This window comes from Leisingera sp. McT4-56, from assembly GCF_020514995.1.
Classification (GTDB): Bacteria; Pseudomonadota; Alphaproteobacteria; order Rhodobacterales; family Rhodobacteraceae; genus Leisingera; species Leisingera aquaemixtae_A.
The window spans coordinates 1-163,497 of record NZ_JAJALF010000009.1 but is presented as its reverse complement, the minus strand read 5'-3'; the positions used below and the strand labels follow the sequence as shown (position 1 = coordinate 163,497).

Below are 163,497 nucleotides of genomic sequence, written 5' to 3'. Positions count from 1 at the left end.
CGGCGCATCAAGCCCGCGCACCGGACGGGAAAACCGGTGCCCACTTTTCCCTGTGCGCGGCGCATCAAGCCCGCGCACCGGACGGGAAAACCGGTGCCCGCTTTTCCCTGTGCGCGGCGCATCAAACCTGCGCACCATCCGCATCGGCCCGCCAAACGCACGCCTGATGTGCTATACTCCCCCTGTCCAATGACCGATGGGGGGAGTGATGATTATCCGGGTGTTCCGTGCCACCGTCCGTGACGACAAGATCCAGGACTTCAAGGCTTTTCTGACCGATACCGCTGTGCCGCACGTGCGCCGCCAGCCGGGCCTTGTTTCGGTCACCGCCGGGCTGCCGCGGCCGGATTCGCCCGCCACCTTCTGCGTGGTGATGGTCTGGGAAAGCGTCGAGGCGCTGCAGGCCTTTGCCGGCGAGGACTGGGAGCAGCCGCATGTGCTGCCCGAAGAGGACCCGATGGTGCTGAGCCGCCAGATCGACCACTACGACATGCTTGGACTGCTGAGCTGATCAGGCCGTCAGGCGCCGGAATACCAGTTGTACACGGTCTCCGCCCCCGCGCGCTCCGGCGTGAAACCGGATTTCTCCAGCACCCGGGCCGAGGCCGCGTTTTCCTGCATGACCCCGCCGGACAGCGTGACGCCGCTGCCGCGGAAATGCGCCTGCAATCCGCCAATCAGTTCGCTGGCCAGCCCCTGCCCCCAGGCGGTTTCGGCAAAGAGATATCCCAGGTTCCGGATGCTGCTGCCCTCTTCCGGGAAGGACAGGATGATCAGCCCGACACCTTCGCCCGCCGCATTGCAGAGGGCCGCCACTTCGGCCTGCTGCGACACAGCCGCCAGGAATTCGCGGCGGCTCTGATCGCTGCCCTGTGCCTGAAACCCGTCCGGCAGCCATTGCACCACTTTCGGCGCAAACAGGCCCGCCAGCTCCGCCGCCGTCAGATCCTGCCAGGGGGCGGCCCGCAGACGGCCGGTTTTCAGATCCAGCAGGCTCATGTGCTGACCGCCTTCTGCACCATGCCCCAATAGACCCGCTCCACCTCGTCCAGCGACAGCCGCCCCTCTGAGCGGTACCAGGTGTTGACCCCGTTCAGCATCGCAATCACCGCCAGTGTCGCAATCTTGGTGTCGGGAATGGCGAACACGCCCTGCTCGACCCCTTGCTTCAGGATCCCTTCCACGCCGTTCTCGTAGTCCCGCCGCAGCGATTCGATGACGGTGAAATTCTCCTCCGTCAGATTGCGCAGCTCCATATAGGCGATGAACACCGCATCCGGGCGCTCCAGGTGAAAACGGATGTGAAAGCCGGTGAAGGCGCGCAGCCGTTCCAGTGCGCTGTCCGCCTGCGGCACCGAATCCCAGGCCGCTTGCAGCTCTGCCATATGGCCCGCCATCAGGTTGAACAGCAGGCTCTGCTTGTCCGGCGTGTAATTGTACAGGGCGCCCGCCTGCACCCCGACCTCCTTGGCGATCTGGCGCATCGAGACCGCGGCATAGCCATGCTGCGCAAACAGCCGCAGGGCCGCCTCGCGGATGCGGGGGCCGGTGATATCGGAGTGGGAACCTTGGGTGCGTGCCATGGGGCGACAATAACTGAACAGATGTTCAGAAAAAAGAGCGAATGCCGCCGCCCCATGCCTCTATCAGCCCGCGGCTGCGGCAACATCCCCAAACCGCCGCGGAAATTCAATTGTGCCAGCCCGCCGGACCTCCTAAAACCGGTCCAGCAGAGCATGGGGTTTGGGCAATGCAGTTTTGGACACGGATCGCATTTTTTCTGGCCGTGACGGCAGCCGCCGCCTGCACCCGGGTGCCAGAGCTGGAGGACCGGCTGACCCCCGACCTGCGCGGTGCGGACTACCCCGACCTCCTGCCGCTGGATGAGGCGCTGGAACCGCTGGACCCGCCGCAGCAGGCCGGCGAGGATCTGCAAGAGGAGCTCGACGCCCGCAGCGACCGCCTGAAACGCCGCGCCGAAGCCGTCAAAAACGCCGAACTCTGACCCCTCCGCGGCATTCCTGCCCGCACCGCTCCGCCTTGTTCCGCAGCGGCGTTGCACGCTTGCGCCGAACCCGCTAAGGCGGTGCGGACAAGTTTCGGACAAAGGACCTCCAGCCATGACAGAACCGCTTCGCCTAGGGATTGCAGGCTTGGGCACCGTCGGCATCGGCGTGGTGAAGATCATCCGCCGCCACGCAGCGCTGCTGGAGGCGCGGACCGGACGCCCTGTCGTGATTTCCGCCGTGTCAGCCCGCGACCCGCACAAGGACCGCGGCGTGCCGCTGCAGGATTACGTCTGGGAGACAGATCCCGTGGCGCTGGCCGTGCGCGAAGACGTTGATGTGTTCGTCGAACTGATGGGCGGCCATAACGGTGCCGCCAAGGCTGCGACCGAGGCCGCCCTGGCGGCCGGCAAGGACGTGGTCACCGCCAACAAGGCGCTGCTGGCCATCCACGGTCAGGAACTGGCGGAACAGGCAGAGGCTGCGGGCCGGGTGATCCGCTTCGAGGCTGCCGTGGCCGGCGGCATCCCGGTGATCAAGTCCCTGACCGAAGGACTGGCCGGCAATGAAATCACCCGCGTGATGGGGGTGATGAACGGTACCTGCAACTACATCCTGACCCAGATGGAGGCCACCGGCCAGGGCTACAACGCCCTCTTTGAGGAATGCGGCCGCCTGGGCTATCTGGAAGCCGACCCGAACCTTGATGTGGGCGGTATCGACGCGGGCCACAAGCTGGCGCTTCTGGCCTCCATCGCCTTTGGCACCAAACCGGCCTTTGCCAACGTGGAGCTGGAAGGCATCCAGCGCATCCAGCTGGACGACATCCGCGCCGCTGCCGACATGGGCTACCGCATCAAGCTCTTGGGCGTGGCGCAGCGCACCGCCCGCGGGCTGGAACAGCGCATGTCGCCCTGCCTGGTGCCCGACGATTCCCCGCTGGGCCAGCTGGAAGGCGGCACCAACATGGTGGTGATCGAGGGCGACTCGATTGAGCAGGTGGTGCTGCGCGGCCCCGGCGCCGGCGAAGGCCCGACCGCCAGCGCGGTGATGGGCGATATCCTCGACCTCGCCCGCGGCCTGCGCATTGCCACCTTCGGCCAGCCTGCCAGCTCCCTGCAGGAGGCGCCCGCCGCCCAGACCGGACTGCCGGCGCCGTTCTACCTGCGGATGGGGCTTCTGGACAAACCGGGCGCGCTGGCCAAAGTGGCCGCCATTCTGGGCGAGGCCGGCGTGTCGATCGACCGGATGCGCCAGTACAGCCACAAGGCGCCGGTGGCGCCGGTGCTGTTCGTCACCCACAAGTGCACCCGCGCGACCCTGGACGTGGCGCTTGAAGGCCTCACCGCCACTGACGTTGTCGACGGCACTCCTGTCGCGCTGCGCATCGAAGAGGTCTGAGCCGGAGGCAATCCGGCGAAAATCGGCAATTTTAAGCGCTGCGGCAGGGCTTTCCTGCCGCAGCAGCCCTTATCGCCCCTTGCGAGCCTGCCCCGCCCCGCGCTATTCGGCTTGAAACGCCCATTCACATCTGACCCGTTGAGACAGGATTTCCGGTATGACTTCGAACACCCCTGACGCGCCCTTTCATGACCGCATGCTGTCGCTGGGCCTCGCCCGCGTTGCCGAACAGGCCGCCCTGGCCTCTGCCTCGCTGATCGGCCGCGGCGACGAGAAAGCCGCCGACCAGGCCGCCGTGAACGCCATGCGCGAGCAGCTGAACCTGCTGGACATCGCAGGCGTGGTGGTGATCGGCGAGGGCGAGCGCGACGAGGCACCGATGCTGTACATCGGCGAGGAAGTCGGCACCGGCAAAGGCCCCGGCGTAGATATCGCGCTGGACCCGCTGGAAGGCACGACGCTGACCGCCAAGGACATGCCCAACGCGCTGACCGTGATTGCCATGGGCCCGCGCGGCTCCATGCTGCACGCGCCGGACACCTACATGGACAAGCTGGCAATCGGCCCGGGTTTCGAGGACGGCGTGGTTTCGCTGGACATGTCCCCGCGCGAGCGTGTCGAGGCGCTGGCCAAGGCCAAAGGCTGCGCACCCTCCGATATCACCGTCTGCATTCTGGAGCGCCCGCGCCACGAGGCGATGATCGCCGAAGTGCGTGAAACCGGCGCCGCCATCCGCCTGATCACCGACGGCGACGTGGCAGGGGTCATGCACTGCGCCGAAAGCGACGTGACCGGCATCGACATGTACATGGGCCAGGGCGGCGCACCCGAGGGCGTGCTGGCCGCAGCTGCGCTGAAATGCATGGGCGGCCAGATCTTCGGCCGCCTGCTGTTCCGCAATGACGACGAGAAAGCCCGCGCCGCCAAGGCCGGCATCACCGACCTGGACCGGATCTATGCCCGCGACGAGATGGTCACCCAGGATGTGATCTTCGCCGCCACCGGCGTGACCGGCGGCTCGCTGCTGCCCTCGCTCAAACGGACCCCGGGCTGGGTTGAAACCACCACCCTGCTGATGCGCTCCAAAACCGGCTCGGTGCGCCGCATGTCCTATCGCACGCCGCTGGAACCGCACCAGAAGTGAACCGGCACTGCGCCCGCGAAGCGGCTTGCGCCGCGGCCTCCGGCGGGAGTATTTGAGGAAAGATGAAAGGGCCGGATCCAATTGGGTCCGGCCTTTGCTTACGGGTGAGACGCATGAGCTTTTTGGGTGTAGAGCAGTCATTGACCGGCCGCCGCTGGGTTGGCCCCGGGGTGGAAGTGGACCGTGCCTCCGAAATGATGGCGCAGCAGACCGGCCTGCCCCGCTCTGTCTGCCAGGTGCTGGCCCGGCGCGGGGTGCCGGCGATGGAGGCCAAGGGATTTCTTGAACCAAAGCTGAAAGAACTGCTGCCAGACCCGCGCGAGATGAAGGACATGGAGGCCGCCGCCGCCCGCTTCCTGGAAGCCGTGCGGCGCAAGCAGCGGATTGCGGTCTTTGCCGACTATGACGTCGATGGCGGCAGCTCGGCTGCGCTGCTGCTGGTCTGGCTGCGGCAGATGGGGCTGGAAGCCACGCTTTACATCCCCGACCGCATCGACGAGGGCTATGGCCCCAATGTTCCGGCCATGCAGGAGCTTGCCGCCGCCCACGACCTGATCATCTGTGTCGATTGCGGCACCCTCAGCCATGAGCCCATTGCCGCCGCCAAGGGTGCCGACGTGATCGTGCTGGACCACCACCTGGGCGGCGAAACGCTGCCCGACTGCGTGGCGGTGGTGAACCCCAACCGGCAGGACGAAAGCGGCGACCTGGGTTATTTCTGTGCCGCGGGCGTGGTGTTCCTGATGCTGGTCGAGGCAGGCCGCCAGATGCGCGAGGGTGGCGCCAAGGGCCCGGACCTGATGGCGCTGCTGGACCTGGTGGCGCTGGCCACCGTGGCGGATGTGGCGCCTTTGATCGGTGCCAACCGGGCGCTGGTGCGCCAGGGCTTGAAAGTAATGGGTGCCCGCAAACGTCCCGGACTGGTGGCTTTGTCCGATGTTTCCCGCATGGATTCGGCGCCTTCGACCTACCACCTCGGCTTCCTGCTGGGCCCGCGGGTCAATGCCGGCGGCCGCATCGGCAAGGCTGACCTCGGCGCACGCCTGTTATCGACGGACAACCCGCATGAGGCGGCCGCACTCGCAGAAAGGCTGGACGAGCTGAACACCGAGCGCCGCGACATCGAAAACGCCGTGCGCGCTGCCGCTTTGGAACAGGCAGAGGAGCGCGGTCTGGACGCCCCGCTGGTCTGGGCCGCGGGCGAGGGCTGGCACCCGGGCGTGGTCGGCATCGTCGCCTCCCGCCTGAAGGAAGCCGCCAACCGGCCCGCCGTCGTGATCGGCTTTGACGGCGAAGAGGGCAAGGGATCAGGCCGGTCCGTGTCCGGCGTCGATCTTGGCGCCTCGATCCAGCGGCTGGCGGCCGAAGGGCTGCTGGTCAAGGGCGGCGGCCACAAGATGGCTGCAGGCCTCACCGTGATGCGCGACAAGCTGGAGCCGGCCATGGCGCGGCTGACGGAATTGCTGGCCAAACAGGGCGCAGGCCAGGGCGGCCCGGCCGACCTGAAGCTCGACGGCGCGCTGATGCCGGGGGCGGCCAGCGTGGACCTGATCGAGCAGATCGAACAGGCAGGCCCGTTTGGCGCCGGCGCCCCTGCCCCGCGCTATGCGCTGCCGGATCTTCAGGTGCGCTTTGCCAAGAAAGTGGGTGAAAGCCACCTCAAGCTCTCCCTCAGCGACGGCATGGGCGGAGGTGTCGATGCGATCTGCTTTGGCGCCTTTGATACCGCGCTCGGCCCCCGGCTGCTGGAGCACGGCGGTGCCCGCTTCCATTTTGCCGGACGGCTGGAAATCAACACCTGGGGCGGCCGCCAAAGTCCGCAGCTGCGCCTGGAAGACGCTGCCGAAGCCTGAGTTTTCAAAGGCTTGGGCCCTGTGGATAAGAAATTTCACAAAGGCGTATTTTTTCTCTTGCGGGTTCCGGCGCTTACAACTAAATACCCGCTCACGCACAGAGTGGCCCGTTCGTCTATCGGTTAGGACGCCAGGTTTTCAACCTGGAAAGAGGGGTTCGATTCCCCTACGGGCTGCCACTTCCCCCATTGCAGCAAGCACCGATAACACGCCGAATTGGCGTGATTTTTTTGTTTTTTATCAGCTCTTTAGCGAAAACATGAGGCGGGCGGAAAAACTTCGCATTTCTGCAAAAATCCCCTTGCGCCCGTCCGGCGCAATCAGTAAACACCGCCTCACAGACAGAGTGGCCCGTTCGTCTATCGGTTAGGACGCCAGGTTTTCAACCTGGAAAGAGGGGTTCGATTCCCCTACGGGCTGCCACTTCCCCCCCCCCGACAATGAACCAGTGCTGACGGTAGCGGAAAACTGTCAAAAGCCACACGTCTTTGGCACTGCGGCCATGACCTGTTTGCGCAGGCGCTGCCTGCAAGCCGTACTGGGGCAGTATGACATGATGTTCAGCCCCGGCGCCTGCTGGTGCGGGCACCGGCACGCCTGCCAGACCTGCCGTTAAGATGCTGCAGGCGTATCCGCCTTGCCGTCCGCCTTCTCCATGCCTTCGCGGTAGAAGCAATGCTGCGCCCGGCCCGCGCGCTTGGCGGCATAAAGCGCCAGATCCGCCTGGTTCAGCAGCTGCTGGGCGTCCGGGTGCTGCTGCCATGTGGACAGCGTGGTGCCGGCGCTGGCGGAAATCCGGCAGGTCCGGCCGCCAAAGGGAACCGGCTCCTCCAGGCGCTGAATCAGCCGCTTGGCGATCGCTGCAAGCCTGCCGGTGTCCAGCACCCCTTCGAGAATCATAACGAACTCGTCGCCGCCGACCCGCGCAACCGTGTCCGACTGGCGTGTGCACTCCACCATTACTCTGGCAGCATGCTGCAGCACCGCATCGCCGGCCGCATGGCCCAGGGTGTCATTGACCTGCTTGAAGAAATCCAGATCCAGGTGCATCAGCGCAAATTCGCGGCCGCTGCTGATCAGCCGCCCCAGCACATGGTCCATCGCCCTGCGGTTCTTCAGCCCCGTCAGGGTGTCGGTAAAGGCCTGCTCCTCGGCGGCGATCTTGGCGCCCTGCAGGCGCAGGTTCAGCTGGCGCGAGGCCTCCATTGCGGCGGATTTCGCCTCCACCAGATAGAGCATTTCGATGGTCAGGTCCGTGGGCGAAAAATCGGCGCTGGTCAGGTCATAGTCCCGCACCGCCTCCAGCACGGAGATGCCAAAGGACAGATTGATGAACGCGCCCTGCCCTTCGGGCAGCGGCGTGCACACTCCTTTGAGGCCGGTCTGGGGAGCGTCGCGGAATTGCAGATGCAGCTTGCTGCCCGAGGTGCGCAGCAGATCCTCCACCGAGCGCACCGACCGCGGCCGGGACAGGTCGAACACCCGGAAGAACCGCCGCCCTTCCCAATCCAGCTGCGGCCGGAGCTTCTTCAGCGTCGGCCCGGCGGACACGATGCGGCCCTTGCCGTCAACAATGGCGTACATCGGACAAATCACGCCCGCCATCCCGGTCAGCTGCTGGAGTGTCATCATAACGAATGCGCCCCTAAATCAAACTCGCGGCCTGCGGCAAATTTCGTTTCCACAAGCGTGATCGAGATCACCTCGGCATCGTCCTGCGTGCCCCGGTGATCCAGAAATACAAGATCCCCGTAGTCGTCGGCCATGGCCCGGAGAACACCCATCAGGACATGAGCATAGCCGGGCAGGCCCGGCTGGCAAACCAGCTCGAACTGGTCGGGCGCCTGCTCCAGAAGCTCCAGCGCCGGCAGGTGCAAATCCGACACTGCCAGCCGGGCCCGGTCCGGCAGGTCATCCAGGGAATGCAGGAACTCGACATAATTGACGCCGCCAAAGCGCAGCAGCCTGCGCAGCGCCTCCACCTGGGGATTTGACACCAGAAACGTGCCCATATCCTCCAGCATCTCCGGCAAGGGGCGCGCCAGAACCTTCTCCATCGCGGCCAGCATCTGGCCCGACTGCTCCTCGGTGTAAAACAGCATGGCTTCGAACTCGGAGAATCCGAGTCCCGCCTCCTCCATGACCTCCTCCCAGCGGTCTGCGCCGTAAGTACTCGTCACAAATGCCTGAATCGCCCTGTTGATCAGACCGTGCATGCAATGGCCCCTCTTTGCCTACGCAGCAGTTTTGACGCCTGCAGGTTAAGAAAGGCACAACAAAGCAAATTTGCAGAAATATTAGCGAGCAATTCCGCCGCCTTACTTAACCCTAGCACGAATTCTGCACCCCCAGCGTCCGCAACCGGCCCCGTGCGCAATGCGATCATAATATGGCAACCAGCTCCCTGGCCACTTACTTCTGGCGAACCTTGCCCCGGCCCGCGGCCCGCAGATCACTGCCACTCCGGCCGCCGTTGCCCCCTAGTGGCCCGTCACGGCCGCAGAGGCAAGCCCGCGGCATGCACCGGCCGCAATCCGGCGGCGCCCGGTCGCCCGCCAGCCCCGGATACAAAAAAGCGGAGGCCCTGCCTCCGCTTGTCCGCCGCTTCTGAAATTCAGAAATCAGTGGGGGCGCCGCCTTCTGCTTTCCGGCGGGCGACAAAATCCGCCAGCTCGTCGCGGATGCCCGCATCCATTGGCGGCGCCTCGAAGGAGCCGATGATCTCCTTGAACATCTTGTGCGCGCGCTCCGCGGTCCAGGTGGCGCCAGCCTGCTCCCAGGCCTCGTAGTTGCGCCAGTCGCTCAGGAACGGCTGGTAAAAGGCGGTGGCATAGCGGTCCTGGGTGTGCTGGATGCCAAAGAAATGGCCGTCGTTGCCGACCTCCCGGATCGCATCCAGGGCAATTTCCTCCGGCCCCGTCGCAGAGATCTCGGGCTGCATGTAGCGTTCGATCTGCTGCAGGATCTCGCAGTCCATGATGAACTTCTCGGGGCTGGCGATCAGCCCCCCCTCCAGCCAGCCGGCCGCGTGGTAGACCATGTTGGTGCCCGACTGCACCGCCGCCCACAGCGAGTTCGAGGTTTCCCAGACCGCCTGCCCGTCCGGCACGTTCGCGGCGCAAACCCCGGAGGAGCGCATCGGCAGCCCGTAGAACCGCGCCATCTGCCCGGTCATTTGGGTCGAGCGCATGTATTCCGGCGTGCCGAAGGCCGGCGCTCCGGATTTCATGTCGACGTTGGAAGTAAAGGTGCCGATCACGCAGGGCGTGCCGGGGCGCACGTACTGGAACAGCGCAATCGCGCAGAGGCTTTCGGCAATCGACTGCGCCACCGCCCCCGCCATGGTCACCGGCGCCATTGCACCGGCCAGGGTAAAGGGCGACACCACAATCGCCTGCCCGCGCCGCGCCAGCCGCAGACAGCCGTCGATCATCGGGAAGTCGTGCTTCAGGGGCGAGGTCGAGTTGATGTTGGTGTACATATGCGGCTTGGCCTCGAACTCCTCATCGCTGAGGCCGCCGGCAATCCGCACCATCTCCATCACGTCCTCGACCCGCTCCTTGCCTAGGGAATAGGCGTGCATCGCCTTGTCGGTCAGCGTCAGCTTGTCATAGAGCACATCCAGGTGGCGGACCGAGGCATGGATGTCCACCGGCTCCACCGGATAGCCGCCGGCAAAGTGGATGCAGTTGAAATACTGCGTCAGCTTCAAAAGGTTGCGGCACTGCTCCCGGTTGCCCGCCACCTTCTTGTTCAGTTCCATGTCCCAGTAATTCGGCGGCGAGGACACGTTGCCGAACAGGATGTGGTTGCCGCCGAGCGGAATGGTCCGGTCCGGGTTGCGCGGGGTGATCGAGAATTCGCGCGGCGCCTTGCCCACCATTTCCATGACGAAATCGCGGTCCATCCTGACCAGCTCGCCTTCGACCTTGACGCCGGCCTGTTTGAAGATCTCCAGCGCCTCGGGGTTCAGGAACACCACGCCGATCTCTTCCAGGATGCGCATCGCGCCCTCGTGGATCGCCTGAATGCCCTCTTCGCTCAGGGGTTCCGTCGGGCGGTCGATGTTGACCGGGATCTGCCAGGGCATCTGCTCCAGCACCGCGCTGCCGCGCCGGGCCGCCGCGCCTGCCCTGCCCCCGCCCCGCCGTTTTCGTGCGCCTGTGTCTGCCATGCCGCCCTCCCCTGGGTCCGCGTTTCCTAAGTGCTGATCGTCAACCACTGTGCCAAACCCGCCTGCCTGAACCTGTCAGTTCCCGACCCCCGCTGTCGTTTTTCCTGCATCAAGCGCCGGGACTGCCGATTTCTGTACACTTATGCCCAGTATGCCGCACAAAAAAGCCGGCGCACAAGCTCCGTGCGCCGGCCTATGAAACCCTGCCTGCCGGCAGCTGCAGGAATCAGCCTGAACCGGCCAGCTGTTCAGCGATCCAGCCAGCCGGGGATATGGCCGATATCCGGCAGCACTGTATCGGCGTGCGGCAGCAGTTCCTCGCGCAGCGCCATGCCGGTCAGAACCCCGATCCGCTGCATCCCTGCGGCGGCACCGGCCTCCAGGTCGTGGCGGCTGTCGCCCACCATTGCTGTGCGTGCAGGCTCCACGCCCGCCGCCTTGCAGAACGCCAGCAGCGGGTCCGGATCCGGCTTGGCGCCATGGCCGCTGTCACAGCCTGCGACAAAGGCAAAGCGGTCCAGCACACCGGCCCGCTGCAGCTGGCTCTTGGCCGAGAATTCGGCGTCGTTGGTCATCACGCCCAGCACCTTGCCGCGCGCCAGGAGGCCGTCAAGGAACTCCGCCAGCGGTACCGCCGGCGCCAGCTCCGCAGCTGATGCGCTCTGGGCGAGGTAATCCGTCAGCTCCGCAAGGCTCATATGCGCAACATAGGGCGCAAGCGCCTCTGCCACCTCGTCATTGGAGCTGGCAATCACCAGGCTGTCGGGATTGAAGGCCGCCAGTTCCAGGTCAAAGCTGATCGCCTCCGCCATCGCCTCCTTGGCAGCCTGGCTCCCCTGCGAAAGAACCTCCAGCAATTCAGCGGCCCAGCCGTTCCAGGTGGCTGCAAAGTTGAACAGGGTTCCGTCCTTGTCGAACAGAAAGGCATCAACGGGCATGGCGGGTCCTTTTTCCACAGGATTCGGTCAGGACCCTAGGCACAGCCCTGTTCAATCTCAAGTCCAGTTCACCTGGGAACCGCCTGGAAGCGACATCCGGGCCTGCATCGGCATCTCATAGGCCAGCCCCTCGCAATCGCAGAACTGGATCACCCAGGCGTCATCCATCGTTAAGAAATCGAGCACCGAGCCCAAGAACTCCGGCTCCGCCGCCCGCGCCCGCAAATCCGCCTCGCTGGCACCGGTGGCGCCCAGAAACACCGGTAAAAGCTCATCATTCCCGGCCAGCCAGGCCAGGGCTTTCAGCGCCAGGGTCTCAGCGCCATCGGCGGAAATCTGCATGTTCCCCACTTTCCTGCCGCATTGCGGCCAATTTAGTAAAAATCCGAAAGGGTTTTTTAACCAGTCTCAGCAAAAACTGTAAGCCATAGGATTTGCAAGGGGCGAAAGGATACCGCGTGCAAGGCACTATCCTGGTCATCGACGGCGTCTCCACCAACCGCATCATGCTGAAGGTGCAGCTCGCGGCTGCCTACTACGATGCGGTCCAGGCCGGCAGCGTGGCAGAGGTGCTGCAGGCCGCGCGCAGCTGCCGTCCCGATCTGGTGCTCACCGCGATGTCTCTGCCCGACGGCACCGCCGCCGACGTCAAGCGCGCGCTGGCAGGGGATGAGGCGCTGGCCGACCTGCCGGTGATCGCGGTCTCCGACTGGGAGGGGCACAAGGCCCGGCTGCAGGCGCTGGCCGCGGGCATTGACGATGTGCTGCAGCAGCCGGTGGACGACGTGATCCTGCAGGCCCGCATCCGCAGCCTCCTGCGCGCCCGCAGCGCCAACGAAGAGCTGAACCTGCAGCGCGACGCCTCGCACGGCTTTATCCTGCCGCTCAGCGACCGCGCCTGCACCGAGGATCTGCGCAATGCCACCGTTGCGCTGGTGGCAGACGATCCGCGCACTGCCATGGCCTGGCGCGACCGTCTCTCGTCCAGCCTGCCCTATGCGCTTCGCACCCACGCCATCAGCGACATTCAGGGCCTGATGCAGGCGCCGGTGGCCGATGCCATCATCATAGAGCTGAACGAGGCCTCCGCAGGCCCCGGCCTGCGCCTGCTGGCGGATCTGCGCGCCCGCGCCGCCACCCGCAAATCGGTGGTGATTGCCGTGCCCAACCCGGCCGACCCCAACATCGCGGCCGAAGCGCTGGACCGCGGCGCCCATGACGTGCTGCAGACCGGTTTCGATGTCGAGGAGCTGGAGCTGCGCCTGAACAGCCAGCTGCAGCACAAGATTCGCAAGGACCGGCTCCGCGACAGCGTCCGCAACGGGCTGCGCGCGGCAGTGCTGGACCCGATGACAGGCCTCTACAACCGCCGCTATGCCAGGCCCTTCCTGGACCGGGTGGCGCATTCGGCGGCGGAAACCGGCGAGAAATTCGCGGTCATGGTTGCCGATCTCGACCATTTCAAGCGGATCAACGATCTCTATGGCCACCCTGCAGGCGACGCCGTGCTGGTGGAGGCCGCCCGCCGGATGCAGGCGGTGCTGCGGCCTGCGGACCTGCTGGCACGTGTCGGCGGCGAGGAATTCATGGCCATCCTGCCGGGCGCCACCGAGGCAGAGGCAGGCCTGACCGCGATCGCCCTGTGCAACGCCATCAACGGCACGCCGTTCCAGGTGCCCGGCGCCGCAGAGCCGGTCAAGGTCACCATCAGCATCGGCGCGGTAATGGGCGGCGCAGGCAAGGACAGCAGCGCCTCCGCGCTGGTCGAGAAAGCCGACCAGGCGCTCTACAATGCCAAGAATGCCGGCCGCAATCAGGTCACCCTGTCAGCCGAGTGCACGGAAGCGGCCTGACCCCAGCCGGTCTGGCATGTTTACCAGCAAAAAGGGCAGCCGGCGCCGGCTGCCCTTTTTGCTTCAGCAGATGCCGCTCCGCCACCCGCAACCCCTAGTCGCGCTGTTGCCGCTGTTCGCGCCGCTCGTGCCAGCGCCGGACGCGCTGCTGCATCCGCTCCTCCAGCCGGTCGGCAAAATCCACCCGTTCCGCCGGCGTCATTGCCTCCAGCTTGCGCACCCAGGCGGCCTGCACCTTGGTGTGAAACGCATGATGCGCATCCGCCTGCGCCCGCATCAGCGCCAGCATGCCGGCGGCATCAAAGGTCTCGCTGCGCAGCGCCGCAATCACCGCGATGCCCTCCGCCTGGCGGCGCTTGACGTAGCTGCCGTGGCTGCCGCCTGCCTCCTGCCGCAGCGCCTTGCGGGTGTCGCGGTCCAGTTCCCGGAACATCATCGCGCCGATGTCCGGCGGCCGCCGCCAGTGCTGGTCCTTGCCGCTGTACCGCCAGGCCGCCCCGGCCGCGATGCCGATCACGGCCAGGTTCAGCGCCAGTGATCCTGCCAGCAGCAGCTTCAGCCACAGCTTCATTCCGGGTTTGCCCTCCGCACTCATTGCAGGTCCTCGCTCAGCACCATTGCCATGTCATAGCTGTCGTAGGGCACCGCATTGCCGCTGTCCTCATATCCCGCCAGCGCCACCGGATCCGGCACAAAGGAGGGCGGCGCCAGGCCGATCCACAGCCCCGCGGCGCTGGCCGCCGCAAGGCCGCCCATGGCAGGCCAGCCGCCCACCGCCTCGATCAGCTGCCGCCACAGCGGCTGCCTGGCCGCCCGGACCGGGCCTGCCGCATGGCGCCCCTGCTGCACCCGGCCCGCATCCGCCAGGATGGCCGCGCTCAGATGCTCCGGCAGCGCAGGCCGGTCGCGGCGCGCCGCGGCAAACAGCTTTTCCAGTTCCTGGTTTGCCTTGTCTGTGTCAGCCATCATTATACCCCAACTCCTCGCGCCGCCCGACCAGAGCCGCGGCCAGCGCCCGTTTGCCCCGGGCGGTGAGACTCTCCACCGCCTCGGTGCTGATGTCCATGATCCCGGCAATCTCCGGGTTCGAAAGCTCTTCCAGATGCCGCAGCACCACCGCCTGACGCTGCCGCTCCGGCAATTGCATCAAGGCCGCCTGCAGCGCATCCTGCCGCGCGCCGTCCTGCATCTGCTCCGCGGCTGAGCGGCCCGGGTCCGGCGGCTCCGGCACTGCGTCCAGATCCACATGGCCGCCGCGGGCGCGCCGCTTGCGGTCGATGCACAGGTTCATCGCCACCCGGTAAAGCCAGGTCGACACCTGCGCCTCCCCCGGCCGCCACTCCGGCGCCATCTTCCACAGGCGAAGCATTGTCTCCTGGGTCACGTCCTCGGCCTCGGCGCGGATCCCCATCACCCGCATCGCCACGCCAAAGACCCGCGGCCCCAGCCGCGCGGTCAGCTCCGCCGCCGCCCGGCTGTCGCCATTGGCATAAAGCACCAGAAGCGCATCGTCGGAGACCTCCTCCGCCGCCGCGCTCATGGCTGCCGGACCCGCACCTGGGGCCCGGCGCCGCGATATTTCCGCGTTATGCAGCACGCTTCAGCGATCAGTTCTGCTCCATTTGCTTCCCGGCACCCTGGCCATGGCCGTGCATTCCGCCGCGGTGCATCCGGGCATTTTCGAATTCCGCCTTGGAAATTCCGCCGCTGCCATCGGCATCCATCCGGTCGAACATCCTGCCCGCCCGGCGCGGCTGCGGCATCTCGTCCTTACTCAACGCGCCATCGCCGTCCTTGTCAAAGCGTTCCAGCATATTGGCGGCCCTCTCGTCTGCGTGCTGCCGCGCCCGCGCCTGCATTTCCTCCAGCGTCAGCTTGCCGTCGCCATTGGCATCCGCCTTGGCGAAATGGGCGTCCTTCATCGCCTGGATTTCCGCCTTAGTCACCTCACCGCTGCCGTCGGTGTCGATCTCCTCAAAGGACATCTTCGGCCCATGAAGGCCAAAGCCCTTGGCCAGCGCAGCACTGCCTGCGGTCATGCCTGCGGCGGCCACGATCAGGGCGATGAACTTGACGTGTTTCATGTCGTCTTTCCTTTGTTCAGCGGCAGCCACTTGCTGCCCGATGCACAGGAAAAACGCCCCAGCGCCGCGCTTCCGTCGCAAAAATGAGAAAAAAGTTTCTGCCGCCGTCCCGTTGCGGCAAACCGGCGCACGAACCTTGCTTTCCCCTTTCGCGCCCTCCTGAAGCGCGCAAAGATGTGCCCAGCACACAGGATATTGCCATGACCGAGTCCCCCGCCGCGGCAGCCCCCGGCGCAGACACCGACCGCCCCACCATGCCCGCCCTGGCCAAGGGCTGGCGCTGCCGCTGCCCCGAATGCGGCGAGGGGCGCCTTTTGCATTCCTATCTCAAGGTGAACGCGCGCTGCAGCCACTGCGGCCTCGACCTCACCCATGCCCGCGCCGACGACGGCCCGGCCTACCTCACCATCCTGATCGTCGGCCACATCATGGCGCCCATGATGCATGTGGTCTATTTCTCCTGGCGGCCGGAGCCCCTGGTGATGTTCACGGTTTTCACGATTGGCTGCCTGGCATCTTCCCTCTATCTTCTGCCGCGGATGAAGGGGATCGTCATCGCCTACCAATGGGCGCGGCAGATGCACGGCTTCGGCAAGGCCACCCCGGCGGAAAAAGGGCAGTAACACCATGAGCGAGACGTATCTCAGCGGCGAAACCACCACCGACAAGACCGCAATCCGCAACGCGGCGACAGTGATCGCCATGCGCGGCCGGATGTCGGACGACCCGCAGGTGCTGATGGGACAGCGCGGTGCCAAGGCGGCGTTCATGCCCAACAAGTTCGTCTTTCCCGGCGGTGCCGTGGATGTGGCCGACGCGCAGGTCCCGCTGGCCTCTCCCATTTCCGCAGTCTGCCAGGAGCGCCTCGCCGACAAGGCGCCCGGGGATGTGCACCATGCCCTCGCCGTCGCCGCGGTGCGCGAGTTGTGGGAGGAAGCCGGCCTGATCCTGGGCGAGCCCGGCGCATGGCAGGGAGACATCCCCGAAGACTGGCAGAGCTTTGCCGCCACCGGCCATGTGCCTTCGGCCAGGGCGATGCAGTTCGTGTTCCGCGCCCTGACCCCGCCGGGCCGCCCGCGCCGCTTCGACGCGCGCTTCTTTCTGGTGGATGCCGATCAGATCACCGGCGACCTGGATGATTTCTCCCGCGCCGCGGATGAGCTGTCGCACCTGCAATGGATTCCGCTCAGCCAGGTGCGCAGCTTCGACCTGCCCTTCATCACCGAGGTGGTGCTGGCCGAAGTCACCGCCCGCGTCCGCGACGCCGAGCCGCCGCAAAGCGTGCCCTATTTCCACAACAACGACGAGGCCAGCCTGTTCCTGCGCCTCAAGGGCTACCCGATGCCCGCCGACGGCTGAAGGATCACGTTTCCCGGCGCGGGAAACGTCCTTTGAAACCCGTGCTTTCCGGGCCGGAATTATCGCATAATTCCGGCTGCCCAGCTGCTGACGCTCCCGGTTACAGGGCCAGAACCAGCACCAGGATCGACACGATCAGCAGCCCCATGCCCGCCAGTTCGCGGAGCGTGACTTTCTCCTTGAAGAACAGCACCGACGCCAGCAGCGACAACAGCAGCTCCACCTGCCCCACCGCCTTCACATAGGCCGCGTTTTGCAGCGTGAAGGCCCAGAACCAGCAGAATGAGCCCCCCATGCTGGTCAGCCCCACCCAAACCGCAACTTTGCGTGCCTGCCAGACCCGGGCGATCTCGCCCTTCTCGCGCAGGCCCAGCCAGACCAGCATGAACAACGTCTGCAGACTGACCACCGCAGCCAGGGTCACGCCTGCGCGGAACATCGGCTCCAGCTCCGCCAGCTGCAGCGACGCGCCGCGGTAGCTGACCGCGGAAAAGGCAAACAGCACCCCCGACCCCAGCCCCAGCTGCGAGGCCCGGTTGGTCAGATGCCGCCACCAGGGGCCTGCCGCATCCGGGGTCTTGGACAGCACCAGAACGGCGGCCAGCCCGATCAGGATCGCCGCCCAGCCGCCAAGGCTGACAGGATCGCCCAGCACCGCCAGCCCGACGATGGCGGTCTGGATCACTTCGGTCTTCTTGAAGGTGATGCCAACCGCGAAATTGCGCTGCTTGAACAGGGCGACGACGCAGACGGTGGCCAGGATCTGCGCGGTGCCGCCGATGGCCGCAAACATCCAGAACTTCGGCCCCAGTTCCGGCAGGCTCCGCCCTGAGACCGCCAGATAACCCGCCAGCCCGGCCAGAATGAAGGGCGCCGAATAGACAAACCGGGCGAAGGTGGCTCCGCCCGGCGACAGCGTCACGCTGCTCAGGACCTTCTGCAGCATGAAGCGCACGGTCTGAAAGCTGGCAGCGGCTATGGAAACGGGGATCCAGGCAAACATGCCCCCGCTTATGCGCCCTTATTCCCCCTGCTGCCAGAGCGGATGCGGCACCGGATCCTTGGCCCGCAACAGGTAGTTGCGGAAAATCTGCAGGTAGTTGCGGTAGAAATAGCCGTCGTTGGCCGCCAGGAACTCTGCCCGGCGGGTTTGGTAAAGCCGCGGCAGCGCGTACCAGGGCACGCCCGGATGCATGTGGTGCACGATGTGCAGGTTGTTGTTCAAGAACAGGAAGGCCAGCGGCCCCTTGTCCTCGATCACCACGGTGCGGCCGCGGGCGGTTTCATGCGCGCGGTGCTCCAGGAAGGTGCGGATCTTCAAAAGCGCCAGCCCCAGATAGGCCCCGGCAAGTGCCGCCCAAAGCGGCGCAGGCGACTGCAGCACCACCCAGATCACCACCGTCAGGCCAAGGCCATGCAGCGCCCAGTCGCGGGCGATCCCCGGCTCTCCCCTGCGCATCAGCCGCCAGTCGCCCGCCATAAAGCAGAGCTGCCCGATCAGCGGCCCCAGCACCACCCGGCCCAATAGCGTGTTGTTCACCCGCAAGAGCGCCTTGCGCCAACCCGGCAAGCGCGCCCACACGCCCGGGTCCTGGAAATTGCTTTCCGGATCGTCATAGGGGTCGGTCAGCGCCTCATCCTCGTGATGCGCCAGATGGGTGTCGCGGAAGCGGCCATAAGGGATCGCCAGGCTCAGCGGAAAGAACATCAGCGCCTCATTCAGCCAGCGGCTGCGGAACGGATGCCCGTGCAGCGCCTCATGGGTCAGCGAGGAATGCAGCGCCGCCATCACGCCCAGCGCCATCACCGTCAGCAACAGGCTGACCTGCGGCAGCAGCCACAGCGCCGCCAGCCAGCCGCCGTAACAGCCCAGGATCAGCGCCAGGGTGCCCCATTCCACACCCCGCGGCATGTATTCGCTGCAGCGCTCAGACATGGCCGCGCCCCCAGCTGATCTTTGCCCAGGCGCGTTCATAGAAAAGGTAGACCGTAAACCCGATCCCTGTATTGACCAGCGCCATCATGCCGCCTGCCTTGGCCGAGCCGGTGGCAATCAACCCCACCAGCGTCATCGTCGCCAGCCCGAGGATGTTCCAGATCACTGCCTTAACTATGGAGCGCCTGCGCGTTTCCATCTTGCCTCCTGAAATTCTTTGGTAAGTGCTTGTTTCCAAACTACCGCAGCCGCAGACTGTGCAGAATTCCGAATGCAGTTAACAAAATCCATCAATCGTGATATTTGAAAACACATGATAGAAAACATCGACAAACGGGTGCGCGCAGAGCAGTTCCGGCAAAGGCTGAACCGGGCGCTGCGCGACAGCGGCCTCAGCCAAAGCGCTTTGGCCCGCGCCGTCGGTGTCGACCGCTCCACCATCTCGCAGCTCTTGACAGACGAGGGCGCGCGGCTGCCCAACGCCCATGTGGTTGGCGCCTGCGCCGGCGCGCTGGGGGTTTCCGCCGACTGGCTCCTCAGCCTGTCTGACCGGCCCGAAAGCGCCGCCGAACTGCTGGCCTCCAGCCTCACCCTGACCGAGGCCCCCCGCGCGCTGGTCGATGAACGGATCTTCGACTGGCACCAGGAGGCCGAGGGCTACAAGATCCGCCACGTTCCCGCTGCGCTGCCCGACATGCTGAAAACCCGCGCGCTCCTGGAATGGGAATACTCCCCCCATCTGGGCCGCACCGCCGGCCAGGCCATCGGCGCCTCCGAAGACCGGCTCACCTGGATGCGCCAATCGCCGTCCGATTATGAAATTGCCCTGCCGCTATACGAGCTCGACAGCTTTGCCCATGCGGTTGGCTATTACGAGGGCCTGCCGCTGGATGTGCGGCTGGAACAGCTTGATCAGTTCGAACGGCTCTGCGAGCAGCTCTATCCCCGGCTGCGCATCTACCTGTTCGATGCCAAGCGGCTTTATTCCTCACCGATCACCATCTTCGGGCCGCTTCTGTGTGTCTTTTACGCCGGCACCCATTATCTGGCCTTCCGCGACAAGGAGCGGATCGCCACCTTCACCAATCATTTTGACAATCTGGTGCGCGAAGCCGACATCACCGCCCGGCAATTGCCGGGACGGCTCAGGGCGCTCAGGGCGGCGATCAGCAGTTAAATCGTTTCAAACAGAACTTCCGCCCGGCCGATAGGCCGGGCAGCGCCCGTCCCGCCCCCCACGGGGCGGGCGCTTCGCTTCCCACCCCGCCGGGCCGAACGCTGCCCTCTGACTTCCTGATCTAGGCGCTCACACTTTCGGGTCCGGGTTCTCGGTATGGCCATCCACGGCGATCACCTGCCCCGACACCAGCCGCGCCGCGTCCGAGCCGAGGAACACCGCCATATTGGCAATGTCGCTGGCTTCAACAAACCGCCCCATCGAGGTGCCCGCGGCATAACCCGCATAGACCTCGTCCCGGGTCATGCCCTTGGCCGCCGCCTCGCGCTCCAGCACGCCCTCCATCCGCGGCCCTTCCACCGCGCCGGGACAAATCGCATTGGCGCGGATGCCAAAGGGGCCAAGCTCCATCGCCAAGGTCTTCATCAGCCCGATGACCGCCCATTTCGCCGAAGCATAAGGCGCCCGGTTCGGATAGCCGTACTGCCCGGCGGTGGAGGATGTCACGATGATCGATCCCGCCTTGGCCGCCTTCATCAAAGGTGCTGCGTATTTGGCGGCCAGAAAGCACCCCTCAAGATTGACGCTCACGCATTTGCGCCAGTCCTCCAGCGCAATATCCTCGATCAGCGCCGTGGGCCCGGCGATGCCCGCATTGGCGCAAAGCACATCGAGCCCGCCCCATGTATCCTCGATCTCCGCAAACAGCGCCTTGACGCCCGCCTCATCGGTGGCATCTACCGCCGTTGTCTGCCAGCCTTCCGGCAGGTCTGCCAGCGCTACGGCGCTCACATCCGTGACCCAGACCTTATGCCCGGCAGCAGCAAAGCCCTCAGCCATGGCGCGGCCGATGCCAGACCCGCCGGCGGTGATCAGAACCCGGCTCATCTGGGCGCACCGATTGCGCGGCCCAGCCCCTCCGGCGCCGCCAATGCCGCATGGGCCTCTGCCAGTTTCACCAGATTGGCCTCGATATGCGGCGCAGGCGGCGCCGAACGGCGGGTCTTCAGGTCCACATGCAGCAGCATATGCTCGCCGGTCGCCAGCAGCCGCTCGCCGGAGAACATCTCGTGCCACAGATGCATCTTCTTGCCCGCACCCATGATCACCCGGGTCTTCACCTGGATCGGATCGCCCGCATGGACCTCGTCGATATGCCGGATATGGGTTTCGGCGGTGAAGTAGCTGCCGCCGTTGGCGATATACTCCGCATCGCAGCCGATGATCATCATCAGCCGGTCGGTGGACTGCGCAAAGGCATCGAGATAGCGGCTCTCGGTCATATGGCCGTTGTAATCGGTCCAATCCAGCGGCACCACGCGGCTCTGGGTCAGCACCGGCTGGCTCAGGTCCTCCAGATCCTCAATCGTGCGCACCAGCCCGGCCTCGCCCTCGCGGTTCAGGTCATGGGCGTTCTGCAGCGCACCAGCGCCCCAATTATTTGCGCCCAGTGCCCGCATCATACCGACTAGGTTGTCGTCCCGGTGCCGCTCCAGCTCGCGGATCGAGTACTGGCCGGATTGCTCATCCGACTGGCCCGCGATCAGGTCCACCAGTTCATCAGTGAATTCCGGCACATCCATCAGCTTGGTCCAGGGCCAGCTGAGGCAGGGGCCGAACTGCGCCATGAAATGCTTCATGCCCGCCTCGCCGCCAGCCACCCGGTAGGTTTCAAACAGACCCATCTGCGCCCAGCGGATGCCAAAGCCGTAGCGGATCGCGTTGTCGATCTCCTCGGTGGTGGCGATGCCGTCCTTCACCAGCCAAAGCGCCTCGCGCCAGACCGCTTCCAGGAAACGGTCGGCCACATGGGCGTCGATTTCCTTCTTCAGGTGCAGGGGATACATGCCGATGGCAGTGATGATCTCCTTGGCGCGGTCGATGACGCCCGCCGGGTTGGCCTCTGTCGTGACCAGCTCGGCCAGCGGCAGCAGATAGACCGGGTTGAACGGATGCGCGACCACGATCTGGCCCGGGTTCTCGCGTCCGTCCTGCAATTGCGACGGCTTGAAGCCGGAGGTGGAGGAGCCGATCACCGCATCCGGCGCGCAATGCGCCTGCAGCTCTGCATAGACCTTCTGTTTCAGGTCCAGCCGCTCGGGCACGCTCTCCTGGATCCACTCGGCGCCCTCGACGGCCTCCGCGATGGTCTCATGGAAGGTCAGGCTGCCCTCGGCAGGCAATGCCACATTGCCAAGGCCGGGCAGCGAGCGGCGGGCGTTGGCCAGCACTTCGCCGATCTTGCGCTCTGCTTCCGGGTCCGGGTCGAACACCCGCACGTTCCAGCCATTGAGCAGGAACCGCGCGGCCCAGCCGCCGCCGATAACCCCGCCGCCGATGATTGCTGCTGTCTTTGTCATCTGAGTATCCATTTGCAAATGGCCCGTGCAACTGCACGGGCAGCGCCCGCCCCTCCCCCATGGGGAAGGCGCTTTCGCACCCACCCCGAGGGCCGGGCCCAGCCCTCCGTTGGTCTTTCAAGGTCACCCGCTGGTGCACAGGGGGTGCACAGAGGGTGCACGCAGGGCACCCCCCGTTTCGAACGCTTACTGCGCCACCGGCGCGCGCTTGGTCAGGCCCAGCTTCTCGCGCACTTCCTGCGGACCGATCACCCGTGCGCCCATGTTCGACACGATGGTGTTGGCGCGCTCGACCAGCTGCCAGTTCTCCGCCAGGACGCCTTTGTCGAGCCACAGGTTGTCTTCCAGCCCGACCCTCACGTTGCCGCCCGCCAGCACCGATTGCGCCGCATAGGCCATCTGGTTGCGGCCCAGCGCAAAGGCCGAGAAGGTCCAGTCGTCCGGCACGTTGTTGACCATTGCCATGAAGGTATTCAGATCATCCGGCGCGCCCCACGGCACCCCCATGCACAGCTGCACAAGCGCGTTCGGCTCCAGAACACCCTCTTTCACCAGTTGCTTGGCAAACCACAGGTGGCCGGTGTCAAACGCCTCGATCTCCGGCTTCACGCCCAGGTCGGTCATCATCTGCCCCATCGCCCGCAGCATGCCGGGCGTGTTGGTCATAACGTAGTCGGCCTCGGCAAAGTTCATGGTGCCGCAATCCAGGGTGCAGATCTCGGGCAGGCATTCCGCCACATGGGCAACGCGCTCCGTCGCCCCAACCGTGTCGGTGCCCGCCTCCTTCAGCGGCAGCGGGTTCTCGGTGTCGCCAAACACCATATCACCGCCCATGCCCGCGGTCAGGTTCAGCACCACATCCACCTCGGCATCACGGATCCGGTCAGTCACCTCGCGGTAAAGATCCAGTCGGCGCGACGGCACCCCGGTCTCAGGATCGCGCACATGGCAGTGCACCACTGCGGCGCCGGCCTTGGCCGCGGCGATGGCGCTGTCGGCGATCTGCTGGGGCGAGCGCGGCACATGCGGGCTGCGGTCCTGGGTGCCGCCGGAGCCGGTCACGGCACAGGTGATGAAGACTTCCCGGTTCATTTCCAGAGGCATTTTTCTTTTCCCTTCGATGTACAGGGTTTTGCCACGGGTTATCCCCAGGCTCCTCCCCAGATTCTGATTTGCGCTGACAGCGACTCTGCCGCAGCCTTTTACGGCACAGTTTACACCAGGCGAATCGAAGTTGATGAAATCCGCAAAAAACATCCTGCAGCCCGAGAACCGGCCGCTGAAGACAGCGGTGCTGGTTCTGGATGAATGCAACACGCTGTCCTTTGCCGCTGCAGTGGACCCCATGCGCGCCGCCAACCGGCTGGCCGGGCGGGCGGCATTCGACTGGGATTATGTCAGCGCCACGGCAGAGCCGCCGATGCTGACCAGCGGCCTCACCGTGCCGAGCTTTCCGCTGGCCCGGCTGCAGGGCTGCGAACTGCTGATCATCGTCGCGGGCTTCCAGCTGGCGCGTCATGCCACCCCCAGCCTGCTGGCCGGCCTGCGCCGCATCGCCGCCACCGGCGCCACCATCGCAGGCATCGACGGCGGGCCCTGGCTGATGGCCGAGGCAGGGCTGCTGGACGGCCACCCCGCCACCACCCACTGGGAAGACCTGGAAAACTTCGCCGCCCGCTTCCCCAACGTGGACGCCCGCAACGACCGCTTCACCGTGTCTGAGGCCCGTATGACCTCCGGCGGCGCGACGCCGGCAATTGAAATGATGCTGCACATCATCAGCTGCCGCCATGGCGCAGGCTTTGCCTCCCGCGTGGCGGGGCTGTTCCTGTTCGACGGGCCCTCTGCCCTGCCGCGCCCGCAAAGCCGACTGGGCGGCCGCGCCCACAGTGCCCTGACCGCCAAGGCAAACGCGCTGATGGAAGCCTCGCTGGATGAGCCGCTGCCGCTGGCGCAGATCGCCGAGACGCTGGGCACCAGCCCGCGCAGCCTGCAGCAGCAGTTCCGGCTCAAGCTCAACACCACGCCGCAGGACCACTACCTTCAGCTGCGCCTGGCCGAGGCCCGCCGCCTGGTCACCGACACCGCAATGCCGCTGATGGAGGTGGCAATGGCCACCGGCTTCACCTCGCAATCGAGCTTTGCCCGCGCCTTCCGCACCGCGCATGGCACCTCAGCCCGCGACCTGCGCCAGGAACAGGCACGCCCGACGGCTCACTGACACAACGCGGGTCAAGGGCCGCGCAGCGGCGGTGCGCAGCACCGTTCACCCTTGACGCGCAACCCTTGTACAGAATTGCAAAGGCGCTTCAGGGGCAGACCTGCCCCTGAACGCTTCTGAGCAAACCCTTCTCCGCGCTGCGCCAGCAGCGCCCGGCCCAACCGGCCTAGGGCATGTCCATGCCCGCAGGCCGGGCGGGAGAGCCTCCGCCCCTTGGATCAATACGGCATCGGATGCGCCCGGTGGGCAGCGTTGATCTCGTCCAGCACCTCCTGGCTCAGCTCCAGCTCCACCGACTTCAGCAAATGCTCCAGCTGCGGCAGATGGGTGGCGCCAAAGATCGCCGACGCCATGAACGGCCGGGCCCGGCACCAGGCCAGCGCCATATGCACCGGATCCAGCCCGTGGCGTTCTGCGATCTTCAGATAGGCCGCCACCGCATCATAGACCCGCGGGCTGTGGCGCCCGCCCAGTTCCGGGTTGATCGACTTGCGCGAGCCTTCCGGCACCGCCCCGTCCTGGTACTTCCCGGTCAGCAATCCGGTGCCCAGCGGCGAGAACGCCATCAGCCCGACATCTTCATTGACGCTCAGCTCGGCCAGGTCGGTGTCATACATCCGGCAGACCAGCGAGTATTCGTTCTGGATCGAGGCCACCCGCGGCCAGCCGCGCACCTCGGCGATGCGCAGCCATTGCGCGGTGCCCCAGGCGCTCTCATTGGACAGGCCAAAGGCGCGGATGGTGCCGCGCTCCACCTCGCGCTGCAGCGCCTCCAGGCAGTCCTCCATGTTGGCCAGCACCTCCTCGCGGTTCTGGCCGGAAGGATCATAAGTCCAGTTCTGCCGGAACATGTAGCTGCCCCGGTTCGGCCAGTGAAACTGGTAGAGATCGATATAATCCGTCTTCAGCCGCTTCAGCGAAGCCTCGATGGTGGGCGCGATGGTCTTGGACGAGATCGGCGCCCCGCCGCGCACATGCCGCATCCCTTCACCGGAATGTTTGGTCGCCAGGATGTAGTCGCCTCGCCGTCCGGTCCTTTCGTTCCAGTTGCCGATGATTCTCTCGCTGTTGCCCAGGGTTTCAGCACTGACCGGATTGACCGGATACATCTCGGCGGTGTCGACAAAGTTCACGCCAGCCGCCAGCGCCATATCAATCTGCGCATGGGCCTCGTCCTCCGGCGTCTGGGTGCCAAAGGTCATCGTGCCCAGGCACAGTTCGGACACCCTCATGCCGGTGCGGCCCAACGGGTTCATTTTCATCTCGCGCTCCCTTGTTCCGGATTTGCCTGCGACCCTAGCCGGCAGCACGGCAAGTGCAAGCCGCGGCAGCACACCGGAAGACCGGCGTTAACCATCCAAGAACAACCTGAAAGCGATTCGCCTAAAATGTGATACGCTCAAATTTGTCGCAAATTGAATTACAAGGAGTGGCCCATGACATTCGCGGTGCATGAAATAGGTGAAGATCGCGCTATCGAAGCAGAAGCGCCTGTACTGCGATTGCCGCCGTCCCAGGCACGCTTGGCCCATGCCCGCGGCCGCGCCGTGTTCGTTGATCTGCGCATGGCGCAGGAAATGAAAAGAACCGGGATCATTCCGGGGGCTTTTCCCTGCCCCCACGGGCTCACGGATCTCTGGATCGGCCCCGGCAGCCCCGTCAGCAGCACCGGTCCTGCCGATGAGAAGATTTTTGTATTCTGCTGCGGCAATGGCTTGCACGCCCCCCAGGCCGCCCAAAGCGCACGGCATATGGGCCTGCGGCAGGTCTTCGTCCTGGACGGCGGCATGGATGCCTGGCTTGCCGGCGGCGGCAGCGTGGCGGCGCTTGATCAGCAGCAGGTTCATTGAGCCGCCCCCAGCCGCTTGCACCCCGGCGCAAAACGCTGCAGCCTGCCTCCCGTGTTACTTGAGGAGGGCGCAGAATGCCGCAACAGATCACCAAAGGCGTCAAGGCGCTGCTGGCCGAGGCAAACAGCCTTGTCGAAACCATGACCGTCGAAGAAGCCAAGCAGAAGGTGCTGGATGAGGGCTATGTTTTCATCGATCTGCGCGACATCCGCGAGCTGCAGCGCAGCGGCATGATCCCCGGCGCCTTCTCCTGCCCGCGCGGCATGCTGGAATTCTGGATCGACCCGGACAGCCCCTATCACAAGCCGGTGTTCAACCAGGACAAGACCTATGTGTTTTACTGCGCCAGCGCCTGGCGCTCGGCGCTCAGTGCCAGGGCGGCGATGGAGATGGGGCTGAAACCGGTGGTGCATCTGGAAGGAGGCTTCAGCGAATGGGCCAAGCAGGGCGGCCCGGTGGTCCCGCGCGAGAGCTGAGGCCAGCCGCACCGCGCATCACGCGCGGTCCGATCAAGGATGCGGGGCGGCAGCACTGCCCGCCGCAGCACCCGATTGAGAACAAATAGCGAACGCGCTACTTTGACGGCATGCCGACTCACCTGCTTACCCGCCGCAGCCACAAACCCCGTCCGGCGCTGCCCCTGATGGAGGGGATCGCGCTGGAACAGGCCCGTGTGCATGAGGCCTGCGGCCCGGCCCGCCACAGCTTTGCCCTCTGGCTGGCCGCCGCCGCACAGGCCGCCGCCCCGGGATCCGTCCTGTGGCTGTCTGCGGCCCAGGGCGGCCCCCGGCTGAACCCCGGCGGGATGGCGGAATTTGCCAGCCCTGCCCGTTTTCTGTTCGTGCAGGCCGCCCGGACAGAGGATCTGCTCTGGTCCATGGAGGAAGCCCTGCGCAGCGGCGCGGCACCGCTGGTGGTGGCAGAGCTGGCAGAGCCGCCCGCCATGACCCCGGTGCGGCGGCTGCATCTGGCGGCAGAGGCTGGCGGGCGCTTCGGCCCGGCGCCGCTGGGCCTGCTGCTGACCCCCGGCACAGGCGGCGCCCAGGGCATCGAAAGCCGCTGGCACCTGGCCCCGGCCCATGCGCCCCGGCCCGGCGGCAGCCCGCCCCCCGCCCGCGACCGCCCCGGTTTCCCGGGCTGCTGGACCCTGCAGCGGCTGCGCGCCCGCACCCTGCCGCCCCGCAGCTGGCAGATCACCCGCACCGGCGCCGGCAGCCCGCTGCAGGCAGCCCCGCTGCCGCCCGGCGCCTGCGGCCCGGCTGCGGCCCGCCTGCCCGCGGCGCTGGCGCAGCCGCCGTCACCGCTGGCTGCGCCAGCGCGGCCTTAGCGGCTTGGGGCCGGGCACCGGTCGCAGGCCAGTGCCCGGCCCAACAGGCAGAGGTCTTTGCCCCAAACGCCGGCGTCTGGCGGGAGCCCCCCCCGCGGTTTCACAGGCACGCAAGCAAAAGTGAGCGGCCCGCAGCGGCAAATCCGGTTAAACTCGTCCGGCAGCACAGGAAAAACGGGCCAGCAAACACGGAAGGAACCGCACCCATGGGCAACTCCCGGATGCCGCGCCGCGCCCTGCTGGCCGGCCTCGGAGCCGCCCTGCTGGCGCCGCAGGCGCTGCTGGCCGCCCTTCTGCCCTACCGCCTGATCCCCGAGGCCACGGATGTGCGCTTCACCTTCCTGCTTGGCGGCCAGCCGCAGCACGGCCGGGTCCCCGTCTCTGCTGCGCGCATCCGCATCGACCCGCAGAATCTGGCCCGCAGCCAGGCCGATATCACCCTGGACGCGCGCCGCGCCCGCACCGGGCTGGTGTTTGCCACCGAGGCGCTCAAAGGCCCCGGCCTGCTGGACACCGCCCGCTTCCCGCAGATCCGATTCCGCTCCACCCGGGTCCGCCTGGGGCCGGACGGACGGCTGTCCGGCGGCGCCCAAATCACCGGTGATCTGACATTACGCGGCGCCACCCGGCCGGTCACCCTGCAGGCCGCGCTCTACCGCCGCCCCGGCACCGCCCCGGACGACCTGCGGGAACTGGATGTGCATCTCTCCGGCCAGATCAGCCGCGCCGCCTTCGGCGCCTCCGGATACCCGGATCTGGTGGCCGACCGGGTCAGCCTCAGCGTCAGGGCCCGCATCCGCCAGGCAGGCTGAGCGCCGGCCCGCGCCGCGCCGGTGCTAAAAAAAACACCGCCCCGCAAAAATACGACACGCTGGTGGCGGAAACCGGCTGGCAATGCCGTCCCAGCCTGTCATGGTCGCACCGTTATGCGCCTGATCGTCTCCTTTGCCGCCCTGTTCCTTTCTGTCATCCTGCTGCAGCTGTCGACCGGAGGCGTCGGCCCGCTCGATGCCATTTCCGGCCTGACGCTCAACTTCACCAAGGAGCAGATCGGCCTCCTGGGCTCCGGCCATTTCTTCGGCTTCTTCATCGGCTGCTGGTGGGCGCCGCGGCTGATGGGCAACGTCGGCCATTCCCGCGCCTTTGCAGTCTGCACCGCGCTTGGCGCCATGGGCCTCTTGGGCCACACGCTGACCGAAAACCCCTATGCCTGGGCGGCGATGCGGATGGCCTCCGGCCTTTGCGTCGCCGGCTGCTACACGGTGATCGAGGCCTGGCTCAACGCCAAGGTCACCAACGAAACCCGCGGCCGCGCCATGGGCACCTACCGGATTGCCGACATGAGCGCCTCGCTGGCGGCGCAGCTGATCATCGCGGTGCTGCCGCCGGCCGCCTATATCTCCTATAACCTGCTGGCGATCCTCTGCTGCGCCGCGCTGCTGCCGCTGACCCTGACCCGGTCCAGCCAGCCGGAAACTCCCGATGCCCCGCGGCTGCGCCCCAAGCTGGCCTGGCGCTGCTCGCCGCTGGCGGTGGCGGGCGTCATCGTTTCGGCGCTCAGCTCCGCCTCCTTCCGGATGGTCGGCCCGGTCTACGGCCAGGAGGTCGGGCTGGAAGTCGGCCAGATCGCCTTCTTCCTGGCCGCCTTTGTTCTGGGCGGCGCGCTGGCGCAGTACCCGCTCGGCTGGCTCGCCGACAAATACGACCGCCGCTGGGTGCTGATCTGGCTGTCGGTGGCCGCCATCGTCAGCAGCACCGTCACCATCGCCGCCAGCGGCACCGGCACCCTCGGCGTGATGCTGGCCGCCAGCTTCTTCGGCTTCACCACCTTCCCGATCTTCTCGGTCTCCGCCGCCCACGCCAACGACTTCGCCACCTCCGCCGAAAGGGTCGAGCTGTCGGCGGCGCTGATGTTCTGGTACGCGCTTGGCGCCATCGCCTCGCCTTTTGTCTCCTCGGCCCTGATCGACAGCTTCGGCCCGCCTGCGCTGTTTGCCTACGTCGCCTGCGGCCACCTGCTGCTGATCGTTTTCGGGCTCAACCGGATGCGCGCCCGCCCGGTGCCGGAGGAGCGCACCCATTACGTCTATGCGCCGCGCACCTCCTTCACCATCGGCCGCCTGCTGAAACGCTCGCGCGAGGGGCGGTAGCGCCGCCGCCGCCCAATTTTCAACGAAATACGCACACGGGGTTCCCGCCGCCCGCCGCATAGGCTAGACGGGCCTCTGACGCATTACCTGGATGGACGGCATGGCACGCATTCTGATCACTTCGGCGCTTCCCTACATCAACGGGATCAAGCATCTGGGCAACCTGATAGGCAGCCAGCTGCCCGCTGACCTTTACGCCCGCTACAACCGCGGCCGCGGGCATGAGGTCCTGTTCCTTTGCGCCACCGACGAACACGGCACACCGGCGGAACTGGCGGCGGCCAAAGCCGGCAAGCCGGTTGCCGATTACTGCGCCGAAATGCACGAAGTGCAGACCGACATCGCGCACCGCTTCGGCCTGTCGTTCGACCATTACGGCCGCTCCTCCAGCCCGCAGAACCATGCGCTGACCCAGCATTTCGCCGGCAAGCTGGCCGAGGCCGGGCTGATTTCGGAAGTCAGCGAAAAGCAGGTCTATTCCAATGCCGACGGCCGCTTCCTGCCCGATCGCTATATCGAAGGCACCTGCCCCAACTGCGGTTACGAGCGGGCCCGCGGCGACCAGTGCGAGGAATGCACCAAGCAGTTGGACCCCACAGACCTGATCAATCCGCGTTCGGCCATCTCCGGCTCCACCGACCTGGAAGTGCGCGAGACCAAGCACCTGTTCCTGCGCCAGTCGGCAATGCGCGATCAGCTCGACGCCTGGATCGACACCAAGACAGACTGGCCGGTGCTGACCACCTCCATCGCCAAGAAATGGCTGCATGACGGCGACGGCCTGCAGGACCGCGGCATCACCCGCGACCTGGACTGGGGCGTGCCGGTCAAAAAAGGCAGCGAGGATTGGCCGGGCATGGAGGGCAAGGTCTTCTACGTCTGGTTCGACGCGCCGATCGAGTACATTGCCGCCGCCGGCGAGTGGGCCGAGAAGCACGGCAAGAGCGATGCAGAGTGGCAGCGCTGGTGGCGCACCGACCAGGGCGCGGAGGATGTGAAATACGTCCAGTTCATGGGCAAGGACAACGTGCCGTTCCACACCCTGTCGTTCCCGGCCACCATCCTTGGCTCCGGCGAGCCGTGGAAGATGGTCGACCACCTCAAGTCCTTCAACTACCTGAACTATGACGGCGGCCAGTTCTCCACCTCGCAGGGCCGCGGCGTGTTCATGGACCAGGCGCTGGAGATCCTGCCCGCCGACTACTGGCGCTGGTGGCTGCTGAGCCATGCACCCGAAAGCTCCGACTCCGAATTTACCTGGGAAAACTTCCAGCAGTCCGTGAACAAGGATTTGGCGGACGTTCTGGGCAACTTCGTCAGCCGCATCACCAAGTTCTGCCGCTCCAAGTTCGGCGAAGAGGTTCCGGCCGGCGGCGAATACGGCGCGCAGGAACTGGCGCTGATCGATGAACTCACCACCCGCATCCGCGCCTATGAGGGCCACATGGAAGCGATGGATGTCCGCAAGTCGGCGCAGGAGCTGCGGGCGATCTGGGTTGCCGGCAACGAATACCTGCAGTCCGCGGCGCCCTGGTCGGTGTTCAAGGAAGACCCCGAGCGCGCCGCTGCGCAGGTGCGCCTGGGCCTCAATCTGATCCGGCTCTATGCGGTGCTGTCGGCCCCCTTCATCCCGCATGCGTCGGACACGCTGATGGCCGCCCTGAACTCGGACGACCGCAGCTGGCCGGACGACGCGGCCGCCGCCCTGTCCGCCCTGCCCGCAGGCCACGGCTTCACCGTGCCGGACGTGCTGTTCGCCAAGATCACCGACGAGCAGCGCGAGGAATGGCAGGAACGCTTCTCCGGCACCCGCGCCTGATCCCTCTGGAACTGATTGACGCAAAGGCCGCCTCAAGGGCGGCCTTTTCTTTTGCCATCCTCTTGACCCGGCACAAAAAATAATTCCGACTAAAAAACTCGGATTGACATAGGTGAGTAAATAAATCAGGTATACGGCATTCCAGCCAGCCTGACTCGGATCGGGCGAGCCCGAGTGACATAGTATCAACCGAGATCGCCCCCATGCCGACCAGTGCGCGCCGCCTTTGCGGCCCTGACATCAAGGAACCGGACTCTGAGGACATGCGCCACCTGTGGCCGCAGGTCTTTGCGCCGTCCGGCGCGCTGTCCGGTTTTTGCCTGGAATGGCTTCTGGACAGGGCGGAATTCAGCGATGGGCGCAAGTCATGAACCAGATCACTTCCAAACCTGTCCCCACTGAGGCCACCGCCGAGGTTTTCCCCACCTACCACGCCGAGGACCTGACCCGCGGCGGCGCGCAGGCCCGCATCCTGCTGAACGGCCAGATCTATTCGCTGCGCATCACCCGCGCGGGCAAGCTGATCCTGACCAAATGAGCGCCGCTGCCCCACAGTCCCGCGGCGGGGTCACTGTCGGCACCCTGTCGGAGCTGCCGGCGCTGGAAGCCGGCGCGGTGATCTATCTGCGCCACTGGTTCTCCGGGGCCGAGACCCGCGAGCAGATGCGCCGCGACTTCGAGGCGAACTTCGGACCCGAAATGGCCGGAGCCGCCTTTGAGGCCTTTGGCTGCCTATGCAATTTCTGCGCCGCCCATGGCCGCCGCCCGCTGGTGCGCCACGGCATGGCCTGCAACTGCCTGGGCGCGGACGAGAACTGCTTTGCCAACCTGCTGGCGTCGGCCGCCGAAGGCCAGCAGGACGATGCGCAAATCCTTGCGTCGCTGATTGTCACCCCGCGCAAGGCATCGGAACTCACGCAACTCGCATCCGACTGCGGTTTGCTCATGCGGCAAGTTCTGGGCGTGCAACCGCCCATGCAATCCGCCCGGCCCGCAACCGCCACCCTTCATTGAACACATAGCACCCTCAAGGACTTAGCTGATGAAATCCGTCTTTCTCACGGGCACCGCCCTCGCCGGCCTCGCATTTGGCGCCACCGCCGCATTTGCCGCCGACAAAGCCGCTGTTCTGAACACCTACGCCAATATTGCAGAGGCAAAATACCAGGACAGCCTGGCCACCGCCCAAGTGCTGAAGACAGCGGTGGATGAACTGATCGGCCATCCCTCCGCAGAAAACCTGGAAGCCGCCCGCGGCGCCTGGATCGCGGCCCGGGTGCCCTACCAGCAATCCGAGGTGTTCCGCTTCGGCAACGCCATCGTCGACGACTGGGAGGGCAAGGTGAACGCCTGGCCGCTGGACGAAGGGCTGATCGACTATGTCGACGCCTCCTATGGCGGCCCGACCGAAGAAAACACCCTGGCGGCGCTGAATGTGATCGCCAACCCCAGCTTTGAACTGTCTGGCAAGGCGATCGATGCTGCCAAGATCACGCCGGAGCTGCTGGAAGGCGCCCTGCATGAGGCCGACGGGGTCGAGGCCAATGTCGCGACCGGCTACCACGCAATCGAATTCCTGCTCTGGGGCCAGGATCTGAAAGGCACCGATCATGGCGCGGGCGACCGCCCCTGGACCGATTACGCCCAAGGCGATGCCTGCACCGGCGGCAACTGCGGCCGCCGCGGCGAATACCTGCAGGCCGCCACCGATCTGCTGATCTCTGACCTGGAGTGGATCGCCGACCAGTGGGGCGAAGCCGGCGAAGCCCGCGCTGCGCTGCTGGCAGACGAAGACGCCGGCATCACCGCCATGCTGACCGGCATGGGCTCGCTGTCTTATGGCGAGCAGGCGGGCGAACGGATGCGCCTTGGCCTGATGCTGAACGACCCGGAGGAAGAACACGACTGCTTCTCCGACAACACCCACAACAGCCACTACTATGACGGGCTGGGCGTGCAGAACGTCTATCTCGGCGAATACGTGCGGGTGACCGGCGCGCTGGTCTCCGGCCCCTCCCTGTCGGATCTGGTTGCCGCCAAGGATGCGGATCTGGACACCGAGATGCGCGGCAAGCTTGCCACCACCATGCAGGCGCTTGGCCGCATCAAAACCGCGGCTGAGGCGGGCCTGTCCTACGACCAGATGCTGGCGCAGGGCAATGAAGCCGGCGAGGCGCTGGTGATGGGCGGCGTCAACGGGCTGATCGACCAGACCCGCTCGATCGAGCGCGTGGTGTCCGTTCTGAAGCTGGACGGCGTCGCCATCGAAGGCTCCGACAGCCTCGACAACCCCTCGGCAGTCTTCCAGTGAGAAGCAGGCAACCACGCAGTTTCGGGCCGCAGTTTCTGCGGCCCGTGTATTTGCAACACCGCATTACCCAAGTGTTTTACTCTGAATAGCCCTTGATTCCCCAGTAATTCTGTCAGATATATTTTCCCAACGGAATCACTTGGCCTTTGCGGCCAGCAGGCAAGGACGCAGTCAGCATGATCGTTTGCCACTGCACACAGATCTCGGATCACGACATTCGCGCTGCCATCGATTGGATGCGAAGCGCCGACCCTGAAACGATAATCACCCCCGGCAAGATCTATCACGCGCTGGGAAAATCCGCCGATTGCGGCGGCTGCATGCCCCTTTTCCTCGACACCATGCGCGCCAGCAGTAAGCTGGAAGTACCTGCGCAGCTTGCGAATTTACGCGCAGGATCAATCCGGGAGAAGTATAATGAAGGGCGACGCCAAGGTTATCGACTATCTGAACAAGGCTCTGCGGCATGAGCTGACGGCGGTCAGCCAGTACTGGCTGCACTACCGGCTGCAGGACGATTGGGGCCTGGGCAGCATGGCCAAGAAAAGCCGCGAGGAAAGCATCGAGGAGATGCAGCACGCGGACAAATTGATTGAAAGGATTTTGTTCCTCGGCGGCCACCCGAACCTGCAGAAGCTTGACCCGCTGCGGATCGGCCAGACGCCAAAAGAAACCCTCGAATGCGACCTTGCCGCCGAAGTGGACGCCCGCGCGCTCTACAAGGAAGCCCGCGACGCCTGCAACAAGGCGGGCGACTATGTTTCCCAAAAGCTGTTTGAAGAACTGATGGCGGATGAAGAAGGCCATATCGACTTCCTCGAAACGCAGCTTGAACTGCACGACCGGATCGGTGCCGAAAACTATGCCCAGCTCAACGCCACCAAGATGGCAGAGGTTGAAGACTAACATCACGCTGGCTGCCGCGCTTGCGGCAGCCACGCCCCTTGCGGCGCTGGACCTGGTCGGCAAGTACCAGGCAGAGCCGCATCTTTCCCCCCTCCCCCGCACCGATGCCGAACGTGAGCGGATCGCGGCGGTAACAGCACCCGCCACAGATTTCGCCGCGCCGGAGCCGTTCGAGGACCTTCCCGCCGGCGCCGCGACAGTACGCGCCCGCACGGATGACGAGGCATTCTCCCAGCATTCGGCCAATCTCAGCTTTGAGCAGGAGATGGACTTCAAGGTCGGCAACGGGCTGTTCAAGAAGATCTGGGTGTTCTCGCCCGCCTCCACCAAGGCCTCTGACGGCCTTGGCCCCCTTTACAACGCCCGCTCCTGCCAGCGCTGCCACCTGAAGGACGGCCGCGGCCATGTGCCGGAACAGCCGGATTACAGGTCAACAAGCATGTTCCTGCGGGTTTCCGTCCCCGGACCGGTGCCGCCGGAGATGCAGGAGATCAGCGACTACATCGGCACCGCGCCGGACCCGCACTATGGCCGGCAGCTGCAGGACTTCTCTGCCACCGGCGTCGCGCCGGAATACAGGCTGCAGGTGGCGTATGAGGATATCTTGGTCGCGCTGAACGGCGGTGAGACCGCCACCCTGCGGCGCCCCAGCTACACCGCGGCCAGCCTCGGCTACGGCCCGCTGGCGGAGGGCGCCATGCTCAGCCCCCGCGTGGCGCCGCCGATGATCGGCCTGGGCCTCCTGGAGGCGATCCCCGCCGCCGACATCCTCGCCCATGCGGATGAAGACGACGCCGACGGCGACGGCATCTCCGGGCGCGCCAACCTGGTCTGGTCGCGGGAGTTCAACCGGATCATGCTGGGCCGCTTCGGCCTCAAGGCCGGAATGCCGACCGTGCACGAACAATCCGCAGGCGCATTCTCCGGCGACATCGGCATCTCCACACCGCTGTTCCCGGCCCATGCGGGTGAATGCACCGTTCAGCAGACCGCCTGCCTGTCCGCCCCGCACGGCGGCGGTGATTCCCGTGAAACCGAGATCGACCAGGCCAACATGGATCTGGTCACCTTCTACAGCCGCAACCTTGGCGTGCCAGCCCGCCGCGATTCCGGCGACCGCCAAGTGCTGCGCGGCAAGCAGATATTCTACGAAAGCGGCTGCGCCTCCTGCCACGTGCCGAAATACGTGACCCACCGGCTGGCAGACAGGCCGGAGCAGAGCTTCCAGCTGGTCTGGCCCTACAGCGACCTCTTGCTGCACGACATGGGCGAAGGCCTCGCCGACAACCGGCCCGAGGCCCGCGCCACCGGGCGCGAATGGCGCACCGCACCGCTGTGGGGGATCGGCCTGACGCAGCAGGTCTCGCCGCGCGCCGGCTTCCTGCACGACGGCCGCGCCCGCACCCTGCTGGAAGCCGTCCTGTGGCACGGCGGCGAGGCTGAAGCGGCCAAGACCCGTGTCGTGGACCTCGCACCGCAGGACCGCGCCGCCCTCATCACCTTTCTGGAAAGCCTCTGATGCGCGCTCTTGCCCTGAACCTCGCCCTCGCGGCCGCCCCCGCCGCAGCGTCGGAGCTTTCCAGCAGCATCACCGATCAGCTGATCCTTCCGGCGATTGCGGAGCTGGCAGCAGATGCGACAGCGCTGGCGGACACCGCCAAGGCCGACTGCAACCCGCAATCAGACGCCCTGCGCGCGGCCTACGGCGAAGCTTTCGACGCCTGGATCGCCGCCAGCCACTTCCGTTTCGGGCCGACGGAAACGGACAGCCGCGCCTTTGCGCTGGCCTTCTGGCCCGACAGCCGCGGCAAGACACCCAAGGCGCTGGCCAATCTGATCCGCAGCGAGGATGACGGCATCACCGACCCGGCGGCTTTCGCCAGCTATTCCATTGCCGCCCGTGGCTTCTATGCGCTGGAATATCTTCTGTATGACCCTGAACTGGCCGCCGCAGGCAGCGCGGACTACCGCTGCGCCCTGACCCGCGCCATCAGCACGGATATTGCTGCAACCGCAGAGGCCATCAGTCAGGGCTGGGCGGACAGCTACGCCGCCGAAATGCGCGCGCCGAAAAACCGCTACCGCAGCGAGGCGGAAATTACCCAGGAACTGCTGAAAGCGCTCACCACCGGATTGCAAGTGCTGGACGACATGCGCCTGGGCCGCCCGCTAGGCACCTATGAAAAACCCCGCCCCAACCGTGCCGAGGCCCGCCGGTCAAGGCGCAGCCTGCATCATGTGCTGCTGTCGCTGAACGCGATGGAGCCGCTGGCGCTGGCCTTGGCGCAGGGTGACGCCGCGCTGAAAGCGGACCTTGCCCGCGGGTTTAAAACCGTCCGCAGCCGCGCCGAAGCCTTGGACGACCCTGTCTTTGCAGGCGTCGCCGACCCCGCCGCCCGCATCCGGATCGAGGCGCTGCGTCAGCAGGTGAAGGATTTGCGCGCGCTTGCCTCTGAACGCCTAGGCCCGGCTCTCGGCGCGGCGGCAGGTTTCAATTCGCTCGACGGCGACTGACGGAAAGGATCCCGCATGACCTCCCGCCGCGGATTTCTGGCAGGCTTGTTTGCCTCCGCCCTTGCCCCGCAGGCCAGCTGGGCCACTGCGGGCAGCCCCGCCTTCCTGTCGGCTGGCAAGGACGCCAGCGGTGCCTTCCTGCTGGCAGGCCTCTCCGAAACGGGCGGGGTCCTGTTCCGCCACCCCCTGCCCGGCCGCGGCCACGCTGCCGCGGCTCATCCCGTGCGGCCAGAGGCCGTCGCCTTTGCCCGCCGCCCGGGCCGCTTTGCCGATGTGATCGACTGCCGGACCGGTGCCGCCCTCGCCCGGTTGGAGCCGCCCGAAGGCCACCATTTCTACGGCCACGGGGTGTTTTCCCCGGACGGCAGCCGCCTGTTCACCACCGAAAACGACTATGAGAACGCCCGCGGTGTGATCGGTTTCTGGGACGCCGCAGACGGCTACCGCCGCATCAATGCCTTCTCCTCCGGCGGCATCGGTCCGCATGATATGCTCCTGCGCCGCGGCGCGCCGGGGCTGGCAGTGGCCAATGGCGGCATCGAAACCCACCCCGACAGCGGCCGCGCCAAGCTGAACCTGCCTGATATGCGCCCCAACCTCAGCTACCTGAGCTTAGACGGCGAATTGCAGGAGCAGATGGAACTGCCGCCAGAGCTGCATCTGAACTCGATCCGCCACCTCGCCATGCGCGCCGACGGCACCGTTGGTTTCGCCATGCAATGGCAGGGCGATCTGGGCGAACAGGTCCCCACTGCCGGGCTTCACCGTCCCGGCGCCGTGCCGCGTTTGCTGGCAGAGGACGACGCGCGGGTGCTGAACATGCAGGGCTACGGCGGCTCCATCGCCTTTTCCGCCGATGGCAGCCGGATCGGCGTCACCTCGCCGCGCGGCGGGGTTCTGCAGGTGATGGATACGGTCAGCGGCGCGCTGCTGGCAGAGCACATGATGAGTGACGTCTGTGGGCTGGCGCCCTCCGCCGGCGGCTTCACTGCCAGCACCGGCACCGGCCAGTTCATTGCGGTCTCTGACACCGGACAGCAGCCGCTGAACCGCACGGACCTGGCCTGGGACAATCACCTGATCCCGCTCTACTGAAGCAAAACAGCCAGGCATTTCGCAAGGCGCGCCTGCCACGGCGCGCCTTTTTCGTTTTCAAATCAAACGAAACCAATGCGAAAACGAATAGTGACTCTCCATGCGCAATACGCTAAAGAATCGCAGCGAAAGGAAAGCAAATGGATGCCACCGGCCGTCAGAACGAAATCATCTCCCTCTTGAACCGGCAGGACCGGGTCGAGGTCGAGGATCTCTCCCGCCGCTTCGGCGTGTCCCTGCAGACCGTGCGCGCGGACCTGCGCGACCTGTCGGCCCGCGGCGCGCTGTCCCGCGTGCATGGCGGTGCCGTCCGCGTGAGCTCCGCCGCCAGCCAGGGCTACGACGACCGGCGCAAGCTGAACGCCGGCAACAAGCTGGCGATGGCCGCCCTGGCGGCAGAGCTGATCCCCGACAACTGCTCGCTTTCGCTTAACATCGGCACCTCCACCGAACAGGTCGCCAGGGCGCTGTCCGGCCACAGCGGCCTGACGGTGATGTCCAACAACATTAACATTATCAACATGATGATGGGCGGGCAGGCCAAGGAACTGATCCTGGCCGGCGGCACCGTGCGGCAAAGCGACGGCGCCATTGTGGGCGAGGACGCGGTTGACTTCTTCTCCCGCTACAAGGTGGATTTTGCCGTCATTGGCGCCTCCGCGCTGGACACCGACGGCGCGGTGATGGACCACGACGCCCGCGAGGTTTCGGTCGCCCGCGCCATCCTCAAGAACGCCCGGCAGAAAGTTCTGGTCTGCGACGGCAGCAAGTTCGACCGCTCCGCCCCGGTTCGCATTTGCGACGTGGCAGACCTGGACGTGGTGATCACTGACCGCCCGGTCCCCGCAGAATTTGCCGAGGCCGCGCAGGCCGCCGGCACCCGTATCCTGACCGCAGGACAAAACGAAAGCAGCGAAAATGACTGACGCGCCTGTAACAGACCTTTTCATCATCGGCGGCGGCATCAACGGCTGCGGCATCGCCCGCGATGCGGCCGGCCGCGGCTTGTCGGTGACGCTGGCAGAGATGAACGACCTCGCTTCTGCCACCTCCTCGGCCTCGACCAAACTGTTCCACGGCGGCCTGCGGTATCTCGAATATTTCGAGTTCCGCCTGGTGCGCGAAGCGCTGATCGAGCGCGAGGTGCTCTTGAAGGCGATGCCGCATATTTCCTGGCCGATGCGTTTTGTGCTGCCGTTCCACAAGGAAATGCGGTTCGACAGCGAGACGCCGACATCGAAACTGCTCACTGCCTTCATGCCCTGGATGAAGGGCCGCCGCCCGGCCTGGCTGATCCGGCTGGGACTTTTCCTGTACGACTCGCTTGGCAAACGCGGCATCCTGCCCGGCACTGCGAAACTGGACCTGGCCGCCGACCCGGCAGGCCGCCCCCTGAAGGACAAGTTCAAGACCGCGTTCGAGTATTCCGACTGCTGGATCGAGGACGCCCGCCTGGTGGTGCTGAATGCCCGCGACGCCGAGACCCGCGGCGCTGAGATCCTGACCCGGACCAAGGTGCTGTCCGCCGAGCGCGACGCGGACTACTGGGTGATCACCCTGCAGGACCAGGCCACCGGCGACACCCATCAGCGCCGCGCGAAAATGCTGGTCAACGCGGGCGGGCCGTGGGTTGCCGATGTGCTGCACCAGAAGCTGGGCCAGAACAGCCGCGAAAACGTCCGCCTGGTGCGCGGCAGCCATATTGTAGTGCCGAAACTGTTTGATCACGGCCGCTGCTATTTCTTCCAGGGAACGGACGGGCGGATCATCTTTGCCATTCCCTACGAGGAGGATTTCACCCTGATCGGCACCACCGACGCCGACCACCCGGATCCGGAAACCGCGCCCGAATGCACCGCAGCTGAGCAGGACTATCTGATTGATTTCGCGTCCGGCTACTTCAATCAGCCGCTCAAGCGCGAGGATATCGTCTGGACCTACTCCGGGGTGCGCCCGCTGTATGACGACGGCGCCAGTTCTGCCACCGCGGCCACCCGCGAATACGTGCTGACGCTGGATCAGGCGCAGGCGCCGCTCTTGAATGTCTTCGGCGGCAAGATCACCACCTACCGCAAGCTGGCAGAGGCGGCGCTGGCAAAGATCGGCGAGGTCTTCCCGCAGCTGCCCACGGACTGGACCGCAGGTGTTGCCCTGCCCGGCGGCGACTTTGCGGTGGCGGATGTGAAAAAACTGCAAAACAAACTCGCAGCGGACTATCCGTTCCTATCGCCCTACGGGACTCGCCGATTGATCCGCGCCTACGGCACCGAGGCCTGGGAGGTGCTGGGCGAGGCCAAATCCGCAGAAGACCTCGGCCAGGACTTCGGCGCCACCATCACCGCGCAGGAGCTCGATTGGGCCATTGCCCGCGAATGGGCGCGCACCGGTGAGGACTACCTGTGGCGGCGTACCAAGCTGGGCTTGCGTCTGGATGAAGCCCAGCGCGCCGCAGTGGATGACTACATACAGGGAAAAGCGGCTCAGCTCGCGGCTTGACCGCCTTGCCTGGCTGATAGGCCAGGCCGCGCCCACCCCTCCCCGTCAAACCGGAGGATTGATTTCAGCAAAACGGGAGGGCGCTTTGCGCCCACCCAGGCTCGGACGCAGCCCTGAGCGTTAAAACTCGACGCCCTTCTGAGCTTTCACGCCGGCGCGGAACGGGTGTTTGATCTGCCCCATCTCGGTCACCAGATCGGCGATCTCGATCAGCTCTTCCTTGGCGTTCCTGCCCGTCAGCACCACATGGGTCATCGGCGGCTTCTGCTCGACCAGGAACTCCAGCACCTCCTCCAGATCCAGATACTCATAACGCAGCGCGATGTTGATCTCGTCGAGCAGCACCATGGTGTTCTTCTCGTCCAGGATCATCTCCTTGGCCTTCTCCCAGCCCTTCTGCGCGGCAGCGATGTCGCGCGCCTTGTCCTGGGTCTCCCAGGTGAAGCCCTCGCCCATCGCATAGAACTGGCAGAGATCGCTGAAGTTCTCCTCGATCAGGGTGCGCTCGCCGGTCTGCCAGGCGCCCTTGATGAACTGCACCACCGCGCAGGGCATCTTGTGGGCGATGCAGCGCATGATCATGCCGAACCCCGAGGAGGATTTGCCCTTGCCCGGACCGGTGTGGACGATGATCAGGCCCTTCTCGCCTTCCTTGGTCTTCATCATCCGGTCGCGGGCCGCCTTCTTCTTGGCCATCTTGGAGGCGTGGCGGGCGGCTTCTTCTTCTGAAATGCCGGTTTCGGACTTTTCGCTCATGGGGGCTCTCCAGCTGTTTGACCCCATGTCTTGACAAAGAAGCCCGCCATAGCGCAAGGGGGTTCCGCTGGTTCCTGTGAAAACAGGCGAAGAGGGAATGTGAAGGCTTTCAAAAAGCTCAAGCACAGCCGCCCCCGCGACCGTGACCGGATGAGGCCGCCATGCCACTGGGAGAGTACCCGGGAAGGCAGGATGGCCGGCAAGGCCCAGGCCTTGGCATCCGCAAGCCGGGAGACCTGCCAGCGAGAGAGAGATCAACGGGCAGACGGGGTGTTCTGCGACCGGGTAAGGGGCTTGCACGATTGGCCCCTGTCTGGCCATCCCGCAAGCCTGCCGCGACAGGAGACGCGCCGATGGCTGACGATTTGGCAGACAAAGCTGCCAGCCCCCCAGGACCGGTCACGCTGACCGTATGCCTCACCTGCCGCCGCGAGGGCGCTGACCCGGAAGGTGCCCGCCCCGGCACCATCCTGCACGCCGCGCTGGCAGAGGCAGGGATGCCCGAAGGCGTCCGCCTGCGGGGCGTGGAATGCCTGTCCTCCTGCAAACGAGGCTGTGCTGTTGCCTTGGTCGGCGGCGAGGAGCGCTGGACCTATGTCTACGGCGACCTCGACCCGGACCAGCATGTCCCCGAGATCCTGGAAGGCGCTGCCGCCTATGCCGCCACCGCTGACGGCGTCGTGCCCTGGCGCGAGCGCCCGCAGACCTTCCGCAAGCAATCCGTTGCCCGCATCCCGCCGGCCAAGTTCTTTTCCGAGGAGTAAACATGAGCGACCTCAACAAGATCCCCGTCACCGTCATCACCGGCTTCCTCGGTGCGGGCAAAACCACGCTGATCCGCCACCTGATGCAGAACCCGCAGGGCAAACGGCTGGCGGTAGTGGTCAATGAATTCGGCACCGCCGGCGTCGACGGCGACATCCTGAAGTCCTGCGCGGACGAGAATTGCCCGGCGGAGAACATCATGGAGCTGGCCAATGGCTGCATCTGCTGCACCGTTGCCGATGACTTCATCCCCACCATCGAACAGCTGATGGAGCTGCCGGAAAAGCCGGATCACATCGTGATCGAAACCTCCGGCCTGGCGCTGCCCAAGCCGCTCCTGAAGGCCTTCGACTGGCCGGCGATCCGCTCCCGCATCACCGTCGACGGCGTGATTGCGCTGGCCGATGCCGAGGCGGTCGCCAAGGGCCAGTTCGCCCCCGACCTGGACGCCGTGCAGGCCCAGCGCGAGGCCGATGACAGCATCGACCACGAAACCCCGCTCAGCGAAGTGTTCGAGGATCAGATCTCCTGCGCCGACATCGTTCTGCTGTCCAAGGCCGACCTGGCCGGCGATGCAGGTGTCGAGAAAGCCCGCGCGGTGATCGAGGCCGAGGCGCCGCGCAAGCTGCCGATCCTGCCGATGAGCGAAGGCGTCATCGACCCGCGCATCATCCTGGGCCTGAACGCCGCTGCCGAGGATGATCTGGAAGCCCGTCCCAGCCACCATGACGGCCACCACGACCACGAGCATGACGATTTTGAAAGCATCGTTGTCGAAATGGGCGAAGTCTCTGACCCGGAAGCGCTGCAGAATGCCATCGTGAAACTCGCCCGCGAGCGCAACATCCTGCGCGTCAAAGGCTATGTCGCGGTGGAGGGGAAACCGATGCGGATGCTGGTTCAGGCCGTGGGCGAGCGCCTGCGCGCCCAGTATGATCAGCCTTGGGGCGCGCAGCCGCGCAAGACCGCGCTGGTGGTCATCGCGGAGCATGACGACATCGACGAACAGGCCATCCGCGCCGAGCTGGGGGCCTGAAGCCAATGGTAGCGAAGCGTCAATTTTTTGACGGCACCGCCTGGCCGAAGGCCAGGCAGCGCCCGTCCCGCCCCCCACGGGGCGGGCGCTTCGCTTCCTGCCCCGCCGGGCCGGGCGCTGCCCTCCCCGTTTCCATACGCCCCTTCAGGCAAGGAGCCTGACCCATGCACGTCGTCTTCCGCGAAAGCCACGGCCTTGACGAGACCGACACCCCGCAGGACCTCGGGCAGACGCCCGGCGATCTGGTGGTGCTGTCGTTCTCCGACAGCGATCTCGGCGCCTTCGCGGCGGGCTGGCACCGCGCGGACGGCAAACTGCCCTCCCTGCGTCTCGCCAACCTGGTGGCGCTGAGGCACCCGCTGTCGGTCGACGTCTACGCGGAACAAACGCTGGAGGGCGCCAAGGGAGTCCTCGTCCGTCTGATCGGCGGCGAAAGCTACTGGTCCTACGGCCTTGCCACTCTGCAGGACCTTGCCCGCCGCAAGGGCATCGCGCTGGCGATCCTGCCCGCCGACGGGCGCGAGGATGCGCGGCTCGATGAGCTCTCCACCCTGCCCGTCTCCACCCTGCGCCGCCTGCAATCCCTGTGCGACGCCGGCGGCGCTGTCGCGGCCCAGGCTGCGCTTGCGCAGCTGTCGCTGGCAGCAGGCCTCTACGCTGGCCCCGTCCTCGGCCTCAAGACGATGCCCGAGCACGGCTTCTACGACCCGGCCAAGGGCGTGCTCGCGGAGCTGCCGCCGCAGGACAATCCGCTGGTGCTGGTGAGCTTCTACCGCTCCTACCTCACCGCCGCCGACACCGCCCCGGTGGATGCGCTGATCGAAGAGCTGCGCGCCCGCGGCTACGCGGCCTTTGGCGTCTTTGCCGCCAGCCTCAAGGCGCCTGCAGCCGCCGATTGGCTGCGCGAAAAGCTTCCGGAACTGGCCCCGGCCGCCATGATCAATGCCACCGCGTTTTCCGCCCAAGGCACCGACGGCAGCGCCTCACCGCTTAGCTCCACCGGCTGTCCGGTGTTCCAGGTCGCCCTCTCGACAGCCCGCAAGAAAGACTGGCGTGAGGCCGACCGCGGGCTGTCGCCCGCCGACCTCGCCATGCACGTCGTCCTGCCGGAGGTTGACGGCCGCATCTTCGCCGGTGTCGTCAGCTTCAAATCGCCGGGTAAGAAGGACCCGGACCTGCAATATTCCCGCTTCGCCCACCGGGCTGATGCAGACCGCATCAAGGCTGCCGTTGACCGCGTGGAGGGCTGGCTGCGCCTCGCCAAACTGCCGAATGCGGACAAGCGCCTGGCTCTGATCCTCTCCACCTACCCGGGCCGCGACCACAACCTCGCCCATGCCGTCGGCCTCGACGCGCTGGCCTCCTGCGACGAGATCCTGCGCGAACTGGCGGCCCAGGGCTACGCCGTCGAAGCGCTGGAAAACACCGGCCTGCGGCTGATGGAGGAAACACTCAGCGTCCCGCTGGAGGACTACCGCCAGGCCCTCTCCACGCTGCCGCAAGACCTGCAAAACACCCTGGCTGCGGCCTGGGGCGCCCCGGAAGAAGACGTCGACTGCCGCGACGGCGCCTTTCACTTCAAGGCCTTGCGGGCAGGCAACGCCCTGGTCGCGCTGCAGCCCGAACGCGGCGAAGTGAAAACCCGCGTCGATGATTACCACGACCTCGACCGCACGCCGCGCCACGCCTATGTGGCCTTTTACCTGTGGCTGCGCGACCAAACCGACGCCCTCGTGCACATCGGCGCCCACGGCACCCTGGAATGGCTGCCGGGCAAGGCAGTGGCTCTTTCCGACGCCTGCTGGCCCGAGGTGCTGACCGGCCCGCTTCCGGTCGCCTACCCCTTCATCGTCAATGACCCGGGCGAGGCCGCCCAGGCCAAGCGCCGCATCGGTGCCGTCACCATCGGCCACCTGCCGCCGCCGCTGGCGCAGACCAACCTGCCCGAGGGCATGGCGCGGCTCGAAAGCCTGCTGGATGAATACTCCACCGCCGACGGCCTTGATCCCGCCCGCCGCGACCGGCTGATCGGCGACATCCGGGCTGAGGCGCAGGGAACCGGCGTCGAAGCCGACCTCGGCCTCACCCCCGACACCTCCCCGGCTGAGGCGATCACCCGCATCGACGCCTTTGTCTGCGACATCAAGGAAAGCCAGTACGGAGAGGGCCTGCATATTTTCGGCACCGGCCAATGCGGAGCGGAGGAACGCTCCGGGCTGATTGCCGCGCTGGACGGGAAAATCGTCCCCCCCGGCCCCTCCGGCTCGCCGTTTCGCGGCCGCGCCGATGTGATCCCCACCGGCCGCAACCTCTTTACCACCGACCCGCGGGCGGTGCCCTCGCGGGCGGCGCATGCGCAAGGGGTCAAGCTGGCGGAAGAGCTGCTGCGCCGCCACCTGCAGGACCACGGCGACTGGCCCAAGGGGCTGGTGATCGACCTCTGGGGCTCCGCCACCATGCGCACCGCGGGCGAGGAATTTGCCATGGCGCTGCACCTCGCAGGCCTCGCGCCTCAGTGGGACGAAGGCTCCGAACGCGTTTCAGGCTTTGAGGTGCTGCCGCTGTCGATGCTGAACCGCCCGCGCATCGACGTGACCCTGCGCGTCTCCGGCCTGTTCCGCGATGTCTTCCCGGGCCTTGCCCAGATGTTCGAAAGTGCCGCCGCCGCACTGGCTGCCCGCGAGGAGACCCAGGCCGACAACCCCTATCTCACTGAGACCCCGCGCGTCTTCGGCCCCAAGCCGGGCCAGTACGGTCTCTCGATGAACCCGCATCTGGACGACTACACCGACGCAGCGCGCCAGGCGGCGGGCGAGGCCTGGCTCAACGCCTCCTCCCACTCAATTGACGCCAAGGGCACTATCACCGACGCCCGCGAGGCGCTGGAATCCCGCCTGCAGGGGGCCGACAGCTTTGTCCACTTGCAGGACCTGCCGGAAACCGACCTGCTGATCGCGTCTGATTACGCCGCGCATGAGGCAGGCTTTGCCGCAGCCATGGCCCGCATCGGCCAGACGGCGCCGGCGCTCTACCACCTCGACGCGACCCGCCCCGACAAACCGCAGGCGCGCAGCTTGGGCGAGGAAATCGCCCGCGTCACCCGCGCTCGCGCCGCCAATCCGGACTGGGCCACCTCGATGATGTCCCACGGTTTCCGCGGCGCAGCCGAGATCGCCGCCACGCTCGATCACATGGCCGCCTTTGCGCATCTGGCGCAGGTGGTGCAGCCGCATCTGTTTGACCTCTACTTCGAGGCCACCCTGGGCCGCGACGATCTGGTCGAGTTCATGGAGCGCGAAAACCCGGAGGCGCTGCAGGCCATGCGCGACCGCTTCCGCGCCTTGTACGATGCAGGCCTCTGGAGCACCCGCCGCAACTCGATCATGGCAGAGCTGGAGGGCGCGGCATGAGCAGCGCCGCTGAACCCAAGGTCTACGGCTGGTGCCCCGGCGCTTTGCGCCCAATGATGTCGGGCGACGGGCTGGTTGTCCGCGTGCGCGCGCCGCTTGGTAAACTGTCCGTTAACCAGGCGCGCGGTGTTGCAAGACTTTCGCAGGAATTCGGCAATGGCCTGCTGGATATCTCCGCCCGAGCCAATCTGCAGATGCGCGGCATCCGAGAAGACGCGCATGAGGACCTGATTGCAGGCCTGCGCGGCCTTGGCCTGATCGACCCAGACGCAAACGCCGAAGCCCGCCGCAATGTCCTGCTCGCCCCGTTCTGGGCTGCGGGCGATGACACCCACACAATCGCCACCGATCTGAGCGCCGCGCTGACGGCGGCAGCGGACCTCACCCTGCCCGGGAAATTCGGCTTCGCCGTCGACTGCGGCGCGGCTCCGGTGCTGCAGGACACCGCTGCTGACATCCGCATCGAGCGCTCTGGCAGCACCCTGATCCTGCGCGCAGACGGGTCCGCGGCCGGCAAGCCCGTCACACGTGAATCCGCCGCCTCCGAAGCTCTCGCCCTCGCCCGCTGGTTCGTGGAAACCGGCGGTGCCGCCAATGGCCGCGGCCGGATGAAGCCGCATGTTGCAAAAGGCACCACGCTGCCCCCGGGGCACACAACCCTAAGCACAATAAACAGCTTCACCGCAAAACCTGGACCTGTCCCCGCGGGGACACTTGCCGCCTTGGAGTTCGGCCAGATGCCCGCCGCTGCACTCGCGCAGCTGGCAGACTGCGGAGACATCCGCCTCACCCCGTGGCGCATGCTGCTGGTGGAAGGTGCTGAAAGCCTGCCGCCCTTGCCCGGCCTGATCCTGGACGCCGCAGACCCGCGCCTGCAAGTGGTCGCCTGCACCGGAGCCCCCGGCTGCCTGCAGGCGCTTTCCGCCACCCGTGACCTGGCAAGGCAATTGGCCCCGCATGTCCCCTCGGGAACCCGCCTGCATGTTTCCGGCTGCGCCAAGGGCTGCGCCTGCCCGGGCGCCGCACCCCTGACCCTGACCGCGACCGGCAACGATGAATTCTCCCTGATCCGCAATGGCACTGCCGCGGATCAGCCGCTAAAGACCCACCTGAGCGCCGACGCGTTGCGCGCCGCTCCCGAACTTCTGACAGAGGGCAGCTGACATGCTCCACACCTATGAAACCGACGGCGCCGCGATCTACGCCGAAAGCTTTGCCACCATCCGCCGCGAGGCCGACCTGGCGCGCTTCAACAAGGACGAGGAAAGCGTCGTCGTCCGCATGATCCATGCCGCCGGCATGGTGGGGCTGGAAGAGCACGTGCGCTTTTCCGAGGGCATGGCTGAAACCGCACGCGCAGCGCTGGCGAACGGCGCGCCGATCCTGTGTGACGCCTATATGGTGTCCGAAGGCATCACCCGCCCGCGCCTGCCCGCGGACAACGAGGTGATCTGCACCCTGCGCGACCCGAAGGTGCCGGAGATGGCCAAGGAAATGTCCAACACCCGCTCTGCCGCCGCGCTGGAACTGTGGCGCCCGAAACTGGAGGGCGCCGTGGTCGCCATCGGCAACGCGCCCACCGCGCTGTTCCACCTTTTGAACATGCTGAAAGACCCGTCCTGCCCCCGCCCCGCCGCCATCATCGGCTGCCCGGTGGGTTTTGTCGGCGCGATGGAATCGAAGGAAGCGCTGATGGAAGACCTGCCGGTTCCGTCCATGATCGTGAAGGGCCGCCTGGGCGGCTCCGCCATCACTGTCGCGGCTGTAAACGCGCTGGCGAGCTGGAAAGAGTAACCATGGGTAAAGTCATCTGCACAGGGCTTGGCCCCGGCGATCCCGACCTGATGAGCGTCCGTTCGCACCGGCTGATCTCGAAAGCACGCCATGTGGCCTATTTCCGCAAGGCCGGCCGCAAAGGGCAGGCCCGCTCGATCGTGGAAGGCATGCTGGCCGAGGGCGTGACCGAGCACGCAATGGAATATCCGGTCACGACCGAAATTCCGTTGTCGGATCCCGAATACAACCGGATCCTTGCGGAATTTTATGAACGCTGGGCCAACACGCTGGCGGAAATCGCCCAAAGCGAAGATGTAGTAGTGCTCTGCGAAGGCGATCCGTTCTTCTACGGCTCCTACATGCATCTCTACACCCGCCTGCAGGGCCGCGCCGAGCAGGAGATCGTGCCCGGCATCACCGGCATGTCCGGCTGCTGGCATGCCTCCGGCCAGCCGATCACATGGGGCGATGATGTGCTGACGGTCGCCATGGCCACCCTCAGCGAGGATGAATTGGCCGCCCGCGCCGCCAACACGGACGCGCTGGTGGTGATGAAGATCGGCCGCAACCTGCCGAAACTGCTGCGCGCGCTGGAACGCGCCGGCCGGCTGGAAGATGCCTGGCTGGTCGAGCGCGGCACCATGCCCCGGCAAACGGTTCAGAAACTGACCGAAATCGACGGCGAGGTCCCGTATTTCTCCATCGTGCTGATTCACGGACAGGGGCGCCGGCCATGAAACCATCGCAAAACGGCTGGGTTGTGATCGCCGGGCTTGGCCCCGGCAATGAGGCGCTGGTGACGAAGGAAGTGCGTGACGCCATCGGAGAAGCAACTGATATCGTTGGCTATATCCCCTATGTAAGGCGCATCGAGCCGCGCGAGGGCCTGACCCTGCACGCCACCGACAACCGGGTCGAAGTGGACCGCGCCACCCATGCGCTGGAAATGGCCGCCGAGGGCAAACGGGTTGTTGTGGTGTCCTCCGGCGATCCAGGCGTGTTCGCGATGGCCTCTGCCGTGTTCGAAGCGCTGGAAAACAGTGCTGAAGCCCACCCTGAATGGCTGGAACTGGACATCAGGGTGCTGCCCGGCATCACCGCGATGCTGGCCGCCGCTGCCGCCATCGGCGCGCCGCTGGGGCATGATTTCGCGGCCATCAACCTCAGCGACAACCTGAAGCCCTGGAGCCTGATCGAAAAGCGCCTGCAGCTGGTCGGCGAGGCCGGCTTGGCGATGGCGTTCTACAACCCGCGCTCCAAGTCGCGGCCGCATCAGTTTGCCCGCGCGCTTGATATCCTGCGCGAGGCCTGCGGCGCGGACACGCTGATCACCTTTGCCCGCGACGTGACCAAGCCCGGGCAGGAACTGCTGACCGTGCCGCTGAAGGACGCAACGCCCGAGATGGCGGACATGCGCACAGTGGTGATCGTTGGCAACCGCGACACCCGCCGGGTGGGCAATTACGTCTACACGCCCCGCTACGCAGCCGAGGCCTAAGCCGGGGAATGGGACAGCCAGGCCATAACCTCTGCCACGCTGCCCAGGACGGGCCGTTCGGGCACCTGCGGTCTGCCGATCATGATGACCGGCAGGCCAAGGCCGCGCGCGGCAGAGAGCTTGGCCGCGGCCCCCGCGCCGCCTGCGTTCTTGGCGACCACATGGGTGATGCCGTGGCGCTGCATAAGCGCGGTGTCGCCCGCCGCATCAAACGGCCCGCGGGCGATTTCGACCGTTGTGTGCGGCAGCGGCAGGGGCGCCTCGGGTTCGTCCACCAGCCGCAGCAGGTAGTGGTGCTGCGGCTTGGCCGCGAACTGCGCAAGGTTCTGCTTGCCGATCGCCAGAAACACCCGCGCCGGAAGGCTGGGAAGAACTTCCACAGCCTCTTCGATGCTGTCCACGTGCACCCATTGATCGCCTTCGCCCGCCTGCCAGACCGGGCGTTCAAAAGCGCAAACCGGCACATCCGCCAATTCGCAGGCGTGCGCCGCATTGCGGCTCATCTGCGCTGCGAACGGGTGGGTGGCATCGACCACATGGGTGATGCCTTCAGCCTGCAGATAGGCCGCCAGCCCTTGCACGCCGCCAAAGCCGCCAATGCGGGTGGGCAGCGGCTGGCTGACCGGTTTGGCCGTGCGGCCCGCGTAGGAAAACACCGCATCCATATCCGTTTCGGCCAGGGTCTTGGCCAGCGTCGAGGCTTCAGTGGTGCCGCCCAGCAGGAGAATGCGTGTCATGTCTGATCCGTGGCTCACAATCGTTGGTCTGGGCGAAAATGGACTGGAAGGCCTCAGCGATGCAAGCCGGAAGGCGCTGGAGCAGGCCGAGGTGATCTTTGGCGGCCCGCGGCATCTGGAGCTGGCGGCGGCCGGCAGCAAGGGCCAGCCCTGGCCGGTGCCGTTTTCCGTCGGGCCGGTGCTGGCGGCGCGGGGGCAGCGCGTTGTTGTCCTGGCCTCCGGCGATCCGTTCTGGCATGGCGCCGGCGGCTCCTTGGCGCGGCATCTGGAAGATGGCGAGTGGGTCTCCTGCCCTGTGCCATCCACCTTTGCGCTGGCGGCCAACCATCTGGCGTGGAAGCTGGAAGAGGTGCTGTGCATCGGCCTGCATGCGGCGCCTTATGCGCGGCTGCGGCCGTTGCTGGGGTCTGGCGCCCGTGTGATCTGCACCATGCGCGACGGCGCTGCACCTGCGGAACTGGCGGAATGGCTGACGGCAGAGGGATTCGGCGCCTCGCACCTCACAGTGATGGAGTGCCTGGGCGGGCCGCGGCAGCGGGTGCGGTCTGCCCAGGCTGAAGGGTTTGAACTGCAGGATGTTCAGACCCCTGTGGCGGTGGCCGTTGAGGCCGCAGGCCACAAGGGCCTGCCGCAAGCCTCCGGCCTCGCGGATGATCTCTTTGCCAGCGACGGGCAGATCACCAAGCGGCCGATCCGGGCGCTGACCCTGTCAGCGTTGGCGCCTCGTGCGGGAGAACTGCTGTGGGATATCGGCGGCGGCTCCGGCTCGGTCTCGGTAGAATGGTGCCTGGCCGCCCCCGGCGCACAGGCCATTGCCTTTGAGCCGCGCGAGAGCCGGCTGGCGAACATCCGCGCCAACGCGGCGGCGTTTGGCCTGGACCACCGGATGACAGCGGTGCTCGGCAAGGCGCCGGCAGTGCTGAACGGCCAGCCCCTTCCCGACTGCGTCTTCATCGGCGGCGGCGGCTCGCAAGAGCTCTTGGACCACCTGTGGAGCATCCTGCCCGAAGGCACCCGGCTGGTTGCCAATGGCGTCACGCTGGAAACCGAAACCCTGCTGATGCGCGCCCACGCGGACCGCGGCGGGCATCTGTTGAAAGCGGAGATTGCCGAGGCCGGGCCGCTGGGCTCCATGCGCGACTGGCGCCGGGCGCGGCCGGTGATCCAATGGAGCGTCACCCGATGAAGGTGGCTGGCTTCGGATTTCGCAGCGCTGCAACGGCAGCCGACCTGCAAGCCGCGCTGACGCTGGCAGGTGAGCATGTGGACGCGCTGGCGTCCGTCGCCGAAAAGGCCGCAACCCCTGCTATGCAGGAGTTTGCGCGCAGCATCGGCCTGCCGGTGATTGCGCTTGAAAATCAGGATATTGCCGGGGAGCAGACTTTGACCTGTTCGCCCCGGATCAAGGCGCGGTTCAGCACCGGGTCGCTGGCGGAAGCCGCGGCGCTGGCCGGGGCGCGCCACGGGGTGCCGGGCGCCAGGGCGCGCCTTCTCGCCCCCAGAGTTGTCACCGCGGATGGGCTTGCCACCGCGGCCATAGCAGAAAGACTTGAGCCATGACCGTTCACTTCATTGGCGCCGGACCGGGCGCTGCCGATCTTCTGACCCTGCGCGGGCGCGACATCATCGCATCCTGTCCGGTGTGCCTCTACGCGGGCTCGCTGGTGCCGGAGGAAATCCTGAGCCATTGCCCGGCAGATGCGAAGATCGTGAACACCGCGGCGATGGACTTGGATGCCATCGTGGCAGAAATCAAGGCGGCGCATGAGGCGGGCCAGGACGTGGCGCGGCTGCATTCCGGCGACCTGTCGGTGTGGTCGGCGATGGGCGAGCAGATCCGCCGCCTGAAGGCCGAGGGCATCCCGGTCAGCGTCACCCCGGGCGTGCCGTCCTTTGCCGCTGCCGCTGCCGCGCTGGGGACCGAGCTGACCCTGCCGGGCCTTGGCCAGTCGGTGGTGCTGACCCGCACCCCGGGCCGCGCGTCCTCGATGCCTGCAGGCGAGTCGCTGGAGAATTTCGCCAAAACCGGCACCACGCTGGCCATCCACCTGTCGATCGGCAATCTGGACCATGTGGTCGACAGCCTGACCCCGCATTACGGCGCGGATTGCCCGGTGGCGGTGGTCTACCGCGCCAGCTGGCCGGACCAGCAGATCATCCGCGCCACACTGGAAACGCTGAAGGAGTCGCTGGACGAGAAAATCTCCCGCACCGCGCTGATCCTGGTGGGGCCGGTGCTGAAGGGCGAGGGCTTCGACGAAAGCTGCCTTTACTCCACCGACTACGACCGCCGCTACCGGCCGCAAAGCGCCGACAGCCCATGGTCGAGCTGGAGCCACGGGGACGATTGAGGCCATGACAAGCATGAACCCTCCCGGACTGATGATCTCGGCGCCCTCCTCGGGCACCGGCAAGACCACCGTGATGCTGGGCCTTCTGCGGGCGCTGGCCGAGGACGGGCTGACCGTTCAGCCCTACAAGAGCGGGCCGGACTATATCGACCCGGCCTTCCACCTGGCGGCAGCTGGACGTGCATCCTTCAACCTGGACACCTGGGCGATGGACGGCGAACTGCTGGATGCGGTCACCGCACAGTCTGCAGGCGCGGAAATTTGCGTCGGTGAGGGCTCGATGGGACTGTACGATGGCGTGGCGACACGCGGGCAGTCGGGCTTCGGCTCCTCTGCCGAGACCGCCAAGCGGATGGGCTGGCCCGTGGTGCTGGTGGTTGATGTCGGCGGCCAGGCGCAATCGGCAGCTGCCACCGCGCTGGGGTTCAAGAATTACGACCCGGAGCTGCCCTTCGCCGGGGTGATCCTGAACCGGGTTGCCAGCCCGCGGCATGAGCGGCTGACCCGGCTGGGAATGGAGAAGGCAGGCATCAAGGTGCTGGGCTCCCTGCCGCGGCGCGGCGACCTGACCCTGCCGGAGCGGCATCTGGGCCTGATCCAGGCGGTGGAGCATCCCGATCTGGAAGCCGCCATTGCAGGCTATGCCGCCTTCCTGCGCGCGCATGTGGATCTGGAGGCAATCAAGGCCGCGGCACTGGCGGGCCAGGCACCCGCCCCGGCCAGCCTGCCCAAGCCGCCTGCGCAGCGGATTGCGCTGGCGCGCGATGCGGCGTTTTCCTTTACCTACCCGCATCTGCTGACCGGCTGGCGCGCGGCGGGGGCAGAAATCCTGCCGTTCTCGCCGCTGGCCGATGAAGCCCCGGCGGCAGATGCCGATCTGGTCTGGTTGCCCGGCGGCTACCCGGAGCTGCATGGCGGCACGCTGGCGGCGGCGGAGACCTTCCGCGCCGGTGTCCGGAAGCACGCCGAGACCAAACCGGTGCATGGCGAATGCGGCGGCTACATGGCCTTGGGCGAGGCGCTGATCGACAAGGAGGGCAACCGCCACCAGATGCTGGGCCTCTTGGGTCTTGTGACGTCTTACGAGAAACGCAAGTTCCACCTCGGCTACCGCCGCGCCATTCTGCAGGCAGGGATGCCTGGCTTTGACGCAGGCACTGCGCTGCGCGGGCATGAGTTCCACTACTCCACCATTCTGGAAGAACCCGACGCGCCGCTGGCGCAAGTGATGGACGCCGACGGCGGCCCGGTGCCGGAGACCGGCTCCATCAAGGGCCATGTGACCGGCACCTTCTTCCACCTGATCACGGGAGAACAGGCATGAGCGGTTTTGTGAGCTTCGTCTCCTCCGGCCCCGGCGACCCGGAGCTGTTGACCGTCAAGGCGGTGAAACGGCTGGAAGCAGCGGATGCGATCCTGTTCGACGACCTGTCGTCGGGGCCAATCCTGAGCCATGCCCGCGCCGATGCCGACCTGGTGGGGGTGGGCAAACGCGCCGGCCGCCCCTCGCCCAAGCAGGACCATGTGAGCCAGCTGCTGGTCGATTACGCCCAGAGCGGCCTCAACGTGGTGCGGCTGAAGTCCGGGGATTCCGGCGTCTTCGGACGGCTGGAAGAAGAGATGACCGCACTGCGCGAGGCGGGCATCGGGTTTGAGATCGTGCCCGGCGTCACCGCGGCCTCGGCTGCGGCGGCAGCAGCCAACATTCCGCTGACCCGGCGGCTGACGGCGCGGCGGCTGCAGTTCATCACCGGACATGACGTGACCGGCGGGCTGCCGGACGACCTGAACATGGCGGCGCTGGCCGACCCGCATGCCACAACCGTGGTTTATATGGGCAAGCGCACCTTTGCCGACTTGGCGGAGAAGCTGATGGAAGCGGGCCTGCCCGCGGACACCCACGCGCTGGTGGCGCTTGGCGTCTCCACGCCGGAACAGAAACTGTTCTGCCACAACGTGGGCGAACTGCCCGCAGTTCTGCGCGCGATGGAGACCAAGGCGCCGGTGCTGATCCTTTACGGGCCGCTGGCCGATCAGGACCTGCCGGACGCATGAGCCTGCCGACCCTCACCCTGTGCCGCACCTGCCGCGACGCGGACCCTGCCCTCTTCGGGCAGGTCGCCGCGGCGCTGGAGACGGCCGGGGTGGCGGCGCGGCTGCAGCAGGTGGACTGCATGTCCGGCTGCAAGCGGCCGCAGACGCTGGCGGTGCGGCAAAGCGGCAAGACCGCCTATCTGTTCGGGGAAATCACTGCCAAGGATCTGCCGGACATCCTCACCTTCCTGCGCATGTACCAAGACAGCGCCAACGGCAATTTCGCCGATGCCCGGCCCTTGGGCCAGCTGCGGTTCAAGGCGATTGCGCGCATTCCTGCGGATCTGGTGTGAACTGCCTGCGGCAGGTAGTCGCGAATTTCCGCGCGTATTTTCGGGCAAATTTTGCAACTCTCAGGCTTCCCTGATCGCTGCCGCCTAACTTGCATTGGCTATCCCCATGACGCTGAAGCGCTCCAGATTGGCGGATTCTTCCTTGACCGGACTCAGCCGCGCGGGGCATTACCGTCTGATACGGTGTCTGATGGTGCCTAAGCACTGGGACTGAAACGGGAATGAGGACGGTGGACCAAATCGCGGCACCGAAGCCTCAACCGCCCCCGCGACTGTGAGCGGCGAGCGGCCTTCCAAAAACCACTGGCGCAAGCCGGGAAGGAGGAAGGCAGCAGCGACCCGCGAGTCAGGAGACCGGCCGTGTGGAAACGCAACTTATGCCGTCGGGTGTGACGGTAAGGAGGACTAGAAATGACGACCAAGACGCTTAAGGCTTCCGCCGCTGGCACCGGTGTTCTTCCGGCACTGTTTGCAGTGGTTCTGGGGCTGGGGATCATCACGCTGACCGGCCATGTTCAGGCATCTGCCCTGCACGACGCTGCTCATGACGTGCGCCACGCAACCGGCTTCCCCTGCCACTAAGGCCATGTTCAGTCGCATTCTGACCAGCGGCCTGTTCGCTGGCGCTGCAGCAGGGCTGATTACCGCCCTGCTGCAGCTGTATTTCGTGCAGCCCGTGCTGCTCCACGCCGAACTTTACGAGGGCGGCGAGCTGGTGCATTTCGGCGCTGATCCCGTAACCGCGCACCCCGACCTGCCCGGCATGTTCGCCGAACCGATGCGCGATGGCCTCAGCATCATCTTCACCATGCTGACCTACACCGGTTATGCGCTGGTGATGGCGGCGCTGATGTCGGTGGCCGAACGCCAGGGCCATGAGATCAACCCGCGTACCGGCCTGTTGTGGGGCCTGGCGGGTTTCATCACCTTCCACTTCGCGCCCGGCCTGTCGCTGGCGCCCGAAGTGCCGGGTGTTGCCGCCGCCGACGTGGGCGCGCGCCAGATCTGGTGGACCATCACCGTGGCCGCCGCAGGCGTTGCCATGTGGCTGATCGCTTTTGGCGGCAATCTGGTGAGTATCCTGATCGCGGCCCTCTTGCTGATGGCTCCGCATATCGTCGGCGCGCCTGAACCGGAGAGCTTCTCCGGACCGGTGCCGACCGAGATCGGCGCGCTGTTTGCCGCCCGCGCGTTCGGTATCGGCATGGCGGCCTGGGTGCTTCTCGGCAGCTTTGCCGGATACTTCTGGCAGGCCGAAGGCAAGCGCGCGGAAGCCGCAGCCTGATCCGGCTCTCTGACCCTCCCCGCCGGCCGCATCCGGCGGGGACATTCATTTTCAAAGGATGAACAAATGTCCCGCTCTCTTGCCCTGTTTGCGATTGGCCTGGTGTTCGGCGGCGGTGCCGGTTTCGTGATCGCGGCCGGCAATGGCGTCACCTTCGAAGGCCATGATCATGGCGACCCGGCGCACCACGGCGGCGGTCACGGCGAAATGGCCGCCCATGATCACTCCCAGGCCGTCAGCCTGGCAGCAGGCCCCGATGCGCCCAGCGTCGCCATCCAGCTGCACGAGGACCCGATGGCGGGCTGGAACCTGCAGGTGACACCGCAGAATTTCCGCTTTGCCCCGCAGCACGCCTCTGCCGCAGACGTGGAAGGCGAAGGTCATGCGCATGTCTATGTGAACGGCGAGAAACTCGCCCGGCTCTACGCCAACTGGATGCATATCCCTGCCCTGCCCGAAGGAGCTGAAGTCAAGGTCTCGCTCAACACCAACAGCCACAGCGCGCTGCTGGTGGAAGGCCAGCCGGTGGAGGCAAAACTCACCGTGCCGGCAGGCGGCGAAGGCTCCTGAGCGCAACAGCCCCCTTGCAAGACCCTCAGCACGGCCCCATAGGGGGCCGTGTTTTCATGTGAAAGGCCCCATGATGATTGAGCTTTCCCTGATTGGCATCGGCACCGGCAACCCGCAGCACATGACGCTGCAGGCGATCGAGGTGCTGAACGCGCAGGATCTGATCCTGATCCCCAACAAGGGGGCGGGCAAGGACGACCTGGCGGGACTCAGGCGCGAGATCTGCAACCAGGCGATCCGGGGCGACGGCCCGAAGATCGTGGAATTTGCCCTGCCGGTGCGCGACGAGGCCACCAAGAGCTACCGCAAGCGGGTCGACGACTGGCACGACGCCATCGCGGAAATCTGGTGGCAAAACATCACCGAGAACCTGCCAGAGGGCGGCAAGGCCGGGTTCCTGGTCTGGGGCGATCCGTCGCTTTACGACAGCACTATGCGGATTGCTGAGCGGCTGAAGACGCTGGCCGAGATCAGGCTGACGGTGATCCCCGGCATCACCTCGATCCAGGCGCTGACCGCGGCGCACGGCATTCCGGTCAACGAGATCGGCGCCCCCTTCACCATCACCACCGGGCGGCAATTGCGCGAGAACGGCTGGCCGGACAGCGCCGATACGCTGGTGATCATGCTGGACGGGGAGTGTTCCTTTCAGTCCGTCAAGCCAGAGGGAGTGGAAATCTTCTGGACCGCCTACGCCGGGATGGAAAACCAGATTTCCCTGTCCGGCCCGCTGGCAGAGGTCACGGAGCAGATCATCGCAACCCGCGCCAAGGCGCGCGCGGAACATGGCTGGATCATGGATATCTATCTGCTGCGCAAGGGCTGAGGGCAAGCCTGCCCTCGGCACGTCCGGTCGTTGCAGCCTGCGGGGTGATTGAGTGGCGGGGAGACAGGGATTCGAACCCTGGGAACGCTCTCACGTTCAACGGTTTTCAAGACCGCCGCATTCGACCACTCTGCCACCTCCCCGGTCCGTCAGCGGTTTAGGATGCAACGCGGTGCGAGGCAAGGGGAAATCCGTGCGGCAAGAGAAAAGCGCAGGCCTGCGCCAAACGCGCGGAATTACGCCGCCGCTGCGGCTTTCCCTTGTGCCGCGGACCGGCAGGGTTTTCATGGCCGGAAGCGCAGGCTATCATGCCGCCAAATCAAGAAGACCGGGCATTCCGGCGGGGGCGCAGAAGCGCCGCGGGCACAGGCAAGGATGAGAGCATGAAAGATACCCTGGCGAGAGCAAGAAAGGCCCCGCGGATCGCCGTGGCGGCCTTGGGCCTGCTGGTTCTGGCGGCGTGCGAGGACGGGCAGAAACTGGGCTTTCTGGCGCCGAAACCGAAGGCTGAGGGAGAGGTCAAGGCCTCCAGCAGCACCAAGCTGGTCGAACGGGACGTGGAAGCGCCGGATGTGTTCCAGGTGACCGAAGCGGGCCTGTGGGACGGCCGCCCCTCGATCGGCGGCGTCTGGGTGGCGCACCCCGATACCAAGGATCCCGAACGGGTGATCATCCGCAACAATGCCAACGGCCAATTCGTGATCGGCGCCCTGTTCCGGCGCGAGCGCGAGATCCCGGGGCCGCGGCTGCAGGTCTCCTCTGACGCGGCGGCGGCCCTCGGCTTGCTGGCAGGCGCGCCGGCGGAGCTGAACGTGACCGCCCTGCGGCGCGAGGAAGTTGATCCGGCGCCGCAGCCGGACGAGGCAGCCGCCGAAGACGATGCCCTGCCGGACAGCACGGAAGCCACCGAAACCGCCTTGGCAGCCAGCGAGATTTCTGAAACCCCGCTGGACCCGATTGCCGGTGCTGCTGCCGCAATTGAGGCCTCTTCCCCGTCCGCACCACCCGCAGCAGAACCCGCCAAGGCTGAACCTGCCGCCGCCCCTGCGCCCAAACCGCAGAAATCTTCACTGAGCAAGCCGTTCATCCAGATCGGCATCTTCAGCGTCGAGGCCAACGCCAAACGCACCGCCAACATGATGCGCAGTGCCGGCATGGTTCCGGAACTGCGCGAGCAGTCGGCCAGCGGCAAGACCTTCTGGCGGGTGCTGGTCGGCCCCGCACAGAACAAATCCGAACGCAGCCAGCTGCTGCAAAGCGTGAAGGAAACCGGATTCGCGGATGCCTATGCAGTCTCAAACTGACCCCCGAACCGCACGCCTGGCGCGTGCCCTGAAATCATCGCTGCGCATGGGCCTGGCTGCCGGGCTGGCGGTCAGCCTTTCGGCGCTGTCCGCCGCCGCCTTTGATACCAAGGCGCGCGCAGCCTATGTGCTGGATTCGGGCACTGACACAGTGCTGTTGTCCAAGAACGCCGATGTGCCGCTGCCGCCGGCCTCGATGTCCAAGCTGATGACGCTGTATGTCGCGTTCGAGGCCCTGCGCGACGGTCGGCTGACGCTGGACGAGGAACTGCCTGTCAGCGAGCACGCGATGAGCTACAAGGGCTCGACCATGTTCCTGGACACGCTGGACCGGGTGCGGGTTGAGGATCTGCTGCGCGGCATCATCGTGTTGTCGGGCAACGACGCCTGCGTGGTGCTCGCCGAAGCGCTGAGTCCGGACGGAACCGAGGCAGGGTTTGCCCGCTACATGACCAAGCGCGGCCAAGAGCTGGGCATGACCGCCTCCACCTTTGCCAATTCCAACGGCTGGCCCGCCGCCGGTCACCGGATGTCGGTGCACGACTTGGCGGTCCTGGCCGAGCGGTTGATCGAGGATTTCCCGGAATACTACCCGCTGTTTGCCGAGACCAAGTTCGAATTCGACGGCCGCGCGCCCTCCAATGTCCGCAACCGCAACCCACTGCTGAAGCTGGGCATTGGTGCTGACGGGCTGAAGACCGGCCACACTGAGGAAGCGGGCTATGGGCTGGTCGGCTCTGCCAAGCAGGGCGACCGGCGGGTGATTTTCGTGGTCTCGGGCCTCGACAGCGAGCGCGCGCGCGCAGAGGAGGCAGAAGCCCTCGTTAACTGGTCGTTTCGCCAATTTACCAAGAAAACCGTTGCCAAGGAGGGCATCCCCATCGCCGAAGCCGAAATCTGGCGGGGGGCCGAGCGATCGGTAGGCCTGGTGCCGGCCGAGGATCTGGAAATCCTGCTGCCGTCGCTGTCGGGAGGCACCATCGAAGGCGAAGTTGTCTACAGCGGCCCGATTGAAGCACCGGTCAAACAGGGCCAGCGCCTGGCGGAGCTGGTGCTGCAGCCGGAGGAGCTGCCGGAGGTGCGGCTGCCGCTGGTGGCGGAAAGCGATGTGCCTGCGGGCGGCTTTGTGGTGCGCGTGAAAACCGCGGCGCAGGTGCTGATCAAGCAATTCCTGACCGGTCCCGAGGGGGCGCTGTGACAGCTGGCACGGGGCGCGGCCTGTTCATCACCTTTGAAGGCATCGACGGGTCCGGCAAGTCCACCCAATGCCGCCTGCTGGCCGAAGCGCTGCAGGCAGAGGGCCGCGATGTGGTGCTGACGCGGGAGCCGGGCGGCTCCCCCGGTGCCGAGGAGATCCGCCGCCTGGTGCTGGAGGGCGATCCCGACCGCTGGTCGGCTGAGACAGAACTGCTGCTGTTCATGGCAGCGCGGCGCGACCACCTGGAGCGCACCATCGAGCCTGCCCTGGCGGCCGGCAAGGTGGTGATTTGCGACCGGTTCGCCGACAGCACCCGGATGTACCAGGGGCTGTCGCGCGGCGATCTGCGCGCCGCAGTGGACCAGATGCACAAGCTGATGATCGGCCGCGAGCCGGATCTGACCCTGCTCATTGACATGGACCCGGCCAAGGGGCTGGCCCGCGCCAAGGGGCGGCAGGGCAAGGAAGAGCGTTTCGAGGATTTCGGCGTCGAGCTGCAAGAGAAGATGCGCGCGGGTTTCCTGGCTCTGGCGCAGGAATTTGCAGACCGCTTCCGCGTGGTCGATGGCGCCCGCCCGGTGGAGGAGGTCGCCGCAGATGTCCGGGAACTGGCGGAAACGGCCCTGAAAGGAACCGGGGCATGAGCGCTGATGACGAGCTGCCCCGCGCCGATCAGGCCGAGGGCGCGCCGCACCCGCGCGAAACCCTGCGCCTCATCGGCCAGGACGCGGCAGAGCAGGATTTCCTGACCGCCTACAATTCCGACCGTTTGCACCACGGCTGGCTGCTGACCGGCCCGCAGGGCGTGGGCAAGGCAACGCTGGCCTGGCGGATCGCCCGTTTCCTGCTGGCCACCCCTCCGGCCGAGGACGGCCTGTTTGGTGCCCCACCCCCGCCGCAGACGCTGGACATTGACCCGGAGCACCCGGTCTCACACCGCATTCAGGCGCTGGCCGAACCCGGTCTGGCACCGATCACCCGCTCCTACGACGACAAGGGCAAGTTGCGCAGCCAGATCGTGGTCGACGACATCCGCAAGCTCAACCGCTTCTTTGGCCTGTCGGCCACTGACGGCGGGCGGCGGGTGGTGATCGTTGACGCCGCCGACGACATGAATGTGAGCGCCGCCAACGCGCTCCTGAAGATGTTGGAGGAGCCGCCGGCGCGCACCACGATCCTGTTGATCTCGCATCAGCCATCGCGCCTGTTGCCAACGATCCGCTCGCGCTGCCGCACCTTGCGGCTGGGGCCGCTGTCGGCACCGGACATGGAAGCCGCACTGGCGCAGTCGGGGGTCGAGCTGCCCCAGAACATGGATAATCTCGCGGCCCTCGCGGGCGGCTCCGTCGGCGCTGCCTTGCGGCTGATCAATCTGGGCGGGCTCAAGGTCTATGCCGAACTGGTGCAGATCCTCGATTCGATGCCGCGGCTGGACCGGCGGCGGGCGATGGCCCTGGCCGAGGCCGCCGCCCAGCGCGGTGCGGCGGAGCGTTTTGAGCTGCTTTTGTCGCTGACCGAGATGGCGCTGGCCCGGCTGGCGCGCACCGGCGCAACCGGCGCTCCGCCAGCGCCGGAAGCGGCGCCGCAGGAAGCGGCGATGCTGCAGCGCCTGTCGCCCGATCCGCGCAAGGCGCGCGCCTGGGCCGACCTCGCGGCAGAAGTGACCGCCCGTGCCCGCCACGGGCAGGCGGTGAACCTTGACCCCGCCGCGCTTGTCCTAGATACGGTTTTCAAGATGCAGGAAACCGCGTCGCGCTAGGGTTTTGGCGCGGCGCAAGCGGCACCAGAGGATTCATGACCGAGACGCCCCCCCAGATTACGGACAGCCACTGCCACCTGGACTTTCCGGACTTCGAAGGCCGCTTGGACGAGGTGATCGCCAGCGCGGCAGAGGCCGGCGTGACCCGGATGGTGACGATCTGCACCAAGATGAAGAACGAGCCGTCCGTGCGCGCGATTGCCGAAGCCCACGCACCGGTGTTCTACGCCGCAGGCACCCACCCGATGAGCGCCGCTGACGAGCCGCTGGTTACAGTTGACGAATTGGTGGCGCTGGCAAAGCACCCGAAGTTTGTCGGCATCGGCGAGACCGGGCTGGACTACCACTACACCGCCGACAGCGCCGCGGTGCAGAAGGAATCCCTGCGCATCCACATCGCCGCTGCACGCGAAACCCGCCTGCCGCTGATCATCCACGCCCGCGCTGCCGACGACGATATGGCACGCATACTTGGCGAGGAAATGAAGAACGGCGCCTATTCCTGCGTGATGCACTGCTTCTCGTCTTCCGCAGAGCTGGCCAAGGCTGCCCTGGATCTGGGGTTCTACCTGTCGATGTCCGGCATCGCCGCCTTCCCCAAGAGCCAGGAGCTGCGCGACATTTTCGCGGCCGCTCCGGTGGAGCGCATCCTAGTCGAGACCGACGCCCCCTACCTGGCGCCGCCGCCCTACCGCGGCAAGCGCAACGAGCCGGCCTACACCGCCTTCACCGCCAAGGTGGGCGCAGAAGTGTTCGGCATGGACTACGCCGGCTTTGCGGCCCAGACCCAGGCAAATTTCGACCGGCTGTACTGGAAGGCCGCGCAGTATGAGGCCGCCGCCTGATGGCTGAGATGCGCTTTACCATTCTCGGCTCGGGCTCGTCCGGCGGCGTGCCGCGGATTGGCGGCTATTGGGGCGACTGCGACCCGGCGAACCCGAAGAATCGCCGCGGCCGCTGCTCGATGCTGGTGGAGCGCGTGGATGAGGGTGGCACCACTTCGGTGCTGATCGACACCCCGCCGGACATGCGCAACCAGCTGCTGGATGCCGAAGTCACGCGGCTGGACGCAGTAGTCTACACACATTCACATGCCGATCACCTGCACGGGATCGACGACCTGCGCATGGTCTATTTCAACATGCGCCAGCGCATTCCGGTTTACGCTGACGGCGCCACCCAGGACGCCCTGCTGAACCGCTTCGGTTATGCCTTTGCCCAGCCCGAAGGCTCCCCCTACCCGCCGATCCTGGACCTGAAGACCATTGGCGGGCCGTTCACCATCGGCGGCCCCGGCGGCGGTATCAGCTTCCGTCCGTTTGAGGTGAACCACGGCTCCATCGACGCGCTTGGCTTCCGCATCGGCGGCCTGGCCTATCTGCCGGACGTGAAGGAAATCCCGGACGCCGCATTGCCGGAACTGGAAGGGCTGGACATCTGGATCCTGGACGGCCTGCGCCGCACGCCGCACCCGACCCATTTCAGCTATCAGGACGCGCTGGAGTGGTTCGAAAAGATGGCCCCCAAACGCGGCATCATCACCAACATGCACATCGACATGGATTACGCCACGATCGAGGGCGAGACACCGGACCATATCACCCCGGCCTATGACGGGATGGTGATCCGGATGGAGATCTGAGGGGCGCGCATTAGCGCCCTTTTTCATTCGCGCGGTTTGAGGACGGAATTTGTTTCAGAGCCTGATTGACGTCATCCTGCCGGTTTTCCTGGTTGTCGGCGCGGGCTATGCCGCCACCGCGCGGGGCGTGCTGGATCAGGCGCATGTCGACGGCGTGATGAAGTTCTCCCAAGGGTTCGCGATCCCCTGCCTGCTGTTCAAAGCGATGGCGGAACTGGATCTCTCCGCCAGTTTCAACCCGCAGCTGCTGGCAAGCTTCTACACCGGCGCCTTCACTTGCTTTCTGATCGGACTGTTTGGCGCCCGGCTGCTGTTCAAGCGGGAGTGGGAGGACTGCATCGCCATCGGCTTCTGCTGCCTGTTCTCCAACTCGGTCCTGCTGGGGCTGCCGATCACCGAACGCGCCTTTGGCCCGGACAACCTGACCGGCAACTATGCGATCATCGCCTTCCATTCGCCGTTCTGCTACGGCGTCGGCATCACCGCGATGGAGATCGTGCGCAACCGCGGGGCAGGCGGCATCAAGACTGTCACATCCGTGCTGAACGCGATGTTCCGCAATGTGCTGATCCTCGGGATTACACTGGGGTTTGCGGTCAACCTGTCGGGGCTGGCCATTCCGCTGGTGATAAATGAGGCGCTGTCGCTGCTGATCCGCGCGGCGCTGCCTGCGGCGCTGTTTGCCCTCGGTGGTGTGCTGGTTAAGTACCGCCCCGAAGGCGATATGCGGGCGATCCTGTTTGTCTGCTTTACCTCGCTGATGATCCATCCGGCGATTGTCTGGACCTTGGGGTCGGCGCTGGAGTTGCCGCAGGACCTGTTCCGCTCCGGCGTTCTGAACGCCGCAATGGCGACCGGGTTCAACGGTTATATCTTTGCCAATATGTACGGGCGGGCCAAACGGGTGGCGGCGTCGTCGGTGCTGATTGCCACCGGGTCGAGCATCCTGACTGTGTGGTTCTGGCTGCTGGTGCTGAGCTGACAGAAAGCTCAGCACTTCTGCCGCAATGTTTCGCACGCGAAACATCTGGACAGCGGGACTTACCTTATCCTTCAGATTTTATTAGCAATTTTCCACCAGATGGTTGCCGCCGTCAAAAGCGGGGATCATCCAGCTCCAGCGGAAACCCCTTGGGCAGCAAACCGGCCTGAAACCAGTTGATGAAGGAGTGGATCGAGAACACCGGCAGCCCGGTCACCTTCCGCACGTCACGGGCGTAGGGCACCATATTGGTGCATTCCAGCGCGATGGCGCCAAGGTCCGGGATATCCGCAACCATCGCGCGGGCGGCGTCGATCATGTCCAGACGGCAGGCCTCGAAGTCGATCGAGGGTACGTCGCCCAGGATGTCGCGGGTAAAGGCGCGGCCGCCGTCGGTGCCGGCAATCGGCGTATCCGGCGCAACACCTGCGGCCGCAAGATGCGCGGGCGTCAGCGTGGCCTTGGAGATGGTCAGGATGCCGCAGCGCTTGCCCGCGGGCAGAAGGGTCTGCACCATCGGCACCTGCATCAGCGAGGACGTCGCCACCGGCACCCCCAGCGCCTGTTTCACCTCGTCCTGAATCAGCGCCAGAAAACCGCAGTTGGTGGTGATGCCGTCGGCCCCCATGGCGACCAGATCGCGGCCGGCCTCGACAAACAGGTCGATCAACTCCTTGGGGTTGCCGCGCACCACGTTTTCAGGGTTGGCGCCGCGCACCACCTTGTAATGCACCGGGAAGTCCCAGGTCATCGCGTTGCCCATATCGCCATAGATGCGGGGAAAGCGCGTTTCCAGCATCAGGATGCCAACCGCCGCGCCAAAGACCGTCTTGCCGCCGTGTTCCATGTGACTCCCCTACTCGTCCGGAACGTAGAGCTGGGAAAAGGCGATGCGGACCGCCTCGGTCGCCTCCTCCCGGCGTTTCTCGATATGGCTGCGCATGGCCGACACGGCTGCCTCCGTGTTGCGGGAAGCGATGCCCTCGACAATCTGCCGGTGCGCCGAGATGTCGCCCGGCGCCTTGCCACCGGCCCGGTCGCGCATCCTCTTGAGATCAATCAGCCGGATATAGCGGATCCGTCCGTTGAGGTTATTCAGGATGCGCTGCAATTCGCTGTTGCCCGAAAGCTGCGCCAGCCGCGCATGAAAGCTTTCGTCCATCGCCAGCAGTTCCTCCGGGTCGGTGGCGCTTTCGTACTCCGGCTCCATCCGCTTCAGGTAATCCGCCAGCGCTGCGATGTCCTCATCTGCGGCGCGGGTGCAGGCCAGCCGCACGGCTTCGCATTCCACCGCCACGCGGGCCTCGTAAAGGTCCATGATGTAGCTGGGCGTCAGCGGGCGGCAGAAGAAGCCGCGGTTGTTCTGGAAGGTCAGGAACCCCTCGGCCACCAGCCGGTTCAGCGCTTCGCGCAGCGGCGTGCGGCTGGCGCCAAGCACCTCGGACAGAGCGCTTTCGTTGATCCGCTGGTCGGGTTTGAAGGCAAAATCCGCCGCCATCCGGCGCAGCGCCTCATAAACCCTATCCACGTTGCTTTCGCGTTTGGCCATGTTACCGCCGATCGTTCAATCCGCGGTGCAAGTTACGGCGGCGCCCGGCCCTTGGCAAGATTGAATTCGAAACTGCATACAATTTCCTTGACACAATATGGCACCTCTTCAGCTCCCTGCCTCATGACCAAGTTGGTCCCAAGATGCAAAGGGCAGCGCCTGCCCCTGGGTAGACGCACACGCGCTCTCCCGTGGGGAGGGCCGGGCGCTGCCCGGCCTTTCGGCCGGGCAATACAGTTCCGGCAAGAATTTCAGGACGCCTCTACAGATACAGAATAAGGCGCCAATTCCTGTTTCAGCAGCGCAAGAAACTCCTGTCCTACCGCTGACAGCGGCCGCGACTTGGAAGTGATCACTGCCATATCCATCATGATCCGCGGCCGGAACGGGCGGGAAACAAACCCGCCGCCGCTCTCGAAACCCAGTACGAAGGGGTCGAGGAGCGAAACACCCATTCCCTCCTGCACAAAACTCAGGAGGTTCTTGAACATATGCGAATGCACGCGGGTTTTCAGCGGGATCCCTGCCTGCTGAAAGACTTCACGAGTGCGGCGGTGGGTCATGTGCTCCGGCCCCATGACGATGAAGGGCACACCCTCCAGCAGCTCCGGTGTCAGCACCTTGTGTTCCGCAAGCGGACTGTCCGCAGGCATCGCCAGCCGTGTTTCGACGCTGACCGGATGCACCTCCAGCCCGTCGTGGATCAGCGGCATCTCGCAGACGCCGATCTCAAACAGGCCTGCGATCACCCATTCCTGGATCTTCAGCGAATACTGCGCTTGGAATGATATCGACATGTCCGGGCGCGTGCGGGCGAAACGGGCGATCAGCGCGGGCATGAAGCCAAACGACATGGAGTGCTGAGACGCAACTTGCAACTGGCCCGCCTGCTTGTTCTGCAAGTCCGTGACCGCCTGCGCCACGTGATCCAGCCCGCGCACCACGGTGTCGACCTCTTGGAACAGCACACCCGCCTCCGGTGTCGGGATCAGCCGGCCCTTGCTGCGTTCGAACAGCTTGAGGCGTGTCTGGCGTTCCAGCTGGTAGAGCAGATTGGAGATGCCGGGCTGGGAGATACCCAGCTGCTCTGCCGCGCCGGTGACGGTGCCGGTCTCGACAATAGCGTGGAAGGCCTGCAGCTGGCGGAAGCGGAGAGACATGTCAGACCATCACTTTTCATGATATCTTGCCCAATTCTTTGTATTGGTAATGATGATCCAGTCAAGGCAGGCTTTTCCCGCACCTAGGAGGAAGATCGAAGTGCTGGAACAAAAGATTGCCGGGATGGACCTTTGGCATCTCGCGCTGCCCGTCTTGTCGCGCCGCGACCACGGGATCGGGTCTGTTGAGGGCTCCTGCGAAGTTGTGATTGTCCGGCTGCGCAGCGAAGGCGGCGCCGAAGGTTTTGGCGAGGCTTCGACCTGGTCGGTGTTCACCGGCACCCCGGAGGCGAGCCTGGCGGCGCTGGACCGATACATCCGGCCGCTGGTGGAAGGGCGCCGGGTGGCGGACAGGGCAGCGATTATGGAAGATGCGGCCAAGGCGGTGGCCCATTGCTCTGAGGCCAAGGCGGCACTGGAAACCGCCCTGCTGGATCTGACCGGGCGCATCACCGGGGCGCCGGTCTGGGCGCTGCTGGGGGGCAAGTGCCGCGACACCATCCCGCTCAGCTGTTCGATTGCTGATCCGGATTTCGAGAAGGACATCGACCTCTTGCACCGGCTGCGGGCGGACAAGGTGGGGCTGATCAAGCTGAAGACCGGTTTCAAGGATCACGCCTTTGACATCATGCGGCTGGAGCGGATTGCCAAGGACTTCCCCGATTTCGGGGTGCGGGTGGACTATAACCAGGGCCTCAGCATTGAGGACGCGCCGGCGCAGGTCCGTGATGTGGCTGAGTTCAAGCCGGATTTCATCGAGCAGCCGGTGCGGTTCCATCACTTCGGCATGATGGCCAGGCTGCGGGAGATGATTGATGTGCCGCTGCTGGCGGACGAAAGCGTCTTTGGCCCGGAGGACATGGTGCGCGCCGCGCGCGAGGGCATCTGCGACGGCGTTTCGGTCAAGATCATGAAATCCGGCGGCCTCAGCCGCGGTCAGACAGTGGCGCGCATTGCTGCGGCCAACGGGCTGTCGGCCTATGGCGGCGACATGTTCGAGGCCGGGGTGGCGCATCTGGCGGGCACCCATATGATTGCGGCAACGCCCGAGATCCGGCTGGGCTGCGAGTTCTACCAGGCGAGCTACTTCCTGAAGGAGGACATCCTGGAGACCCCCTTCCAGGTCAGGGACGGCCAAGTGGTGGTGCCGGACGGGTCGGGACTGGGTATCAAGCCCGATATAGGAAAGCTGGACCGTTACGCAGTCTCCAAGAAGGTTTCGGCATGACGGCGGGGAAGAAAACCGTTGCCATCATCGGCGCCGGCATTGTCGGTGTCTCGGCAGCGGTTGAGTTGCAGCGCGACGGGCATCAGGTGATCCTGATCGACGGCAAGGGGCCGGGTGAAGGCACCAGCCACGGCAACGGCGGCATTCTGGCCTCCTGCTCCATCGTGCCCGTCACAGGGCCGGGGCTGTGGAAGAAGGCGCCGAAGATGCTGCTGGACCCGGAGCAGCCGCTGTTCATGCGCTGGGGGTACCTGCCGAAACTGGCGCCCTGGCTGATGAAATACATGGGCCATGCCAATGCAGCGGATACCGCCCGCATTGCCGCTGCGCTGGCGCCCATTGTTGGGGATTCGCTGGCGGATCATCAGGCGCTGGCGGCCGGGACCGGAGCGGAGCGGCACCTGAGGCCCTCGGACTACCTGTTCCTCTACAATGACCGTGCGCATTTCGGCGAGGACGCATTCGGCTGGGGCCTGCGCCGCAAGCACGGCTTCCGCTGGGATGAACTGGAGGGCGCGGATTTCCGGACCTATGACGATATCTATGCCAAAGAATTCGGCTTTGCCGCCCGGCTGAGAGACCATGGGATCATTACCGACCCCGGCCAGTACGTGAAGGACCTGGCGGCCCATGTGGTTGCAAATGGCGGCCGGCTGATCCAGGCCTTTGCGGAGGATGTGGCGCGCGAAAACGGCAAGGTGACCGGTGTCAGGGCCGGCGGCGAGACCATCCCTTGCGACGCCGTTGTGGCGGCCACCGGTGTCTGGTCCAAGCCGCTGGCTGAGAAACTGGGAATTTCCGTACCACTGGAAGCAGAACGCGGCTATCATCTTGAATTATGGGAGCCTTCGGCGATGCCCAAGGCGCCTGTCATGGTGGCAGCAGCCAAATGCGTGGTGACCCCGATGGAGGGACGGATCCGGATTGCGGGCATTGTGGAATTCGGCGGGCTGGCGGCCGGGCCGTCAAAGGGGCCGCTTGAGCTGCTGCGCAAGAACGCGCGGCGCATCCTGCCCGGTGTCACCTGGAAGCACGAGGAGGACTGGCAGGGTTCCCGGCCTGCCCCGGCGGATTCGATCCCGGTCATTGGCGAAGTGCCGGGCCTCAGCGGCGCTTATACCGGCTTTGGCCACCATCACATCGGCCTCACCGGCGGGCCGAAGACAGGGCGCCTGCTGGCGCAGATGATTTCGGGCCGCACCCCGAACATGGACATGAGCGCCTATGACCCGGCGCGCTATGCGATTTGAAACCAACCAGTGCCCCTGAAGGGGCCGCTAACAAAACAGGGAGAAGACCATGAAGAAACTGACCAGACTGCTGGCTGCCACCGCGCTGACCGCGGCTGCCGCCCTGCCTGCTGCAGCGGAGACCTGGGACATGCCGATGGCCTATTCGGCGTCTAACTTCCACTCCGCCACCGGCGCGGAGTTTGCCGAATGCGTGACCACCGGCACCGGCGGCGAGATCGAGGTCAAGACGCATCCGTCGGGCTCGCTGTTCAAGGGCGCCGACATCAAGCGCGCGGTGCAGACCGGCCAGGCGCCGATCGGCGAGCGCCTGCTGTCCGGCCACCAGAACGAAAACGCCCTGTTCGGATTTGACTCGATCCCGTTCCTGGCGACCTCTTTTGACGACAGCGACAAGCTGTGGAAGGCGGCCAAGCCCGCAATCGAGAAGCTGCTGGCCGAGCAGAACCTGACCCTGCTTTATGCCGTGCCCTGGCCGCCGCAGGGCCTGTATTTCAAGAACGAGGTGAACTCGGTGGCCGAGATGAAGGGCATCAAGTTCCGCTCCTACAACAACGCCACATCCCGCCTGGCGGAGCTGACCGGCATGCTGCCGGTGACCATCGAGGCGGCCGAGATCAGCCAGGCCTTTGCCACCGGCGTGGCGGAGTCGATGGTCTCCTCCGGCTCCACCGGGTATGACCGCAAGGTCTGGGAAAGCCTGAACTATTTCTACGAAGTGGATGCCTGGCTGCCGCGCAACTATGTGTTCGTGAACTCCGATGTCTGGAACGGCACCTCCGAGGCCAACCAGAACGTGATCAAGGGCTGCGCCAAGCTGGCCGAATACGCGGGCAACTGGCGCGCCAAGGAATACACCGGTTTCACCCTGCAGGGCCTGCGCGATGGCGGCATGACCGTTGGTCCGGCGTCCGATCAGATGGTGGGCGAGCTGAAGGAAATCGGCGTCACCATGACCAATGAGTGGCTGGAAGCAGCCGGCGAAGAAGGCAAGGCCATCGTCGACGCCTTCCGCGCCGAGTAATCAGACAAGGTGATGCGGGCGGCGCGGCTGGTGCCGCCCGTATTCTCATAAGAATAATGCCGATGGGGATGCTATGACTGTGCTCAGGGGGCTGCGCTCCGGACTGGATTTTCTATACCTTGCGGCGGGGGTGCTGGCCGCCCTCTGCCTGATTGCCATTCTGGGGCTGATCGTTGTCCAGATGCTGGCCCGCTGGACCGGTGAAGTCTTCCCTGGCGCGCCGGATTACGCAGGCTATGCGATGGCGGCGGCGTCATTCCTGGCCTTCGCCAATGCGCTGAACCGCGGCAGCCATATCCGGGTGTCGATCCTGCTGAACGTCGTGCCCGAAGGCTTCCGCCGGGTGCTGGAGATCTGGTGCTTTGGCATCGGCACCGCGGTGATGTGGTATTTCTGCTTCTACGCCTACCGCTTTGTCTACTGGAGCTGGAAGTTCAACGACGTGAGCCAGGGCCAGGACCGCACGCCGCTGTGGATGCCGCAAAGCGCCATGCTGATCGGCGCGGTCATCCTGGCCATCGCCCTCACCGACCACCTGATCCACGTGATTTTCCGCGGCGACCACCGCATCACCCGGGATCTCGAAGATCAGAGCCACGCGGAGTAAGGGCCCATGGAAAACATCTCAGTCATCATCCTCTTCCTCTTCGTGCTGTTCACGCTACTGGGCACCGGCGTCTGGGTCGGCCTGGCGCTGATGGGCGTGGCCTGGGTCGGCATGGAGCTGTTCACCACAAGGCCAGTGGGCGACGTCATGCTGACCACGGTCTGGTCTGCCTCCTCCAGCTGGACCCTGACGGCGCTGCCGATGTTCATCTGGATGGGCGAAATCCTTTACCGGACGCGATTATCGGAGGACATGTTCAAGGGCCTCAGCCCCTGGATGGCGCCCCTGCCCGGCGGGCTGGTGCACACCAATATCGTCGGCTGCACGGTGTTTGCCGCGGTCTCCGGCTCCTCCGCCGCGACGCTGACCACGGTGGGCAAGATGTCGATCCCGGAGCTGCGCAAGCGCAACTACCCGGAGCGGATGGTGATCGGCACCCTGACCGGAGCGGCCACCCTGGGCCTGATGATTCCGCCGTCGCTGACGCTGATCGTCTATGGCGTCACCATCAATGAATCGATCACCAAGCTGTTCTTTGCGGGCATTCTCCCCGGCCTGGTGCTGGCGGCGATGTTCATGGGCTACGTGGCGATCTACTCCAAGGTCGGCAAGGATTGGAACCCGTCGCCGGAGGCCAAGCTGAGCTTTGCCGAGAAAGTGAAGAACTCCCGCTTCCTGGCGCCGGTGATTGCGCTGATTATCGTGGTGATCGGCTCGATGTACCTGGGCTTTGCCACCGCAACCGAAGCGGCGGCGTTCGGCGTCATCGGCTCACTGCTGCTGGCGCTGTCGCAAGGTTCGCTGAACTGGAAAACCTTCACCGAAAGCCTGATGGGCGCCACCCGCACCAGCGCGATGATTGCGCTGATCCTGGCGGGCGCCGCCTTTCTGTCCCTGTCGATGGGCTTCACCGGCCTGCCGCGCGGGCTGGCAGATCTGATTGCGGGATGGGAGCTGAGCCGGTTCGAGCTGCTGATGGTGCTGCTGGTCTTCTACGTCGTGCTCGGCTGCTTCCTCGACGGTATTTCCTCGGTGGTGCTGACGATGGCGGTGGTGGAGCCAATGATCCGCCAGGCAGGCATTGACCTGATCTGGTTCGGCATCTTCATCGTAGTGGTGGTCGAGATGGCGCAGATCACCCCGCCGATCGGCTTCAACCTGTTTGTGATGCAGGGCATGACCCACCACGAGATGAGCTATATCGCCCGTGCCGCGATCCCGATGTTCCTGATCATGGTGTTGATGGTGTTTGTGCTGATCGCCTTCCCGGAACTGGCAACTTACCTGCCCAATAACCTCAGGCCGGGGCCGGTCTAGACCTATGCTTCGCGCGCTCGCCTTTGCCGCCCGGCATGGGCGGGCCGCTTTGGTCCTGGGGCTTGCGGCCGGGCTTTTGCTGCCCGGCCTCGCCGCTTCCCTTCAGCCCTGGCTGCCTCAGATGGTGGCCGGGCTTTTGTTTTTGAACGCCTACCGGATCGGCCTCCGCAAAGCCGCAGGCGGGCTGGCAGATGGCATCGGCACACTGAAGGCCATCGCCCTCCTGCAAGTCGCCTTGCCGCTGCTGGCTCTGGGGGTTGCTGCGCTGTTCGGCGTTGCGCAGACCCCGGCCGCCATCGCACTGATCCTGATGCTGAGCGCGCCCTCGGTGACCGGCAGCCCCAATATCACCGTGCTTATGGGGCACGCGCCGGAACCTGCCTTCCGCCTGCTAATCACCGGGACTGCGCTGATGCCGCTGACGGTGATCCCGGTGTTCCTGCTGGCACCCAGCCTGGGTGATCTGGGCGAGGTGCTGCGCGCCGCCGGGCGGCTGATAGGCGCGATCGGCCTCACCGTGGCGGCAGCCTTCCTGCTGCGCCGCCTGACCCTGCCGCAGATGCGGGACGACCAGGCCAGGGCCATAGACGGGCTGACCGTGATTTCGCTGGCGGTAATTGTGGTGGGGCTGATGGCCGCGCTGGGGCCTGCGCTGCGGACCGACCCAGTGCTGGTTCTGCAATGGCTGGGATTTGCGCTGGCTGCCAACCTGGGCCTGCAGGTGATGGTGTTCACAGTATTGCGCCACCGCGCGGGCAGCGGCGCGGTGCCCGTATCCGTTGTCGCCGGCAACCGGAACTTCGCGCTTTTCCTGATCGCCCTGCCCGCGGCCACAACCGATCCGCTGCTGATCTTCCTCGGCTGCTACCAGATCCCGATGTACCTGACCGCCATCCTGATGAAGCCGCTTTACGGCCGCGCCGCGCTCAGGACAGGAAGGTGACACCCGGCATATGCCGGATCAGCTCGGCGTCGGCCATGTATGTTTCGCTCATGTCATCCACCAGCGCCTGCGACCAGTCGGGAAGATCGATCTCCTCCTCGATCTCCTCCTCGTCGTGGAAGTAGCTCAGGAACAGGGCGCGCACCCGCTCCCGCTGGTCCTCGGACAGCCCTGGGCGGCCTGCCAGATAGGCCTCCAGCCGCTCGTAGCCCGCCTCGGAGATGATGCCGCGGGTAATGTCCAGCTCGCCGCTGAAGCGGAAGCTGTCCCCTAGGCCGGAAACATGGCCCAGGATGCTGGGCCAGATCACCGGTGTTTCCTCGTTGCACCAGACGGTGATGCGGCAGCCGGGGTTTCGGACCTGAATGTCCTCCACCACCTCGGACCAGCGCAGGCTCAGAAAATCCGTATCCGCGGCGAACTGTTCCCAGGTCCGGCCGGTCTGCGATTTGAACACCGGCCCGATCAGGGTGGCCGGGTTTCGCAGGCCCAGGAAGAACTCGCAAGGATTGCCGGGAAACAGGCCCCGCAAGGCCGCGGTGTTCTTGCCGGCATTGCGATACAACCGCCCGCCGCTCAGCATCCAGCCCGGCACCCCCAGAAAGCTTGAATTGGTCAGAATGATGCGGGAGACCGACTGGTCCTTGACGAGGCCGGCCAGCAACGCCTCGCGCTCCTGCTCTGTCACGAATTCCTGGTCCTGCTTGCGCAGCGCCTGGGTAAGCGCCCCCATGTAGGTGCCCGGGCGCCGGATCATGACACCGCGCTCCAGCAGTTGCTGCGCGTCCTTGCGCAGCGACCAAGTCAGCTGGCCGTTGTCGGTATTGGGCGCCCCGACGTGAAAGGCGAGCGTGATGTCCTGCGTGTCAGTGCCTGCCTGGCTCATCGTTCTGTCCAGCCCCTGTCCGGGTTAATCCTGGCGGCGTGATCGCAGCCTGCCGCGCGGCCCGCTGCACAGATCACAGCCGGTCCTTCAACCGGCGAAAGAACCGGTCGTCCCGCTGGCGCAAAATATACGTGCAGACCTGTTTCGCAAGCCCCGGATGGCCGCGGTCCAGTGCCAGGTTGGCCAGCTCCCGCTGGAACCGGGGAAAGCCGCGGCGCTTGCGCAGCAACTGGTGGAAACGGTGCGGCGTCAGATCGCCGGCGATGGCGCCGCAGGCGATTTCCTGCAGAACCCCCATCTGCTGCAGCGAGGACCCCAGCCGGTGCCCCAGCAGCGGGCAGCGCCACAAGGTGACATTGGCGCCGGTGAACCGGGCCGCATGGGCAGCGTCCAGCGCCGCATAGGGATCATACATGATATGCACATCCCCAGCCCCGCGGCTGGCCAGCGCCGCATCGCCGAAGGGGCCGGAAAAATCCCGCTCCCAGACTTTTCTGTAGCGCGTTTCCCAGGGCACCAGAGATTTGTCGAGGGTGGATTGCGGGCTGATCGCGAACACCGTTGACCCTGGCGCCGCCGCGGCAAAAGCCGCCGCCGCATAACCGCCCATCGACGCGCCGTAGAACACCACCCGGGAGAACTGCGCGAAGAATCCGCTGTCGCGCAGCTCCTCGAACTTGCGGATCACCTCCTGGTGGCGGAACCAGGTCCAGCCGTTGGCCATGACCCCTAGCATCGACCAGCCTTGCGCCTCGATGAAGCCATACCCCCAGGGCCGCCGCTCCGCGCGCTTGGTCATTGCGATGTCGAGGTTGTCAAAGGTCACGACAAGGGTGCCGCCGCGGGGAACGAACAGGAAGGAATGCTCGCTGAGCTCGGAAAAGAACCCCTCCTCGCCCGCCAGCGCCTGTGCCGTCTGCGCCCAGCCCTCAGCCGGCTTTGCATCCTCCTGCGGCTCGACAGAAAGCACCGCAAGCCCGTTGGCGCCGTCCTCCGGCAGCTTGAGCGTGTTGCAGCCGCCGTAGGATTTCAGAAACGGATAGCTGCCGGAGCCCTTGCGGATCTCGATGACCGCGCGGCTGAGCGGATGCAGCGCACGGTCCAGCACGTATTTGAGGTTCTGGGGCTTGTGAACGGCGCCAAAGCCGTTCAGCGAAATCAGCACATCATATTGGCCAAGGCGGCGCGGACGGGCCACCACGCGGACGGCCTCCCGGTCGACCCCGCCGCGGTCCAGCGCTGACATGTATTCCGCCAGCTGCGCCTCCGGCAAGGGCGCGAAGCCCCCCTTGCTGTCCAGGCAGATAACGTCGATCCCGCAGCCATAGCGCCGGTGCATCAGCGCCGCCAGCCCGGGGGCCTGGCCGTTCACATCCGCAATAGTGCTGACCTCATCCGCATCCAGTGCGGGCAGAACCGTTTGGAAGTCGAAGCTGTTACCCAGCATATTGCTTTAGCTGCCATCTTGGGATGCGCCGGAACAGAACAGATCCGCCGCGGCTGACTTGCTGGTCGTAGCAAAAGCCGCTCTGCGACAGCGCGTCAAAACATTGTTTTATCCCAATTTTCTTAATTTTTCGCGTATGGATCTCCAAGAAGATCTTGTCGATCCCGCTCAGATCCGCAGGCGCGAACAAGTCGCGCTCTCCGCCCTCGATGTCCACGATCAGGGTGTTGGCGTTGAAATCCCGGATCATTTTCGACAGACGGACGCCCGGCACTTCGATGGCTTTTTCAAAAGGCTCCTCCCCATCAAGGGAAGAAGACCAAAACTGCTCGCGGACATAGAATGAAACCGGGCCTTCGGACCCGGCATCATTCAGGGCGACGCAATTGCGCACCTGTGCCGCGGACAAGCCGTTCAATTCGTGGACATTCCGGATGAAAGCGCAGAGCGATGGGTCTGCCTCGACGCACAGCACGTTTTCGACCCCCAGATTGACGCCCAGAAACGAGGAAATGAACCCGATCCCGGCTCCCAGCTCGATCACCCGGTCGTCTTTTTCCAGAAACTTCGGCGTGCCGGAGACCTCGTCCAGCTCATAGCGGTCCTTGCGGATTGCGCGTTCGATCTTAGTGGTGATGACATCCGGGTTCAGCGGGATCTTCACCCCGTGGGTTTCAAGGATTTCCGTCATTTCTGCTGTCCCTTGCGGGTTAGAACGGTGGAGTATTTGCCATGCTTGGCCAGGACTTCGACAGTGCCAAAATTCTTCATGGCGCCGATACCGCCCGACCCCTTGCGGATGTCCAGGACAATGCCGCCGCCGCCGCTGATCTGGCTGCGGAACAGATCCTCGTAAGTGCTGACCGGGTAATGGAAGCCGCAGGACGCCAGGCTGATGACCAGGTCAAAGGCGCCCAGCGCGGCGGTATCGTCCGTCTTCGGGTTGACCGTCGTGATTTTCTCGGACGGCACGCCGTTCTGCTCCAGAAAGGCGCGGGCGGTTTTCAGGCTGCTGTAACCCGCGCCCTCCCCCTCAAAGCCAAAATGGCGTCCGTTGCCCTCTTCGATATCAATCAGCACGATGCTGCAGCCGTAGCGGCGGTGCAGCAGCAGGCTGGCAAAAGCATATCCGCAACCGATATCTGCGGCCCGTTCGGGGGCGATGCTGTCCGTGGAATTCAGGAAGAAACCGCATTCCCGCCCGGCGATGCCCACCGCCCCGTGCAGAATATGCTCCCGCTGCCCGCGGGCTTCATCCAGCAGCAGCTGTTCATCGCCCGCCAGCCAGTCCCTGATGGTCTGGCCGGAGCTTGCCAGTTCAGAGCGCTGCAGCAGGATATTGGCCACGTCCCGATCGGTGAACACCGAGAAATCCAGCGTGGCGGGATCGACCGGGTCTGCTGTCGCAGGTTCCGCTTGCGGCGGCGGCGCCAGCAGGTGCCGGGTCTTTTCCGCATCGATGCCATGTTTGGCCAGCAGTCCGTGAACATAGCAGCCTTCGGCCGGCACGCCGCCGTATTTGGCGGCGATATTGCGAAAGCGGCGGCCCCAGAAGTGGATCGACAAAGTGTCGTCGCGGATCAGCCTGGCCGCCTGAACAGGCCGGTTCGGGTTGAGCACAACGCCTGCGTTCTTGAACGGCACAGGGTAAATCACATGGCCGGGCTGCGAGCGGGATATCTCGCCGGTTTCCTGCAGGAACCACGTCAGTGCATCAGGCCCCCACACCCCCCAGGGCAGCAGCGAGACATGCACCCCCTCGCCCCGGTCCTTCAGCGCCTGAAGCTCCGCCTGTTTCTCTGCAGAGTACCACGGCGGGATGGGGTATTCATCGCTGGTGAACCGCAGCATCGCCTTCAGCGTCCTGGAGGTCTTGGGCAGCCGCAGCACCCCGTTGTTGACCATCGGCTTGTCGTCCGAGATCCAGCCATGGAAGTGTTTGCCCCTGATGCCCCAGGGCTGGCAGCAATAAGCATCGGTATCGGCCCAGACATAATCGGTCTGGCGCAGCATATGGAGGCGGAACACATCCGCATGATAGGCCGGACTGCCGGTTTTGGCATGGCGGATGATGTTGTCGGCAGGCAGGATCTCATTGGCATCAGCCACTTGCACGCCATCGGGCACGCCTTTGACCTCGCCGTAGGTGAATAGGACCACCTCGTGGCCATTGTCGAGAAAGGACTGCAGGCAGAGCTGTTCCAGCCAGCTGAGCTCAGCGCCCACCCATAGTGACGCAATGGCCGGAAGCGCCATGATTTCTGCCCCTTGTTGCACTCAATACAGAAGCCGCTTAAGCGGCCTTTTTGTTACCGAAATTTAGCCCGCCGTCAGAAAGCCTGTCAATCTGCCCAGGATTGGAAGGCTCAATGTGTGGTTTCGCCGCGCGCCACCGTGAACCAGAAATCGTCGCCCGGCTCCTTTTCGGCGATCTCGTCCGGGACCACGCCCGGGCCGCTGAGGAACACGTTGGCACCGAAATGCGCGTGCATCCGGGACAGCTTTCTCAGTTTGCCGCTGGTCAGTTCACGGAACAGCGCAATCATGTCATCGCGGGTCTTCAGCTCTTCGATCTTTTCCCGGTGCTTGCGGCAGGAATGTTCATGCGCGGCAGCGATGTCCGGGTCCGCCAGCAGCTGCGCCATCTCTGCCTCCAGCGCCGGGATCATGCGCTGGATCGAGCGCTCTTCCTCGGCGTTGTTGTTCATCCGGAACCAGTAGGACAGCCCCTGGTCGCGGTCGACGTGGTTGACCCGCCCCCGGTCTCGCTTGACCAGGAAGCTTTCGGCGCTGCGCACGGCGTAATGGTTGAGCTGCACCAAGTCGTAGCCGTAGGTGCTCATCGTCGAGCGCCAGCCGTTGCGGAACATCTCCCGCGGCATGTCCCGGCCGGAGCCGTTGACCCAGCGGATGTCCTCCCACAGCTGCGGCTTCAGTCCCTTGGGGCGGTGCACCCCCAGCTTCTTGAAGATGCCGGTGTTGCGGTACAGCGTCTTGAAGCCCCAGGCCTGATGCGGCTTGCGGGTGACTTCGTGGGCGCAGCGGGTGAAGTCGCGCAGGATCAGATCGCCGCTGAAGTCGCGCACATCGTTATTGCCGAACAGCCGCCAGGTCATCGAGATCATGTTGGCGTCGCCTACAGCCTCGAACAGATCCGCCAGCCGTCCTTCGCCGCATTTGATGTTGATGAACTCATCCACATCCATGCAGACTACCCAGTCGGCATTCTGGATGACCGGTTCGTTATCAGCCGCCTGCAGCGCCGCATGCTGCGGCTTCAAGCCGGTATTGCGAAAGGGGTTTTCGCGGTGCTGCACCAGCCCCTTGCGCTGCAGCAGTTGCAGCATGGTGTCGGTGCCATCGGTGCAGTCGTTGGTGTAGACCAGAAAGTCATCCACCCCGATCATCCGGTGATAGGCCAGCCATTCCAGGATAAAGGGGCCTTCGTTCTTCATCGTGGTAACCACGGTGGTTTTTTGTTTGCCGAAGCTGGGCTTGACGGCCTTCTCCTCGGGGATGCGCACGGGCTTGGCGTTGAAGTGGCCGGTGGCCAGTTCCAGCAGCTCCGGGGTTTCCACCAGGCTGGTTTTCGGCACCAGCTTGGAAACGGTATCAGCCGGATGCCGCAGCGCCATGCAGCGGTAAAAGCGCACGTCCTGGCCGGGATCAGGCTCCGCGCCCACCACCCGGATCAGCCGCCAGATGCAGTCCGGCCCGGCCTTGGCAGGCGCAAGGCACCAGCGCGGGCGCTCGCCAGATGCGTCGAACTGGGTGCAAATGTGATCCGCAAAGGCTGGCGTATCGCCCTTGCGCACCCGCCAGGGATAGGCCTGCACCCCGCCGAGGCGGACGCAGCCCGAGGGCGCGGCGACCGCGCGGTCAAATACATTCGGCCCCTCCCCCGGGGCCAGCAGATCGAACAGGTCGATATTGGCCGCCGCACGCGCGCGCGCCAGGAAGCGGGCGCGCAGGATCTCGTAGATCAGAACCTCGCCCAGCGGCGACCGCCAGGGATCGGCGGGCGGGATCTCCATCCGGTCCTTGCCCGGCGCGCCCGGCACGTTGAAGGGATGCGCTTCCTCCGGCAGCCCCTCCTTGCCCAGAGGCAGCCCCGCGTGCACCACCACAACACGTTCCAGACCGTCCAAGTTTTCAGCCTGCGCCCGCAAGCTTCGGATGAAGCTGCGGCTGTCTTCCGGCGGCGCCCGGTCAAAGATGACTGCCCCCTGCATGCCGTGCTGCTGAACGTGAAAGCGCAGCCAGTCAGCCGCAGTTTCCGCCGTCTCGCCATTGCGGACCGCGGCCAGAACATTCAGCCCGGCAAAAAGCGCCGTTTCATCCGGATGCACTGCAACCTTGTGCAAGGTGCCATCCAGCACCACCGCGGCCGGCGCGCCCGCAGTCCCGATCCCGGTATCCAGGACCGGCGCCCCGCCGAAATTGTGCAGAACCGCCTTGCTGCCCTTGGGGACACTGATGCCCTCAGGCGCTGTGCCGGACCGGAACAACAGCCGGGCAAACCGGCCTTCCGGCGCGGTCATCTCCACGGCGTCGAGCAGGCGCCTCCCCGCCAGGGTCAGCGCGCTCAGTTCGCGTTCAAGGATCCTGCTGCTGCAAGCCCCGGGGTCTGAAGTCGGCATACTGCTGCATCACGTTAGGCATTTTTGGCCCCGGGCCTGCTGAAACCTGGAGCAGCAACCTTATAGCTGACGCCCGTACTTGCAGAAACCGGGAAACGCCGCAGACGGCCCGCAAGGCCGCTGCCAGTTGATATTCCCGCAACAGCCACGGCATCGCCCGCAGTGGCCCGCGAACTGATCTTCAGACTATTTTTGAGAAAAGTTGGTGCGGTCGAGAAGACTCGAACTTCCACTCCGGTTAAGGAACAGCGACCTCAACGCTGCGCGTCTACCAATTCCGCCACGACCGCACTGTCTTAGGCTTGGTGTAGCGGCGTATAGACCAGCGCGGTTGCGATGTGAAGCCGAAAATCATCTTTTTTGCGCAGAATGTTCCGGCTGCCGCCCGCCCGCTTCTAAGCGCAGGAAAACAGAGGGGGATTCCGGCCAAAGCACTTGCTGTCAGGTCCGGGCCAGCACTGAGATGCGCCTTAAAAAACGGCCGGCACTGCTGCCGGCCGCCTGATTTCTACTGCTTCCGCGAAGGCTTCAGTCGGTGCCGAAGGTCGGCAGCGACGCTGCGCCGCCGGAGGCCTGCACCGGCTGCACCCGGCCGCCCGCCAGCTCTCTCGACGCCGCCTTGATCAGCTCGGCCCGCCCGGACTGGCCCGGCGCAAAGACGGGTTCGGCGCCGCTTTCAAGCGCAATCACCGCCATGCTGTACCATTCCTGCGCCTTCCTCACCGCGTTCGGTGCGCCGAAGCCCAGCGCCAGATGATGGCCGATCAGTTCCGCATAGGGCCGCTGGCCGGTGCCGGTCAGGATCAGTGCCGCGCCCAGCGCCACATCCATGTCGTCGCGCCGGTAGCCGGAGAACAGGCAGATCCCCGCGGTATTGGAGAGCTGCTCCAGCGACATGCCGGATTGCAGGACAAATTTCTGCACGTCGCCCATCACTTCGCCGCTGCCAGAGATGCCCAGCTTGGCAAGATAGGGTTTCAAGGCAGGCCCGAAGGCGTCGCATTGACTATCGATCTGCGCCTGCGAGGCCCCTGCAACCTTGGTCGCGCGGGCTTCGCCTGCGTTGATGGCATAGGTGCGGGCCAGGCAGAACTGCTCGCCCAGCGCCAATTCCGGATCATTCATGCTGTCCACCGTCGTGAAGCCGCCGTTGGAGCTGGTCAGCAGGCTCACCTTGCTGCAATAGCTGGTGAGCGAGGCGCTTTGCTCAGGCTCATCGAACAGGGTGATTCCGCCCAGCGACGCATTTTCCTGCCCGGCAAAGGCCGTGACGGTGCTGCGGGTCTGCTGCGCCGCCTGAACCGGGGCCTCTGCGCCGGTATCCGTCATCCGGCAGTTGCCCTGATGGCAGGCAAAGCTGGCCGGGGTCACGCCGCGGGCCAGGAAATCATTGCGCTGATAGCCCTGCGGGGTCGAGGCAAAGACCATCACCGAGCAATTCGATGCACCGCACCAGAAGGAACTGCCGGAGACCGATGTATCCAGCACATAGTCGTTGCGGCCGTCGCCATTCAGGTCTGCCAGTTGCAGGAAGCCGGTGCGCTGCAGCAGCTGCTCGCCCGTCGGCTCGGAGCTTGCCGCAATCTCGTCCACCGCATGGCTGACCTCGGGCGGAAGCCCGCCGTAGCCGCCGCCGGCATAGCTGCTGCCTGCAGAGCGGATGCCCGCGGCCTCATCCCGCCAGGTGTGCAGCACTGCACGCACGCCATTCGGCCCTTGCATCGCCCTGATCACCTCCGGGCCGCCCACTTGCGCGCGGTTGTAGGAACTGACCAGGAAATTCCGTTCATACGGCGTCAGGTGGCCTGTGGCCGGATAGCCCATGTGGATCTGGTACTGGGTGATGGCCGCCCGGGACCGCCGCCCCAGCACCCCGTCCGGCGAACCCGCGTTGAACCCGAAATAGTTGAGAGCCACCTGCGTTTCGCGGTTTTCCGCCCTCGCTGCGGAATAAACGGGCGCACGCCGGTAGGTGGTCGCGGCATTGCGCTGGCGCTGCTTGTTCTTATGAACCTCATTGACAATGACGCCGCCGATCACAGCGCCGGCAATTGCAGCGCCGAGCTCATCTGCAATTGCGGGACCGGTGGCGGAGGTTGCCAGAAAAGCGGCTGTCAGGGCCGGCTTGAGCGGCTTGGTAAACATGATACTCGCCCCCTATGGATACTGGTTACGGAATCAGGATACTCCACAGGGAGCGCTGGCACCTAGGGTTTTCAGGTCAAATTTTCCTGGAAGCCGCGCACGTGATGGAAAAGGACGGCTACAGCCATGGTTGAGTGGATCACATCGGACGGTTTAGTCGATTACGATCAAGCGGTTGCCTTCATGGAGGAGCGCGCGGCGGCGATTGCAGCCGGATCGGCGGAGGAATGCATCTGGCTGGTCGAACATCCGCCGCTTTACACTGCCGGCACTTCGGCCAGGCGCGAAGACCTGACCGACCCGGACCGCTTTCCAGTTTATGAAAGCAAGCGCGGCGGCCAGTACACCTACCACGGGCCGGGCCAGCGGGTGGTCTATGTGATGCTGAATGTCGGCCAGCGCGGCCATGACGTGCGCCGCTTCGTGCAGCAGCTGGAAACCTGGGTGATCGCGGCGCTGGAAGAATTCAACATCAAGGGCCATATCCGCGACGGCCGGGTCGGCGTCTGGGTCGAGCGGCCGGACAAGCCTCGCACCATCTCGGGCGCCATGGCCGAGGACAAGATCGCTGCCATCGGCATCCGGCTGCGCAAATGGGTAAGCTTCCACGGCATTTCGATCAACGTCGAGCCGGAGCTGGAGCATTTCACCGGCATCGTGCCCTGCGGCATCACCGAATACGGGGTGACCAGCCTGGTGGACCTGGGCCTGCCGGTCACGCTGGCGGATGTGGATGTCGCCCTCAGGCGCAGCTTTGAGCAGGTTTTCAGTGGCTAGGACCAGGGATCCGCAGTACCTGCGAGATCCTGCAGCGCGGTCAGCACCAGCTCCGGGAACATGTAGAACAGCAGCGCGCCTGCCTCCTGGCTGACGCAGAGCCGGGCGTCAGCCGCGCTGCCGGCCGCATCACGGATAGTCTCGAGCGGCGCAACGCGGTCTTCGGCGCCATGCACGAACACAACCCGCGCGCTGCGTGCCAGCGCCGCATCCTGCCCCCCTTGCCGCAGCATCTGCACATCCGCCAGGAAACCGGCCCCGCCCTGCTGCCGGAACAGCATCTGGCTCTGCTGCAGCAGCGGCAGCAATTCCAGCTGGTGCAGCATGGCCCGCTCCCTGCTGCCGCGGCGGGTCTGCATCTGCAGCAGCGTCTTGTGGCCGTACCAGTGCAGGGCCGCCGCCCAGCCCCGCATCAGCGCGGGCAGCATCCAGTTGGCCCGCGCCGCGCCAAGCGCAACCAGCCAGGCATAGCCGCTGAGGCCGGAAAACTGCCGCGGTGAGCTTATGGCGCAGTTGGAAGCTACCGACACCAACCCAGCGATCTTGCTTTGAAGGCGGCTGGCCGCAACGCGGCCGTACAGCGCCCCGCCGCGGTGGCTCAGCAGCACCGGCCGCTGCAGGTTTTCACGCGCCATCAGCGCCTCCAGCTGCCACACAAAGGCATCGGCCGGATCCTGGCCGCGCTGCAGCGCGGAGGAGCTGCCATACCCGCGGCGCATCGGAGCATAGACCCTGAAACCCAGCGTCCGCAGCTGCGGCTGAAGACGCTGCAACGGCGCTATCCCGTCCAGCATCCCGTGCACGAATATCACCGGCTGGCCGGTTTCCGCCCCCAGCCGGAAGAACTGGCTGCACTGGCCGCTGCCATCTTCAAACGTCTCTGACGCGGGCAGCCGGTCGCCGCGGGCAATCGCCAGATCGCGGCTGTGCTCATTCATCAGGAAGGAAGTCAGCCGGACAAGTTCGGCGATGCCCGGCACACCTGTCCTCCAGGCGATTTGCTGCAGGCTGCGATCCACCTTGCCGCCAGCGCCATTCATGGCCTCCTTCAACGGCTCGAAATCCTGCTCCTGCAGGCCCAGGGCTGCCGCGACAGGACCCGCGGCCTCGCCGTTCCATGCCCCTTCAAGACGTTCGGCCATCACCGCCACATGCGCTCCGCCGCCGCCCTTCATCGGGACCGGGCGGCAAAGATACTGCTCGCCGCCTGCACAGGCGCCCAGAAGCAGCACGTCGCTCCAGGAGAAATCTCCCGCCCCCGCCTGCGCCAGATAGCATTGCCAGCGTTCAGCCGCCGCTGCCGTCAGGCCCATCGCGGCAGGCAGCCCCGTGCCGCCGGTCAGCTGGCGCGCCGCCCGTTGCGAGGCATTCAGCACGCTACCGCCCGGCGCAGCTTCCGCCAGCAGCCAGAACCGGCTGCAATCGCCGGAATAGCCGCCAGGATGCGGCCGCCCCGCGCGGACCCACTGCTGCTCCTGGATGTCTGCGGCCCTGGAAAAATGCGCCTGAAACACCGGCGCCGCCTGCAGCCGGTCCCGCTGGCCCCAGCCCTCCTGCACCGCCGCATCACCCGCCCTGTCCTGCGGCGCGGCAGTAAACCGGTCGAACTGCTCCGGCCGGATCATCGTTTCATAAATTGCGGCCACCACCTGGTCTTGCGACAAGGCCTGAATATGGCTCAAGAGCGTCACCCCCGCCCCTCCAATACAGCTTTCAGCGTCAATGAGCCCCAGCGCCCGGCAAATATGCCGCAATCACACGAGTGGCTGCAGGCCTTCTGGCCCGCAGGTTTCAGGCAGCCTGCCTGTAAACTGAAAATGCCCGGCTGATGCCGCCCTGTGCGGGGCTGGCATACCGCGCCGGTCTACCCCAATTCTTGGGTTCCCATACGCCTGGGCGCGTGCGCCCTCTCTGACCTTCAACCAATTTGCGAAATAGCTATGATCAAATTCAACTAAAATTCAACATTTATTTCAAATGCACAAATTTGCATCAAAAAACACCGCAGAAACCGCCGCGGTGTTTTCGTATTTCAAAAAGCAAGGCCGCGGAGATTGTCAGCTGTCCGCCAGCGCCGCGCGGATCTTTTCCGCCTGGGCCTGGATCAGGTCCATGTCGCCCATTTTTCCCGGCGGCCGCAGCCGGTCGCCTTCAAAGCGCGGCAGCACATGCATGTGCAGGTGGAACACCTCCTGCCCGCCGGCTGCTTCGTTGAACTGCTGCACGGTCACACCATCCGCACCAAGCGCCTTGATCACCGCCTGCGACAGTTTCTGAACGGTCTGCATCACCGCCGCCAGCTGCGCCGGGCTGGCATCCAGAATGTTGCGGCAGGCGCTTTTGGGGATCACCAGCAAATGGCCGTCCGCGCGCGGCATGATATCCATGAAGGCCAGGGTGTCGTCATCCTCGAAAACGCGGGTGGAGGGGATCTCGCCGCGCAGGAGCTTGGCAAAGATGTTGTCTGGATCATAAGCGGGCATGCATCTGGCCTCCTTGTTCTGCTGCTCTGGTTGTGCGCCCGCCCGCTAGCCAGGTCAAGCGCCGCGAGGCTGGGCATTCCGTTGTGCATTCAAGCCCCTGCGGCAATAAATCTTGATCCAGATCAAACTCCGCCATTGAAGGCCCCGGCGGGCCACACTAAAACTCGCAAGGAATCCAGGCCGCCCGGAGTCCGTCTCCGGGGGCCTTTCGTTATGCAACAGGAGGCACCTTAAATGGCAGACGCAGCCATTCATGGTCACGGCCACGAGGACGAGCGGAGCTTTTTCACCCGCTGGTTCATGAGCACGAACCATAAGGATATCGGCATTCTCTACCTGATCGTCTCGGCGATCGCAGGTCTCATCTCTGTCATCTTCACCGTCTACATGCGGCTTGAGCTGATGGATCCCGGCGTTCAGTACATGTGCCTGGAGGGTGCGCGCATGTTCGCAGACGCCTCTGCGGAATGTACTCCGAACGGCCACCTCTGGAACGTGATGATCACCGCCCACGGCATCCTGATGATGTTCTTCGTGGTGATTCCGGCGCTGTTCGGCGGTTTCGGCAACTACTTCATGCCGCTGCAGATCGGCGCGCCGGACATGGCGTTCCCTCGGATGAACAACCTGTCGTTCTGGATGTATGTCGCAGGCACCTCGCTGGCGGTTCTCTCGGTTGTCTCCCCGGGCGGCAATGACCAGCTGGGCTCCGGCGTGGGCTGGGTTCTGTACCCGCCGCTGTCCGTGAACGAAGGCGGCTACTCGATGGACCTGGCGATCTTCGCCGTGCACGTCTCCGGCGCCTCCTCGATCCTGGGCGCGATCAACATGATCACCACCTTCCTGAACATGCGCGCCCCGGGCATGACCCTGTTCAAGGTGCCGCTGTTCTCCTGGTCGATCTTCGTCACCTCCTGGCTGATCCTGCTGAGCTTGCCGGTTCTGGCCGGCGCCATCACCATGCTGCTGATGGACCGCAACTTCGGCTTCACCTTCTTTGACGCGGCAGGCGGCGGCGACCCGATCCTGTACCAGCACATCCTGTGGTTCTTCGGCCACCCGGAAGTGTACATCGTGATCCTGCCGGGCTTCGGCATTATCTCCCACGTCATCGCCACCTTCGCGCGCAAGCCGGTGTTCGGCTACCTGCCGATGGTCTGGGCGATCATCGCGATCGGCGTCCTCGGCTTTGTCGTGTGGGCGCACCACATGTACACCGTCGGCATGTCGCTGAACCAGCAGGCCTACTTCATGCTGGCCACCATGGTGATCGCGGTTCCGACCGGCGTGAAGGTGTTCTCCTGGATCGCCACCATGTGGGGCGGCTCCATCGAGTTCAAGGCACCGATGATGTTCGCCTTCGGCTTCCTGTTCCTGTTCACCGTCGGCGGTGTGACCGGTGTGGTGCTGTCGCAGGCTTCCGTCGACCGCGCCTATCACGACACCTACTACGTTGTGGCACACTTCCACTACGTGATGTCGCTGGGTGCGGTGTTCGCGATCTTTGCAGGCATCTACTTCTACTTCGGCAAGATGACCGGCCGCCAGTACAACGAGCTGGGCGCCCAGATCCACTTCTGGCTGTTCTTCATCGGCGCCAACCTGACCTTCTTCCCGCAGCACTTCCTGGGCCGTCAGGGCATGCCGCGCCGGTACATCGACTACCCGGAAGGGTTCGCCTACTGGAACAAGATCTCGTCCTATGGCGCGTTCCTGTCCTTCGCTTCGTTCATCCTGTTCTTCGGCGTGGTGATCTACTCGCTGCTGCGCGGCGCCCGCGTCACCCAGAACAACTACTGGAACGAATACGCGGACACCCTGGAGTGGACCCTGCCCTCCCCGCCGCCGGAGCATACCTTCGAAATCCTGCCCAAGCAGGAGGAATGGGACCGCTCGCATTCGCACTAAGCGGCTGAAACCCCGAAATACAAAAGGCCCCGGCGCTGATGCTCCGGGGCCTTTTTCATGGGCCCGCGCTGCGGTACAAAACCGCAGTGGAAATTCTGCCTTTCCGGCACATGTTTAATAGAGAATCCTTCACGTCAGCAGGCACCCGCAGATGCCCTACAACTGGACCCGACCGCACGCCGGCGCCGAGCGCGAGCTGCACCTCTGGCCGCATCAATCGCTGCCGCCGCGGGGCTATGTCCGGTTCCTGGGCCTCACTGCCGTGCTGATCTGCGTGCCGCTGATCCCGGTGCTGGGCTCGGTCCTCTTGTGGGGGCTGCTGCCTTTCCTGCTGCTGGCACTGTTCGGCATGAAATGGGCGTTGGACCGCAGCCGCCGCGATCACCAGATCCTGGAGGTTCTGACCATCAGCCGGGACGACGCCCACCTGGAGCGGATCAACCCTGATGGCAGGCGGCAAAGCTGGCACTGCAACCGTTACTGGGCCCGGGTCGAGATGCACGACCATGACGGCCCGGTGCCCCATTACGTCACCTTGCAGGGCGGCGGCCGCGAGGTGGAGATCGGCGCCTTTCTGTCGGAAGAGGAACGGGTAGCGCTCTACGGCGATCTGAAATCCGCTTTGTCTAGCTGAGCAAACATGAAAAAGGCCCGCAATGCGGGCCTCTCCACTTCTTCCTTGGCCAAATACCCGCGCCGCAGGCACCGCGCGCCAGCGCGGTATCAGCCCGGCTGCTGCAGATCAGCAGTCGCCCTTGCTGCAGAGCTGATCCTTGACCATCGGGCCGGCTTTGCCGAAATCCATCTGGCCGGTGTACTTCGCCTTCAGCGCGGCCATCACCTTGCCCATGTCGCGAATCGATTCGGCGCCGGTTTCAGCCACCGCGGCCTTCACAGCATCAGCGGCTTCCTCGTCGCTCAGCTGCTGCGGCAGAAATTCTTCGATGACACTGATTTCGCCCAGTTCCCGCTCCGCCAGATCCAGCCGCCCGCCTTCCTCGTAGGCGCGGGCGCTTTCTTTGCGCTGCTTGGTCATCTTGCCCAGGATGGCAAGGATTTCGCCGTCGCCGATGCTGGTTTCCTCGCCATCGGCGCGGGCAGCGATCTCGCGGTCCTTGATGGCAGCATTGATCAGCCGCAGCGTGGCCAGCCGGTCGGCGGCCTTGTCTTTCATCGCCTGCTTCAGGGCCTGATTGACCCGTGTGCGCGTATCCATATTCAAAAGCATCCCCATGGTTGCCGGACACCGATGGTTATCCATTCTGGTGCTTCTGTGCAAGTTTACAGTAAACTTTCAATTCCGGACCCCGCGTCAGCCTGCCCGCCCCTTGCAGGCTTGACCCGCTGCCGCGCCCCCCTTACAAGCCCATGAATTTCACCCGCATGGAGACTCGCGCAATGGCCGCTTCCGCCCCGACCAAGCCCACCGCATGCCTGGCGCTCGCTGATGGCACCGTCTTTTACGGCACCGGCTTCGGCGCCACCGGCGAAACCGTGGCCGAGCTCTGCTTCAATACCGCGATGACCGGCTACCAGGAAATCATGACCGACCCCTCCTATGCCGGCCAGATCGTGACTTTCACCTTCCCGCATATCGGCAACACCGGCGTCACCCCGGAAGATGACGAAACCGGCGATCCGGTTGCGGCCGGGATGGTGGTGAAATGGGACCCGACCCTGGCATCCAACTGGCGCGCGACAGAAGAGCTGAAGGACTGGCTCACCCGCACGGGCCGCATCGCCATCGGCGGTGTCGACACCCGCCGCCTGACCCGCGCGATCCGTCAGCAGGGCGCGCCGCATGTGGCGCTTGCCCACGACCCCGAAGGCAACTTCGACGTCGAGGCGCTGGTCGCCAAGGCGCGCGGCTGGTCCGGCCTGGTCGGCCTGGACCTGGCCAAGGACGTCACCTGCGCGCAAAGCTTCCGCTGGGACGAGATGCGCTGGGCCTGGCCCGACGGCTATGCCCGCCAGGAAGCGCCCAAGCACAAGGTTGTGGCCGTTGATTACGGCGCCAAGCGCAACATCCTGCGCTGCCTCGCCTCTGCCGGCTGCGACGTCACCGTGCTGCCCGCCACCGCCACCGCCGAGGAAGTGCTGGCGCACAATCCCGACGGCGTGTTCCTGTCCAACGGCCCCGGCGACCCGGCTGCCACCGGCGAATACGCGGTGCCGATGATCCAGCAAGTGCTGAAGGCCGACCTGCCGGTGTTCGGCATCTGCCTGGGCCACCAGATGCTGGCGCTGGCGCTGGGCGCCAAGACCGTCAAGATGAACCACGGCCACCACGGCGCCAACCACCCGGTCAAGGAGCATTCCACCGGCAAGGTGGAGATCACCTCGATGAACCACGGTTTTGCGGTGGATGCGCAAACCCTGCCGGAAGGTGTGGAAGAGACCCATGTGTCGCTGTTTGACGGCTCCAACTGCGGCATCCGCATTTCCGGCCGCCCGGTCTATTCGGTGCAGCACCACCCCGAGGCCAGCCCCGGCCCGCAGGACAGCTACTACCTGTTCGAACGTTTTGCCGAAGCAATGGCCGAGCGCAAATCTGCGTAAAATATCCGGTTAACCATGCCGCCCGGCGGCATGGTTAATGCCGCGTTTACCAATTCTTAAATCCCCGCCGCCAGCCTGAGCGCCTCTGGTTTCAGTGTTGCAGGCGTACGATGGGTATAGTGTCACAGCCGCTGCGGCAGTTCCGGCCGCCGCAGAACGGAGCACCGCCGCGCCGCGGCCAGCCCGCGGCAGGGCCGCCGCCAGCGGACGGCCGCAGCATGATGAAGGCGCTGGTGCTGCGCCAGCATCAGAAGGCGGCGCTGGGGCGGGTGCTGGTGGCCGAAGGGCTGGTCAGCGAAGACCAAGTGCAGGACACCCTGTCCCGGCAGTACCGGATGCCCAGGGCCGATCTGTCCGGACAAACGCCCAGCGCCCGGCTGCTCGCGCGCAAACCCGCCCGGTTCTGGCTGCGCCATTGCGCAGCCCCCTGGATGCAGCTGGGCCAGACCGTCACCATCGCCATTGCCCATCCCGACCGGTTCGAGGCGCTGCAGCGCGAACTGCAGGGCTGCTTCGAGCACGTGACCCCGGTTCTGGCCAGCGAGGCGCAAATTACCGCCCTGCTGGCCACTCATTTCCGCTCCGCCCTGGCGCGCCAGGCCAGCTGCAGCGTTGCTCCGCAGCACAGTTGCCGCACACTGCAGCCCGCCCGGGGCCGCGCCCTGCTCAGCGCATGTTCGCTGCCTGCTCTGTACTTGTTCTGGACAGCCCCCGCGGCGGTGTTCACCACCCTCAGCCTGATGGCACTGCTCTCGGTGCTGCTGTTCTCCGCTCTGAAACTCTGCGGCCTCGCCGCCTATTGGACCGGCCGCGCCCGCCAGGGCCGCCAAGCGCCGCCGCCCGGCCAGGCAAACCCGCGCGAGCGGCCGGTCATTTCGGTGCTGGTGCCGCTTTACAAGGAGGCTGAGATCAGCCGCGCGCTGCTCACCCGCATCCGCAAGCTCAGCTATCCCCGGGCGCTCACCGATGTGCTGCTGGTGCTGGAGGAGCATGACAGCGTCACCCGTGCCGCCCTTGCCAAGACCCGCCTGCCGCCCTGGGTCCGGGTGATTGAAGCTCCGGCCTTTGGCGGGCTGACCACAAAACCGCGGGCGATGAACTACGCACTGAACTTTTGCCGCGGCAGCATCATCGGCGTCTGGGACGCCGAGGACGCTCCGCAGGCGGACCAGCTGGATCAGGCAGCGCAAGCCTTTGCCGGGGCAGACGCGCGCACGGCGTGTTTTCAGGGGGTGCTCGACTATTACAACCCGGGCACCAACTGGATTTCCCGCTGCTTCACGCTGGAATATGCAAGCTGGTTCCGCATTGTCCTGAACGGGATCGCACGGCTTGGCCTGGTGGTGCCCCTGGGCGGCACCACCATGTTTATCCGCCGCGAGGTGCTGGAGGAACTGGGCGGCTGGGATGCCCACAACGTCACTGAAGACGCCGATCTGGGCGTCAGGCTCTACCGCGCGGGCTACCGCACGCAAATGCTGCCCAGCACCACCTATGAGGAGGCGAACTGGCGCCCCTGGCCCTGGATCAAGCAGCGCTCGCGCTGGCTCAAGGGCTTCATGGTCACCTATCTGGTGCACATGCGGCAGCCGCTGCGGCTGCGGGCAGAGCTGGGCTGGAAGCGCTTCCTGGGTTTTCAGGCATTCTTTCTGGGCACCATCGGGCAATTCCTGTTTGCCCCGGTGCTGTGGTCGTTCTGGCTGTTCACCCTGGGCCTTGCGCATCCCAGCGCGGGGATTGTGCCGTCTCCGCTGCTGACCCTGGCGGCGGCGGCACTGGTGTTCTTCGAACTGCTCGGCCTTGTCATCAGCGCGACCGCGGCCCGCGCCATGGGACGGCCCTGGCTGGCAGTCTGGGCGCCCGCCATGATCCTCTACTTCCCGATGGGGGCCATAGCCGTGGCCAAGGCGGCTTATGAGCTGCTTGCCTGCCCTTTCTTCTGGGACAAGACGGCGCATGGCATCAAACCCGCCGCCAAGCGCCGCCGCTGGCGGGTTATCCCCGCCCGCTGGCGTCCTGCTTCAGCCGGGTCATGAAGGCAATCGAGATGTGCTCCTTCAGCGCTGCGCCCGCCGCCGCCTCGTCGCGGCGGCTGATGGCGTCGACAATGCCCTTGTGCTCCGACTGGGCAATCTCGCTGCGCCCCTCAGCCGCCAGCGAGGTGGTCGCCATCAGCGCCATGGTGCGGTGCACCAGGTCAAGCTGCTGCACCAGATAACGGTTGTGCGAGGCCAGATGGATCTGCTCATGGAACCGGCGGTTGGCCTTGGACAATGCTGCCGGATCACCGACCAGTTTGTCGTCGGACTCCACCATCTCCTTCAGCACCTTGATCTCTTCCTCGGTGGCATGGCGCGCCGCCAGCTGCGCCGCCAGCCCTTCCAGCTCGCGCCGCACCACATACAGCTCCGCCATCTGGTTGTGATCCAGCGAGGCCACGATCAGCGACCGCCCGTCGCGTTCCAGCAGCGATTGCGTCTCCAGCCGCTGCAGCGCCTCGCGGATCGGGGTGCGCGAGACGCCAAAGCGTTCCGCCAGATCGCTTTCCACCAGCCGGTCGCCCGGCTTGTAGATCCCGGAGTCGATCGCCTCGAGGATCAGCGCATAGGCATCTTTCTGGTTGCTGCGGCTCTGGCTCATGGTCGTCCCTGTCTGTTTTGATCCGACAATCTCTACAGCGCATCCCCCAGCAATCAACCCTGATGGCGCCAACGCGCTGAAAACCCGCAGGCAAAATGCGCTTTTCATTGCAAATGCCGCTTGGGCCCCCTACTTCGGCACCATGCCCAAACAAGCCTTTTCCCACGTCTGCCAATGGGTGTTCGACCTGGACAACACCCTCTATCATCCGTCCGCGCGGTTGTTCGACCAGATCGAGGTCAAGATGACGGCCTATGTCATGGACGCGCTCAAGGTGGACAAGGCAGAGGCCGACCGCCTGCGCAGCCATTACTGGCGCGAGCATGGCACCACCCTGGCCGGTCTGATGCGCGAGCATGACCTGGACCCGGAACCCTATCTGGTGGCGGTGCACGACATCTCGATGGACCATTTGGAGGAGGACGCGCCGCTGGCAGCTGCCATCCGCAACCTGCCGGGCAAGAAGATTGTCTATACCAATGGCTCCGCCCCCTATGCAGAACGGGTTCTGGCCGCCCGCGGGCTGTCAGGGCTGTTTGACGCGGTCTACGGCGTCGAACACGCGGACTACCACCCCAAGCCGGAACGCCGCGCCTTTGACCGCGTGTTTGCCCGCGCGGGTGTGGTGCCGCAGCAGGCTGCGATGTTCGAGGATGACGCGCGAAACCTGACGGCCCCGCATGAGATGGGCATGCGCACTGTGCATGTGGCGCCGGAGCCGGTCAGCGCCGCGCATATCCATCATCATTCCGATGATCTGGCGGGTTTTCTGGCCGCTTTGAACTGATTTCCTCCCGCTGCGAAAGGCGCAATCGAGCGCCCTTTGCCGCATAACAGACTGTGTACAACGGCATTCCGGCAATTCTTTGCAACTGCGGCAAAATATACCTGTTTGCCGCATCTTTTCCTCCTTATATGCGCCGCGAAACGATCTTAAGGAGCCCGACCTATGAGCGCATATGCCCTTCCCGCCCGCCTGACCCTGTGGCAGCGAATCCTGTTTGCCCTGCCGATCCTGGGGCGGATGATCAAGGAGGTCGTCTACGGCCCCGAGGAAAACATTTACTACGCTCTCGCCACCTTCGTCAGCCTGTGGGGCTGCTCGATCATGCTGTTCGGCATTCCGGGGCTCTACATCCCGGCGCTGTGCATGGTGCCGGTGATGTTCCTGGTTCTGCTCTCCATCACCCGCGGCTAATTCCCCGCGCAGCAGGTTGCCGCTTGTCTTCCCCCTCCGTCAGGGCCTATTTCAGGGCAACAACGGAGGGCTGAGACTATGGCCGAGACCTGCGACATCCTGATTTCCGGCGGCGGCATTGCGGGACTGACCGCAGCCGCCGCGTTTGCGTCCAGCGGCTTCAGCGTGATCTGCGCCGACCCCGCCCCGCCGATCACCGAACGCGACGCCGAAGGCTCCGACCTGCGCACCACCGCTTTTCTGCAGCCGGCCCAGGCGCTGCTGGAGCGCTGCGGGATCTGGGCGCGGCTGGCGGACCACGCCGCCCCCTTGCAGATCATGCGCATTGTCGATGCGGGCGGCGCCCGGCCCGAACCGCGGGTGGTCAAGGACTTCAACGCCGCAGACATCTCCGATCAGCCGTTCGGATGGAACCTGCCCAATTGGCTGCTCAGGCGCGAGATGATTGCCCGGCTGGCGGAACTCCCGAACGTCGACCTGCGCTTTGGCACCGGCACCACTGGCCTGTTCACACGCACCGATGAGGCGCGCGTCTCCCTCAGCGACGGCACCCAGGTGACAGCAAAACTGGTAGTGGCCTGCGACGGCCGCAATTCCCCGATGCGGGAGGCCGCGGGCATTCCGGTGAAAACCACCCGCTACGGGCAAAAGGCGCTGGCCTTTGCCGTCACCCACCCGGTGCCGCATGACAACGTCTCCACCGAAATCCACCGCTCCGGCGGGCCGTTCACGCTGGTGCCGCTGCCCGACTACCAGGGCCAGCCGTCCTCCGCGATTGTCTGGATGGAGCGTGGCCCCAAGGCGCAGGAACTGCTGAACCTGGAGCCCGAAGCCTTTGAGGCCGCGATGACCGAGCGCAGCTGCGGATTGTTCGGGGATCTGAAACTGGCCTCGCGCCGCACCATCTGGCCGATCATCAGCCAGTCGGCGGAGCGGCTGAACGGCGAGCGGCTGGCGCTGATGGCCGAAGCCGCCCATGTGGTGCCGCCGATCGGCGCGCAAGGCCTTAACATGTCCTTGGGCGATCTGCGCAGCCTGCTGGAACTGGCCGAAGCCCGCCCCGAAGGCCTGGGTGATGCCCAGATGCTGACCGCCTATCACAAGGCCCGCCATAATGAGATTTTGCTGCGTGTGAAGGGAATCGACCTGCTCAATCGCACTTCCATGCTGGCGCCGCGCCCGCTGCGCGACCTGCGCGCCTTCGGCCTCAATGCGCTGTATTCCCTGGCGCCGGTGCGCAAGACGCTGATGCAGATGGGATTGGGTGTCAAATGATGGGCGTGAAATAACATGCGGGCTGCCGGACGCTTCCTCAAAGGCCACTGGCAGCTCCTCTGCCTGACCCTGCTGATTGCCGCCCTCTGGCAGACCCCGGCGCTGCTGCCCTTGCGGATCCTGACCGTGTTCCTGCATGAGTTATCCCATGCTGCCATGACCTTGCTGACCGGCGGCGATGTGGTCAGCCTCACCGTCGACCCCTATGAGGGCGGCATGGTGGTCTCGCGCGGCGGCAGCCGGTTCCTGACGCTCACGGCAGGCTACACCGGCTCGCTGCTGATCGGGTCCGCCCTGTTCGTGATTGCCCTGCGCACCGACTGGGACCGCAGGGTTCTTGCCATCTTTGGCGTTCTCACCCTGGCCGTTGCCGCCTTCTATGTCCGCGACCTCTTCGCGCTTGGCTTCACCCTTGCCACCGGCGCGTTGATGCTCGCCGCGTCCCGCTACCTCAGCCTCAATATCAACGACATGATCCTGCGGATGATTGGGGTCAGCAGCATAATCTATGCGCCCATAGACATCTGGGACGACACCATTGCGCGTTCTTACCTGCGCTCCGATGCGCGGATGATGGCCGAGGAATTCGGCGGCGCGACCATGCTGTGGGGCGGGATATGGCTGGCAATCAGCCTCGGGGTGATCTGGCTCACCCTGCGCCACGGGCTGGGCCGCACAAGCAATATCCCCCTGCGCAGCCCAATCCGGATTTTGCGTTAAAGCACCTGGTCCGCGACCGCTTTCAGCCGCGCGATGGTGGCGTCCACGTCATAAAGCTTATCGAGGCCGAACAGGCCCAGGCGGAAGGTGCGGAAATCCGCAGGCTCGTCGCACTGCAGCGGCACGCCGGCCGCGATCTGCGTGCCAAGCGCCAGGAACTTCTTGCCGTTCTGCACGTCCGGATCGCTGGTATAGCTCACCACCACGCCCGGCGCGCCGAAACCGTCAGCAGCAACCGAAGTGATGCCCTTCTCCTTCAGCATTGCCCGCACGCCGTTGCCCAGCGCCCATTGCGCATCGCGCAGGCGGTCGAAGCCGTATTCCTTGGTCTCCAGCATGGTGTCGCGGAAAGCCTTCAGCGCATCGGTGGGCATGGTGGCGTGATAGGCATGACCGCCGTCCTCATAGGCCTTCATGATGGTGCGCCACTGCTTCAGGTTGATGGCAAAGCTGTCCGAAGTTGTCTCTTCCAGCCGCGCCAGCGCACGCTCTGAGAACATCACCAGACCAGCCGAGGGCGAGGCGCTCCAGCCCTTTTGCGGGGCGGAAATCAGCACGTCGACGCCGGTCGCCTTCATATCAACCCAGGCGCAGCCGGAAGCGATGCAGTCCAGAACCATCAGCGCGCCGACCTCATGCGCGGCTGCGGCCATGGCGGTCACATAATCATCCGGCAAGATCACACCGGCAGCGGTTTCCACATGCGGGGCAAAGACGATGTCCGGCTTCTGCTCCTTGATCGCAGCCACCACATCCGCAATCGGCGCGGGCTCAAACGGCGACGCCGATTCATTGCCGGTGCGGCGCGCCTTCATCACGTTGGAGGACGCGGTGAAGCCGCCCGCCTCAAAGATCTGGCTCCAGCGGTAGGAGAACCAGCCGTTGCGCACCACCAGCGCATTTGCCCCGCGGGCATACTGGCGCGCCACCGCCTCCATCGCATAGGTCCCGCCGCCGGGCACCAGCGCCACCGCTTCGGCGTTATAGACCTCTTTCAGCATCGCGTTGATGTCCAGCATCACCTGCTGAAAGGCCTTGGACATGTGATTGAGCGAGCGGTCGGTGAAAACCACCGAGAATTCATCCAGACCCTGCGGGTCCACGGTGTCGAGCAGTGCCATCTGGGCCTCCCTTGTATTCCTCATAAAACGGCTAGCCGGTGCCGCAGGCTTTGGCAAAGCCTACCTTGGCATACAGTGCCGCCGCCGTTCTCCGAAGGGTGATACTGGCGGAACGGAGGGGAAAAGACAGCCCAAGCACGACAGAAAACACCCGGATTTGCGCCAAGCGGGTTTCGGATCGGCAACAAACACCCTGCTGCGACCCTACCACCGGCCGCCCAGGCATCAGTTCCCAGCGTCCCAGGCGACCGCCTGCTCGATCACCCCGGCCACCGCCAGCGCCTTTTCAGCGATCTCTGGCGGGGTTTGGCCATCCAAGGCCAGATCCGCCATGCGCTTGTAAAGCTCCGGCGAAGTGTAAAAGGCAAAGACTTCAGAATTGCCGCCGTTGTCCCAGAAAGCGGTGATCCAGATCGACCCGCGCCCGATGCACCAGTCCCGCCACAGCATCTCCGCAAGCGTATCTGCCGGAACGTCCAGCACCTGCTCAAACAAATCCTCTAGCTGCCATCCGGCGATCCCAAACATGCACAGCACATCATCCAGGCAGTCCTCGCCCTGCCGGACAACCCGGTCCAGATACATCCGTTGAAACCGGTCGAGCACCGCCCACTCCTCTGCCTTCCAGCGCGCGGCATCTCCGGTTGGAAAACGGCTCAGGCTGACCTCAAGCCCGACATAGGCCAGCTCCTCTCCGCTAGTGAGCACCTCCAAAACGCGCGGCAGGAGATACCGCCAGATGTTCTGATCGAAGGCATCGGAAACAGCTGCAAAATACCAGTCATGCAGGTAGTGAAGTGGCAGACCCTCAATATCCGGCACAAGGAAATCCGCCTCGATGGCCGGTTCCATGCAGCAGCCTTTGCAGACGCCTGTCTCCGCAGGCTTGGGCGCTGTAAAAACCCTGTAGGCCTCCGCAATCAGCTCCGCGAACTCATGATCCTCCGGAAGCTTTGCCTTCACCGGCTTTCCGTTCTTGCCATGCAGGTCCGGTCTCCCCATCACCCCAGCGGCCCCGGCCGCCGCTCCTCGCTCAAGAGCACATTGGCCTCAACATTCCCCACCCCCGGTAGGGTCATCACCCGGCGGCGCAAGACGCGCTCAAAGTCGGAAATGTCCCGCGCCGTCACCCGCAGGCGGTAGTCATACATGCCCAGCACATGCTCCACCGTTTGCACCTCGGGAATGGCGGAAACCGCGCGCTCGAAATCCTCCAAGGACACCCGCCCCTTGGTGGCCAGCTTCACCCCCAGAAAGACAGTGACGCCAAACCCCAGCTTTTCCTTGTCCAGTTCCAGCCTGCGGCCCGCGATGATGCCTGTCTCCTGCAGCCGCTTGATCCGCCGCCAGGTGGCAGGCTGGCTAAGGCCTAGCTGCCGCCCCAGCGCCCCCGCTGACAGGGTGGCATCCTCCGACAGCGCCCGCAGGATGGCAAAGTCCAGTTCGTCCAGCGCGCTCATAACTTACTGTCCGATGCCGACATCCATTGCCTAAACTCTGCTTCGACTTCAGGCACCAAACGGCTGTCTTCTAAAACAATGTCAAAGCCGCCATCGTAGGGCGCAAATACGCGCCCGGAAACGGGGTCGAACCAAACCGCCCTTTCCCTGTCTTCTGCAATTTCGCTCAGAAGCTCATCAAATCGGCCAGGCTTCCATACTGTTTTAGCAGCGAATACTTCGACTCTTGTTTGCTCTTCGAAATACACGCTTTCATCGCTGGAGAACTCAAAACGCAATGGGGAGGCTATTCCCGGTAGGGCTTTCGAGGTGCGCCTTGGCTCATCCTCATAATGTATGTCGCAATTCGCCAACCAAACTTCCTGCCCCGGCTCAAACAGAAACCCGGCAATTGCATTTGCTCGATCCAGGATGGTCTGGCCTTCGGCTTGCGTCTCGGCATAGCGCTTGGACTCAGGAAGCGCGTGAAACCTTGTCCACATTTCCAAGCGAAAGGCGCGAAGCATATGGCCGAGCGGAGGGACGTCCGGATAGATCATTTTCCAATCGTCGCGGAAACTTTCTCCAATCATACCGGCAGCACCTCGTCCGACTTGATCCGCGCCACATGCATCAGCGCTTCGATATCGGTGATATGCGGCAGGTTCAAAATGGCCGCGCGGTAGATCTGCTGGTAGTGCGGCATGTCCCGCGCAATCACCGAAAGCCGCACATCCACCTGCCCCAAAAAGGTCTGGATCTCGATCACCTCGGCAATGCCGCGGGCGGCCTCGATGAATTCGTCAAAGGCGCGCGGATTGGTCTTGTCGAGCGTCACCCGCAGCGACACCTCCACCTCATACCCCAGGGCGCGCCAGTCGATCACCGCCCGCTGCGCTAGGATCACGCGCGCCTCACGAAGTTTCTCCAGCCGCCGCGACAGGCGCGAGGCAGTGAGGCCCAGCCGTTCGGCCAGATCCGGAATCGATTGCTCCGGGTCGCTTTGCATGTAGCGCAGAATGCGCCTGTCGAGATCATCAAGCATGATTTATTCACTATCAGCCAAATTTACGAATGACTACTACAAAGAAACTGCGGAATTCATGCGCAACAGCAATCGCCTTCCCCGCCCACATGCCTATGATGCCTTCAAACACCAAACGAAAGGACGTGGATCATGCGCGTTTATTACGACCGCGATTGCGATGTGAACCTGATCAAGGACAAGAAAGTGGCCATCCTGGGCTATGGCTCCCAGGGCCACGCCCACGCGCTGAACCTGCGCGACTCCGGCGCCAAGAACCTTGTCGTCGCCCTGCGCGAAGGCTCCCCCTCGGCCAAGAAAGCCGAAGGCGAAGGCCTGCAGGTCATGGGCATCGCAGAAGCGGCCGCCTGGTGCGACGTGATCATGTTCACCATGCCCGACGAACTGCAGGCTGAGACCTACAAGAAATACGTCCACGACAACATCCGTCCGGGCGCAGCCATCGCATTCGCCCACGGCCTGAACGTGCACTTCGGCCTGATCGAGCCTAAAGAAGGCGTCGACGTCATCATGATGGCGCCCAAGGGCCCGGGCCACACCGTGCGCGGCGAATACACCAAAGGCGGCGGCGTGCCCTGCCTGGTCGCGGTTCACACCGACGCCACCGGCAAGGCGCTGGAAACCGGCCTGTCCTACTGCTCCGCCATCGGCGGCGGCCGCTCCGGGATCATCGAAACCAACTTCCGCGAAGAATGCGAAACCGACCTGTTCGGCGAGCAGGCAGTTCTCTGCGGCGGCCTGGTTGAGCTGATCCGCTGCGGTTTCGAGACCCTGGTCGAAGCCGGCTACGCCCCGGAAATGGCCTACTTCGAGTGCCTGCACGAAGTGAAGCTGATCGTTGACCTGATCTATGAAGGCGGCATCGCCAACATGGACTACTCGATCTCCAACACCGCCGAGTACGGCCAGTACGTCACCGGCCCGCGCATCCTGAAGTACGACGAAACCAAGGCCCGCATGAAAGCGGTTCTGGAAGACATCCAGCAGGGCAAATTCGTCCGCGACTTCATGCTGGAAAACCAGGTTGGCCAGCCGACCCTGAAGGCCTCCCGCCGTGCCAACGACGAGCACCTGATCGAAGAAACCGGCGCCAAGCTGCGCGGCATGATGCCGTGGATCTCGGCCGGCAAGATGGTCGACAAAGAGAAGAACTAAGGCGCCCGCGGAATTTTCCGCTGACCTTACCTCTGCAGGGCGCTCCGATTTGGGGCGCCCTTTTTCTTCTGAAAGTCATTTTACCACCCTGCCGCCCGGCCAATAGGCCGGGCCGCGCCCGACCCTCCCCACGGGAGGGCGCTTCGCACCCACCCAGGGTCAGGCGCCGCCCTCCCCGATTGACGGCACCAGCGCAGGTCTTCAGCACACTGAATTCGCTGCCAGTTTTGAGGTATTGTGATGAGCGACACTCCCGGCGCCGCCAATTGGGCCAAGCTCCTGTTCCTCGGTGTGATCTGGGGCGCCTCCTTCATGGCGGTGTCGCTGGCACTCAGGGGCTTTCCGCCGATGACCATAGCCGCGCTGCGGATCTCCATCGGCGCACTTTGCCTTCTGGGCGTGGTCTATGCGATGGGCATCGGTCTGCCTTCGCTGCGAACGCGCGAAGGCCGTATCATCTGGGCCTGCGCCATCGGCATGGGGTTTTTCACCAACGCGCTGCCCTTCACTCTGCTCAGCTGGGGGCAGACCTATGTGGCCAGCGGCTTTGCCGGGGTCTGCATGGCGGTGGTGCCGCTGTTCGTGCTGCCGCTGGCGCATCTGCTGGTGCCGGGCGAGCACATGACCCTGCGCCGCACCATCAGCTTCTTGATCGGCTTTGCAGGTGTCGTGGTGCTGATCGGCCTCGACGCTTTCCGCTCCGCCGGAACGGATTTTGAATCCCTCGCCCGCCTCGCCTGCCTCGGCGCCTCTCTGTGCTACGCCATCGGCTCGATCATCACCCGGCTCTGCCCGCAGGTGAACATGCTGTCGCTCTCTGCCGCCGCTCTCCTCTGCGGTGCCGCCATGATGACCCCGGCAGCGCTCTGGGCTGAGGGCGTGCCGGACCTGCCCGCCGCTTTGCCGCTGGGCGCCGTTATCTACCTCGGCCTGCTGCCGACAGCCCTCGCCCAGGTGCTTCTGGTGCAGGTTGCCCGCAGCGCAGGCCCGGCATTCCTGTCCACCGTGAACTACCAGGTGCCGGTCTGGTCGGTGATCTTCGGCGCGGCCCTTTTAAGGGAAACCCTGCCGCCGCAGCTGTTTGCCGCACTGGCGCTGATCCTCGGCGGCCTCCTGCTCAGCCGCAGCCGCCGCCCGCGCGTGGTGTGAACCGAACCGCAAACTCCCTTCATCCGCCCCGTGTTCACCGAGGGCAGTGCCCGTCCCCGGGCGGAAACGCCGGGCGATGGACAGTTGATAATCGCTTCGTTCCATAACAAAGCAATTGCCATTGACCCCGCCCGCCCGGCGGGGTCTTGTCGCGCGGTGAACCGGCACGAGGGACCTATGCCCGATATCGCACCGCGCTACTGGCTGATGATTGCCACCCTGGGCTTTGTCTGGGGCGCGACCTTTCTGCTGATCAAGCTGGCGCTCAATGGCATCACCCCGTTCTGGCTGGCCGCCGGGCGGATCGGCTTTGCCGCGCTGCTCCTGTGCGCGGTCTGGGGCTGGCGCGGGTTCAAGCTGTTCAAGGCTGAGACAAACTGGCCCTCGCTGATCCTTATCGGCATCCTCAGCACCGCCCTGCCTTTCATGTTGATCTCCTGGGGCCAGCAGCATGTCTCCTCCGGCTTTACCGGCGTCAGCATGGCGGCAATCCCGCTGATGGTGCTGCCCCTGGCGCATGTCTTTGTGCCGGGAGAGCAGATGACCCTGCGCCGCCTCACCGGCTTCTGCATCGGCTTTGCCGGTGTCGCGCTGCTGATCGGCGGCAAGGCGTTTGAGACAAGCGGCGCAGAGCTGGAGGCTTATGGCCGCGCCGCCTGCCTGTCTGCCGCGGCCTGCTACTCGGTCAGCTCCATCCTGACCCGCCGCCTGCCGCCAGTGGACCCCGTGGGGCTGGCCGCCGTCCTGCTGGTGATTGGCTGCTTCATCATCTTCCCGGCCGCCTGGGCAACCGAAGGCCCGCCGGCGATGCCCGACACAAAAACGCTGCTGATTGCCGCCATCCTCGGCCTGATCCCGACAGCCGCCGCCAACCTGCTGCGAGTCATCGTGGTGCGCGAAGCAGGCCCCACGTTCATGACCCTCACCAATTATCAGGTGCCGGTCTGGGCTGTGGTCTTGGGCGCTGTTTTCCTGGGCGAGGAGCTGCCGCCCTCGATGCTTCTCGCAATGGCAATGATTCTGGGCGGTCTTGGTCTCAGCCAGTTCGGCAGGCTCAGCCGCCTGTTCCGCAAAGGGGGCTGAGCGCCCCCTCCCCCGTCACTCCGCGACGGCCGCCTCGACCGCGGCCACCACGCTGTCGACCGCCAGTGTCATCAGCCCTGCATCCTCGCTTTCCGCCATCACCCGCACCAGCGGTTCGGTGCCGGACTTGCGGATCAACAGCCGCCCCTGGCCGTCCAGCATCTTCTCAGCCGCGGCAATCGCTTCTTGCACCCGGTCGCTCTCCAGCGGCGCCTGGCCTGCCTGGAACCGCACATTGCGCAGCCGCTGCGGCACGGTCGCGAACTGATGAGCCAGCTCAGACGCCTTTGTGCCGGACTGCACCATTGCAGCCAGGAAGTGCAGCCCCGCCATCAGCCCGTCGCCGGTGGTGGCGTAATCACTCATCACAATGTGGCCCGACTGCTCGCCGCCCAGGTTGAACCCGCCTTCGCGCATCCGCTCCACCACATAGCGGTCGCCGACGGCAGTGCGCTCCAGACCCAGGCCCTTGCTTTCCAGAAAACGTTCCAGTCCGAGGTTCGACATCACCGTCGCGACAAGCGCGCCGCCGGTCAGGAGGCCCTCCTCCGCCCAGCGGCTGGCCAGCAAGGCCATCAGTTGGTCGCCATCGGCCACTGTGCCGGTCTCGTCGATCAGGATCACCCGGTCGGCGTCGCCATCCAGGCAGATCCCCACATGGGCACCATGCGCCACAACCGCTTCGGCTGCCGTCTGCGGATGGGTCGACCCGCAGCCGCGGTTGATGTTCAGCCCGTCCGGCGCCACCCCCACCGGGATCACCTCGGCGCCCAGCTCCCAAAGCACCTCGGGCGCGGTCCGGTGCGCCGCGCCATTGGCGCAGTCGATCACCACTTTCAGGCCATTGAGGCCCAAATTGCGCGGCAGCGAGCTCTTGACCCGCTCGCCATAGCGGAAGCGGGCGTCGTCGATCCGCTTTGCTCGGCCGATGTTGGCGGCCTGCGCCGACTCGACACCGGCCTCGACAAGCGCCTCAATCTCCATTTCGGCCCCGTCCGACAGTTTGAAACCGTCCGGGCCAAAGAATTTGATGCCATTGTCCTCGGAGGGGTTGTGGCTGGCAGAGATCATCACACCGAGATCCGCCCGCATCGAACGGGTCATCAGCCCGACCGCCGGAGTCGGCACCGGGCCAAGCAGCAGCACGTTCATGCCCGTCGAAGTGAGGCCCGCCGTCAGCGCGTTTTCGAACATGTAGCCCGACAGCCGGGTGTCTTTGCCGATCACCACCCGGTGCACCCCGGTTCCGTCACGCCGGAAATAGCATCCGACGGCAGCGCCGATGCGCAGCGCCATTTCGGCGGTCATGGGGTGAATATTGGCGGTGCCGCGCACGCCATCGGTACCAAAGAGTTTCCGCATTATGCTTTTCCTGCCAATAGGGCCTTAACGGACGGCCTGCCAAAGACGCAGGGCCTGAACCGTCTCAGCCACGTCATGCACCCGCAGGAATTGCACGCCTTGCGCCAGGGCTGCAAGCCCCACCGCAATCGAACCCGGCGCGCGGGCATCGGCGCGCGGCTCCCCGCCGATCTTGCCGATGAACCCCTTGCGGGACACTCCCAGCAAGATAGGGCAGCCGAGCCCGTGGAACAGGCTGAGATTGCGCAAGAGCGTCAGGTTGTGCTCCTGCGTCTTGCCGAAACCGATGCCCGGATCAATGACGATCTGCTCCCGCACCACGCCGATGGCTTCCAGCCGGTCGATCTGATCGCTCAGGAAATCATAAACGTCCAGCAGCACGTTTGCGTATTTGGGATCGGCCTGCATGGTCGCCGGGTCGCCCTGGGCATGCATGATGCAGACCGGCACGCTGGCCTGCGCCGCCAGCGGCGCCAGCGCCGGGTCAAAGGTGAAGCCGGAAACATCGTTCAGCAAGTTCGCTCCGGCTTCCAGCGCCTCCATCCCCACATTGGCCTTGCGGGTATCGATCGAAATCGGCACCGGGCTTTCGGTTCGGATCGCCTCGATCACCGGCGCGGTGCGGTCGATTTCTTCAGCTTCGTCAACTTCTTCGGCGCCGGGGCGGGTGGATTCGCCCCCCACGTCGATGATGGTGGCACCATCTGCCGCCATCTGCAGCGCTGCGGCCTTGCCAGCCTCGACACCAGCATGCCGCCCCCCGTCCGAGAAACTGTCCGGGGTCACATTCAGGATGCCCATGATCTGCGGTTGTGTCATGTCCAGCCCGGCGATCGAGGCGCGGCGCGCGCTCAGCCGGCGGCGTTCCAGCTCAGGCACCAGCCCCGCAGGCGCAATCCGCGGCGGCGCATCGCGGCTGAGAATTTCAACCTCGGTGAACCAAAGGGCGCTGCCTGCCAGCGGGAGCGCGCCTTCAGGGCGGGCCTCTCCATGCTGAACCAACGGCCGGTAATAAATCACAGTTGTGCTTGCTCCACGCTGACGCCCCGCAGGGGGACGCCGGGATTATCAGGCAAATCCCCGCCAAGCACAATCATCTCCCCCGCCTGGAAGGTTGCCGCGAACCAGGCGGCCAGCGCAACCGAGTTCGAGGGCGGCGCCGACGGCCCGTCCACAGCATCCAGCACGATCTTGGAAGGCGCCCAGACGCAGATCTGGCCGTTCTTCATCGCCCAGTCCAGTTCGGTGCGAGTCGAGACCACCACGCAGCGGTCATCCTTGGCCGCAAGGCGCCAGGCGTTCTGTTCGATTGCCAACAGATCGATCCGGCGCTGGGTCCATTTATGGCCCGTCGTGGGCACCGCCAGCGGATGGGTTCCGACGCACAGGATCAGCGGCCGCTTGCGGCATTCCATCTGGTCGATCCAACCGGTCAGGTTGGCGCTGTCGATGGCATCGTTGGACAGATACATCAGCCGGGGATGCGGCCGGTCCTGCTCTTCCGCCAGATGGGATATCTGATCCTTGGAGCGCACCACCTCGACGCCAAGCGCGCCAGGGCCGCGGTCCAGTTTCTCGATCCGCACAAAGGCGCGCACGGCCTGGTGCTCCAGCAGGATCCGCTCGGCAACGCGCTCCGCCAGTGTCTCCAGCAGGTTCAGCCGCTCCGCCGCCAGTTCATGGGCGATGGCCTCGGTCACCTTGTCGTAGGACAGGATCCGGTCGACGTCGTCATCCAGATCCTTGGGCAGCGGCGCCACTTCGACCACCACATTGAAACAGATGCGCTGGGTTGTGCCGCGCTCCGCCTGAAAGGCGCCGATCTCCACCTCTACGGTATGGTCGCGCAGGGAAATACGGTCCAGCGGGCCCGGTGCGGCTGTGGCCATGGAACGCTCTGACGGGTGCGCAAAGGCAAGGCGGATTTCTGAGGGCATGGGAAACGGGCCTTTGGCTGGCTGTGTCGGGTAACGGGACCTAACAATAGACTTTCGGCGCCTTCTTAACAGTCCCGCATACGCCATGCCAGTAGCAGAAAGCGGCACCTTGATGCCGCCTTCAGGCCATCAGTTGCTCATCGCGGTCTGGTAGCGATCGTCGCGGTAGAACAGATGCACACCGATGCGCGTAGTGTTTGTGAAGGTCCGGCTCCAGCGCGGGCGCACTGCGGTGGTGTGATAGTAGGTCGCGCCTGCGGTCAGTTCCGACTTCAGCCCGTCCAGCGCGGCACGCGCCACCTTGGCCACCCGCTGATACGCTTTCTTCTCGCGGATCACTTCCTCGTAGCCGTCGCAAGTGTAGGTGAACTGGCACTGGTACTTGCGCCCGGTCCCCTGGTTGATCACCCCGCAAGGCGTATTCGGGAACTGTTCGCTCTCGACCCGGTTCAGGATCACCTCGGCCACCGCGAACTGGCCCTTCACGGTCTCGCCGCGCGCCTCGAAGTACAGCGCCTCGGCCAGGCAGGCGAACTGTTCGCCACCGGTCGCTTTGGGCTGGGCGTCCAGCCAGGCTTTTGAGTACTCCACCTGTTGCGTGCCGGATTTGCGGCTCTTGAACGGATTGGAGCGGAATCCGAAAAATCCGCTGAACTTCCGCGCAGGTACCGCGTTGAGACTGGCCTGCTCACGCTCGATCAGCGCATCCAAACCGGTTTCGGCAGCAACACTCTTACCCATCGTGATGGTGGCAGCCATCACGGCAATCATAGTCAACAATTTCATTCAGGGTTCCCCCGTCCTAGCAGCCCATGCCCGGTTTCCCCGGGCACATGCGATCGCATCCCTTAATGGAATTGGCCCCAAACGTCCAGCTTGCCGCCCCAAGCTGCGACAGCATGGTTAACGCACTCACTGGGCCATCGCGGCATCCGGCGGAGGGTTTCCCTGAATTTTCCTAATATTTAGTGTAAGTTGGCGCAACTTGCCCAGTTTTGCTGCCAATCGCCAGCTGGGCGGCGGCTAACCGCGCAACCGGCACACGAAACGGCGAACAGGAAACGTAATCAAAGCCCGCATCACGGCAGAAAGCAATCGATTCGGGGTTGCCGCCATGCTCGCCGCAGATCGAAAGAGTGATGTCTCCGTTCTCCGCCCGGCCCCGCTGAACCCCCAGTTTCAGCAGCTCGCCGACCCCGTCAGTATCCAGAACATGGAACGGATCCTCCGGGAAGACGCCCTGGTTCACATATTCCGACATGAACCGCCCGGCATCGTCGCGCGACAGGCCATAGGTCATCTGCGTCAGGTCGTTGGTGCCGAAGCTGAGGAAAGCCGTATGCGGCGAAATCTCTCCCGCCCGCAGCGCCGCGCGCGGGGTCTCCACCATCACCCCCAGCCGGTAGGTGAAGTCCTCGCCGCGCTCTGATTTCACGGCAGCCGCAACCGCATCGATGCGGGCCTTGACCAGTTCCACCTCGCGCTTGGCCGACACCAGCGGGATCATGATCTCCGGCACCACCGGCTCGCCCCATTTCGAGGCCTCCAGCGTGGCCTCGAAAATCGCCCGCGCCTGCATGTCGTAGATTTCCGGCACGGTGACCCCCAGCCGTACCCCGCGCAGGCCCAGCATCGGGTTGTATTCGTCCATTTCCTCAACCCGGCGGGTCACGTCGCTGACCGGAATGCCCAAGGCCTCCGACAGCTCGCGCTGGCCGGTTCTGGTGGCGGGCAGGAATTCATGCAGCGGCGGGTCGAACAGGCGGATGCAGACCGGCATCCCTTCCATGATCCGGAACAGCTCGCGGAAATCGTCGCGCTGCATCGGCAGCAGACGCTCCAGCACCGCCTCCCGGCCCGAGGGCGTCTCGGCAAAGATCATCTCCCGCATCACCGTCAACCGGCCAGGTTCAAAGAACATATGCTCCGTGCGGCAAAGCCCGATGCCCTGCGCGTTGAATTTCCGCGCCATTTCAGCGTCTTCCGGCGTATCCGCATTGGCGCGGATGCCGATGTCGCGGACCTCGTCCGCCCAGGTCAGCAGGGTCAGCAGCGCCCCGTCCTCAGCCGCTTCCAGCATCTGCGGCTGGCCCGCCAGAACCTGGCCGCTGCTGCCGTCGATGGTGATCGTGTCGCCTGCGTTGAACACCCGGCCGTCGGCGGCCTCCAGCATCTTGCGCTTGCTGTGGAACTTCATGTTGGAGGCGCCGACGATGCACGGCAGCCCCAGGCCGCGGCCGATCACCGCCGCATGGCTGGTCATACCGCCCTTTTCGGTCAGCACGCCGGCGGCGGCATGCATGCCGCGCACGTCCTCGGGCGAGGTTTCCCGGCGCACCAGAATGCACGGCTCGCCGCGGGCCGCGCTGGCCTGCGCGCCGGCCGCAGTGAACACCAGCTTGCCGGTTGCGGCGCCGGGGCTGGCGGCAATGCCGCGGCCGATCACGTCGCGCTTGGCATCCGGCGCCACCTGGCGGTGCAACAGCTCGTTCAGGATATGCGCATCGACGCGCATCAGCGCTTCTTCCTTGGGGATCACCCCGTCCTCGGCCAGCGCCACCGCAATCCGCACCGCAGCCTGCGCCGTGCGCACTACCCGCACCCCGTCCAGGATATGCACCCTGCCGTTCTCGACGACAAACTCCAGCTGCATTTCCTCGCGCAGCTTCCGGCGCATCAGCGCCGCGTGGGATTTCAGATCGGCAAAGGCCTCCGGCGCCAGCTCCTCCAGCGACAGCCCGCGGGCATCCTTGCCCAGGTACAGCGCCCCGGCCCCGGCCCCCAGCGCATCACGCCCTTGGCTCTGGCTCAGGTAGCGGCCTGTCAGCTGCGGCATGCCGGTGGAGGAATTCACCAGCTGCAGCACGCCCGATCCGCATTCGCCCTGGCCCACGCCCGGGATCATCTCCTGCACCACCAGGCCCAGGCCCGCATCGGCCGGCGCCCCCTTAGCCTGGCGCAGCAGCCGCGCCGAGGTGCCTTCCCAGGCCCGCGCCATCGAGCGCAGGACCGCCGCCAGCTGCTCGCCCGGGTCCTGCGGGAAATGCTCGTCGGTTTCCGCCTCATAGGCGTGCAGAATCTCGGTCAGTGCATCGGGGCCGCCGTCCTCGACATCGTCGAACACATCCGGGTCCAGCCGCGCCACATGCACCGCATAGGACTGCACGAACCGCAGATACAGCGCCGCCGCGGCCTCCCGCCCCAGGCTGTCGCAAAGGTCGACATAGCGGGCGTCGTTCATGCCGATGTTCAGGATCGCCCCCGGCCCGCCCCAATCGGGATCCTCCGAGGACGGGCGCACGCACAAGAGCGCCTCCGGGTCGAATTCGGCCAGCACCGCGTTCAGGTCCGGCATCTGCCCTTCGGCGATGGAGTGCACAGCGTCAAAAGACAGCGCCACCGTGCGCGGCACCGGCAGGTCCAGCCGCACCAGCCGCTGCAGGCATTTCGCCCGCCCCCCATGGGTGGCCGTGGCCACCGGCGCGGTGGTGGTGATGAGGCAGGCCGGCGGGGTCTGTTCGAAATCTTTCTGCACTGCAGCGCGTCTCCTTTGCAAGTCACCATAAGGACATGCGGGGATGGCGCAAGAGTCTTGTAACAGGACGGCAGCGGCGGAGCGCCTTGCAGATAAGAAAAACCGGCCTTCCCTGACGGAAAGGCCGGTCCCTGCGGGGCGAGTATTTTTAGAAAGGTGAAAGAGCAGGCGGCTCTCTCAGCCTTCGACTTTGGTGAGGTCGGCAACCTGGCCGCAGACCTGGCGGATCTGGCTCAGCAGGTTCAGCCGGTTGCGGCGCACCACTTCGCTGTCGGCATTCACCTGCACCGCCTCAAAGAACGCATCGATCGGCGCGCGCAGGGCGGCCATGCCCCGCATTGCCGCCGCGAAATCTTCGGCCTCGATGGCCGGAGAGATCGCCGCCCCGCCTGCCTCCAGCGCGTCGAACAGCGCGGTTTCCGTCGCGTCCTCGGCAAACTTGCGGTCGGCGCCAAAGGAGTATTCGACGCCGTCCTTTTCCTCGGCCTGGCTAAGGATGTTGTTGGCGCGCTTGAAGCCCTGCAGCAGGTTCTCGCCATCCTCGGTCTTCAGGAAATCCTCCAGCGCGCGGGCGCGTTTCACCAAGAGGGTCAGGTCGTCGTTGCCCTCCATCGCGATGCAGGCGTCGATCACGTCGTGGCGGATGCCCTGATCGCGCAGGAAGACCTTGAGGCGGTCGTGGAAGAAGGAGAGGAGGTCTATTGCCCGTTCGTCAATGTGCCGACCGCCTACATCTTTTGAAACGGTGATTGTAGCGGGACCGCCCTGAATAGTTGCAGCCCCAGTTTTCTGTCTATAGTCCTCACCCAGCCTTTCTTGTTCGGCCGCGATGGTTTGCGAAATTGCAGTATCAGCCCTAGCTAGCTGAGAAGAGAACTGATCCAAAACAGTCACACGAACCCCATTCTCCAGCACCAGCCGGATCACCCCCAGCGCAGCTCGGCGCAGGGCAAAGGGGTCTTTCGACCCGGTGGGCTTTTCATCTATCGCCCAGAAGCCTGTCAGCGTGTCCAGCTTGTCGGCCAGCGCCACAGCGACCGAAACAGGCTCCGACGGCACATCGTCGCCCGGCCCCAGCGGCGAGTAATGCTGCTCGCAGGCGTTGGCGACGGCCGAAGGCAGGCCCGCAGCCTCGGCATAGTAGCGGCCCATCAGGCCCTGCAGTTCCGGGAACTCATAGACCATTTCCGAGCTGAGGTCGGCCTTCGCCACCCGCGCCGCCTGCTCTGCCAGGTCCGCATCGGCGCCCACCACCGGCGCGATCTCCCGAGCCAGCGCGGCGATCCGGTCGATCCGCGCCGCCTGGGTGCCCAGCTTGTTGTGGAAAGTCACGTTGCCGAGGTTCTCCACCCAGGCGCTCATGCCTGCCTCGGATTTCGCCGTGCGCAGGTCGTTCTCCCAGAAGAACTTGGCATCGGCCAGACGCGCCGACAGGACCTTTTGGTTGCCCGCCAGGATGGTCGCGCCATTGTCCGCGGTCTCGCGGTTGGCCACGGTGATGAATTTCTCGATGCGGCCGGTCTTAGGGTTCTTCACCGAGAAGAACTTCTGGTGCTCCTTCATCGAGGTCTGCAGCACCTCCGGCGGCAGCTCCAGGAATTCGGCGTCAATGGCGCCCATCAGCACGACGGGCCATTCGACCAGACCGGCAACCTCAGCCAGCAGGCCGTTGTCCTCAACCACGTCCAGCCCGTTGGCAAAGGCCTGATTGGTCGCCTCCTGCCAGATCGCCTCGGCCCGCTCGCGGGCATCCAGCACCACATGGGCGCGCTTCAGCTTGGCAGCATAGTCGTCAAAACCGGTGACGGCGAATTCTTCCGGTGACATGAAGCGGTGGCCGCGTGTGGTGTTGCCGGACTTGATGCCATCGATGTCCAGATCCACCACGCTCGCACCCGCCTCATCCGACAGGATGCAGAGGATCGAATGCAGCGGGCGCACCCAGCGCAAGGATCCTGCGCCCCAGCGCATCGACTTGGGCCAGGGGAAATTGCGGATGGTGTCTTCCAGCACCTCGGCAATGATTTCCGCCGCCGGGCGGCCGGGCTTTTCGATCATCGCGAAATAGACCGCGCCCTTGGGGGTCTCGCGCTCCTCCAGCTGCTCGCGGCTCAGCCCTGCGCCGCGCAGGAAGCCCTCGATCGCCTTGTCCGGCGCGCCGACCTTGGGGCCCTTGCGCTCTTCGCGGATGGTGGGGCTTTCCGCCAGCAGGCCGTCCACCGCCAGGGTCAGGCGGCGCGGCGTCGACAGCGCCGCGGCCCCGGCATAGGTGAGACCCGCCTCGACCAGACCATCGGTCACGCGCTTTTTCAGGTCCTCCGCCGCACGCGCCTGCATGCGGGCCGGGATTTCCTCGGAAAACAGTTCAATCAGCAGATCGGGCATCAGATATCCTCGGGCGTGGCCGCGCGGGCGGGCGCAGCGGAAAATTCAGAAAAGGCGGGCATGGGGCAAAGGCTCATCCGTTGCCTCCGCCGGCCTCAGGCCGCGGTGGGCATTCCTCGCCCACCACGGTGCCGTCATAGGCTTTCTGGCCGCAGTCATTCAGCTCATGCCAGACATAGCCGCGGCCCTCATTGGTGACGGCAACAATGCGGTCGACGCCATAGGAGATGTTCTTGACCGACAGGAAGGACTTGGCCGAACCCTCTGCCAGTTTCGCGCCAATAGCTGCAGCATCGAAACACTCGAACCAGTCCGGCGCATTGCGCGGCTCGGTCTTGTCCGACAGGGTAAAGACCTGCGCCAGCTCGTCCGGCTTCACCTTGGTGGTGAAACAGGCACGGTAGCGGATGGGGGAGCTGTCAGCGTCGATCGCCTCAAAGCCAGAGTAGGCAATCGGCTGCGCCTCGCCGCCTTCCAGCGGCACCAGCACTACGTCGCGGCCCGGCTGCAGCGCAACCTCATCATAGAAACCATAGACCTGCAGGTAATACATCGCCCCCCCGGCGGCGAGGCCGGAGGCAATCAGGATCAGGGCGAGGAGTTTCCCCATAGCGTGCTGTCCCCTGCTCAGGCCGCGGTCTCGGGCACGTAGCCGCCAGCCTCGGTCAGCACAAAGGCATCGGCGCATTGCTTGGCCAAGGCGCGGACGCGGCCGATATAGGCCTGCCGCTCGGTGACCGAAATCACCCCGCGCGCATCCAGCAGGTTGAAGATATGCGAGGCCTTGATGCACTGGTCGTAAGCCGGGTGCGCCATGATGATGCGCTTGCCGGTCTTCGGGTCCAGATGCTCCTCAGCCAGAATGGCGGCGCATTCGGCCTCGGCCTCCTCGAAATGGCGCAGCAGCACCTCGGTGTTGGCCACGTCGAAGTTCCAGCGGGCGTATTCTTCCTCGGTCTGCTTAAACACATCGCCATAGGTCAGCGGGATCATCGCATCCGGGTCATTGAAGGGCATGTCCATCACGTGGTCGACGCCCAGCACATACATCGCCAGTCGCTCAAGCCCATAGGTCAGCTCGCCCGACACAGGATGGCAGTCATGGCCGCCGACCTGCTGGAAATAGGTGAACTGGGAAACTTCCATGCCGTCGCACCAGACCTCCCAGCCCAGGCCCCAGGCGCCCAGCGTCGGGCTTTCCCAGTCATCCTCGACAAAGCGGATGTCGTGCATCGCCATATCGACGCCGATGGCCTCCAGGGAGCCCAGGTACAGCTCCTGCAGGTTCGGCGGGCTCGGTTTGATCAGCACCTGGTACTGGTAATAGTGCTGCAGCCGGTTCGGGTTCTCGCCGTAGCGCCCGTCGGTGGGGCGGCGCGAGGGCTGCACATAGGCCGCGGCCCAGGCCTTGGACCCCAGCGAGCGCAGCGTGGTCGCCGGGTGGAAGGTGCCCGCGCCGACTTCCATGTCGTAGGGCTGCATCACTGCACAGCCCTTGGCGGCCCAGTAGTTCTGGAGCCTCAGGATAATCTCTTGGAAGGAGCGCGGCGCGCCGTTGGTCTCGGTCATCTCTCATCCCTTTGGGGGCAGCTAAGGCAGCAATTGCGGGGATCTTCCTATGCAAGGCTTTTGGCAGGGTCAACGCCCTGCGGGCGCTTGCGCCCGCGCTGCAGCCTGCTGCACGCAGCGCATCGGCAACAAAAGTGCGGGAATGCGGCAACGGGCCAGGAATTCCCCCTGCCGTGAGGAGTTCCCTTTGGCCGCTCAAAATGCTTTATCTCCGCAGCAAGAATATAAGAGTACTTCCGGGATACGAGGCCCACACATGAAAAAACTGTTTGCCGCTCTGGCCCTGCCGCTGATTGCGCTGGCCATTGCGTTCACGGCGCCTGTTTCGGCGCAAAGCAGCCGCGATGCGGTCTGGATCCAGATCGCCGCCCGGCCTTCCCTGCGTGAAGCCGAAAACGAGGCCCGCAGCTATGCCGCCCGCCTGCCCGATGTCTCCGGCTATGCGCTTGGCGGCGGCTGGTACGGCGTGGTTCTGGGGCCTTATGCCCGCGAGGACGCCGAGCGCGTGCTGCAGGTCTACCGCGCCGAGGGCCAGATCCCGCGCGACAGTTTCATCGCCTTTAAGCGCAACCTGCGCAGCCAGTTCTACCCGGTTGCCGCGGATGCCACCCAGCCAGCCGAGCCGGCCCCGGCGCCGGCTGAACCCGCGGTGCAGGAGCCCGAGCCTCAGCAGCAGACGGCCCTGCAGTCGACTCTGCCCGATGAGACCCCGGCCCAGGCGCGCCGCAGCGAAAGCACGCTCAGCCGCGACGCGCGGATGCAGCTGCAGATCGCGCTGAAGGCCGCAGGCTTCTACAACTCCGGCATCGACGGCGCTTTTGGGCGCGGCACCCGCGCCTCGATGAGCGACTGGCAGGCCGCCCGCGGCTTTGAGCCGACCGGCGTGCTGACCACTGCCCAGCGCCAGGTGCTGATGGATGAATACAATGCGCCGCTGATTTCCGCCGGGATGGCTCGCGTGGAAGACGCCAAGGCAGGCATCGCGCTGCAGATCCCGGCCGGTGAAGTCGCCTTCGACCGTTATGAATCGCCCTTTGCCCATTACACCAGCAAAGGCGATCTGGGCGCCCAGGTGCTGCTGATCAGCCAGCCTGGCGACAAGCGCACCCTGTTCGGCCTCTATGACATCCTGCAAACGCTGGAAATCGTGCCGCTGGAAGGCCCGCGCCAGCGCGGCTCTGACAGCTTCACCATCGAAGGGCGCAACAATCAGATCGTCTCCTTTACCCAGGCCAGCCTGAAAAACGGCGAAGTCAAAGGCTTCACCCTGATCTGGCCCGCCGGCGACGAAGACCGCCGCACCCGGGTGCTGGCCGCAATGCAGGCCAGCTTCACCCGCCTCGAGGGCGTGCTGGACCCCGCGGCCGGCGGCGACGCGGTGCAGAGCGTCGACCTGGTTTCCGGCCTGGAGATCCGCAAGCCGAAACTGTCGCGCTCCGGTTTCTTCGTGGACGGCAGCGGCAGCGTGCTGACCACCTCCGACGTGGTGGCCGGCTGCAGCCGGATCACCCTGGACCACGGCTACCAGGCCGAAGTGGAGGCCAATAACACCGCCGAGGGCATCGCCATCCTGAAACCCGCAGAGGCGCTGGCGCCGGCCGCAGTAGCCGGTCTCAGCACCGCCTCGCCGCGCCTGCAGTCCGAGGTCGCCGTGTCCGGCTTCTCCTACGAGGGCGTGCTGGGCGCCCCGAGCCTCACCTGGGGCAAGATCGCCGATGTCAAAAGCCTGGACGGCAATGCCAATATTGCGCGCTTGGACCTGGCGGCGCAGCCCGGCGATGCCGGTGGCCCGGTTCTGGATGCAACCGGGGCAGTTCTGGGGATGCTGCTGCCGCGGAAGACCGGCGGCCAGCAGCTGCCAGAAGGTGTGAGCTTTGCGGTGAACGCCGACGCAATCCGTACCGCGCTGAACGCCGCCGGAGTGACCCCTGCGGCACAGCCCGTCTCCTCCGGCAGCCTGCCCAATGCAGCGATGACCCGGCTAGCCTCCGGCATGACCGTCCTGGTCAGCTGCTGGGAGTGATGGGGGCAGCCTGACAGAAGGCCGACAGCCCGTGAAACAGAAAGCCGGCGCAGAATATGCGTCGGCTTCTCTTGTTCTCAGCCGCGGCATTGCAGGCGCGGGAGAGCCCCGCTCCAGCCTTGGCCCGCGCCGTTCAGTAGGGGTGGATGCGGCCGTCCCAGGTATGGAAACAGCCGGTAGTATCCAGCGTCAGGATCTCGAATTCGTTGATCAGCCCAGCAACCGACTCCTGCACCGTGATATCGCCGTCATCACCACCCATGTCGGTCTGCACCCAGCCGGGGTGGTAGATGCCCACGGCAATCCCCTCCGGCTGCAGGTCGGTGGCCAGGTTGCGCCCGATATTCAGTGCCGCCGCCTTTGACGCCCGGTAGGCATAGCTGCCACCCGGCGCCCGGGTGTGGCTGGCCATCTGCGACGACAGGATGGCAATCTTGGGGTTTTCCGCCAGCCGCAAGTTCGGCAGCATAGCCTGAACCGTCAGGAATACACCAGTCACATTGGCCGCCAGGGTCTTGGTCCAGACCTCGGCGGAATAATCCTCCAGCCCCATCGCCTTGTCGATATAGACCCCGGCATTGCAGACCAGCAAATCCACCGGCCGGTTCCGGATCTGGGCGGCAAAGCGCGCCTGCTGGCCGGGGTCGGACACATCCAGCTTGACGCCGGAGGAATGATCTCGCGAGGTGCCCGTCACCTCGTACCCCGCCGCCTGCAGCTGTTTCACCAGCTCCTTGCCGATACCGCGGCTGGTTCCCGTTACAACTGCATGCATTCTGCCCTGCCCTTCAATTTGATTTACGTCCGGGACGGAACGGCAGCGGCAGCACCGGCACCCCTTCCTCGATCAGCTCCCGCGCATCTTCCAGCTTGGCCTCGCCGTGGATCGCCCGCTCCGGCGCCTCGCCCAGGTGCATCGCGCGCGCTTCCCGCACAAAATTGTTTCCGACATAGTCGGAGTTTTCCTCAACCTTCTTCCGCAGCTCGGCCAGCGCCTTCTCCACTTCGCCCGAAGGACGGCTCAGCATGCCCGGGCCTGAGGCCGCAGGCGCAGCTGCCGGGACAGGAGCCGGGGCGGCCGCAGCCGCCGGCTCCGGTTCCGGCTCACCGACGCCCGACACCGCCTTGCGGCCGGGGCGCACCCGCGGCGCCATGATGGCCTTGTCAACCTGCGTGCCGCCGCAGACAGCACAGGACACCATCCCGGCTGCTGCCAGCTTGTCGAAGGCCGCCGCCGACTGGAACCAGCTGTCAAAGCTGTGGCCGTCTGCACATTTGAGGCTGTATTGAATCATGATTTCCCTCTTAGCAGGAAAGGCTGATTAAATCTCCCTTTCCGGCAAGCGCAAGAGGTCTCTCGCGCCTAGCGCGCTGCTTTCCCGTGCTGCAGCCGGTGCTGCAAACGTGCAGCCAGTTCCTGGTGCGGAACGTCCGCTTCCACCGCCAGGCGCCTGAGGCCGAAATGCACATGCGCCATCTCGCGGTAATAGCCCGCGAAGACATAGTTCACCGCCGCCCCGGCCATGGCCCCGGCAATCGGCACTGCCTGGGCCGCCAGTTTCTGCCCCAGCACCGCGCCCAGCTTCGGCGCCACCTGGGCGATCAGCTTGTGCAGCCCGCCCGGCAGCCCCAGCCGGACCGAGATGAAGCCCAGATCGGCACCGTCATCCTCAGCCAGCGGGCCTGCCGCGGCAAAGACCTGAATGCAATCGAAGGTCACGCTCTCGGCCTCCGGGTCGAACCCCTCCGCTGCGGCGGCGCTCTGGATGGTTCGCAACAGAAACGCCGTGGTCGCCGGAAGCTCCACCAGCGCGCCCGGCAGGCCCGCGGCGCCGCCCGCAGCCCCCATAGCGGCGCTCACCATCCTGTCGACGCCGGGCTTCTGGTCCGGCACCAGGCGGCGCGACTGGCTGGCGCTCTTCATGGCAACCCGCAGGGCGGTCTCCGTGGCGCCCGTCAGCCCGGCCCGCACCGGTGCCGGCAGCCGCTCCAGCAGACTTTCTCCGCTGCCGCCGAGCCGGTTCAACAGATCGACGCCGAAACCGCCCGCCGCCCGGTGCCGCTGCGCCAGCGCGTCCAGCTCAGCCTCAATCTCCTGCGGGGTAAAGACCCGCGCGTTTGTCAGAACATCTGCCACTTGCGCCTCCTCTGCCCTCTAAAGATCGGCAGCTAAAGGCACAATTTCAAGCCTGCCAGCGGGTCACCTGCCCCTGGACGCCGTCCCAGGCGGCTTCCTGCAGCGCCAGCCCCAAAACCCGCTCAGGATTGGTGGGCGGCGGCATCTCGACACCGGAAAGCTTGGCGAAGCCGAACCGCTGGTAATAGGGCGCATCCCCCACCAGCATCACCCGCGCCCAGCCGGTTTCGCCGGCCTTGGCCAGACTGTCGCGAATCAGCGAACCGCCCAGACCTTCGCCCTGCCGGGTCGGGTGCACCGCCACCGGCCCCAAAAGCAGCGTCGGGGCTGTGCCGACCAGCACCGGCCAATAGCGGATTGCCGCCGCCAGAATGCCGTCGCTGTCGCGCGCCACTTCGCTCAGGCCCTCGACCGGCGGCACGCCGTCGCGCAGACGGTATGAGGACAGCGCCTCGCGCCCCGGCGCAAAGCACAGGTCATACAGCGCCTCGACCTCCCACCGGTCGTCCGGCCGCTCTGCCATCAATTCGATCACGCCGCCCCTGCCTCCGCGTTCTTCCCTGCAGGCTGGCATTCGGCCTAGCATGGGCGTAAGCCTTGGGCAAACATCTATATACCAGAGCAGGATGCAGAAATGTTCTACCGGCCCGAGGACGGCCACGGCCTCCCCCACAACCCGTTCAATGCCATTGTCACCCCGCGCCCGATCGGCTGGATCTCCAGCCGCTCGGCGGACGGCGTCAACAACCTGGCGCCCTATTCCTTCTTCAACGCTGTCGCCTACACCCCGCCGCAGGTGATGTTTGCCTCCACCAGCAGCAAGCCGGACCAGGACGGCACCAAGGACTCGGTCGCCAACATCGAGGCCACCGGCGTGTTCTGCGTCAACGTGGTGTCCTACGCGCTGCGCGACGCCATGAACGCCAGCTCCGGCGCGCTGCCCAAGGACGTGGATGAGTTCGCCCATGCCGGGCTGGAGGCCGTGGAATGCGAGACCATCGCCTGTTCCCGCGTCGCCGCAGCCCCCGCGGCACTGGAATGCAAGCTCACCCAAATCGTCACCCTGCCGGGCGAAGCCAACAAAGTGGTGTTCGGCGAGGTCACCGGCGTGCACCTGCGCGACGACTGCCTGCGAGACGGCACCTTCGATGTCACCGCGTACCAGCCGCTGGCGCGCCTCGGCTACCGGGATTATTCGGTGGTGCGCGACCTGTTCACACTGACCCGCCCCGACGACTGAGGCCCGCCATGCCGCTTCCCGACCCCCGCAAGCGCAATCCGATCATCCTGCCGGACGGCATGCCGCACACAGGCACGGTGATGCTGAGCCAAGTGCTGGACCATCCGAACATCAAGGCAGGCGACTACAGCTATGCCTCCGATTTCGATCCGCCGCAGGACTGGGCGCAGCACCTGGCGCCCTACCTGTTCCCCGGATCGCGCGAGCGGCTGGTGATCGGCCGCTTCTGCCAGATCGCCCACGGGGCGCGTTTCATCACCGCTTCGGCCAATCACGCGCAGGATGGGCTCAGCTGCTATCCCTTCCCGGTGTTCGACCCGGATCAGATGGCCGGCTTCCAGCCCGACACCCGTGACACCATCGTGGGCAATGACGTCTGGATCGGCTACGGCGCGCTGATCCTGCCCGGCGCCCGCATCGGCGACGGCGCCATCATCGGCGCCGGTGCTGTGGTGCGCGGCACCGTCCCGCCCTATGCCATCATCACCGGCAATCCAGGCGCGGTGCACAGTTACCGCTTCTCCAAACCCCAGATCGCCCGGCTGCTGGCGCTCAAATGGTGGGACTGGCCCGCGGACCTCATCACCGGCGCCGAACCGGCACTGCTGTCCGGCGACCTCGACATGCTGGAAAGCATCGCGCCGGACTGACACACTGCCGCTAAGCGCTTGCTGGCCTGGTGAGCCAGAAGCCGCCTTTGGAAATCAAAAAGCCCGCAGTCCTCAGAACTGCGGGCTTTTCTTTTTCATGCCGGGCCGCTCAGTGGCCGCCCAGGATCCCAGTCTTGACCGAATAATCCACCGCGACCTCGTATTCCGGGTCGTCGTCGCTGTCGACCATCAGGTGGCCCGCCTTGGTCAGCAGCTGGTGGCAATCCCGGCTCAGATGCCGCAGCACCAGCTTCTTGCCCTCTGCCTCATACTTGCCGGCCACCGCCTCGATCGCCTGCAGCGCCGACTGGTCCACCACCCGGCTGCGGGCAAAATCCACGATCACATGGTCCGGGTCCTTCGCCACATCAAACAGCTCGATGAACCCGTCTGTGGAGCCGAAGAACAGCGGCCCCTCGATCTCATAGACCTTGGCGCCCTTGTCGGTTGCGGACTCGCGGGTATAGGCGTGAATGCGGCGGGCGTTGTTCCAGGCATAGGCCAGGGCTGAGACGATGACCCCCACAACCACCGCAACCGCCAGGTCCGACATCACCGTCACGACAGTCACCAGCACAATCACAAAGGCATCCATCAGCGGCACCTTGGTCATGATCTTGAGGCTGTTCCAGGCAAACGTCCCGATCACCACCATGAACATCACCCCGACCAGCGCCGCCAGCGGGATCTGCTCGATCAGCGGCGAGGCCACCACGATGAACAAGAGCAGGAACAGCGCCGCGGCAATGCCCGCAATCCGCGTCCGGCCGCCGGATTTCACGTTGATCATCGACTGGCCGATCATCGCGCAGCCGCCCATGCCGCCGAAGAAGCCGGTCACCACGTTGGACGCACCCTGCGCGATACACTCCTGGCTGGCCCCGCCGCGCTTGCCGGTGATCTCCCCCACCAGGTTCAGCGTCAGCAAGCTCTCGATCAGGCCGATAGCGGCCAGGATCACCGCATAGGGCAGGATGATCCACAGTGTCTCAAGCGTGAACGGCGCCAGCGCAGTCCCGTAAAGCCCCTCACCGGTGCCAAACGGATTGTGGAACGCCGGGAAACCGCCCTCGATCGAGGCCATGTCGCCAACCCGCGGCACATCCAGCCCCAAGGCGATCACCAGAACCGCAACGATCCCGATCCCCGCCAGCGGCGCCGGGATAACAGAAGTGATCTTGGGCATGCCCCAGATGATCACCATGGTCAGCGCCACCAGCCCCAGCATCATGTAAAGCGAAGCGCCGCTCAGCCACTCGGCACCGCCCGAGCCCGGCACCTTGAACTGTGTGAGCTGCGCCAGGAAGATCACGATGGCCAGACCGTTCACAAACCCCAGCATCACCGGATGCGGCACCAGCCGGATGAACTTGCCCCAGTGCATGACCCCGGCAAAGATCTGCAAGATCCCCATCAACACCACCGTGGCAAACAGGTATTCCACCCCGTGCTGCGCCACCAGCGCCACCATCACCACCGCCAACGCGCCCGTCGCACCCGAGATCATGCCCGGCCGGCCACCGAACACGGCAGTGATCAGCCCGACCATGAAAGCCGCATAAAGCCCCACCAGCGGATGCACGCCCGCGACAAAGGCAAAGGCCACCGCCTCCGGCACCAGCGCCAGCGCCACGGTGAGGCCTGACAGCAATTCGGTGCGCACGCGGCCCGCGGTAAAGCCCTCATCCTGCATGATGGAGAGGTTCGGGGGGGAAATCTGCTTGGCCAGCAAAGCCACGGCTGCGCGTCTCATGTCAGGTACCTGTGCTCGGGAGGAGGAGTGTTCGCTGCCCGCCCCTAGCGGAAATATGCCAACGGGGCAAGGGCGCGGGGCATTTGAGCCACCCCACGCGCCCTCGCATGCCTCTGCCCGGCAGCTCTGCTGCGGCTTTTCTCAAAACCCGCGGGAACCGAACCCAGCGCCGGGCGTTTGTCCGATGAGTACTCACGCACAAGCCACCAACGAACAGAGGAGTGAACGCTATGAAAAAGCTGCTACTTTCCACGGCGCTTGCCGCCGTGACCACCTTCCCCGCCTTTGCATCCGACACCGCCATCGAGGAAGCAGCCGAGGCAACCGCTGAACAGGGTGCGGAGATGGCGTCCGACGCCGCAACCGCTGCTGAAGAAGCGGGCAATGCGGTGGCCGAAGAAGCCAGCGAAGCGGCCGCTGAAGCCGAAGCGGCGGCTGAAGAGGTAAGCGAAGAAGCTGCAGAGGCGGAAGCAGAGGTCGAAGCTGAAGCGGATGCCGCTGAAGCCGCAGAAACCGAAACCATGACCGATACCGAAGCCGCAGACGCCATGGCACCGCGCGACCCGTTCATGCGCGACGGCTACGTGACCGCGGAAGAGTCCGACCTGACAGCCGAAATGCTGACCGGCGCAGCCGCCTATGACGCCAACGACGAATGGATCGGCGAGGTGTCGGAACTGCTGCTGACCGACGACGGCAAGGTCAAATCCGCTGTTGTCGATGTGGGCGGTTTCCTTGGCCTGGGCGAAAAGCCGGTTGAACTGGACCTGTCGCAGATCGACATCCTGCGCGCCGAAGACGGCTCCGGCCTCCGCGTCTACATCTCCAAGACCGAGGAAGAGCTGAAGGCGATGCCCGACTACGAAGGCTGACCCTTGCCCAAGCACCCCCCAAAGAACCCGCCGCCCGGCGGGTTCTTTTTTTAACGCCGCGCGTGACCGCCTGATGCTGCAACAGGACGCAAGCCGCCCTCGCCCGGCCGGTGCACAGGGGGTGCACGCATGCCACCCCCCAATTTCCCGCCTTGGGCTTGCCAAATCCCGCCCCGCTTGCGCATATCCGAACCAGCAGCAACAGGAGGGCAGGACATGACCAGGGAAACCATGATCGCCGTGATCGGCGGTTCCGGCATTTACGAGATTGACGGGCTGGAAGATGCGCAGTGGGTCTCTGTCGACACGCCCTGGGGGGCGCCGTCGGACCACATTCTGACCGGCACCCTGGACGGCGTGAAAATGGCCTTCCTGCCCCGCCACGGCCGCGGCCATGTGCATTCCCCGACCGAAGTTCCTTACCGCGCCAACATCGACGCGCTGAAGCGGCTGGGCGTCACCGACGTGTTCTCCGTCTCCGCCTGCGGCTCTTTCCGCGAAGAAATGGCGCCGGGCGATTTTGTTGTTGTGGATCAATTTATTGACCGCACCTTCGCGCGTGAAAAGAGCTTCTTCGGCACTGGCTGCGTAGCCCATGTGAGCGTCGCGCATCCGACCTGCGAACGGCTCTCGGACGCGGCAGAAGCAGCGGCACGGGATGCCGGTGTCAAGGTGCACCGCGGCGGCACATACTTGTGCATGGAAGGGCCGCAATTCTCCTCGATGGCGGAATCGAAGCTCTACCGCGAGCAATGGGGCTGCGACGTTATCGGCATGACCAACATGCCCGAGGCCAAGCTCGCCCGCGAGGCGGAGCTGTGCTACGCCTCGGTTGCCATGGTCACCGATTACGACAGCTGGCACCCGGAGCACGGCGCGGTGGAAATTACTGACATCATTGCAACTTTGCAGGGGAACTCTGCCAACGCCCGCGAACTGGTGCGCCGCCTGCCCGGCCTTCTGGGGAAAGAGCGCGCAGATTGCCCGCACGGCTGCGACAAGGCGCTGGAATATGCCATCATGACCGCCCCGGAAAAGCGCGATCCGGCGCTGATCGCCAAGCTGGATGCAGTGGCGGGCCGGGTTCTGGGCTGAATCTCAGCACCGGCAGGAGCATCAGGGGCGCGGCACATGCCACGCCTTCCTTGTTTCCAATAATCAAAAACTGAGGCAACTGCCACTGCATCAATACACGGCCTGGGTGTTGTGAAAATTCTTCCGCACCCCTTGATTGAGGGCTCTCTCATTTCCTGAAGCGAATGTGCAAGCCGCGACACACTGCTCATAAATAAACTGTTTCTTAAGCTGACATTGCCCGGAAAACTGCTTGCCCTAGCGTAATCTTAAGAATGCCATCTTACGCTTGGGTATCAGAGCCCCTTGTTCCAATCAGCCTCCGGAGTACCATATGATCCAGCCGGTTATCAGCAGCATGCCTTCCCTTGACGACTTCCTGTTCAGCCATGACACCGCCCGGGAGGCAAACCAGGCCCCGGGCACAGCGGCTGACGCATTTGGTCTTCCCGACAGCCTGCTGCCCGGCGATGGCGACCATTTTGAATTCGCGGCGGCCGCACCAGCGCCGGCGCCCGGATCGCAGGGCCGCAGCGAAGACTCCCTCGATCCGGCCGCCCCGGATCCGGCAAGCTTCCCGGACGGTTCGATCAGCCTTGCTGTCAGCGTCAGCGCAGGATCCAGCCTCGCCGCATTCAGTGAAGCCTTTGGTGAGCTGACCGGGATGAGCGGGCTCGTCTTCATCGACGGGCAAGGTGCGGCCAAGGGCGGGAATGGCGGCGGCGGCGGCGGCGGAAACGGCGGTGGCAAAGGCGGCGGCGGGAACGGTGGCAACGGCGACGGTGGCGTGATGGACAGCTATGTTTCCGGCAATTCGGATGGATCAGGATTCAATATCGAGATTGTTTTCGAAGGCAGCTGGACAGCCGCATTGCAGCAAAGCTTTGTCGATGCCTCTGAACTGATCTCCGATATCATTCTGGGCGACATCGGGGATGTGTTCTTCCGCGGCAAGACCATTGACGACCTCCGCATCGAGGCCACGCTTTCCGACATCGACGGCAGCGGCGGCATCCTCGGGCAAGCCGGTCCGACGGCCTACCGCACCGCAGATTTCCTGCCCGCGATGGGGATCATGGAATTCGATACTGCCGATGCAGAAGCATATGATGCGGCCGGCCTATTCAACGACATCGTTTTCCACGAAATGATGCATGTCCTCGGCTTCGGCACCATGTGGGACAACATGGGGCTGATCGCAAACGGTCCCGGCGGGACGCTTGAATTCACCGGTGTGAATGCCGCCACTGCCTTTGCGCTTGAATTCGGCGCGGGCCCGGTGTCTGTCGAAACCGATGGCGGCCCGGGCACTGCCGGCGGCCATTGGAACGAAGGCGGCAGCGACGGCTTTGCATTCGGCAATGAAATCATGACCGGTTATATCAACGCCGACGGGAATTATCTCTCGAACACGACGATCGCTGCGCTGGAGGACATGGGCTACGACACAGTCTTCGACGCAGCCGATCCGCTTACAGCGACCTCGGGGCTCAATCTCTCGATTTTCAGCGACAACATGATTGGCTAGGGCGAGGCCCCCGGGACAAGGGCGGGCGCAGGCCGCCTGCCCTGTTCACGCGCCGGACCGGCTGGCTGGCCGGGAATGCGGCTTGCAACACGTTAACGGCACGCGCCATTCCCCCTTGCAAGCCTGCGCCGCATCGGTCAAACCGCCGTTGGCCTGGCGCAATCCGCCGGGCCGCTGTTGCCGTTCCGCCAAGGGAGAGCCCGCCCATGCCCAAGAAGCCTGCCGTCAAGGACTACATCCGCACCATCGTCGACTTCCCGCATGAAGGTATCATGTTCCGCGATGTGACCACGCTGTTTGCCGACCCTCGGGGTTTTCGCATGGCAATCGACCAGATGCTGCACCCCTACGCCGGTGAGCAGATCGACAAGGTGGTGGGGCTTGAGGCGCGCGGCTTCATCCTGGGCGGCGCCATTGCCCATCAGCTAGGCACCGGCTTTGTGCCGATCCGCAAGAAGGGCAAGCTGCCCGGCACCACCATCAGCCAGGACTACAAGCTGGAATACGGCGAGGCGATTGTGGAGATCCATGACGACGCCATCAAGCCGGGCGAGAAGATTCTGGTGGTGGACGACCTGCTGGCCACCGGCGGCACCGCGGGCGCGGGCATCAAGCTGATCGAGCGGCTGGGCGGTGAGATCATCTCCTGCGCCTTCATCGTCGATCTGCCGGAACTGGGCGGCCGCAAACTCTTGGAGGACATGGGCATGGACGTGCATGTGCTCTGCGAGTTCGAAGGCCTCTGAATCTCCTCTCCTGACCGTTCTCGCGGCCAGCCCGGCACTCCCGCCGGTCACGCGCCTTTCCTTGGAAAGGCTGTTCCCGTTGGGCATGGCCCCTTCAGGCCCCTTGGGCCGGAAGGCGCGCGCCGCGCGGCTGCGCGGCGCCGGGCCCAAAGCCGCCAAGCGGTCCGGCACAGCCGGGCAGCCGCAGGTGCGGGAGTGCGCCGCTCCTTAAGCGCGTCACTCCGCGCGCAGCACCGCGCCCGGGTTCATGATGCCATTGGGGTCCAGCGCCTGTTTGATGGCGCGCATCGCGGCCAGCTTGGCGGGATCGCCGTAGCGCTCTAGATCGCCTGATTTCATCCGCCCCACCCCGTGCTCGGCGCTAAAGGAGCCGCCGAAGGCCTGCACCAGATCATGCACCGCCGCATTGACCGCATCGCGCGAGGAGTCATAGTCCTCCCGCTTGCGGCCCTTGGCCGGGAACACGTTGTAATGCAGGTTGCCGTCGCCCAGGTGGCCAAAGCAGTTGATGCGGAATTCCCCGAGTTTCCCGACCGCTTCCCTGCCCTGTTCTATGAAGGCCGGGATTTCCGAAATCGGCACCGAAATATCATGGCTGGACACCGATCCGATGGCCTTATTTGCCAGCGGGATATGCTCGCGCACAGACCACAATGCCTGCCGCTGGCTGTCCGACTGGGCAATCACCCCGTCGCTGGCCAGCCCCGCCGCCTCGGCGGCTTCAAACAGGTCTGCCAGGGTTTCCTCCGCCTCCAGCCCGCGCGGCAGGCCCAGTTCGATCAGCACACACCATTCCGGCGCTTCAACAAAAGGCTGGCGGACCTGCGGCAGCGTCTCCGCCAGGAATTCCAGCCCTTGGCGGTGGATCAGCTCAAAGGCGCTGACGCCCTCGCCCGCGTTATCGCGGGCCAAAGCCAACAGATCGATGGCGGCCTGCGGATCCGTCACGGTGAAGACCGCGGTGCCTTGCGACGCCGGTATGGGCGAGAGTTTCAGCGCAGCTGCGGTGATCACGCCCAGAGTGCCCTCGGCCCCTATCAAGAGGTTCCTGAGATCATAGCCGGTGTTGTCCTTCCTCAGCCGCGACAAGCCGTGCCAGATTTCCCCCGTTGGCAGAACCGCTTCCAGCCCCAGGCAGAGGTCGCGGGCATTGCCGTAGCGCAGCACGTTGACGCCGCCGGCATTGGTCGAGAGGTTGCCACCGATCCGGGCCGAGCCTTCGGCCGCCAGCGACAGCGGGAACAAGCGACCCGCCGCCTGCGCCGCCGCCTGCACGTCGGCCAGAATGGCGCCGGCCTCGGCGATCAGCACATTCTCCCGGGCATGAACCGCCCGGATCACCGCCATCCGCTCCAGCGAGATCACCAGAGGAGCCGGCCCGTCCGGCATCACCTGGCCGCCAACCAGGCCGGTGCCGCCGCCATAAGGCACCACCGGCACCCGGGCGGAATTGGCTTTGCTGACCAGGATGGACACCTCCTCCACGCTGCGCGGCAGGGCCAGCAGCCCCGCCTGCCCCTGAAAGCGGCCGCGCGGCTCTTCCAGGTAACGCGGTTCAGCAGCGCGCAGCACGCCTTCAGGCAGCAGGCTTGAAAGGCGGGAGGAAAAGGCAGCGTCGGCGGGGTTCAGTGTCATGGCCTATCCATGCCGCAAGGCCCTGCGGCTGGCAAGCCAGCTCACTCTTCTTCCAGAAGGTATTTGGGCCGCAGGACATGGATGGTCGGGCGGCTGGGCAGGCTGCGCAGGGAGACGGCCAGCTCGCTGTTGCCCTCATCCACCACATCAAATTCCGGGCCGATCCGGGCCAGGAAGCGCTCCAGCGAGTAGTCGCTGAACCAGTGCATCGGGATGATCACCGAGGACCGCAGCCGCCCCAACACCTCCAGCATCTGATCAAGCGGCAGGGTGATACCGCCGTCCACCGCCGCCATCACCACGTCGAGCCGCCCAAGCGCTGCATATTGCTCTGGTGTCGGCACATGATGCAAGTGGCCCAGATGGCCGATGCACAGGCCCGCGGCCTCGAAGACAAAGATCGAATTACCGCGTTCCTCGACCCCGCCGAACATGTTGCGGATGTCGGTCGGGACATTCCGGATCAACATCTCGCCTAGGTCCAGATGATGCTCGATGCCCGCACCGAACGGCCCCCAGCCCTCCAGCACATGCGGGATGGCCGGGTCTGGATGGGCAGTCCAATGCGTTTCATGGGCGTGGTTCATTGTGACCACATCCGGGATCAGCGGCGCCGCACCGGTGAAGCCGGTAAAGTCGGTGACAACATTCAGTCCGCCCTCGGTGCGCAGCAAAAAGGAGGCATGAGCGATATAGCGGATCTGCACACTGTCCTCTGCAACCGGGTCCTGCCAGCTGGCCTGCTGCAGGTAGGCCAGTCCCGGTGCAGACTGGGCCAGGGCAATGCAATGGCTTTGCCGCCGCTCCTGCGCCTGCATGGCACTGGTGCAGAGGATCAGGCAAAGAAGGCTGATGTGACCGCGCATGAGGCAGGTTCTAGGGCGCAATCCGGTGTTGTCAGCCCTGTTCACTGAAAATTCAGGGCGAGGCGCTCCCGCCTGCTCCGGCAGAAGTGAACATTCTGCATCGCAGTTGGGCGTGGCGCGGGGCCTGCGGCCCGGCGCGGCTGGCGCATGGGTCTCTTGGTTTCTCCTGCCGCAAGGCCTTCTTGCGCCGCGCCGCATGTGCGGCGCCTGGCCCAACGGGAGCGCTGCATTTTCAATGCGGCAGCGACGGGCGGGAGTTCTCCCCGTTCTGCGGCGGCAGCGCCGGCTAGGCCTGCCCCGCCAGCGTCTTGCCGCGGCGGTCGTGGCGCAGGGAGGCATAAAGCACATGGGTGCGCCAGCGGCCGTTGATCTGCAGATAGGACTGGGCAACGCCCTCATATTTGAAGCCGGATTTCTCCAGCAATCCGCGCGACGCCTGGTTTTCCGGCAGGCAGGCGGCCTCGATCCGGCTCAGGTCCAGCTTGGTGAAGGCATGATGCACCACCGCGCCGATCGCTTCGCGCATGTAGCCCTGGCGCGCGAACGGCAGCCCGGTCCAGTACCCCAGCGTGCCCGCCTGCGCCGGGCCGCGGCGGATATTGTCCAGCGTGATCGCCCCCAACAGAACTTGATCGGACCGGCGCACCAGGAACAGCGGCAGCGCGGTGCCGCCGGACACCGAGCGGCGCGCCCAGTAGACCCGGTTGGTAAAGCTTTTGCGGCTGAGGTGATCCGCCGCCCAGCTCGGCTCCCACGGTGTCAGATAGGGCTGGCTTTGCAGCCGGAGTGCCGCCCAGCCGTGAAAATCCGCATGCACCGGCGGCCTGAGGGTCAGGCGCTCGGTTTCGATGCGGACCTTGCGGCGGGTGAGCAGCATCAGGCGGCGCGCCTCTCCTGCAGCCTCTCCAGCGCCGGGGCGTCCGCCACCGGGCCATAAAGCGCCAGCGCCGCAGGCGCCGATACCGCCATGATCTCAGCCAAGCCGCGCACGTCCTGGGTGGTCACTGCATTGATGCGTTCCACCGTGCGCTCCAGCGACGGCACCTTGCCCCAGATCTGCACCAGCCTCGCCAGCCGCTCCGCCCGGTTCGAGGGGCTTTCCAGCCCCATCAGCATCCCGGCCTTCATCTGGGCGCGGGCGCGTTCGACCTCGGCGTCGCTCATGTCATCCGCGGCGCGCTTCATCTCGTCGATGGTGATGCCTGCAAGTTCTTCCAGCTGTTCACCGGAGGTGCCCGCGTAGACCGTCATCGAGCCGGTATCGGCGTAAGAGCCCGCCTGCGAAAAGATCGTGTAGCAGAGGCCGCGCTTCTCGCGCACCTCTTGGAACAGCCGCGAGGACATGCCGCCGCCAAGCGCGCTGGCATAGATCTGCGCGGTGTACATCGACTGGTCGCGGTAGCCGGGACCTTCAAAGGCCAGCGCGAAATGCGCCTGCTCCAGGTCCTTCACCTGCCGCGCCTCGCCGCCGGTGAAGGTCGCGCCCTCGGCGGTGAAGTCCGGCTTGGCCTCCATATGGCCAAACAGCTGCTCCGCCAGTTTGACCAGTTCGTCATGATCCACACCGCCAGCGGCAGCGAGGATCATCTGGCCGGGGCCGTAGTGTTCACCGACAAAGCCCTGCAGATCCTCGCGGCTGAAGCTGCGCACACGTTCTGCAGGTCCCAGAATCGTGCGGCCCAACGGCTGCCCGCGGTAGCTTTCCTCCTGCAGCCAGTCAAAGATCACGTCATCCGGCGTGTCCAGCGACTGGCCGATCTCCTGCAGGATCACCCCGCGCTCAACCTCGATTTCGCGCTGGTCGAACACGGGGTTCAGCAGAATGTCCCCGATCACATCCACCGCCAGCGGCACGTCACCTTTCAGCACACGGGCGTAATAGGCCGTCACCTCGCGCGAGGTGTAGGCGTTTATGTAACCGCCCACATCCTCGATCTCCTCGGCGATCTGCAGGGCCGTACGGGTCTTGGTGCCCTTGAAGGCCATGTGCTCCAGGAAATGGGCGATGCCGTTCTGTTCAAGCCGCTCGTGGCGGCCGCCGGCTGTCACCCAGATCCCGACCGCCGCGGATTCCAGACCCGGCATATGCTCGGAGACGATGCGGAACCCGTTGGCGAGTGTGTGCTGCTGAACTGTCAATTCGCGATGTTCTTTCTGATGTGATCCTCAAGGGCAGCCAGATCGTTGGCGATCCGGGTGACCCGCTCCGGCCTCTCATACAGGTCGGACATGCGCGGCGGCAAGGGCGGATGAATGCCGCTGGCCTCTTCCACGGCAGCCGGGAATTTCGCCGGATGCGCGGTGGCCAGCGTGATCATCGGAACATCCGCCTTGCGGTGCTCGCTTGCGACCTTCACACCAACCGCGCCATGCGGGCACAGCAGCTCGCCCGAGGCGGCCAGTTCGGATTTGATGGTCGCCAGGGTTTCCTCCTCGGAGGTTCGGCCGGAGGCGTAATTCTCGGCCAGCGCCTGCATCGCACCCTGGGAGACGTCAAAGCCGCCGTTCTTCAGCTCGTCCATCAACTGAGCGATGGCCTTGCTGTCCTGGCCGTAGGCGTAGAACAGGGCGCGCTCGAAGTTCGACGAGACCTGAATGTCCATCGAGGGCGAGATCGAGGGCTGGGTCTCACCCTTGTAGTACCCCTGCCCCGACAGGCAGCGGTGCAGGATGTCGTTCTGGTTGGTGGCGACCACCAGCTGGTCGACCGGCAGGCCCATCTGCTTGGCAATGAAGCCCGCAAAGATGTCGCCGAAATTGCCGGTCGGCACGGTGAAGCTCACCTTGCGCTGCGGCGCGCCCAGAGACACTGCGGCGGAGAAATAATAGACCACCTGCGCCAGAACACGCGCGATGTTGATCGAGTTCACGCCGGCCAGTTTCACGCCATCGCGGAAGTCGAAGTCGTTGAACATGTCCTTCACACGCGCCTGACAGTCGTCAAAGTCGCCATCCACCGCCAGCGCATGCACATTGGCGTCCTGCGGCGTGGTCATCTGGCGGCGCTGCACCTCAGACACGCGGCCGTGCGGATAGAGGATGAAGACATCCACATTGCTCAGGCCCCGGAAGGCCTCCATCGCAGCCGATCCGGTGTCGCCGGAGGTGGCACCGGCAATGGTCACCCGATCGCCGCGGCGTTCCAGGGCTGCCTGAAACAGCTGGCCGATCAGCTGCATGGCGAAATCCTTGAACGCCAGCGTCGGGCCGTGGAACAGCTCTAGCAAGAAGTGGTTCGGCGCCAGCTGCTTCAAGGGCGCGCGGGCGGCGTGGCCGAAACCCTCGTAGGCGCGGGAGATGATGCCGCGGAATTCCTCATCAGTGAAACAGTCGCCCAGGAAGGGGCGCATCACGCGGAAGGCGGTTTCCTCATACGAAAGGCCCGCCAGCGCCGCGATGTCGTCATGCGACATCTGCGGAATTTCCGCGGGCACATAGAGGCCGCCATCGCGGGCCAGGCCGGTCAGCATCGCGTCTTCAAAGGTCAGCTCGGGCGCTTGGCCCCGGGTCGAGATATATTTCATCGCCTTCAGCTCTTCAGGTTCAAGGGCGGCTGCGCCGCAGGAAGTAGATGGTCATCGCCGCCCAGATCAGGGCCAGCGAAAACCAGGTGATCGCATATTGCAAGTGGTCATTGGGAATGCCGGTGGTGGAAACCGGAACCGGACGCAGGCCTGCCTCCCCTTCCGGGCTCGCGCGCAGGACAATCATCACGGGCTCAGAGCCCAGCTGCGCGGCCATCTGTCCGGTGTCGCGGGCATACCAGATGTTGCCTGCCAGATCCGGCGCGGGCGTGTAGCTGTCGGTTTCCTGCGGCCAGTGAATGTTGCCTTCGATAGCGGCGGGGCCGGACAGGCGCGCGGCCTGCTTTTCCTTCGCCGGGACAAAGCCGCGGTCGATCAGGATCCGGCGGCCGTCCTCCAAAGTGAACGGAGAAATCACACGGTAGCCGGGACCGATATCCTTAATCGAGGTGAGGACATGCAGCTCCTCCGCGCCGATCTCGCCCTTCAAGCGGACCGGGCGGTATTTGTCCGTTTCCGGGTCCGGTGCTTGCGGCAGCATTTCAGCGGCCTCGCCTGCAATGCGCTCCTCAATGGTCGCCAGGATGCCTTCCTTCCAGGCCTTGCGCTGCAACTGCCAAGAGCCCAGTCCGATCAGCACGGCCAGGCCCGCGCCGCTGATGATCAACAGGAAGATGACACGCCGCATAGGTGACGCTCCGCTTCGAAAAACAAGGCGCGCAAGGTGTCCCTTGCGCGCCCCGTGTGTGGCCTCATGCCTGCAGATAATCAACCGCAAACATGTAACCGTTACAAACCGCCCATTACAGTCCGGAAGTGCCCCAGATGTAGACGGCGAAGAACAGGAACAGCCAGACGACGTCCACGAAGTGCCAGTACCAGGCAGCCGCCTCGAACCCGACGTGCTGTTCCGGGGTGAAGTCGCCGCGCATGGCACGGACCAGGCAGACGGTCAGGAAGATGGTCCCGATGATCACGTGGAAGCCGTGGAAGCCGGTGGCCATGAAGAAGTTCGAGTAGAACTCGTCGCCGCCGAACTGCCAGCCTTCGTGCAGCAGGTGAGCGTATTCATAGCCCTGCAGCGCGGTGAAGGCTATGCCCAGAACGATACCGATGGCCAGGCCCTGCACCAGCGCCTTGCGGTCGTTGTTGTGCACCAGCGCGTGGTGCGCCCAGGTCACGGCACAGCCGGACAGCAGCAGGATCAGGGTGTTAATCAGCGGCAGGTGGAACGGGTCGACCGGCACGATGTCCGGCGCCACATACTCGGTGCCGATATAGGTCTCCATCGGGTACATGGCGTGTTTGAAGAACGACCAGAACCAGGCGAAGAAGAACATGACTTCGGACATCACGAACAGGATGAAGCCGTAGCGCAGGCCGATGCGGACAACCGGGGTGTGGTCGCCGACCTTGCTTTCGGCAACAACTTCCGACCACCAGGCGAAGGCCGAGTAGAGAACCGCGACAAAGCCGATCCAGAAGGCCCAGGCGGTCATGCCCTTCATCCAGAACACCGCGCCAACCAGCATGACGAAGGTGCCCACAGCGGCAGCCAGCGGCCAGATCGACGGCGGCAGAATGTGATAATCGTGATTTTTAGCGTGCGCCATTTAAGTGTCCCTCACCTAGCGGCCTAGTTCGTGGTTGCGCCTGCCCCGGTGTTATCCCCGGTGTCGAGAGCGGCATAGCCCTCAGGCAGATCGATTTCATGGAACGTGTACGACAGCGTGATCGTATGCACGTATTTTGCGTCCCGGTCGTCAATGATTTCCGGGTCGACGTAGAAGGTCACGGGCATCTGCACCCGCTCCCCTGGCTGAAGCACCTGCTCGGTAAAGCAGAAGCAGTCGATTTTCTCAAAGAAACCGCCGGCCTGATAAGGCGCCACGTTGTAGGACGCCTGCCCCGCAACGGGGCGGTCGGTCGGGTTGTAGGCCTCATAGAAGGCAAGGCCGGTTTCGCCGAGCTTGATCTCCATCTCGCGCTGGACCGGCTTGAACTCCCACGGCATGCCGCGTTGCTTGGAGCCGTCGAAGCGGACCTTGATGGTCTGGTCCAGGACGGTGTCGGAACCCGCGCTGGCAACGCCAGTGACGCCGCCAAAGCCGGTGACACGGCAGAACCAGTCGTAGAACGGGACCGAGGCCCAGGACAGGCCGCCCATCAGGACGACAACGCCGACCAGCTGGACAACAGTCTTCTTGGGTCCCTGCAGAGCCATCAGTTCTGCTCTCCCTGTGCGTCGGGGAACTTAAAGCTGTTGGAGGTCACCTTGACCATGGTCAGCGCCATGATCAGCACTACAAAGGCGGCCAGCGAAATGCCGACCCCCTTGTTGAGGCCAGAGCGCCGCTTGTGCACGTCGTGTTCCTTGCGCAGGGCCATTTTACCAGCCTCCCAGCCCATAGGGCTTCAGCAGGGCCTCGGCCAGGATGGCACCGAAATGCAGGAACAGGTACAGCAGCGACAGCTTGAAGAAGCTGCGCTCCACCTTGAAATTGTCCGCCTCGGAATCGTCTTCGTCGCGGCGGGTGATCTTCCAGGCGCCATGCAGGAACAGCGCGTTCATCACCAGCGCCGCGGCCAGGTAGATCGGCCCGCCGATGCCGGAGAAGGCAGTGCCGACGGCCAGAACCGCCAGCAGCACGGTGTAGACGAGGATATGCACCCGGGTGGCGCGGCGCCCGTGGGTAACGGTCAGCATCGGCACGCCTGCGTCGTCGTAATCCGAGCGCATGAACAGTGCCAGCGCCCAGAAGTGCGGCGGCGTCCACATGAAGGTCAGCAGGAACATCAGCCAGGGCTCAACAGACATGCTGCCGGTGGCCGCGATCCAGCCGATTACCGGCGGGAAGGCCCCCGCTGCACCGCCGATCACGATGTTCTGCGGCGTCGCCCGCTTCAGCCACATGGTGTAGACCACCACGTAAAAGAAAATGGTGAAGGCCAAAAACGCGCCGGCAAAGACATTGGCAGCCAGCGCCAGCATGATCACCGACAGCCCGGACAGCGCCAGACCGAAGGCCAGCGCCTCCCCTGGTTCGATCTTGCCGGCTGGAATCGGACGGGACTTGGTGCGCTTCATCACCTTGTCGATGTCGGCATCCCACCACATGTTCAGGGCGCCGGAAGCGCCGCCGCCGATAGCTATGAACAGGATGGCGCAAAAGCCGACAACAGGGTGCACCGATACCGGCGCAGCCAGAAGCCCCACCAGAGCGGTGAACACCACCAGCGACATGACACGGGGTTTCAGCAGGGCGAAGTAATCGCCAAAGCTGGCCTCGTCCTCATATGCCCGGCTTGCGTTGATGCTTGCGTCGCTCATCTTGGGTCCTTTGGCGGCAACAGGTGCGCATCGCTGCGCACCCTGATCTTGTCACTGTAGCACATGGTGCGTCTTCACACCCCACCTGCGCGTATCAGTTGGAAGCCACTTGGTAGGCCTGCGGGATGCCCGCGTATTCTTCCTTGGCGCCTTCCAGCCAGGCGTCATATTCTTCCTGGGTCACGACCTTGACGGTGATCGGCATGTAGGCGTGGTCCTTGCCGCACAGCTCGGAGCACTGGCCGAAGTAGACGCCTTCCTTGCCTTCGTCGACCTTGAACCACAGCTGTGCCAAACGGCCCGGAACGCCATCCTGCTTCACGCCGAAGGCCGGGATGGTCCAGGAATGGATCACGTCGGCTGCGGTCACGTTCATCACGATGGTCTTGCCCGAGGGCACGACAACGGCGGTGTCGGTGGCCAGCAGGTACTCGTCCTCGGCATAGCCGTTTGCAGCCAGCTGGTCCTTGGGCAGCAGGAAGCTTTCGAAGCCGAACTCGTGGTCGGTGTACTCATAGCCCCAGTACCACTGGTAGCCGGTCACCTTGATGTTGATGTCGCCTTCGGGGATCTCCTGCTGGGCGAACAGCTGCGGCAGCGAGAAGGAACCGATGAACACCAGCACCAGGATCGGGATCACGGTCCATGCGATCTCGATCGGGGTGTAGTGGCTGAACTTGGCCGGGGTCGGATTGGCGCGCTTGTTGAACCGCACGATCGCCCACAGCAGCAGGCCGCCCACGAAGATGCAGATTGCGGTGATGATCACCAGGATCATGTAGTCCAGCCGCTGCAGGCCGTCCGCCAGCGAGGTTGCCGCCGGCTGAAAGTTCAGCCCGCCGTCAACCGGCTTACCAATGGTTTTCAGGCCTTCTTGCGCCATGGCTGGAAGGCTCGAAAGGCCGGCGAAAAGGCCCGAAAGCATCAAAGCGTTTTTCATGTTCTGTCCTGATCGGTTGATCGCATTGTTCCTGCGGCAGCACGAAATGCAGGGGAATCACTTGATTCCACAAAACGCACCTGCCCCGTTGTCTTTGACGCAGCTTAAAATCATATTCGGGCGTGCAGATAAAGAGGCAGCCAAGCGTCAAACCGTCGCTTTCTTGATTTAGATCAAAAAAATCTGAGGACCGTGCCATGGAAAACCCAGCCTTCCGTCCCTTTGAAACCGCGCTTCCGGAGGATGAGGCGCTGGCCGCCCTGCGTGATGCGCTGAACGGGGCCGAGGATGGCGAGATCTTTGCCGAGCGCCGCAAATCGGAGGCCCTGTCATTTGACGACGGGCGGCTGCGCAGTGCCAGCTATGATGCTTCCGAAGGCTTTGGTTTGCGGGCCGTTAACGGTGATGTGGCGGGATATGCCCATTCCACCGACGTCTCCATCGCGTCGCTCAGGCGGGCGGCGGAGACCGCCAAGCTGGCGGTTGGCGACGGCGGCGGCACCTACGCGGACCCGCCGCAGGCGACCAACAAGAAACTTTACACCGATGCCGATCCGATCAGCGCCATGCCGTTCCCGGTCAAGGTGGAGACGCTGCGCGAAATTGATGCCTATGCACGTGATCTGGATCAACGCGTGGTGCAGGTGTCCGCGTCGCTGGCCGCCTCGCTGCAGGAGGTGGAGATCCTGCGGGCCGACGGGGTGCGGGTGCGCGACACCCGCCCGATGGCACGGCTGAACGTTTCGGTGATCGTCGAAAAGGACGGCCGCCGCGAAAGCGGCTCCGCTGGCGGCGGCGGGCGGCTGGGCCTCGACGGGCTGGTCGACCCCAGGCACTGGCAAGCCCAGGTGCAGGAGGCGCTGCGCATCGCCCTGGTCAATCTGGACGCGGTCCCTGCCCCGGCCGGCGAAATGGACGTGGTGCTCGGCCCCGGCTGGCCCGGCATCCTGCTGCATGAGGCGATCGGCCACGGGCTGGAGGGCGATTTCAACCGCAAGGGATCCTCTGCCTTTGCAGGCCTGATGGGCCAGCAGATCGCAGCCAGGGGTGTCACCGTGCTGGATGACGGCACCATCCCGGACCGGCGCGGCTCCATTACGGTGGACGATGAAGGCACGCCGAGCCAGAAAACCACGCTGATCGAGGACGGCATCCTGGTCGGTTTCATGCAGGACCGTCAGAACGCGCGGCTGATGGGGGTCTCCCCCACCGGAAACGGGCGCCGCCAAAGCTACGCGCATGCGCCGATGCCGCGGATGACCAACACCTACATGCTGGGCGGTGAGGCCGATCCAGGTGATCTGGTGGCGGGCATCAAGGACGGCATCTGGGCAGTGGGCTTCGGCGGCGGCCAGGTCGACATTACCAATGGCAAGTTCGTGTTCTCCTGCACCGAGGCCTACAGGGTGAAAGACGGCAAGGTCGGCGCGCCGGTGAAGGGCGCCACCCTGATCGGCGACGGCGCCACCGCGCTCAAGCAGATTCGCGGTCTCGGCAACGACATGGCGCTGGATCCCGGCATGGGCAACTGCGGCAAGGCCGGTCAATGGGTGCCGGTCGGTGTCGGCCAGCCCTCGGTGCTGATGGGCGGGCTGACCGTGGGCGGCTCGGCCGCGTAAATTCGCAGCAAATCCGTGTGAATGCCGCAAAAAGCGGGGGATTTCCCCCGCTTTCAACGCTCTGTTTCATCCGAAACAAAACGCACAATCTATGACTGAGCTTACTTTTTCCAATAGTTTCTGAAACTTAGGAAAATTTTCGGAGCTTTGCTAAAAAACCTTTAGTCGTTCACCACCTGTTAACCCCCTCAAGGTTAATTCTGATGCTGCAAACAGGCGGAGCTGCGGATGACCGAAGAAGCACATTCTTCCACTCACCCCCCACTCCCACCCACCACGGAAGAGATCCGGCACTCCTGGCTTCGCCTTTTGCGCTCCAAACGGATCGGCCCGGTGACATTCCACCGGCTGCTCGCAGAATACGGTTCAGCGCAGAACGCGCTGGATGCGCTGCCCGAAGTGGCACGCTCCGCAGGCATCAAGGGGTATGAAATATGCCCTGCCAAAGCGGTCGACACCGAAATCAAAGCCGCAAAAGCCGCCAAAGCGCGGCTTTTGTGCTGTTCGGACCCCGAATACCCCCAACCCCTGGCCGGCCTGAAAGATGCACCGCCGGTGCTATGGGCCATCGGCGACCTGTCGGTGCTGAAGCGTCCGATGGTCTCCCTCGTCGGTGCCCGCAATGCTTCCTCGCTGGGGCTGCGCATGGCCCGCTCGCTGGCACAGAGCCTGGGCGAGGCCGGGTTTGCCGTGGTTTCGGGCATGGCCCGCGGCATCGACACGGCAGCGCATCAGGCCGCCCTGAAAACCGGCACAGTTGCGGTGCTGGCGGGGGGCGCGGATGTGATCTACCCCGCGGAAAACGCCCGGCTGGCGGCTGACATCAGTGAAACCGGCCTGCGGCTGTCGGAGCAGCCGATGGGGCTGACGCCGCAGGCGCGCGACTTCCCTAAGCGCAACCGGATCATCGCCGCCATGTCCAGTGCCGTGGTGGTGGTCGAGGCGGCGGCCAAATCCGGCAGCCTGATCACCGCGCGGGATGCGCTGGATTACGGGCGCGAGGTGCTGGCGGTTCCCGGCCACCCGTTTGACGCCCGCAGCTCCGGCTGCAACCGGCTGATCCGCGACGGTGCCACCCTGGTCCGCGACGCGAATGACGTGCTGGAGGCCTTGCCGCCGCAGATGGCAGCTCCGGTTCCGGCGCCGGCTCCGGATGACCTGCAATCGGCCCTGGCTGCATTGCCGCCTCCACCGCCCGAACGGCGCAGCCTGGCAGACACCCACGCGCTGCACCAGCAGATCCTTGGCAGGCTCGGCCCCTCCCCCACTTCGGAGATGCAGCTGATCCGCGATCTGGCGCTGCCGCCGCAGCAGGTGGCCCCGGCTTTGACCGATCTGGAACTGGAGGGAGCCATCCGCCGCCAGCCCGGCGGGCTGCTGACCAAAGCCTTCCCGGAGGAGGATCAAGACTGACCACGCTTGCGTCATGCGCCTGCCGGCAAGCGGAACAGGGCCTCAGCCGGGCTGTGCGGGGCACCGTTCCGGCAGCCCCGATTGGTGCCTTTTCCCGCCGCGTCCATTGCGCCCGGATTGACAATCCCCCCTTGCGCCCCACATCTTGCCCCGCCATAGAACCCGCCAAAGCGGTCCGAAGAGGTATCAGAATTTATGCCAGTAGTAGTTGTCGAATCCCCGGCCAAAGCAAAAACAATCAACAAATATCTTGGCTCCGACTATACGGTTCTGGCGTCTTACGGGCATGTGCGCGACCTGCCCGCCAAGGACGGCTCAGTCGATCCCGATGACGATTTCGGCATGACCTGGGAGGTCGCCAACGATTCCCGCAAGCATGTGAAGGCCATCGCCGACGCGCTGAAAGACGACAATGCGCTGATTCTCGCCACCGACCCCGACCGCGAGGGCGAGGCGATCAGCTGGCACCTGCAGGAGGCGCTGACCAAGCGGCGCTCTATCAAGAAGGACACCGCGGTCAGCCGGGTGACCTTCAACGCGATCACCAAGGAAGCGGTGACCGAGGCGATGCAGAACCCGCGCCAGGTCGACATGCCGCTGGTCGAGGCCTATCTGGCGCGGCGCGCGCTTGACTACCTCGTGGGCTTCAACCTGTCGCCGGTGCTGTGGCGCAAACTGCCGGGCGCGCGTTCGGCGGGCCGGGTGCAATCCGTCTGCCTGCGCCTGATCGTCGAGCGCGAGATGGAGATCGAGGCGTTCAACGCGCAAGAATACTGGTCGGTGCGCGCCAGCCTGGCAACGCCCCGCGGCCAGGAGTTCGAAGCGCGCCTGACCGTCATGGGTGGCGACAAGCTCGACAAATACAGCCTCAAGAACTCGACCTCTGCTGAAATGGCGGTGCAGGCCGTGGCCTCGCGCAAGCTGTCGGTGCTGTCGGTCGAGGCCAAGCCGGCGGCCCGCAACCCCTCTGCCCCCTTCATGACCTCGACGCTGCAGCAGGAAGCCAGCCGCAAGTTCGGCATGGGCGCGCGCCAGACCATGAATGCGGCCCAGCGCCTGTATGAGGCGGGCCTGATTACCTATATGCGGACCGACGGCATCGACATGGCGCCCGAGGCGGTGCAGGCCGCCCGCGCCGAGATCGAAAAGCGCTACGGCGCCGAATACGTGCCCTCTTCCCCGCGGATCTATAAGAACAAGGCCAAGAACGCTCAGGAAGCGCACGAGTGCATCCGTCCCACCGACATGTGCCGCGATGCCGCCAGCCTGAAGGTCTCGGACGACGATCAGCGCAAGCTCTATGACCTGATCTGGAAGCGGACGCTGTCCTGCCAGATGGAAGGCGCCCGGCTGGAGCGCACCACCGTCGATATCGGCTCTGCCGACCAGCAGGTTGTGCTGCGCGCAACCGGCCAGGTGGTGCTGTTTGACGGCTTCATGCGGGTTTATGAGGAAGGCCGCGACGATGTGGCGGACGAGGACGACAAGCGCCTGCCGCAGATCATGCAGGGAGAGGCGCTGAAATTCGCATCCTCCTTGGCGGCACAGGCGGAAAAGGCGGGCAAGGACGCGTCGGTTCTTTCCGAGGACGGCGCCGTGCTGGCGCTGCAGCACCACACCCAGCCTCCGCCGCGCTATACCGAGGCGACCCTGGTCAAGCGGATGGAAGAGCTGGGCATCGGCCGCCCCTCGACCTATGCATCTGTAATTACCACGATCCAGGACCGCGAATACGTCCGCAAGGAAAAGAACCGCCTGTTCCCGGAGGACAAGGGCCGGATCGTCACTATCTTCCTGCTGAACTTCTTCCGCAAATACGTCGGTTATGAGTTCACCGCCGATCTGGAGGAAGAACTGGACGACGTGAGCGCAGGTGCCCGCAACTACAAGGATCTGCTGGGCAAGTTCTGGCGCGACTTCTCTGCCGCCATTGCCGAGACCTCCGATCTGCGCATTACCGAGGTGCTGGACGTGCTGGACGACGCCCTGGCGCCGCAACTCTATCCGCCGCGCGAGGATGGCACCGACCCGCGCACCTGCCCGAAGTGCGGCGCAGGCCAGCTGCACCTAAAAACATCCCGCACCGGCGGGTTTGTCGGCTGCGGCAATTATCCCGAATGCAATTACACCCGCCCAATTTCCGGTGAAGGCGCCGAAGGCTATGAGCGCATCCTGGGCGAGGACGACGGCGACGAGATCCACCTGAAATCCGGCCGCTTCGGGCCTTATGTCCAGCGCGGTGAAGCCACCCCCGAGAACAAGAAGCCGCCGCGCTCCTCGCTGCCCAAACAGGGCAAGGATTTCCTGCCCGGATGGGGCCCGAATGAAATCACCCTGGAGCAGGCGCTGACCCTGCTCACCCTGCCGCGCGACATTGGCCAGCACCCGGACGGCGGTGCGATCCAGTCCAACCTGGGCCGTTTCGGGCCGTATATTGCGCATCAGCTGCCGGAGGAGGAAAAGCCGGTTTACGTGAACCTCAAGGAGACCCTGGACGTCTTTGAGATCGGCATGAACCGGGCGGTGGAGATGCTGGCCGAGAAACGCGCCAACCCGGGCCGCCGCGGCAGCCGGGCTGCCGCCAAGCCGCTGAAGGAGCTGGGCGAACACCCCGAGAGCGGCGGCGCCATCAACATCATGGACGGGCGCTACGGGCCATATGTCAAATGGGAGAAGGTGAACGCCACCCTGCCCAAGGACGTGGAGCCCAAGGACGTGACCATGGAGATGGCGATGCAGCTGATTGCCGAGAAATCTTCCAAAGGTGGCAAGAAGAAAGCCGCGGCGAAAAAGCCCGCAGCCAAGAAAAAGGCCGCGCCGAAGAAAGCTGCCGCCAAGGAGTGACCGCAGGCGGGGTGCTCCCGCCGACTCCGGGCGCATTGAAATGCGCCCTTACCGTTGGGCCCGGCGCCGCTGGCGCGGCGCGGGCGGTTTTCTTTGCCGGCCCCGCCCTCCGTTTCGCAGCGGGTCAAGGGCGGCGCAGCCGCCGCGCCAGCGGCGCCACGCCCGCGCCTTCCCCCCGGTCCCGGGCCGATCCGTAGAAATACGCAGTTTTCTCCGTATCGTTGACTTGCGCCCTTCCCGGCGTCAGAACCACAGTCAAACGGTAGTTGTTGGGAGAACTCCATGAAAAAGGTTTACGCCAACGCCGCCGAAGCGCTCGACGGGCTGCTTCATGACGGCATGCTGATCGCCGCGGGGGGCTTCGGCCTCTGCGGCATCCCCGAACTGCTTCTGCAGGCAATCAAGGACGCGGGCACCAAGGACCTGACGTTTGCCTCCAACAATGCCGGCGTCGACGACTTCGGTATCGGCATCCTGCTGCAGACCAAGCAAGTGAAGAAAATGATCTCTTCCTACGTGGGCGAGAACGCGGAATTCATGCGCCAGTACCTGTCGGGTGAGCTGGAGCTGGAATTCAACCCCCAAGGCACCCTGGCCGAGCGCATGCGCGCCGGCGGCTGCGGCATCCCGGGCTTCTACACCAAGACCGGCGTCGGCACCGTGATTGCCGAAGGCAAGGAGCACAAGGATTTCAACGGCGAGACCTATATTCTGGAGGAAGGCATCTTTGCCGATCTCTCCATCGTGAAGGCCTGGAAGGCAGATGACACCGGCAACCTGTTCTTCCGCAAGACCGCGCGCAACTTCAACCCGCCCGCCGCCATGTGCGGCAAGATCTGCGTGGCGGAAGTGGAGGAAATCGTGCCCCGCGGCGAGCTGGACCCCGACCAGATCCACCTGCCCGGCATCTACGTGCACCGCCTGATCCAGGGCGAGCACGAGAAGCGCATCGAGCAGCGCACCACCCGCAAGCGTGAGGAGGCTTGAACCATGGCTTGGGACCGCAACCAAATGGCCGAGCGCGCTGCGCAGGAGCTGGAAGACGGCATGTATGTGAACCTCGGCATCGGGATTCCGACGCTGGTGGCGAACTACGTGGGCGACAAGGACATCACCCTGCAGTCGGAGAACGGCATGCTGGGCATGGGCCCCTTCCCCTATGAGGGCGAAGAGGATCCGGACCTGATCAACGCGGGCAAACAGACCATCACCGAGCTGGCGCGCACCTCCTACTTCGACAGCGCGACCTCCTTCGGCATGATCCGCGGCGGCAAGATCGCAGCGGCGATCCTGGGCGCGATGGAAGTGGCTGAAAACGGCGACCTGGCGAACTGGATGATCCCCGGCAAGCTGGTCAAGGGCATGGGCGGCGCCATGGACCTGGTGGCAGGCGTCGGCCGCGTGATCGTGGTGATGGACCACACCAACAAGCATGGCGACAGCAAGGTGCTGAAGGAATGCACCCTGCCGCTGACCGGCAAGGGCGTGGTTGACCGCATCATCACCAACCTGGGTGTGCTGGACGTCGTGGAGGGCGGCCTGAAGATTGTTGCTCTGGCCGATGGCGTCAGCGAGGACGAACTGCGCAGCGCGACCGAGGCGACCATCGTAGGGTAATACCGGCACCGGACTGGCATAATCTGGCATAATACGGAGGCCCGCCTCAAACAGGCGGGCCTTTTGCCGTTCAGCCCCTTGCGCCTGGGCCCGGCCGGGCGCGGGGCCGCATTGTGTGCCATACCGCCCCTTCCGGCGGATTGACGATCTCCCACATGTACACCCGCTTGTTATACCAGTTGACGATCTTTTCTTCGCCGTTCTCGAACACCACCACGCAATAGCTGCCGTCTGCCGGATCGCAGCTGTCCCGGCCCAGCCAGGTCACGATAACCGGATCTGCCAGGTGCCTTTTGAACAGCACCGCCGCCTTGCTCATCTTGCCGGAGGCATAAAGCCCGCCTGCAAACAGTGCCGCCGCCAGCAGGATGAACCCCGCGCCGGAGAAATTCCGGAACGGGTTGGACCTGGCCACAGCCGGCGCGAGGGCAACAAAAACAAGCCGCCCGAAAAGACCGATCATTGCAATTGAGCCGATCAGGGCGGCATTGCCCGCCAGCCCCTGTGCACCCGCGGCGGCCGCCCACGGATCAACACTTAAATTCAATACCTGCCTCCAATGAATTGATGTCTGAAAATACGCCTCAGAAATCAGCCCATTCAGGCAAAGCGGGGGGCGTTCGCAACCCTTAATTGCAATTTTCTAAAAATACGCAACGTAAGGCGCCCACTAGCGGCGGTGCTAGTTCCGCATCTGGAAGACGCAGCCATCGGACAGGAGCAGAGGCGGTGTCTTGCACATGCCGCGCGCCACCTGGTAGGCGGCCAGCACCTTGGGTACGTAGTCCCGGGTCTCGGCAAAGGGCGGCACTCCCTTATGGGCGCGGACAGCCCCCTCGCCGGCGTTATAGCCCGCCAGCACCAGAATGGGGTCGCCGCCGAACTCGCCCATCAGCCAGTTGAGATACTTAACCCCGCCGGCAATGTTCTGCTTTGCCTCCAACGCGTCTGTCACTCCGAACCGGGCGGCAGTATCCGGCATTAGCTGCATCAGCCCCTGCGCCCCTGCCGGGCTGACAGCATCGGCCTTGCCGGCCGATTCCACCGCAATCACCGCCAGGACCAGGGCCGGCGAGACTTCGGTGCCAACGCTTTCCGTCAGGATCTGCACTCCGCGCTCTTGCACGATGTCCTGCATCAGCTGCAGCCTCGGTGCCCTCAGCCCTTTTGCCCCGCTCAGCGCTTGCATTGCATCATCAAGGCGCCCTGGGCCCGCGCCCTCAATACCAGGAGCGACTTTGTCCCAGAACCAGCCGTAGCGTCCGCGGGGCACCTCCTTGGCACTGGCGGACGCAGCTGGCACGGCAGGCGCTGGCTCCTCTTCCGGTTCCGGCGCCGGCTCAATCTGAATGGTAATGCGTTTGCCTGTGCCGGGTGCCGGAGGCTTGATGCGCTTTGCCTCAAACTGCGGAAACGGCCGGGGCTGCGCCTCCTGCCCCGCTGCAGCCAGCGGCAATGCACAAGCTGCCAGCGCCAAGACTGCTTTGCCGAAAGACATTGCCTTGCCTGCCTGTGGTTTCTGTTTGCCCCAGACTGGAAAACCTGGCGCCCAATATCCAGCATTCCCGCCCCGGAATCTGGCGTAACCGCCTTATTTGCCCCGGACTGGCGCCAAAATACCACTGACGGCGGCTTGATAACAAAAAATTAATACTGCGTTTTCTGCGCCTTAGATGGAATATTGCCGAAAAGTAAAAATTGGGCGCTGTTTTCCGGAATTCAGCCCAAATCCTGCCACGCTGCACTGGCTATATGTACTCATCCAAGCCGGACAGTGGTCAAGCAGGTGAGAGAGCAGACCCTGGCGAGAAGGCGGGATGTTGCAAATTCTGAGATCCTTTGGAGGGACCAAACCATGATCAAATTCTTCAAAAACTTCCGCAAAGACGAATCCGGCGCGGTTACCGTTGACTGGGTTGTTCTGACCGCAGCCGTCTGTGCTCTGGCCGGCGTCGTGTACACCGCGATCGAATCCAACTCCTCCGACCTGGCCGCTGATACCGGCGCTTACATCGCTGCATCCTCGCCGGGCACCGCCGGTGTTGGCGGCGGCACCACCCCGTAAGCATAAGTCAACGGCTGCGACTTATTTAGTCTGAATGAGCGGGGGCCGCGTCCTGAAACCGGGACGCGGCCTTCATGCTGAAATCTTAGCGACAAAGGGTTCCGTGATGCCATTGTTAAAGAGATTCCGCACAAGCGAGGATGGCGCCGTGACTGTCGACTGGGTGGTTCTGACTGCTGTTGTCGTCGGCCTGGTCGCCGCAGGCACCCTAGCCGTCACAGACGGAACCGGGGACCTTGCCGAACGGGTTGGCAGCTACCTTGCCTCGATCACCGTCGGATAATCCCGCCGCGCTGCAGCGCCCTGCACAGTAGGACTGCGCGCCGCAGCGCCTAGTATGTATCTGCCCGCCAAAGCCCCCGTGCGGATGCGGCTGGCAGCCATGGAGGTAACACAATGCGTGCAGTTTTTGGACTTGTGCTGATTGTCGGTGTCGCCCTCGCTGGCGGTGCCGTCTTGATGGCCAAGAATTATATCTCAGCCTACCAGGATGAATTGGCGCGCGAACGCGCCGCCCGTGCAGAGGCCGTGCCGACGGTGGAAGTCTACGTCGCCACCAAGGCATTGAAATACGGCGAGCGTCTCACCAAGGATGCGGTGCGCGCCGTGCGCTGGCCACAAAATGCCATTCCCGAAGGCGCATTCACCTCTGCCGATGAACTGTTCCCACCGCACGCCGGCGACAAGCTTCGTGTTGTGCTGCGCGCAATGGAAACAAATGAAGCTCTCATGGCGGTCAAGCTTACCGCCCCCGGCGAGGATGCAGGCATCACTTCGCGCCTTCAGCGCGGGATGCGCGCCTTTGCGATCAAGGTCGACGTCTCTTCCGGTGTTTCCGGGTTTCTGCGGCCCGGCGACAAGGTGGATGTCTACTGGACCGGCATGATGCCGGGTGCCGGCGGCTCGAGCGGCGAAGCGACCCGGCTGATTGATACCAACGTGGAATTGGTGGCCGTGGATCAAAGCGCTGGCGGCGATATCAATGGAGCCATTATCGCGCGCACCGTCACCGTGGCAGTGCGCCCTGAGCAGGTCGCTGCCCTGGCCCAGGCGCAAAGCACCGGGCGGCTGTCACTGGCTCTGGTCGGCGCCGGCGACGACACCATCGCCTCCTTCGTCGAAGTGGACCAGCGCAAGCTGCTTGGCCTGGGCGCCCTGGAAGCGCCTCAGGAGGTGGAAAAGGAAAAAGTCTGTACAATTCGCACCCGCCGCGGCGCCGAAGTTGTGACAATTCCGATCCCCTGCACAAACTAGATTTTCCATTCCAGCACAGCCTGTTACCTGGATCAGCCGCACCTTCAAAACGAAGGGCGGCTGATTTGCGTGTTGCCAAGGCCCCACAATTGCAGCGCTCCAGGAACAGCTCCGAAGCCATTGATTCTTGCAATAATTCGGGAACTGCACCACAGTGCGGACAAGAGCGGGCAAAAAGACCCGGGTATTGAGGCGTGATCGGAAAGGCAGGTCACATGGCAATTCGACGGTTCGTGGCGGCGGCCCTGGTGGGGCTCTCGCTTTTTAGCATACCGAATGCTGATGGGGCATCGGCACAATCTTTGCGGGTGGTGAAAAAGGGCACAGCGGCGACGCTGGATGTGCCCATGAACCGCGCTGTGGTGGTGGAGAGTGAAACACCTTTTGCGGAGCTCAGCATCGCCAATCCCAGCATAGCGGATATTTCATCCCTGTCCGACCGCACCATCTACGTGTTGGGCAAATCGCCGGGTCTGACCACGCTGACGCTGCTCGACGGCTCCGGCCGGCTGATCACCAACGTTGATGTCCGGGTTGCCGCTGATGTCACCGAATTCAAGCAGCGCCTGCGCCAGATCCTGCCCAATGAGAAAATCGAAGTGCGCACCGCCAATGACGGTATCGTGCTGTCCGGCACCGTCTCCAGCTCCGCCAGGCTGCAACGGGCCTTGGACCTGGCAGAGCGCTACGCGCCGGAGCGGGTCAGCAACCTGATGTCGGTCGGCGGCGTGCAGCAGGTGATGCTCAAGGTCCGCTTCGCCGAAATGCAGCGCTCGGTGTCGAAATCGCTGAGCGCCTCGCTGGGCTTCAACGGCGGAACCGGCAACGGCCGCACCGGCGGCTACAATACACTGAACACCTCTGGCTCGCTGGCCAACTCGCTGGCCGGCAACATCCCCGCCGCCAACGAGAACACCGGCGCCTTCCTGTTCGGCTTCAACGCAGGCTCCGTCCAGGTCAGCCTGCTGCTGGAAGCGCTGGAGCAGAAAGGCGTCGTCCGCACCCTGGCCGAACCCAACCTGTCTGCCCTCTCTGGACAAGAGGCCAAATTCCTGGCCGGCGGCGAATACCCGGTGCCGGTGGCGCAGGAAGATGGCGTGATCACCATTGAATTCAAGCCTTTCGGGATCGAGCTGAACTTCATCCCGCGGGTGGTCGACGGCGATCTGATCAATCTGGAACTGAACGCTGCGGTGTCGGCCATCGACCCGTCCAACTCGCTGGAGCTGAGCGGCCTGACCATTGACGCCTTCACTCGCCGCGAGACCTCCACCACCGTGGAAATGCGTGACGGCGAAAGCTTTGCCATCGCCGGCCTGATCCGCGACGAGTTCCTCGACAATTCCTCGCAGCTGCCCTGGCTGGGCGATGTGCCGGTGCTGGGTGCGCTGTTCCGCAGCGCTGACTATCAGCGCGAGCAGACGGAACTGGTGATCATCATCAGCGCCCATCTCGTCACCCCGACCCGCGGCGAAGCGCTGACCCTGCCCACCGACAGGGTGGCACCGCCCAGCGAGAAGGATCTGTTCCTGTTCGGGCGCACGTCCCGGACAAAGAACGGCCCCGCAGCTGAGGTGGCCAAGCAGGATTTCAACGGCTCGTACGGCTACGTGCTGGACTGATAGGAGTGGCACAGATGATCAGAACCGCTGCAATTCTTGGCCTTGTCCTGACCGCGGCTGCCTGCGAGCACGAGGCGGGTAGTGAACTGAACCGCAGGGGCAATTTTGGCGATGCCACCTTTAATAACGCCGCAGTAATGAGCGGCGAGCGCAGCTTTGCCATCCAGCTGGCGAGCCGGTTTGCCAAGGAAGTGCCCACAACAATCAACTTCGACTTCGACAGCGCACGTCTGGATCAGACAGCCCGCACAGTGCTGGATCAGCAGGCGCACTGGATCAGGCAGTTCCCCGAGGTGCGGTTCCGTGTCTTTGGCCACACCGACGCTGTCGGCAGCAATGCCTACAACAAAGCCCTCGGCATGCGCCGTGCCCGCGCGGCGGTGAACTATCTGGTGTCGCGCGGCATCAGCCGCAGCCGCCTGGAGGCCGTGATCTCTCATGGCGAAACACAGCCGCTGATCCCGACACCGGAACGCGAGCGCCGCAACCGCCGCACCGTCACAGAGGTAAGCGGCTTCCTAAAGCGCCACCCGACGGTGCTGGACGGGAAGTATGCCAAGATCATTTATCGCGAATATCTGGAAAGCGCAGTGCCGGCCACCACTCTGACCGAGCAGAAATCGCTGGAGCGCACTCTGGACTAAGCCGCAGCCGCCATACAGCGGTTACGAAGTAGTAACAATTCCCCATATTTGGGGATTTTTGGCCCCAATATCGCCTAGATTGCCACCGACATTGTTTCCAAGAGGCGGACTGTGCCCATGGCCCGGTCCGCCCAAGTGAACAAGGATGATGGCGATGAGCAGCGGTATGCCGCAAACAGAAACACCTGCGATTGTTGCCTGCACGATCAGCCGCGACGTGCAGAATTTCGACCTTCTGATCGAAGACATGGAAGCCGCACTGGGCGAGGCCTGGGGCGATCTGGGCTTTGCCGAGGCGCTGGCCTTCTTCAGCCAGGCTGAGTCGGAACCGTTGCAGTTTGTGGCCCTGGCCATCGACAGCGCCGACGAAGACGACCTGCCGCTGATGGGCGAAGTCATCACCCAGGCCAAGGCCCGGGGCATCAAGGTTATTCTGATCGCCGAAGATGTGACCCCGGCAGCGCTGCATACGCTGCTGCGCCAGGGCGCGGATGAATTCGTCCCCTACCCGCTTCCGGAGCAGGAACTGCAGGCAGCGATCGAACGCTTGCAGGCCCCCGCCCCCGCAGCACCGCAGAACACGCACCAGCTGCAATCCGGCAGCCAGCGCGAAGGCGCAGTCATCGTCTGCCACGGGCTCGCCGGCGGCACCGGCTCCACCAACATGGCAGTCAACCTCGCCTGGGAGCTTGCGGCGCTCAGCGAACGGGAAGAGCCCAGCGTCTGCCTGCTGGATCTGGACTTGCAGTCCGGGTCGGTCGCGACCTACCTCGACCTGCCCCGCCGCGAGGTGGTGATGGAAATGCTCAGCGAATCCGAGAACATGGACGAAGACCTGTTTGGCCAGGCTTTGCTGCCCTTTCAGGAAAAGCTGCAGGTCCTTACCGCGCCGTCAGAGATGGTGCCGCTGGACCTGCTGTCCCCCGAAGACATTTCCAGGGTGATCGGGCTGGCCCGCAGCCACTTCGACTTCGTGGTTATCGACATGCCGCATACGCTGGTGCAATGGACCGAGACCGTGCTGAACATGGCGCATGTCTATTTCGCGCTGATCGAACTGGACATGCGGTCCGCTCAGAACGCGCTGCGGCTGAAGCGGGCGCTGCAGTCCGAGGATCTGCCGTTCGAAAAGCTGCGCTTTGCGCTGAACCGGGCCCCGAAGTTCACCGATCTGACCGGCAAGAGCCGCGTCAAGCGGATGGCGGAATCGCTGGGCATCTCGATCGACCTGCAATTGCCCGATGGCGGCAAGCAGATCCTGCAGAGCTGCGACCACGGCCTGCCGCTGGCCGTGTCGGCCGCGAAGAATCCCTTGCGCAAGGAAATCGCCAAGCTCGCAGCCTCGCTGCACGAACTGGGCCGCAGAGAAGCAGAAGCCGCCTGAGCGGTTTGAATTGGGGGTGAGTTGATGTTTTCCAAGTACAAGAAACAGGCCGCGAAGCCGGTTGCTCCAGCACCGGAACCGGCAGCCGCCGCACCGGCCGCGGCTGCCAAGCCCGCCGTCAGCCTGCGGCGCCCGGTCCAGCGCAAGCCCGCCGAGGCGCAGCCTGCGGACAAGGAGCGCAAGCGCAAGGAGCGGCTCAGCGAAATCAAGATCCAGCTGCACCGGGAGCTTCTTGAGAACCTGAACCTTGCCGCCCTGGAACGCGCGGGCGAGGCCGAATTGCGCTCCGAGATTGCCAATATCGCGACGGAGATCCTGGCTGAAAAGAGCATTGTTCTGAACCGCGAGGACCGGCAGCAGCTGAACAAGGAGCTGTATGACGAAGTCACCGGCCTCGGACCGCTGGAAACCCTGCTGCAGGACGAGACGGTCAGCGATATCCTGGTCAATGGCCCGCATCAGGTCTTTGTCGAGCGCAGCGGCAAGCTGCAGCTCTCCGACATCACGTTCAAGGATGAGAAGCACCTGATGCGGATCATCGACAAGATCGTCTCTGCCGTGGGACGCCGGGTCGATGAATCCAACCCCTATGTGGACGCCCGCCTTGCTGACGGCTCGCGCTTCAATGCGATGGTGCCACCGATTGCGGTGGACGGCTCTCTGGTCTCGATCCGGAAGTTCAAGAAAGACAAGCTGGGCATCGACGACCTGGTGGAGTTCGGCGCCTTTACCGAGGAAATGGCCGCCTATCTGCAGGCCGCAGTGTCCACCCGCCTCAACGTGATCGTCTCCGGCGGTACCGGTTCCGGTAAAACCACCACTTTGAACGCGCTGTCGTCCTTCATCGACAACGCCGAGCGCATCCTGACGATCGAGGACACAGCGGAGCTTCAGCTGCAGCAGACCCATGTGGGCCGGATGGAAAGCCGCCCCCCCAACGTTGAGGGCAAAGGCGAGGTCAGCCCCCGCGACTGTCTGAAGAACGCCCTACGGATGCGCCCCGACCGCATCATCGTCGGCGAGACCCGCGGCGAGGAGGTGATCGACATGCTGCAGGCCATGAACACCGGCCACGACGGCTCGATGACCACCATCCACGCCAACTCCGCCCGCGACGGCATCTCGCGCTTGGAAAACATGATCGCCATGGCGGGCATCGAAATGCCGATCAAGGCGGTGCGCAGCCAGATCGCCTCGGCGGTGAACCTGATCGTGCAGGCCTCCCGCCTGCAGGACGGCTCCCGCCGCATGACCTCGATCACCGAGGTCACAGGCATGGAGGGCGACGTGATCTCAATGCAGGAAATCTTCCGCTTTCAGCGGGTCGGCCTGACCCCGGACAACAAGATCATCGGCCATTTCACCGCCACCGGTGTGCGCAGCCACTTCTCCGAGCGCTTCCGCCTCTGGGGCTATGACCTGCCGCCGTCGATCTACGAACCCACCGTGATGGAGCCGCGCTAATGGAACTGAGTGCAGAACCGCTTATCTATGGTGCGATTTTCTTTGGGGTTCTGGCCCTGATTGAAGGCCTGTACCTGTTCGTTTTCGGCAAATCCATCAGCCTCAACAGCAAGGTGAACCGCCGGCTGGAGATGATGGAGAAGGGCAGCAACCGCCAGCAAGTGCTGGAACAGCTGCGCAAGGAACTGGGCCAGCACACCAAGTCGCAGTCAATTCCTCTGTATTCCCTGCTGTCGGAACGGGCGCAAAAGGCCGCCATCGCCTTCTCCCCCAAACAGTTGATCCTGATTATGGCCGGTTTGGCCGCCATTGCCTTTATCGGGCTCAGCATCGGCACATCGACGCCGCTGCCGGTCCGCGTACTGGGCTCCGTCATCATCGGCGTCGGCGCGGTATTTTTCTGGGTCAACAAAAAAGCCTCCAAACGGATGATGATGATCGAGGAGCAGCTGCCCGACGCGGTGGAATTGATGGTGCGCTCCCTGCGCGTCGGCCACCCCTTTACCGCTGCCGTTCAGATTGTCGCCAATGAGGTCGAGGACCCGCTGGCAACCGAGTTCGGCATCATCGCCGACGAGTGCGCCTATGGCCGCGATGTGGGCGAAGCGCTCAAGGAGATGGCGGAGCGGCTGGATATGCAGGACATGCGTTTCCTCGCAGTGGCTGTGACCATCCAGCAGCAGTCGGGCGGCAACCTGGCCGAGGTTCTGGCCGGCCTGGCCAAGGTGATCCGCGCCCGCTTCCGCCTGTTCCGGCGGGTCAAGGCCATTACCGCCGAAGCGCAATGGTCAGGAAAATTCCTGTCCGGCTTCCCGCTGTTCTGCCTGGTCGCGATCCTCCTCAAAGACCCCAACTATTACGACAACGTGCTGGACCATCCCTGGTTCATCCCCGCCTGTTTCGCCGTGGGCCTAATGCTGACCGCCAACCTGTTCGTCATGCGGATGCTGACCAACATCAAAGTCTAAGGAGTGGACCGTGGATTTTGTTACCGGAATAAACGATTTCCTGACGTCTCAGTTCGGTGAGCTCGGCCCGCTCCTAGCGCTTGGCATTGCCGGATTGTTCATGATCCTGCTGGCAATTCCGCTGCTGATGAACCAGCGCGAGGACCCGCTGAAAAAGCTGCAAAAGAACATCAGGCCTGACACCCGGGAAACCCCAAAAAAGGAGCGTCTGCGCCAGTCCAGCCGCAACGAGCAGCTGCAGAAGTTCGCAAATTTCCTGGAACCGCAGGACGCGGAAGAGCTGTCGGCAATGGAACTGAAGCTGCGCCAGGCAGGCTATCACTCCAAGGATTCGGTACGGCTGTTCCATTTTGCCCAGTTCGCTCTTGGCATTCTGGGTCTCCTGGGCGGGTTGTTCTTTGTCTACGTGCTGAACGCAGACATCGACTATGACAGCCAGCAAATGGCAATCCGCATTATTGGTCCGGGCGCCGCAGGCTACATGCTTCCGAAATATTGGATCACCCGCCGGATCGAGGAGCGCAAGCAAAAACTCACCGAAGGCTTCCCCGATGCGCTGGACATGATGCTGGTCTGCGTCGAGGCCGGCCAGTCGCTGGACCAGGCCATTGTCCGCGTGGCCAAGGAGCTCCATGCCTCCTTTCCGGATTTGGCTTCTGAATTCGAGATGGTCGCCTATGAAATGAAAGCAGGTAAGGAAAAGGACAAGGTGCTGCGCGACATGGCCACCCGCTGCGGTGTGCAGGACATCTCCTCCTTCGTGACTGTGATGATTCAATCCGCCAGCTTCGGCACCTCGATCGCCGACGCGCTGCGGGTTTATGCCGCCGAAATGCGTGACAAGCGGGTAATGCGCGCCGAAGAGGCCGCAAACAAGTTGCCGGTGAAGATGACACTTGCCACAATGGGGCTGACAGTTCCGCCGTTGCTGATCATTCTTGTTGGTCCGTCGGTGCAGGGCGTCATGAATATGGGCAACTCAGGACCCCAGTAATGGCCAAGACGCATCGGGCGCCCCGCGCCCGCCTGCTGCAGATGACAGCTGCCGCCAGCGCCCTCGCGCTGGCGGCAGCATGTGCGCCAAGCGGTTTGAAACAGGACAAGGGCAGTCCCTGGGCCCCTGGCGAGGATCACCGCCAGCAGGCCGAAGACGGCCTGGTTGTCGGCCACAGGCTGATGGCCGCAGGCGAGCATGAGCTGGCGCTGGAGGCCTTCACCCGGGCTGCGCTGGACCACGGCCTGACGGCTGAGGTGCTGTCGGGAATGGGCAGCGCCAAACTCGGCCTCAGGCGGCTGGGCCAGGCTGAGGAACTGCTGCGCCGGGCGGTGGACGCCGATCCGGCCTGGCCGGAACCGATGAACAACCTGGGCGTGGCGCTGATGGAACGCGGCAAAACCGCCGAAGCGGTTCAGGTGCTCCAGCGCGCCTATGCGCTTGACAATGGCGAAAGTGACGCAATCCGCGATAATTTGCGCCTGGCCCTCGCAAAACTTGAAAATCCTGCGCATAGTGAGCCTCAACAAGAAGACTACAAACTGGTGCGGCAGGGCGGCGGCAGCTACCTGATTCGCCAAGCACCATGACAGAGGCAGAGCAGTAAAAGGGACGCACCAATGCGCCAGCAGTTTTTCCTATTCGCTTCTCTGGCAGGGGCGCTGGTCCTGTCGGCCTGCGCAGAGAAAGACGACACCGTTGAACGGGCCTTTCAGGAAGTAAATGTCATCGACGAGAGCAACCTCAACGATGTCATGCTGTCCGTGGCCGACCCGAATGAGGCGGTTGCGCATTTCCAGCGGACGATCAAGAACAGCCCGGACCGGATCGAATTGCACCGCGGCCTGGCGCATTCCCTGATCCGCGCCAAACGCAACACCGAAGGCACCGCGGCCTGGAAGAAAGTGGTGTCGATGAAAGGCGCAACCAGCGAGGACCGTGTCCAGCTGGCCGGTGCTCTGGTGCGCAGCGGCGAATGGGAAGCAGCCAAGACACAGCTGGATCAGGTCCCTCCCACCCATGAAACCTACGAGCGCTACCGGCTGGAGGCCGTGGTGGCTGACGCCGGCAAGGACTGGAAACGCGCTGACAGCTTTTATGAGATCGCCGTAGGGCTGACCACCCGTCCCGCCAAGGTGATGAACAACTGGGGCTATTCCAAGCTGACCCGCGGCGATTTCGCCGGTGCCGAGCGCCTGTTCGGCGAAGCGATCCGGCAGGACCAGACCCTGTTCACCGCCAAGAACAACCTCGTCCTGGCCCGCGGCGCGCAGCGCAACTACACCCTGCCGGTTATCCCGCTTGAACAGACCGAGCGCGCCTTGCTGCTGCACACGCTGGCACTGTCAGCGATCAAACAGGGTGACGTGAAGACTGGCGAGGGCCTGCTGCGCGAAGCCATCGAAACCCATCCGCAGCACTTCGAAGAAGCCTCGCGGTCTCTGGCAGCGCTGGAAAACGGCTGACCGATGCAATTCCCGGCCTATGCAGCCCAGTGGTTCCTGCCTTTTGTGCTGCCGCTTTGCTATACCGTGGCGCTGACTGATCTGCGCGGGATGCGCATCCCCAACTGGGCCGTTGATCTGCTGGCGGTGATCTATGTCGTCCTCGGGGCGCTGGTGATGCCAAGCTGGGCAGATTACGGCTGGCACCTGCTGCATCTTCCGGTCGGCATCGGCCTCGGCTTCCTGTTCTACTCTGCCGGGGCGGTCGGTGCAGGCGACGCCAAGTTCGCAGGCGCCGCCGCGCCGCTCTTCGCCCTTGGCGACCTGCGGCTCCTGATGATCATCTTTGCCGCAACCCTGCTGGCTGGATTTGCCGCCCACCGGATCGCCAAGCACACGCCCCTGCGGCAACTGGCCCCGCAGTGGCAAAGCTGGGAAACCGGCAAGAGCTTTCCCATGGGCCTGTGCCTGGGCGCCACCCTGGCGCTTTACCTGGGCCTGGCAGCGATGTTCGGCAGCTGAGGAAGCCGGCGCGGCGGCGCTGGTTGCTTAAACCTGTGCCGGTTTTCCTGCCTCCTCCGCGGAAATGCTGCAGCTCTGCCCCGCTGTTGCCACAGTCCTGAATAGTCTGTTTCCAGAACCGCCCCGTGCGCCGGGGCCAGATGTGGATTTCAGGGACAGGCACCGCCATGAACATGCAAAACCTCACCGTTGTGGCCCCTCCCGCCCCCAAGGGGCTGGAACAGATGCAGCTGCCGCTGGTGATGATGCGGGATATTCTGCTCAAGACCATTTTCCGCAAGAACGTGGAAAATGTGACCGAGATCGCCGAAGCCATCTGCCTGCCCTCTTCTGTCACCCAGGAGCTTGTGGACATGGCCCGCGAGCAGCGGCTGCTGGAAGCCACCGGCACGCTGAACGCCAACAGCGGCAATGAGATGGGCTACCAGCTGACCGACGCGGGCAAGTCACGCGCTCAGGACGCGCTCAGCCAGTCCGAATACTTCGGCGCCATGCCGGTGCCGCTGACGGTCTACCGCGAGCAGGTCAAGCGCCAGTCGATCCGCAACATTCAGGTGACCCGCGACCAGCTGACCAACGCCATGGGGCATCTGGTGCTGCCCAACAGCCTGCTGGACCATCTTGGTCCCGCCGTCAGCGCCGGCCGCTCAATCCTGATGTACGGCCCGCCGGGCAATGGTAAGTCCTCGATCTCCAACGGCATCCGCGATGCGCTGGGGGATCACGTCTATGTTCCGCGCGCCATTGAATATTCCGGCCAGGTGATCACGGTCTTCGACCCGATCGTGCACACCGAGGTCGAGCAGGAGCCGGAAGACCCCAACGCCCTGCGCCGCCGCCGCCGCTTTGACGAACGCTACGTGATGTGCGAGCGCCCGACCGTGATCACCGGCGGCGAGCTGTCGCTGGACATGCTGGATCTGGTCTACAACCCCACGGCGCGCACGTATCAGGCGCCGCTGCAACTGAAATCCACCGGCGGCATCTTCATCGTTGACGACCTTGGCCGCCAGGCAGAGCCGCCGCAGTCCCTGGTCAACCGCTGGATTGTTCCGCTGGAAGAAAGCAAGGACATCCTGGCGCTGCAATCGGGCGAAAAATTCGAGGTGCCCTTTGACACGCTGGTGATCTTCTCCACCAACTTCCACCCGAATGAGATCTTCGACCAGGCGGCGCTGCGCCGTATCTTCTTCAAGATCAAGATCGACGGGCCGAACCAGGAGAACTTCCTCAAGATCTTTGCCATGGTGGCCCGCAAGAAGGGCATGCCGCTGGACGAGGCGGCGCTAGTGCATCTGCTGAAGAAGAAATACCCGACGATCAACAACATCTACGCCAACTACCAGCCGGTGTTCCTGATCGACCAGATGATCTCCATCTGCGAGTTCGAGGGCATCCCCTACCAGATGTCGCCGGAGCTGATCGACCGGGCCTGGGCCAACATGTTCGTCAAGGACGAGCACATCGTGAAGTGATGCAAAGAGGGCGGGGTCATCCCCGCCCTTCTCGCTGACAGCAGTCAGAACTTGCCGTTGTCGTGCGCCATCTCTGCCGGGATCGGGCTGACGGTGTCCCAGTGCTCGACGATCTTGCCGTCCTCGACCCGGAACAGGTCGAAGAACGCCATCGGTGTTTCGCCCAGGCTGCCCTCGGAGGCGGTAAAGACAAAGTTCCCCTCGGCCACTACAATCGGCGTGCTGGTGTAGGCCAGCGCCTGGCCGGTTTCCGCCAGATGCTGGATCATGCCGCCAAGGGCCTCCAGCCCGTCGCCGATGTTCGGGTTGTGCTGCAGGTAGGTCTCTGTCGAGACGTAGCTGGTGATCTTCTCCGGCGCCTTGCCGTGCAGCACGTCGGCGACAAAGCCCTGCACCAGCGCCTTGTTCTCCGCCGTCTTGTCCAGATCCGTGACCTCGGCCGGGCCGTCGGTCAATGTGCGGCCCGAGGCGTTCGGCGCCATCGGCGGCTGCAGGTTGTCCCAATGCTCAGCCACCTTCCCGTCCTCGACTCGGAACACGTCAAAGGCCACCAGCGTTTCAGCGCCAAAGGCCTGCGCATTCTCATAGGTGCTGTGCAGCACCACCATGTCGCCCTCGGCAATCACCCGGTGCACATCCACCGTGATGCCGCTCTCCTTCAGCGCCGGAATGAACCCGATGATCGGCGCCGCCCCGGTCGGTACTGCCGGATTGTGCTGGATATACCCCGGTGCCAGCAGCTGCTCCGCTGCCTCCGGGTCAAACGAAGTGAAGATCGCCGCTACGGCATTCAGAACGAGTTCCTTGGCACTCATCGGATGTCCTTTCGAATCGCATTGTCGTGACACCTCAATGTGGTATTCTTTCTGCACCAGATATCAATTACGCACTATTTAGGAACCAGGTATGCTTCCAGTAACCGCCCTCTCCAAGGAACAGGCCGAGGACTGCCCGATCCGGCAGGTCCTGTCGCAGGTGACAGGCAAATGGCAAATGCTGATCGTGCTGGTGCTGGAGGACGGCGCGCTGCGGTTCGGCGCGCTGCGGCGAACCATCGGCGATGTGACCCAGCGGGTATTGACCGAGAACCTGCGCAAGCTGGAGCGTGACGGCTATATCACCCGCAGCGTCGATCCCGGCCCGCCGGTGGCGGTGTCCTATGCACTCACCCCCTTAGGGCAGGAGTTGCTGGAGCACATGAAATCCCTGACCATCTGGGCCGCCGGTCGGCATCAGCAAGTGCTGGACTCCCGCAACGCCTATGACAGCAAATGACATTGCAATAAGGTGCAAAGCCTCCCAGATTTCACAGGATGAGTGACACCGCCCCCGCCTTGCCTGCGGCCATTGAGAACTGGTTCTCCGCCCGCGGCTGGACCATCCACCCGCATCAGCACGCCATGCTGGCCCGGGCCGGGGCGCCTTGCACCCTGCTGATCGCCCCGACCGGCGGCGGCAAGACCATGGCAGGTTTCCTACCGACACTGGCAGAGCTGGCCCATGTAACCCACGACGGGCTGCACACGCTCTATATCTCGCCGCTCAAGGCGCTGGCCGCGGATATCAAGCGCAACCTGCGTGCGCCGGTTGAGGAAATCGGCCTGCCGATCCGCATTGATGACCGCACCGGCGACACGCCCGCCTCCCGCAAGAAGCGCCAGCGCGCCGACCCGCCGCATATCCTGCTGACCACGCCGGAAAGCCTGGCGCTGCTCACCTCCTACGAGGACGCTGCCCGCACCTTCAAGGGCCTCAGGCGGGTGGTGGTGGATGAAATCCACGCGCTGGCCGAAAGCAAGCGCGGCGACCAGCTGATGCTGGCGCTGGCGAGGCTGCAGACGCTGTGCCCGGACCTGCGCCGGGTGGGTCTGTCGGCCACGGTGGACGACCCGCAGGCCATCGCCGGCTACCTCGCCCGCCACCCCGACCCCTGCGATATCGTGCTGGCCGATCCGGGGCCGGCGCCGGACATCCGGATGCTGGAAACCGAAGCGGCCCCGCCCTGGGCCGGCGGCGGCGCGGGTTATGCGATCCCGGCGGTGATGGAGCAGATCAAGGCGCACAAGACCACGCTGATCTTCCACAACACCCGCGCTCAGGCCGAAATCTTCTTTCACAACCTCTGGCTCGCCAACGAAGACGCGCTGCCGATCGGCATCCACCACGGCTCGCTTGACCGGGTCCAGCGCGAGCGGGTGGAGGCGGCTATGGTCCGGGGAGAGCTGCGCGCCATCGTCTGCACCGGTTCGCTGGACCTTGGCATCGACTGGGGCGACGTGGACCTGGTGATCCAGATCGGCGCGCCCAAGAACGTGAAACGCCTGGTGCAGCGCATCGGCCGCGCCAACCACCGTTACAATGCGCCCTCCAAGGCGCTCCTGGTGCCTGCCAACCGGTTCGAGGTGGTTGAATGCCGCGCTGCGCTGGAGGCGGTGCGCGAAAACGATCTGGACGGCGCACCGCGCGGGCCCGGTCCCCGCGACGTGCTGTGCCAGCATATCCTGATCGCCGCTTGTTCAGGCCCGTTTGATGCAGATGAGCTTTATGCAGAGATGACCCGGGCCGGCGCCTATGCCACCCTGACCCGCGCCGCATTCGACGCCTGCCTCACCTTCTGCGCCACCGGCGGCTATGCGCTGAAAGCCTATGATCAGTGGCAGCGCCTGCTGCAGCGCCCGGACGGCAAATGGCAGCTGCGCGACCCGCGCGCGGCGCAGCGCATCCGCATGAACCTGGGCACCATCCTGGACGCTGACCTGATCAAGGTCCGCCTGAAACGCAGCCGCGGCGGCAAGCCGCTGGGCGAGGTGGAGGAGGCCTTTGCCGCCACCCTCACCCCCGGCGACACCTTCCTGATCGGCGGCCAGACCGTGCGCTATGAGGGCCTGCGCGAAATGACAGTCGAGGTGACCCGCAACCCCGGCAGGAAACCCAAGATCGCGGTGTTCTCCGGCACCAAATTCGCCACCTCCACGCAGCTCAGCACCCGCATCCTGGCGATGTTCAAACAGGACAGCTGGCCCGCCCTGCCCGGCCACACCGCAGACTGGCTGGAGCTGCAGCGCGGGGTCTCCGAACTGCCGCGCGCCGGGCGGCTGCTGATCGAAAGCTTTCCGCATGACAGCCGCGACCATATCTGCATCTACGGTTTTGCCGGGCGCAACGCCCAGCAGACCCTGGGCCTCTTGCTGACCAAACGGATGGAGGAACTGGGCCTGGATCCGTTGGGCTTTGTCGCCACCGACTACGCCACCCTGATCTGGGGGCTGCATGAGGTCGCAGACCCTGCCCCGCTGTTCGACCCGGAGGCTTTGCGCGACGGGCTGGAGGGCTGGCTGGCCGGCAATGCGGTGATGAAACGCGCCTTCCGCGGCGCTGCCACCATTGCGGGCCTCATCGAACGAAACACACCGGGCGCGCGCAAGAACGGACGGCAGGCGACGTTTTCCTCCGATATCCTCTATGACACGCTCAGGAAATACGACCCGGATCACCTGCTGATGGACATTACCCGCGAGGAGGCCATGCGCGGCCTGGTGGACTTCGGCCGCATCGAGGAGATGCTGGAGCGGACCCGGGGCCGCATCACCCTGCGGCGGCTGGAGCGGATCTCCCCCCTTGCCGCGCCTTTGCTGCTGGAGGCTGGCAAGGTCCCGGTCAAGGGCGCGGCAGAGGAGAAACTGCTTCAGCAGGAGGCCGCGGCACTGATGCAGCAGTCCGGCCTTGACCAGTTGCCGCAATAACCCTTGCCTGCCCGGTTGAGACAGATAAACCGGCAGCATGACCGGATACGACTTCACCCTCGCAGGCGCCCGCCTCACCGCTCTCGGCAGCGGCGCCCTGTGGTGGGCAGAGCAGCGCCTGCTCAGCGTCTCCGACCTTCACTTGGGCAAATCAGAGCGCCACATCCGGCGCGGCGGCAGCGCCCTGCCGCCTTATGAGACGCGGGACACGCTCGCCCGTCTCGCGGAGCTAAATTCTGCCTTGCAGCCAGACACGGTGGTCTGCCTGGGCGACAGTTTCGACGATGACGCTGCCTCGCAGGCCTTGCTGGATGCGGAGCAATCCCAGCTGGCCGCTTTGACGCAGAACCGCCGCTGGATCTGGATCACCGGAAACCACGACCCGGCACCCGCAGATCTGGGCGGCGAACAAATGGATGAACTGCATCTTGCCCCCCTCACCTTCCGCCACATCGCCGATCCTGCGGCCAAGGCGGAAGTCTCGGGCCATTACCATCCCAAGGCGCGGGTGCGCAGCGCCTCCCGCCCCTGCTTTCTGCTGGACCGGTCGCGGCTGATCCTGCCTGCCTTCGGCACCTATACCGGCGGCCTGCGCAGCACCGATCCCGCACTTGCCGCGCTGATGGAAAGAGATGCGCTGGCGATCCTGACCGGTGCGCAGGCGCTGCCGGTGCCAATGCCCCGCTAAGTGGCGTAGCGTCACACCCCTACGGCAGCCGTGTCTCCCTTATGCTGCCCTGCAGCAGCAGAAGGACACATGTGATGGACCACCGAATCCGCAGCAGTTTCGCCAGGCAAAGCATGATGCAGACCCTGGGCGCCGAAATCGAAAGCGTTGCACCGGGTGAAGTGGTAATCACCGCCCCGGTCCTGCCCGGCAGCCGCCAGCAGCACGATGTGGCCCATGCTGCCCTCAGCTTTGCGATCGGCGACACGGCGGCCGGCTATGCGGCGCTCACGATGATGCCGGATGACAGCGAAGTGATGACGGCGGAGATGAAGATCAACCTGCTGGCCCCGGGCGCCGGCGACTATCTGCGCGCAACGGGCAAGGTCATCAAACCAGGCCGGCGCCTGGTGATCGTCACGGCAGAGGTCCACGCGGTGACGGGCGAAGAGGAAAAGCTGGTCGCCCTCCTGCAAGGCACCATGGTGCCCGTCTCAGCTTAACCCCGCCCTTTTTCATCTTTCTAAAAAATACTCCCGCCGGTGGGGTCCGGCGGGAGCGTGAGTTTCAGCCGCTGCTGTTCTGCGCGCTTCAGGCGGTGAGGCCTTCCGGCTCAGCCAGGTTGTGGGCGCGGCAGCAGGCGGTG

At 64.7% G+C, this 163,497-nt stretch carries 164 protein-coding genes, 4 tRNA genes and 2 riboswitches; of the genes, 100 read left to right on the top strand and 68 right to left on the bottom strand.

What is annotated here, in order from left to right; genetic code table 11:
• Positions 1 to 208: 208 nt before the first annotated feature.
• The gene (locus LHL23_RS12585) at positions 209 to 511 is read left to right on the top strand and encodes an antibiotic biosynthesis monooxygenase family protein (RefSeq protein WP_226430105.1); all 303 of its coding nucleotides are present in this window, start codon (positions 209 to 211) and stop codon (positions 509 to 511) included.
• 8 nt (positions 512 to 519) lie between these two features.
• On the opposite strand, the gene LHL23_RS12580 is transcribed toward LHL23_RS12585, so the two are convergent.
• Entirely contained in the window at positions 520 to 999 is a 480-nt protein-coding gene (locus tag LHL23_RS12580; protein WP_226430104.1) for a GNAT family N-acetyltransferase, read from the bottom strand.
• A complete protein-coding gene (locus LHL23_RS12575; RefSeq protein ID WP_039184136.1) occupies positions 996 to 1,583 on the bottom strand; it encodes a TetR/AcrR family transcriptional regulator in 588 nt (195 codons plus the stop codon). Before LHL23_RS12575 ends, LHL23_RS12580 begins: the two co-directional genes overlap by 4 nt.
• Positions 1,584 to 1,750: 167 nt before the next feature.
• Between LHL23_RS12575 and LHL23_RS12570 the strand changes: the two genes are divergently transcribed.
• The 6 genes from LHL23_RS12570 (at position 1,751) to LHL23_RS12545 (ending at position 6,827) form a co-directional block, all read left to right on the top strand.
• Positions 1,751 to 2,005 carry a hypothetical protein gene (locus tag LHL23_RS12570; protein WP_222480839.1) on the top strand — a complete coding sequence of 85 codons (255 nt, stop codon included), beginning with the start codon at positions 1,751 to 1,753 and terminating at the stop codon, positions 2,003 to 2,005.
• 115 nt (positions 2,006 to 2,120) lie between these two features.
• Positions 2,121 to 3,407: a homoserine dehydrogenase gene (locus tag LHL23_RS12565; protein WP_226430103.1), complete on the top strand. Its 1,287-nt coding sequence runs from the start codon at positions 2,121 to 2,123 to the stop codon at positions 3,405 to 3,407.
• Between the two features lie 157 nt (positions 3,408 to 3,564).
• Complete coding sequence (glpX, locus tag LHL23_RS12560; protein WP_222480835.1) at positions 3,565 to 4,551, top strand: class II fructose-bisphosphatase; 987 nt, start codon at positions 3,565 to 3,567, stop codon at positions 4,549 to 4,551.
• A 113-nt stretch (positions 4,552 to 4,664) separates the two neighbouring features.
• Complete coding sequence (gene recJ / locus LHL23_RS12555) at positions 4,665 to 6,404, top strand: single-stranded-DNA-specific exonuclease RecJ (protein ID WP_226430102.1); 1,740 nt, start codon at positions 4,665 to 4,667, stop codon at positions 6,402 to 6,404.
• A gap of 104 nt (positions 6,405 to 6,508) precedes the next feature.
• Positions 6,509 to 6,583: transfer RNA gene (locus LHL23_RS12550), tRNA-Glu, on the top strand.
• A 169-nt stretch (positions 6,584 to 6,752) separates the two neighbouring features.
• Positions 6,753 to 6,827 (top strand) — tRNA-Glu (locus LHL23_RS12545).
• A gap of 189 nt (positions 6,828 to 7,016) precedes the next feature.
• On the opposite strand, the gene LHL23_RS12540 is transcribed toward LHL23_RS12545, so the two are convergent.
• The 5 genes from LHL23_RS12540 to LHL23_RS12520 form a co-directional block, all read right to left on the bottom strand.
• Complete coding sequence (locus LHL23_RS12540; RefSeq protein ID WP_226430101.1) at positions 7,017 to 8,036, bottom strand: GGDEF domain-containing protein; 1,020 nt, start codon at positions 8,034 to 8,036, stop codon at positions 7,017 to 7,019.
• Positions 8,033 to 8,620, bottom strand: a complete 588-nt coding sequence (locus tag LHL23_RS12535) for a heme NO-binding domain-containing protein (RefSeq protein ID WP_222480829.1) — start codon at positions 8,618 to 8,620, stop codon at positions 8,033 to 8,035. The genes LHL23_RS12540 and LHL23_RS12535 overlap by 4 nt, the downstream gene beginning before the upstream one ends.
• 398 nt (positions 8,621 to 9,018) lie before the next feature.
• Positions 9,019 to 10,578: a trimethylamine methyltransferase family protein gene (locus LHL23_RS12530; protein WP_226430100.1), complete on the bottom strand. Its 1,560-nt coding sequence runs from the start codon at positions 10,576 to 10,578 to the stop codon at positions 9,019 to 9,021.
• A gap of 248 nt (positions 10,579 to 10,826) precedes the next feature.
• Positions 10,827 to 11,516 (bottom strand): HAD family hydrolase, encoded by a 690-nt coding sequence (locus LHL23_RS12525; RefSeq protein ID WP_226430099.1) that lies wholly within the window; start codon positions 11,514 to 11,516, stop codon positions 10,827 to 10,829.
• 57 nt (positions 11,517 to 11,573) lie between these two features.
• The gene (locus LHL23_RS12520) at positions 11,574 to 11,858 is read right to left on the bottom strand and encodes a DUF3572 domain-containing protein (RefSeq protein WP_222480823.1); all 285 of its coding nucleotides are present in this window, start codon (positions 11,856 to 11,858) and stop codon (positions 11,574 to 11,576) included.
• Positions 11,859 to 11,974: 116 nt separating this feature from the next.
• Here LHL23_RS12520 and LHL23_RS12515 point away from each other — a divergent pair, with 116 nt between their 5' ends.
• Positions 11,975 to 13,369 carry a diguanylate cyclase gene (locus LHL23_RS12515; protein WP_226430098.1) on the top strand — a complete coding sequence of 465 codons (1,395 nt, stop codon included), beginning with the start codon at positions 11,975 to 11,977 and terminating at the stop codon, positions 13,367 to 13,369.
• A gap of 94 nt (positions 13,370 to 13,463) precedes the next feature.
• Here LHL23_RS12515 and LHL23_RS12510 read toward each other — a convergent pair whose 3' ends face one another.
• The 4 genes from LHL23_RS12510 to LHL23_RS12495 all read right to left on the bottom strand — a co-directional run bounded on the left by LHL23_RS12510 (position 13,464) and on the right by LHL23_RS12495 (position 15,453).
• On the bottom strand, positions 13,464 to 13,940 hold the full coding sequence (locus tag LHL23_RS12510; RefSeq protein ID WP_226430097.1) for a periplasmic heavy metal sensor: 477 nt from the start codon (positions 13,938 to 13,940) through the stop codon (positions 13,464 to 13,466).
• A 20-nt stretch (positions 13,941 to 13,960) separates the two neighbouring features.
• Complete coding sequence (locus tag LHL23_RS12505) at positions 13,961 to 14,338, bottom strand: hypothetical protein (protein ID WP_226430096.1); 378 nt, start codon at positions 14,336 to 14,338, stop codon at positions 13,961 to 13,963.
• On the bottom strand, positions 14,328 to 14,909 hold the full coding sequence (locus tag LHL23_RS12500) for an RNA polymerase sigma factor (RefSeq protein WP_226430095.1): 582 nt from the start codon (positions 14,907 to 14,909) through the stop codon (positions 14,328 to 14,330). Before LHL23_RS12500 ends, LHL23_RS12505 begins: the two co-directional genes overlap by 11 nt.
• A gap of 67 nt (positions 14,910 to 14,976) precedes the next feature.
• The gene (locus tag LHL23_RS12495; RefSeq protein WP_226430094.1) at positions 14,977 to 15,453 is read right to left on the bottom strand and encodes an EF-hand domain-containing protein; all 477 of its coding nucleotides are present in this window, start codon (positions 15,451 to 15,453) and stop codon (positions 14,977 to 14,979) included.
• Positions 15,454 to 15,653: 200 nt separating this feature from the next.
• On the opposite strand from LHL23_RS12495, the gene LHL23_RS12490 reads away from it, so the two are divergent.
• Together LHL23_RS12490 and LHL23_RS12485 are read left to right on the top strand one after the other, a co-directional pair.
• Positions 15,654 to 16,076, top strand: a complete 423-nt coding sequence (locus tag LHL23_RS12490) for a DUF983 domain-containing protein (protein ID WP_226430093.1) — start codon at positions 15,654 to 15,656, stop codon at positions 16,074 to 16,076.
• A 4-nt stretch (positions 16,077 to 16,080) separates the two neighbouring features.
• On the top strand, positions 16,081 to 16,812 hold the full coding sequence (locus tag LHL23_RS12485; RefSeq protein WP_226430092.1) for an NUDIX hydrolase: 732 nt from the start codon (positions 16,081 to 16,083) through the stop codon (positions 16,810 to 16,812).
• Between the two features lie 100 nt (positions 16,813 to 16,912).
• Here the strand turns inward: LHL23_RS12485 and LHL23_RS12480 are convergent, their stop codons facing one another.
• The 3 genes from LHL23_RS12480 to LHL23_RS12470 are packed head-to-tail and all read right to left on the bottom strand — an operon-like array spanning position 16,913 to position 18,947.
• The gene (locus tag LHL23_RS12480; protein ID WP_226430091.1) at positions 16,913 to 17,815 is read right to left on the bottom strand and encodes a DMT family transporter; all 903 of its coding nucleotides are present in this window, start codon (positions 17,813 to 17,815) and stop codon (positions 16,913 to 16,915) included.
• 18 nt (positions 17,816 to 17,833) lie between these two features.
• A complete protein-coding gene (locus tag LHL23_RS12475) occupies positions 17,834 to 18,748 on the bottom strand; it encodes a fatty acid desaturase (RefSeq protein WP_226430090.1) in 915 nt (304 codons plus the stop codon).
• Positions 18,741 to 18,947: a DUF2061 domain-containing protein gene (locus LHL23_RS12470; RefSeq protein WP_222480801.1), complete on the bottom strand. Its 207-nt coding sequence runs from the start codon at positions 18,945 to 18,947 to the stop codon at positions 18,741 to 18,743. Before LHL23_RS12470 ends, LHL23_RS12475 begins: the two co-directional genes overlap by 8 nt.
• Before the next feature lie 114 nt (positions 18,948 to 19,061).
• On the opposite strand from LHL23_RS12470, the gene LHL23_RS12465 reads away from it, so the two are divergent.
• On the top strand, positions 19,062 to 19,925 hold the full coding sequence (locus LHL23_RS12465; protein ID WP_226430089.1) for a helix-turn-helix domain-containing protein: 864 nt from the start codon (positions 19,062 to 19,064) through the stop codon (positions 19,923 to 19,925).
• A gap of 129 nt (positions 19,926 to 20,054) precedes the next feature.
• Here the strand turns inward: LHL23_RS12465 and LHL23_RS12460 are convergent, their stop codons facing one another.
• The 3 genes from LHL23_RS12460 to LHL23_RS12450 all read right to left on the bottom strand — a co-directional run bounded on the left by LHL23_RS12460 (position 20,055) and on the right by LHL23_RS12450 (position 23,389).
• Positions 20,055 to 20,813: an SDR family oxidoreductase gene (locus LHL23_RS12460; RefSeq protein ID WP_226430088.1), complete on the bottom strand. Its 759-nt coding sequence runs from the start codon at positions 20,811 to 20,813 to the stop codon at positions 20,055 to 20,057.
• On the bottom strand, positions 20,810 to 22,285 hold the full coding sequence (locus LHL23_RS12455) for a carnitine 3-dehydrogenase (protein ID WP_226430087.1): 1,476 nt from the start codon (positions 22,283 to 22,285) through the stop codon (positions 20,810 to 20,812). The genes LHL23_RS12460 and LHL23_RS12455 overlap by 4 nt, the downstream gene beginning before the upstream one ends.
• A gap of 186 nt (positions 22,286 to 22,471) precedes the next feature.
• Positions 22,472 to 23,389, bottom strand: coding sequence for a 3-keto-5-aminohexanoate cleavage protein (locus tag LHL23_RS12450; protein ID WP_226430086.1), 918 nt, complete (start codon positions 23,387 to 23,389; stop codon positions 22,472 to 22,474).
• Positions 23,390 to 23,522: 133 nt separating this feature from the next.
• Here LHL23_RS12450 and LHL23_RS12445 point away from each other — a divergent pair, with 133 nt between their 5' ends.
• The gene (locus tag LHL23_RS12445; protein ID WP_226430085.1) at positions 23,523 to 24,506 is read left to right on the top strand and encodes a GlxA family transcriptional regulator; all 984 of its coding nucleotides are present in this window, start codon (positions 23,523 to 23,525) and stop codon (positions 24,504 to 24,506) included.
• Positions 24,507 to 24,724: 218 nt separating this feature from the next.
• Here the strand turns inward: LHL23_RS12445 and LHL23_RS12440 are convergent, their stop codons facing one another.
• The gene (locus tag LHL23_RS12440) at positions 24,725 to 25,768 is read right to left on the bottom strand and encodes an aldo/keto reductase (RefSeq protein ID WP_222480787.1); all 1,044 of its coding nucleotides are present in this window, start codon (positions 25,766 to 25,768) and stop codon (positions 24,725 to 24,727) included.
• 174 nt (positions 25,769 to 25,942) lie between these two features.
• Between LHL23_RS12440 and LHL23_RS12435 the strand changes: the two genes are divergently transcribed.
• From LHL23_RS12435 to glpD, 17 genes are all read left to right on the top strand, one after another.
• Positions 25,943 to 26,356 (top strand): rhodanese-like domain-containing protein, encoded by a 414-nt coding sequence (locus tag LHL23_RS12435; protein WP_226430084.1) that lies wholly within the window; start codon positions 25,943 to 25,945, stop codon positions 26,354 to 26,356.
• A 74-nt stretch (positions 26,357 to 26,430) separates the two neighbouring features.
• The gene (locus tag LHL23_RS12430; protein WP_222480783.1) at positions 26,431 to 26,832 is read left to right on the top strand and encodes a rhodanese-like domain-containing protein; all 402 of its coding nucleotides are present in this window, start codon (positions 26,431 to 26,433) and stop codon (positions 26,830 to 26,832) included.
• Between the two features lie 110 nt (positions 26,833 to 26,942).
• Positions 26,943 to 27,683, top strand: coding sequence for an ImuA family protein (locus LHL23_RS12425; RefSeq protein WP_226430083.1), 741 nt, complete (start codon positions 26,943 to 26,945; stop codon positions 27,681 to 27,683).
• Between the two features lie 206 nt (positions 27,684 to 27,889).
• Positions 27,890 to 28,495 (top strand): YceI family protein, encoded by a 606-nt coding sequence (locus LHL23_RS12420; protein ID WP_226430082.1) that lies wholly within the window; start codon positions 27,890 to 27,892, stop codon positions 28,493 to 28,495.
• A gap of 114 nt (positions 28,496 to 28,609) precedes the next feature.
• Positions 28,610 to 29,833 carry an MFS transporter gene (locus tag LHL23_RS12415; RefSeq protein ID WP_222480781.1) on the top strand — a complete coding sequence of 408 codons (1,224 nt, stop codon included), beginning with the start codon at positions 28,610 to 28,612 and terminating at the stop codon, positions 29,831 to 29,833.
• A 100-nt stretch (positions 29,834 to 29,933) separates the two neighbouring features.
• Positions 29,934 to 31,652: a methionine--tRNA ligase gene (metG, locus tag LHL23_RS12410; RefSeq protein ID WP_226430081.1), complete on the top strand. Its 1,719-nt coding sequence runs from the start codon at positions 29,934 to 29,936 to the stop codon at positions 31,650 to 31,652.
• A gap of 203 nt (positions 31,653 to 31,855) precedes the next feature.
• Positions 31,856 to 32,023, top strand: coding sequence for a hypothetical protein (locus LHL23_RS12405; RefSeq protein ID WP_226430080.1), 168 nt, complete (start codon positions 31,856 to 31,858; stop codon positions 32,021 to 32,023).
• Positions 32,020 to 32,190 (top strand): hemin uptake protein HemP, encoded by a 171-nt coding sequence (hemP, locus tag LHL23_RS12400; RefSeq protein WP_222480776.1) that lies wholly within the window; start codon positions 32,020 to 32,022, stop codon positions 32,188 to 32,190. Before LHL23_RS12405 ends, hemP begins: the two co-directional genes overlap by 4 nt.
• Positions 32,187 to 32,666 (top strand): hypothetical protein, encoded by a 480-nt coding sequence (locus LHL23_RS12395; RefSeq protein WP_226430079.1) that lies wholly within the window; start codon positions 32,187 to 32,189, stop codon positions 32,664 to 32,666. The genes hemP and LHL23_RS12395 overlap by 4 nt, the downstream gene beginning before the upstream one ends.
• Positions 32,667 to 32,694: 28 nt before the next feature.
• The gene (locus LHL23_RS12390; RefSeq protein ID WP_226430078.1) at positions 32,695 to 33,963 is read left to right on the top strand and encodes an imelysin family protein; all 1,269 of its coding nucleotides are present in this window, start codon (positions 32,695 to 32,697) and stop codon (positions 33,961 to 33,963) included.
• A gap of 176 nt (positions 33,964 to 34,139) precedes the next feature.
• Positions 34,140 to 34,433: a (2Fe-2S)-binding protein gene (locus tag LHL23_RS12385; RefSeq protein WP_222480770.1), complete on the top strand. Its 294-nt coding sequence runs from the start codon at positions 34,140 to 34,142 to the stop codon at positions 34,431 to 34,433.
• The gene (gene bfr / locus LHL23_RS12380) at positions 34,381 to 34,869 is read left to right on the top strand and encodes a bacterioferritin (RefSeq protein WP_065269893.1); all 489 of its coding nucleotides are present in this window, start codon (positions 34,381 to 34,383) and stop codon (positions 34,867 to 34,869) included. Before LHL23_RS12385 ends, bfr begins: the two co-directional genes overlap by 53 nt.
• Positions 34,826 to 36,388 (top strand): di-heme oxidoreductase family protein, encoded by a 1,563-nt coding sequence (locus LHL23_RS12375; RefSeq protein ID WP_413229474.1) that lies wholly within the window; start codon positions 34,826 to 34,828, stop codon positions 36,386 to 36,388. Before bfr ends, LHL23_RS12375 begins: the two co-directional genes overlap by 44 nt.
• Positions 36,388 to 37,383: an imelysin family protein gene (locus tag LHL23_RS12370; RefSeq protein ID WP_226430076.1), complete on the top strand. Its 996-nt coding sequence runs from the start codon at positions 36,388 to 36,390 to the stop codon at positions 37,381 to 37,383. Before LHL23_RS12375 ends, LHL23_RS12370 begins: the two co-directional genes overlap by 1 nt.
• Positions 37,384 to 37,398: 15 nt before the next feature.
• Positions 37,399 to 38,478 carry a DUF1513 domain-containing protein gene (locus tag LHL23_RS12365; protein ID WP_226430075.1) on the top strand — a complete coding sequence of 360 codons (1,080 nt, stop codon included), beginning with the start codon at positions 37,399 to 37,401 and terminating at the stop codon, positions 38,476 to 38,478.
• A 140-nt stretch (positions 38,479 to 38,618) separates the two neighbouring features.
• Complete coding sequence (locus LHL23_RS12360; protein WP_222480761.1) at positions 38,619 to 39,404, top strand: DeoR/GlpR family DNA-binding transcription regulator; 786 nt, start codon at positions 38,619 to 38,621, stop codon at positions 39,402 to 39,404.
• A complete protein-coding gene (gene glpD / locus LHL23_RS12355) occupies positions 39,397 to 40,974 on the top strand; it encodes a glycerol-3-phosphate dehydrogenase (protein ID WP_226430074.1) in 1,578 nt (525 codons plus the stop codon). Before LHL23_RS12360 ends, glpD begins: the two co-directional genes overlap by 8 nt.
• 120 nt (positions 40,975 to 41,094) lie before the next feature.
• Here glpD and cobO read toward each other — a convergent pair whose 3' ends face one another.
• On the bottom strand, positions 41,095 to 41,730 hold the full coding sequence (cobO, locus tag LHL23_RS12350) for a cob(I)yrinic acid a,c-diamide adenosyltransferase (protein WP_222480757.1): 636 nt from the start codon (positions 41,728 to 41,730) through the stop codon (positions 41,095 to 41,097).
• A gap of 51 nt (positions 41,731 to 41,781) precedes the next feature.
• Positions 41,782 to 41,988, top strand: a riboswitch (cobalamin riboswitch).
• A 95-nt stretch (positions 41,989 to 42,083) separates the two neighbouring features.
• On the opposite strand from cobO, the gene LHL23_RS12345 reads away from it, so the two are divergent.
• The 7 genes from LHL23_RS12345 (at position 42,084) to cobJ (ending at position 50,215) form a co-directional block, all read left to right on the top strand.
• Positions 42,084 to 42,494 carry a DUF1636 family protein gene (locus LHL23_RS12345; RefSeq protein ID WP_226430073.1) on the top strand — a complete coding sequence of 137 codons (411 nt, stop codon included), beginning with the start codon at positions 42,084 to 42,086 and terminating at the stop codon, positions 42,492 to 42,494.
• Positions 42,495 to 42,496: 2 nt separating this feature from the next.
• The gene (cobW, locus tag LHL23_RS12340; RefSeq protein ID WP_222480753.1) at positions 42,497 to 43,531 is read left to right on the top strand and encodes a cobalamin biosynthesis protein CobW; all 1,035 of its coding nucleotides are present in this window, start codon (positions 42,497 to 42,499) and stop codon (positions 43,529 to 43,531) included.
• A 164-nt stretch (positions 43,532 to 43,695) separates the two neighbouring features.
• Positions 43,696 to 46,941: a cobaltochelatase subunit CobN gene (gene cobN / locus LHL23_RS12335; protein WP_226430072.1), complete on the top strand. Its 3,246-nt coding sequence runs from the start codon at positions 43,696 to 43,698 to the stop codon at positions 46,939 to 46,941.
• Complete coding sequence (gene cobG, locus LHL23_RS12330; protein WP_226430071.1) at positions 46,938 to 48,104, top strand: precorrin-3B synthase; 1,167 nt, start codon at positions 46,938 to 46,940, stop codon at positions 48,102 to 48,104. The genes cobN and cobG overlap by 4 nt, the downstream gene beginning before the upstream one ends.
• A 1-nt stretch (position 48,105) precedes the next feature.
• Complete coding sequence (locus LHL23_RS12325) at positions 48,106 to 48,735, top strand: precorrin-8X methylmutase (protein ID WP_222480748.1); 630 nt, start codon at positions 48,106 to 48,108, stop codon at positions 48,733 to 48,735.
• Positions 48,736 to 48,737: 2 nt separating this feature from the next.
• Positions 48,738 to 49,454 (top strand): precorrin-2 C(20)-methyltransferase, encoded by a 717-nt coding sequence (cobI, locus tag LHL23_RS12320; RefSeq protein ID WP_222480746.1) that lies wholly within the window; start codon positions 48,738 to 48,740, stop codon positions 49,452 to 49,454.
• Complete coding sequence (cobJ, locus tag LHL23_RS12315) at positions 49,451 to 50,215, top strand: precorrin-3B C(17)-methyltransferase (protein ID WP_226430070.1); 765 nt, start codon at positions 49,451 to 49,453, stop codon at positions 50,213 to 50,215. The genes cobI and cobJ overlap by 4 nt, the downstream gene beginning before the upstream one ends.
• Here cobJ and LHL23_RS12310 read toward each other — a convergent pair.
• Entirely contained in the window at positions 50,212 to 50,952 is a 741-nt protein-coding gene (locus tag LHL23_RS12310; RefSeq protein ID WP_226430069.1) for a cobalt-precorrin-6A reductase, read from the bottom strand. The two genes, cobJ and LHL23_RS12310, sit on opposite strands and share 4 nt — an antisense overlap.
• On the opposite strand from LHL23_RS12310, the gene cbiE reads away from it, so the two are divergent.
• From cbiE to cobF, 10 genes are all read left to right on the top strand, one after another.
• Positions 50,951 to 52,138, top strand: coding sequence for a precorrin-6y C5,15-methyltransferase (decarboxylating) subunit CbiE (gene cbiE / locus LHL23_RS12305; RefSeq protein ID WP_226430068.1), 1,188 nt, complete (start codon positions 50,951 to 50,953; stop codon positions 52,136 to 52,138). The two genes, LHL23_RS12310 and cbiE, sit on opposite strands and share 2 nt — an antisense overlap.
• The gene (locus LHL23_RS12300; RefSeq protein ID WP_226430108.1) at positions 52,135 to 52,512 is read left to right on the top strand and encodes a cobalamin biosynthesis protein; all 378 of its coding nucleotides are present in this window, start codon (positions 52,135 to 52,137) and stop codon (positions 52,510 to 52,512) included. Before cbiE ends, LHL23_RS12300 begins: the two co-directional genes overlap by 4 nt.
• The gene (gene cobM, locus LHL23_RS12295) at positions 52,509 to 53,303 is read left to right on the top strand and encodes a precorrin-4 C(11)-methyltransferase (protein ID WP_226430067.1); all 795 of its coding nucleotides are present in this window, start codon (positions 52,509 to 52,511) and stop codon (positions 53,301 to 53,303) included. The genes LHL23_RS12300 and cobM overlap by 4 nt, the downstream gene beginning before the upstream one ends.
• A 4-nt stretch (positions 53,304 to 53,307) precedes the next feature.
• The gene (locus LHL23_RS12290; protein WP_226430066.1) at positions 53,308 to 54,627 is read left to right on the top strand and encodes a cobyrinate a,c-diamide synthase; all 1,320 of its coding nucleotides are present in this window, start codon (positions 53,308 to 53,310) and stop codon (positions 54,625 to 54,627) included.
• Positions 54,624 to 55,358: a uroporphyrinogen-III C-methyltransferase gene (gene cobA / locus LHL23_RS12285; RefSeq protein WP_226430065.1), complete on the top strand. Its 735-nt coding sequence runs from the start codon at positions 54,624 to 54,626 to the stop codon at positions 55,356 to 55,358. The genes LHL23_RS12290 and cobA overlap by 4 nt, the downstream gene beginning before the upstream one ends.
• The gene (locus LHL23_RS12280) at positions 55,355 to 55,690 is read left to right on the top strand and encodes a DUF1636 family protein (protein WP_226430064.1); all 336 of its coding nucleotides are present in this window, start codon (positions 55,355 to 55,357) and stop codon (positions 55,688 to 55,690) included. The genes cobA and LHL23_RS12280 overlap by 4 nt, the downstream gene beginning before the upstream one ends.
• A gap of 174 nt (positions 55,691 to 55,864) precedes the next feature.
• A riboswitch (cobalamin riboswitch) is annotated at positions 55,865 to 56,067 on the top strand.
• 34 nt (positions 56,068 to 56,101) lie between these two features.
• Entirely contained in the window at positions 56,102 to 56,272 is a 171-nt protein-coding gene (locus tag LHL23_RS12275) for a CbtB domain-containing protein (protein WP_226430063.1), read from the top strand.
• A 4-nt stretch (positions 56,273 to 56,276) separates the two neighbouring features.
• Positions 56,277 to 56,975, top strand: a complete 699-nt coding sequence (locus tag LHL23_RS12270; protein ID WP_226430062.1) for a CbtA family protein — start codon at positions 56,277 to 56,279, stop codon at positions 56,973 to 56,975.
• Positions 56,976 to 57,041: 66 nt separating this feature from the next.
• Positions 57,042 to 57,545, top strand: a complete 504-nt coding sequence (locus LHL23_RS12265) for a hypothetical protein (protein ID WP_226430061.1) — start codon at positions 57,042 to 57,044, stop codon at positions 57,543 to 57,545.
• 73 nt (positions 57,546 to 57,618) lie between these two features.
• The gene (cobF, locus tag LHL23_RS12260; RefSeq protein ID WP_226430060.1) at positions 57,619 to 58,371 is read left to right on the top strand and encodes a precorrin-6A synthase (deacetylating); all 753 of its coding nucleotides are present in this window, start codon (positions 57,619 to 57,621) and stop codon (positions 58,369 to 58,371) included.
• A 53-nt stretch (positions 58,372 to 58,424) separates the two neighbouring features.
• Here cobF and LHL23_RS12255 read toward each other — a convergent pair.
• Positions 58,425 to 58,514 (bottom strand) — tRNA-Ser (locus LHL23_RS12255).
• Positions 58,515 to 58,754: 240 nt separating this feature from the next.
• Between LHL23_RS12255 and LHL23_RS12250 the strand changes: the two genes are divergently transcribed.
• The 7 genes from LHL23_RS12250 to LHL23_RS12220 are packed head-to-tail and all read left to right on the top strand — an operon-like array spanning position 58,755 to position 65,256.
• Positions 58,755 to 59,675, top strand: a complete 921-nt coding sequence (locus LHL23_RS12250) for an SPOR domain-containing protein (RefSeq protein WP_226430059.1) — start codon at positions 58,755 to 58,757, stop codon at positions 59,673 to 59,675.
• Between the two features lie 46 nt (positions 59,676 to 59,721).
• Positions 59,722 to 60,873: a D-alanyl-D-alanine carboxypeptidase family protein gene (locus LHL23_RS12245; RefSeq protein ID WP_261397232.1), complete on the top strand. Its 1,152-nt coding sequence runs from the start codon at positions 59,722 to 59,724 to the stop codon at positions 60,871 to 60,873.
• On the top strand, positions 60,870 to 61,517 hold the full coding sequence (tmk, locus tag LHL23_RS12240; RefSeq protein WP_226430058.1) for a dTMP kinase: 648 nt from the start codon (positions 60,870 to 60,872) through the stop codon (positions 61,515 to 61,517). The genes LHL23_RS12245 and tmk overlap by 4 nt, the downstream gene beginning before the upstream one ends.
• Positions 61,514 to 62,632 carry a DNA polymerase III subunit delta' gene (locus tag LHL23_RS12235; protein ID WP_226430057.1) on the top strand — a complete coding sequence of 373 codons (1,119 nt, stop codon included), beginning with the start codon at positions 61,514 to 61,516 and terminating at the stop codon, positions 62,630 to 62,632. The genes tmk and LHL23_RS12235 overlap by 4 nt, the downstream gene beginning before the upstream one ends.
• 35 nt (positions 62,633 to 62,667) lie before the next feature.
• On the top strand, positions 62,668 to 63,477 hold the full coding sequence (locus LHL23_RS12230; RefSeq protein ID WP_226430056.1) for a TatD family hydrolase: 810 nt from the start codon (positions 62,668 to 62,670) through the stop codon (positions 63,475 to 63,477).
• Positions 63,477 to 64,274: an MBL fold metallo-hydrolase gene (locus LHL23_RS12225; RefSeq protein ID WP_226430055.1), complete on the top strand. Its 798-nt coding sequence runs from the start codon at positions 63,477 to 63,479 to the stop codon at positions 64,272 to 64,274. The genes LHL23_RS12230 and LHL23_RS12225 overlap by 1 nt, the downstream gene beginning before the upstream one ends.
• A gap of 49 nt (positions 64,275 to 64,323) precedes the next feature.
• Positions 64,324 to 65,256 (top strand): AEC family transporter, encoded by a 933-nt coding sequence (locus LHL23_RS12220; RefSeq protein ID WP_222480709.1) that lies wholly within the window; start codon positions 64,324 to 64,326, stop codon positions 65,254 to 65,256.
• Positions 65,257 to 65,368: 112 nt separating this feature from the next.
• Here LHL23_RS12220 and LHL23_RS12215 read toward each other — a convergent pair whose 3' ends face one another.
• The 3 genes from LHL23_RS12215 to LHL23_RS12205 all read right to left on the bottom strand — a co-directional run bounded on the left by LHL23_RS12215 (position 65,369) and on the right by LHL23_RS12205 (position 67,965).
• Positions 65,369 to 66,103, bottom strand: coding sequence for an aspartate/glutamate racemase family protein (locus LHL23_RS12215; protein ID WP_226430054.1), 735 nt, complete (start codon positions 66,101 to 66,103; stop codon positions 65,369 to 65,371).
• A gap of 9 nt (positions 66,104 to 66,112) precedes the next feature.
• The gene (locus tag LHL23_RS12210) at positions 66,113 to 66,805 is read right to left on the bottom strand and encodes a GntR family transcriptional regulator (protein WP_226430053.1); all 693 of its coding nucleotides are present in this window, start codon (positions 66,803 to 66,805) and stop codon (positions 66,113 to 66,115) included.
• A 251-nt stretch (positions 66,806 to 67,056) separates the two neighbouring features.
• A complete protein-coding gene (locus tag LHL23_RS12205) occupies positions 67,057 to 67,965 on the bottom strand; it encodes a LysR family transcriptional regulator (protein WP_226430052.1) in 909 nt (302 codons plus the stop codon).
• A 100-nt stretch (positions 67,966 to 68,065) separates the two neighbouring features.
• Between LHL23_RS12205 and LHL23_RS12200 the strand changes: the two genes are divergently transcribed.
• The 6 genes from LHL23_RS12200 (at position 68,066) to LHL23_RS12175 (ending at position 74,334) form a co-directional block, all read left to right on the top strand.
• Positions 68,066 to 69,193: an enolase C-terminal domain-like protein gene (locus tag LHL23_RS12200; RefSeq protein WP_413229473.1), complete on the top strand. Its 1,128-nt coding sequence runs from the start codon at positions 68,066 to 68,068 to the stop codon at positions 69,191 to 69,193.
• Positions 69,190 to 70,443 carry an NAD(P)/FAD-dependent oxidoreductase gene (locus LHL23_RS12195; RefSeq protein WP_226430051.1) on the top strand — a complete coding sequence of 418 codons (1,254 nt, stop codon included), beginning with the start codon at positions 69,190 to 69,192 and terminating at the stop codon, positions 70,441 to 70,443. Before LHL23_RS12200 ends, LHL23_RS12195 begins: the two co-directional genes overlap by 4 nt.
• A gap of 49 nt (positions 70,444 to 70,492) precedes the next feature.
• Positions 70,493 to 71,467 (top strand): TRAP transporter substrate-binding protein, encoded by a 975-nt coding sequence (locus LHL23_RS12190; RefSeq protein WP_226430050.1) that lies wholly within the window; start codon positions 70,493 to 70,495, stop codon positions 71,465 to 71,467.
• Positions 71,468 to 71,540: 73 nt separating this feature from the next.
• On the top strand, positions 71,541 to 72,074 hold the full coding sequence (locus LHL23_RS12185) for a TRAP transporter small permease (protein WP_222480696.1): 534 nt from the start codon (positions 71,541 to 71,543) through the stop codon (positions 72,072 to 72,074).
• 6 nt (positions 72,075 to 72,080) lie between these two features.
• Positions 72,081 to 73,391 carry a TRAP transporter large permease gene (locus LHL23_RS12180; RefSeq protein ID WP_222480693.1) on the top strand — a complete coding sequence of 437 codons (1,311 nt, stop codon included), beginning with the start codon at positions 72,081 to 72,083 and terminating at the stop codon, positions 73,389 to 73,391.
• Positions 73,392 to 73,395: 4 nt separating this feature from the next.
• Positions 73,396 to 74,334, top strand: coding sequence for a hypothetical protein (locus LHL23_RS12175; RefSeq protein WP_226430049.1), 939 nt, complete (start codon positions 73,396 to 73,398; stop codon positions 74,332 to 74,334).
• On the opposite strand, the gene LHL23_RS12170 is transcribed toward LHL23_RS12175, so the two are convergent.
• The 7 genes from LHL23_RS12170 to LHL23_RS12140 all read right to left on the bottom strand — a co-directional run bounded on the left by LHL23_RS12170 (position 74,318) and on the right by LHL23_RS12140 (position 83,452).
• Positions 74,318 to 75,220 carry a hypothetical protein gene (locus LHL23_RS12170; RefSeq protein WP_226430048.1) on the bottom strand — a complete coding sequence of 301 codons (903 nt, stop codon included), beginning with the start codon at positions 75,218 to 75,220 and terminating at the stop codon, positions 74,318 to 74,320. The genes LHL23_RS12175 and LHL23_RS12170 overlap by 17 nt on opposite strands.
• Positions 75,221 to 75,293: 73 nt before the next feature.
• Complete coding sequence (locus tag LHL23_RS12165) at positions 75,294 to 76,667, bottom strand: hypothetical protein (RefSeq protein ID WP_226430047.1); 1,374 nt, start codon at positions 76,665 to 76,667, stop codon at positions 75,294 to 75,296.
• Positions 76,657 to 77,358: an FkbM family methyltransferase gene (locus LHL23_RS12160; protein ID WP_226430046.1), complete on the bottom strand. Its 702-nt coding sequence runs from the start codon at positions 77,356 to 77,358 to the stop codon at positions 76,657 to 76,659. Before LHL23_RS12160 ends, LHL23_RS12165 begins: the two co-directional genes overlap by 11 nt.
• Positions 77,355 to 78,923: a class I SAM-dependent methyltransferase gene (locus LHL23_RS12155; RefSeq protein WP_226430045.1), complete on the bottom strand. Its 1,569-nt coding sequence runs from the start codon at positions 78,921 to 78,923 to the stop codon at positions 77,355 to 77,357. The genes LHL23_RS12160 and LHL23_RS12155 overlap by 4 nt, the downstream gene beginning before the upstream one ends.
• A gap of 110 nt (positions 78,924 to 79,033) precedes the next feature.
• The gene (locus tag LHL23_RS12150) at positions 79,034 to 81,307 is read right to left on the bottom strand and encodes a glycosyltransferase family 2 protein (RefSeq protein WP_226430044.1); all 2,274 of its coding nucleotides are present in this window, start codon (positions 81,305 to 81,307) and stop codon (positions 79,034 to 79,036) included.
• 203 nt (positions 81,308 to 81,510) lie between these two features.
• Positions 81,511 to 81,597, bottom strand: a tRNA-Leu gene (locus tag LHL23_RS12145).
• A 238-nt stretch (positions 81,598 to 81,835) separates the two neighbouring features.
• Complete coding sequence (locus tag LHL23_RS12140; protein ID WP_226430043.1) at positions 81,836 to 83,452, bottom strand: peptidoglycan-binding domain-containing protein; 1,617 nt, start codon at positions 83,450 to 83,452, stop codon at positions 81,836 to 81,838.
• 126 nt (positions 83,453 to 83,578) lie between these two features.
• Between LHL23_RS12140 and lipB the strand changes: the two genes are divergently transcribed.
• Positions 83,579 to 84,229 carry a lipoyl(octanoyl) transferase LipB gene (gene lipB / locus LHL23_RS12135; protein ID WP_222480678.1) on the top strand — a complete coding sequence of 217 codons (651 nt, stop codon included), beginning with the start codon at positions 83,579 to 83,581 and terminating at the stop codon, positions 84,227 to 84,229.
• On the opposite strand, the gene LHL23_RS12130 is transcribed toward lipB, so the two are convergent.
• Complete coding sequence (locus LHL23_RS12130; RefSeq protein WP_226430042.1) at positions 84,226 to 85,920, bottom strand: alpha/beta fold hydrolase; 1,695 nt, start codon at positions 85,918 to 85,920, stop codon at positions 84,226 to 84,228. The genes lipB and LHL23_RS12130 overlap by 4 nt on opposite strands.
• Positions 85,921 to 86,286: 366 nt before the next feature.
• Positions 86,287 to 86,712: an HIT family protein gene (locus tag LHL23_RS12125; RefSeq protein WP_226430041.1), complete on the bottom strand. Its 426-nt coding sequence runs from the start codon at positions 86,710 to 86,712 to the stop codon at positions 86,287 to 86,289.
• Positions 86,713 to 86,946: 234 nt separating this feature from the next.
• Between LHL23_RS12125 and ctaD the strand changes: the two genes are divergently transcribed.
• Positions 86,947 to 88,620, top strand: coding sequence for a cytochrome c oxidase subunit I (gene ctaD, locus LHL23_RS12120; protein WP_222480672.1), 1,674 nt, complete (start codon positions 86,947 to 86,949; stop codon positions 88,618 to 88,620).
• Positions 88,621 to 88,771: 151 nt separating this feature from the next.
• Positions 88,772 to 89,254 (top strand): DUF2244 domain-containing protein, encoded by a 483-nt coding sequence (locus LHL23_RS12115; RefSeq protein WP_222480670.1) that lies wholly within the window; start codon positions 88,772 to 88,774, stop codon positions 89,252 to 89,254.
• Positions 89,255 to 89,362: 108 nt separating this feature from the next.
• On the opposite strand, the gene LHL23_RS12110 is transcribed toward LHL23_RS12115, so the two are convergent.
• A complete protein-coding gene (locus LHL23_RS12110; RefSeq protein ID WP_222480667.1) occupies positions 89,363 to 89,836 on the bottom strand; it encodes a GatB/YqeY domain-containing protein in 474 nt (157 codons plus the stop codon).
• A gap of 182 nt (positions 89,837 to 90,018) precedes the next feature.
• Between LHL23_RS12110 and carA the strand changes: the two genes are divergently transcribed.
• Together carA and LHL23_RS12100 are read left to right on the top strand one after the other, a co-directional pair.
• Positions 90,019 to 91,179, top strand: a complete 1,161-nt coding sequence (gene carA / locus LHL23_RS12105; protein ID WP_226430106.1) for a glutamine-hydrolyzing carbamoyl-phosphate synthase small subunit — start codon at positions 90,019 to 90,021, stop codon at positions 91,177 to 91,179.
• A gap of 110 nt (positions 91,180 to 91,289) precedes the next feature.
• Positions 91,290 to 93,215: a glycosyltransferase gene (locus LHL23_RS12100; protein ID WP_226430040.1), complete on the top strand. Its 1,926-nt coding sequence runs from the start codon at positions 91,290 to 91,292 to the stop codon at positions 93,213 to 93,215.
• On the opposite strand, the gene LHL23_RS12095 is transcribed toward LHL23_RS12100, so the two are convergent.
• Positions 93,175 to 93,819 (bottom strand): GntR family transcriptional regulator, encoded by a 645-nt coding sequence (locus LHL23_RS12095; protein WP_222480664.1) that lies wholly within the window; start codon positions 93,817 to 93,819, stop codon positions 93,175 to 93,177. The genes LHL23_RS12100 and LHL23_RS12095 overlap by 41 nt on opposite strands.
• A gap of 142 nt (positions 93,820 to 93,961) precedes the next feature.
• On the opposite strand from LHL23_RS12095, the gene LHL23_RS12090 reads away from it, so the two are divergent.
• From LHL23_RS12090 to LHL23_RS12075, 4 genes are all read left to right on the top strand, one after another.
• Positions 93,962 to 94,606, top strand: coding sequence for a pyrimidine 5'-nucleotidase (locus LHL23_RS12090; RefSeq protein ID WP_226430039.1), 645 nt, complete (start codon positions 93,962 to 93,964; stop codon positions 94,604 to 94,606).
• A gap of 162 nt (positions 94,607 to 94,768) precedes the next feature.
• Positions 94,769 to 95,017: a hypothetical protein gene (locus tag LHL23_RS12085; RefSeq protein WP_226430038.1), complete on the top strand. Its 249-nt coding sequence runs from the start codon at positions 94,769 to 94,771 to the stop codon at positions 95,015 to 95,017.
• A gap of 78 nt (positions 95,018 to 95,095) precedes the next feature.
• Positions 95,096 to 96,292 carry a UbiH/UbiF family hydroxylase gene (locus LHL23_RS12080; RefSeq protein ID WP_226430037.1) on the top strand — a complete coding sequence of 399 codons (1,197 nt, stop codon included), beginning with the start codon at positions 95,096 to 95,098 and terminating at the stop codon, positions 96,290 to 96,292.
• Positions 96,293 to 96,307: 15 nt separating this feature from the next.
• Complete coding sequence (locus LHL23_RS12075; RefSeq protein ID WP_226430036.1) at positions 96,308 to 97,012, top strand: M50 family metallopeptidase; 705 nt, start codon at positions 96,308 to 96,310, stop codon at positions 97,010 to 97,012.
• On the opposite strand, the gene LHL23_RS12070 is transcribed toward LHL23_RS12075, so the two are convergent.
• The 5 genes from LHL23_RS12070 to LHL23_RS12050 all read right to left on the bottom strand — a co-directional run bounded on the left by LHL23_RS12070 (position 97,009) and on the right by LHL23_RS12050 (position 100,617).
• Positions 97,009 to 98,133 (bottom strand): aminotransferase class V-fold PLP-dependent enzyme, encoded by a 1,125-nt coding sequence (locus LHL23_RS12070; protein ID WP_226430035.1) that lies wholly within the window; start codon positions 98,131 to 98,133, stop codon positions 97,009 to 97,011. The genes LHL23_RS12075 and LHL23_RS12070 overlap by 4 nt on opposite strands.
• Before the next feature lie 225 nt (positions 98,134 to 98,358).
• Positions 98,359 to 99,135: a hypothetical protein gene (locus tag LHL23_RS12065; RefSeq protein ID WP_226430034.1), complete on the bottom strand. Its 777-nt coding sequence runs from the start codon at positions 99,133 to 99,135 to the stop codon at positions 98,359 to 98,361.
• Positions 99,135 to 99,593 (bottom strand): Lrp/AsnC family transcriptional regulator, encoded by a 459-nt coding sequence (locus LHL23_RS12060; RefSeq protein WP_226430033.1) that lies wholly within the window; start codon positions 99,591 to 99,593, stop codon positions 99,135 to 99,137. The genes LHL23_RS12065 and LHL23_RS12060 overlap by 1 nt, the downstream gene beginning before the upstream one ends.
• Positions 99,590 to 100,165, bottom strand: coding sequence for a DUF3885 domain-containing protein (locus tag LHL23_RS12055; RefSeq protein WP_222480648.1), 576 nt, complete (start codon positions 100,163 to 100,165; stop codon positions 99,590 to 99,592). Before LHL23_RS12055 ends, LHL23_RS12060 begins: the two co-directional genes overlap by 4 nt.
• Entirely contained in the window at positions 100,162 to 100,617 is a 456-nt protein-coding gene (locus LHL23_RS12050; RefSeq protein ID WP_226430032.1) for an Lrp/AsnC family transcriptional regulator, read from the bottom strand. The genes LHL23_RS12055 and LHL23_RS12050 overlap by 4 nt, the downstream gene beginning before the upstream one ends.
• Before the next feature lie 132 nt (positions 100,618 to 100,749).
• Between LHL23_RS12050 and ilvC the strand changes: the two genes are divergently transcribed.
• From ilvC to LHL23_RS12035, 3 genes are all read left to right on the top strand, one after another.
• The gene (gene ilvC, locus LHL23_RS12045; protein WP_019298383.1) at positions 100,750 to 101,772 is read left to right on the top strand and encodes a ketol-acid reductoisomerase; all 1,023 of its coding nucleotides are present in this window, start codon (positions 100,750 to 100,752) and stop codon (positions 101,770 to 101,772) included.
• Between the two features lie 240 nt (positions 101,773 to 102,012).
• A complete protein-coding gene (locus tag LHL23_RS12040) occupies positions 102,013 to 102,921 on the top strand; it encodes a DMT family transporter (protein ID WP_226430031.1) in 909 nt (302 codons plus the stop codon).
• Positions 102,922 to 103,098: 177 nt separating this feature from the next.
• Positions 103,099 to 104,004: a DMT family transporter gene (locus tag LHL23_RS12035; RefSeq protein WP_226430030.1), complete on the top strand. Its 906-nt coding sequence runs from the start codon at positions 103,099 to 103,101 to the stop codon at positions 104,002 to 104,004.
• A 15-nt stretch (positions 104,005 to 104,019) separates the two neighbouring features.
• Here LHL23_RS12035 and glmM read toward each other — a convergent pair whose 3' ends face one another.
• The 8 genes from glmM to LHL23_RS11995 form a co-directional block, all read right to left on the bottom strand.
• Positions 104,020 to 105,366 (bottom strand): phosphoglucosamine mutase, encoded by a 1,347-nt coding sequence (glmM, locus tag LHL23_RS12030; RefSeq protein WP_222480639.1) that lies wholly within the window; start codon positions 105,364 to 105,366, stop codon positions 104,020 to 104,022.
• A 24-nt stretch (positions 105,367 to 105,390) separates the two neighbouring features.
• Positions 105,391 to 106,386, bottom strand: a complete 996-nt coding sequence (gene folP, locus LHL23_RS12025; RefSeq protein WP_226430029.1) for a dihydropteroate synthase — start codon at positions 106,384 to 106,386, stop codon at positions 105,391 to 105,393.
• Positions 106,383 to 107,303: a dihydroneopterin aldolase gene (locus tag LHL23_RS12020; protein WP_222480635.1), complete on the bottom strand. Its 921-nt coding sequence runs from the start codon at positions 107,301 to 107,303 to the stop codon at positions 106,383 to 106,385. Before LHL23_RS12020 ends, folP begins: the two co-directional genes overlap by 4 nt.
• A gap of 129 nt (positions 107,304 to 107,432) precedes the next feature.
• Positions 107,433 to 108,089, bottom strand: coding sequence for a cell wall hydrolase (locus LHL23_RS12015; RefSeq protein ID WP_226430028.1), 657 nt, complete (start codon positions 108,087 to 108,089; stop codon positions 107,433 to 107,435).
• 172 nt (positions 108,090 to 108,261) lie between these two features.
• Positions 108,262 to 110,838, bottom strand: coding sequence for a putative PEP-binding protein (locus LHL23_RS12010; RefSeq protein WP_222480634.1), 2,577 nt, complete (start codon positions 110,836 to 110,838; stop codon positions 108,262 to 108,264).
• A 177-nt stretch (positions 110,839 to 111,015) separates the two neighbouring features.
• Complete coding sequence (glyS, locus tag LHL23_RS12005; RefSeq protein WP_413229475.1) at positions 111,016 to 113,175, bottom strand: glycine--tRNA ligase subunit beta; 2,160 nt, start codon at positions 113,173 to 113,175, stop codon at positions 111,016 to 111,018.
• Positions 113,176 to 113,296: 121 nt separating this feature from the next.
• Positions 113,297 to 113,833 (bottom strand): DUF6446 family protein, encoded by a 537-nt coding sequence (locus LHL23_RS12000; RefSeq protein WP_226430026.1) that lies wholly within the window; start codon positions 113,831 to 113,833, stop codon positions 113,297 to 113,299.
• Positions 113,834 to 113,850: 17 nt separating this feature from the next.
• Positions 113,851 to 114,792 carry a glycine--tRNA ligase subunit alpha gene (locus LHL23_RS11995; RefSeq protein WP_226430025.1) on the bottom strand — a complete coding sequence of 314 codons (942 nt, stop codon included), beginning with the start codon at positions 114,790 to 114,792 and terminating at the stop codon, positions 113,851 to 113,853.
• A 256-nt stretch (positions 114,793 to 115,048) separates the two neighbouring features.
• Here LHL23_RS11995 and LHL23_RS11990 point away from each other — a divergent pair, with 256 nt between their 5' ends.
• The gene (locus tag LHL23_RS11990) at positions 115,049 to 116,815 is read left to right on the top strand and encodes a trypsin-like peptidase domain-containing protein (RefSeq protein ID WP_226430024.1); all 1,767 of its coding nucleotides are present in this window, start codon (positions 115,049 to 115,051) and stop codon (positions 116,813 to 116,815) included.
• 133 nt (positions 116,816 to 116,948) lie between these two features.
• Here the strand turns inward: LHL23_RS11990 and LHL23_RS11985 are convergent, their stop codons facing one another.
• The 4 genes from LHL23_RS11985 to LHL23_RS11970 form a co-directional block, all read right to left on the bottom strand.
• On the bottom strand, positions 116,949 to 117,590 hold the full coding sequence (locus LHL23_RS11985) for an SDR family oxidoreductase (RefSeq protein WP_226430023.1): 642 nt from the start codon (positions 117,588 to 117,590) through the stop codon (positions 116,949 to 116,951).
• Positions 117,591 to 117,603: 13 nt separating this feature from the next.
• A complete protein-coding gene (locus LHL23_RS11980; RefSeq protein WP_226430022.1) occupies positions 117,604 to 118,110 on the bottom strand; it encodes a DUF1178 family protein in 507 nt (168 codons plus the stop codon).
• Positions 118,111 to 118,178: 68 nt separating this feature from the next.
• Positions 118,179 to 118,952, bottom strand: coding sequence for an EcsC family protein (locus LHL23_RS11975; protein ID WP_226430021.1), 774 nt, complete (start codon positions 118,950 to 118,952; stop codon positions 118,179 to 118,181).
• A gap of 46 nt (positions 118,953 to 118,998) precedes the next feature.
• Positions 118,999 to 119,487, bottom strand: coding sequence for a GNAT family N-acetyltransferase (locus tag LHL23_RS11970; RefSeq protein ID WP_226430020.1), 489 nt, complete (start codon positions 119,485 to 119,487; stop codon positions 118,999 to 119,001).
• Between the two features lie 99 nt (positions 119,488 to 119,586).
• On the opposite strand from LHL23_RS11970, the gene LHL23_RS11965 reads away from it, so the two are divergent.
• Both LHL23_RS11965 and LHL23_RS11960 read left to right on the top strand, forming a co-directional pair.
• Positions 119,587 to 120,192 (top strand): flavin reductase family protein, encoded by a 606-nt coding sequence (locus LHL23_RS11965; protein ID WP_222480618.1) that lies wholly within the window; start codon positions 119,587 to 119,589, stop codon positions 120,190 to 120,192.
• Between the two features lie 8 nt (positions 120,193 to 120,200).
• On the top strand, positions 120,201 to 120,842 hold the full coding sequence (locus LHL23_RS11960; RefSeq protein ID WP_226430019.1) for a CatB-related O-acetyltransferase: 642 nt from the start codon (positions 120,201 to 120,203) through the stop codon (positions 120,840 to 120,842).
• 109 nt (positions 120,843 to 120,951) lie between these two features.
• Here the strand turns inward: LHL23_RS11960 and LHL23_RS11955 are convergent, their stop codons facing one another.
• Positions 120,952 to 122,595 carry a SulP family inorganic anion transporter gene (locus tag LHL23_RS11955; protein WP_226430018.1) on the bottom strand — a complete coding sequence of 548 codons (1,644 nt, stop codon included), beginning with the start codon at positions 122,593 to 122,595 and terminating at the stop codon, positions 120,952 to 120,954.
• A 230-nt stretch (positions 122,596 to 122,825) separates the two neighbouring features.
• On the opposite strand from LHL23_RS11955, the gene LHL23_RS11950 reads away from it, so the two are divergent.
• The 4 genes from LHL23_RS11950 to LHL23_RS11935 all read left to right on the top strand — a co-directional run bounded on the left by LHL23_RS11950 (position 122,826) and on the right by LHL23_RS11935 (position 126,815).
• Positions 122,826 to 123,467 carry a PRC-barrel domain-containing protein gene (locus tag LHL23_RS11950; RefSeq protein WP_226430017.1) on the top strand — a complete coding sequence of 214 codons (642 nt, stop codon included), beginning with the start codon at positions 122,826 to 122,828 and terminating at the stop codon, positions 123,465 to 123,467.
• Positions 123,468 to 123,683: 216 nt separating this feature from the next.
• Positions 123,684 to 124,562: an S-methyl-5'-thioadenosine phosphorylase gene (locus LHL23_RS11945; protein ID WP_226430016.1), complete on the top strand. Its 879-nt coding sequence runs from the start codon at positions 123,684 to 123,686 to the stop codon at positions 124,560 to 124,562.
• Positions 124,563 to 124,875: 313 nt separating this feature from the next.
• The gene (locus LHL23_RS11940; protein ID WP_226430015.1) at positions 124,876 to 126,069 is read left to right on the top strand and encodes a leishmanolysin-related zinc metalloendopeptidase; all 1,194 of its coding nucleotides are present in this window, start codon (positions 124,876 to 124,878) and stop codon (positions 126,067 to 126,069) included.
• 206 nt (positions 126,070 to 126,275) lie between these two features.
• Positions 126,276 to 126,815, top strand: a complete 540-nt coding sequence (locus LHL23_RS11935) for an adenine phosphoribosyltransferase (RefSeq protein ID WP_226430014.1) — start codon at positions 126,276 to 126,278, stop codon at positions 126,813 to 126,815.
• 216 nt (positions 126,816 to 127,031) lie between these two features.
• Here the strand turns inward: LHL23_RS11935 and LHL23_RS11930 are convergent, their stop codons facing one another.
• The 12 genes from LHL23_RS11930 to LHL23_RS11875 all read right to left on the bottom strand — a co-directional run bounded on the left by LHL23_RS11930 (position 127,032) and on the right by LHL23_RS11875 (position 137,310).
• Positions 127,032 to 128,450, bottom strand: coding sequence for an FAD-binding oxidoreductase (locus LHL23_RS11930; protein WP_226430013.1), 1,419 nt, complete (start codon positions 128,448 to 128,450; stop codon positions 127,032 to 127,034).
• Between the two features lie 41 nt (positions 128,451 to 128,491).
• A complete protein-coding gene (locus tag LHL23_RS11925) occupies positions 128,492 to 129,316 on the bottom strand; it encodes an MBL fold metallo-hydrolase (protein WP_226430012.1) in 825 nt (274 codons plus the stop codon).
• A gap of 286 nt (positions 129,317 to 129,602) precedes the next feature.
• Positions 129,603 to 130,193 (bottom strand): GNAT family N-acetyltransferase, encoded by a 591-nt coding sequence (locus tag LHL23_RS11920; RefSeq protein ID WP_226430011.1) that lies wholly within the window; start codon positions 130,191 to 130,193, stop codon positions 129,603 to 129,605.
• Complete coding sequence (locus tag LHL23_RS11915) at positions 130,193 to 131,455, bottom strand: M16 family metallopeptidase (protein WP_226430010.1); 1,263 nt, start codon at positions 131,453 to 131,455, stop codon at positions 130,193 to 130,195. Before LHL23_RS11915 ends, LHL23_RS11920 begins: the two co-directional genes overlap by 1 nt.
• Complete coding sequence (gene thrC / locus LHL23_RS11910) at positions 131,452 to 132,840, bottom strand: threonine synthase (protein ID WP_226430009.1); 1,389 nt, start codon at positions 132,838 to 132,840, stop codon at positions 131,452 to 131,454. The genes LHL23_RS11915 and thrC overlap by 4 nt, the downstream gene beginning before the upstream one ends.
• 19 nt (positions 132,841 to 132,859) lie before the next feature.
• The gene (locus LHL23_RS11905) at positions 132,860 to 133,528 is read right to left on the bottom strand and encodes an SURF1 family protein (RefSeq protein WP_226430008.1); all 669 of its coding nucleotides are present in this window, start codon (positions 133,526 to 133,528) and stop codon (positions 132,860 to 132,862) included.
• 115 nt (positions 133,529 to 133,643) lie between these two features.
• Positions 133,644 to 134,453: a cytochrome c oxidase subunit 3 gene (locus LHL23_RS11900; protein ID WP_222480591.1), complete on the bottom strand. Its 810-nt coding sequence runs from the start codon at positions 134,451 to 134,453 to the stop codon at positions 133,644 to 133,646.
• Between the two features lie 23 nt (positions 134,454 to 134,476).
• Positions 134,477 to 135,064 (bottom strand): cytochrome c oxidase assembly protein, encoded by a 588-nt coding sequence (locus LHL23_RS11895; protein ID WP_222480589.1) that lies wholly within the window; start codon positions 135,062 to 135,064, stop codon positions 134,477 to 134,479.
• Positions 135,064 to 135,228: a cytochrome C oxidase assembly protein gene (locus LHL23_RS11890; RefSeq protein ID WP_222480587.1), complete on the bottom strand. Its 165-nt coding sequence runs from the start codon at positions 135,226 to 135,228 to the stop codon at positions 135,064 to 135,066. The genes LHL23_RS11895 and LHL23_RS11890 overlap by 1 nt, the downstream gene beginning before the upstream one ends.
• A 1-nt stretch (position 135,229) precedes the next feature.
• Complete coding sequence (gene cyoE / locus LHL23_RS11885) at positions 135,230 to 136,171, bottom strand: heme o synthase (RefSeq protein WP_226430007.1); 942 nt, start codon at positions 136,169 to 136,171, stop codon at positions 135,230 to 135,232.
• Between the two features lie 94 nt (positions 136,172 to 136,265).
• Entirely contained in the window at positions 136,266 to 137,111 is an 846-nt protein-coding gene (gene coxB / locus LHL23_RS11880; protein ID WP_226430006.1) for a cytochrome c oxidase subunit II, read from the bottom strand.
• Complete coding sequence (locus tag LHL23_RS11875) at positions 137,023 to 137,310, bottom strand: hypothetical protein (protein WP_222481186.1); 288 nt, start codon at positions 137,308 to 137,310, stop codon at positions 137,023 to 137,025. The genes coxB and LHL23_RS11875 overlap by 89 nt, the downstream gene beginning before the upstream one ends.
• Between LHL23_RS11875 and tldD the strand changes: the two genes are divergently transcribed.
• The 5 genes from tldD (at position 137,309) to LHL23_RS11850 (ending at position 144,604) form a co-directional block, all read left to right on the top strand.
• Positions 137,309 to 138,730, top strand: a complete 1,422-nt coding sequence (gene tldD, locus LHL23_RS11870) for a metalloprotease TldD (RefSeq protein ID WP_226430005.1) — start codon at positions 137,309 to 137,311, stop codon at positions 138,728 to 138,730. The genes LHL23_RS11875 and tldD overlap by 2 nt on opposite strands.
• A 228-nt stretch (positions 138,731 to 138,958) precedes the next feature.
• Complete coding sequence (gene dprA, locus LHL23_RS11865; RefSeq protein ID WP_226430004.1) at positions 138,959 to 140,143, top strand: DNA-processing protein DprA; 1,185 nt, start codon at positions 138,959 to 138,961, stop codon at positions 140,141 to 140,143.
• A gap of 195 nt (positions 140,144 to 140,338) precedes the next feature.
• Positions 140,339 to 142,987, top strand: a complete 2,649-nt coding sequence (gene topA, locus LHL23_RS11860; protein WP_226430003.1) for a type I DNA topoisomerase — start codon at positions 140,339 to 140,341, stop codon at positions 142,985 to 142,987.
• A 282-nt stretch (positions 142,988 to 143,269) separates the two neighbouring features.
• Positions 143,270 to 143,974 carry a CoA transferase subunit A gene (locus tag LHL23_RS11855; protein WP_226430002.1) on the top strand — a complete coding sequence of 235 codons (705 nt, stop codon included), beginning with the start codon at positions 143,270 to 143,272 and terminating at the stop codon, positions 143,972 to 143,974.
• A 3-nt stretch (positions 143,975 to 143,977) separates the two neighbouring features.
• Positions 143,978 to 144,604 (top strand): CoA transferase subunit B, encoded by a 627-nt coding sequence (locus LHL23_RS11850; protein WP_222480572.1) that lies wholly within the window; start codon positions 143,978 to 143,980, stop codon positions 144,602 to 144,604.
• A 70-nt stretch (positions 144,605 to 144,674) separates the two neighbouring features.
• Here the strand turns inward: LHL23_RS11850 and LHL23_RS11845 are convergent, their stop codons facing one another.
• Together LHL23_RS11845 and LHL23_RS11840 are read right to left on the bottom strand one after the other, a co-directional pair.
• On the bottom strand, positions 144,675 to 145,151 hold the full coding sequence (locus tag LHL23_RS11845) for a hypothetical protein (RefSeq protein WP_226430001.1): 477 nt from the start codon (positions 145,149 to 145,151) through the stop codon (positions 144,675 to 144,677).
• A gap of 135 nt (positions 145,152 to 145,286) precedes the next feature.
• Positions 145,287 to 146,102, bottom strand: a complete 816-nt coding sequence (locus tag LHL23_RS11840; protein WP_226430000.1) for a lytic transglycosylase domain-containing protein — start codon at positions 146,100 to 146,102, stop codon at positions 145,287 to 145,289.
• Positions 146,103 to 146,459: 357 nt separating this feature from the next.
• On the opposite strand from LHL23_RS11840, the gene LHL23_RS11835 reads away from it, so the two are divergent.
• The 13 genes from LHL23_RS11835 to LHL23_RS11780 all read left to right on the top strand — a co-directional run bounded on the left by LHL23_RS11835 (position 146,460) and on the right by LHL23_RS11780 (position 158,441).
• Positions 146,460 to 146,669, top strand: a complete 210-nt coding sequence (locus tag LHL23_RS11835; RefSeq protein WP_226429999.1) for a Flp family type IVb pilin — start codon at positions 146,460 to 146,462, stop codon at positions 146,667 to 146,669.
• Positions 146,670 to 146,817: 148 nt separating this feature from the next.
• Positions 146,818 to 146,952 (top strand): hypothetical protein, encoded by a 135-nt coding sequence (locus LHL23_RS23500; RefSeq protein WP_264181222.1) that lies wholly within the window; start codon positions 146,818 to 146,820, stop codon positions 146,950 to 146,952.
• A 113-nt stretch (positions 146,953 to 147,065) separates the two neighbouring features.
• The gene (gene cpaB, locus LHL23_RS11830; RefSeq protein WP_226429998.1) at positions 147,066 to 147,923 is read left to right on the top strand and encodes a Flp pilus assembly protein CpaB; all 858 of its coding nucleotides are present in this window, start codon (positions 147,066 to 147,068) and stop codon (positions 147,921 to 147,923) included.
• Positions 147,924 to 148,138: 215 nt separating this feature from the next.
• The gene (locus LHL23_RS11825) at positions 148,139 to 149,545 is read left to right on the top strand and encodes a type II and III secretion system protein family protein (RefSeq protein WP_222480561.1); all 1,407 of its coding nucleotides are present in this window, start codon (positions 148,139 to 148,141) and stop codon (positions 149,543 to 149,545) included.
• A gap of 14 nt (positions 149,546 to 149,559) precedes the next feature.
• On the top strand, positions 149,560 to 150,189 hold the full coding sequence (locus LHL23_RS11820) for an OmpA family protein (protein ID WP_222480559.1): 630 nt from the start codon (positions 149,560 to 149,562) through the stop codon (positions 150,187 to 150,189).
• A gap of 154 nt (positions 150,190 to 150,343) precedes the next feature.
• The gene (locus LHL23_RS11815) at positions 150,344 to 151,573 is read left to right on the top strand and encodes an AAA family ATPase (RefSeq protein ID WP_222480557.1); all 1,230 of its coding nucleotides are present in this window, start codon (positions 150,344 to 150,346) and stop codon (positions 151,571 to 151,573) included.
• A gap of 24 nt (positions 151,574 to 151,597) precedes the next feature.
• A complete protein-coding gene (locus LHL23_RS11810; RefSeq protein WP_222480555.1) occupies positions 151,598 to 153,037 on the top strand; it encodes a CpaF family protein in 1,440 nt (479 codons plus the stop codon).
• The gene (locus tag LHL23_RS11805; RefSeq protein ID WP_222480553.1) at positions 153,037 to 154,005 is read left to right on the top strand and encodes a type II secretion system F family protein; all 969 of its coding nucleotides are present in this window, start codon (positions 153,037 to 153,039) and stop codon (positions 154,003 to 154,005) included. The genes LHL23_RS11810 and LHL23_RS11805 overlap by 1 nt, the downstream gene beginning before the upstream one ends.
• Before the next feature lie 10 nt (positions 154,006 to 154,015).
• Entirely contained in the window at positions 154,016 to 154,999 is a 984-nt protein-coding gene (locus LHL23_RS11800) for a type II secretion system F family protein (protein ID WP_222480551.1), read from the top strand.
• Positions 154,999 to 155,589 (top strand): tetratricopeptide repeat protein, encoded by a 591-nt coding sequence (locus LHL23_RS11795; RefSeq protein WP_226429997.1) that lies wholly within the window; start codon positions 154,999 to 155,001, stop codon positions 155,587 to 155,589. The genes LHL23_RS11800 and LHL23_RS11795 overlap by 1 nt, the downstream gene beginning before the upstream one ends.
• Before the next feature lie 30 nt (positions 155,590 to 155,619).
• Positions 155,620 to 156,465, top strand: a complete 846-nt coding sequence (locus tag LHL23_RS11790) for a tetratricopeptide repeat protein (RefSeq protein WP_222480547.1) — start codon at positions 155,620 to 155,622, stop codon at positions 156,463 to 156,465.
• Between the two features lie 3 nt (positions 156,466 to 156,468).
• Positions 156,469 to 156,966 (top strand): prepilin peptidase, encoded by a 498-nt coding sequence (locus LHL23_RS11785; protein WP_226429996.1) that lies wholly within the window; start codon positions 156,469 to 156,471, stop codon positions 156,964 to 156,966.
• A gap of 167 nt (positions 156,967 to 157,133) precedes the next feature.
• Complete coding sequence (locus tag LHL23_RS11780; protein ID WP_226429995.1) at positions 157,134 to 158,441, top strand: ATPase; 1,308 nt, start codon at positions 157,134 to 157,136, stop codon at positions 158,439 to 158,441.
• A gap of 44 nt (positions 158,442 to 158,485) precedes the next feature.
• Here LHL23_RS11780 and LHL23_RS11775 read toward each other — a convergent pair whose 3' ends face one another.
• Positions 158,486 to 159,256: a nuclear transport factor 2 family protein gene (locus LHL23_RS11775; RefSeq protein WP_226429994.1), complete on the bottom strand. Its 771-nt coding sequence runs from the start codon at positions 159,254 to 159,256 to the stop codon at positions 158,486 to 158,488.
• A gap of 91 nt (positions 159,257 to 159,347) precedes the next feature.
• Between LHL23_RS11775 and LHL23_RS11770 the strand changes: the two genes are divergently transcribed.
• From LHL23_RS11770 to LHL23_RS11755, 4 genes are all read left to right on the top strand, one after another.
• A complete protein-coding gene (locus LHL23_RS11770; protein ID WP_226429993.1) occupies positions 159,348 to 159,716 on the top strand; it encodes a winged helix-turn-helix transcriptional regulator in 369 nt (122 codons plus the stop codon).
• Positions 159,717 to 159,754: 38 nt separating this feature from the next.
• A complete protein-coding gene (locus LHL23_RS11765; RefSeq protein ID WP_226429992.1) occupies positions 159,755 to 162,184 on the top strand; it encodes a ligase-associated DNA damage response DEXH box helicase in 2,430 nt (809 codons plus the stop codon).
• A gap of 37 nt (positions 162,185 to 162,221) precedes the next feature.
• Positions 162,222 to 162,872: a ligase-associated DNA damage response endonuclease PdeM gene (gene pdeM / locus LHL23_RS11760; RefSeq protein WP_226429991.1), complete on the top strand. Its 651-nt coding sequence runs from the start codon at positions 162,222 to 162,224 to the stop codon at positions 162,870 to 162,872.
• A gap of 74 nt (positions 162,873 to 162,946) precedes the next feature.
• A complete protein-coding gene (locus LHL23_RS11755; protein ID WP_226429990.1) occupies positions 162,947 to 163,354 on the top strand; it encodes a PaaI family thioesterase in 408 nt (135 codons plus the stop codon).
• The last annotated feature ends 143 nt before the right edge of the window (positions 163,355 to 163,497 follow it).

What these genes read in the sequence shown, in the direction of transcription:
- LHL23_RS12310 (WP_226430069.1), bottom strand. Translation starts at nt 50,952, where the DNA reads ATGACACGCATTCTCCTGCTGGGCGGCACCACTGAAGCCTCGACGCTG.
- cobM (WP_226430067.1), top strand. Translation starts at nt 52,509, where the DNA reads ATGACCGTTCACTTCATTGGCGCCGGACCGGGCGCTGCCGATCTTCTG.
- LHL23_RS12375 (WP_413229474.1), top strand. Translation starts at nt 34,826, where the DNA reads ATGCCCAGCTCAACGCCACCAAGATGGCAGAGGTTGAAGACTAACATC.
- LHL23_RS11755 (WP_226429990.1), top strand. Translation starts at nt 162,947, where the DNA reads ATGGACCACCGAATCCGCAGCAGTTTCGCCAGGCAAAGCATGATGCAG.
- LHL23_RS12155 (WP_226430045.1), bottom strand. Translation starts at nt 78,923, where the DNA reads ATGGCGCTTCCGGCCATTGCGTCACTATGGGTGGGCGCTGAGCTCAGC.
- LHL23_RS12195 (WP_226430051.1), top strand. Translation starts at nt 69,190, where the DNA reads ATGACGGCGGGGAAGAAAACCGTTGCCATCATCGGCGCCGGCATTGTC.
- LHL23_RS12530 (WP_226430100.1), bottom strand. Translation starts at nt 10,578, where the DNA reads ATGGCAGACACAGGCGCACGAAAACGGCGGGGCGGGGGCAGGGCAGGC.
- LHL23_RS12035 (WP_226430030.1), top strand. Translation starts at nt 103,099, where the DNA reads ATGCCCGATATCGCACCGCGCTACTGGCTGATGATTGCCACCCTGGGC.
- LHL23_RS12100 (WP_226430040.1), top strand. Translation starts at nt 91,290, where the DNA reads ATGGGTATAGTGTCACAGCCGCTGCGGCAGTTCCGGCCGCCGCAGAAC.
- LHL23_RS12055 (WP_222480648.1), bottom strand. Translation starts at nt 100,165, where the DNA reads ATGATTGGAGAAAGTTTCCGCGACGATTGGAAAATGATCTATCCGGAC.
- LHL23_RS12510 (WP_226430097.1), bottom strand. Translation starts at nt 13,940, where the DNA reads ATGAAGCTGTGGCTGAAGCTGCTGCTGGCAGGATCACTGGCGCTGAAC.
- LHL23_RS12235 (WP_226430057.1), top strand. Translation starts at nt 61,514, where the DNA reads ATGAGCGCTGATGACGAGCTGCCCCGCGCCGATCAGGCCGAGGGCGCG.
- LHL23_RS11815 (WP_222480557.1), top strand. Translation starts at nt 150,344, where the DNA reads ATGAGCAGCGGTATGCCGCAAACAGAAACACCTGCGATTGTTGCCTGC.
- LHL23_RS11810 (WP_222480555.1), top strand. Translation starts at nt 151,598, where the DNA reads ATGTTTTCCAAGTACAAGAAACAGGCCGCGAAGCCGGTTGCTCCAGCA.
- cobF (WP_226430060.1), top strand. Translation starts at nt 57,619, where the DNA reads ATGATTGAGCTTTCCCTGATTGGCATCGGCACCGGCAACCCGCAGCAC.
- LHL23_RS11780 (WP_226429995.1), top strand. Translation starts at nt 157,134, where the DNA reads ATGAACATGCAAAACCTCACCGTTGTGGCCCCTCCCGCCCCCAAGGGG.
- LHL23_RS11980 (WP_226430022.1), bottom strand. Translation starts at nt 118,110, where the DNA reads ATGATTCAATACAGCCTCAAATGTGCAGACGGCCACAGCTTTGACAGC.
- LHL23_RS12230 (WP_226430056.1), top strand. Translation starts at nt 62,668, where the DNA reads ATGACCGAGACGCCCCCCCAGATTACGGACAGCCACTGCCACCTGGAC.
- recJ (WP_226430102.1), top strand. Translation starts at nt 4,665, where the DNA reads ATGAGCTTTTTGGGTGTAGAGCAGTCATTGACCGGCCGCCGCTGGGTT.
- LHL23_RS12585 (WP_226430105.1), top strand. Translation starts at nt 209, where the DNA reads ATGATTATCCGGGTGTTCCGTGCCACCGTCCGTGACGACAAGATCCAG.
- LHL23_RS12070 (WP_226430035.1), bottom strand. Translation starts at nt 98,133, where the DNA reads ATGGCACTGCTCGACACCGTGGACCCGCAGGGTCTGGATGAATTCTCG.
- hemP (WP_222480776.1), top strand. Translation starts at nt 32,020, where the DNA reads ATGAACCAGATCACTTCCAAACCTGTCCCCACTGAGGCCACCGCCGAG.
- LHL23_RS11950 (WP_226430017.1), top strand. Translation starts at nt 122,826, where the DNA reads ATGAAAAAGCTGCTACTTTCCACGGCGCTTGCCGCCGTGACCACCTTC.
- LHL23_RS11935 (WP_226430014.1), top strand. Translation starts at nt 126,276, where the DNA reads ATGCCCAAGAAGCCTGCCGTCAAGGACTACATCCGCACCATCGTCGAC.
- LHL23_RS12455 (WP_226430087.1), bottom strand. Translation starts at nt 22,285, where the DNA reads ATGACAAAGACAGCAGCAATCATCGGCGGCGGGGTTATCGGCGGCGGC.
- LHL23_RS12430 (WP_222480783.1), top strand. Translation starts at nt 26,431, where the DNA reads ATGCCGCAACAGATCACCAAAGGCGTCAAGGCGCTGCTGGCCGAGGCA.
- LHL23_RS12490 (WP_226430093.1), top strand. Translation starts at nt 15,654, where the DNA reads ATGACCGAGTCCCCCGCCGCGGCAGCCCCCGGCGCAGACACCGACCGC.
- LHL23_RS12000 (WP_226430026.1), bottom strand. Translation starts at nt 113,833, where the DNA reads ATGGGGAAACTCCTCGCCCTGATCCTGATTGCCTCCGGCCTCGCCGCC.
- LHL23_RS11770 (WP_226429993.1), top strand. Translation starts at nt 159,348, where the DNA reads ATGCTTCCAGTAACCGCCCTCTCCAAGGAACAGGCCGAGGACTGCCCG.
- glpX (WP_222480835.1), top strand. Translation starts at nt 3,565, where the DNA reads ATGACTTCGAACACCCCTGACGCGCCCTTTCATGACCGCATGCTGTCG.
- bfr (WP_065269893.1), top strand. Translation starts at nt 34,381, where the DNA reads ATGAAGGGCGACGCCAAGGTTATCGACTATCTGAACAAGGCTCTGCGG.
- LHL23_RS12215 (WP_226430054.1), bottom strand. Translation starts at nt 66,103, where the DNA reads ATGGAACACGGCGGCAAGACGGTCTTTGGCGCGGCGGTTGGCATCCTG.
- cyoE (WP_226430007.1), bottom strand. Translation starts at nt 136,171, where the DNA reads ATGAGCGACGCAAGCATCAACGCAAGCCGGGCATATGAGGACGAGGCC.
- LHL23_RS12175 (WP_226430049.1), top strand. Translation starts at nt 73,396, where the DNA reads ATGCTTCGCGCGCTCGCCTTTGCCGCCCGGCATGGGCGGGCCGCTTTG.
- cbiE (WP_226430068.1), top strand. Translation starts at nt 50,951, where the DNA reads ATGTCTGATCCGTGGCTCACAATCGTTGGTCTGGGCGAAAATGGACTG.
- LHL23_RS12085 (WP_226430038.1), top strand. Translation starts at nt 94,769, where the DNA reads ATGAGCGCATATGCCCTTCCCGCCCGCCTGACCCTGTGGCAGCGAATC.
- LHL23_RS11835 (WP_226429999.1), top strand. Translation starts at nt 146,460, where the DNA reads ATGATCAAATTCTTCAAAAACTTCCGCAAAGACGAATCCGGCGCGGTT.
- LHL23_RS12205 (WP_226430052.1), bottom strand. Translation starts at nt 67,965, where the DNA reads ATGTCTCTCCGCTTCCGCCAGCTGCAGGCCTTCCACGCTATTGTCGAG.
- LHL23_RS12500 (WP_226430095.1), bottom strand. Translation starts at nt 14,909, where the DNA reads ATGAGCGCGGCGGCGGAGGAGGTCTCCGACGATGCGCTTCTGGTGCTT.
- LHL23_RS12225 (WP_226430055.1), top strand. Translation starts at nt 63,477, where the DNA reads ATGGCTGAGATGCGCTTTACCATTCTCGGCTCGGGCTCGTCCGGCGGC.
- LHL23_RS12050 (WP_226430032.1), bottom strand. Translation starts at nt 100,617, where the DNA reads ATGCTTGATGATCTCGACAGGCGCATTCTGCGCTACATGCAAAGCGAC.
- cobJ (WP_226430070.1), top strand. Translation starts at nt 49,451, where the DNA reads ATGAAACCATCGCAAAACGGCTGGGTTGTGATCGCCGGGCTTGGCCCC.
- LHL23_RS12275 (WP_226430063.1), top strand. Translation starts at nt 56,102, where the DNA reads ATGACGACCAAGACGCTTAAGGCTTCCGCCGCTGGCACCGGTGTTCTT.
- LHL23_RS11985 (WP_226430023.1), bottom strand. Translation starts at nt 117,590, where the DNA reads ATGCATGCAGTTGTAACGGGAACCAGCCGCGGTATCGGCAAGGAGCTG.
- LHL23_RS12365 (WP_226430075.1), top strand. Translation starts at nt 37,399, where the DNA reads ATGACCTCCCGCCGCGGATTTCTGGCAGGCTTGTTTGCCTCCGCCCTT.
- LHL23_RS12475 (WP_226430090.1), bottom strand. Translation starts at nt 18,748, where the DNA reads ATGTCTGAGCGCTGCAGCGAATACATGCCGCGGGGTGTGGAATGGGGC.
- LHL23_RS12180 (WP_222480693.1), top strand. Translation starts at nt 72,081, where the DNA reads ATGGAAAACATCTCAGTCATCATCCTCTTCCTCTTCGTGCTGTTCACG.
- LHL23_RS12095 (WP_222480664.1), bottom strand. Translation starts at nt 93,819, where the DNA reads ATGAGCCAGAGCCGCAGCAACCAGAAAGATGCCTATGCGCTGATCCTC.
- LHL23_RS12425 (WP_226430083.1), top strand. Translation starts at nt 26,943, where the DNA reads ATGCCGACTCACCTGCTTACCCGCCGCAGCCACAAACCCCGTCCGGCG.
- LHL23_RS12420 (WP_226430082.1), top strand. Translation starts at nt 27,890, where the DNA reads ATGGGCAACTCCCGGATGCCGCGCCGCGCCCTGCTGGCCGGCCTCGGA.
- LHL23_RS12395 (WP_226430079.1), top strand. Translation starts at nt 32,187, where the DNA reads ATGAGCGCCGCTGCCCCACAGTCCCGCGGCGGGGTCACTGTCGGCACC.
- LHL23_RS11995 (WP_226430025.1), bottom strand. Translation starts at nt 114,792, where the DNA reads ATGACCGAGACCAACGGCGCGCCGCGCTCCTTCCAAGAGATTATCCTG.
- cobW (WP_222480753.1), top strand. Translation starts at nt 42,497, where the DNA reads ATGAGCGACCTCAACAAGATCCCCGTCACCGTCATCACCGGCTTCCTC.
- LHL23_RS11905 (WP_226430008.1), bottom strand. Translation starts at nt 133,528, where the DNA reads ATGCGGCGTGTCATCTTCCTGTTGATCATCAGCGGCGCGGGCCTGGCC.
- LHL23_RS12165 (WP_226430047.1), bottom strand. Translation starts at nt 76,667, where the DNA reads ATGCTGGGTAACAGCTTCGACTTCCAAACGGTTCTGCCCGCACTGGAT.
- LHL23_RS12435 (WP_226430084.1), top strand. Translation starts at nt 25,943, where the DNA reads ATGACATTCGCGGTGCATGAAATAGGTGAAGATCGCGCTATCGAAGCA.
- LHL23_RS12300 (WP_226430108.1), top strand. Translation starts at nt 52,135, where the DNA reads ATGAAGGTGGCTGGCTTCGGATTTCGCAGCGCTGCAACGGCAGCCGAC.
- LHL23_RS12470 (WP_222480801.1), bottom strand. Translation starts at nt 18,947, where the DNA reads ATGGAAACGCGCAGGCGCTCCATAGTTAAGGCAGTGATCTGGAACATC.
- LHL23_RS12505 (WP_226430096.1), bottom strand. Translation starts at nt 14,338, where the DNA reads ATGATGGCTGACACAGACAAGGCAAACCAGGAACTGGAAAAGCTGTTT.
- cobN (WP_226430072.1), top strand. Translation starts at nt 43,696, where the DNA reads ATGCACGTCGTCTTCCGCGAAAGCCACGGCCTTGACGAGACCGACACC.
- LHL23_RS12185 (WP_222480696.1), top strand. Translation starts at nt 71,541, where the DNA reads ATGACTGTGCTCAGGGGGCTGCGCTCCGGACTGGATTTTCTATACCTT.
- LHL23_RS12580 (WP_226430104.1), bottom strand. Translation starts at nt 999, where the DNA reads ATGAGCCTGCTGGATCTGAAAACCGGCCGTCTGCGGGCCGCCCCCTGG.
- LHL23_RS11955 (WP_226430018.1), bottom strand. Translation starts at nt 122,595, where the DNA reads ATGAGACGCGCAGCCGTGGCTTTGCTGGCCAAGCAGATTTCCCCCCCG.
- LHL23_RS12480 (WP_226430091.1), bottom strand. Translation starts at nt 17,815, where the DNA reads ATGTTTGCCTGGATCCCCGTTTCCATAGCCGCTGCCAGCTTTCAGACC.
- topA (WP_226430003.1), top strand. Translation starts at nt 140,339, where the DNA reads ATGCCAGTAGTAGTTGTCGAATCCCCGGCCAAAGCAAAAACAATCAAC.
- LHL23_RS12485 (WP_226430092.1), top strand. Translation starts at nt 16,081, where the DNA reads ATGAGCGAGACGTATCTCAGCGGCGAAACCACCACCGACAAGACCGCA.
- LHL23_RS11925 (WP_226430012.1), bottom strand. Translation starts at nt 129,316, where the DNA reads ATGCGCGGTCACATCAGCCTTCTTTGCCTGATCCTCTGCACCAGTGCC.
- LHL23_RS12210 (WP_226430053.1), bottom strand. Translation starts at nt 66,805, where the DNA reads ATGGCCAAACGCGAAAGCAACGTGGATAGGGTTTATGAGGCGCTGCGC.
- LHL23_RS11825 (WP_222480561.1), top strand. Translation starts at nt 148,139, where the DNA reads ATGGCAATTCGACGGTTCGTGGCGGCGGCCCTGGTGGGGCTCTCGCTT.
- pdeM (WP_226429991.1), top strand. Translation starts at nt 162,222, where the DNA reads ATGACCGGATACGACTTCACCCTCGCAGGCGCCCGCCTCACCGCTCTC.
- LHL23_RS11990 (WP_226430024.1), top strand. Translation starts at nt 115,049, where the DNA reads ATGAAAAAACTGTTTGCCGCTCTGGCCCTGCCGCTGATTGCGCTGGCC.
- LHL23_RS12270 (WP_226430062.1), top strand. Translation starts at nt 56,277, where the DNA reads ATGTTCAGTCGCATTCTGACCAGCGGCCTGTTCGCTGGCGCTGCAGCA.
- LHL23_RS11940 (WP_226430015.1), top strand. Translation starts at nt 124,876, where the DNA reads ATGATCCAGCCGGTTATCAGCAGCATGCCTTCCCTTGACGACTTCCTG.
- LHL23_RS11920 (WP_226430011.1), bottom strand. Translation starts at nt 130,193, where the DNA reads ATGCTGCTCACCCGCCGCAAGGTCCGCATCGAAACCGAGCGCCTGACC.
- LHL23_RS12290 (WP_226430066.1), top strand. Translation starts at nt 53,308, where the DNA reads ATGACAAGCATGAACCCTCCCGGACTGATGATCTCGGCGCCCTCCTCG.
- LHL23_RS11840 (WP_226430000.1), bottom strand. Translation starts at nt 146,102, where the DNA reads ATGTCTTTCGGCAAAGCAGTCTTGGCGCTGGCAGCTTGTGCATTGCCG.
- lipB (WP_222480678.1), top strand. Translation starts at nt 83,579, where the DNA reads ATGGTTGAGTGGATCACATCGGACGGTTTAGTCGATTACGATCAAGCG.
- LHL23_RS12465 (WP_226430089.1), top strand. Translation starts at nt 19,062, where the DNA reads ATGATAGAAAACATCGACAAACGGGTGCGCGCAGAGCAGTTCCGGCAA.
- coxB (WP_226430006.1), bottom strand. Translation starts at nt 137,111, where the DNA reads ATGAAAAACGCTTTGATGCTTTCGGGCCTTTTCGCCGGCCTTTCGAGC.
- LHL23_RS12160 (WP_226430046.1), bottom strand. Translation starts at nt 77,358, where the DNA reads ATGACGGAAATCCTTGAAACCCACGGGGTGAAGATCCCGCTGAACCCG.
- LHL23_RS12440 (WP_222480787.1), bottom strand. Translation starts at nt 25,768, where the DNA reads ATGAAAATGAACCCGTTGGGCCGCACCGGCATGAGGGTGTCCGAACTG.
- tldD (WP_226430005.1), top strand. Translation starts at nt 137,309, where the DNA reads ATGGAAAACCCAGCCTTCCGTCCCTTTGAAACCGCGCTTCCGGAGGAT.
- LHL23_RS12325 (WP_222480748.1), top strand. Translation starts at nt 48,106, where the DNA reads ATGCTCCACACCTATGAAACCGACGGCGCCGCGATCTACGCCGAAAGC.
- LHL23_RS12110 (WP_222480667.1), bottom strand. Translation starts at nt 89,836, where the DNA reads ATGGATACGCGCACACGGGTCAATCAGGCCCTGAAGCAGGCGATGAAA.
- LHL23_RS12245 (WP_261397232.1), top strand. Translation starts at nt 59,722, where the DNA reads ATGGGCCTGGCTGCCGGGCTGGCGGTCAGCCTTTCGGCGCTGTCCGCC.
- LHL23_RS11795 (WP_226429997.1), top strand. Translation starts at nt 154,999, where the DNA reads ATGGCCAAGACGCATCGGGCGCCCCGCGCCCGCCTGCTGCAGATGACA.
- LHL23_RS12250 (WP_226430059.1), top strand. Translation starts at nt 58,755, where the DNA reads ATGAAAGATACCCTGGCGAGAGCAAGAAAGGCCCCGCGGATCGCCGTG.
- LHL23_RS12345 (WP_226430073.1), top strand. Translation starts at nt 42,084, where the DNA reads ATGGCTGACGATTTGGCAGACAAAGCTGCCAGCCCCCCAGGACCGGTC.
- LHL23_RS12090 (WP_226430039.1), top strand. Translation starts at nt 93,962, where the DNA reads ATGCCCAAACAAGCCTTTTCCCACGTCTGCCAATGGGTGTTCGACCTG.
- LHL23_RS12065 (WP_226430034.1), bottom strand. Translation starts at nt 99,135, where the DNA reads ATGGGGAGACCGGACCTGCATGGCAAGAACGGAAAGCCGGTGAAGGCA.
- thrC (WP_226430009.1), bottom strand. Translation starts at nt 132,840, where the DNA reads ATGAAATATATCTCGACCCGGGGCCAAGCGCCCGAGCTGACCTTTGAA.
- metG (WP_226430081.1), top strand. Translation starts at nt 29,934, where the DNA reads ATGGCACGCATTCTGATCACTTCGGCGCTTCCCTACATCAACGGGATC.
- LHL23_RS11855 (WP_226430002.1), top strand. Translation starts at nt 143,270, where the DNA reads ATGAAAAAGGTTTACGCCAACGCCGCCGAAGCGCTCGACGGGCTGCTT.
- glyS (WP_413229475.1), bottom strand. Translation starts at nt 113,175, where the DNA reads ATGCAGGCGCGTGCGGCGGAGGACCTGAAAAAGCGCGTGACCGATGGT.
- LHL23_RS11930 (WP_226430013.1), bottom strand. Translation starts at nt 128,450, where the DNA reads ATGACACTGAACCCCGCCGACGCTGCCTTTTCCTCCCGCCTTTCAAGC.
- LHL23_RS12565 (WP_226430103.1), top strand. Translation starts at nt 2,121, where the DNA reads ATGACAGAACCGCTTCGCCTAGGGATTGCAGGCTTGGGCACCGTCGGC.
- LHL23_RS11765 (WP_226429992.1), top strand. Translation starts at nt 159,755, where the DNA reads ATGAGTGACACCGCCCCCGCCTTGCCTGCGGCCATTGAGAACTGGTTC.
- LHL23_RS12570 (WP_222480839.1), top strand. Translation starts at nt 1,751, where the DNA reads ATGCAGTTTTGGACACGGATCGCATTTTTTCTGGCCGTGACGGCAGCC.
- LHL23_RS12385 (WP_222480770.1), top strand. Translation starts at nt 34,140, where the DNA reads ATGATCGTTTGCCACTGCACACAGATCTCGGATCACGACATTCGCGCT.
- LHL23_RS12280 (WP_226430064.1), top strand. Translation starts at nt 55,355, where the DNA reads ATGAGCCTGCCGACCCTCACCCTGTGCCGCACCTGCCGCGACGCGGAC.
- LHL23_RS12125 (WP_226430041.1), bottom strand. Translation starts at nt 86,712, where the DNA reads ATGCCCGCTTATGATCCAGACAACATCTTTGCCAAGCTCCTGCGCGGC.
- LHL23_RS11820 (WP_222480559.1), top strand. Translation starts at nt 149,560, where the DNA reads ATGATCAGAACCGCTGCAATTCTTGGCCTTGTCCTGACCGCGGCTGCC.
- LHL23_RS12060 (WP_226430033.1), bottom strand. Translation starts at nt 99,593, where the DNA reads ATGAGCGCGCTGGACGAACTGGACTTTGCCATCCTGCGGGCGCTGTCG.
- LHL23_RS11850 (WP_222480572.1), top strand. Translation starts at nt 143,978, where the DNA reads ATGGCTTGGGACCGCAACCAAATGGCCGAGCGCGCTGCGCAGGAGCTG.
- LHL23_RS11785 (WP_226429996.1), top strand. Translation starts at nt 156,469, where the DNA reads ATGCAATTCCCGGCCTATGCAGCCCAGTGGTTCCTGCCTTTTGTGCTG.
- cpaB (WP_226429998.1), top strand. Translation starts at nt 147,066, where the DNA reads ATGCGTGCAGTTTTTGGACTTGTGCTGATTGTCGGTGTCGCCCTCGCT.
- LHL23_RS11900 (WP_222480591.1), bottom strand. Translation starts at nt 134,453, where the DNA reads ATGGCGCACGCTAAAAATCACGATTATCACATTCTGCCGCCGTCGATC.
- LHL23_RS12140 (WP_226430043.1), bottom strand. Translation starts at nt 83,452, where the DNA reads ATGTTTACCAAGCCGCTCAAGCCGGCCCTGACAGCCGCTTTTCTGGCA.
- LHL23_RS12535 (WP_222480829.1), bottom strand. Translation starts at nt 8,620, where the DNA reads ATGCACGGTCTGATCAACAGGGCGATTCAGGCATTTGTGACGAGTACT.
- dprA (WP_226430004.1), top strand. Translation starts at nt 138,959, where the DNA reads ATGACCGAAGAAGCACATTCTTCCACTCACCCCCCACTCCCACCCACC.
- LHL23_RS12520 (WP_222480823.1), bottom strand. Translation starts at nt 11,858, where the DNA reads ATGCAGATTTCCGCCGATGGCGCTGAGACCCTGGCGCTGAAAGCCCTG.
- LHL23_RS12170 (WP_226430048.1), bottom strand. Translation starts at nt 75,220, where the DNA reads ATGAGCCAGGCAGGCACTGACACGCAGGACATCACGCTCGCCTTTCAC.
- LHL23_RS12190 (WP_226430050.1), top strand. Translation starts at nt 70,493, where the DNA reads ATGAAGAAACTGACCAGACTGCTGGCTGCCACCGCGCTGACCGCGGCT.
- cobO (WP_222480757.1), bottom strand. Translation starts at nt 41,730, where the DNA reads ATGAGCGAAAAGTCCGAAACCGGCATTTCAGAAGAAGAAGCCGCCCGC.
- ilvC (WP_019298383.1), top strand. Translation starts at nt 100,750, where the DNA reads ATGCGCGTTTATTACGACCGCGATTGCGATGTGAACCTGATCAAGGAC.
- LHL23_RS12080 (WP_226430037.1), top strand. Translation starts at nt 95,096, where the DNA reads ATGGCCGAGACCTGCGACATCCTGATTTCCGGCGGCGGCATTGCGGGA.
- LHL23_RS12445 (WP_226430085.1), top strand. Translation starts at nt 23,523, where the DNA reads ATGAAATCCGCAAAAAACATCCTGCAGCCCGAGAACCGGCCGCTGAAG.
- LHL23_RS12405 (WP_226430080.1), top strand. Translation starts at nt 31,856, where the DNA reads ATGCCGACCAGTGCGCGCCGCCTTTGCGGCCCTGACATCAAGGAACCG.
- LHL23_RS11965 (WP_222480618.1), top strand. Translation starts at nt 119,587, where the DNA reads ATGTTCTACCGGCCCGAGGACGGCCACGGCCTCCCCCACAACCCGTTC.
- ctaD (WP_222480672.1), top strand. Translation starts at nt 86,947, where the DNA reads ATGGCAGACGCAGCCATTCATGGTCACGGCCACGAGGACGAGCGGAGC.
- LHL23_RS12115 (WP_222480670.1), top strand. Translation starts at nt 88,772, where the DNA reads ATGCCCTACAACTGGACCCGACCGCACGCCGGCGCCGAGCGCGAGCTG.
- LHL23_RS11895 (WP_222480589.1), bottom strand. Translation starts at nt 135,064, where the DNA reads ATGGCTCTGCAGGGACCCAAGAAGACTGTTGTCCAGCTGGTCGGCGTT.
- LHL23_RS12015 (WP_226430028.1), bottom strand. Translation starts at nt 108,089, where the DNA reads ATGAAATTGTTGACTATGATTGCCGTGATGGCTGCCACCATCACGATG.
- LHL23_RS11890 (WP_222480587.1), bottom strand. Translation starts at nt 135,228, where the DNA reads ATGGCCCTGCGCAAGGAACACGACGTGCACAAGCGGCGCTCTGGCCTC.
- LHL23_RS11875 (WP_222481186.1), bottom strand. Translation starts at nt 137,310, where the DNA reads ATGGCACGGTCCTCAGATTTTTTTGATCTAAATCAAGAAAGCGACGGT.
- LHL23_RS12150 (WP_226430044.1), bottom strand. Translation starts at nt 81,307, where the DNA reads ATGCCGACTTCAGACCCCGGGGCTTGCAGCAGCAGGATCCTTGAACGC.
- LHL23_RS12575 (WP_039184136.1), bottom strand. Translation starts at nt 1,583, where the DNA reads ATGGCACGCACCCAAGGTTCCCACTCCGATATCACCGGCCCCCGCATC.
- LHL23_RS11775 (WP_226429994.1), bottom strand. Translation starts at nt 159,256, where the DNA reads ATGAGTGCCAAGGAACTCGTTCTGAATGCCGTAGCGGCGATCTTCACT.
- cobG (WP_226430071.1), top strand. Translation starts at nt 46,938, where the DNA reads ATGAGCAGCGCCGCTGAACCCAAGGTCTACGGCTGGTGCCCCGGCGCT.
- LHL23_RS12075 (WP_226430036.1), top strand. Translation starts at nt 96,308, where the DNA reads ATGCGGGCTGCCGGACGCTTCCTCAAAGGCCACTGGCAGCTCCTCTGC.
- LHL23_RS12040 (WP_226430031.1), top strand. Translation starts at nt 102,013, where the DNA reads ATGAGCGACACTCCCGGCGCCGCCAATTGGGCCAAGCTCCTGTTCCTC.
- glmM (WP_222480639.1), bottom strand. Translation starts at nt 105,366, where the DNA reads ATGCGGAAACTCTTTGGTACCGATGGCGTGCGCGGCACCGCCAATATT.
- LHL23_RS12460 (WP_226430088.1), bottom strand. Translation starts at nt 20,813, where the DNA reads ATGAGCCGGGTTCTGATCACCGCCGGCGGGTCTGGCATCGGCCGCGCC.
- LHL23_RS11960 (WP_226430019.1), top strand. Translation starts at nt 120,201, where the DNA reads ATGCCGCTTCCCGACCCCCGCAAGCGCAATCCGATCATCCTGCCGGAC.
- LHL23_RS12265 (WP_226430061.1), top strand. Translation starts at nt 57,042, where the DNA reads ATGTCCCGCTCTCTTGCCCTGTTTGCGATTGGCCTGGTGTTCGGCGGC.
- LHL23_RS12495 (WP_226430094.1), bottom strand. Translation starts at nt 15,453, where the DNA reads ATGAAACACGTCAAGTTCATCGCCCTGATCGTGGCCGCCGCAGGCATG.
- LHL23_RS11945 (WP_226430016.1), top strand. Translation starts at nt 123,684, where the DNA reads ATGACCAGGGAAACCATGATCGCCGTGATCGGCGGTTCCGGCATTTAC.
- LHL23_RS12360 (WP_222480761.1), top strand. Translation starts at nt 38,619, where the DNA reads ATGGATGCCACCGGCCGTCAGAACGAAATCATCTCCCTCTTGAACCGG.
- glpD (WP_226430074.1), top strand. Translation starts at nt 39,397, where the DNA reads ATGACTGACGCGCCTGTAACAGACCTTTTCATCATCGGCGGCGGCATC.
- LHL23_RS11790 (WP_222480547.1), top strand. Translation starts at nt 155,620, where the DNA reads ATGCGCCAGCAGTTTTTCCTATTCGCTTCTCTGGCAGGGGCGCTGGTC.
- LHL23_RS12450 (WP_226430086.1), bottom strand. Translation starts at nt 23,389, where the DNA reads ATGCCTCTGGAAATGAACCGGGAAGTCTTCATCACCTGTGCCGTGACC.
- LHL23_RS12540 (WP_226430101.1), bottom strand. Translation starts at nt 8,036, where the DNA reads ATGATGACACTCCAGCAGCTGACCGGGATGGCGGGCGTGATTTGTCCG.
- LHL23_RS12525 (WP_226430099.1), bottom strand. Translation starts at nt 11,516, where the DNA reads ATGCCCGTTGATGCCTTTCTGTTCGACAAGGACGGAACCCTGTTCAAC.
- carA (WP_226430106.1), top strand. Translation starts at nt 90,019, where the DNA reads ATGGCCGCTTCCGCCCCGACCAAGCCCACCGCATGCCTGGCGCTCGCT.
- LHL23_RS12370 (WP_226430076.1), top strand. Translation starts at nt 36,388, where the DNA reads ATGCGCGCTCTTGCCCTGAACCTCGCCCTCGCGGCCGCCCCCGCCGCA.
- LHL23_RS11805 (WP_222480553.1), top strand. Translation starts at nt 153,037, where the DNA reads ATGGAACTGAGTGCAGAACCGCTTATCTATGGTGCGATTTTCTTTGGG.
- cobA (WP_226430065.1), top strand. Translation starts at nt 54,624, where the DNA reads ATGAGCGGTTTTGTGAGCTTCGTCTCCTCCGGCCCCGGCGACCCGGAG.
- LHL23_RS12415 (WP_222480781.1), top strand. Translation starts at nt 28,610, where the DNA reads ATGCGCCTGATCGTCTCCTTTGCCGCCCTGTTCCTTTCTGTCATCCTG.
- LHL23_RS12390 (WP_226430078.1), top strand. Translation starts at nt 32,695, where the DNA reads ATGAAATCCGTCTTTCTCACGGGCACCGCCCTCGCCGGCCTCGCATTT.
- cobI (WP_222480746.1), top strand. Translation starts at nt 48,738, where the DNA reads ATGGGTAAAGTCATCTGCACAGGGCTTGGCCCCGGCGATCCCGACCTG.
- LHL23_RS12020 (WP_222480635.1), bottom strand. Translation starts at nt 107,303, where the DNA reads ATGCCCTCAGAAATCCGCCTTGCCTTTGCGCACCCGTCAGAGCGTTCC.